This is a genomic window from Haloprofundus sp. MHR1 (genome assembly GCF_005155585.1).
GTDB classification, from domain to species: domain Archaea; phylum Halobacteriota; class Halobacteria; order Halobacteriales; family Haloferacaceae; genus Haloprofundus; species Haloprofundus halophilus.
In genome coordinates this window covers 2,389,367-2,608,404 of sequence record NZ_CP039833.1, presented here as the reverse complement: position 1 = coordinate 2,608,404, position 219,038 = coordinate 2,389,367, and the positions used below count along the sequence as shown (strand labels likewise).

Annotated in this window: 230 protein-coding genes, 4 tRNA genes, 1 other RNA gene and 2 pseudogenes (2 of these 237 running past the window's edge); 117 read left to right on the top strand and 120 right to left on the bottom strand. The window is 66.3% G+C overall.

Annotation, left to right across the window (positions count from 1 at the left end; all coding sequences use genetic code 11):
- From FCF25_RS13240 to FCF25_RS15710, 4 genes are all read left to right on the top strand, one after another.
- On the top strand, positions 1-19 hold the 3' end of the coding sequence (locus FCF25_RS13240) for a DoxX family protein (RefSeq protein ID WP_137049014.1). 404 nt of this gene lie to the left of the window's left edge; the window shows 19 of its 423 coding nt (coding positions 405-423); the start codon falls outside the window, past its left edge; it ends in the stop codon at positions 17-19.
- Positions 20-98: 79 nt separating this feature from the next.
- Entirely contained in the window at positions 99-584 is a 486-nt protein-coding gene (locus FCF25_RS13235; RefSeq protein ID WP_137049013.1) for a VOC family protein, read from the top strand.
- Complete coding sequence (locus tag FCF25_RS13230; RefSeq protein WP_137049012.1) at positions 585-1,169, top strand: flavin reductase family protein; 585 nt, start codon at positions 585-587, stop codon at positions 1,167-1,169. It abuts the gene before it with no gap.
- 300 nt (positions 1,170-1,469) lie between these two features.
- On the top strand, positions 1,470-1,610 hold the full coding sequence (locus FCF25_RS15710; protein ID WP_168191259.1) for a hypothetical protein: 141 nt from the start codon (positions 1,470-1,472) through the stop codon (positions 1,608-1,610).
- Positions 1,611-1,634: 24 nt separating this feature from the next.
- Here FCF25_RS15710 and FCF25_RS13225 read toward each other — a convergent pair whose 3' ends face one another.
- Entirely contained in the window at positions 1,635-1,847 is a 213-nt protein-coding gene (locus tag FCF25_RS13225; protein ID WP_137049011.1) for a hypothetical protein, read from the bottom strand.
- Between the two features lie 165 nt (positions 1,848-2,012).
- Between FCF25_RS13225 and FCF25_RS13220 the strand changes: the two genes are divergently transcribed.
- The 4 genes from FCF25_RS13220 to FCF25_RS13205 all read left to right on the top strand — a co-directional run bounded on the left by FCF25_RS13220 (position 2,013) and on the right by FCF25_RS13205 (position 6,566).
- A complete protein-coding gene (locus tag FCF25_RS13220; protein ID WP_137049010.1) occupies positions 2,013-2,927 on the top strand; it encodes an ABC transporter ATP-binding protein in 915 nt (304 codons plus the stop codon).
- A complete protein-coding gene (locus tag FCF25_RS13215) occupies positions 2,924-4,828 on the top strand; it encodes a PrsW family intramembrane metalloprotease (RefSeq protein ID WP_137049009.1) in 1,905 nt (634 codons plus the stop codon). The genes FCF25_RS13220 and FCF25_RS13215 overlap by 4 nt, the downstream gene beginning before the upstream one ends.
- Positions 4,821-5,870: an ABC transporter permease gene (locus FCF25_RS13210; protein ID WP_137049008.1), complete on the top strand. Its 1,050-nt coding sequence runs from the start codon at positions 4,821-4,823 to the stop codon at positions 5,868-5,870. Before FCF25_RS13215 ends, FCF25_RS13210 begins: the two co-directional genes overlap by 8 nt.
- A gap of 63 nt (positions 5,871-5,933) precedes the next feature.
- Complete coding sequence (locus FCF25_RS13205; RefSeq protein ID WP_117591420.1) at positions 5,934-6,566, top strand: SDR family oxidoreductase; 633 nt, start codon at positions 5,934-5,936, stop codon at positions 6,564-6,566.
- Between the two features lie 48 nt (positions 6,567-6,614).
- Here FCF25_RS13205 and FCF25_RS13200 read toward each other — a convergent pair whose 3' ends face one another.
- Together FCF25_RS13200 and FCF25_RS13195 are read right to left on the bottom strand one after the other, a co-directional pair.
- On the bottom strand, positions 6,615-8,021 hold the full coding sequence (locus FCF25_RS13200; RefSeq protein WP_137049007.1) for a small ribosomal subunit Rsm22 family protein: 1,407 nt from the start codon (positions 8,019-8,021) through the stop codon (positions 6,615-6,617).
- A complete protein-coding gene (locus tag FCF25_RS13195; protein ID WP_137049006.1) occupies positions 8,018-8,875 on the bottom strand; it encodes a prephenate dehydrogenase/arogenate dehydrogenase family protein in 858 nt (285 codons plus the stop codon). Before FCF25_RS13195 ends, FCF25_RS13200 begins: the two co-directional genes overlap by 4 nt.
- A gap of 106 nt (positions 8,876-8,981) precedes the next feature.
- Between FCF25_RS13195 and FCF25_RS13190 the strand changes: the two genes are divergently transcribed.
- Positions 8,982-9,200, top strand: coding sequence for a hypothetical protein (locus FCF25_RS13190; protein ID WP_137049005.1), 219 nt, complete (start codon positions 8,982-8,984; stop codon positions 9,198-9,200).
- A gap of 25 nt (positions 9,201-9,225) precedes the next feature.
- Here FCF25_RS13190 and FCF25_RS13185 read toward each other — a convergent pair whose 3' ends face one another.
- Positions 9,226-10,398 (bottom strand): MFS transporter, encoded by a 1,173-nt coding sequence (locus FCF25_RS13185; RefSeq protein ID WP_117594034.1) that lies wholly within the window; start codon positions 10,396-10,398, stop codon positions 9,226-9,228.
- Between the two features lie 103 nt (positions 10,399-10,501).
- Between FCF25_RS13185 and FCF25_RS13180 the strand changes: the two genes are divergently transcribed.
- Entirely contained in the window at positions 10,502-11,509 is a 1,008-nt protein-coding gene (locus FCF25_RS13180) for an NAD(P)-dependent oxidoreductase (RefSeq protein WP_137049004.1), read from the top strand.
- 37 nt (positions 11,510-11,546) lie between these two features.
- Positions 11,547-12,392 (top strand): SDR family oxidoreductase, encoded by an 846-nt coding sequence (locus tag FCF25_RS13175; RefSeq protein ID WP_117591429.1) that lies wholly within the window; start codon positions 11,547-11,549, stop codon positions 12,390-12,392.
- Positions 12,393-12,417: 25 nt separating this feature from the next.
- Here FCF25_RS13175 and FCF25_RS13170 read toward each other — a convergent pair whose 3' ends face one another.
- Complete coding sequence (locus tag FCF25_RS13170; protein WP_137049003.1) at positions 12,418-13,596, bottom strand: Xaa-Pro peptidase family protein; 1,179 nt, start codon at positions 13,594-13,596, stop codon at positions 12,418-12,420.
- Between the two features lie 110 nt (positions 13,597-13,706).
- On the opposite strand from FCF25_RS13170, the gene aroA reads away from it, so the two are divergent.
- Positions 13,707-15,002, top strand: coding sequence for a 3-phosphoshikimate 1-carboxyvinyltransferase (aroA, locus tag FCF25_RS13165; protein WP_137049002.1), 1,296 nt, complete (start codon positions 13,707-13,709; stop codon positions 15,000-15,002).
- 217 nt (positions 15,003-15,219) lie between these two features.
- Here the strand turns inward: aroA and FCF25_RS13160 are convergent, their stop codons facing one another.
- Positions 15,220-15,693, bottom strand: a complete 474-nt coding sequence (locus FCF25_RS13160; protein ID WP_137049001.1) for a DUF6653 family protein — start codon at positions 15,691-15,693, stop codon at positions 15,220-15,222.
- Positions 15,694-15,816: 123 nt separating this feature from the next.
- On the opposite strand from FCF25_RS13160, the gene aroC reads away from it, so the two are divergent.
- On the top strand, positions 15,817-16,974 hold the full coding sequence (aroC, locus tag FCF25_RS13155; RefSeq protein ID WP_137049000.1) for a chorismate synthase: 1,158 nt from the start codon (positions 15,817-15,819) through the stop codon (positions 16,972-16,974).
- A gap of 3 nt (positions 16,975-16,977) precedes the next feature.
- Here aroC and FCF25_RS13150 read toward each other — a convergent pair whose 3' ends face one another.
- Positions 16,978-17,814: a hypothetical protein gene (locus FCF25_RS13150; RefSeq protein WP_137048999.1), complete on the bottom strand. Its 837-nt coding sequence runs from the start codon at positions 17,812-17,814 to the stop codon at positions 16,978-16,980.
- Between the two features lie 288 nt (positions 17,815-18,102).
- Between FCF25_RS13150 and FCF25_RS13145 the strand changes: the two genes are divergently transcribed.
- The 3 genes from FCF25_RS13145 (at position 18,103) to lrpA1 (ending at position 21,524) form a co-directional block, all read left to right on the top strand.
- Positions 18,103-20,004 (top strand): 2-oxoacid:acceptor oxidoreductase subunit alpha, encoded by a 1,902-nt coding sequence (locus tag FCF25_RS13145; RefSeq protein WP_137048998.1) that lies wholly within the window; start codon positions 18,103-18,105, stop codon positions 20,002-20,004.
- 2 nt (positions 20,005-20,006) lie between these two features.
- Positions 20,007-20,945, top strand: a complete 939-nt coding sequence (locus FCF25_RS13140) for a thiamine pyrophosphate-dependent enzyme (protein ID WP_117591441.1) — start codon at positions 20,007-20,009, stop codon at positions 20,943-20,945.
- A 150-nt stretch (positions 20,946-21,095) separates the two neighbouring features.
- Entirely contained in the window at positions 21,096-21,524 is a 429-nt protein-coding gene (lrpA1, locus tag FCF25_RS13135; RefSeq protein WP_117591442.1) for an HTH-type transcriptional regulator LrpA1, read from the top strand.
- Between the two features lie 29 nt (positions 21,525-21,553).
- Here the strand turns inward: lrpA1 and FCF25_RS13130 are convergent, their stop codons facing one another.
- The gene (locus tag FCF25_RS13130; protein WP_117591444.1) at positions 21,554-21,868 is read right to left on the bottom strand and encodes a hypothetical protein; all 315 of its coding nucleotides are present in this window, start codon (positions 21,866-21,868) and stop codon (positions 21,554-21,556) included.
- A 100-nt stretch (positions 21,869-21,968) separates the two neighbouring features.
- On the opposite strand from FCF25_RS13130, the gene FCF25_RS13125 reads away from it, so the two are divergent.
- The 3 genes from FCF25_RS13125 (at position 21,969) to FCF25_RS13115 (ending at position 26,259) form a co-directional block, all read left to right on the top strand.
- Complete coding sequence (locus FCF25_RS13125; RefSeq protein ID WP_137048997.1) at positions 21,969-23,414, top strand: DNA polymerase IV; 1,446 nt, start codon at positions 21,969-21,971, stop codon at positions 23,412-23,414.
- A gap of 63 nt (positions 23,415-23,477) precedes the next feature.
- Positions 23,478-24,119: a hypothetical protein gene (locus FCF25_RS13120; protein ID WP_137048996.1), complete on the top strand. Its 642-nt coding sequence runs from the start codon at positions 23,478-23,480 to the stop codon at positions 24,117-24,119.
- A gap of 85 nt (positions 24,120-24,204) precedes the next feature.
- Complete coding sequence (locus FCF25_RS13115) at positions 24,205-26,259, top strand: helicase HerA domain-containing protein (RefSeq protein WP_137048995.1); 2,055 nt, start codon at positions 24,205-24,207, stop codon at positions 26,257-26,259.
- Between the two features lie 115 nt (positions 26,260-26,374).
- Here FCF25_RS13115 and tpiA read toward each other — a convergent pair whose 3' ends face one another.
- The gene (gene tpiA / locus FCF25_RS13110; protein WP_137048994.1) at positions 26,375-27,019 is read right to left on the bottom strand and encodes a triose-phosphate isomerase; all 645 of its coding nucleotides are present in this window, start codon (positions 27,017-27,019) and stop codon (positions 26,375-26,377) included.
- Positions 27,020-27,204: 185 nt separating this feature from the next.
- Here tpiA and FCF25_RS13105 point away from each other — a divergent pair, with 185 nt between their 5' ends.
- Positions 27,205-27,432, top strand: a complete 228-nt coding sequence (locus FCF25_RS13105; protein ID WP_117591455.1) for a hypothetical protein — start codon at positions 27,205-27,207, stop codon at positions 27,430-27,432.
- A gap of 6 nt (positions 27,433-27,438) precedes the next feature.
- Here the strand turns inward: FCF25_RS13105 and FCF25_RS13100 are convergent, their stop codons facing one another.
- From FCF25_RS13100 to hisC, 4 genes are read right to left on the bottom strand one after another with little or no spacing between them, the layout of a single operon-like run.
- Positions 27,439-27,969: a multiprotein bridging factor aMBF1 gene (locus FCF25_RS13100; protein WP_137048993.1), complete on the bottom strand. Its 531-nt coding sequence runs from the start codon at positions 27,967-27,969 to the stop codon at positions 27,439-27,441.
- Between the two features lie 57 nt (positions 27,970-28,026).
- Positions 28,027-28,641 carry a CDP-alcohol phosphatidyltransferase family protein gene (locus tag FCF25_RS13095; RefSeq protein ID WP_137048992.1) on the bottom strand — a complete coding sequence of 205 codons (615 nt, stop codon included), beginning with the start codon at positions 28,639-28,641 and terminating at the stop codon, positions 28,027-28,029.
- Positions 28,638-29,180: an adenylate kinase family protein gene (locus FCF25_RS13090; RefSeq protein WP_137048991.1), complete on the bottom strand. Its 543-nt coding sequence runs from the start codon at positions 29,178-29,180 to the stop codon at positions 28,638-28,640. The genes FCF25_RS13095 and FCF25_RS13090 overlap by 4 nt, the downstream gene beginning before the upstream one ends.
- The gene (gene hisC / locus FCF25_RS13085) at positions 29,177-30,259 is read right to left on the bottom strand and encodes a histidinol-phosphate transaminase (RefSeq protein ID WP_137048990.1); all 1,083 of its coding nucleotides are present in this window, start codon (positions 30,257-30,259) and stop codon (positions 29,177-29,179) included. The genes FCF25_RS13090 and hisC overlap by 4 nt, the downstream gene beginning before the upstream one ends.
- A 121-nt stretch (positions 30,260-30,380) precedes the next feature.
- On the opposite strand from hisC, the gene FCF25_RS15705 reads away from it, so the two are divergent.
- From FCF25_RS15705 to FCF25_RS13065, 5 genes are all read left to right on the top strand, one after another.
- Positions 30,381-30,548, top strand: a complete 168-nt coding sequence (locus tag FCF25_RS15705; protein ID WP_168191258.1) for a hypothetical protein — start codon at positions 30,381-30,383, stop codon at positions 30,546-30,548.
- Between the two features lie 51 nt (positions 30,549-30,599).
- Positions 30,600-31,712: a Xaa-Pro peptidase family protein gene (locus tag FCF25_RS13080; protein WP_137048989.1), complete on the top strand. Its 1,113-nt coding sequence runs from the start codon at positions 30,600-30,602 to the stop codon at positions 31,710-31,712.
- Between the two features lie 140 nt (positions 31,713-31,852).
- Complete coding sequence (locus FCF25_RS13075) at positions 31,853-32,587, top strand: metal-dependent hydrolase (protein WP_117591467.1); 735 nt, start codon at positions 31,853-31,855, stop codon at positions 32,585-32,587.
- Positions 32,588-32,685: 98 nt separating this feature from the next.
- Positions 32,686-33,081, top strand: coding sequence for an OsmC family protein (locus tag FCF25_RS13070; RefSeq protein WP_137048988.1), 396 nt, complete (start codon positions 32,686-32,688; stop codon positions 33,079-33,081).
- A gap of 207 nt (positions 33,082-33,288) precedes the next feature.
- A complete protein-coding gene (locus FCF25_RS13065) occupies positions 33,289-33,684 on the top strand; it encodes an OsmC family protein (protein ID WP_117591471.1) in 396 nt (131 codons plus the stop codon).
- Positions 33,685-33,734: 50 nt separating this feature from the next.
- Here FCF25_RS13065 and FCF25_RS15945 read toward each other — a convergent pair whose 3' ends face one another.
- The 3 genes from FCF25_RS15945 to FCF25_RS13055 all read right to left on the bottom strand — a co-directional run bounded on the left by FCF25_RS15945 (position 33,735) and on the right by FCF25_RS13055 (position 35,398).
- Positions 33,735-33,866, bottom strand: coding sequence for a hypothetical protein (locus FCF25_RS15945; RefSeq protein ID WP_256360025.1), 132 nt, complete (start codon positions 33,864-33,866; stop codon positions 33,735-33,737).
- Positions 33,867-33,938: 72 nt separating this feature from the next.
- Positions 33,939-34,535 (bottom strand): DJ-1/PfpI family protein, encoded by a 597-nt coding sequence (locus FCF25_RS13060; protein ID WP_117591473.1) that lies wholly within the window; start codon positions 34,533-34,535, stop codon positions 33,939-33,941.
- A 74-nt stretch (positions 34,536-34,609) separates the two neighbouring features.
- A complete protein-coding gene (locus tag FCF25_RS13055) occupies positions 34,610-35,398 on the bottom strand; it encodes an HAD-IIA family hydrolase (protein ID WP_137048987.1) in 789 nt (262 codons plus the stop codon).
- Between the two features lie 167 nt (positions 35,399-35,565).
- Between FCF25_RS13055 and FCF25_RS13050 the strand changes: the two genes are divergently transcribed.
- From FCF25_RS13050 to FCF25_RS13035, 4 genes are read left to right on the top strand one after another with little or no spacing between them, the layout of a single operon-like run.
- The gene (locus FCF25_RS13050; protein WP_117591477.1) at positions 35,566-36,345 is read left to right on the top strand and encodes a GTP cyclohydrolase III; all 780 of its coding nucleotides are present in this window, start codon (positions 35,566-35,568) and stop codon (positions 36,343-36,345) included.
- Between the two features lie 2 nt (positions 36,346-36,347).
- Positions 36,348-37,391: a zinc-binding alcohol dehydrogenase gene (locus FCF25_RS13045; RefSeq protein WP_137048986.1), complete on the top strand. Its 1,044-nt coding sequence runs from the start codon at positions 36,348-36,350 to the stop codon at positions 37,389-37,391.
- 7 nt (positions 37,392-37,398) lie between these two features.
- A complete protein-coding gene (locus FCF25_RS13040; protein WP_137048985.1) occupies positions 37,399-37,776 on the top strand; it encodes a 6-carboxytetrahydropterin synthase in 378 nt (125 codons plus the stop codon).
- Positions 37,777-38,871, top strand: a complete 1,095-nt coding sequence (locus FCF25_RS13035; RefSeq protein ID WP_137048984.1) for a glycosyltransferase family 4 protein — start codon at positions 37,777-37,779, stop codon at positions 38,869-38,871.
- 183 nt (positions 38,872-39,054) lie between these two features.
- Here FCF25_RS13035 and FCF25_RS13030 read toward each other — a convergent pair whose 3' ends face one another.
- Positions 39,055-39,264 carry a hypothetical protein gene (locus FCF25_RS13030; protein ID WP_117591485.1) on the bottom strand — a complete coding sequence of 70 codons (210 nt, stop codon included), beginning with the start codon at positions 39,262-39,264 and terminating at the stop codon, positions 39,055-39,057.
- 314 nt (positions 39,265-39,578) lie between these two features.
- Here FCF25_RS13030 and FCF25_RS13025 point away from each other — a divergent pair, with 314 nt between their 5' ends.
- Entirely contained in the window at positions 39,579-39,773 is a 195-nt protein-coding gene (locus FCF25_RS13025; protein ID WP_137048983.1) for a hypothetical protein, read from the top strand.
- Between the two features lie 105 nt (positions 39,774-39,878).
- Here FCF25_RS13025 and FCF25_RS15700 read toward each other — a convergent pair.
- A tRNA-Trp gene (locus tag FCF25_RS15700) sits at positions 39,879-40,053 on the bottom strand.
- Positions 40,054-40,098: 45 nt separating this feature from the next.
- Complete coding sequence (locus FCF25_RS13020) at positions 40,099-40,320, bottom strand: DUF5795 family protein (protein WP_117591489.1); 222 nt, start codon at positions 40,318-40,320, stop codon at positions 40,099-40,101.
- Positions 40,321-40,418: 98 nt separating this feature from the next.
- Between FCF25_RS13020 and FCF25_RS13015 the strand changes: the two genes are divergently transcribed.
- Complete coding sequence (locus FCF25_RS13015) at positions 40,419-40,943, top strand: metal-dependent hydrolase (RefSeq protein ID WP_117591491.1); 525 nt, start codon at positions 40,419-40,421, stop codon at positions 40,941-40,943.
- A gap of 36 nt (positions 40,944-40,979) precedes the next feature.
- On the opposite strand, the gene FCF25_RS13010 is transcribed toward FCF25_RS13015, so the two are convergent.
- On the bottom strand, positions 40,980-41,972 hold the full coding sequence (locus FCF25_RS13010) for a DUF5794 domain-containing protein (RefSeq protein ID WP_137048982.1): 993 nt from the start codon (positions 41,970-41,972) through the stop codon (positions 40,980-40,982).
- Between the two features lie 488 nt (positions 41,973-42,460).
- On the opposite strand from FCF25_RS13010, the gene guaB reads away from it, so the two are divergent.
- The 3 genes from guaB (at position 42,461) to FCF25_RS12990 (ending at position 45,860) form a co-directional block, all read left to right on the top strand.
- Entirely contained in the window at positions 42,461-43,954 is a 1,494-nt protein-coding gene (gene guaB, locus FCF25_RS13000) for an IMP dehydrogenase (RefSeq protein WP_137048981.1), read from the top strand.
- Positions 43,955-44,065: 111 nt separating this feature from the next.
- The gene (locus tag FCF25_RS12995; protein ID WP_137048980.1) at positions 44,066-45,139 is read left to right on the top strand and encodes a TrmB family transcriptional regulator; all 1,074 of its coding nucleotides are present in this window, start codon (positions 44,066-44,068) and stop codon (positions 45,137-45,139) included.
- A 121-nt stretch (positions 45,140-45,260) separates the two neighbouring features.
- On the top strand, positions 45,261-45,860 hold the full coding sequence (locus tag FCF25_RS12990; protein ID WP_117591501.1) for a HalX domain-containing protein: 600 nt from the start codon (positions 45,261-45,263) through the stop codon (positions 45,858-45,860).
- 38 nt (positions 45,861-45,898) lie between these two features.
- Here the strand turns inward: FCF25_RS12990 and FCF25_RS12985 are convergent, their stop codons facing one another.
- Together FCF25_RS12985 and FCF25_RS12980 are read right to left on the bottom strand one after the other, a co-directional pair.
- Positions 45,899-46,297 carry a hypothetical protein gene (locus tag FCF25_RS12985; RefSeq protein WP_117591503.1) on the bottom strand — a complete coding sequence of 133 codons (399 nt, stop codon included), beginning with the start codon at positions 46,295-46,297 and terminating at the stop codon, positions 45,899-45,901.
- Entirely contained in the window at positions 46,294-47,139 is an 846-nt protein-coding gene (locus tag FCF25_RS12980; protein ID WP_117594036.1) for a ParA family protein, read from the bottom strand. Before FCF25_RS12980 ends, FCF25_RS12985 begins: the two co-directional genes overlap by 4 nt.
- Positions 47,140-47,511: 372 nt before the next feature.
- Between FCF25_RS12980 and FCF25_RS12975 the strand changes: the two genes are divergently transcribed.
- A complete protein-coding gene (locus FCF25_RS12975) occupies positions 47,512-47,706 on the top strand; it encodes a hypothetical protein (RefSeq protein WP_137048979.1) in 195 nt (64 codons plus the stop codon).
- A gap of 194 nt (positions 47,707-47,900) precedes the next feature.
- Here FCF25_RS12975 and FCF25_RS12970 read toward each other — a convergent pair whose 3' ends face one another.
- From FCF25_RS12970 to FCF25_RS12945, 6 genes are all read right to left on the bottom strand, one after another.
- Positions 47,901-48,758 (bottom strand): MBL fold metallo-hydrolase, encoded by an 858-nt coding sequence (locus FCF25_RS12970; RefSeq protein ID WP_174786381.1) that lies wholly within the window; start codon positions 48,756-48,758, stop codon positions 47,901-47,903.
- Between the two features lie 323 nt (positions 48,759-49,081).
- Positions 49,082-49,471, bottom strand: a complete 390-nt coding sequence (locus FCF25_RS12965) for a nuclear transport factor 2 family protein (protein ID WP_137048978.1) — start codon at positions 49,469-49,471, stop codon at positions 49,082-49,084.
- Positions 49,468-50,394: a VOC family protein gene (locus FCF25_RS12960; protein ID WP_137048977.1), complete on the bottom strand. Its 927-nt coding sequence runs from the start codon at positions 50,392-50,394 to the stop codon at positions 49,468-49,470. The genes FCF25_RS12965 and FCF25_RS12960 overlap by 4 nt, the downstream gene beginning before the upstream one ends.
- A 101-nt stretch (positions 50,395-50,495) precedes the next feature.
- Positions 50,496-50,870 carry a MarR family winged helix-turn-helix transcriptional regulator gene (locus FCF25_RS12955; RefSeq protein ID WP_168191257.1) on the bottom strand — a complete coding sequence of 125 codons (375 nt, stop codon included), beginning with the start codon at positions 50,868-50,870 and terminating at the stop codon, positions 50,496-50,498.
- Positions 50,871-51,115: 245 nt separating this feature from the next.
- Complete coding sequence (locus FCF25_RS12950; RefSeq protein WP_137048975.1) at positions 51,116-52,255, bottom strand: pyridoxal phosphate-dependent aminotransferase; 1,140 nt, start codon at positions 52,253-52,255, stop codon at positions 51,116-51,118.
- Complete coding sequence (locus FCF25_RS12945; protein WP_117591513.1) at positions 52,252-52,746, bottom strand: Lrp/AsnC family transcriptional regulator; 495 nt, start codon at positions 52,744-52,746, stop codon at positions 52,252-52,254. The genes FCF25_RS12950 and FCF25_RS12945 overlap by 4 nt, the downstream gene beginning before the upstream one ends.
- A 451-nt stretch (positions 52,747-53,197) precedes the next feature.
- On the opposite strand from FCF25_RS12945, the gene FCF25_RS12940 reads away from it, so the two are divergent.
- Positions 53,198-53,701, top strand: a complete 504-nt coding sequence (locus FCF25_RS12940) for an MFS transporter (RefSeq protein WP_137048974.1) — start codon at positions 53,198-53,200, stop codon at positions 53,699-53,701.
- Positions 53,702-53,751: 50 nt separating this feature from the next.
- Here the strand turns inward: FCF25_RS12940 and FCF25_RS12935 are convergent, their stop codons facing one another.
- Entirely contained in the window at positions 53,752-53,946 is a 195-nt protein-coding gene (locus FCF25_RS12935; RefSeq protein WP_117591517.1) for a hypothetical protein, read from the bottom strand.
- 85 nt (positions 53,947-54,031) lie between these two features.
- Between FCF25_RS12935 and FCF25_RS12930 the strand changes: the two genes are divergently transcribed.
- Entirely contained in the window at positions 54,032-54,457 is a 426-nt protein-coding gene (locus FCF25_RS12930; RefSeq protein ID WP_117591519.1) for an EamA family transporter, read from the top strand.
- Between the two features lie 214 nt (positions 54,458-54,671).
- On the opposite strand, the gene FCF25_RS12925 is transcribed toward FCF25_RS12930, so the two are convergent.
- Together FCF25_RS12925 and FCF25_RS12920 are read right to left on the bottom strand one after the other, a co-directional pair.
- On the bottom strand, positions 54,672-55,103 hold the full coding sequence (locus tag FCF25_RS12925) for an RNA-binding protein (protein ID WP_117591521.1): 432 nt from the start codon (positions 55,101-55,103) through the stop codon (positions 54,672-54,674).
- A 31-nt stretch (positions 55,104-55,134) separates the two neighbouring features.
- Entirely contained in the window at positions 55,135-55,365 is a 231-nt protein-coding gene (locus FCF25_RS12920) for a DUF1918 domain-containing protein (protein WP_137048973.1), read from the bottom strand.
- A gap of 109 nt (positions 55,366-55,474) precedes the next feature.
- Here FCF25_RS12920 and FCF25_RS12915 point away from each other — a divergent pair, with 109 nt between their 5' ends.
- Entirely contained in the window at positions 55,475-55,678 is a 204-nt protein-coding gene (locus FCF25_RS12915) for a hypothetical protein (protein WP_137048972.1), read from the top strand.
- A gap of 39 nt (positions 55,679-55,717) precedes the next feature.
- Here the strand turns inward: FCF25_RS12915 and FCF25_RS15900 are convergent, their stop codons facing one another.
- Positions 55,718-56,125, bottom strand: coding sequence for a hypothetical protein (locus tag FCF25_RS15900; protein ID WP_254425862.1), 408 nt, complete (start codon positions 56,123-56,125; stop codon positions 55,718-55,720).
- A complete protein-coding gene (locus FCF25_RS12905; protein ID WP_217353071.1) occupies positions 56,122-57,627 on the bottom strand; it encodes a hypothetical protein in 1,506 nt (501 codons plus the stop codon). The genes FCF25_RS15900 and FCF25_RS12905 overlap by 4 nt, the downstream gene beginning before the upstream one ends.
- A gap of 134 nt (positions 57,628-57,761) precedes the next feature.
- Between FCF25_RS12905 and FCF25_RS12900 the strand changes: the two genes are divergently transcribed.
- From FCF25_RS12900 to FCF25_RS12880, 5 genes are all read left to right on the top strand, one after another.
- Positions 57,762-58,619 carry a heme-copper oxidase subunit III gene (locus FCF25_RS12900; RefSeq protein ID WP_117591528.1) on the top strand — a complete coding sequence of 286 codons (858 nt, stop codon included), beginning with the start codon at positions 57,762-57,764 and terminating at the stop codon, positions 58,617-58,619.
- A gap of 128 nt (positions 58,620-58,747) precedes the next feature.
- Positions 58,748-59,191, top strand: coding sequence for a DUF488 family protein (locus tag FCF25_RS12895; RefSeq protein ID WP_137048971.1), 444 nt, complete (start codon positions 58,748-58,750; stop codon positions 59,189-59,191).
- Positions 59,192-59,327: 136 nt separating this feature from the next.
- A complete protein-coding gene (locus FCF25_RS12890) occupies positions 59,328-61,781 on the top strand; it encodes a penicillin acylase family protein (RefSeq protein ID WP_137048970.1) in 2,454 nt (817 codons plus the stop codon).
- Positions 61,778-62,128, top strand: coding sequence for a hypothetical protein (locus FCF25_RS12885; protein WP_137048969.1), 351 nt, complete (start codon positions 61,778-61,780; stop codon positions 62,126-62,128). The genes FCF25_RS12890 and FCF25_RS12885 overlap by 4 nt, the downstream gene beginning before the upstream one ends.
- Positions 62,129-62,239: 111 nt before the next feature.
- Complete coding sequence (locus tag FCF25_RS12880; protein WP_168191256.1) at positions 62,240-63,061, top strand: CDP-alcohol phosphatidyltransferase family protein; 822 nt, start codon at positions 62,240-62,242, stop codon at positions 63,059-63,061.
- A 24-nt stretch (positions 63,062-63,085) separates the two neighbouring features.
- Here FCF25_RS12880 and FCF25_RS12875 read toward each other — a convergent pair whose 3' ends face one another.
- Positions 63,086-64,039: a trans-aconitate 2-methyltransferase gene (locus FCF25_RS12875; RefSeq protein ID WP_137048967.1), complete on the bottom strand. Its 954-nt coding sequence runs from the start codon at positions 64,037-64,039 to the stop codon at positions 63,086-63,088.
- 210 nt (positions 64,040-64,249) lie between these two features.
- Here FCF25_RS12875 and FCF25_RS12870 point away from each other — a divergent pair, with 210 nt between their 5' ends.
- Positions 64,250-66,535: a hypothetical protein gene (locus tag FCF25_RS12870; RefSeq protein WP_137048966.1), complete on the top strand. Its 2,286-nt coding sequence runs from the start codon at positions 64,250-64,252 to the stop codon at positions 66,533-66,535.
- A gap of 8 nt (positions 66,536-66,543) precedes the next feature.
- Here FCF25_RS12870 and FCF25_RS12865 read toward each other — a convergent pair whose 3' ends face one another.
- Positions 66,544-66,849 (bottom strand): hypothetical protein, encoded by a 306-nt coding sequence (locus FCF25_RS12865; protein ID WP_117591543.1) that lies wholly within the window; start codon positions 66,847-66,849, stop codon positions 66,544-66,546.
- Between the two features lie 237 nt (positions 66,850-67,086).
- Between FCF25_RS12865 and FCF25_RS12860 the strand changes: the two genes are divergently transcribed.
- The 4 genes from FCF25_RS12860 to FCF25_RS12845 all read left to right on the top strand — a co-directional run bounded on the left by FCF25_RS12860 (position 67,087) and on the right by FCF25_RS12845 (position 70,389).
- Positions 67,087-68,421, top strand: coding sequence for an adenylosuccinate synthase (locus tag FCF25_RS12860; protein WP_137048965.1), 1,335 nt, complete (start codon positions 67,087-67,089; stop codon positions 68,419-68,421).
- Between the two features lie 157 nt (positions 68,422-68,578).
- Complete coding sequence (locus FCF25_RS12855) at positions 68,579-69,418, top strand: phosphatase PAP2 family protein (protein WP_157972630.1); 840 nt, start codon at positions 68,579-68,581, stop codon at positions 69,416-69,418.
- Between the two features lie 84 nt (positions 69,419-69,502).
- A complete protein-coding gene (locus tag FCF25_RS12850; RefSeq protein ID WP_058581454.1) occupies positions 69,503-69,688 on the top strand; it encodes a methytransferase partner Trm112 in 186 nt (61 codons plus the stop codon).
- A gap of 104 nt (positions 69,689-69,792) precedes the next feature.
- A complete protein-coding gene (locus tag FCF25_RS12845; protein ID WP_117591547.1) occupies positions 69,793-70,389 on the top strand; it encodes a hypothetical protein in 597 nt (198 codons plus the stop codon).
- Positions 70,390-70,586: 197 nt separating this feature from the next.
- On the opposite strand, the gene FCF25_RS12840 is transcribed toward FCF25_RS12845, so the two are convergent.
- The 3 genes from FCF25_RS12840 to FCF25_RS12830 form a co-directional block, all read right to left on the bottom strand.
- Positions 70,587-71,708, bottom strand: a complete 1,122-nt coding sequence (locus tag FCF25_RS12840; protein WP_137048964.1) for a DR2241 family protein — start codon at positions 71,706-71,708, stop codon at positions 70,587-70,589.
- Positions 71,708-72,583, bottom strand: coding sequence for a CbiX/SirB N-terminal domain-containing protein (locus tag FCF25_RS12835; RefSeq protein ID WP_137048963.1), 876 nt, complete (start codon positions 72,581-72,583; stop codon positions 71,708-71,710). Before FCF25_RS12835 ends, FCF25_RS12840 begins: the two co-directional genes overlap by 1 nt.
- Before the next feature lie 186 nt (positions 72,584-72,769).
- Positions 72,770-73,012: a hypothetical protein gene (locus FCF25_RS12830; protein ID WP_137048962.1), complete on the bottom strand. Its 243-nt coding sequence runs from the start codon at positions 73,010-73,012 to the stop codon at positions 72,770-72,772.
- A gap of 137 nt (positions 73,013-73,149) precedes the next feature.
- Here FCF25_RS12830 and FCF25_RS12825 point away from each other — a divergent pair, with 137 nt between their 5' ends.
- The 4 genes from FCF25_RS12825 (at position 73,150) to FCF25_RS12810 (ending at position 76,942) form a co-directional block, all read left to right on the top strand.
- Positions 73,150-73,665: a hypothetical protein gene (locus FCF25_RS12825; protein ID WP_137048961.1), complete on the top strand. Its 516-nt coding sequence runs from the start codon at positions 73,150-73,152 to the stop codon at positions 73,663-73,665.
- A gap of 99 nt (positions 73,666-73,764) precedes the next feature.
- Entirely contained in the window at positions 73,765-74,082 is a 318-nt protein-coding gene (gvpO, locus tag FCF25_RS12820; protein ID WP_137048960.1) for a gas vesicle protein GvpO, read from the top strand.
- Between the two features lie 168 nt (positions 74,083-74,250).
- Complete coding sequence (gene cysS / locus FCF25_RS12815) at positions 74,251-75,735, top strand: cysteine--tRNA ligase (protein WP_137048959.1); 1,485 nt, start codon at positions 74,251-74,253, stop codon at positions 75,733-75,735.
- Positions 75,736-75,886: 151 nt separating this feature from the next.
- Positions 75,887-76,942 carry a S1C family serine protease gene (locus FCF25_RS12810; protein ID WP_137048958.1) on the top strand — a complete coding sequence of 352 codons (1,056 nt, stop codon included), beginning with the start codon at positions 75,887-75,889 and terminating at the stop codon, positions 76,940-76,942.
- A 206-nt stretch (positions 76,943-77,148) separates the two neighbouring features.
- Here FCF25_RS12810 and FCF25_RS12805 read toward each other — a convergent pair whose 3' ends face one another.
- The 4 genes from FCF25_RS12805 to FCF25_RS12790 all read right to left on the bottom strand — a co-directional run bounded on the left by FCF25_RS12805 (position 77,149) and on the right by FCF25_RS12790 (position 80,570).
- Positions 77,149-77,553 carry a hypothetical protein gene (locus FCF25_RS12805; protein WP_137048957.1) on the bottom strand — a complete coding sequence of 135 codons (405 nt, stop codon included), beginning with the start codon at positions 77,551-77,553 and terminating at the stop codon, positions 77,149-77,151.
- Between the two features lie 80 nt (positions 77,554-77,633).
- Complete coding sequence (locus FCF25_RS12800; RefSeq protein WP_137048956.1) at positions 77,634-78,401, bottom strand: ABC transporter permease; 768 nt, start codon at positions 78,399-78,401, stop codon at positions 77,634-77,636.
- Positions 78,398-79,408 carry an ABC transporter ATP-binding protein gene (locus tag FCF25_RS12795; RefSeq protein ID WP_137048955.1) on the bottom strand — a complete coding sequence of 337 codons (1,011 nt, stop codon included), beginning with the start codon at positions 79,406-79,408 and terminating at the stop codon, positions 78,398-78,400. The genes FCF25_RS12800 and FCF25_RS12795 overlap by 4 nt, the downstream gene beginning before the upstream one ends.
- 97 nt (positions 79,409-79,505) lie before the next feature.
- On the bottom strand, positions 79,506-80,570 hold the full coding sequence (locus tag FCF25_RS12790) for a Gfo/Idh/MocA family protein (protein ID WP_137048954.1): 1,065 nt from the start codon (positions 80,568-80,570) through the stop codon (positions 79,506-79,508).
- Positions 80,571-80,684: 114 nt separating this feature from the next.
- On the opposite strand from FCF25_RS12790, the gene FCF25_RS12785 reads away from it, so the two are divergent.
- Together FCF25_RS12785 and FCF25_RS12780 are read left to right on the top strand one after the other, a co-directional pair.
- Positions 80,685-81,674, top strand: coding sequence for an aldo/keto reductase (locus FCF25_RS12785; protein ID WP_137048953.1), 990 nt, complete (start codon positions 80,685-80,687; stop codon positions 81,672-81,674).
- A 58-nt stretch (positions 81,675-81,732) separates the two neighbouring features.
- A complete protein-coding gene (locus FCF25_RS12780) occupies positions 81,733-82,749 on the top strand; it encodes an aldo/keto reductase (protein ID WP_117591570.1) in 1,017 nt (338 codons plus the stop codon).
- A 47-nt stretch (positions 82,750-82,796) separates the two neighbouring features.
- Here FCF25_RS12780 and FCF25_RS12775 read toward each other — a convergent pair whose 3' ends face one another.
- The 3 genes from FCF25_RS12775 to FCF25_RS12765 are packed head-to-tail and all read right to left on the bottom strand — an operon-like array spanning position 82,797 to position 85,166.
- Positions 82,797-83,039 carry a SelT/SelW/SelH family protein gene (locus FCF25_RS12775; protein ID WP_137048952.1) on the bottom strand — a complete coding sequence of 81 codons (243 nt, stop codon included), beginning with the start codon at positions 83,037-83,039 and terminating at the stop codon, positions 82,797-82,799.
- A 57-nt stretch (positions 83,040-83,096) separates the two neighbouring features.
- The gene (locus FCF25_RS12770) at positions 83,097-83,753 is read right to left on the bottom strand and encodes a hypothetical protein (protein ID WP_117591575.1); all 657 of its coding nucleotides are present in this window, start codon (positions 83,751-83,753) and stop codon (positions 83,097-83,099) included.
- Between the two features lie 12 nt (positions 83,754-83,765).
- Complete coding sequence (locus FCF25_RS12765; protein WP_394338679.1) at positions 83,766-85,166, bottom strand: heme o synthase; 1,401 nt, start codon at positions 85,164-85,166, stop codon at positions 83,766-83,768.
- A 204-nt stretch (positions 85,167-85,370) separates the two neighbouring features.
- Between FCF25_RS12765 and coxB the strand changes: the two genes are divergently transcribed.
- The gene (gene coxB / locus FCF25_RS12760; protein ID WP_137048951.1) at positions 85,371-86,198 is read left to right on the top strand and encodes a cytochrome c oxidase subunit II; all 828 of its coding nucleotides are present in this window, start codon (positions 85,371-85,373) and stop codon (positions 86,196-86,198) included.
- 106 nt (positions 86,199-86,304) lie between these two features.
- Positions 86,305-86,961 (top strand): bifunctional 4-hydroxy-2-oxoglutarate aldolase/2-dehydro-3-deoxy-phosphogluconate aldolase, encoded by a 657-nt coding sequence (locus tag FCF25_RS12755; protein ID WP_137048950.1) that lies wholly within the window; start codon positions 86,305-86,307, stop codon positions 86,959-86,961.
- A gap of 22 nt (positions 86,962-86,983) precedes the next feature.
- Here the strand turns inward: FCF25_RS12755 and FCF25_RS12750 are convergent, their stop codons facing one another.
- Complete coding sequence (locus tag FCF25_RS12750; RefSeq protein ID WP_137048949.1) at positions 86,984-87,553, bottom strand: hypothetical protein; 570 nt, start codon at positions 87,551-87,553, stop codon at positions 86,984-86,986.
- 112 nt (positions 87,554-87,665) lie between these two features.
- Between FCF25_RS12750 and FCF25_RS12745 the strand changes: the two genes are divergently transcribed.
- Together FCF25_RS12745 and FCF25_RS12740 are read left to right on the top strand one after the other, a co-directional pair.
- Positions 87,666-88,013, top strand: coding sequence for a VOC family protein (locus FCF25_RS12745; RefSeq protein ID WP_137048948.1), 348 nt, complete (start codon positions 87,666-87,668; stop codon positions 88,011-88,013).
- 89 nt (positions 88,014-88,102) lie between these two features.
- Positions 88,103-88,294, top strand: coding sequence for a hypothetical protein (locus tag FCF25_RS12740; RefSeq protein ID WP_137048947.1), 192 nt, complete (start codon positions 88,103-88,105; stop codon positions 88,292-88,294).
- A 47-nt stretch (positions 88,295-88,341) separates the two neighbouring features.
- Here the strand turns inward: FCF25_RS12740 and FCF25_RS12735 are convergent, their stop codons facing one another.
- The 3 genes from FCF25_RS12735 to FCF25_RS12725 form a co-directional block, all read right to left on the bottom strand.
- Entirely contained in the window at positions 88,342-89,973 is a 1,632-nt protein-coding gene (locus tag FCF25_RS12735; protein WP_137048946.1) for a PH domain-containing protein, read from the bottom strand.
- Entirely contained in the window at positions 89,970-90,431 is a 462-nt protein-coding gene (locus tag FCF25_RS12730; protein ID WP_137048945.1) for a PH domain-containing protein, read from the bottom strand. Before FCF25_RS12730 ends, FCF25_RS12735 begins: the two co-directional genes overlap by 4 nt.
- 155 nt (positions 90,432-90,586) lie before the next feature.
- Entirely contained in the window at positions 90,587-91,372 is a 786-nt protein-coding gene (locus FCF25_RS12725; RefSeq protein WP_117591591.1) for a hypothetical protein, read from the bottom strand.
- Between the two features lie 385 nt (positions 91,373-91,757).
- On the opposite strand from FCF25_RS12725, the gene FCF25_RS12720 reads away from it, so the two are divergent.
- Positions 91,758-92,645 carry a DUF4349 domain-containing protein gene (locus FCF25_RS12720; RefSeq protein ID WP_137048944.1) on the top strand — a complete coding sequence of 296 codons (888 nt, stop codon included), beginning with the start codon at positions 91,758-91,760 and terminating at the stop codon, positions 92,643-92,645.
- 54 nt (positions 92,646-92,699) lie between these two features.
- Here the strand turns inward: FCF25_RS12720 and FCF25_RS12715 are convergent, their stop codons facing one another.
- Positions 92,700-92,936 carry a hypothetical protein gene (locus FCF25_RS12715; protein ID WP_137048943.1) on the bottom strand — a complete coding sequence of 79 codons (237 nt, stop codon included), beginning with the start codon at positions 92,934-92,936 and terminating at the stop codon, positions 92,700-92,702.
- 49 nt (positions 92,937-92,985) lie between these two features.
- Entirely contained in the window at positions 92,986-93,783 is a 798-nt protein-coding gene (locus FCF25_RS12710; RefSeq protein ID WP_137048942.1) for an inositol monophosphatase family protein, read from the bottom strand.
- Between the two features lie 241 nt (positions 93,784-94,024).
- Between FCF25_RS12710 and FCF25_RS12705 the strand changes: the two genes are divergently transcribed.
- Both FCF25_RS12705 and FCF25_RS12700 read left to right on the top strand, forming a co-directional pair.
- On the top strand, positions 94,025-96,163 hold the full coding sequence (locus FCF25_RS12705; protein WP_137048941.1) for a S9 family peptidase: 2,139 nt from the start codon (positions 94,025-94,027) through the stop codon (positions 96,161-96,163).
- 278 nt (positions 96,164-96,441) lie between these two features.
- Positions 96,442-97,758 (top strand): NADH:flavin oxidoreductase, encoded by a 1,317-nt coding sequence (locus FCF25_RS12700; protein ID WP_137048940.1) that lies wholly within the window; start codon positions 96,442-96,444, stop codon positions 97,756-97,758.
- A gap of 47 nt (positions 97,759-97,805) precedes the next feature.
- Here the strand turns inward: FCF25_RS12700 and FCF25_RS12695 are convergent, their stop codons facing one another.
- Positions 97,806-98,360 (bottom strand): DoxX family protein, encoded by a 555-nt coding sequence (locus FCF25_RS12695; RefSeq protein WP_117594045.1) that lies wholly within the window; start codon positions 98,358-98,360, stop codon positions 97,806-97,808.
- Between the two features lie 169 nt (positions 98,361-98,529).
- The gene (locus tag FCF25_RS12690) at positions 98,530-100,440 is read right to left on the bottom strand and encodes a DEAD/DEAH box helicase (protein ID WP_137048939.1); all 1,911 of its coding nucleotides are present in this window, start codon (positions 100,438-100,440) and stop codon (positions 98,530-98,532) included.
- Between the two features lie 141 nt (positions 100,441-100,581).
- On the opposite strand from FCF25_RS12690, the gene FCF25_RS12685 reads away from it, so the two are divergent.
- Together FCF25_RS12685 and FCF25_RS12680 are read left to right on the top strand one after the other, a co-directional pair.
- A complete protein-coding gene (locus tag FCF25_RS12685) occupies positions 100,582-101,214 on the top strand; it encodes a hypothetical protein (RefSeq protein ID WP_117591605.1) in 633 nt (210 codons plus the stop codon).
- Positions 101,215-101,610: 396 nt separating this feature from the next.
- Positions 101,611-101,940, top strand: coding sequence for a HalOD1 output domain-containing protein (locus tag FCF25_RS12680; RefSeq protein ID WP_168191255.1), 330 nt, complete (start codon positions 101,611-101,613; stop codon positions 101,938-101,940).
- Between the two features lie 136 nt (positions 101,941-102,076).
- Here the strand turns inward: FCF25_RS12680 and FCF25_RS12675 are convergent, their stop codons facing one another.
- Together FCF25_RS12675 and ribH are read right to left on the bottom strand one after the other, a co-directional pair.
- Complete coding sequence (locus tag FCF25_RS12675; protein ID WP_137048938.1) at positions 102,077-103,231, bottom strand: pyridoxal phosphate-dependent aminotransferase; 1,155 nt, start codon at positions 103,229-103,231, stop codon at positions 102,077-102,079.
- Entirely contained in the window at positions 103,228-103,632 is a 405-nt protein-coding gene (ribH, locus tag FCF25_RS12670; protein ID WP_117591610.1) for a 6,7-dimethyl-8-ribityllumazine synthase, read from the bottom strand. Before ribH ends, FCF25_RS12675 begins: the two co-directional genes overlap by 4 nt.
- A 248-nt stretch (positions 103,633-103,880) precedes the next feature.
- On the opposite strand from ribH, the gene FCF25_RS12665 reads away from it, so the two are divergent.
- The 17 genes from FCF25_RS12665 to FCF25_RS12585 all read left to right on the top strand — a co-directional run bounded on the left by FCF25_RS12665 (position 103,881) and on the right by FCF25_RS12585 (position 121,238).
- A complete protein-coding gene (locus FCF25_RS12665; RefSeq protein ID WP_137048937.1) occupies positions 103,881-105,719 on the top strand; it encodes a flippase activity-associated protein Agl23 in 1,839 nt (612 codons plus the stop codon).
- Positions 105,720-105,896: 177 nt separating this feature from the next.
- Positions 105,897-107,087, top strand: a complete 1,191-nt coding sequence (locus FCF25_RS12660; protein WP_137048936.1) for a 5-(carboxyamino)imidazole ribonucleotide synthase — start codon at positions 105,897-105,899, stop codon at positions 107,085-107,087.
- Positions 107,084-107,701, top strand: a complete 618-nt coding sequence (purE, locus tag FCF25_RS12655; RefSeq protein WP_117591616.1) for a 5-(carboxyamino)imidazole ribonucleotide mutase — start codon at positions 107,084-107,086, stop codon at positions 107,699-107,701. Before FCF25_RS12660 ends, purE begins: the two co-directional genes overlap by 4 nt.
- A gap of 132 nt (positions 107,702-107,833) precedes the next feature.
- On the top strand, positions 107,834-108,247 hold the full coding sequence (locus FCF25_RS12650) for an NADH-quinone oxidoreductase subunit A (protein WP_117591618.1): 414 nt from the start codon (positions 107,834-107,836) through the stop codon (positions 108,245-108,247).
- The gene (locus FCF25_RS12645; protein WP_117591620.1) at positions 108,244-108,942 is read left to right on the top strand and encodes an NADH-quinone oxidoreductase subunit B; all 699 of its coding nucleotides are present in this window, start codon (positions 108,244-108,246) and stop codon (positions 108,940-108,942) included. The genes FCF25_RS12650 and FCF25_RS12645 overlap by 4 nt, the downstream gene beginning before the upstream one ends.
- The gene (locus FCF25_RS12640) at positions 108,939-110,609 is read left to right on the top strand and encodes an NADH-quinone oxidoreductase subunit D (protein WP_137048935.1); all 1,671 of its coding nucleotides are present in this window, start codon (positions 108,939-108,941) and stop codon (positions 110,607-110,609) included. The genes FCF25_RS12645 and FCF25_RS12640 overlap by 4 nt, the downstream gene beginning before the upstream one ends.
- Positions 110,606-111,688: a complex I subunit 1 family protein gene (locus FCF25_RS12635; protein ID WP_117591624.1), complete on the top strand. Its 1,083-nt coding sequence runs from the start codon at positions 110,606-110,608 to the stop codon at positions 111,686-111,688. The genes FCF25_RS12640 and FCF25_RS12635 overlap by 4 nt, the downstream gene beginning before the upstream one ends.
- The gene (locus FCF25_RS12630; protein ID WP_058581409.1) at positions 111,685-112,146 is read left to right on the top strand and encodes an NADH-quinone oxidoreductase subunit I; all 462 of its coding nucleotides are present in this window, start codon (positions 111,685-111,687) and stop codon (positions 112,144-112,146) included. The genes FCF25_RS12635 and FCF25_RS12630 overlap by 4 nt, the downstream gene beginning before the upstream one ends.
- Before the next feature lie 79 nt (positions 112,147-112,225).
- Positions 112,226-112,486, top strand: a complete 261-nt coding sequence (locus FCF25_RS12625) for an NADH-quinone oxidoreductase subunit J (protein ID WP_058581408.1) — start codon at positions 112,226-112,228, stop codon at positions 112,484-112,486.
- Positions 112,483-112,923, top strand: coding sequence for a hypothetical protein (locus FCF25_RS12620; protein WP_174786380.1), 441 nt, complete (start codon positions 112,483-112,485; stop codon positions 112,921-112,923). Before FCF25_RS12625 ends, FCF25_RS12620 begins: the two co-directional genes overlap by 4 nt.
- Positions 112,923-113,225 carry an NADH-quinone oxidoreductase subunit NuoK gene (gene nuoK / locus FCF25_RS12615; RefSeq protein WP_117591626.1) on the top strand — a complete coding sequence of 101 codons (303 nt, stop codon included), beginning with the start codon at positions 112,923-112,925 and terminating at the stop codon, positions 113,223-113,225. Before FCF25_RS12620 ends, nuoK begins: the two co-directional genes overlap by 1 nt.
- A 2-nt stretch (positions 113,226-113,227) precedes the next feature.
- Positions 113,228-115,267 carry an NADH-quinone oxidoreductase subunit L gene (gene nuoL, locus FCF25_RS12610; RefSeq protein WP_117591628.1) on the top strand — a complete coding sequence of 680 codons (2,040 nt, stop codon included), beginning with the start codon at positions 113,228-113,230 and terminating at the stop codon, positions 115,265-115,267.
- Positions 115,264-116,799, top strand: a complete 1,536-nt coding sequence (locus FCF25_RS12605) for a NuoM family protein (protein ID WP_117591630.1) — start codon at positions 115,264-115,266, stop codon at positions 116,797-116,799. Before nuoL ends, FCF25_RS12605 begins: the two co-directional genes overlap by 4 nt.
- Positions 116,796-118,331 carry an NADH-quinone oxidoreductase subunit N gene (locus FCF25_RS12600; RefSeq protein WP_394338680.1) on the top strand — a complete coding sequence of 512 codons (1,536 nt, stop codon included), beginning with the start codon at positions 116,796-116,798 and terminating at the stop codon, positions 118,329-118,331. The genes FCF25_RS12605 and FCF25_RS12600 overlap by 4 nt, the downstream gene beginning before the upstream one ends.
- Before the next feature lie 240 nt (positions 118,332-118,571).
- Complete coding sequence (locus FCF25_RS12595) at positions 118,572-120,038, top strand: DHH family phosphoesterase (protein WP_117591632.1); 1,467 nt, start codon at positions 118,572-118,574, stop codon at positions 120,036-120,038.
- A gap of 69 nt (positions 120,039-120,107) precedes the next feature.
- Entirely contained in the window at positions 120,108-120,890 is a 783-nt protein-coding gene (locus tag FCF25_RS12590) for a CBS domain-containing protein (RefSeq protein WP_117591634.1), read from the top strand.
- A 78-nt stretch (positions 120,891-120,968) separates the two neighbouring features.
- Positions 120,969-121,238 carry a hypothetical protein gene (locus FCF25_RS12585; RefSeq protein WP_137048934.1) on the top strand — a complete coding sequence of 90 codons (270 nt, stop codon included), beginning with the start codon at positions 120,969-120,971 and terminating at the stop codon, positions 121,236-121,238.
- Between the two features lie 30 nt (positions 121,239-121,268).
- On the opposite strand, the gene FCF25_RS12580 is transcribed toward FCF25_RS12585, so the two are convergent.
- The 3 genes from FCF25_RS12580 to FCF25_RS12570 form a co-directional block, all read right to left on the bottom strand.
- Positions 121,269-121,451 carry a hypothetical protein gene (locus FCF25_RS12580; protein WP_137048933.1) on the bottom strand — a complete coding sequence of 61 codons (183 nt, stop codon included), beginning with the start codon at positions 121,449-121,451 and terminating at the stop codon, positions 121,269-121,271.
- Between the two features lie 117 nt (positions 121,452-121,568).
- A complete protein-coding gene (locus tag FCF25_RS12575) occupies positions 121,569-121,802 on the bottom strand; it encodes a hypothetical protein (protein ID WP_117591640.1) in 234 nt (77 codons plus the stop codon).
- A 27-nt stretch (positions 121,803-121,829) separates the two neighbouring features.
- On the bottom strand, positions 121,830-122,018 hold the full coding sequence (locus tag FCF25_RS12570) for a hypothetical protein (RefSeq protein ID WP_117591642.1): 189 nt from the start codon (positions 122,016-122,018) through the stop codon (positions 121,830-121,832).
- Positions 122,019-122,459: 441 nt separating this feature from the next.
- Here FCF25_RS12570 and FCF25_RS12565 point away from each other — a divergent pair, with 441 nt between their 5' ends.
- Positions 122,460-123,491 (top strand): NAD(P)-dependent alcohol dehydrogenase, encoded by a 1,032-nt coding sequence (locus FCF25_RS12565; RefSeq protein ID WP_117591644.1) that lies wholly within the window; start codon positions 122,460-122,462, stop codon positions 123,489-123,491.
- Between the two features lie 232 nt (positions 123,492-123,723).
- On the opposite strand, the pseudogene FCF25_RS16085 reads toward FCF25_RS12565, so the two are convergent.
- The 11 genes and pseudogenes from FCF25_RS16085 to FCF25_RS12515 form a co-directional block, all read right to left on the bottom strand.
- Positions 123,724-123,819, bottom strand: a pseudogene (locus FCF25_RS16085) (helix-turn-helix domain-containing protein); the annotation flags it as partial.
- A 176-nt stretch (positions 123,820-123,995) separates the two neighbouring features.
- Positions 123,996-125,321: pseudogene (locus FCF25_RS12560) on the bottom strand (bacterio-opsin activator domain-containing protein); the annotation flags it as partial.
- A 243-nt stretch (positions 125,322-125,564) separates the two neighbouring features.
- Complete coding sequence (locus FCF25_RS12555; RefSeq protein WP_137048931.1) at positions 125,565-126,989, bottom strand: S8 family serine peptidase; 1,425 nt, start codon at positions 126,987-126,989, stop codon at positions 125,565-125,567.
- A gap of 305 nt (positions 126,990-127,294) precedes the next feature.
- Positions 127,295-128,395 (bottom strand): phosphotransacetylase family protein, encoded by a 1,101-nt coding sequence (locus FCF25_RS12550; RefSeq protein WP_117591650.1) that lies wholly within the window; start codon positions 128,393-128,395, stop codon positions 127,295-127,297.
- A gap of 25 nt (positions 128,396-128,420) precedes the next feature.
- A complete protein-coding gene (locus tag FCF25_RS12545) occupies positions 128,421-130,529 on the bottom strand; it encodes an acetate--CoA ligase family protein (protein WP_137048930.1) in 2,109 nt (702 codons plus the stop codon).
- A gap of 129 nt (positions 130,530-130,658) precedes the next feature.
- Positions 130,659-131,450: an SDR family NAD(P)-dependent oxidoreductase gene (locus FCF25_RS12540; protein WP_137048929.1), complete on the bottom strand. Its 792-nt coding sequence runs from the start codon at positions 131,448-131,450 to the stop codon at positions 130,659-130,661.
- A gap of 211 nt (positions 131,451-131,661) precedes the next feature.
- On the bottom strand, positions 131,662-131,967 hold the full coding sequence (locus FCF25_RS12535) for a hypothetical protein (RefSeq protein ID WP_137048928.1): 306 nt from the start codon (positions 131,965-131,967) through the stop codon (positions 131,662-131,664).
- A 50-nt stretch (positions 131,968-132,017) separates the two neighbouring features.
- A complete protein-coding gene (locus FCF25_RS12530; RefSeq protein ID WP_117591658.1) occupies positions 132,018-133,250 on the bottom strand; it encodes a putative manganese transporter in 1,233 nt (410 codons plus the stop codon).
- 73 nt (positions 133,251-133,323) lie between these two features.
- Positions 133,324-133,818, bottom strand: coding sequence for a YbaK/EbsC family protein (locus FCF25_RS12525; RefSeq protein WP_137048927.1), 495 nt, complete (start codon positions 133,816-133,818; stop codon positions 133,324-133,326).
- Between the two features lie 140 nt (positions 133,819-133,958).
- Positions 133,959-134,159 carry a DUF1328 domain-containing protein gene (locus FCF25_RS12520; RefSeq protein WP_117591663.1) on the bottom strand — a complete coding sequence of 67 codons (201 nt, stop codon included), beginning with the start codon at positions 134,157-134,159 and terminating at the stop codon, positions 133,959-133,961.
- A gap of 302 nt (positions 134,160-134,461) precedes the next feature.
- On the bottom strand, positions 134,462-134,746 hold the full coding sequence (locus tag FCF25_RS12515) for a hypothetical protein (RefSeq protein WP_117591665.1): 285 nt from the start codon (positions 134,744-134,746) through the stop codon (positions 134,462-134,464).
- 399 nt (positions 134,747-135,145) lie between these two features.
- On the opposite strand from FCF25_RS12515, the gene FCF25_RS12510 reads away from it, so the two are divergent.
- Positions 135,146-135,853 (top strand): hypothetical protein, encoded by a 708-nt coding sequence (locus FCF25_RS12510; protein WP_137048926.1) that lies wholly within the window; start codon positions 135,146-135,148, stop codon positions 135,851-135,853.
- A gap of 136 nt (positions 135,854-135,989) precedes the next feature.
- On the opposite strand, the gene FCF25_RS12505 is transcribed toward FCF25_RS12510, so the two are convergent.
- On the bottom strand, positions 135,990-137,057 hold the full coding sequence (locus FCF25_RS12505; protein ID WP_137048925.1) for an NAD(P)/FAD-dependent oxidoreductase: 1,068 nt from the start codon (positions 137,055-137,057) through the stop codon (positions 135,990-135,992).
- A gap of 128 nt (positions 137,058-137,185) precedes the next feature.
- Between FCF25_RS12505 and FCF25_RS12500 the strand changes: the two genes are divergently transcribed.
- Together FCF25_RS12500 and FCF25_RS12495 are read left to right on the top strand one after the other, a co-directional pair.
- A complete protein-coding gene (locus FCF25_RS12500; RefSeq protein ID WP_137048924.1) occupies positions 137,186-137,470 on the top strand; it encodes a DUF357 domain-containing protein in 285 nt (94 codons plus the stop codon).
- Between the two features lie 185 nt (positions 137,471-137,655).
- Positions 137,656-137,949 (top strand): winged helix-turn-helix domain-containing protein, encoded by a 294-nt coding sequence (locus tag FCF25_RS12495; RefSeq protein ID WP_117591673.1) that lies wholly within the window; start codon positions 137,656-137,658, stop codon positions 137,947-137,949.
- Between the two features lie 21 nt (positions 137,950-137,970).
- Here the strand turns inward: FCF25_RS12495 and FCF25_RS12490 are convergent, their stop codons facing one another.
- Both FCF25_RS12490 and FCF25_RS12485 read right to left on the bottom strand, forming a co-directional pair.
- Positions 137,971-138,402 carry an adenylyltransferase/cytidyltransferase family protein gene (locus FCF25_RS12490; RefSeq protein WP_117591676.1) on the bottom strand — a complete coding sequence of 144 codons (432 nt, stop codon included), beginning with the start codon at positions 138,400-138,402 and terminating at the stop codon, positions 137,971-137,973.
- A gap of 19 nt (positions 138,403-138,421) precedes the next feature.
- Positions 138,422-138,913, bottom strand: coding sequence for a Mov34/MPN/PAD-1 family protein (locus FCF25_RS12485; RefSeq protein ID WP_137048923.1), 492 nt, complete (start codon positions 138,911-138,913; stop codon positions 138,422-138,424).
- 118 nt (positions 138,914-139,031) lie between these two features.
- Between FCF25_RS12485 and FCF25_RS12480 the strand changes: the two genes are divergently transcribed.
- Entirely contained in the window at positions 139,032-140,930 is a 1,899-nt protein-coding gene (locus FCF25_RS12480) for a DHH family phosphoesterase (RefSeq protein ID WP_137048922.1), read from the top strand.
- A gap of 8 nt (positions 140,931-140,938) precedes the next feature.
- On the opposite strand, the gene FCF25_RS12475 is transcribed toward FCF25_RS12480, so the two are convergent.
- Complete coding sequence (locus FCF25_RS12475) at positions 140,939-142,579, bottom strand: phospholipase D-like domain-containing protein (RefSeq protein WP_137048921.1); 1,641 nt, start codon at positions 142,577-142,579, stop codon at positions 140,939-140,941.
- Between the two features lie 77 nt (positions 142,580-142,656).
- Between FCF25_RS12475 and FCF25_RS12470 the strand changes: the two genes are divergently transcribed.
- Entirely contained in the window at positions 142,657-142,905 is a 249-nt protein-coding gene (locus FCF25_RS12470) for a hypothetical protein (protein ID WP_117591684.1), read from the top strand.
- 26 nt (positions 142,906-142,931) lie between these two features.
- Here the strand turns inward: FCF25_RS12470 and FCF25_RS12465 are convergent, their stop codons facing one another.
- Entirely contained in the window at positions 142,932-144,254 is a 1,323-nt protein-coding gene (locus FCF25_RS12465) for a HEAT repeat domain-containing protein (RefSeq protein WP_137048920.1), read from the bottom strand.
- Positions 144,255-144,790: 536 nt separating this feature from the next.
- Here FCF25_RS12465 and dpsA point away from each other — a divergent pair.
- Positions 144,791-145,336, top strand: a complete 546-nt coding sequence (dpsA, locus tag FCF25_RS12460; protein ID WP_117591689.1) for a DNA starvation/stationary phase protection protein DpsA — start codon at positions 144,791-144,793, stop codon at positions 145,334-145,336.
- A gap of 172 nt (positions 145,337-145,508) precedes the next feature.
- Here the strand turns inward: dpsA and FCF25_RS15695 are convergent, their stop codons facing one another.
- Together FCF25_RS15695 and FCF25_RS12455 are read right to left on the bottom strand one after the other, a co-directional pair.
- Entirely contained in the window at positions 145,509-145,670 is a 162-nt protein-coding gene (locus tag FCF25_RS15695; protein ID WP_168191254.1) for a hypothetical protein, read from the bottom strand.
- A gap of 166 nt (positions 145,671-145,836) precedes the next feature.
- The gene (locus tag FCF25_RS12455; RefSeq protein ID WP_117591691.1) at positions 145,837-146,517 is read right to left on the bottom strand and encodes a hypothetical protein; all 681 of its coding nucleotides are present in this window, start codon (positions 146,515-146,517) and stop codon (positions 145,837-145,839) included.
- Between the two features lie 98 nt (positions 146,518-146,615).
- Here FCF25_RS12455 and FCF25_RS12450 point away from each other — a divergent pair, with 98 nt between their 5' ends.
- Both FCF25_RS12450 and FCF25_RS12445 read left to right on the top strand, forming a co-directional pair.
- A complete protein-coding gene (locus tag FCF25_RS12450; protein ID WP_117591692.1) occupies positions 146,616-147,692 on the top strand; it encodes an NADH:flavin oxidoreductase/NADH oxidase in 1,077 nt (358 codons plus the stop codon).
- A gap of 74 nt (positions 147,693-147,766) precedes the next feature.
- Positions 147,767-148,540: a hypothetical protein gene (locus FCF25_RS12445; RefSeq protein ID WP_137048919.1), complete on the top strand. Its 774-nt coding sequence runs from the start codon at positions 147,767-147,769 to the stop codon at positions 148,538-148,540.
- A 306-nt stretch (positions 148,541-148,846) separates the two neighbouring features.
- Here the strand turns inward: FCF25_RS12445 and FCF25_RS12440 are convergent, their stop codons facing one another.
- Both FCF25_RS12440 and FCF25_RS12435 read right to left on the bottom strand, forming a co-directional pair.
- Positions 148,847-149,248, bottom strand: coding sequence for an OB-fold domain-containing protein (locus FCF25_RS12440; protein WP_117591696.1), 402 nt, complete (start codon positions 149,246-149,248; stop codon positions 148,847-148,849).
- Complete coding sequence (locus FCF25_RS12435) at positions 149,245-150,399, bottom strand: thiolase family protein (RefSeq protein WP_137048918.1); 1,155 nt, start codon at positions 150,397-150,399, stop codon at positions 149,245-149,247. The genes FCF25_RS12440 and FCF25_RS12435 overlap by 4 nt, the downstream gene beginning before the upstream one ends.
- 96 nt (positions 150,400-150,495) lie before the next feature.
- On the opposite strand from FCF25_RS12435, the gene FCF25_RS12430 reads away from it, so the two are divergent.
- The 3 genes from FCF25_RS12430 (at position 150,496) to FCF25_RS12420 (ending at position 151,688) form a co-directional block, all read left to right on the top strand.
- Entirely contained in the window at positions 150,496-150,909 is a 414-nt protein-coding gene (locus FCF25_RS12430) for a hypothetical protein (protein WP_137048917.1), read from the top strand.
- A gap of 82 nt (positions 150,910-150,991) precedes the next feature.
- An RNA gene (ffs, locus tag FCF25_RS12425) (signal recognition particle sRNA) lies at positions 150,992-151,305 on the top strand.
- A 113-nt stretch (positions 151,306-151,418) separates the two neighbouring features.
- The gene (locus FCF25_RS12420; protein ID WP_117591703.1) at positions 151,419-151,688 is read left to right on the top strand and encodes a hypothetical protein; all 270 of its coding nucleotides are present in this window, start codon (positions 151,419-151,421) and stop codon (positions 151,686-151,688) included.
- An 85-nt stretch (positions 151,689-151,773) separates the two neighbouring features.
- Here the strand turns inward: FCF25_RS12420 and FCF25_RS12415 are convergent, their stop codons facing one another.
- On the bottom strand, positions 151,774-152,451 hold the full coding sequence (locus FCF25_RS12415) for a protein sorting system archaetidylserine synthase (protein ID WP_137048916.1): 678 nt from the start codon (positions 152,449-152,451) through the stop codon (positions 151,774-151,776).
- Between the two features lie 151 nt (positions 152,452-152,602).
- Between FCF25_RS12415 and FCF25_RS12410 the strand changes: the two genes are divergently transcribed.
- Positions 152,603-153,058 carry a plastocyanin/azurin family copper-binding protein gene (locus FCF25_RS12410; protein WP_117591707.1) on the top strand — a complete coding sequence of 152 codons (456 nt, stop codon included), beginning with the start codon at positions 152,603-152,605 and terminating at the stop codon, positions 153,056-153,058.
- A 60-nt stretch (positions 153,059-153,118) separates the two neighbouring features.
- Here FCF25_RS12410 and FCF25_RS12405 read toward each other — a convergent pair whose 3' ends face one another.
- Genes FCF25_RS12405 through FCF25_RS12390 form a run of 4 tightly spaced genes read right to left on the bottom strand, consistent with a single transcriptional unit; the run spans position 153,119 to position 155,702 of the window.
- Positions 153,119-153,775: a 30S ribosomal protein S3ae gene (locus FCF25_RS12405; protein ID WP_117591708.1), complete on the bottom strand. Its 657-nt coding sequence runs from the start codon at positions 153,773-153,775 to the stop codon at positions 153,119-153,121.
- Positions 153,772-154,020, bottom strand: a complete 249-nt coding sequence (locus FCF25_RS12400) for a KEOPS complex subunit Pcc1 (protein ID WP_137048915.1) — start codon at positions 154,018-154,020, stop codon at positions 153,772-153,774. The genes FCF25_RS12405 and FCF25_RS12400 overlap by 4 nt, the downstream gene beginning before the upstream one ends.
- Complete coding sequence (locus tag FCF25_RS12395; RefSeq protein WP_174786379.1) at positions 154,017-155,234, bottom strand: exonuclease RecJ; 1,218 nt, start codon at positions 155,232-155,234, stop codon at positions 154,017-154,019. Before FCF25_RS12395 ends, FCF25_RS12400 begins: the two co-directional genes overlap by 4 nt.
- A 3-nt stretch (positions 155,235-155,237) precedes the next feature.
- Entirely contained in the window at positions 155,238-155,702 is a 465-nt protein-coding gene (locus FCF25_RS12390) for a 30S ribosomal protein S15 (protein WP_117591712.1), read from the bottom strand.
- 279 nt (positions 155,703-155,981) lie between these two features.
- Here FCF25_RS12390 and FCF25_RS12385 point away from each other — a divergent pair.
- A tRNA-Ala gene (locus tag FCF25_RS12385) sits at positions 155,982-156,053 on the top strand.
- A 47-nt stretch (positions 156,054-156,100) separates the two neighbouring features.
- On the opposite strand, the gene FCF25_RS12380 is transcribed toward FCF25_RS12385, so the two are convergent.
- From FCF25_RS12380 to FCF25_RS12370, 3 genes are read right to left on the bottom strand one after another with little or no spacing between them, the layout of a single operon-like run.
- Positions 156,101-157,762 carry a bacterio-opsin activator domain-containing protein gene (locus FCF25_RS12380; protein ID WP_137048914.1) on the bottom strand — a complete coding sequence of 554 codons (1,662 nt, stop codon included), beginning with the start codon at positions 157,760-157,762 and terminating at the stop codon, positions 156,101-156,103.
- Entirely contained in the window at positions 157,762-158,220 is a 459-nt protein-coding gene (locus tag FCF25_RS12375; protein WP_137048913.1) for a response regulator, read from the bottom strand. The genes FCF25_RS12380 and FCF25_RS12375 overlap by 1 nt, the downstream gene beginning before the upstream one ends.
- A complete protein-coding gene (locus FCF25_RS12370) occupies positions 158,213-161,290 on the bottom strand; it encodes a PAS domain-containing protein (RefSeq protein ID WP_137048912.1) in 3,078 nt (1,025 codons plus the stop codon). The genes FCF25_RS12375 and FCF25_RS12370 overlap by 8 nt, the downstream gene beginning before the upstream one ends.
- 1,356 nt (positions 161,291-162,646) lie before the next feature.
- Between FCF25_RS12370 and FCF25_RS12365 the strand changes: the two genes are divergently transcribed.
- A complete protein-coding gene (locus FCF25_RS12365; RefSeq protein ID WP_137048911.1) occupies positions 162,647-164,140 on the top strand; it encodes a hypothetical protein in 1,494 nt (497 codons plus the stop codon).
- Positions 164,141-164,572: 432 nt separating this feature from the next.
- Here the strand turns inward: FCF25_RS12365 and FCF25_RS12360 are convergent, their stop codons facing one another.
- From FCF25_RS12360 to FCF25_RS12315, 10 genes are all read right to left on the bottom strand, one after another.
- Positions 164,573-165,316, bottom strand: coding sequence for a hypothetical protein (locus FCF25_RS12360; protein WP_137048910.1), 744 nt, complete (start codon positions 165,314-165,316; stop codon positions 164,573-164,575).
- A gap of 46 nt (positions 165,317-165,362) precedes the next feature.
- The gene (locus tag FCF25_RS12355) at positions 165,363-165,845 is read right to left on the bottom strand and encodes a hypothetical protein (RefSeq protein WP_137048909.1); all 483 of its coding nucleotides are present in this window, start codon (positions 165,843-165,845) and stop codon (positions 165,363-165,365) included.
- A complete protein-coding gene (locus FCF25_RS12350; protein WP_137048908.1) occupies positions 165,838-166,818 on the bottom strand; it encodes a hypothetical protein in 981 nt (326 codons plus the stop codon). The genes FCF25_RS12355 and FCF25_RS12350 overlap by 8 nt, the downstream gene beginning before the upstream one ends.
- Positions 166,806-167,447 carry a hypothetical protein gene (locus FCF25_RS12345; protein ID WP_254425861.1) on the bottom strand — a complete coding sequence of 214 codons (642 nt, stop codon included), beginning with the start codon at positions 167,445-167,447 and terminating at the stop codon, positions 166,806-166,808. The genes FCF25_RS12350 and FCF25_RS12345 overlap by 13 nt, the downstream gene beginning before the upstream one ends.
- The gene (locus FCF25_RS12340; protein ID WP_137048907.1) at positions 167,444-168,061 is read right to left on the bottom strand and encodes a hypothetical protein; all 618 of its coding nucleotides are present in this window, start codon (positions 168,059-168,061) and stop codon (positions 167,444-167,446) included. Before FCF25_RS12340 ends, FCF25_RS12345 begins: the two co-directional genes overlap by 4 nt.
- Positions 168,043-170,085, bottom strand: a complete 2,043-nt coding sequence (locus FCF25_RS12335) for a type II secretion system F family protein (protein WP_137048906.1) — start codon at positions 170,083-170,085, stop codon at positions 168,043-168,045. Before FCF25_RS12335 ends, FCF25_RS12340 begins: the two co-directional genes overlap by 19 nt.
- Entirely contained in the window at positions 170,082-173,345 is a 3,264-nt protein-coding gene (locus FCF25_RS12330) for an ATPase, T2SS/T4P/T4SS family (RefSeq protein ID WP_137048905.1), read from the bottom strand. The genes FCF25_RS12335 and FCF25_RS12330 overlap by 4 nt, the downstream gene beginning before the upstream one ends.
- A gap of 265 nt (positions 173,346-173,610) precedes the next feature.
- Positions 173,611-174,429 (bottom strand): FkbM family methyltransferase, encoded by an 819-nt coding sequence (locus tag FCF25_RS12325; RefSeq protein WP_168191253.1) that lies wholly within the window; start codon positions 174,427-174,429, stop codon positions 173,611-173,613.
- Positions 174,430-174,766: 337 nt separating this feature from the next.
- Positions 174,767-174,839: transfer RNA gene (locus FCF25_RS12320), tRNA-Arg, on the bottom strand.
- A 78-nt stretch (positions 174,840-174,917) separates the two neighbouring features.
- Entirely contained in the window at positions 174,918-175,211 is a 294-nt protein-coding gene (locus FCF25_RS12315) for a twin-arginine translocase TatA/TatE family subunit (protein ID WP_137048903.1), read from the bottom strand.
- Positions 175,212-175,437: 226 nt separating this feature from the next.
- Here FCF25_RS12315 and FCF25_RS12310 point away from each other — a divergent pair, with 226 nt between their 5' ends.
- The 3 genes from FCF25_RS12310 (at position 175,438) to FCF25_RS12300 (ending at position 178,263) form a co-directional block, all read left to right on the top strand.
- The gene (locus FCF25_RS12310) at positions 175,438-175,917 is read left to right on the top strand and encodes a redoxin domain-containing protein (protein ID WP_137048902.1); all 480 of its coding nucleotides are present in this window, start codon (positions 175,438-175,440) and stop codon (positions 175,915-175,917) included.
- Between the two features lie 76 nt (positions 175,918-175,993).
- On the top strand, positions 175,994-176,821 hold the full coding sequence (locus FCF25_RS12305) for an HD domain-containing protein (RefSeq protein WP_117591741.1): 828 nt from the start codon (positions 175,994-175,996) through the stop codon (positions 176,819-176,821).
- Positions 176,822-176,970: 149 nt separating this feature from the next.
- A complete protein-coding gene (locus FCF25_RS12300; RefSeq protein WP_137049408.1) occupies positions 176,971-178,263 on the top strand; it encodes an MFS transporter in 1,293 nt (430 codons plus the stop codon).
- A 4-nt stretch (positions 178,264-178,267) separates the two neighbouring features.
- Here the strand turns inward: FCF25_RS12300 and FCF25_RS12295 are convergent, their stop codons facing one another.
- Positions 178,268-178,627 carry a twin-arginine translocase TatA/TatE family subunit gene (locus FCF25_RS12295; protein WP_137048901.1) on the bottom strand — a complete coding sequence of 120 codons (360 nt, stop codon included), beginning with the start codon at positions 178,625-178,627 and terminating at the stop codon, positions 178,268-178,270.
- 178 nt (positions 178,628-178,805) lie between these two features.
- On the opposite strand from FCF25_RS12295, the gene FCF25_RS12290 reads away from it, so the two are divergent.
- From FCF25_RS12290 to FCF25_RS12270, 6 genes are all read left to right on the top strand, one after another.
- Entirely contained in the window at positions 178,806-179,036 is a 231-nt protein-coding gene (locus tag FCF25_RS12290) for a hypothetical protein (protein WP_117591745.1), read from the top strand.
- Between the two features lie 113 nt (positions 179,037-179,149).
- Complete coding sequence (locus tag FCF25_RS12285; RefSeq protein WP_137048900.1) at positions 179,150-180,451, top strand: PQQ-binding-like beta-propeller repeat protein; 1,302 nt, start codon at positions 179,150-179,152, stop codon at positions 180,449-180,451.
- Between the two features lie 5 nt (positions 180,452-180,456).
- Entirely contained in the window at positions 180,457-180,615 is a 159-nt protein-coding gene (locus FCF25_RS15690) for a hypothetical protein (RefSeq protein WP_168191252.1), read from the top strand.
- Between the two features lie 10 nt (positions 180,616-180,625).
- Positions 180,626-181,021, top strand: a complete 396-nt coding sequence (locus FCF25_RS12280) for a methylated-DNA--[protein]-cysteine S-methyltransferase (protein WP_137048899.1) — start codon at positions 180,626-180,628, stop codon at positions 181,019-181,021.
- A gap of 84 nt (positions 181,022-181,105) precedes the next feature.
- Positions 181,106-181,399 carry a translation initiation factor eIF-1A gene (eif1A, locus tag FCF25_RS12275; RefSeq protein ID WP_137048898.1) on the top strand — a complete coding sequence of 98 codons (294 nt, stop codon included), beginning with the start codon at positions 181,106-181,108 and terminating at the stop codon, positions 181,397-181,399.
- 166 nt (positions 181,400-181,565) lie between these two features.
- A complete protein-coding gene (locus FCF25_RS12270; RefSeq protein WP_137048897.1) occupies positions 181,566-181,763 on the top strand; it encodes a hypothetical protein in 198 nt (65 codons plus the stop codon).
- Positions 181,764-181,821: 58 nt separating this feature from the next.
- Here FCF25_RS12270 and FCF25_RS12265 read toward each other — a convergent pair whose 3' ends face one another.
- The 4 genes from FCF25_RS12265 to FCF25_RS12255 form a co-directional block, all read right to left on the bottom strand.
- Positions 181,822-182,136, bottom strand: a complete 315-nt coding sequence (locus FCF25_RS12265; RefSeq protein ID WP_117591754.1) for a hypothetical protein — start codon at positions 182,134-182,136, stop codon at positions 181,822-181,824.
- 129 nt (positions 182,137-182,265) lie between these two features.
- Positions 182,266-183,501, bottom strand: coding sequence for a Tm-1-like ATP-binding domain-containing protein (locus tag FCF25_RS12260; protein WP_137048896.1), 1,236 nt, complete (start codon positions 183,499-183,501; stop codon positions 182,266-182,268).
- On the bottom strand, positions 183,498-183,641 hold the full coding sequence (locus tag FCF25_RS15685; protein WP_168191251.1) for a hypothetical protein: 144 nt from the start codon (positions 183,639-183,641) through the stop codon (positions 183,498-183,500). Before FCF25_RS15685 ends, FCF25_RS12260 begins: the two co-directional genes overlap by 4 nt.
- The gene (locus tag FCF25_RS12255; protein ID WP_117591758.1) at positions 183,638-184,477 is read right to left on the bottom strand and encodes a phosphoenolpyruvate hydrolase family protein; all 840 of its coding nucleotides are present in this window, start codon (positions 184,475-184,477) and stop codon (positions 183,638-183,640) included. The genes FCF25_RS15685 and FCF25_RS12255 overlap by 4 nt, the downstream gene beginning before the upstream one ends.
- A gap of 168 nt (positions 184,478-184,645) precedes the next feature.
- Here FCF25_RS12255 and FCF25_RS12250 point away from each other — a divergent pair, with 168 nt between their 5' ends.
- From FCF25_RS12250 to FCF25_RS12235, 4 genes are all read left to right on the top strand, one after another.
- Positions 184,646-185,659 (top strand): alcohol dehydrogenase catalytic domain-containing protein, encoded by a 1,014-nt coding sequence (locus tag FCF25_RS12250; RefSeq protein WP_137048895.1) that lies wholly within the window; start codon positions 184,646-184,648, stop codon positions 185,657-185,659.
- A gap of 163 nt (positions 185,660-185,822) precedes the next feature.
- On the top strand, positions 185,823-186,629 hold the full coding sequence (locus tag FCF25_RS12245; RefSeq protein WP_137048894.1) for a winged helix-turn-helix domain-containing protein: 807 nt from the start codon (positions 185,823-185,825) through the stop codon (positions 186,627-186,629).
- 151 nt (positions 186,630-186,780) lie between these two features.
- The gene (locus tag FCF25_RS12240; protein ID WP_117591763.1) at positions 186,781-186,954 is read left to right on the top strand and encodes a DUF1059 domain-containing protein; all 174 of its coding nucleotides are present in this window, start codon (positions 186,781-186,783) and stop codon (positions 186,952-186,954) included.
- Between the two features lie 233 nt (positions 186,955-187,187).
- Entirely contained in the window at positions 187,188-188,270 is a 1,083-nt protein-coding gene (locus FCF25_RS12235) for a ferritin-like protein (protein ID WP_137048893.1), read from the top strand.
- 18 nt (positions 188,271-188,288) lie between these two features.
- Here FCF25_RS12235 and FCF25_RS12230 read toward each other — a convergent pair whose 3' ends face one another.
- A complete protein-coding gene (locus FCF25_RS12230) occupies positions 188,289-188,951 on the bottom strand; it encodes a CDGSH iron-sulfur domain-containing protein (protein ID WP_137048892.1) in 663 nt (220 codons plus the stop codon).
- A gap of 570 nt (positions 188,952-189,521) precedes the next feature.
- Positions 189,522-190,739, bottom strand: a complete 1,218-nt coding sequence (locus tag FCF25_RS12220; RefSeq protein ID WP_168191250.1) for a hypothetical protein — start codon at positions 190,737-190,739, stop codon at positions 189,522-189,524.
- 117 nt (positions 190,740-190,856) lie between these two features.
- Between FCF25_RS12220 and FCF25_RS12215 the strand changes: the two genes are divergently transcribed.
- Together FCF25_RS12215 and FCF25_RS12210 are read left to right on the top strand one after the other, a co-directional pair.
- Positions 190,857-191,603 (top strand): TrmB family transcriptional regulator, encoded by a 747-nt coding sequence (locus tag FCF25_RS12215; protein ID WP_137048890.1) that lies wholly within the window; start codon positions 190,857-190,859, stop codon positions 191,601-191,603.
- Between the two features lie 94 nt (positions 191,604-191,697).
- The gene (locus FCF25_RS12210) at positions 191,698-192,057 is read left to right on the top strand and encodes a type II toxin-antitoxin system antitoxin SocA domain-containing protein (RefSeq protein WP_168191249.1); all 360 of its coding nucleotides are present in this window, start codon (positions 191,698-191,700) and stop codon (positions 192,055-192,057) included.
- Between the two features lie 626 nt (positions 192,058-192,683).
- Here the strand turns inward: FCF25_RS12210 and FCF25_RS12205 are convergent.
- The 6 genes from FCF25_RS12205 to FCF25_RS12180 form a co-directional block, all read right to left on the bottom strand.
- Positions 192,684-192,754: transfer RNA gene (locus tag FCF25_RS12205), tRNA-Gly, on the bottom strand.
- Positions 192,755-192,979: 225 nt separating this feature from the next.
- Positions 192,980-194,233, bottom strand: a complete 1,254-nt coding sequence (locus FCF25_RS12200) for an HTTM domain-containing protein (RefSeq protein ID WP_254425860.1) — start codon at positions 194,231-194,233, stop codon at positions 192,980-192,982.
- Between the two features lie 114 nt (positions 194,234-194,347).
- Positions 194,348-195,442 carry an NAD(P)/FAD-dependent oxidoreductase gene (locus FCF25_RS12195; protein WP_137048888.1) on the bottom strand — a complete coding sequence of 365 codons (1,095 nt, stop codon included), beginning with the start codon at positions 195,440-195,442 and terminating at the stop codon, positions 194,348-194,350.
- 221 nt (positions 195,443-195,663) lie between these two features.
- Positions 195,664-196,317 (bottom strand): class I SAM-dependent methyltransferase, encoded by a 654-nt coding sequence (locus FCF25_RS12190; RefSeq protein ID WP_137048887.1) that lies wholly within the window; start codon positions 196,315-196,317, stop codon positions 195,664-195,666.
- A 212-nt stretch (positions 196,318-196,529) separates the two neighbouring features.
- Positions 196,530-198,674, bottom strand: coding sequence for a type II secretion system F family protein (locus FCF25_RS12185; RefSeq protein WP_168191248.1), 2,145 nt, complete (start codon positions 198,672-198,674; stop codon positions 196,530-196,532).
- Positions 198,671-200,395, bottom strand: a complete 1,725-nt coding sequence (locus FCF25_RS12180) for a type II/IV secretion system ATPase subunit (RefSeq protein ID WP_137048886.1) — start codon at positions 200,393-200,395, stop codon at positions 198,671-198,673. The genes FCF25_RS12185 and FCF25_RS12180 overlap by 4 nt, the downstream gene beginning before the upstream one ends.
- Before the next feature lie 276 nt (positions 200,396-200,671).
- On the opposite strand from FCF25_RS12180, the gene FCF25_RS12175 reads away from it, so the two are divergent.
- Both FCF25_RS12175 and FCF25_RS12170 read left to right on the top strand, forming a co-directional pair.
- A complete protein-coding gene (locus FCF25_RS12175; RefSeq protein WP_117591775.1) occupies positions 200,672-201,148 on the top strand; it encodes a DUF5793 family protein in 477 nt (158 codons plus the stop codon).
- An 87-nt stretch (positions 201,149-201,235) separates the two neighbouring features.
- On the top strand, positions 201,236-201,862 hold the full coding sequence (locus tag FCF25_RS12170; RefSeq protein WP_137048885.1) for a uracil-DNA glycosylase family protein: 627 nt from the start codon (positions 201,236-201,238) through the stop codon (positions 201,860-201,862).
- 349 nt (positions 201,863-202,211) lie between these two features.
- Here FCF25_RS12170 and FCF25_RS12165 read toward each other — a convergent pair whose 3' ends face one another.
- From FCF25_RS12165 to FCF25_RS12155, 3 genes are all read right to left on the bottom strand, one after another.
- Positions 202,212-203,894 carry an acyl-CoA synthetase gene (locus tag FCF25_RS12165; RefSeq protein WP_137048884.1) on the bottom strand — a complete coding sequence of 561 codons (1,683 nt, stop codon included), beginning with the start codon at positions 203,892-203,894 and terminating at the stop codon, positions 202,212-202,214.
- A gap of 83 nt (positions 203,895-203,977) precedes the next feature.
- Positions 203,978-204,652, bottom strand: a complete 675-nt coding sequence (locus FCF25_RS12160; protein WP_117591780.1) for an MBL fold metallo-hydrolase — start codon at positions 204,650-204,652, stop codon at positions 203,978-203,980.
- A gap of 67 nt (positions 204,653-204,719) precedes the next feature.
- Complete coding sequence (locus tag FCF25_RS12155) at positions 204,720-205,790, bottom strand: DnaJ domain-containing protein (RefSeq protein ID WP_137048883.1); 1,071 nt, start codon at positions 205,788-205,790, stop codon at positions 204,720-204,722.
- Positions 205,791-205,939: 149 nt separating this feature from the next.
- Here FCF25_RS12155 and FCF25_RS12150 point away from each other — a divergent pair, with 149 nt between their 5' ends.
- A complete protein-coding gene (locus FCF25_RS12150) occupies positions 205,940-206,926 on the top strand; it encodes an MBL fold metallo-hydrolase (protein WP_117591784.1) in 987 nt (328 codons plus the stop codon).
- Between the two features lie 175 nt (positions 206,927-207,101).
- Here FCF25_RS12150 and FCF25_RS12145 read toward each other — a convergent pair whose 3' ends face one another.
- Complete coding sequence (locus tag FCF25_RS12145; RefSeq protein ID WP_117591786.1) at positions 207,102-207,572, bottom strand: hypothetical protein; 471 nt, start codon at positions 207,570-207,572, stop codon at positions 207,102-207,104.
- 131 nt (positions 207,573-207,703) lie between these two features.
- On the opposite strand from FCF25_RS12145, the gene FCF25_RS12140 reads away from it, so the two are divergent.
- Together FCF25_RS12140 and FCF25_RS12135 are read left to right on the top strand one after the other, a co-directional pair.
- Positions 207,704-208,450 carry an SDR family NAD(P)-dependent oxidoreductase gene (locus FCF25_RS12140; RefSeq protein WP_117591788.1) on the top strand — a complete coding sequence of 249 codons (747 nt, stop codon included), beginning with the start codon at positions 207,704-207,706 and terminating at the stop codon, positions 208,448-208,450.
- A 107-nt stretch (positions 208,451-208,557) separates the two neighbouring features.
- The gene (locus FCF25_RS12135) at positions 208,558-208,845 is read left to right on the top strand and encodes a DNA-directed RNA polymerase subunit L (RefSeq protein ID WP_117591790.1); all 288 of its coding nucleotides are present in this window, start codon (positions 208,558-208,560) and stop codon (positions 208,843-208,845) included.
- 42 nt (positions 208,846-208,887) lie between these two features.
- Here FCF25_RS12135 and FCF25_RS12130 read toward each other — a convergent pair whose 3' ends face one another.
- The 3 genes from FCF25_RS12130 to FCF25_RS12120 form a co-directional block, all read right to left on the bottom strand.
- Entirely contained in the window at positions 208,888-209,463 is a 576-nt protein-coding gene (locus tag FCF25_RS12130; RefSeq protein ID WP_137048882.1) for a DUF1684 domain-containing protein, read from the bottom strand.
- A 164-nt stretch (positions 209,464-209,627) separates the two neighbouring features.
- The gene (hisF, locus tag FCF25_RS12125) at positions 209,628-210,440 is read right to left on the bottom strand and encodes an imidazole glycerol phosphate synthase subunit HisF (RefSeq protein ID WP_137048881.1); all 813 of its coding nucleotides are present in this window, start codon (positions 210,438-210,440) and stop codon (positions 209,628-209,630) included.
- Between the two features lie 510 nt (positions 210,441-210,950).
- The gene (locus FCF25_RS12120) at positions 210,951-212,738 is read right to left on the bottom strand and encodes an alpha-glucosidase (RefSeq protein ID WP_137048880.1); all 1,788 of its coding nucleotides are present in this window, start codon (positions 212,736-212,738) and stop codon (positions 210,951-210,953) included.
- A gap of 64 nt (positions 212,739-212,802) precedes the next feature.
- Here FCF25_RS12120 and FCF25_RS12115 point away from each other — a divergent pair, with 64 nt between their 5' ends.
- Both FCF25_RS12115 and FCF25_RS12110 read left to right on the top strand, forming a co-directional pair.
- Positions 212,803-213,003 (top strand): hypothetical protein, encoded by a 201-nt coding sequence (locus tag FCF25_RS12115; RefSeq protein WP_137048879.1) that lies wholly within the window; start codon positions 212,803-212,805, stop codon positions 213,001-213,003.
- 219 nt (positions 213,004-213,222) lie between these two features.
- Complete coding sequence (locus FCF25_RS12110) at positions 213,223-213,876, top strand: dolichyl-phosphate hexose transferase (protein ID WP_254425911.1); 654 nt, start codon at positions 213,223-213,225, stop codon at positions 213,874-213,876.
- A 4-nt stretch (positions 213,877-213,880) separates the two neighbouring features.
- Here FCF25_RS12110 and FCF25_RS12105 read toward each other — a convergent pair whose 3' ends face one another.
- The 4 genes from FCF25_RS12105 to FCF25_RS12090 form a co-directional block, all read right to left on the bottom strand.
- A complete protein-coding gene (locus tag FCF25_RS12105) occupies positions 213,881-215,554 on the bottom strand; it encodes a GMC family oxidoreductase (RefSeq protein ID WP_137048877.1) in 1,674 nt (557 codons plus the stop codon).
- Entirely contained in the window at positions 215,551-216,084 is a 534-nt protein-coding gene (locus FCF25_RS12100; RefSeq protein WP_137048876.1) for a gluconate 2-dehydrogenase subunit 3 family protein, read from the bottom strand. Before FCF25_RS12100 ends, FCF25_RS12105 begins: the two co-directional genes overlap by 4 nt.
- Before the next feature lie 208 nt (positions 216,085-216,292).
- Positions 216,293-218,443 carry a glycosyltransferase family 39 protein gene (locus FCF25_RS12095; RefSeq protein ID WP_137048875.1) on the bottom strand — a complete coding sequence of 717 codons (2,151 nt, stop codon included), beginning with the start codon at positions 218,441-218,443 and terminating at the stop codon, positions 216,293-216,295.
- On the bottom strand, positions 218,443-219,038 hold the 3' portion of the coding sequence (locus tag FCF25_RS12090; protein WP_137048874.1) for an ABC transporter ATP-binding protein. The gene runs 559 nt beyond the window's last position; the window shows 596 of its 1,155 coding nt (coding positions 560-1,155); its start codon lies off the right edge, out of view; its stop codon occupies positions 218,443-218,445. Before FCF25_RS12090 ends, FCF25_RS12095 begins: the two co-directional genes overlap by 1 nt.

The following is a 219,038-nucleotide window of genomic DNA, read 5'->3' as shown; positions in this document are numbered from 1 at the left end:
GTGGCCGTACGCGCTCTGAACCGACGGCAAACCACCTCGAACGACCCCGAACCTCCAGTACCGTTAACCGACTTTCGGACCAACGACGGACGACACCCATGACAGACGCACCACCGACGACCGGACTGCACCACGTGACGAGCATCTGCACCGACATAGAGGAGACCAAGGCGTTCTACGAGAACGTCCTCGGTTGGCACACCGTGAAAATGACCCAGAACTACGACGACCCGGGGACGCCGCACTACTACTTCTCGTCGACGCCGGAGGGCGAGCCGGGGACGAACGTCACCTACTTCGAGTACCCCGACTCCCGCGGCGTCCCCGGCCCGGGAGCGAGCCACCACTTCGCCTTCGGCGTCGAGGACAGGGAGACCTTAGATGAGTGGCGCGAACACCTCGTCGACCACGGCGTGCGCGTCTCGAACGTCAAGAACCGGACGTACTTCGAGAGCATCTACTTCACCGACCCCGACGGCCTCGTCTTCGAACTCGCGACGATGGAACCGGGGTTCACCTACGACGAGGCGGAGCCGGGGAGCGACGAGATAGATCCGTTCGAGAAGGGCTACGGTGACGACTGAATGGAGGGCGCGCCCGACGCGTTCGGTTCCCCCTATCGGTTGCTCGCGGGGTCCGTCGTTCCGCGCCCCATCGCGTGGGTGAGCAGTCGCAGCGAGGATGGGGTTGACAACCTCGCGCCGTACAGCTTCTTCAACGTCGTCACGCCCGACCCACCGGTCGTGATGTTCTCGCCGGTCGGCGTCGGCGACGACCGAAAGGACACGACGGAGAACGTCCTCGCCACCGAGGAGTTCGTCGTCCACGTCGTCACCCGCGACCTCGCCGAGGCGATGAACGCGACGAGCGCGACGCTCGAACGCGGCGAGAGCGAGTTCGACCACGCGGGGTTAGAGAAAGTGGAAGCGACGACCGTCGACGCCGCCCGCGTCGCCGACGCGAAAGTCGCCTTCGAGTGCCGCCTCTACGACGCCCACGAGGTCGGTCGGTCGACGATGATTCTCGGCGAGGCCGTCCACGCCCACGTCGCCGACGAACTGCTCACCGACGGGAAGATGGACGTGACGAAACTCGACGCTGTGGGTCGCCTCTCGGGCAGTCAGTACGCGACGACTGACGAGCGGTTCTCGCTGGAACGACCGCCGTGAACCGCGGACGCGCCGCGTAGCGCGTCGGTCGAACGACGAGTCGCTTTCGTCCGGCGTCCGTCGTGTCGTCACCCGCGTCCCGCCCGCCTCCAGCGTCCCGCCTGCCTCCAGCGTCCCGCCTGCCTCTAGCGTCTCGCCCGCCTCCCGCGCTCGGTCGCTGGCGCGAAAGTCCCGTCGTCGACCCGCAGGAGGCGACTACCGGCGGGTCGGAGAAGAATATAAGGACGTAAGTGTGGTATTGAATGTTATTATTCCCTCCCTGAAAGCGTTAAGAAGGGTCGCTGGCTACCGTGGTCCAAGATGTCACGGAGCACCGACGCACGAGACGGAGAGAAACGAACGATGAAAGACGTGAGCCACACCGCGCCGAACGGCGTCTCCGCGGACAGCGTCTGGCGACGCGGCGGTAACCGAGACGAATCCGACCGCGACGACGAGTAGCCGCGCGAGTACGACGAACTTCTCTTACTCTCCGAAAACGACGAGATACACTGCACCAGCGACGCCGCCGGCGAGCATGGCGACGCCGAGGACGACGAACACACCGACGAGAACTGTCGTCCCGAGCAGTCCCGGTCCGAGAAACGAGAGGGTCGCCGCCGCGGCGAAGCAGACGAGCGCGACCGCTCCGGTGATGAGCAGCGTCGAGCGCGGGGTTAGGTCGTCACCGTATGCCACGTCCCCCACCACGACCTTTCGCGTAGTAAAAGGTCGCACGAGTGAACAACTCGACATATCGAGGTACAGTTACCGCCGAACGTATCTTATCTTCAACTAGTCGGGCGATAGAAGTCTCCAAAAATACTCAATAATTTTATCACGTCGTTGTTCTTCGACTCGCCCGTGATAACAGTCGAGGACCTCAGAAAGGAGTACGGCGGCTTCGTCGCCGTCGAGGGGAGTTCGTTCGAGGTCGACGAGGGGGAGATATTCGGCGTCGTCGGTCCCAACGGGGCGGGGAAGACGACGACGCTGAAGATGCTCTCGGGGCTCGTCGAACCGACGAGCGGGGCGGCGACGGTCGCCGGCTACGACGCCGCTGACCCGGCGATGCGATCGTCACTCGGCTTTCTCCCCGAGGAGTCACCGCTCTACGAGGATATGACGCCGCGGTCGTACCTCCGCTTCTTCGCGGACCTCTACAGTGTGCCCCACGAGGAGGCGGTTCGGCGGAGCGAGGAGACGCTCGACCGCCTCGAACTGGAGCACCGCGACCGCCGCCTCGGCGATATGTCGAAGGGGATGAAACGGAAGGTCGCCATCGCGCGGTCGCTCGTCAACGACCCACAGGTCCTCATCTACGACGAACCCGCCAGCGGCCTCGACCCGCTGACGACGAACTACGTGCTGGAGTTCACGAAGGAACTCGCCGCGGCGGGCAAGACGGTGCTGTTCAGCGCGCACAACCTCTACCACGTCGAGAGCGTCTGCGACCGCATCATAATCATGAATCGCGGCGAGATCGTCGCCCGCGGCACCGTCGCCGAGATTCGAGAGCGACACGGCGAAACGGCGTACCACGTGTTCACGACCGTCGCAGTCGACGGCGCGGACCGGGTCGAGGAGGCGCCCGACGGAGCGGCGCGTTATCGCCGCGTCGTCGACGATATGGTCGCCGTCGAAGCCGTCCGGAGCGAGGCCGAATCGAGGGGCGGCGAAGTGGTCGACATCCGAACCGAGGAACCGAGCCTCGAAGCCCTCTTTCTCGACATCGCCGGCGGCGGAACCGTTTCGCCGCCCGCCCGAGGTGAGTCGTGAGCGGTTCGTCGAGAACGCTCGCCGCTCGGTTCGCCGACGCACTCCGAAAGGCCGTCGCTCGACTCGCCGACTGGACCCGGAAGACGCTCCGCGTCGCCCGCTGGGAGGCCGCCAGGACGGCGGGCGTCTTCGACCGGAAGACCGCCGGTGCAGCGTTCGCCGCCGCGCTCCTCGTCGGAGCGTTCGGCGCCGCCGCGCTCTCGACGGGCGGGGCGGGCGTCGCCCTCGACGAGAACATCTACCGCGTCGGCATCGCGGCCGACAGTCCCTACTACGACGCGGTGGCGGAGAGCCCCCCGCTCGCAGCGCGTCCGCCCGACGAAGCGGCGCTGAGAGACGGTGAGATAGACGCGCTGGTCCGTGGCAACGAAGTCGAACCCGCCGACTCCGAGCGCGGCCGCGCGGCCGCCGCCGCCTATCGGTCGGCGGTACAGTCGTACAACGACCGCCGGATGCTCGCCGAGGAGAACCAGTCGGCGGCGTTCCCCGTCGTGGTCGAGATACGGTACGCCGACCGCGGGGGGGCGTCGGGCGGGTCGGCCGCGACTGACGCCGGCAGCGACACCGACTCGTCCGGTGGCGACTCGGCGGACAGCGACCAGTCGCCGAACGCCGAGAGCGGGTCGGGTGCTTCGGACGGGACGGGCGGGTCGGCCGGAGCCGACGAACCGAGCGACGGCGAGGGTGACGGAGCCCTCGCCGTCCCCGACGTCGGCGGCAGCGGTGCCCTCTTCGGCGGCCAGAGCTCCGGGTCGCCGGCTGACATCGCGCCGCCCTTTCCCTTCGGGTCGCTCGTGCTCGCGTTCGCGTTCCTCGTTCCGGTGAACTTCGTCGTCCAGTCGTACGGTAGCACGATGCTGAACGAGCGCATCAACCGCCGCGGCGAACTGCTTCTCGTCGCGCCGCTGTCGCCGACGAGCATCGTCGCCGGGAAGACGCTGCCCTACGCACTGGCGATTCTCGGCGTGACGACGCTCATCGCCGCCCTCGTCGGCGGCGGACTGCTCTCGGTCGCCGCGGTGTTTCCGCTCGCGCTCGCGTACCTGGCGGCGACGTTCGTCGGCGCGATGTTCGCGCGCTCGTTCAAGGAACTCACGTTCGTCACCGTCGCGCTGTCGGTGTTTCTGACGACGTACGCGTTCGTCCCGGCTATCTTCACCGACGTGACGCCCATCGCGCTCATCTCGCCGCTGACGCTCGTCGTCCGCGACCTGCAGGGCGCGGCGGTGTCGGCCGGCGAGTACGCCTTCGCCACCGGCTCGTTCTACTTCGGGTCGGGCGTGCTGTTCCTGCTCGGCGTCGGCGTCTACCGCGAGGAGGACCTGTTCACCCAGCGGTCGGTCCCGCTGAAGTTCCTCGACGCGCTCGACAGCCGCCTCTCGGGGAAGCGCTCCGTCGCGGTGCTGAGCGCGCTGTTCATCCCGTTCGTCTTCGTCGCCGAACTGCTCACGGTCGCGGTGCTGTTCGCGCTCCCGGTTCAGCTCTCGATGCCGCTTCTCCTGGCGTCGATCGCCGCCGTCGAGGAGTTCGCCAAGAGCGTCCACGTCTACGCCGGCTTCGAGAAGAACCGCTTCGAGCGGTCGGTGCCGACGGCGGTCGTGTTGGGTTCGCTGTCGGCCGTCGGCTTCTTCGCCGGCGAGAAAGTGACTGCCGTCGTCCAACTCGTCGGCCTGCCGGAGTTGGCGCTCGGACGGGCGGCGTTCGCCACCTCCGGTCTCCCCGGTATCGGCCCGGCGGGCGCGGTCGGCCTCCTCCTCGCACCGCTGCTCTTGCACGTCGTCACCGCGAGCCTCACGGCTATCGGCGCGAGCAGGAACCGGCTGCTCTACGTGGCGTCGCTGGTGGTCGCCGTCGCCGTTCACACTTTCTACAACCTCGCGGTGGTGGTCACCCTTGCGTGACCGACGACTCACCATCGCGCGCCGCGAGCTCTCGGTGCTGCGTTCGGAGAAGACTATCGTGCTGGCGCTCCTCATCCAGCTGTTCATCGCGGCGTTCTCGTCGTTTCTCGTCGTCGGACTCGTCTCGCTGTACGACCCCGGCAGCTCGGAGGGGTACGACGTCGACGTCGGCGTCTCGGGGGAGGCTCGCTACGAGCTCGTCTACGCGGCTCACAGCGTCTCGGGGGCGCAGCCGGTTCTCTTCGACTCGGAGACGGCCGCCCGACAGGCGTTCGACCGTCGACAGGTCGACGCGATTCTCCACACCGACCGCCGCGGCGGGCGCGTACACGTCACGGCGACGGTGCCCGACGACAACGTTCGGACGACGGTGACCGTCACGCAGGTACGCGACACGCTGCGGGAACTCGAACGCCGCGAACGGTTCGAACGCTCGGAGTCGCTGGCGAGAGCTCCGCTGGAGCTACCGGACGCGCCGGCGTCGAGCCCGTACCACGGCTTCACCTACACGGCGCTGATTCCGCTGTTGCTCTTTCTCCCCGTGTTCATCAGCGGGTCGCTCGTCGTCGACTCGGTGACCGAGGAGTTCGAGCGCGGCACGCTCGAACTGCTCCGCGTCGCCCCGCTGTCGCTTTCGGACATCGTCGACGGAAAACTGCTGGCTGCGGCGGGCCTCGCGCCCGCGCAGGCGGCGCTGTGGCTCGCGGTGCTCTCGCTCAACGGCACCGCTGTCTCCGGCGCGGGACGACTCCTCGCGCTCGTCGCCGCGCTGGCGGTGCTCGCCGCCGGTTTGGGCGTCGTCGTCTCGTTCGTCGCCGCCGAGCGCCGGACCGCCCAGCTGCTCTACTCGCTTGGTGTGCTCCTCGCGTTCGCCGGCGCGACGCTCTCGCCGCTGAGTCCCACGAACGTCGTCGCCCGCCTCGCCATCGGCAGCGCCGACGCGACGGTGACGCTCGTCGTCGCCGGCTACGTCGTCCTCGCCGTCGTCGCCTACGGCGGCGTTCGCACGGCGGTCGGTCGGTTCGACGCGACGAGCGTCTGACCGGCCGTCACGACTCGCACCGGCGGGACTGATTTTTTGCAACTTCGGCTCGTCTACTCGACCATGCGAATACTCATCGCCGGCTCCCACGGCGGCGTCGGAACGCGCGTCACCGACCTCCTGAGCGACAGCGACCACGAGGTCAGAGCGATGGTCAGAGACGAAGCGCAGGTCCCCGAGATGGAGTCGTACGGCGTCGAGACGGTCGTCGCCGACCTCACGAGCGACGACGACGTCGAGCGTGCGGTCCGCGGATGCGACGCGGTACTGTTCGCCGCCGGCTCCGGCGGCGAGGACGTCGAGGGCGTCGACCGAGACGGGGCGATTCGGACGATAGACGCCGCCGAGGCGTTCGGCGCGTCGCGCTACGTCATGCTCAGTTCGATGGGCGCGGACGACCCCGAGTCGGGGCCGGAGGAGCTGCGCGACTACCTGGAGGCGAAGGCCGCAGCCGACCGCTACCTCCGCGAGAGCGAACTCGACTACACCGTCGTCCGACCGGGGGCGCTGACGAACGAAGACGGGACGGGCAGAATCGTCGCTGACGAGCGACTCGACGGGCCGGGCGAAATCACGAGAGACGACGTCGCCGGGACGCTCGCCGCGGCGTTCGAAGTCGAGAACACCGTCGGCAAGACGTTCGAGATTCTCGCCGGCGACGACCCCATCGAGAGGGCGCTGGAGAGCTTGGACTGAGCGGAGTGGCGCGGCGGGCGGTCGGCGTCGCTGCGCGTCCGTTCGCGCTCAGGGGGCGACGATTTCGACGACCGTCTCCGCGTCGACGACGAGGTTGTACGCCGCCTCGTCGTCGTTCCACAGACAGAGCACGTTCTCGAACCCGAGCACCGCGCCGTATGCTGCTTCCGCGAGCTCGCGGTTCAGCGCCGACTCCCGCGTGAGCACGGCGTAGTGGTCGACCGACTGGCTGCCGTCGCCGATTTTGAACACCGGGTTCCGGCCGTCGTCGTCGGCGAGGTCGTGACTGAGTTTCACCGCCAGGAGGTCGATGCGGTCGGTGACGTGGGCTTCCATCTCGGCCATCCGCGCGTGTCGGCTCCGGTCGGCGCGCAGGTCGACGCGTCGTTTTCCGTCTCTTCGGAGGATGCTGTAGGAGAACTGCACCGAGGTCTTGGTGAACGTGCCGTCGCTCGCGCCGCCCTCGTCGAGGCGGCGCTGGAACGCCGGCGGCTCCACGTCGTCGCGCACGTCGAACGACCAGCCGCGGTCCGAGGGCGTCATCCCCGGCCACAGGCGGAGTTCGGGCGAGTACACCGTCGCGCCCGCCTCCGATTCGACTTCGCGTTCGACCTCCCGAAGTCCGATGCTCGTGTTTCTGTCCGCTGGTGCGAGCGCGACGACGGAGCCGTCGTCGGCCAGCGCGCCGAGGTAGCGACGGACGACGGAGACCGGGTCGTCGACCTCGCTGAGCACGTTTCCGAACAGTACGAGGTCCGCGTCGCCGAGCGCGTCGAGGTCGAACGCCTCGGCCGTCTCGCGGTGAACCGTCGTCCGAAAGTTCTCGTTCGTCTCGTCGAGCAACCGTTCGAGCACGTCGGCGGCGGGGCTCGGTTCGACCGCGTGGTAGTCGACTAGGCAGTCGTCGGGCAGGTAGTCGTGCAGGCCGAGCGCCGGACCGCCGACGCCCGCGCCCACGTCGACGACGCGGAGCGTTCTCGGGAGCAGGCCGTTCTCGGCGAGGTCGTTCAGCACGTAGCCCACCTCGGCGTAGTAGTCCGCGAGGTGGTAGACGGCGTAGCCGAGCGCGGCCGTCTCGTCGTACTCCACGTCGTTCTGGTAGTAGTAGTCCTCCTTCAGCCGACGGACGGCCTCGCGGAGTTCGTCGCCCGACTCCCCCGTGTGCCAGTTCGCGCCGTAGCGCCCGACGAGCAGGTCTTCGACCGCGAACGAGTAGGCCTCGGGGAGTGTCGTCGGCCGCCAGTCGCGGACCGGAACCGGCGCGTCGTCGACGGGGACGAACGTGCCGTCCGCCTGTTCGACCAACCCGAGGTCGAACGCCTCCTCGCGCAGGGTCTGCTTGACGACCGCCGGGTGCGGGTAGCCTTCGACGTACTCGGCTATCTCCTCGGGGTCGATGGGGCGGACGTTGCGGAGGTACTTCGCGTTCGAGACGACGGCCTCGCGGTCGGTCATCGGTTCTCACCTCCGTCGTCGTCGGCGCTGTCGTCGTCGTCGGCGCTGTCGTCGCCGTCGCCGTTGTCGTCGCCGTCGGCGCTGTCGTCGCCGGCGTTGCGCCCGAGTTCTTCGGGGTCCGCGGTCTCGTGGCGCCCCGCCTCCCGGTACAGTTTCTCGAACGCCTCGCCCTCGGCGTCGGCGATTCGGGCCGCCGCCTCGGCGACGCCCGTCGCGCCGTCGAACGTCTCCTGAATCTCCGCGTACACGCGCGGGGTGCCGCCGGTGACGGTGTCGACGACGTCGTCCAGCGCGGCCGAAACCGGGGTGGCGAACTCCTCGCGGACATCCTCGGCGGCGAGCGCGTAGGCGAGCACCGCGGCGTGTGCGCCCGACTGCACCGTCTTCATCGCGCCGTCGTGCTCGCCGGCGGTCGTCTCGAAGACGTCGTTGCCGGCGGCGGCGAACGCCTCGTCGACGGCGTCGAGCGTCGGCCCGCCCTCGTCGACGACGGCGGCGACGTTGCCCGGCGCGTTCTCGGGGGCGAACAGCGGGTGGTAGCTCGCGCGTTCGCAGTCGGCGGCGTGTTCGCGCAGCGCCGACAGCGGCCCGGCCATCACCCCGGTCACGTCGAAGACGGCCCCGTCGGCGTTCGGCGCGTGCGCGGCGATGGCCGACTCGACCGCGGAGATGGGGACGGCGAGACAGACGGCGTCGAAGCGTTCGTCGGTGTCCGTCGAGACGGCGCGGGCGTCGTGGGCCGCGGCCGCCGCTTCGGCGGCCTCGGAGTCGGTGTCGGCGAACGCCACCTCCGCCGAGAGCGTGTCGGCGACCCAGCGACCCATCGCGCCCGCACCGACGATGAGCAGTTTCATTGCGCGTTCGTTGCCAACGCCGTCGCAAAAGGCGTTCGATGCCGCCTATCCGCAATCACGTGTCAGAACCACAATCGTTAATGAGTCCGTGACTGACTACCACGGTATGAGAGACACGAGAGCCGAGGACGCCAAGAGACGTAAACTCGGCGCAGCCGTGTTTGCCCTGTTGGCGGTCGTCGCAGCCGTTACTCCGTTTCTCGCAGGTGCGCACGCTATCTGGATAGCTGTTGGCGTCGGAACCGGCGTCGTCCTGCTCGTCGTCTCGCTCACCATCGCGACGGATTCTGACCTGAACGGGCCGCCGCCGCAGCGAATCGGCTGACCGCTCTTTTTCGTCTCTCCTGCCCTCACAACCCCAACTTCAATACGCGATTCACCGCGAGCACCGAGAAGCCGACGCCCATCACGCCGACGAGCAGGCCGACGGCGACGGCCCACCCCGCCGCGTCCGAGAGCGCGCCGACGACGAAACTGCCGGTCGCTCCCAGGAGCATGTACGCCGTCCGGACGAGGCCGAACCCCGCGCCGCGCTCCTCCGCCGAGAGTTTGTCGATGAAGCGCGACTGGATGGGCGCGCCCCAACTCATCGCCACGCCGACCATGCACGCGCCGACGACGAAGACGGGGAGCGTCGACCCCTCGATGAGCGTGGCGTAGCCGACGACGCCGAGACCCATCGACAGCGAGGCGGCGGCGTCGCGGTCGAACCGGTCCGACAAGTAGCCCATGACGGGTTGGGTCGCGCCGTGGACGACGAAGTACAGCGAGAACAGCGCGCTCGCCGTCGCCACCGAGAGGTCGTGGTATGCGACGAGAAACGTCGGCAGGAAGGACGCCGTCGCCTGCCAGGTGAACGCGCCGGCGACGGCCAGAATCGTAGTATAGACGATTTCGGGGCGCGAGAGCAGCTCGAACAGCGACGCGAACGCGAACCGTTCGCGCATCGGCTGGTCGGGTCGCTCCGGCGTCGTGGGTTCGATACGCCGCTGGAACAGGAGGAACACCGGAACCGCGGCGATAGCGCCGAGCAGCATCGAGGCGCGCCAGTCGTAGCGGGCGGCGACGACGGCGGCGACGACGGGCACGGAGAGCCCCGCGAGCGGCCCGCCTGCGACGTGGACGCCGATAGCGCGACCGATGTTCGAGAACTGCTTGGAGATGAACGTCGTGGCGACGGTGTAGTGCAGTCCCGCGCCCGCGCCGAGCGCGAGGGTGAACAGCGCGAACGTCGGAAACGACGGCGAGACGGCCAGGAGGAGGCTACCGACCGCGGTGAGGCCGACGGCGGCGAGGATGACGCGACGCTCGCCGAACCTGTCGCCGAGGACGCCGCTGGGAAACTGCATCGTCGCGTAGGCGGCCCACATCCCCGCGAGGGCGAGACCGACTGCGCCGTTCGACACCTCGAACTGGGCTGTGATGTCGGGGACGACCGGACTGATGGCGAGGCGCGCGACCATCGTCGCGAAGAACGCGAGCGTACAGAGGACGAGCACCGTGTTCCGGTAGCGCCAGTTCACGCCGGAACTTGTCGACACCGGAGCAAGTGGGTTCGGATACCGGCAGCGGGCGGAAGCCTGTTGCCTGAGAAACACTTTTGCCCGTGCGTTCGGCTTCCATCCTATGCGCGTATTCGTAGCCGGAGCGACGGGGGTGTTGGGCCGCCGACTCGTCTCGCAGTTCGCCGACCGCGGACACGAGGTGGTCGGCCTGACGCGCGACGCCGAAGGCGACGACCTCGTCGCCGACCGCGGCGGCGAACCGTATCGGGGTGACCTCTTCGACGCGGACTCGCTGGCGCTGGCCGCCGAAGGTGCCGACGTCGTCGTCCACGCCGCGACGTCGATTCCGACCGATCCGCTGGCGGCCGAGAACGAGTGGGAGCGAAACGACCGCGTCCGGAGGGAGGGAGCTCGCGCGCTCACGACCGCCGCCGCGTCCGTCGGCGCGACGCAGTATCTCCAACAGAGCGTCGTCTGGGTGGCCGCGAACTCTCGGGGCGACTTCTTCGACGAGTCGTCGCCGCCGCAGCCGACGCGCCTCACGCAGTCGGCCGTCGACGCCGAGCAGATCGCGATGGCCGCGAGCGAGACGGCGCCGTTCTCGGCGTCGATACTGCGGTGTGGCGTCTTCTACGCGCCGGACGCCGTCCACACCCGGCAGTACGCCGAACGGCTGCTGCGGCGGCGACTACCCGCCATCAGTCGGGGACCGCTCGGCCGCGACGAGGTCGTCATCGCGCCGCTTCACGCCGACGACGCCGCGAGCGCGTTCGTCGCCGCCGCCGAGTCGGAGGCGACCGGACGGTGGCACGTCGTCGACGACGAACCGGTGTCGACTCGGGAGTTCCTCGAGACGTTCGCGGCGCTGTTGGACGCGCCGAGACCGATTCCGCTCCCCGCGTGGGTCGTCCGGATGACCGTCGGCTCGGCGGCCGTCTCGCAGTTCACCACGTCGATGCCGACGACGAACGACCGCTTCCGCGAGTCGACGGGGTGGGACCCGACGTATCCGACGTACCGCGAGGGACTCCGACAGGTCGTCGACCGCTGGCAGGGCGACGGGACGCTCGACGCGCTCCGGGCGGGGTCCGTCGACGGTTCGACGAACGGCGTGCTGGAGCGACGCTGACACGAACAGTGAAGGTGCGACCGCGTGAACGTGGCCCATGACCGACAAACCGCTCGACGGACGCGTCGCCTTCATCACCGGAACCAGTCGCGGCATCGGGAAAGCGCTCGCGCTCGCCTTCGCCGACGCCGGGGCCGCCGTCGTCTCGACGGGCAAGACGATGGACGAACACGAGCGACTGCCGGGAACCGTCACGCAGACCACCGAGGAGATACGCGAGCGCGGCGGCGACTCCATCGCGCTGCAACTCGACGTCCGAGACGAGTCGAACGTCGAATCGGCCATAGAGGAGACCGTCGACGAGTTCGGCGGCATCGACCTCGTCGTCAACAACGCGGGCGCGATTCAGTTCGGCGGCGTCGACGACATCCCCGCCAAGCGCTTCGACCTCCTGATGGACGTCAACGCCCGCGGGGCGTACGTGACGACGCGCGCGGCGCTGCCGTACCTCCGCGAGAGCGACCACGCCCACGTCGTGATGAACTCGCCGCCGACGACGATGGAACCCGCGCCCGGCAAAGCGGCCTACGCGCTCTCGAAGTACGGAATGACGTTTCTCGCGCGGTCGCTCGCCGACGAACTGCGGAGCGACGAGGTCGCCGTCAACAGCGTCTGGCCCGTCTCCGCCATCGAGACGGAGGCGACGCGCCACTTCGAACTCGGCCGACCCGAGGACTGGCGCAAGCCGCAGGTCGTCGTCGACGCGATGCTCGAATTGGTGACGCGCGACCCGACCGAGTGTACGGGCAACGAGTTCTACGACGAGGAACTGCTCCGCGAGGCCGGCGTTTCGGAGTTCGCGCGGTACGCCGTCGTCGATGGGGCCGACCCCGGCCCGACGTCGGCGCAGCTGTTCGATTCGAGATACGGGCAGAGCGAGTAACTACCGCGATTTGCCGGCAACGGTCTCAGTCGACGACGAGTTCGACGGGGTAGTCGGTGAAGTTCTCGTAGCCGTCCTCGGTGACGACGGCGATGTCCTCGATGCGGACGCCGCCGACCGCCGGGTCGTAGAGGCCGGGTTCGATTGTGACGACGTGGCCGGGTTTCAGTTCCTCGCCGTCGCTGCTGAGGCGGGGGCCCTCGTGGACGTCGAGGCCGACGCCGTGGCCGGTGCTGTGGATGAAGCCCGTCTCGGTCGTCGGGTCGCTTCGGAATGTCGCGTGGTCCGCGTTTTCGTAGACGTCGCAGACGGCGTCGTGGACGTCTTTACCGGTCGCACCGGGTTCGAGGGCGTCGAACGCTGCGTCCTTGGCGTCGGCGGTTAGCTCGAACCACTCGCGAATCTCCGCCGAGGGTTCGCCCTTCACGAACGTCCGCGTCATGTCGGCGTGATATTTGGTCGATTTGCTCCGCGGGAAGATGTCGATGATGATGGACTCGTTCGCCAGGAGCGGGCCGCTGCCGCGGTCGTGGGGGTCGGCGGCGTGCTCGCCGCAGGCGACGATGGTCTCGTCGAGCGCGCAGCCCTCGCGGAGGAGCGTGATCTCTATCTCCTGCTGCACGCGCTCGCTCGTCAGCGGGTCGCCCTCGTAGACGAGCGTGCCGTCGGCGGCGACGTCGGCGGCGCGGATGAGGTCCTCGGCGGCTCTCATCGCCGCTTCGTTGGCCTTCTGGGCGGCGCGGACGTTGTCGACTTCCTCCGCGGTCTTCACCGCGCGGATGTCGCCGAGCACGTCGCGCTCTTCGACGGTCACGTCGCCGCCCTGCTCGCGGAGGCCGTCGGCGGTGCCGAGCGGGAAGCGCTCGGGCGCGAGCACCGACTCGACGCCCGCGTCGTCGAGAAACGCCGCGATGGTCCGGGCGCGGCCCTCTTTCGGTCCGTACTCGGCGACGCGTCGTCGGAAGTCGTACTCGGCGAGGCGGGAGACGGCGTCGGCGCGGCTCTCCTTCTTCGCGCGGCCGTACTCCAGGCCACTGACGAGCAGGCGCGTCTCGTCGCCGGTGAACACGGTCACGAACGGGTCGGGGGCGTCGAATCCCGAGAGATACAGCTGGTTGGAGTCACCGCTGTCGGCGTCGAGAAGATAGCCGTCGAAACCCTCGGAATCGAGGTGTGCTGCGAGCGAGGAGAGGTTTGGTTCCATATCTCCGAGGGGACGCCGCGACGGTAAAGTGGTTGGCTTCCCGGAAGAGAGTCGGAACGGAATGTCACCGCGTCCGGTACCCTGATACCGGCCCGCACAGAGTGGCGAGTATGGACGCGGAACTCTCTCAATCTCGGGTGCGCGGCACGGCCCGCGCGCCGCCTTCGAAGAGCTACACTCACCGGGCGATTCTCGCCGCCGGCTACAGCGACGGCGCGACCGTCTACGACCCGCTTGTCAGCGCCGACACGAAGGCGACGATGCGCGCCGTCGAGGCGTTCGGCGGCGACGTGACCCGCGAAGGTGATACGCTCGACATCGACGGCTTCGGCGGCCGTTCCGGCGTTCCGGACGACGTCATCGACTGTGCGAACAGCGGAACGACGATGCGTCTCGTCACCGCGTGCGCGGCGCTCGCCGACGGAATCACCGTACTGACGGGCGACGACTCGCTCCGTTCGCGCCCGCAGGGCCCGCTGCTCGACGCGATTTCGGAGCTCGGCGGCCGCGCCGAGAGCACCCGCGGGAACGGGCAAGCGCCGCTCGTGCTGAAGGGGCCCGTCTCGGGCGGACGAGTGGCGATTCCGGGCGACGTGTCATCGCAGTACATCTCGGCGCTTCTGATGGCCGGGGCGGTGACCGAGGAGGGGATCGACGTCGACCTCGAAACGCAACTGAAATCCGCGCCGTACGTCGATATCACGCTCGAAGTCCTGCGGGATTTCGGCATCAGCGCGGAGGCGACCGAGCGCGGGTTCTCGGTCGCGGGCGGGCAGTCGTACGAACCGACCGACGGCGAGTACCACGTCCCCGGCGACTTCTCGTCGATCTCCTACCTGCTCGCCGCGGGGGCCGTCGCCGCCGACGAAGACCACGAACTCGTCGTCGAGGGCGCATACCCGAGCGCGCAGGGCGACGCTGCCATCGTCGACGTGCTCGAACGGATGGGCGCGGCTATCGAGTGGGACCGCGAGAGCGGCCGTATCACGGTCAGAAAGTCCGAACTCTCGGGCGTCACCGTCGACGTCGGCGACACGCCCGATTTGCTCCCGACCATCGCGACGCTCGGCGCCATCGCCGACGGCGAGACGCGCATCGAGAACTGCGAGCACGTCCGCTACAAGGAGACGGACCGCGTGAGCGCGATGGCCGACGAACTGACCGAGATGGGCGCTCTCGTCGAGGAAGAACGGGACGTGCTGACGGTGAAGGGCGACGTAACCTCGCTGTCGGGCACAACGGTCGACGGCTACCACGACCACCGCATCGTGATGGCGCTCTCGGTGGCCGGACTCGTCGCCGACGGGACGACTCGCGTCCGAGGTGCCGAGCACGTCGACGTCTCCTTCCCGAACTTCTTCGACGTGTTCACCGAGTTGGGCGCGGACGTTCGGCTGCGGGAGTAACGCGACGCGGTGGGGGCGAGTCGGTCGCGTAATCGAGTTGGCTAACAGACGGCGCGTCGAATGTGGCGACTGACGCGAACCGGGACGCCGTACACCCGCCTCGGCCGGTTCGCGGCGGTTCGTCAAATCACGGGGGGTCTGGCCCCGCTTTCGTACAAAAAGATTCGGCCGAGAACGGTGTTGTCACGCGGGCGTGGAAGGGCCACAGACAGCCGAGTTACCGCTCTCCGACGCCCGTCCGCCGCCGAATCGCTTCGACCCACCACGTCTTGAAGACGAGAATCCCGGCGGTGCCGACGACGGTGCCGACGGGCTTTCGCCGAATCGCCGAGACGAGCGCCACGGTTCCAGAGACCGCGTTCACTACGTTGAGCACGTTCGGATAGCCGAAATCCATCGTACCCTTTCCTTCGCTCAGCCACGCTTCTTCGGCGAGGACGACTTCGCTGAACCAGTTGTCAGTGCGCTTCGGTTCGCCGAACAGCACCGGGTTGACGACGGTGAACGCGACGACCGCGGCGAGCAGCCGCCACTTTCGGCGGTAGATGGCGTACATCAACACGGGCGTGATGACGAAGCGCGTCCCCGCGCTCCACGGATTCGAGTGTCTGCGCCAGAACCAGTTTTCGAGTCGCGCACGCAGCGAGCGCTGGTCGACGTTCGACGAGTCGACCGAGGCGGGGTCGGTCATGCGGGAACGTACGTGGCCCGCCGAGATGAGGGTTCGCCCCGCACTGGGCGAAGTTCCGCCTCCCGCCGCCACGATTGCGCCTTTCTACAAACACTAAATGGCCGCGACACCGACCCCCCGGTAATGAACGGCAACGGCTTCGGACGACTGTTCCAGTTTTCGACGTACGGCGAGAGCCACGGCGACGCGATGGGCGTCGTCGTCAGCGGCTGTCCCGCGGGCGTCGAACTCGACGAGGAGGAGATTCAGCGCGAACTCGACCGGCGCAAACCCGGCCAGTCGATGATAACGACGAGTCGGGGCGAACCCGACGAGGTGTCCATCCACAGCGGTCTGCAAGACGGCTACACGACGGGCACGCCCATCGGCATGACCATCGAGAACAAGGACGCGCGCTCGGGGAAGTACGAACCGTTCGTCACCGCGCCGCGACCGTCGCACGGCGACTTCACGTACTCCGCCAAGTTCGGCACGCGCAACTGGGGCGGCGGCGGGCGCTCCTCGGCGCGCGAGACGGTGAACTGGGTCGCCGCGGGCGCGGTCGCCCGGCAGGTGTTAGAGCAGTCGGAGTACGACGTCCAGATCAAGGCGCACGTCAACAAGATCGGCGACGTCGAGGCTCCGGAAGTCACGTTCGAGGAGATGCTCGAACACACCGAGGAGAACGACGTTCGGTGTGCGCATCCCGAGACTGCCGAGAAGATGCGCGAACTCACCGACGAGTACCAGAAGACGGGCGACTCCATCGGCGGGAGCATCTACTTCGAGGCGCGCGGTGTTCCGCGAGGATTGGGCGCGCCGCGCTTCGAGTCGTTCCCCTCCCGCCTCGGCCGAGCGATGTTCTCGATTCCGGCGACGACGAGCGTCGAGTACGGTCTCGGCAAGGAGGCCAGCGAGTGGACAGGCCACGACCGAAACGAGGACTGGGAGTTTGGAGAGGAGGGGGACCCGGTCCCCGTCGGCAACAAACACGGCGGGCTTCAGGGTGGCATCACGACGGGCCAACCCATCTACGGCGAGGCGACGTGGCACGCGCCGACGTCGATTCCGAAAGAGCAGACGACCGTCGACTGGGAGACCGGCGAGGAGAAGCAGGTGCAGGTCGTCGGCCGCCACGACCCCGTGTTGCCGCCGCGCGCGGTGCCCGTCGTGGAGGCGATGCTCTGGGTGACGGTGCTCGACTTCATGCTGTTGGCAGGGCGCATCAACCCCGACCGGTTGGACGGACGGGTCGGCGAGTACGACACCGACTACCACCCGAGCAGTCCGGAGAACGAATAAACATCACTCACTCTCTCTGATTTGCTCTAATACGTTGTATGAGAAGTCACAGCTATCTATAAGTGTGATTTCTATCATCTGGCGCAAATATCCGTTCAATATGTCTTCAGAACATTCCTCAGGTACTATCTGCTCAAATAACTGTGGTTGGACATCATTGATGTTGTCTTCAAGAAACTCCCAGTTTTGTAGAACGAGCTTCATTACCTCCGATAATGATTGACCGTCTTCAATCTCAAACGGTGCCTCGGGGAGGTTGGATACAGACTCCTTCTCGGACGGAGTCATATTCTGGAACATCTCGTTAAGTACATCATCCGTGAGTGATCTTTTTGGGAGTTCCTTTTCAGTAATTCCAGAAGCTTCTGCATATTTTTGGAATTTTTCTTCACTCAGTTCACCTATGTCACTTCTCTCTACGCTATCTTGCACTAATTGCATGAATCCGGATATCCCCTCTGTGTTGATAGTACGTGATAAAGTTGTGATACGAATACACATTTTCGCAACAGATTTCAACACATCTTCAGCGTCATCGTTAACGGCTTTTGGAGCAGTGCTTGCGTGTGTAAATAGGCGCTCAGAAAGAGTATTGAGAGATTTTTCTAGTGAATTATGATCTAATGATTGATATTGTGTCTGCCTAATACCCTCCACAGTCGCTCTAGATATCAAGTCCTGAGCTTCGGTATACCATTCACTTACTTCCTGTTTATCTGCCTGGTTAGTTTCCCTCCTACTCTTGTACTCATATATAAGAATAGCAGACACAAGGCCCGCGAACAATCCACCGATACCTGGCAAAATTGATGTCGTGTGACTCAGTATCCAATCAATCATTTGTTGCCTCCAAAATCTATCCGTGTAAAAGTCTTTCTTTTTTTAGATACTTTTGTATTCTCTGTTTACGCTGATTATCAATGCTGCAATCAAAGAAGCGTCTATAGGGTTGACTCTAAACGTAAATGAAGAACTCGGTTCGTAGTTGTAAACGACCGTAAATTCCGGCAACCGACGGGCGATTCTGCAATTCTTCATAATCATTCTATGACAACCTATAGCAAAGACTTTACTTCGACGCTGGCTACAATCGCACACTGGCGGCCCGACACGGGCCAGGACTCAAATATGACTAACGACGAACTTATCTGGCGAATCGCAGGGGGGTCCGGGGACGGGATCGCCTCGACGAGCCAGAACTTCGCAAAGGCCCTGATGCGCTCGGGCCTCAACGTTTTCACGCATCGACACTACCCGTCGCGGATTCGCGGCGGTCACACGTACACCGAGATTCGGGCCTCCGCCGACCCCGTCAAGTCCCGCGGGGACGGCTACAACTTCCTGCTGGCGCTGGGCGACTCGTTCGCCCGGAACCCCCAGCAGAACGCCTACTACGGCAACGAGGAGATCAAACCGCTCTCGGAGAACCTGGACGAACTCCACGAGGGCGGCGTCATCATCTACGACTCCGGCCTGCTCGACGCGTCGGAGATAGAGGACTTCGACGAGCGCGTCGAGGAGAACAACTGGCACGTCTACGACCTCGACCTGCGCACGATGGCCCGCGAACACGGCCGCGAGGTCATGCGCAACACCGCCGGCGTCGGCGCGACCTGCGCGCTCGCGGACATCGACCTCGAGTGGATCGAGGAGCTGATGACCGACGCGATGCCGGAGAAGATTCTCGAGCCGAACCTCGAAATCCTTCACGAGGCGTACGACATGGTCGAAGAGGAGTACGATGTCGACGCCCACGACGTGAAGATTCCCGAGGGCGAGCACGACGAGGAGCAGGTGCTCATGTCCGGGTCGGACGCCATCGCCTACGGCGCCATCGACGAGGGCTGCCGCTTCATCGCGGGCTACCCGATGACGCCGTGGACCGAGGTGTTCACCATCATGACGCAGAACCTGCCCGAACTCGGCGGCATCTCCGAGCAGGTCGAAGACGAGATCGCGGCGGCGGCGCTCGCGCTCGGCGCGAGCCACGCGGGCGTGAAAGCCATGTCCGGCTCCTCGGGCGGCGGCTTCGCGCTGATGTCCGAACCGCTCGGCCTCGCGGAGATGACCGAGACGCCCGTCGTCCTCGTCGAGGCGATGCGCGCCGGTCCGTCGACCGGGATGCCGACGAAACCCGAGCAGGGCGACCTCGAACACGTCCTGTACACCTCGCAGGGCGACTCGCACCGCATCGTGTTCGCGCCCGGCACGGTCACCGAGGCGTACACGCAGACGCGGAAAGCGTTCAAAATCGCCTACGAGTACCAGATTCCGAGCATCGTGCTCTACGACCAGAAGCTCGGCGGCGAACTCGTGAACGTCCCGGCGAGCCACTTCGACGAGGACCCGAACCCGTCGCTCGGGTCGACGCTCACCGAGGAGGAGATCGCCGACGCGCCGCACGACGAGTCCGGCAAGTTCTCGCGGTTCCGCTACGACACGCCCGAGGACAACGGCGTCGCGCCGCGGTCGATCCCCGGCCAGAAGGGCGGTCGCTTCCTCGCCACCGGTAACGAACACATGCCGGAGGGCCACATCAGCGAGTCGCCCGAGAACCGCGTGTTCCAGATGGACAAACGGATGCGCAAACTCGAAGCCATCCGCGAGGAACTCGACGGCGACGGCGTCAACAACACGCTCCACGGCGAGGAAGACGCGCAGTACGGCTTCCTCACCTTCGGGAGCTCCCAGGGCACCGTCGAAGAGGCGGTCGACCGCCTCAACGACGCGGGCCACTCGGTGAAGTCGCTCGGCGTCAGCGAGATGGCGCCGTATCCGGTCGAGCAGGTGAAGGAGTTCATCGAGAGCGTCGACGAGGTGCTCGTCGTCGAGATGAACGCCTCCGCGCAGTTCCGCGGACTGACCCAGAAGGAAATCGGACAGTACGGCGAGAAGCTCTCGAGCCTCCTGAAGTACAACGGAAACCCCTTCGAGCCCGAAGACATCGTCGAGGGCTTCGAGGTGAACATCGTCGAGAACGACGACCATCCCCACACGCGAACGAAGTTCGTACCAGCAGCGGGTGACTAATCATGAGTGCATTCAGCGCAATCGGAGAAGGCAAAGAAATCGACCGCAACGACTACACGCCCGGCCTCGAACCGCAGGCCACGTGGTGTCCCGGCTGTGGTGACTTCGGCGTCCTGAAGGCGCTGAAGGGCGCGGCCGCGGAACTCGGCAAGTCGCCCGACGAGATGCTGCTCGTCACGGGTATCGGCTGCTCGGGGAAGCTCAACAGCTACTTCGAGAGCTACGGCTTCCACACCATCCACGGCCGCTCGCTGCCGATCGCTCGCGCGGCGAAACTCGCCAACCCCGGCGTCGAAGTCGTCGCCGCCGGCGGCGACGGTGACGGCTACGGGATCGGCGGCAACCACTTCATGCACAGCGCGCGCGAGAACCACGACATGACGTACATCGTGTTCAACAACGAGATCTTCGGCCTCACGAAGGGCCAGACCTCGCCGACGAGCCCGATGGGCCACAAGTCGAAGACGCAGCCGCACGGCAGCGCCAAGCAGCCGCTCCGGCCGCTGTCGCTGTCGCTGACCTCCGGCGCGTCGTACATCGCGCGCACCGCCGCGGTCAATCCGAATCAGGCGAAGGACATCATCGTCGAGGCGATGGAGCACGACGGCTTCTCGCACGTCGACTTCCTCACCCAGTGTCCGACGTGGAACAAGGACGCCCGGCAGTACGTCCCGTACATCGACGTCCAGGACTCCGAGGACTACGACTTCGACAACACCGACCGCCGCGAGGCGGCGGAGATGATGCACGAGACCGAGGACGCCCTCCACGAGGGGAAAGTCCTCACGGGCCGCTACTACGTCGACAGCGACCGCCCGTCCTACCAGGAGGAGAAACAGCGCATCGGCGAGATGCCCGAGGAACCGCTGGCCGAGCGGTACTTCGACGACAGCTACGAGTGGGAGCGCTCGTACGACCAGTTCCTCGACAAGCACAAGTAACCGCGAGTACCGCGGCGTCGTCGCGTGACTCGCCGTCTTTTCTTTCGACCGCGTCCCGAGAGCGAGCGGTCTCTCGGTCGGGATTTCACATCCCGAAGAACTGATTTCGCGTTCGCAACATATTTTTGCCGTGAACCGAAATAAACGCACATGGGAGCCACATCCACGGAGGACCGCATCCTCGCCGTCTTGGAGCAGGATGCGCAAGCCTCCTACGCCGACATCGCGGAACGAGCGGGGGTGTCGAAACCGACCGTCCGGAAGTACATCCGGAAACTGGAGGACAGCGGGGTCATCGTCGGGTACTCCGCCGACGTCGACCCGAAGAAACTCTCCGGACAGTCGATCGCACTGGTCGGCGTCGACGTAGAGAGCGAACGCTACGTCGAAGCGACGCGCGCGATGAAAGACCTCGACGCGGTGGAGGCGCTGTACACCTCGTCGGGCGACCACATGCTGATGGCCGAGGTGCGCGCGAAAGACGGCGACTCGCTCGGCGACGTGATCAGCGACCACATTCTGAGCATCGACGGCGTCACCGCCGCTCACCCTTCGTTCCTCCAAGAGCGTCTGAAGTGACCGACTGACGAATCGAGCCCCGCGAGCGTTCAGTAGCGACGGCCGAGCCCCGCGAGTACGGCGACGCCCGCCGACCCGACGAGGACCGTCACGGCGTAGCCAACCCACAGCGGCGTATTCAGCCCGCTCGTCAGTTCGAGAACGCCGTACACCACCGTCACGACGCCGACGAAAAACGAGAACCCACCGGCGAGATACGAGGCCCGCTCGCCGTCGGCCGTCCGCCGCGACCGAGCGTCTCGGAAGTGCTCGTCGCCGTCGGCGAAGACGATGTGGTAGCCCACTCCGACGACGAACCCGCCCGCGACGAGCAGGGTCACTCCCGTCACCCAGTCACCGACCATGGCCCTCACTGGTTCCCACACTGATATGAACGTTCGGACCCGAACCAGTTTCGCTCCGGTTGGGAAACACTAAGAACGCCCCGAGGTCAACTCCGAGACGATGAGCGGCGAGACGCTTCCCGGCGCGAGAGGAGACGCCGAGGAGCGCATCGTGTTCCACGTCGACATGGACTGCTTCTACGCGTCCTGTGAACGGCTCAAAGAGCCCGAACTCGACGGAGAGCCCGTCGTCGTCGGGATGGGATACGAACCCGGCGAGGGCCACGGCGCCGTCGCCACCGCGAGCTACGAGGCACGCGCCCACGGCGTCGACAGCGCCCAACCCATCACGCAGGCGCTCGACGCGCTCCCCCGCGCCGCCGACGCCGAGTTGGACGACGATGGTAACCCCGCGGACCCCGATGTACCGGCGGTCGGCTACTATCGCCCCGTCGACATGGAGTACTACAAGGAGGTGAGCGCGCAGGTCAAAGAGATTCTCCACGACTGCGCCGACGTGGTTCGGGAGGTGAGCATCGACGAGGCGTACCTCGACGTGACCGAACGGACCGCCTGGCAGACCGTTGGTGACGGAGATGACGAGAGCGCTCGAACCCTCGCGGAGGGGTACGCTCGCCACGTCAAGCAGCGAATCGACCGCGAAGTCGGCGTCACCGCCAGCGTCGGCGTCGGCCCGAACATGAGCGTCGCCAAGGTCGCCAGCGACTACGACAAGCCGAACGGCCTCGTCGTCGTCCGCCCCGGGGAGGTCCGGTCGTTTCTCGACCCGCTGGACATCGAGGAAGTCCACGGCGTCGGTCCCGTCACCGCGCGCGAACTCCGCGAGATGGATATCGACACCGCCGGCGACCTCGCAGCGGCGGACCCGCACCGCCTGGGGGAGACGTTCGGCGAGCGGGGTCGCGAACTCCACCGCCGCGCCCGCGGCGACGACGACAGGGCGGTGACGCCGACGGGGCTCCCGAAGAGCCTCTCGCGGGAGTCGGCGTTCACGAGACCCACCTCCGAGAGCGAGGCGATGCGCGAGAAAGTGCGCGCGCTCGCGGCGGACGTCGCCGAGCGCGCGCAGAGTCGCGGGGCGCTCTACCGCACCATCGGCATCAAAGTCGTCCAACCGCCGTTCGAGGTGAACACCCGCGCGAAGTCGCTTCCCGGACCGGTCGACGACCCCGGGCTCGTCGAGTCGGTCGCGCTGGAGCTGTTGACGGAGTTCGACGGGAGCCGGGTCAGAAAACTGGGCGTCCGCGTCTCCAACCTCGACTTCGCCGAGGGCGACCAGGCCAGCCTCGACGGGTGGGAGAACGCGACCGGCGAAGCCGTCGAAGAGACCGAAACGTCGCCGTCCCGGTCGAACGACCCCGCGACGAGCACCGCGAGCGACGGTTCCGAGACGAACGACTCTGATACGAACGACGGCCGGACGAAGCGGACCCTGGGCGACTGGGCGGCCGACCACGCCGACTCGAAACGGCGGAGAGACGCCGACTCCGGCGAGAGATCGACCGAATCGACGGACGGTCAGGCCTCCCTGACCGAGTTCGAGTGACCGAACAGCCATCCGAATGACAGTATCCGACACTCTTATTTGCGAACGTTTCGGAATCGAATCATGAAGCGACGGGGGATCCTCGGTCTAGTCGCGGGAACCACCGTCGGGTGGACAGCGGCGTCGTTCGTGTTTCTGAGCAGCGGCGACGACGCGGACGGTGCGAACGGTACGAATGGGGCGAACGGCACGAACGGGGCGAACGATACCGACGCCCCCGTCGACGAGAGAAGCGGGGAGACGCCCGCGGCGTCGTCCTCGCAGACCGAGAGAGCCGGACAGTCGTCCGGTGAGTCGGTCGACGACGGAGAGACTGAAACGGAGGCGGACAGCGCCGACGACGAACCGACGACGACAACCGCGACGACGACAGAGGAACCCGCAACGTCCCAGCCGACGTCGGAACCGGAGAACCTCCGCGAGAAGATAGACGTACACACGACCTCGACGGGCGTCGGCGACGAGCCCGGCGAGGAGGTGTCCATCAACTACGTCATCAGAAACGACCACGAGTTCGCCGTCGACATCGCGTTCGAGGCGACGCTTCGCCTCGCCAACGGAGCGACGCAGCGAACGGAGCGCACCGCCCGAATCGACGGCGGGTCGCTCACGAGCGGCGAGTTCGTCTTCGACGACCACGAGCGGCGCGCGACCGGGTGGGGGTTCTCGTTGCAGACGGTCGAACGGGCGTCGACGCAGCCCTGAAACGGGATACGGTCGCCGCGTCCGAGAGGGGGTACGACAGCAGGAACTATAGGGTCCGCCTCTGAGGTAGCCACCAACGACCAACATGACGGACGTAGAAACCATCACCGTCGCGGACGTGAGCGACGGACCGGGCGGGACCGACGACGCCGAACCGGGAACGACCGTCCGCCTTCCAGCGGTCGAGATTCTCACCGGACGCGGCTTCATCACCGGCAAGTCGGGGTCCGGGAAGTCGAACACCGCGAGCGTCGTCATCGAGAAACTGCTCGACTCGCAGTTCCCCGTCCTCATCGTCGACACCGACGGCGAGTACTACGGGCTGAAGGAGGAGTACGAGATTCTCCACGCCGGCGCCGACGAGGAGTGCGACATCGTCGTCAGCCCCGAGCACGCCGAGAAGATAGCGACGCTCGCGCTCGAACAGAACGTCCCCATCATCCTCGACGTGTCGGGCTACCTCGACGAGAACGACGCCGAGGAGATGCTGTTGCAGACGGCGCGACAGCTGTTCGCCAAGGAGAAGAAACTGAAGAAGCCCTTCCTGATGCTCGTCGAGGAGTGCCACGAGTACATCCCGGAGAAGGGCGGGATGGGCGAAGCGGGGAAGATGCTCATCAAGATCGGCAAGCGCGGGCGGAAACACGGGTTAGGAATCGTCGGCATCAGCCAGCGCCCCGCCGACGTGAAGAAGGACTACATCACCCAGTGCGACTGGCTGGTGTGGCATCGTCTCACGTGGGGTAACGACACGAAAGTCGTCGGTCGCATTCTCGGCAAGGAGTACGCCGACGCCATCGAGAGCATGAACGACGGCGAGGCGTTCATGATGACCGACTGGAGCGAGACGCTCCGCCGGGTCCAGTTCCGCCGCAAGCAGACGTTCGACGCGGGGGCGACGCCCGGCCTCGACGACTTCGAACGCCCGGAGCTCAAATCCGTCAGCGGCGACCTCGTCTCGGAACTGCGCGACATCTCCGACGAGGAGGCCCAGAAAGAGAGCACCATCGCCGACCTCAGACAGGAGCTAGAGAAGAAGGACGCCGAGATTCGGCGGCTCAAGCAGGAACTGGAGGAGGCGCAGGACCTGAGTCGGATGGCCGACCAGTTCGCGCAGGCGCTGCTCCAGAAAGCAGAAGCGCCGTACCGCGGCGGCGACGGTCGGAACTTCGCTCGGCCCGAGCACGCGCAAGCGGCGCTCGGCGAGTACGAATCCGACGAGACGCCGGCGATGGTCGGTCCGGTCGACTCCGGGGCCGCGACGCAGAACGGTCAGCGGGACGCGACGGCGGCGGAAACGTCCGCAACGAACGAGACGAAAGCGAGTGTCGCAGAAGCGACCGAGGGAGACGGAGCCGACGGTCGACCCGACGAACCCGCGTCGGAGGCATCGACGGCACCGGCTCCAAGCGAAGACGCGACCCGAGACGGTGACGGCAGGCCGTCCGGCGGCTCTCGGCGCGCCATCGTCGACGAACTCCGGGAGGTCGTCGAATCGCTCGACGACGTGACCCGCGAGATGCTCGCGTACTACAGGGCGAAGGACCTGAGCACGCCCGTCGACGCCCACGTCGGCGCAGGCCACTCCGGCGACCAGCAGCTCGCCTACGGCCGGAACCGAGCGCTCCGAAAGGCGGGGTTCATCGAGCACGTCGGCCGCGGTCGGTACCGGTACACGCTCCCCGAACTCGTCCGCGACGAGTACGCCGACAGACTCGCCGAGGGCGAGTTCGCGGCGACCGTCGCTGCCGTCGAATCGTCGTTCTCGGACCTCTCGGTCGGTCGAGTCGGCGGGGACGGCAACGCCGACGGACCCCTCGAATCGGCTTCGGACCCTGCGACGACGACAACCGAGAACGCGACCGACGAAGCGGACACCCGGCGAGACGACGAACCGTCGGAGTCGGCGGAGCCGGCGGAGTCAGCGGAGTCGACTGCCTCGACGGCCAACGGAACGACGCCGGGAGTCGTCGGACACGAACTCGAGAACGCTGAAATCGTCGAGAACTATGCGGAGTCCGAAGAGTCCGAGGCGGTACAGGACGGGGTCTCAGACGACGAAGCCGAAGCGTCCGACGGCGTCGAAACGGCGGCCGAGGGGGAGACGACGCCGTCCGACGACGCCGAGATAATCGAGTGACCGTCGTCGGGTGGCTGGCCCGTTTCCGACCGGTGACCGATTCGCTCTCGACTCTCCGCCGGTCCGACCGCCGATAACCGGACGTTGTCGGGCGGCGGTCCCGTCTAGGCGGCCCTTACAGTTCCGAGACGAGGTCTTCGAGCGCCGCCCGTGGGTCCTCGGCCTTGGCGACGCCGCTGGCGAGGAGGATACCCTCCGCACCCAACTCTGCGGCGGCGGTCACGTCGTCGCCCGTCGAGACGCCCGCGCCGCAGAACAGGTCGACGCCGTCGTCGACGGCGTTCACCGCGTCGACGGCGTCGCGGACGATGTCGGGGTCGGCGCTGCTGACCGAGACGTCGCCGCCGATGAGCTCCGGCGGTTCGACGGCGACGGCGTCCGGGCCGAGCGCCGCGACGGCACCGGACTGTTCGGGGTTGTTCGCGCAGACGATAGTGTCGAGGCTCGTGCGCTCGGCGGCCTGCATCGACGCGTCGATGTCGGCGAGTTTGAGGCGGTTCTCCGAGTGGTTGAGGAGCGTGCCCGTCGCGCCGGCCTCGGCGACGGCCTCCGCGAGCGTACTGCCGGTGTGGCTGCCGTACTCGACGGGGCTGACGTGCTGGGCCCACGTCTCCACGTCGGTCTCGGCGACGCGCGAGAGGTGCGCCGCCTGCGGCGCGACGGCGATGCGGACGCCGGAGTCGTCGGCGACGTCGCGGGCGGCCGACGCTACTTCGACTGGGTCGCACGGATACGCCTTCAGGTTCACCAGGATGAACATACCGATAAGAGGCGTCGGGGGCGGCAAATAGGTTCGTCTTCCCGAAACCGAGCGAACGCCGGCTTCGGTGCTGCGTCGGGGGACGGTTCGAGCTACCGGTGGCGGTATCCACGACTTACAGCGAGTAGGCGAGCTATAGCTATATTCGCCCCCGTCCTACGTGAGAGTATGTCGGGAGGAAGACGATGAGCACGGGGAGTTCGCCGCAGGTCGAAGAGGTACTGGAGGCGCTGGAGACGCTCGGGCCCGTCGTACGGAGAGTCGCGTTCTGGACGGCGGTGGTGATACCGGTGGTTCTCATCGGACTCGTCGTCACGAAACCCGGACTCCAAGGAGAGCGGGGAACCTGGTTTCTCGCCTTACTGCTGTTGAACCTGGTAGCGCTCGTCGTCGGCCACCGCCACAACCGGTAACTCGACTCAGTCTTTCCGTTTGACGACGTCACCGAGCGTCGTCGTCGTCGACCCGCCGCCGGACCAGTCCGCGTCGTCGGTGTTCCCGCCCTCGGTGAGCGAGATGTCGAGTTTGCGCTCCAGCTTGTTCCGCACGGCGTCGCTGGGGAGGATGTCGCCGCGTTCGAGTTTGCGGATGAGACTCGCCTTCTCGTTGAGTCGCTTGGCGAGGTCCTCCTGGCTGAGACCCTCGGCCTCGCGGGCCTCCCGGATTCGGTCGTCGTAGTCGCCGGCGATCTCGTCCATATCGTCGAACATGTCGCGCCGGCGACGGCGAGACCCCCCGGACGACGAGGACGAGGACGAGGAGGAACTGGACGAAGCGTCCGATTTCCCGCTCGACGAGGTGGAGTACTTCGTCGAGGCGGAACTGGTGGATTCAGTGCGGACCTCGGTCCCGAACCCTTTGCAGTTCTCACAGAGTTCGAGTTCGGCACCTTCGACTTTCGTGGTTGTGAGCGATGCCTGCTCGGCACCACACATCTCGCACTGTGGCATACGCCCCGTAGACGACGACGTGGTATAAAATACACGACGGCGGTGTCGACGCCCGGCTCAGTTCAGGTCCGACCACGCGCCCCAGAAGCGCTGGAGCGCGGTGAAGTGACCGACGACGGCGAACAGCACGAGCAGCAACCCGACCAGCGAGAGACCGGCGACGAGCGGTCCGGGGACGACCGCGGCGACGACGCCGACGACGCCGACGAGCGCGAGTCGGTCCGCGCGACCCAGCAGGCCGCCGTACTGGCGACCGAGGCCGACCGCCTGAATCTGCGTCCCGAGGTAGGAAGTCATCAACACGCCCGTCACGGCCGCGAGACCGAGGCCGTAGCGACCGATTCCGGCCGCCAGACCGACCAACACGGCGATGTCGGCGTATCGGTCGAGAACGTGGTCCAGGAGGTCGCCGCCCGAGGAGGCGACGCCCTGTTCGCGGGCGAGCGCGCCGTCCAGCAGGTCGAGCCAGCCGTTGACGAAGACGAAGAACGCACCCAGAACGTACCAGACGGTCGCGTCCGGCGACGCGACCCAGAACGCCCCGCCGGCGGCGACGGCGAAGCCGAAGGCGATGACGCTCACGCCGTCCGGTGTCAGTCCCAACTTGTTCGCGCCCGTCACGAGCGGGTCGAGCAGCCGGTCGGCGACGGGGCGCAGTTGGTCGAGCGTCATAGATACTCCAGGTAGTCGACCGTGCCGGCCGACGGCTCGCGGTCGCCGGCGACGACGGCGCGAATCGCCTCGGCGACGGCCGCCGGCGACCGGTCTGTCGTCTCGATTTCGTACACGGAGTCGACGCCGTTCTCTTCGACCGCTTCGGCGAGAATCACGTCGAGCGCTTCGCTCTCTCGGTTCTCCGCGGCTTTCGCCTCGTTTTCGCCACGGTCGAGGAGGCGAGATTCGAGCACGTCCGGCCGACAGCGGAGGACGACGACGCGGTCTGCGGGCAGGAGGTGCGCGAGGTGGGACTCGACGACAGTCACGTCGCCGCCGTCGTCGTCAAAGTCGCCCGCTTCGCCGTACTCCTCGTCGACCCACGTCGCCACCTTCTGGACGTCGACGACGAGCGAGTCGCGCTCCTCGTCGCGTTCGGTCCAGAACTCCCGGTCGCGCACCTCGTCGTTGAGGTGGGCGACGGCGAACTCGTCTTCGAGCAGCGCCGTGGCGCTCGTCTTCCCGGTGCCGGGCGTGCCGGTGACGGCGACTCTCATGCTTTGGCCTCGGTCAGAACGCGGTTGAGCGTCTCCACCGCGCGTTTCGTCTGCTCCTCGGTACCGCAGGAGATGCGGATGCAGGCGGGGAGTCCGAAACTCGAACAGTCGCGGACGATGACGCCCTCTCGCTGGCAGGCGTCTGCGACGGCGGTTCCGTCACCGACCTCGGCGAGCACGAAGTTGCCCGCGCTCTCCCACGTCGGCGCGTCGAGGTTCTCGTACAGGTATTCGCGCGCCCAGCGTGCGCTCTCGACGCTCTTCTCGACGTGGTCGCCGTCGTCGAGCGCGGCGAGCGCCGCGCGGCAGGCGAGTTCGTTCGCCGCGAACGGCGTGTTGACTCGGGCGTAGGCGTCGCCCCACGTCTCGGGCACGACGGCGTAGCCGATACGGAGGCCGGCGAGACCGTACGCTTTCGAGAACGTGCGGAGGACGGCGAGATTGTCGTGGTCGCCGAGCAAGCCGACCGCGCTTGGCTGGTCGGCGTACTCGCCGTAGGCTTCGTCGACGACGACGAGCGTGTGGTCGTCGACGGCCGCGAGAAGCGAAACGAGTTCCTCGCGGGGGAACTCCGACCCGGTCGGGTTGTGCGGCGAGGTGAGGTAGACGACGCGCTCGCCGTCGTACGCGTCGAGGACGTTCTCGGCGGTCTGCGCGAAGTCGTCGCCCTTCGAGAGACCGTAGGTGGACGAACCCCCGTGGACGTACCGCGCGCTCATCGAGTAGTAGGCGAAGCCGGGTTCGGGGACGAGAATCCCGTCGCCCGGGTCGAGCATCGCGCGGTGGAGGTAGTCGATGGCGCCGTCGGCGCCGGGGCTGACCCACACCTGTTCGGCGGCCACGTCCCACTTCGACGCCAGTTTCTCCGTGAGGTCGGCGTGGGAGGCGGTCGGGTAGACGTCGAGGTCCGGCGCGGCCGCTTCGACGGCGTCGACCGCGTCGGGACTCGGCCCGTGGGGGTTCTCGTTCGACGAGAGTTTCACGAGGTCGTCGGGGTCGAGACCGAGTTCGCGGGCGACCTCCTCGATTCCCCGGCCGGGGACGTACGGTGAGTTCGCGGAGAGGTCCCGTGGTTCCATGTTCGGTACGTGTTTGTGGCGGGTCTTAAGGGTGCTTACACCGGACGAGAGGCGGGGACGACGACGGGAGTCCGCCGGCCTACAGACGGGGCCGTCGGTCGGGACGAGACCTCGAAAGTTTATGACCGAGAAGGGGACCACCCGCTTCCGTGAACTGACTTACGCCGCGACGGGGTCGAGGCGGGTGTACGGTGCGCCCCTCACGGAGAGGATGCAACTCCGCAAGGGCGGCGACGAGGAGTACGTCGACGGTGCCGTCGTCGTCGAGGTGACCGACGAGAATCCGTAGTCGGTCACCGAAAGCCATACACTTAGTAAGCGTCGTGCGTCTCGCTCACCAATGACAGATAGATACGCCGACCGGCGGTCGGCGCTGTTCGAGGAACTCCCCGAGTCGGTCGAGACGGTGTACGTCGCCCCCAGCGAGACGCTTCGCTATCTCTCGGGGCTGTCGATGCACCAGAGCGAGCGACCGACGCTGCTCGTGCTCTCGCGGGAGGCGGGACCGGCGGCCGTCCTCCCGGAACTGGAGACCGACCGCGCCGCCGACGTACTCGGCGACGACGTGCCGTTCTACACGTACGGCGACGCGACGGACCCGACGCAGGCGGCGAGCGAGGCGTTCGACCGGCTCGCCGCCGACAGGGCGTTGTCGGGCGAAGCCGCCGTCGAGTTTCGGTCGACCCGGGTGCTGGAGTACACCCTCCTCACCGACTACCACGACCCCAAGTCGATACGCGACCTCGAACCCGCCGCGGCGGCGCTCCGGGCCAGAAAGGACGAGTCCGAACGCGACTCGATGCGGAAGGCGGCGCGCATCAGCGACCGAGTGCTGCAGGAGACGTTCGAGGACATCGAAGTCGGCACGACCGAACGCGACGTGGAGCGAGCCATCGAAAAGCGTGTCATCGACAGCGACGCCGACGGCTACGCGGGCGGCATCGTCACCGCCGGCGAACGTACCGCCTTCCCGCACGCGAACACCGGCGACACGGAAATCGAGGAGGGCGACCTCGTGATGATCGACTTCTACATCCGCGTCGACGGCTACTTCTCGGACATCACCCGCACCGTCGCCGTCGGCGACCCCGGCGAGGAGTGCCGCGACATCTACGAGGTCGTCCGCGAGGCGGCTCGCGCCGGGCGCGAGGCCGTCGCCGAGGGCGTCGAGTATCAGGAACTCGACCGCGCCGCACGGCAGGTCGTCGACGACGCCGGCTACGGCGACTACTTCCCCCACCGACTCGGCCACGGCCTCGGGTTGGAGGGTCACGAGCCGCCGTACCTGGTCGAAGGTAACGACGCGACGCTCACCGTCGGCAACGCGTTCACCGTCGAGCCGGGCGTCTACGTCGACGGCGTCGGCGGCGTCAGAATCGAAGACGACGTGTTGTTGACCGAAGACGGAGCGGAAGTGCTGACCGAGACGCCGCGAGACCTGCGAGTTCTGTAGCGCCCGGCGGAGCGAGTCTGCGACTCGTCGGCCGGAGCGTCGGACCGCGGCGCCGGCGTTCCTTTTTCATCGTTTTGTCGCCAGCGAGTCCGACCGCCGGACGTATTTTTATGCGTAACTGCTCCGTAGAACGGCACGCTATGGAACTCACCTGGCACGGACATTCGACGTGGTACGTCACCGTCGGCGACACCGACCTGCTCATCGACCCGTTCTTCGACAACCCGAAGACGTCGCTCGACCCGTCGGACGTCGACGACCCCGACTACGTGCTCCTCACTCACGGCCACGCCGACCACATCGGCCACGCCGGCGAGTTCTCCGACGCGACGCTCGTCGCGGTGCCGGAGCTCGTCTCCTACGCGAAAGAGGAGATGGGCTTCGAGGACGCCGTCGGCGGCATGGGGATGAACATCGGCGGCACCGTCGAGTGCGGCGACGCCTACGTGACGATGCACCGCGCCGACCACACCAACGGCGTCAACACCGGCTACGAGTATGACGTCGGGATGCCGGGCGGGTTCGTCATCTCCGACACCAAGCCGACGCAGGTGTCCGACGACGAGTCGACCACCTTCTACCACGCGGGCGACACCGGCCTGATGACCGAGATGCGCGAGGTCATCGGCCCGTACCTCGAACCCGACGCCGCGGCGCTGCCTATCGGCGACCACTTCACGATGGGTCCGTGGCAGGCCGCCATCGCCGCCGACTGGCTCGACGTCGACTATGCGTACCCGATGCACTACGACACGTTCCCGCCCATCGAACAGGACACCGACGACTTCCGGCGCGAAGTGGAGGCGACGGGGTCCGACGCCGAAGTCGTCGTCCCCGAAGCCGACGAGTCGTTCACCCTCGAAGAGGGGTACTGAACCGCCGGGAAGGTCGGCGTTCGCGACTGTCCGGATTTCGCGTCTTTCACCCCGCTAAAACGACCATTTTTGTGAACGGCAGTGGTTGAGAGAGATGCATGGCGAAAGAGGTACACACCGTTTCCGAGGAAGGGTACAGCGCGACCAGTCAGATACGGGAGTTCGAGGTGGATATCGACTCGAACGGCGAGGACGCCCCCGACACGCTCGAGAGCCTGCTCGCGGCGTACGCGTCCTGCTTCGTCCCGGCGCTCCGCGTCGGCGGGCGCCAGCGGGGCGTCGACGACCTCGGGCGCATCGAGATCGACGTGACTGGGGAGTTGAACGACGACGACAAACTCGAGTCGGTCGCCTTCGACGTCCGCGTCGAACCGGCGCTCGAAGACGACCAGGGCGATGAGATCCTCGAGCGCGCCTTCGAGCTCTGTAAGGTCCACGACGCGCTCAAGGAGAGCCTCCACGCGGAGACGACCATCGAGGGCGGGTCGGACTAACGCGCGACGGCCGGGTCCGGGTCGTCGCGTCGTCACGTCGCCCCCGCCCGGTACCGGTCCGACCGGTGCCGGTCCGCCGGCGATATTTCCCGGCGAGAACCGCCGAACCGTTAGCGAGAACGAGCGAGTATTTTCCGGCGGAGCGGGGTATCAGTTGGTCGCCGATGAAGCAATCTTTAGGACGTTCCAGTTCCACGTTCGGTACGTATGACGGACATCCAGACGACGACAGTCAGCGAAGAGGGCTACGCGAGCACCAGCGAAGTCGGTGACTTCGAACTCTCCATCGACGCCACCAACGAGCAGGGACCGGACCCGAACTCGGTTCTCGTCGCGGACTACGCGTCGTGTTTCCTCCCCGCGTTCCGCGTCGGCGGCTCCCAGCGCGGCTTCGACGACCTCGGCAAACTCCAGATCGACGCCGAGGCCGACCTCGACGGCGACGACGACCTCACGGCGATTCGCTTCGACATCTACGTCGAGGCCGACCTCGGCGACGAGGTCGACGAAGTCGTCTCGCGCGCAGAGGACATCTGCCACGTCCACGCGGCGCTCCGCGAGGAACTTCACGCCGACGTCGCGGTCAACGACGGCGCGTTCTGAGCGCGCGCTCGTAAACGCCGATTTTTCCGGAACTGGAGGGCGGAGAGTCGCTACTGTCGACGGTAGCTTCGATAGCTCATCGCCTGTCCGTCGACGATGACCGTCTCGCGCTCTTCGGGGTCGTACACGGGGCTCTGAGTCCGCTCGTCGCGGAAGCGGTAGGGACTGTCGTCGCCTTCCATACCCCCCGTTCGTCGTTCCCGTACAAAATTGCGAGGGGTGTTCTCACGGACCACGAATGTTCGGCGGTCGACTCAGTCGTCGGCCGCGACGGACGCGGACTCGTGGTCGACTGTCGTCCCGAGCACGTCGAGGAACTGCGAGAGCCACTCGGGGTGGTCCGACCAGTCGTGTCCGGTGACGAGGTTGCCGTCGGTGGTCACCTCGTCGACCCACGCGCACCCGGCGGCCTCGCACTCGGCGCGAACGGCGGGGTAGGAGGTCATCTCGTAGCCGTCGAGGACGCCCGCCGCGGCCAAGATTTGGGGGCCGTGACAGAGCGACGCGACGGGCTTTCCCTCCTCGAAGAAGTGGCGGACGTAGTCGAGGACCGCGTCGTACGTTCGGAGGTACTCGGGCGCGCGCCCGCCGGGGACGACGAGGCCGTCGTACTCCGCGGGGTCGACGTCGTCGAACGTCGCGTTGAGCGTGAAGTCGTGGCCGCGCTCCTCCAGATACGTCTGGTCGCCGCGGAAGTCGTGGACGGCGGTCTTGATCCGGTCGCCGGCCTCCTTCTCGGGGCAGACGGCGTCGACTTCGTGACCGATCATCTGCAGGGCCTGGAACGGCACCATTATCTCGAGGTCCTCGCCGAAGTCGCCGACTATCATGAGCAGTTTCTTGCCTGACATGGCGTGTGAGAGTGATTCACGCAGGGAGATAACGTTTCGTCGGGGCGAACCGGTCGCGGTTCCGATAAGTCCGGCTACCGGTCGCCGACGACCCGCTCGATGTCGGCGAAGGAGTCGAGGACGTAGTCGGGTTCGACCGCCGACTCGGCCAGCGCGCGGTCGTCGGCGATTCCGGTCTTCACGAGCACCGTCGTCATCCCCGCCGACGCGCCCAGTGCGATGTCGGTGTCGAGTCTGTCGCCGACGACGAGACACCGCTCGGCGTCGTGACCGAGGCGTTCGAGGGCCAACCGGCGGGCGTGCGCGGAGGGTTTACCGAGCGTCGCGTCGGGCGAGCGACCGGCGACGCCCGCGACGGCGTGGGTCATCGCGCCCGACCCCGGCAGGTCGCGGTCGACCGCCGGGATGGTCATGTCGGGGTCGGTGCTCAGGAACGGAACCGACTCGTCTTCGAGCGCGACCATCGCCGCCACGAGGTCGTCGTAGTGGAACCCGCGGTCGATAGAGACGACGACGGCGTCGGCGGCCGTCGGGTCGGCCGTGACGGTCAACCCCGCGCCCTCGAACTGCGCCGTGAGACCGGTCTCGCCCACGACGAACAGCGAGTCGTTCGCGTGCTCGGCTTCGAGGTACGCCGTCGTCGCCGTCCCCGAGGTGAGCACCTCGTCGGGGCCGACGTCGACGCCGGCGCCCGCGAAGCGCTCGGCGTACGCCGAGGGCGCTTTCGTCGGGTTGTTCGAGAAGAAGACGCGGTCGACGCCCGCCCGACGCAGGGCGTCGAGTCCGCTCGTCGCTCCCGGTATCCGCTCGTTACCCCTGAGAACCGTCCCGTCGACGTCGAGTACTGCCCCGCGAAACTCCATCGTCCCTCGTACGCCGTCCGCGATGTTGAACCCGGCGGTGGCCGAACGGTCGCACCGCCGCCGACGAACGGCGTTCGGTCGCATCCGTCCCCGTGCGGGGCGTTTTCACGGCGAGAGTCGGAGCCGAACCAAAGAACAATGTACTCCCAACCCCTCTATCGGACACCGTGACGAACACGCAGTTGACGCTCATCCAGATAGACAACTACGGACCCTGGACGGTCACCCCCGAACCGAGACGGGAGATGGACCTCCAGACGCTGCAGTCTCGCCTCTTTGCGGACCTCGCGCAGTTCGTCGGCAGCCGCGACGGCTACGCCTTCTTCACGCGCTTCGACAACATGGTCGCGGTGACCAACGGCCTCGACCGCGCCGACCACGAGCTCATGCAGGAGTCGATTCGGAACCGCTATCCAGTCACCTTGAGCCTCGGCGTCGGCGTCGACGAGGTGCCCGTCGAGGCCCTCGAACGGGCGACCGAGGAGATTCAGCTCGCCGGCAGCGCCCAGGACGGCGACCGCCGCGAGGTGCTCGGCGGCGAGTTCCGCGCCTCCTCGGGCACTGACGACCTCAACATCGCCCACTTCGACGTCAACGACGCTACCGGCAAGTACACCGACCGCCTCAACGAGTTCGACTCGTTCATCCACATCGAGCAGGGCTACGCCAGCCTGATGCGCCACATGCGCGAGGCGCACGGCGCGCTTTCCTTCTTCGTCGGCGGCGACAACATCATCTCCGTCTGCCCCTCGCTGTCGGAGAGCGAGTACCGAAGCGCCATCGAACACGTCGAGTCGGAGGTCGGCGTCGAACTGAAGGTCGGCGTCGGCGCGGGCGAGAGCGCCCACGTCGCCGGCTTCGCGGCCAAGCACGCGCTCGAAGACTGTCGGCACCGCGGCACCGACGTCGAGTTCGCGGCCGCACCGGCGCACGTCGGCGACGACTGACCATGCCCGCACGCTCCGTGACGTTCGCCGCACCGCGCGAAGTCCGCGTCGCGGAGTCCGAGATTCCGACGCCCGACTCCGACGAGGTGCTCGTCGAGACGACGTACTCGGCTGTCAGCCCGGGGACGGAACTGCTCATCTACCGCGGAGACGCCCCCAGAGAGCTGAAAGCCGACGAGACCATCAGCGCGCTCGACGGCTCGCTCGACTACCCGCTCCGGTACGGTTACGCGGCCGTCGGTACCGTCGCCGCCGTCGGCGCCGACGTCGACGAGGCGTGGACGGGCCGGCGCGTGTTCGCGTTTCGTCCCCACGAGAGCCACTTCTGCGCCTCGCCGAGCGAACTCCACGCGGTGCCCGACGACTGCTCGATGGCGACGGCGGCGCTGCTGCCGAACGTCGAGAGCGCGGTCAACTTCGCGATGGACGGCCGACCGATGGTCGGCGAGCGAGTCGCTGTCTTCGGACAGGGACTGGTCGGTCTGTTGACGACGGCCGTGCTCTCGTCGTTTCCGCTCGGCGAACTCGTCACCGTCGACGAGATCGGCGAACGACGGCAGCTATCCAGAGAGTTCGGCGCCGACGAGAGCATCGCCCCCGAGGAGGTCGGCGAGCGATTCGACCCGTCGGGGCCACCGGACGGCGGTGCGCGCGGACGCGCCGGCGACGGCGCGGACCTGACGTTCGAGCTGTCGGGAAACCCCGCCGCGCTCGACGCCGCCGTCGGCGCGACGGGGTACGACGGCCGCGTCGTCGTCGGGTCGTGGTACGGGACGAAACCGGCGACGCTCGACCTGGGCGGGCGGTTTCACCGCAGTCGAATCCGACTCGAAAACAGCCAGGTGAGCACGCTCGACCCGTCGCTTCGCGGCCGATGGGACAGCGACCGACGCCTCGACGTCGCGTGGGACTACCTCGCGGAACTCGACGTCGAGCGCCTGCTCACGCACCGCGTTCCCGTCGACGACGCCGAACGCGCATACGAGTTGCTCGACTCGAACGCCGAAGCCGCCGTGGGTATCCTCTTTACGTACCGCGACCCGTAACGAGAGTATGTACTCGGTAACCGTCCGCCGGTCGTTCATCGCCCAGCACTTCCTGACGGTCCCCGACCCCGGCCCGGAGGGCGAGTTGCACTCGCACCGCTTCGACGTCGAACTCCGGTTCGAGGGCCCGACGCTGAGCGAGTACGGCTACCTCGTCGACATCGACGACGTGAAGGCGGCGCTGTCGCCGGTCGTCGAGCGGTACCGCGACGCGACGCTGAACGATCTCCCGGAGTTCGAGGAGGAGAATCCGAGCGTCGAGCGACTCGCGCGGGTTCTCTGCGAGGCGGTCGTCGACGAGGCGACGCTCGACGGCCCCGAACGGGTCCGCGTGACGGCGTGGGAGGACGAGGAGGCAGCGGCGGCGTACGAGACGGCGCTCTGAATGCGCGTCGGCCTCCTCGTCTACGGCGACCTCGACGAACGCTCCGGGGGCTTTCTCTACGACCGCCGGCTCGTCGACCACCTGCGCGAACGCGGCGACGACGTCGTCGTGTTCTCGCTACCAGAGCGCGGATATCTCCCCTCTCTGGCGGACAACGTCGACACCTCGCTGTCGCGCCGAATCCGCGCTGCCGACCTCGACGTCCTGCTACAGGACGAGCTCTGCCACCCGTCGCTGGCGTGGTTCAACCGTCGACTCGGCGTCGACGTACCGGTCGTCGCCGTCGTCCACCACCTCCGCGTCGACGAGACGCGCCCGACGTGGCGAAACGCGCTCGTTCGGCGTCTCGAACGGGCGTATCTCCGGTCGGTCGACGCGTTCGTCTGCAACAGCGAGACGACGCGCCGGGCCGTCTCGACGCTCGTCGGCGACGGCTCGGCCGGGACTACCGAACCGTCGGTCGTCGCCTACCCGGCGGGCGACCGCTTCGGGACGACGGTCACCGCCGCTCGCGTCCGAGAGCGCGCACGCGACGGCCCGCTTCGCGTCGTCTGCGTCGGCAACGTCACGAGACGCAAGAACGTGGAGACGCTCCTGGCGGGGTTGGCGCGAGTCCGCCAACGCTGGGAACTCGTCGTCGCCGGGAGTCTCACCGGAGACCCCGAGTACGTCGAAGAACTCCGCGCCGCCGTCGACCGGGCGGGGCTGGCCGACCGCGTCCGTTTCACCGGCCGACTCGCGGACGCGGAACTGGCGGCGCTGTACGAGCGAAGCCACCTGTTCGCGATGCCCTCGACGTACGAGGGGTTCGGCATCGCCTACGTCGAAGCGATGGGGTTCGGACTCCCGGTCGTCGCGTCCGCCTCCGGCGGCGCGAGCGAACTCGTCGCCGACAGAACGAACGGCTATCTGGTCGACCCCACCGACCCGACGGAGGTGACGGACGCCGTCGCCCCGCTGTGTCGGAACCGCGAACGCCTCGCGCGGATGGGGTTGGCGGCGTTGGCGACGTACGGAGCGCACCCGACGTGGGCAGAGACGGGCGCGCGCGTCGCGGCGTTTCTCGACTCGCTCGTCGGTTCGGATTCGGTCTGAGTGGCCGGTTCGACTCGGCGCCGGCCGGGTCGTGCCGAACGGCTGCGTCGGTGAGACGACGGTAGGACGGTCGTCGGGAGACCGCGGTCGATGTCGAAGAGCGAAGGACGAGCGGCGGCGGAGAACGGCGGCGGAGAGCAGTAGTCCGCGAGCGGTGGCGGCGGAGAGCGGCGGTCGGGCGTGCTACTTCCGCTCGCGGTGGCGGCGTTGCGCGTCGGTGCCCGAGACGAGTTCGAGTTCCGGGACCTGCTCGTGGACGGCGAGCGGACCGTGTACCTCGCGGACGTGCTGTCGGAGGTTCGGGACGCCCACGGCGACGAACTGTTCGTCACAGCCGTCGACCGGGCACGGTCCGGTGTACCTGTACGGTTCGCCTCTGGGTCGGTCGCTCATCGCCGCTCTCTCCCGTCCATGGGGACGCCTACGTGTCTCCGTATGTAAACCTTCTTTTTTGTGATTGCGGATTCAGTGGTAGGAGGGGCTCGGACTCGGCTCCGCGTTCTCCCCGTCGAACGGACGACTGTCGACTGCGGCGGTACGTCGGTACGCCTCCCGAAGAGGCGAACTTCGATGCGCTCTCGGGGGTCACAGTTTCGGCGTCGACGCCGGGCGCTGGACGCCGGCCGAGAGCCGATAATCTGCTGTTCGGCAGTTTTTGGTAGTAACTTGGAGAAAGCTTATTATTAGAGAGTTCACCGAGTATCTTGATGTCCACGACCGGTCCGTTCCGAAAGTCGACTCGTCAGAGCGAGGGTTCGCAGCACTTGAGCCGGGAACTGAAACTGGGGAGTCCGCCGACCACCGCCGTCGAAGACGGAATCAGCGACGAACAGATCGCGTGGCTTCAGCGGTTGGTCGACGCTCGGAGGAGCGACAGAGAGCCGAAGTCGCACGACGAGTAGCGGCCGGCCGCAGTCGAGAAGCGCCGGTCGGAGCGGATGGTTACCGGAAACCGCCTTCGGGGAGTGCGCACGCACTGCTCGACGGTGGGTGTCGCGAGGAGTTAGTGGGGTCGGAGGGATTTGAACCCCCGATCGACTGATATCTCCGGTCCGCCTCGGAACTCCAGAGGGTCGTCGTCGCGAACCGATGATCAGTCGGTCGCTCGGTATATCAGTCTGGAGTTTCGTCCCGGGCGTCGCCTCTGGAGTCAGTCGCCATGCCGGGCTTGGCCACGACCCCTCGTCTTCTCATTGTCGCAAAACCACTAAAGGGGTTTCGATTCGGTTACCGGTCGTCGTCGGCCCACTCGCAGTCCTGACATTTGTAGCCGGTGACGAACTCGGTGACGCTCGGCATGTACCCGACGCTGAGGACGTTGCCGCCGCACTCCGGGCAGTCGAAGTCGGCGTCGTCGATGCTGTCGGCTTCCATCGGGCGTTCGCCCTCGACCAGTTCGGCGAGTCGTTCGGCCGTCACCATCCGGCCTTCAACGACGCGATTGCTCATACGTCTCCCAGACGACGAACCCACCTAAGTTCTCTGTCTTCGTCGACACACCGCCATCGGCCCCGAGATTTACCAATCTACGAAGCGAACTGTACGCTATGGTTGACGTCAGCGGACACATCGGAATCGCACTGTTGGCACTCTCACCGGCGTGGTTTCTCGTCGACCGCGAGTCGGCGGTGGCGTTCATCGCCCTCGGAACGCCGTTCGGAATGCTACCTGATATCGACCTGTACCTGAGCAAGGCGGTCGCGACGGTCCAGCACCACGGGGTCACCCACACGCTTCTGTTCGTGGGTATCGTAAGTGCCGTGCTCGGTCCGCTTCTGGGTCGAACGCTCGTCCCGTGGTTGGCCGACCGAGGGTCGCTGTCGCGGGCGGCGGACGCACTCGACCGACCGTCGACGTTCGCCGGATTGGCGGTGTTCGTCGGCGGGGCCGCTCACGTGTTCGGGGACATCCTCTCGGCACCTGACATCTCACAGCCGATAGAACCGCTGTGGCCGCTCGTTCCGGGGAGCGTCGGCATCGACGTCGTCTACTACAACTCGAACCCGGTGAACTTCGGACTGCTCGCCGCGGGCGTGTTGGTCAACGTCGGGTTCTGGTGGTGGCGGAAGTAGCGTCGGAGCCGAAACGGGGCGGCGAATCGTCGGCGTTCAGAGCCACGGCGCGCGCGATTCGTCCTCGCCGGGGTAGCCGTACGCGGGACCGGACTCTTCTTCGGGGTCGTCGTCCCCGTGGACCGCCGACCGCGGGGCGTCGCCGCCGTCGGCGACCGGGTTGTCGGCGACTCGGCCGTCCGAACGCCGGTCGTCGGACACCCGGCCGGTGGGCGGCTGGTCGTCGTAGTCGCTCGGCTCGCCCGTCTTCGCGGCGTCGGAATCGGCGGACGCCCCGGGGTCGTAGGAGAACACCGCCGTCACGCAGAGCACGCCGAGCGCGACTGGGTAGTGGGTGTTCATGATGCCGAGCACCGACAGCGCCAGCATCGCCAGCGCCACCGAACTCCCGAAGCGGAACAGGTCGATGTCGACCTTCCCGCGCAGGTGGTCGCCGAAGACGGCGACGCCGAGCGCGAAACCGACGCCGACGCCTGCGGCGGCCGCGCCCGCGAGCACGGTCACGGGGTCGAGGTCGACGACCAACTGCGCGCCGGCGGGGTCGAAACTCGCCACGAGACCGAGGCCGATGATGACCGCCGGCCCCGGCAGATACTTGCCGACCTCGGCGCTCGCCGTCTTCGCCGCGATAGCGATGATGACGACGCCGGCGAAGCGCTCGAAGATGGCGATGTTCAGCAGACTCTCGATGGTTCCCGCGAGGGCGGCCTCCACGGCCGCCAGCGGAATCAACACGGCGCCCAAGAGCAGCACCGACTGTATCTGTTCGCGCCGCGTCCCGTCCATCTCCGCGAGGATGACCGCCATCGTCGCGGAGCCGCCGAAGATGAGAAGCCCCGTCTCGACGATTCCCACCGGTGAGAACATCGTCGCGCCGCTGGCGGTCGTCGTCGTCAGCGCCCCCGCTAACACGAGCGCGGGGAAGATACCGTCGACGAGCGGCAGCGCCATCACGGTCGCCAGGAGACGCGTCGCGCCGCCGACCTGCTGCTCTAAGCGCAGCGCAATCGGGTGCTGTGAGACACTCATCTGAGACTAACGGCCGTCACCTTCGGCCAGACGGTGATACGAGCGCAAGCCCGAGGACGCGGACCACCACGGTCGTCCTCCGCCTACAAACCCCGATTTAATTGTGAGCCACATCGCTGTAAAGAGGGTGCCGGAGTTGCAGTCTGGTCGACCGGCAGTGCGCAGTGCGGCTGAACTCTCGGAGTTCATGGCTGAACTAATTCGGACAGAACTATTAAGTGTTGTGTGGGAAGCGAGTGCATACGGCAGCGTACTCGCACTCTAATTTATAAGTCGAACCTACGATTTGACGAATAGTTACTCGTTTTGCTGTAGTATCCACGACGGACCGCTTCGTATCGGGCGAATATTGCACCGAACGGCGAACCGTCCGCCGTGACGCCCAAATATATACACATGGATGTATAGTACTCGCGATTACAGTGAGAAACATCCGCAAGTGGATGCTATCTCGCAACGTTTTTGTCCGGACGGCCGGGACCCCTTACATGGCGAACGACGTTCCCGACGACACGTTCTCGGAGAAACTACGAGTACCGGAAGCGCTGACGTTCGACGACGTCCTCCTGCGACCGATGGAGAGCCGCGTCGAACCCGACGACGCAGACGTGGGGACGCGAGTCTCGAAAAACGTCGAACTCAACATCCCCGTTCTCTCGGCGGCGATGGACACCGTCACCGAGAGCGGCATGGCCATCGGGATGGCCCGCGAGGGCGGTCTCGGTGTACTGCACCGGAACATGCCCGTCGAGGCGATGGTCGCCGAGATCGAACGCATCAAGCGCGCGGACGAGCTCGTCATCCGCCGCGAGAACGTCGTCACGGCGCACCCGAGTCAGACCGTCCGCGAGGTCGACGCGATGATGGAGTCCGAGGGCGTCAGCGGCGCGCCCGTCGTCGACGACGACGACATCGTTCTCGGCATCATCTCCGGCACCGACATCCGTCCGTACCTCGAAGTCGGCGAGAGCGACGAGGTCCGCGAGGCGATGACCGACGAGGTCATCACCGCCGGCGAGGACGTGACCGCCCGCGACGCGCTCGAACTGATGTACGACTACAAGATCGAGCGCGTCCCCATCGTCGACGAGAACGACCGCCTCGTGGGACTGGTGACGATGCAGGGCATCCTCCAGCGCCGCGAGCACGAGCACGCCGCCCGCGACGACGAGGGGCGACTCGTCTGCGGCGTCGCCGTCGGCCCGTTCGAGACCGAGCGCGCCGTCGCCGCCGACGGGGCGGGCGCGGACGTGCTGTTCATCGACTGCGCGCACGCGCACAACCTCAACGTCATCGACAGCGCCCGTAGCATCAAATCCGAGGTCGACGCCGACGTGGTCGTCGGCAACATCGGCACCCGAGAAGCCGCCGAGGCCGTCGTCGACTTCGCCGACGGCGTGAAGGTCGGCATCGGGCCGGGTTCCATCTGTACGACCCGGGTCGTCACCGGGTCGGGGATGCCCCAGATAACGGCCGTCGCCGAAGTCGCCGACGTCGCGAGCAGGGAGAACGTCCCGGTCATCGCAGACGGCGGGATTCGCTACTCCGGCGACGCCATCAAGGCCATCGCCGCCGGTGCGGACGCGGTGATGCTCGGTTCCTACTTCGCGGGGACCCAGGAGGCGCCCGGCCGCGTCATCACGATGAACGGCAAGAAGTACAAGCAGTACCGCGGCATGGGCAGCGTCGGCGCGATGCGCTCGGGCGGCGGCGACCGCTATCTCAAAGACGCCGACGAGGACGAGGAGTTCGTCCCCGAGGGCGTCGAGGCCGCCACCCCGTACAAGGGGACGCTCGCCTCCGAGCTCCACCAGCTCGTCGGCGGCATGAAGTCCGGGATGGGCTACGTCGGCGCGGAGACGCTCCCCGGGTTCAAAGAGCGCGCCCGGTTCGTCCGCGTCTCCTCGGCGGGCCAGACCGAGGGCCACCCCCACGACGTGATGATCACCGACGAAGCGCCGAACTACAGTCCGCAGGAGTAAACGGCCGGACGCCGGCGCTTCGTTCGACGCCGGACGGCGAAGTCGATTTTACGACGGGTCGGTCGGAACGAAGGAACAGTTATTAATCGTTATGTTGTCGATTCGACTCTGATGGACACCGCGGAGTTACGTCGAGCGCTCGAAGACGCCGAGCTATCGCAGTATCAGGCCGACGCGTACACGGCGCTGCTCCGACTGGGTTCGGCCAGCGCTACCGAACTCGCCGACGCCTGTTCGGTTCCGACCGCCCGAATCTACGACGTTCTCCGCGACCTGGAGGCGAAGGGGTACATCGAGACGTACGAGCAGGATAGTCTCCACGCCCGCGCGAACGAACCGCAGGCCGTGCTCACCTCGCTTCGGGGCAAAGCCGAGCGGTTCACCGCCGCCGCCGCCGAAATCGAGGAGCGGTGGGAGCAACCCGCCGTCGACGACCACATGGTGAGCATCGTCAAGCGTTTCGAGACGGTGTTCGACCGCGCCCGCGACATCGTCCGCGAGGCGGAGACGGAGGTGCAGGTGTCGGCGACCGCCGAGCAGTTCAGGCGGCTTCGGCCCGCGCTCTCGGCGGCGTACGACAACGGGGCGGTCGTCAGCGTCTCGCTTCACACCGATTCGGAGACGACCCCCGACGCCCTGCCCGAGGCGAGGGCGTACGAGGGAGTCGCCACGGAGGTCCGCCACCGGCGGCTGCCGGCGCCGTTCATCGTCCTCGTCGACCGGAGCCAGACCTGTTTCACGCCGCACGCGCGCTCGGTCAACCGATACGGCGTGCTCGTCGACGACTACACGCTCACGTACGTCTTCCACTGGTACTTCCAGACGTGTCTCTGGGAGGTGTGGGAGACGGTGTTCGACGCGCGCCCGACCGAACCGCCGCTCGTCTACGCCGACATCCGACGGTTCGTTCGCGAGATGGAGCCGTTGCTCGACGACGGGGCGACGATTCAGGTCCGAGTCGAGGGGTTCGACACACAGAACGGGGAGGCGACCTCGTTCACGGGGACGCTCGTCGACGTCTCGTACGCCGGAACGTCGACGAACGGCGAGCCGCCGCTGTCGCAGCTGGCGGGCGAAACCGCACTCACGGTGGACGTCGACGGCGAGACCAGAACCGTCGGTGGCTGGGGAGCGGTCGTCGAGGATATCGAGGCCAACAGGCTGACCGTCGAATCGGTTCCGTAGCCGAAGAGGACAGATTTCTTACAACAGCGCAGCTGCTATTTCACTCACAAGAGGTATCTTGATATAGCGTCGTCCGCCATGGAGGTGATATGGGCGTTTGCCGGGCAACGAGGGGAGGCCGATGACCGACGAACCGCCGCTGGTGCTCGTCGTCGAAGACGAAGCCGACCTCGCCGACCTCTACGTGGCGTGGTTGGACGACGAGTACCGAGTCCGTACCGCGTACGGCGGTCACGAGGCGCTCTCGGAGTTGGACGACGACGTCGACGTCGTGCTTCTCGACAGACGGATGCCGGGTCTCTCGGGCGACGAGGTTCTCGACGCCGTCAGGGACCGGGGTATCGACTGTCGCGTCGCGATGGTAACCGCCGTCGAACCCGACTTCGACATCGTCGAGATGGGGTTCGACGACTACCTCGTCAAACCGGTCACCCGCGAGTCGCTTCTGGGGACCGTCTCGGACCTCCTCCTTCGGAGCGAGTACGACGACGGCGTCCGCGAACTGTTCGCGCTCGCCTCGAAGAAGGCCGTACTGGAGGCCGAAAAAGACGAGTCGACGCTCGCCGAGACCCCCGAGTACCGGCAACTCGACGCGCGACTCAGCGAGGTGCGGTCGAATCTCGACGAACGGTTACAGGGCGTCGACCACGACAGTTTCGTCGGGATGTACCGAGATATCGACCGCGAGGACTCGTTCGGGTTCGACGAGTTCGACGAGTAATCGACCCTCTCTGGTCAGTTCTTCCGCCTCGGTGCCGGTTATCGCCGTCCGTAGCCCCACTCTTCCATCACGTCGACGACGTCGCCGACGTTCCTGAGCCCGGCCGTGACGACCGCTTCGCGCACGTCCAGCGACATCACGTCGTCGCCGTCGAATCGGTCGGCGAGTTCGCGTTCGAGCGCGTCGAGCCGTTCGGCGGTCGTCGGTCGGACGTAGACGGGGAGCGCATCGCGGTCGGCTTTCACCGTTCGACGGGCGAAGATGAACGGCAGTTCGACGGCGTCCGAACCGGCCGACGCGTCGGCTCGGTCGGCAGCGGACTCGGCTTCGGCGTCCGGCTCTCCGTCGGGCGTCGACGTTTCGGCACCGTTCTCGACGTTCGCCGGGACGTCGCCGTAGGTGTCGCCCGCGGCGCCGTACCGGTCGTCTTTGGTCATTGCGCCACCTCCACGTCGAGCGCCGCCTCGACGCTCCCGCGTTCGACGATGCGGGCGACGGTGTCGAACTGGTCGAGCAGGTCCTCCTCGTACGGACGGAGGTCTCTGGTCTCGGCGCTGTCGGCGAACTCGAAGACGCTCATGTGGTTGCGCCACGCCTCCTTCAGCACGTCGCGCTTGCGGACGCCGAACGGCGTCACCGGCTTGCCGTCGGTCTCCAGTTCCTCGCGGACCTCCCGGTAGATGTTGGAGTCGCCGACCTCGTTGGGGACGACCGCGAGGATACCGAGCGCGAACGCGTCGTCGAACGTCCGGAACCCGCGTTCCATGCTGTCGAGCGTATCCTCCAGACCGTCGATGGAGACGCTTCCCTTCCGCGTGAGCTCGATGGGGATGACCACGTCTCGCGCGGCGACGAGCGCGTTGTCGACGAGGACGTTCAGCGTCGCCGGCGGGTCGACGAGGAAGTAGTCGTACTCGCCCGCCAGCGGCGACAGCGACGAGCGCAACTGGAACTCGCGCAGCGAGGTGTTGCGCGCGGCCATCTCGCTCTCGATGTTCGCCAACCCCTCGTGAGACGGAATCAGGTCGAAGTCACCCGCGTCGACGACGAGCTCGGACGCGTCGCGTTCCTGGTCGAGGAGAACGTCGCCGAGGTGGTCGTCGTCGGTCGTCTTCAGATCACCGAAGCCGACGTGATCTGTCAAACTACCGAGCTGGGGGTCCAAATCGACGACGAGGACGTCCGCATCCCGCCGCCCGAGCGCGGCCGCCGTGTTCGTCGCCATCGTCGTCTTCCCGACGCCGCCGGATTCGCTCCACATCGTCACTGCCCGTTTCATGGCCTGCGCTTTCGCAGAGCCGTACATAAATCTCCGTCAGACAATCGCGCCGTCGAAACCCGCTGGATAGCTCCGCTCATACCTTTTTAGACATATATCTGGAAATATGTCTGGAAATCAATCCGGGTAGATTTCTAGATATCTGTGTGGAGATTCGATAGACGGCGTCCCGCCTCGGGTGACCCTTCCTCTCGGAGGCCGGACACTGTTTCTGCTCGGAAGGTGATTCGTCCTCGTGCCGACTGTCGTCGATTTGCTTTCACGGCGTTCGGCCGTCTGTGTAGCCGGTGAGCGTTTCCTCGTACGCCCGCTCCGCCGTCGTTCTACCGGCGCTTCGAAAACAGTTATTCTGGCGGCGTCTCGATTCGCCCCATGCAGAACTCTGCACGCGTACAGAAAGCGATCCGCGAGTACAAACTTCGGAGACTCATCTCGCTCGGATTCTTCGTCGCGTTTCTCGTTGCCGTGGGGACGCTCCAGTTCGGCGGCGATAGTACTCTCGCCGTCGTGTTTTCTCTCGCGGCGCTTGTGCTCACCGTCGTGATCGGTATGCGACTCTGGCAGTGACCTCGAATTCGGGAAGTCGACACCGATGCAGATGCGGGCTACCTCGACGGTCTCGTCACCTCCACAGTTTCGTCGAACTTCAACGACCCGACGCCCGTGTGAACTGAAACCCGGTCCGATCCCAGAGCCGGCAACGCCGAGCGGGACCGGGACCTGGCTACTGCACCGCTCTGGACTGTCGCTGGGTCGGCAGCCTACGGTGCGAGCGTGAGGCCGTCTTCGGCAACGACTACGTCGCCGTCGAAAACCGACTCGGCATCGCGTTGCATTGCGTCGAGGTCGCGGTACGGCATGATGTGCGTGAGAACGAGCGTCTGCACGCCGGCGTCCTGCGCGATCTCACCGGCGTCTGTCGCATCACAGTGATTGGCGGTCAACGTAGACCTGTCGAGTCCTTCTTCTCCTGCTGCATGCTGTGGCCACACGAACTGCTCGTCCGCGTTCGGGACGCGGTCTTCATCGACTGGGGCGGTGTTGCAGTCCTGAACGAGGATGTCCGCGCCATCGGCGAACTCGGCGAGCGACGGGATTTTCCGTGTGTCACCGGAGAAGACGATCGACGACCCCGTTTCGTGCTCCTCGAACCGGTAGGCGTACGTCTCGACCGAGTGCTCGACTGGCACTGCGTCTATCTTCCAGCCGTCCATCTGGCGACTGAACCCGTCCGTCACGAGTTCGGTTTCGATACCGGAGATGCCGTCCGTCGGGTAGATATCCTTGCGGTACTCGATGTCTTCCGCGTAAACGTCGTACAGCGCGTCGACGAGCCGGTCGGTGCCGTCCGGGCCGTACACCGTGAGCGATCCACGACCGGCCTCGGTCCAGCTCGTGAAGGCGAAGTGGAAGAACGACGCGTTGTGATCCATGTGATGGTGAGTGAAAAACAGCGTCTCGATCTCTCCCATATCGACGTCGGCGTCCATCAGGCCGTAGACCGTCTTGGGCCCGCAGTCGACCATCACCGTGTCGCCTGCGACGTCGATCACGAGGCTCGTGCCGCCACGTTCCGGAATCGGAACAGGACTTCCAGTCCCGACGAGGGTGATCTCCATGGAAGAGCGTACCACAGCTTCGCCTTTGTATGTTCGTGCCTCTACCCGACGTGCGGTCCCGTACGCGCTCTAGGCCGAGTCTCCCGACGGAACGTGGCAAGAACGCACTTGTCACTAGCCTCCCGAAGAATGAGTAGATGGCTTCGGAGTGAGACGAGGCACAGGAACTGCAGTCGCGCTCGGAGCCGGAGTAGCAACTGGCCCTGCAACAGATCAACTACCGATGGAGAGATTTCCCTCGAACTACGCTTCGCCGTCACGGTCGACGATGGACGGTCCAAATAATGAGTCGACTCTGTTCTCCCGCTCGAGGCTCTCGGGCGTTACGAACCGTCGACCTCAACCACGTAGGACGTCATCGTCTGGATCTTCGCATCCTTCGCGTGGCTACTGAACTCGTAAACGTCGCAGAAGGCGTACACCGTGCCGTCGGCGAGGTTCACCGTCCCGTCTACCGACGCGGTCGCTCCGTGCGTGATGACGTGGTCGATGGTCAGCGCCGTCGTGTCGACGTCGACCATCTCCTCGACGGCGTCGGCGAAGTCGTCTCGTCCGCTGATCTCTCGGTCGCTGACGATGGTCCATTCGACGTCGTCGGTGACTGTATCGAGGAGACACTCGACATCGTTTTCGGCGAACGCGACGTTGAACTCCTTGAGGAGCGCCTTCTTTGGGGCGTTTCCGCAGTCCTCCCCGACGGTGACCGTCGTCATATTCGGACGTCCTCGTCGGCCGTGCCGGCGTACGCTTCCTCCAGCGTCTCGATGTCGAGTTTCTGCATCCCGAGCATCGCCTCAGTGACCCGCCCCGCCCTCTCAGCATCCTCGTCTCTCTGGAGTTCGGTAAGGACCGACGGGACGACCTGCCACGAGACGCCGTACCTGTCTTTCAACCAGCCACACCGGCCCTCTTCCCCGCCGTTCGCGGCGAGTTCGTCCCAGTAGTAATCGACTTCGTCCTGATCGGAACAGTCGACGAGGAACGAGATCGCCTCGGTGAAGCCGAAGTCGTGGTCCTGAGCGCTGTCCATCGCTGCGAAATGCTGGTCGCAGAGCGTGAAGTCGGCGAACATCACCGTTCCCTCCTCGTCCGGCGGCTGGTCGGGGCCGTAGCGAGCCACGTCGTTGACCCCGGCGTCGTCGAACACCGACGCGTAGAACGCCATCGCGTCCTCCGCCTGGCCGCACCGTTCGCCGACGAACATCAGGGACGGAACGATCGTTCGGTCCGGAACGTCGTCGGCGTAGATCACCTGCCACGAGACGCCGTAGGCGTCCTCGGTCCAGCCGTACCGGTCGCTGAACGGGTACGAATCGAGGGGCATCAACGGTTCGCCACCCCCCGACAGCTCTGCCCAGAGCTCGTCGACTTCCTCCCTCGTCGGGCAGTTGACGACGAACGAGATCGCCGGGGTAAACTCGAATCGAGGGCTACCGTTGAGCGCGAGGAACGACTGTCCCTCGAGCTCGAACTCGATGGTCAGGATACTGCCTTCCGGTCGGCCCGAAGCCTCCGCTGACATCTCGTCGTACCGACTGATGGCGCCGACTGACGAGTCGTCGAAGATATTCGTATACCGGTTCACCGCCTCCTCCGCGTCGCCGCCGAACCAGAGGTTCGGAGTGATCTTCTGCACGGTCACGCCTCCCGGTATCTCGACGATACGGGGTCGGTCGTTCGCGTTTTCTGCTCGGCTTGACGGTCTATTGGTGGCATCGTTGGTCTCCGTTCGTGGTCTCACTCCGTCTCCAGTTGCTCCTCGACTTCGTCTTGGGCCTCCTCCCAGGCAGGGTAGGCGCGCTCGATCTTCTCGCGGCCGCTCGGGGTCAGCTTCAGTTTGCGCATCCGGTCGTCGTCTGACTCTGCCTCGTCGATCCAGCCTTCGTCTTCGAGTCGGTTCGCACTCCGGGTGAGCGACGTCCGGTCGAGTCCGAGGAGGTCGGCGAGTTCCCCCAACGGAGTCGGTCCTGTCTGTGCCAACGCAGCGAGGATGGAGAACTGCGTCGCCCGTAGGCCGTGGGGACGAAGCTTCTCCTCGTAGAGCCGCGTGATTTCACGCGCTCGTTTCCGTGCGGCGAGACAGTGGCAGTTCTTGGTGGCGGAGAGGTCCACGCGAGTGGTACGCGGCACGTGCATATACACGTATCTGTCCTGTCGGTTTGGCTCGTGCCGAAACGAGACGAGTTGAAGAGTGTGCGCTCAGGATTCGTATCTACGGACCGGTGTCTCGCTCAGAGAGTGCTGAAACCGTTCGCGGTCGAACACACCTCCCGCGTATCCTGCGTCGGCCTTCCGAAAATGTACGGCCTATCCCGGTTGGGCAGAATCGGTATCGCAAAGTGTAGTTTATGGGTCGTTCATCGAGCGTCGACGAACCGCTCGATGCGGTCCATCGCCGTCCGCAATTCGTCGAGACCGGTCGCGTAGGAGACGCGGAGGTGGCCCTCACCGCCGGTGCCGAAGACGCTACCGGGGACGACGGCCACGTCCTCCTGGCGAAGTAGTTCCTCCGCGAAGCGCTCGTCGTCGCCGCCGCAGCGCGGGAACGCGTAGAACGCGCCGCGGGCCTCGAAGCAGTCCAGCCCCATCTCGTCGAACCGCGAGAGGACGAACCGCCGGCGGCGGTCGTACTGGTCGCGCATCTCGACTACCTCTTGGTCGCACGACCTGAGCGCTTCCAGTGCGGCGTACTGCGCCGTCGTCGGCGCGGAGAGCATCGAGTACTGGTGGATGCGGTTCATCGCTCGAATCGCCTCCGGCGGTCCCATCGCGTAACCGAGCCGCAGTCCCGTCATCGCGTAGGCTTTCGAGAAACCGTTGAACACTACGGTTCGCTCGCGCATCCCGGGGAGCGTCGCGATGGAGGCGTGCTCGCCCTCGTACGTGAGCGCGGCGTAGATCTCGTCCGAGAGTACCATCAGGTCGTGGTCGACGGCGAACTCCGCCACTTCGGCGAGTTCGGAGCGACTCATCGTCGCCCCGGTCGGATTGTTCGGATAGCAGAGTATCAACAGCTCGGCGTCCTCCGCCCCCGCGTTCGTCAGGTCCTCGTAGGTGAGCGCGAAGTCGTTCTCGACCCGCGTCGGCACGGCCAGCGGCTCACCGCCGGCGAAGACGACGCCCGGAACGTACGAGATGTACGACGGTTGAGGGACGGCCACGCGGTCGCCGGGGTCGACGAACGCCCGCATCGCCACGTCGAGCGCCTCGCTCGCGCCGGTCGTCACGAGAATCTCCTCGTCGGGGTCGTAGTCGAGGTCGTACCGCCGAACGTGGTCGGCTATCTCCGTCCGCAGTTCTCGCATGCCGCGGTTCGCCGTGTACGAGGTTCGCCCGCGTTCGAGCGAGTCGATGGCGGCCGTTCTGGCGGCCCACGGCGCGCTGAAGTCCGGTTCGCCGACGCCCAGCGAGATGACCTCCTCCTTCTCCTCGGCGAGTTCGAAGAAGCGCCGAATCCCCGACGGCGGGACGCGTTCGACGCGGTCGGCGATTCTCATGGCGAGATCGAGAGGCGGTCGTCGTCGTCTCGGTCGCCGAAGACGATGCCGCGGTCCTTGTACGTCTCCATCACGAAGTGCGTCACCGTCTGCGTCACCTCGGGGATGGGCGCGATCTGCTCGGAGATGAACTGCGAGACGTCGTGCATCGACTCGCCCTCCACGAGGATTGCGAAGTCGTAGTCGCCCGAGAACAGCCGCAACGACGACACCTGCGGGAACTTCACGATACGGCGAGCGATGTCCTCGTAGCCCGTCTCACGGTCGAGTTCGACGTTGAGTTCGACCTCCGCCTGAACGTGTTCGTCGTCGTCGGCCAACTGTTGCCAATCGACCACCGCCTGATACCCCCGAACGACGCCATCGTCTTCGAGTTCGGTGATCGTTTCCTCGACTGTCGCCTCGTCGAGACCGGTCTGTCGCGCAATGTCGGTCGTGCTCTCCCGAGCGTTCGACAGCAGAAGGTCGAGAATCTTCCGTCGCTGGTCCATACGGCCTCGTTATCGCCATCGATGTAAGGGTTTACGCCCGACGCAATAAACCGAATAGCGCGATACAAACTTTGGGTGCTCTCTCGTAACGGCTGGTGAGACAGCAACGAAAGTCGGTCGGGTACAGTGTCTAAGCCGAATCGCGCGCATGGTTCTAAGACGAACGTTTCCGCGAGAGTTCGCACGCGACCGTTACCGTTAAGGCCGAAATCCTGCGGCCGCGTCGGTTGGGGGTCGCCATCACCCGAGAAGTTCACTTTCGACGGCGATTCGAGTCGGCCCGCCTATCACGCCGGAGGACGCCCGTCGCTCGCGCCGCCGGTCTTGTGAAGTCTCGACCGAGCGGTGAGGCCGCGAAACCGCAGTATTGAGGTGGTGTTGGCGGCCGGACTGCACCACCGCGCTGAGGCTATCCGTCCGTGCGACCTACTGACTCGACAGGTGGTACACGATGGCACAAGCATACCCCTCTCGGATGCCGACCGAGACAGGCTCTCGGGTCTGGACCGCGTCGGCGCTGGCGGGACTCGTCGCCGGAATTGCGATGGGTCTCGTCATGCAGTTCGTCATGAACGCGATGCCTCTCATCGGGGCGCTCGTCGGGCAACCGACCGTCGTCGGCGGGTGGGTTCTCCACCTCGTCATCAGCGTCGTCTTCGCGCTCACGTTCGCGGCGATAATCACGCGCACGTCGCTGTCACGCTACGGTCGAACGACGCTCGGCACGGTCGGCCTCGGACTCGCCTACGGTGCGGTCCTCACCGTCGTCGCCGGCTGGTTCGCGCTGCCCATCTGGGCGAACGCGGTCGGCGCGGGACCGCTCCCCGTCCCGCTGGTGGTTCCGATGGGCGTGGTCACGCACCTGCTGTACGGTCTCGTCCTCGGCGGCGTCTACGCGTACGCCCGCGGGACGACCGAGTCGGAACCGGCCGAGGAGACGAACGCTCCCGCCTGAGCGTCGGACCCTGAACGTCGGACTCTCTTTTTCGGACGCGATCGAACCGCTCAGGCGACCCACCCGTCGCCGACGAGTTCGCCGACCAGTTCCTCCCAGTCGTCGAACTCGACCGAACAGTGCGGGCTCTGCGAGAGATGTGCCGGGAAGGCGTCGACGCCGTCGTCGAGCGTCGACAGACAGAACGGACAGCGAGACGGGTCCGCCCACGCGCGCGTCAGATACGAGATGTGCGGAGTGTACACGGTAGCGACACGACAGCCCCGGGGTAGTTATACTCCGACGGTTCGCATCGAAACGTTATACCGCCCCTAGCGACCCTTCTACAGCATGAACTATCTCCCGTGGGCGCTTCTGGCGCTGGTGACGTACACGCTCGTCGCACCGCTGATGAACTTCGCGACGACCGGGGATTCCGCGGTCCCGAGCAACGTCGCGACGCTGATGTCGAACACGATTCTCGTTCTCGTCACGCTCGGTCTCGTCGCGTTCACGAACGAGAACGCGGTCAACTACATCACCCATCCGAAGTCGCCGTACATCTACGCCGCCGGTCTCTGTCTCTCCATCGGCATCCTCTCGTACTACCGGGCGCTCTCCCTGGGACAGGTGAGCGTCGTCACCCCCGTCTTCGGCATGTTCCTCGTGACGAGTTCGATACTCGGAATCGTCTTCCTCAACGAGTCGTTCACCGCCCGGAAGGCCGCCGGTATCGCTCTCGCGGTCGTCGCCGTCTACCTCGTCACCGTCGAGTGAGTCGGCCCCTCGCTCTCCGGACGCGACAGAACCGGTACGGTGGGCGCTCTCTTCGGTGACTCAGCGTAGCTATCGGTATAGATATCCGGACAGATACCCAGATAGCTATTCGAATTGCCGTCGGGGAACGCGGACCGATGAGGTCCCGGCGGAGTCGACCAACGCCGTCGAAAAGTGCCGTGTGGACGAGGGGTGAGCGTCGCGCTCGTCTCGGCTACGCCCTCGCGGTTTCGAGTGCGTTCCGCGCGTTCTCGATGGCCGCGTCGCGTTTTGCGGGATACGCTTCGACTTTCGCCCGGAGCGTGATTCCCTCGCCGAGGCGGACTTCACCTCTGAACGCCGCCTGTTTGTCGAGTCGGACGAAAAACGAGCAGTTGTCGTCGACCCTGTCGTCCAACTCCGCCAGGAGGCGGTCGAGTTCGTCCAGTTCGCTCAGCTGTGAGAGGACGTGCCTGAGGTCGTCGGCGTTCTCGACGCGCGCCGAGAGAACGACGATACGGTCGCCGTGATACCCTTTGTTCTCGACGCGCTCGACCTCGAACTCTTCGGGGAGGAACGTCCGGAGCGCCTCCTCGACTCGCTTTTCGTCCTCGGTCGCGTAGCAGAAGCTCCGAACGTCGATGTAGTGAAACGGAACGCTGGCCATGGACGGGGTACTCGGGGAACCGAAAAAAGCCCTACTCCTCGTCGGCGTCGGTGTCGGTGTCGGCGTCGGTGTCGGCGTCGCTCTCCTCGGTCGCCTCCAACGAGTCGGCGGAAACGCCCGTCTCCTGGCCGTCCTCGAAGCTCACCGTGTACGTCGCCTCGCCGAACATCGTCTCCATCACCTGCGTGACGGTACCGACGTCGCCGTCGAACTCGCTGTGTTTGTCGTGGAACACCACGCGGTCGTCTTTTTCGAAGCTCATACCCTCCGTTCCCGTCGATGGCGTAAAAGGACGATGGTTCGACGCCCGTCGGTCGAGCGCCGCCGCGCGGACCGGCAGGCGTTTCACCGGCTGCGACCCCTCCGAAGACGTGTCTCTCGTCAGCGTCAGTTGCCCCGCCTGCGGCGCGTCGGTGTACGTCTCGCTTCCCGCCGGTCGTCGGTTCGTGACGGCCGAACCCGGCGAGGGGGTCGGAGACGGCGAAGAACGTACGGACCTGGAGACGACGACGGCGACGTGTTCGGCGTGCGACGCCTCGTTTCCGGTGATACACGGCGGCTCGGGTGAGCGGTAGCGGACGAGTCGCCGGCGGACCCGTCCTCGTATTCGAAACTCAGGTGACGACCGCGTAGACGAACAGGAACCCGAAGTAGAGGACGACCAGTGCGCCGAGCGAGATGAGGCGGAATCGCTTGAGGTCGGCTTCCTCGGCGGCGTAGGCGTCCCGGTACGCTTCGACTTCGGCCGCGGAGAGCGCGTCGGCGTGGTTCAGTCCGCGGTGGAGCGCGAGATGCCGCTCCTCGACGAACGGGTCGCCGCAGTGGCGACAGCGGAAAGCGGCTTCGCCGTCGTCGACGCGCCGTCGGCCCGCTGCGTGGGGGACGTCGCTACTACTCGACGGCTCGGTGTTCGGCGCGCCGCTGTCGTCGCGGTTTTCGGGGTCTTCGCGGTTTTCGGGGTCTTCGCAGTCGTCGCGGTCTTCGGTTCGGTCGGGTCGCGGCGTCGAGTTCGAGTCGGTCATATGTAGGGTGGCGTCGCGGGTGGTTCGCTCACGATCCAGAGGCTGACTATCGTGTACAGCACCATCACGACGGTGACGCCGTACTGGCTGTGGATGGCCTGCAGACGGTCGGGAAACAGTTCGTACGCCACCGCGTGGGCGACCCAGACGGCGACGAGGTGGCCCAAGAGGACGAAGAACAGTTCGAGGCCGCCGAACCACGACGGCAGCGACGCCAGCGTGAGCGGGTTCTGCGGCGGCGCGAGCGTCGAGAGCGTCGCCAGGTCGACGAGCGTCGAACCGCCGACGTCGAGGAGCGTGGGCGACAGCGACAGCATCACGCCGAGGTTGTGCGCGAGGTGGTAGCCCGCCGCGATGGCGAGCAGCGACGGCGCGAACCGCTCGGCGAGGAACTCGGTGCTGTGGTACGTCTCGGCGTAACGGCGGGCGAGTCGCGCCGACCACCAGTACACCCGGAGGAAGAGCAGAAACCCGAGCAGGTAGACGAGCAGGTAGCCGAGAAGCGGCGGCGTCCCGAGGCCGACGAGTTCGATGACGAACCACGCCCAGAGGTTCGTCCCGACGAAGCCGTCGTAGGTGGTGACGTAGACGACGGCGACGACGAACGCCACCTGGTCGCGGCCGACGACCAGCCCCGCCTCCGAGAGGCCCGCCCCCGGCAGGCGGAATCGAACGCCGTCGTCGGTGCGGTCGAGCGGCGCGGCGCGGCCGTAGAACTCGAACGCCCGCGAGATGGGGTCGACCGTCCCGAACCATCGGTCGGGACCGAAGACGACGCTGCCGAGCACCGAGACGCCGGCGTAGGCAACGATGACCGCCGCGAGCGCCCGCGGTTCGTCGCCGATGGGCGCGACGACCTCGACGAAGATGAGCGCCAACAGCCCGGCGACGGCGGGCCACGCGCCGTAGCGCTCGGGGTACTCGCGGTTCAGCGACGGGAGGAGTTCGGCGAGCGCGCGGAACGGGTTCAGCGTCGGCCACGTGTTGCCGACGAGGTAGACGGAGGCGACGTAGCCGCCCCACCAGCCGACCCAGACGACGAGAATCGCGAGGTTTCTGAGCTGCGTATCCGGGCCGACGAAGCCGACGTACACCGTGAGGGCGAGGACGCCCACGCCGACGAGTCTCCCCGCCGCGCGGAGGAGTCGACCGGGCGACGAGAACGTCCCGCCCCAGTCGTGAATCGAACGGATGAAGCGGCGGTCGGTGACGAAACTGGCGAGGAGAAACGACGCGCCGACGGCCCCGCCGCCGGTGAGCAGGAAGAGCCACGTCGGAATCTCGAGCGTCCCCGGGGCGGCGCTGCGGACCGCCCCGGCGTGAGCGGCGGCGACGCCGACGAACGCCGAGAGCGCGAACGCGGCGGCGACGAGAGCGGCAGCGAGCGAACCGACGAGTCGAGACGCCGACCGTCGGTTGCGGTCGGTCGTCCCGGCGTCGCCGTCGCAGGGGGCGGAGTCGTCGCGACTTCGACGGCCGGCCGAGCGGGGGCGTGGAGCCATCGCCGAGAGTAGGGCGAGTCGCCACGAGTAAGTTGCGACTTCGCGCCACCCGTCGACGGTCGAACCAACTGCAGGCGATTACTCCGCGCCGCAAGTAGGGAGGTTTTTTAGTGGACCGACGGCAACTCACGGGCATGAGTACGCAAGAATCACACGAGGACCACGGGCACCACCTCCCGGCCGTCGAGGACTGGCCGCGAGGGTTCGGCGAGGCGTCGTGGTGGCCGTTCGTCACCGCCGTCGGCGGCGCGGGGCTGTACGTCGGCGCGGCGCTGTACATCATCGCGGCGGGCAACCCCGACCTGCTGCCGGCCATCGCCGGACCAGCCGTCTTCGTCGGCAGCGTCGGCCTGTTCCTCGTCGGCATCTACGGCTGGGTGTACCACGCCTTCGTGAGCCACTTCTGGTCGCGCGACACGCACGCGAACGGGTCGATGGCGCTCAAGTGGGGGATGGTCGCGTTCCTCGGCTCCGAGCTCGCGACGTTCGGCGCGGTGTTCACGTACTACTTCTTCATCCGCGCGGGGACGTGGCCGCCGCAGGAGCTACCGCACCTGCTCGGTTCGCTCGTGCTGGCGAACACGGCGCTGCTCATCGCGTCGAGTTTCACGCTCCACTGGGCGCACGTCGCCATCCGCCGCGAGAACCGCCGCCAGTTCATTCTCGGTCTGGTCGTGACGCTCGTGCTCGGTGTCGTCTTCATCGCCGGACAGGTGCTCGAGTACTACGAGTTCATCGTCAACGAGGGCTTCACGCTCACCAGCGGCATCTTCGCCAGCGCGTTCTTCGGACTCACCGGCCTCCACGGCCTGCACGTGAGCCTCGGCGCGGTGCTCCTCGGCATTGTCCTCGTCCGCGCACTCGCCGGACAGTACTCCGCGGACCGCCACGTCTCGGTCAGCACCGCCTCGATGTACTGGCACTTCGTCGACATCGTCTGGATCTTCCTCGTCGTCGTGCTGTACGCCGGCGCCGTCGTCGGCGGCGCGTAACGCCGGACGAACGCACGACACACGTTTTTCGCATCCCATCTTCGAGCGCCGGCCGCGGGCGCGACGCGAGCCGTCCGGCGCGCGCCGTTCGCCGAAACAGTTCTCACGGACGAGCGAGGAGGTGACCTATGAGCAGCGAGGAGACGGGAGAGCTGTACGACACGTACGTCGCCGCGCTCCAGCACGGATTGGTCGAACTCCCCGAGGGCGTGCGTCTGCTGGGCGTCGTCCGCCGGCCGACGCGGTGGTTCCACGCCGCCGTCGACGAGAACCGCCCGTCGCTCGCGCCGCCGGAGACGCTCTTAGACGAGTTCTCGCGGGAGCGCGACGACCTGAAGATGGCCGGTCTCTGCGACGAGGGCGCGCACAACGCCGCGTGGGAGAACATCGGGTTCGGGGAGCGCTATCGGGAGTATCTCGACGCCGACGAGCCGCGGGCGGCGCTGGAGTCGCTCGCGGCCGAACTCCGCGCGGGCGACGACGCGGCGCTCGTCTGCTACGAGAACACCGAGAAGAAGCGGTGTCATCGGACGATTCTTCGGGACGTGCTCGCCGACCGCCTCCGACAGTAGTTCCGGGCGGAACGACTAGCTTCGGTCAGAGCAGATAGTTCCGGACAGTGTTACTAGCTCCGACCAGAGCGGCAGTGCGACGCGCCGTTCTCATCACCCGCGTAACACTTATTCGGCAACAGTACACGCGTTCACTATGCATTCGAATCCGCGGCGAGTCGCGCTCAGCGTCGTCCTCGCCGGGGCGCTCGTCGCCTCGGCGGTGCTGGGTGGGACGTACCTCTCGCTTTCGGCTCCGTTCTCCGGGAGCGTCTACGAGGGCGTCGACGGCGGCGTCGGCGACGGCGAGCGCGTCGAGAACCCCTACGGCGAGGCGACGGTGACGTACGACGAGTACGGCGTCCCCCACGTCGACGCCGAGAACGAGGAGGCGCTGTACTTCGCGGTCGGCTACGTGCAGGCGAGAGACCGCCTCTTCGCGATGGACCTCCAGCGACGCCTCATCTCGGGCGAACTGTCGTCGGCCGTCGGCGAGGCGGCCGTCGAATCCGACGAGTTCCACCGCTCGATGGACTTCGAGGCGGCGGCGGAGGCGTCCTGGGAGTCGGTGCGGGACACCGAGGCCGGCCCCGGCGTCGAAGCGTTCTCGGCGGGCGTCAACCACTACGCAGAGACGCAACCGCTGCCGCCGGAGTTCGGGATGCTCGGCTACGAACCCGACGAGTGGACGCCCGTGGACACGCTGCTCGTCGGCAAGCAGATCTCGTGGACGCTCTCGGGCAACTTCGCCGACATGCGCCGCGAGACGGTTCGCTCGCGCCTCGGCGCGGACGCGGCGGCCGAGCTGTATCCCGACGCGCTCGACCACGAGACGCCGAACGTCCGCGGCGAGTCGGACGCGGTACCGTACGCGCCCGACGGGAACGTCTCCGAATCGTTCGGCGGTGACGAGTCGGCGGGTGTCGCCGGAACCGAGACACCGGCATCGCAGTCCGCCGACGTCGCCGGACTCTACGACTGGGTGCGGGCGTACGAGTCGGAACCTGGCGTCGGCTCGAACAACTGGGTCGTCTCGGGGAACCTCACCGAGTCGGGGTCGCCACTTTTGGCGAACGACCCGCACCTGCAACTGACGGTGCCGGCGCTGTGGTACGAGATGCGCCTCACGACCGACGAGATGGACGTCCGCGGCGTCACCTTTCCCGGAATCCCGTTCGTCGTCATCGGCCAGACGGAGGACGTGGCCTGGGGGTTGACGAACGTCGGCGGCGACTTCACCGACCAGTACACCTACGAGACCCGCGACGGCGAGTACCTGTACGACGGCGAGTACCGACCGTTCGAGACGACGACCGAGACCATCGAAGTCGCCGACGGCGAGGACCGCACGGTTACGGTGCGAAAGAGCGTCCACGGGCCGGTCGTCGAACGCGAGGGCGTCGAGGTGGGCGTCGCCTGGCCCGGCTTCTCGGCGACCAACGAGAGTCTGGGCGTCTACCGGTTGAACCACGCGTCCGAGATGAGCGACGTGGAGGAGGCGCTCGAAATCTGGGACGCGCCGGCGCAGAACGTCGTCGCCGTCGACCGCGCCGGCGAGACGCTGTACTACCCCGCCGGAAAGTACCCGATTCGCCGCACCGACGGCGACGTCGTCCGCGGGGACCGAATCTTCAACGGCTCCGCGGGCGAGGGCGAGTGGCGGGGTTACGAACCGTACGGCACGTCGTCGTGGTCCGGCTTCGCCCCGTTCGACGCCATCCCGCACCTCGACAACCCCGACTACGTCGCCACGGCGAACCAGCGCGTCGTCGACGACCCGCCGTTCTACGTCGGGACGAGCATGACGTTCGCCGACCCGTATCGCGGGCAGCGAATCTACGAACTGCTCGACGAGCGCGCGAACGCGGGGACGCCGATGACGCCGGAGGACATGAAGCAGATTCAACGCGACGCGGAGAGCGAACGCGCGGCCGCGTTCACCGAGTACGCCCTGTCGTCGACGAACGCCTCGGTCGGTCTCTCGTCGGCCGCACGCGAGGACGCCCGAACGCTCCGCGGGTGGAACGGGTCGATGCGCGCCGACTCGGAGGCGGCGCTGATTTACGCTGTGTGGATGCAGGAGTTCACGAACGCGACGTTCGCCGACGAGTTCGGCGCGCAGGGCCTCGACGAGGGGTACTACCCGCGCGACTACGTTCTGCAGGGGTTCGCCGAGGACAGCGACTGGTACGACGACAATCGAACGAGAGCGGTCGAGACGCGCGCGGAGATCGCCGCCATCGCGATGAACCGGACCGCCGAGCGAATCGGCGAAAGGGGCTACGAGACGTACGGCGACTACAACCGACTCGACCTGAACCACCCGTTCGGGCAGGCGTTCCTCGACTACCCCGAGCGAGCGATGGACGGGTCGCCGGACACGGTGTTCAACTTCCGAACCGAGAGGCAGGTCGGGAGCAGTCTGCGGATGGTCGTCAGTTTCGAGAACGAGTCATCGGCGAGCATCCCCGGCGGTAACTCCGGTAACCCGTGGTCGCCGCAGTACGACGACCAACTTGATATGTGGGCCGACGGTGAGTACAAACCGATGACGCTCGACTCGCCCGGGGGCGACCCCGACCTCGTGTTCGTCGCGGAGGGTTCGTCGTGAGCACCGGTACGCGCGCCGACTCGGCGCTTGCGCCGATACGCACCGGTCGGTACGCAGAACTCGCGTTGATTCTCGCCACCGCCGTCGGCGTCGCGGCGACGACGGTTCACTGGACGGGCCTCGTCGTCGGCGGCGTGCTCGTCGGCCTCGTCGCCACCTCGCTCTCGCGCGCCGTCGTCAACGGTCTCACGTTCGGCCTGGTCGTCCTGTTCGCCTTCGCCGCGTGGTTGCTGTACGAAGGCGCGCTCTCGACGGCGCTCCAGACCGGTCAGATCGGCGTGCTGACCGTCGTAGCGGCGTTCGCACTGCCGCTCGCGGCGGCCGTCGCGGTTCGGGCGCTCGTCTGAACACGACGCCCTCGCTTCGACCGGACGACCGCGCGGCATAGAAGATAACGGCGCGGCATAGATGACGACCGCGCGGCATAGAACTATATTTCGAGCACCGCATATGTGCATGTGTCCGGGAGCAATCGCGTCCGCCGCGAGAGCGCGCTCGCCAGTCTCCGCCGCCGTCTCGGCGGATTCGCGAGCGTCGCCGCGCTGGCGACGCTGTTCGTCGCCAGCGCGCTCTCTACGACTCGCGCCGCGACGACCGCGACGGTCGGAACCTGGTTCCTCGTCGCCGCCGCGGTTCTCGCAGTCGAACTCTGGTGGGCGCTTCGACAGCTCGACCGGAACCGTCGGGCGGGTGAGACGCTGTTCGCTCGTCTCGGAGCCGGCAACCTCGTCACGCTCGGTCGGGGCGTGCTCTTGGCGTGGGTCGCCGCGTTCGTCGTCGTCGACTGGGCCGAAACCGCCGCGTTGCTGTGGATACCCGCCGCACTCTACGGAACCGCCGCCGCGCTCGACCTGCTGGACGGGACGCTCGCGCGACGAAACGACCGCGTCACCGGCTTCGGCACCGCGTTGGACCTGGAATACGACGCCCTCGGCGTGCTCGTCGCCTGCTCGGTCGGTGTGGTCGCCGGGCTGCTGCCCGTCTGGTATCTCTCGGTCGGCTTCGCACGCTACGCGTTCGGCCTCGCACGCGACCTGCGCCGTCGCCGCGGGGCACCCGTCTACGACCTGCCGCCGCGCGTCGGTCGCCGCCTGCTCGCGGGGCTCCAGATGGCGTTTCTCGCCGTGGCGTTGTCGCCGGTGCCCGACCAGCGCGCGAGAGCCGTCGGTGCGGTGGCGTTCGGCGGCGCGCTGCTGCTCGGGTTCGCCCGCGACTGGCTCTACGTCTCCGGACGCGTCGGCGACGGCGCGACCAAACCGACCGAACACGTCGTCGACTGAGCGGTCCGGCGACGACGGCCTCCCTCAGCATCGACCGTACACGTCGAGGTGATGCGCGACAAGCGAGAGTTCGCCGCGTTCGACGGCCGCGTGGCGCTCGTCGACCCACGCGTCGAAGCCGTCGATTTCGCCGCTCTCTCCCACGGAGTCCTCGAAAAACGAGAGCAGGTGGTGCAGAAAGTACGCCTCGTCGCCCGCGTACGGCGGCGTTACAACCCAGTCGGAGCCGCCCGCGGCGAGCAGTTCGCCGCCGGCCTCGGGGGCGGCCGCGAGCAGTTCCCGGCCCGTTCGGCTTCCGCCGGGACGGTTCGGGGCGTCCATACTCGCGTGGTAGGCGTCGACGATTCGGGCCTCCAGTTCGGGCTCCGGCGTCGGCGCGAACCCCGTCTCGCCGTCGAAGGTGACCGGGAAGTACCAGCGGCCGTCGGCGGCGAGCGCCGAGAAGATGGCCGGGAGCGCCGAGTCGAGGTCGACGACGTCCAGAAACGCGGCGGCGACGACGAGGTCCCACCGCCTTTCGGTGGCTTCGAGGAAGTCGAAGGCGTCGGCGGCGACGAACGAGACGCCGATCTCCTCGGACGCGGTCGAGAGCACGAGGTCGTGTCCCGCGTCGTTCTCGCTTTCGTCGCTCTCGTCGCTCTCGCCGCTCTCGTCGCTCTCGTCGCCGCCGTCGACGGCGTACCCCGCCTCCGACGCCCACTCGACGCACCGCTGGCGGCCGCGTTCGAGGCTCGCCCCGTCTCTGTCGACGAGCGTGTACGAGACTCGGTCGGGAAGGCGGTTCCAGTCGAGCAGCCGGCGAAGCATCGAGCCGAGACCGCCGCCGAGGTCGAGAACGCGGACCTCGTCGCGGGCGTCGGCGACGGCCGCGAGGTCCGCGGCCACCGCGTCGAGCGTCGGGCGGTGAAGCGCCCGGTCGTCGACGCGCTCTTTCGCCGCGAGATAGCGCTGAAACGAGTACGACTGGGGACGTGACACGGCCGTACGTCGGTCGCGGGAATCAAAGAGCTACTGACGAGGGCGAGAGAGCGGCGGTCGTAGCCGGAGGGAAAATCGGCAGCGGTCACCCGAAAAGCCGCCCCAAAGGAGGCGGCGGTCGGCCGATGGCTGACAGCCGTCAGACGGCTGACTGACACGTACTTGCGCGTCCGGAAAGTATTTGCTTCGGGTGTGGTGAAGTAGCATCAAATGGACAGCGACGTAATCGAGACAGTCACCGGGTGGGAGGAGCGACCGTTCGACGGCGGGTACGCCGGTCTCTCCGACCTCGCGGCCGCGGGGTTCACCGGGGCCGTCAGCGCCGACATGGCGTGGGCGTTCTTCGTCAACGGCCGCGTCGTCGGCGTCTTCGGGGGTACCATCGAGTCCTTCGAGAGCGCCGAGGGAACCGCCTACACCGCACCGGACCCCTCGCTACCGCTGCTCTTTACGATGCGAGAGCAGGGCGGCGAGACGCGGGCGAGCTACTACACGAACGAGACGTCGATCTCGGAGGCCGACGCCACGCTGAAGTCGGGGAAGTTCACGGGCTACATCGAACTCTCCGAGAACGTGCTCTCGGGCGACTACTACGTCGTCTACCACGGCGGCAAGTCGATGAGCGCGGCGTTCGTCGGCAACAACCGGACGCTCCTGACGGGGGAGGAGGCGTTCGAACGCGCCGACGACGAGGTGGGCATCTTCGAGGTGAAAACCGCCGACGTCGACGTCGTCGAGATTCCGGAGCCCGAGCCGGAACCGGAGCCAGCGCCCGAGGAGTCCGCCGCGGAGGACGACCAGGGAGACGTGACGTTCGGCGCGGTCGGAAGCGCCGAGTCCGAGGCGGCGACCGACGAGCCGGCGAACGCGACGGACGGGACGGCGAACGCGACCGACGCCGGAGCCGAAGAGGACTCGACCGCGGACCGAGCGGCGGTCGATTCGGAGTCGGATGACCGGCTCTCTGGACCCATCGCCGAGACGGAAGAGGTCGCCACCGAGATCGAGACGCCGACGGACCCGACGCCGGCCGAAGCCGAGGCCGCCGCGCACGCAGCCAGCGAGCAGGTGAGCGACGAACCGGCGAGCGACGAACCGGCGAGCGGCGACGCCGGAGGCGCCTCTACGGGGACTCCCGAAGTCGACAGGGGCGAGAACGACGACGCCGACGGCGACGACAGCGACCACCAGCGGACCGATACGACCGCCCAGACGCACCCCGAGCCGCGCGAGCCTTCGGGTGACTCCGCGGCCGTGTCCGCGGGTGAGGGCGCCAACGCGGCCGACGGTGCCGTGGACCCCGACGTGTTCTCCGAGGAGGCCGAGTGGCGGAACGCGAAGTCGATACCGGCGCTGGACCCCGAACAGACCGAGGTGAACGAGTACGCGGACGACGACGGACGGCGGCGGCGGAGGCGTCGTCGACAGGCCGCGCAGACCGACCGCACCCCCGACGAGGACGCCGCCGCGCGGCGCTCGAAGGGCGGTCAGCCCCGGCAGGCGGCCGCGCAGAAGCAGCAACCGACCGCCGCGAGCGCCGAACTCGAACAGCGCCTCGAACGCGCCGTTGCGGCGAAGGAGACCGCCGAGACCGAGCGCCAACAGGCGCTGGAGCGGCTCTCGACAGTCGAGGCCGAACGCGACGAGCAGCGCGAGCGCGCCGACCGCCTCGCGGAGTCGGTCGAGCGGTTGGAGAAGACGGTCGAGTCGCTCGAAGCGAAACTCGAAGCCGCCCAAGCCGGGAGCGACGACGGGTCCGCGCCCGAGCGGACGATGGGCCGCAAAGAGGCGCTCGACGGGACGAACCTGTTCGTCCGCTACGGAACCAAGAGCGGCGGGACGCTGGAGAAAGCCCACGCGGGCGAGGTCGACCGCCCCGAGGTCATCGAAAATCTTCGGCTCGAGCACCACACGCGCTTCGAGACCGAGGGGCTCCACGTCGAAGGGGAGTCCTACGAGGAGTTTCTCGAAGGCACCGTCGAGCACGGTTTCGTGAAGTGGGTCGTCGACGACCTGCTGTACGAGATCCGCGACACTGGCAACGTCGCCGCGATGCAGGAACTGTTCGACGCGATTCCGAAGATAGACCGGGCCGAGCTCGGCGGCGATGTCTCGGTGCAGTTCACCGAGAACGGCGAGGAACACCGCGAACAGCGGACGTTCGACGTGGTGCTGCGCGACCGGATGGGCAACCCGCTTCTGGTCGCCGACGTCAACGACTCGCGGGCGGCGGCGTCGGAGGCGATGATGTCCTCGCTCGTCCAGAACGCCGGACAGGTCGCCGAGACGAGCGACTCGCTGGGCGCGTCGTTCCTCGTGACGACGAGTTACTTCGAGCCGGAAGCGTTAGAGACGGCCGCCGACGCGACGGGCGGTGGACTGCTCAGTCGCGGCAAGCGAAAGAGTCTGGTCCGACTCACCAGAAAGCGGGGATTCCACCTCTGTCTCGTCGAGACCCGTAACGGCGACTTCCATCTGAACGTTCCGGAGCTCTGAGAGAACAGCTACCCTTCGACTTCGACCGCGTCTTCGATTTTCATCGTGTCGAGCTTGTCGACGATCTCGTCGAGTTTGCCGTCGAGTTCGTCGACGAACTCGGCCGTTCGCTCGGTCGTGATCGCACCTTGGCTCGACGGCTCGATGAGGTTCTCCTCCTCGAGGACGCGCAGCGAGTAGCGGACCTTGTGGTGGGGGTAGCCGGTCTCGTTCGACATCTTCACGATACCGATGGGTTCGTTCTCGATGACCATCTTCAGGACTTGGAGGTGTCGTTCGAGCATGTCCACCTCTTTTTCGAGTCTGTCTATCATGCCATTTGTTAACTTGTCTTCGCTCCCTTTAAAAGTTGCTGTCCGGTCCGGCGAGAACGGTAGGGATTGTCATTGTACAACACGTCTATTGTTAACCGTTTGGATTCACCACGAGGCGGAGGGAGATACACGTTCGTGTTCAACTCTCCTGAGGTCGGCGGTCGCCTGTGCGCACCCGTGTTCATTTTTCGACGACGGACCGTAACCGGTTTAGCGAGTGCCGCAGAATCGGCGACTATGACTGTCACAATCGTCGGCTCGCAGTTGGGCGACGAAGGCAAGGGCGCGCTCGTCGACCTCTGGGGCGGCGACGCCGACGTGGTCGTCCGCTATCAGGGCGGCGACAACGCCGGACACACCGTCGTCGAAGACGGGACCGAGTACAAGCTCTCGTTGGTTCCCAGCGGTGCCGTGCGCGACAAGATCGGCGTTCTCGGGAACGGCTGCGTCGTCAACCCCGAGACGCTGTTCGAGGAGATGGACGCGCTGCGCGAGCGGGGCCTCGACCCCGACGTCCGCGTCGCCAAGCGAGCGCACGTCATCCTCCCGTACCACCGCCGACTCGACGGCATCGAGGAGGAGGCGAAGGCCGACTCGGGCGTGAAGGTCGGCACCACCGGCCGCGGCATCGGCCCGACGTACGAGGACAAGGCGGGCCGCCGCGGTATCCGCGTCGGCGACCTGCTCGACCCCGAGATTCTGCGCGACAGACTGGAGTACGTCGTCCCGCAGAAGCGCGCCATCGTCGAGGACGTCTACGGACTCGAAGCCGGCGACGAACTCGACGTCGACGCGCTCCACGAGCGGTGCACCGAGTACGGCCGCCGACTCGCCGAGGAGGGGATGCTCGTCGACTGCGGCGACTTCCTCTACCGCCGCCGCGACGAGGGCGACAACGTGATGTTCGAGGGCGCGCAGGGCACGCTCATCGACATCGACCACGGCAACTACCCGTACGTCACCTCCTCGAACCCGACGGCCGGCGGCGCGGCCGTCGGTTCGGGCGTCGGGCCGACCGTCGTCGGCCGCGGCGAAGTCGTCGGCATCGTCAAAGCGTACCTCTCGCGCGTCGGCGAGGGGCCGCTGCCGACGGAGCTCGACGGCGACGAGCGCGAGGAGGAACTCGCCGACTTCATCCGCGAGAAGGGCGGCGAGTTCGGCACCGTCACCGGTCGTCCGCGTCGTATCGGCTGGCTCGACGTGCCGATGCTCCGCCACGCCTCGCGCACGAGCGGTTTCACCGGTATCGCCGTCAACCACGTCGACGTGCTCGCCGGCCTGGACGAACTGAAGGTCGGCCACGCCTACGAACTCGACGGCGAGGAGATTCGCACGATTCCCTCGACGACCGACGAGTGGGCGCGCTGTGACCCCGTGCTCAAGGAGTTCGAGCCGTGGCCGGAGGTCGACTGGAGCGACGTCGCCGAAGCGGGGTACGAGGCCATCCCCGAGGCCGCCTGCGACTACCTCGACTACCTGAGCGAGCAGGTCGACGCGCCCGTCTACGCCGTCGGCGTCGGTCCGGACCGCGAGCAGTCGGTCGAACTGGCGAACCCGTTCGAGTCACAGTAGACGGTCGAGAACGACGAACCGCCGTCGCCGGCGTGTTCTCCGTAGAACCGCACGACGGCTCTCCGAACCGACACGCTCTTACTCCTCCCCGGAGTCCGGCCGCTATGTTCGTCTCATCGACGGCGAGCGGCGGGTCGGCGTCGCTCGGGGAGGTACGGTGAACGCGTTTCGCCTCGTCGACCTCTCGGAGACGGTTCGGGAGGCGATTCCCCCGGAACTGGTCGACTGGTTCGTCCCGCTGACGGAACTCGGCGGCGTCGCCTTCTCGGTCGGGTTCCTCTGTCTGCTGTACTGGCTCACCGACCGCGAGCGAGCGGCGACGCTGACGGCGCTCGTTCTCGGCGGGGCGGCGCTAGTCGTCGGACTGAAGGGCGCGTTCGCGCTCCCGCGGCCGCCGGTGGAGACGGCGCTGGTCGTCGAAACGGGCTACGGGTTCCCGAGCGGGCACGCCGTCATCGCAACGGTGCTGTACGGCGGTCTCGCGGCGCTCGTCGACGCCGGTCGTCGCGCGGTTCGCTACGCGGCCGCCGCCGCGCTCGTCCTCGTCGTCTCGCTGTCGCGGGTCGTCATCGGCGTCCACTACGTCGGCGACGTGCTCGCGGGCGTGGCGTTGGCGGCGGCGTTTCTGTGGATCGCACTCCGAATCACCCGGAGAGAACCCTCGCGGGCGTTCGTCCTCGCGGCCGGTCTCGGCGCGGTCGGTTACGCGCTCGCCGGGCCGACAGTCAACGCCGTGACTGTCTTCGGCGCGGCGGTCGGCGGCGCGCTGGCGTGGTACGCGCTCGAACCGACCGCGCGCCCGGCCTCTCGACTAGAAGGGGCGACGCTCGCGCTCGTCGGCCTTCCCGCGGTCGTCGGCATCCGCGTCGCCACCGAGGCGGTCGGGACGCTCTTTCCGGCGGTGTTCGCACTCAGCGTGCTGCTGGTCGGGTTCGTCGTCGCGTTTCCGGTGGTCGTCACGGAGCTCGGCGGGAAGACGGGCGTCGCGTCCCGTTGAGCGCGCTACCCTCCGCGAGACCGTCGTTCAGAAACGTCGGGTAACCCGCACGCTTTTTATCCGACGCATCCCACCGTTCGGACGATGAAGGAATCCCTCATGGACATTCTCTGCGACCCGCTCGACAAGAGCGACCTCGAACTGGAAGTCGACGAGCGAGACGACGACGAGATACTCGAAGGCCGACTCATCGGGACGGAGACGGGCGAGGTGTACCCCATCGAGGACGGCATCCCGAACCTGCTGCCGCCGGATATGCGCGACGACTGAGCGACTCGCGACGGGAGTTTCCGCGGCACTCGTCCGAAGAACCCGCCCGATACGTCGCTGTAACGCCCTGTATCTTTTTGCCGTCGCGTACTAAGTGAGGAGACATGTCACAGACGCTCCCCGTCGAAGTGAACGGTGAGCGACTCCACGCCGTGGACGCGCCCAGCGAGTTCACGACGGCAGGGTCGTTCGTCGTCGACCTCGTCAACCGCGGCGAGGCGGTCCACGTCCACCTGCGCCTCGGCGAGGCGCTGTCTCGGGTCGCCCGACTCGACGGCGGCAACCACTACGTCGAACGCGGGACGAACCTCCCGATTCACATCGCCGTCGACGAGTCGCTCGACCGAAGCGTGACCGACACCGTCGAAATATCGGCGGGTTACGGTGCGGAGAAGACGACGGTCAGCGTGACGGTCGAACCGCCCGAGGACGACCCCGGCGTCGACGTCGACGAACGCCTCAGTCGCCCGCCGACCGCGGAACAGACGTCGAAATCGGGAACGACGACAGGTGCGGGAACGCTCGACGACGTCCGTGACAGCGTCGGCGACGTGGGCGTCCTCCCGCTCGTCGGCGTCGGCGTCGTCGCGCTGACCGTCGCGCTCGGCGTCGGGTTGGTGCTCAACAGCCCGGTGGTCTTCGTCGCCGTCGGCGTCGTCCTCGGCGTCGCACTCAGTTTCGCCGCGAGCGAACTCCGCTGAACGCTTCACTCGTCGGTCGGCGTCCCCGATAGATCGCACAGCCACCTTTTCTTCGGTCGCTCCGCTCCCTCGAAAAGCTGGACCAAAAACCGCCGAGCGCTTCACTCGTCGGTCGGCGTCCCCGACAAATCACACAGCCACCTTTTCTTCGGTCGCTCCGCTCCCTCGAAAAGCTGGACCAAAAACCGCCGAACGCTTCACTCGTCGGTCGGCGTCCCCGACAAGTTTCCCTCGTCGTCGAAACGCTTCGCCCGCAGGAACCGCGCTCGGTAGCGATTCGCGCCCTCGTACACGTCGGCCTCCCGAATCTCGTCGGTTCGGCCGTCGGCGACGGCGTCGATTATCTCCTCGACCTGTTCTTTCTCGCTCGGCGTGAGCTCGAACTCGTAGGTCCGCGACTCCTCGCGCTCGAGCGTCGTCCACTTGCGGGCGGCGGCGACGACGAGCGAGCAGGGTTCTCTGCACGGGAAGACGCCGTCGCCCCGGTCGGCGTCGAGTTCGGTCTCCTCGTCGGCGTCCCACATCCGGCGCTTGAGGCACTGCGAGTCGACGCAACAGGACTCCGCAATCCACTCGACGGCCTCCTCGTCGAGTTCGTCGACGACGTCGTAGATACCCGTCTGGCGCTCGGCCGTCTCGTTCCAGTGGCTCACGTCGAGACGACCCTCCCGTTCCCGGTACCAGTTCGGAACGGTCGCGGGGTAGACGACGTCGACCGCCTCGACGAGCGCCCGACCGTCGAGGTCCGCGAACGCCCACCCGTCGCGGAGCGTCGGCGCGGTCTTCAGCGGTCGGTACCGTCCCCTCTCGTCGTACGTGGCGATGCCGCGGGCCTCCAGGGGGTCGGTGTACACATCCAGCGACGAGAGGTCGGCCTCGGCGTCGGCGACGTGACGGAGGTGGTAGCGGCGTTCGCCGTGGTCGGCGACGGTCGCGGTGACGCAGAGTTGTCCCCACTCGCGGCTGACGCCGTCGGCGAGCGCCTCGTACCGCTCCGGAACGCCGTGGTCGTCGGCGCGCTCGGCCCATCGGAGGAACGCGCGGCGCGCGCTGGCGCCGTCGCGTCGGCCGGAATCGGCCTCACCCGTCTCCCGGTCGCCGAGACCGACCTCGCGCGTCCAGTAGAACCAGTTCGAGACGAACCACGGGTTCGACTCGGCCACCTCGCGGAACTCGGCCTCGGAGAGGCCGGTGCGCTCGGTGTGCGGGGTCCGGAACCCGTAGCCGTCGTCCCGGCGGTTCGCGTTCAGCCCGTCGAACTCGACGCCTCCGTCGGCCGCTACGGCTTCGACGAGCGCGTCGAGTTGTCCGGCGCGCATCAGTCACCCGCCGCGGGCGACCCCCGCGTTCGCTCCCGGACGGTTTCGACGGCGTCACCGACGTCCGCGCCCGCCTCCGCGGCGCGTTCGAGCACCACGTCGGCCATGAGCGACTCGGTACCGACCGCCCCGGCGTACCAGATGCGGTGGCCGTCGACCTCGGCGGGCACGTCGTATCCCGTCCGGTAATCGTCGGTGAGTCCCATATCCTCGGGGATGTCCTCCTGTGTGTGGAAGCCGTCGGCGATGAACAGCGGGACCACCACCACGTCGTCGCTCTCGAAGTACTCCGTCACGTCGTCGACCTCGGGCTCTTCGTCCATGTACAGCGCCTGCACCTCGTCGAAGCGGTCCATCTCGCGGATGCGCTCGGCGTGGTACTCGATTGCCTTCGCGCTGTTCTCGTTGCGCTCGGTGCCGTGGCCGACGACGGCGAGGCCGAATCCCGCTCCCACTTCGGGGTCGTCCGTCACCGACTCGGCGCGGCGGACGAGCACGTCGGTCATCGACTCGTGAGTGCCGACGGGACCGCAGTAGTGAACGCGCTGGTTCGTGTCTGCGGCGGTGAGCGTCGCGTGACTGGCGCTCAGGCCGTCGGAGTCCCACTCCGAGACGTCCCAGCCGTCGAGGCGAAGCTCGCGGGGGATGACCTGCTCGGTGAAGTAGCCCTCGCTGATGAACATCGGGACGACGAACACCTCGTCGGACTCCACGGTCCTGAGGACCTCTCTGAGCGACGGTTCTTCCTTCCAGAAACCGGTCTTCACCTCGTCGAACGCGCCGACGTCGCGGATGGTGTCCGCGTGGTCGTAGGTCGGGGCGCTCGAATCCGGATTCAGGTGAGACCCGTGGGCCACGATGACCAGCGCTTGCATGTCCGACGCTGAGGGCGCGACGCTCTTAGGGACTTCGGGTCCGGCAGTCCGACCCGGTTCGTTGCGCGCGGTTCTCGTGCGGTTCTGCGGCGGTCGGGCGGGGAGGCGTCAGCGGGAAGTCAGTTCGCGTGTGGGTCGAGTGCTGTTCGAGTGCGGTTCGCGTGCGGTTCGTCGACCGTTGACGGTTCAGGCCTCGATGCAGACGCCGGTTCGCGGGATGCAGACGTGGCTGCGGCGACCCAGCGAGCGGCGCGCGGCGAGCACGGCGACCGTCACCAGCGTCGCCGCGCCGACGCCCGCTAACACGAGGAGGGTCGCCGTCGGGTAGGAGGCGACGACCATCGCGGCGAACGCGACGAGGAGGAAGACGAACGTCTGCACCACCGATTCGACCGTCGTCGGGAGCGGCTCCGGGTGTGTTCTCATCACAGATAGAGAGTGGACCGCCGAGGCAATAAGGGTAATCTGAATGATATTTCTGTACGCGATGTTACTGAAATTCGCTTCAGTCGACAGCGCGGTAGGGACCCTCCAGGTTTTTTGTGCGCTCCCCGTGACCCGCGGCCATGTCACTGGCCGCAGACGCCCGCGAGGCCGCCCGCGAGCGACCGTTCCTCCTGACGGCGCTCCGGGCGGGCGTGGTCAACTACGCCGCCGCCGCGTCGCATCTCGACGTCGACGGCGAGACGGACGCTATCGCCACCGCGCTCCGTCGGTACGCCGAGGAGTTGCCGCCGCTGGAAACCGAACCACGGGACGCTCGCGTGACGATGAAGAGCGGAGTCGGCGTTGTCGACTCGGCGGATGCGGAGTCGGCGAACGGAGACGCGTTGCTGACGCTCGGCGGACGAGCGGTCGTCGCCGGCGACGGGTCGCAGACGGCCATCTTGGCCACCGGCGAAGTGGGTGCCGACGCGCTGACGACGGTGCTCGGACGGTTACAGGCCGCCGAGATTCCGGTCGACGCGGCGGCGACGGCGGGTGGTTCGTTGCTCGTCGTCGTGGAGCGTCGCGACGGCGTGAACGCGCTCCAGGTCGTCGAGGCGGCACTGGAGGCGGTTTCGGTCGCGAACACTCGGTAGACGACGGTCCGCGTCGCTCCGGAGACGTGTCGGAACCGGTAAACGACACAACAGTTATCGAAACAGAGTCTGACTCTCCCCGGGGGCGCGGATGGGAACATGAGCACAACAAGCGAAGATACCGGCAGCACGGCAGAACAGCGGGGACAGTACGACCTCGACGGTATCCGGCAGCGCGCAGCCAGCCGCACGGAAGCGCTCACCGAGCGTCCGCTCGACAGCGTTCACGCGGTCGAGTACGACGACGAGGCGGAGCGGTGGCACACGCTCGTCGACGTGGTAGAGCGACGGTCGGTGCCGGATACGCAAGATATCTTGGGCGTGTACAGAATCGAGTTCGACGGCCAGGGGAACGCGGTGGCGTTCGAGCGACTGCAGCGGTACCGCCGCGGGGACCGGATTTCGTTCGCTCACTGAGCCGCGTTTCGCTGGGCGCGCACCGTCGCTCCGCACGACTGCGTCCGAGACATCGCCGAGAGAAACCGCGAGCGAACGACTCGGCGAAGGGGCCGAACGACACGCACCGCCGTCACCCTCTCGCACAGTTCTGAAAGGTCTAAATCCCGTCCCGGACAATCCCCGCCAATGACGCTGTCCGTGACCAACACCCTGACGGGCGAACGCGAAGAGTTCGAGCCGGGCGACCCCGACGACGTTTTGCTGTACGTCTGCGGGCTGACGGTCTCGGACGACGCCCACCTCGGCCACGCCCGGGTGTGGACCCATTCGGACGTGATGCACCGCTGGCTGGCCCACGAGGGCTACGGCGTCCGCCACGTCGAGAACTTCACCGACGTGAACGAGAAGATCGCCGCCCGCGCGGGCGAGGAGGGCCTCGGCGACACGGAGCACGAGGTCGCCGAGCACTTCATGGCCTCGGTCATCGAGGACATGCGCGGACTCAACCTCCTGCGCGCGGAGGTCTACCCCCGAGTATCGGAGCACGTCCCCGAGATAATCGACCTCATCGAGACGCTCGTCGAGAAGGGCTACGCCTACGAGTCCAATGGTTCGGTGTACTTCGACGTGACCGAGTTCCCCGACTACGGGAAACTCTCGAACCAGAGCGTCGAGGAGATGGAAGCACAGGGCGAAGCCGACGAGCGCAGCGATAAACGCCACCCCGCCGACTTCGCGCTCTGGAAAGCCGACGGCGTCGGCGACGCCGCCATCGCCGAACACCGGAAGGACGACCGCCCCCTCGACGACTCGACCGACCGCGGCGAGACGTGGGAGTCGCCGTGGGGCGAGGGGCGTCCGGGCTGGCACATCGAGTGCTCGGCGATGTCGATGACGCACCTCGGCGAGACGCTCGACATCCACGTCGGCGGCCACGACCTCGTGTTCCCGCACCACGAGAACGAAATCGCTCAGAGCGAGGCAGCGACGGGGAGAAAGTTCGCCCGGTACTGGCTCCACACCGGCTTGCTGGAGACCAAGGGCGAGAAGATGAGTTCGAGCCTCGGCAACTTTTTCACCGTCTCGGGCGCGCTCGACGAGTTCGGTGTCGACATCGTCCGGACGTTCTACCTCTCGACGGGCTACGGCTCGAAACAGACGTTCAGCGAGGAGGCGATGGCCGAAGCCCGAGAGCGCTGGGAGCGGCTGGAGCGCGCCTACGAGACGGCCACCGACCGCCTCGACTCGACCAGTGCGCGGACGAAAGTCGAGGACGACGAACTGCGAGCGACGGTCGACGAGGCGCGCGAGGAGTTCACGCGAGCGATGAACGACGACTTCAACGTCCGCGAGGCGATGGCCGCGCTCCTGGAGCTCGCCGCGGGCGTCAACCGCCACGTCGAGCGTCACGACGAGTACGACTACCGGGGACTGCGAGAGGCCGTCGAGACGTTCGAGGAACTCGGCGGCGGCGTGTTCGGCCTCACCTTCGGCGGCGAGACGGACGGCGACGTGAGCCTCGCAGACGACCTCGTCGAACTCGTCCTGGAGGTCCGCGAGTCCGAGCGCGAGGCGGGCAACTACGGACGCGCCGATGACCTCCGGGACCGATTGGAGGCCATCGGCGTCGAAGTGCAAGACAGCGACGACGGGCCGACGTTCCGGTACTGAGCGACCAAATTTCGATTCGCCGTGTCGCTTCACGCGAACCGACAGCCTCTTCTCCGTTGCGGCATGACAACATCCGACATTCTCATATCTACTGGGACGCCTAACCTCCGGTAAGCGCGGGCGTCGCCGGTCGGCGTCGGCGCACCACCCCATGAAGTCAGACATCGACTACGAACGGTTGTACGAGGAGGTCATCCCCTCCGTCGTCTCCATCTACGCCGCCGAGCGCGGTCCGATGGGCGGCGCTGGGTCCGGCTTCGTCTACGACCGGAACCACGTCGTGACGAACGAACACGTCGTCCGCGGCGGCGACGGGGTCGAACTCCGGTTCAGCGACGGCCAGTGGCGCGAGGGCGAGGTCGTCGGCGTCGACGCCTACACCGACCTCGCCGTCGTCCGCGTCGAGCGCTTGCCCGAGACGGCCGTACCGCTCCCCGTCGCCACCGAGAACCCGAGACCCGGTCGCCCCGTCGCGGCGCTCGGCAACCCGATGGGGCTCGACGGCTCCATCAGCGTCGGCATCGTCTCCGGGTCGAACCGCTCGATGCCGACCTCCGGCGGCTTCGCCATTCCGGACGTGGTCCAGACCGACGCGCCCATCAACCCCGGCAACAGCGGCGGGCCGCTCGTGGCGCTGAACGGCCGCGGCGAGTCGGACGGCGGAGGCGAGAACGGCGATTCGACGACGTTCTCCTACGAAGTCGTCGGCGTCAACCGCGCCAAACAGGGCGACAACATCGGCTTCGCCGTCTCGCCGGCCATCGTCTCGCAGGTCGTTCCGGGGCTCGTCGAGGACGGCTCGTACCGCCACTCCTACCTCCGGACGCGGACGCTCGACGTGACCCCCACCGTCGCGCGGGCGAACCGCCTCGACGAGCCTCGGGGAGTGCTCGTCGTCGACGTGGCCGCCGGACCGACCGGCGGCGACGCGCTCCGCGGGTCGCGCTACTCGCGGACCGTCCGCGGGCGGGAAGTGCCGGTCGGCGGCGACGTCATCGTCGGCATCAACGGCCGCGCGGTCAACTCCCACGAGCAGTTGATGCACTACCTCATCACGGAGACGCGCCCGGGCGAACCGGTCGAGATCGACGTGCTGCGCGACGGCGAGGCGAAGACGCTACGCGTGGTTCTCGGCGAGCGCCCGACGCCAGACGGGAGACGCCCGCGGCGGCGCGACGGACGCGGCGAGCGCATCCCCATCGACTGAGCCGAGAGCCGAGAGAGCGCCGAATCACTCGAAACTGCTACAGTTTCGCGGCCGAAATTCGGGCGCCATGGGCCACTGCCCCCACTGTGAGACGGAACTGCGAGAACTCGTCGAGAGCGACACCGACCTCCGATTCAGCGATGGAACGGTCTGGGAGTGTTCGTCTTGCGGCGCGATTCTCGGCGTGAGCCGAGTCGGAGTGTAACTCACCAGCTAGCGACTTCCCCGACGAACGTTACGAAGCCGCCGAGAAGTCCCGCCATCTGAACCCAGTTTCCGACAGAACCACTCCAGTTCGGCGACAGACCGAGATACGCTACGACAGGAACGAGACCGGCTATCGCACCGATAGGGTAGAGCAGCCGCCACTTCAACGCCGAGGGGAGGAACTCGCGGCGAAGTACCACGGCGGCGACGAGTCCGGCTACAATAGCCGGTGGGAAGAGCAGTAGTAGTTGTAGTCCCATCCCGTCTCCGTGCCTCGGTTCGGGTGTGAGCGGATACACGCTGAGCGCCGCGAAGAGCGAGTACCCGAGAAGCACGGTAGCGACAGTGAAAGCCACCTTGGAGGCCCAATGGACGTTTCCGAATCGAAGAAACGAACCGTTCATGAGTTTGGACTCTTGGAGCTGAACAAATACGTTCCGACCGTACGCTCAATGCGAGACGAGCGGAGAGAACGCTGTTTCCACTAATCCGTCCGCGGGATGGCGTACGCCCCGGCGGCGAAGAAGACGACGGCGAGCGCGGCGAGCACGGCGAGGTTGACGACGACGGAGTCACCTAATCCGGCACTCTCGTACGTCAGCGCCCGGACGCCGCGCGAGAAGTACGTCAGCGGCGAGAGGTTCACTATCGGCCCGAACCACTCCGGCAGCAACTCCGGCGTGACGAACGTCTCCGAGAGGAACAAAAGCGGCAGTGCGATGGTGTTGCTCGCGGCGATGACGCCGTCCTGGGAGTCGGCGACGCTGCCGAGTATCGTCCCGAGGCCGCAGAACACGACGACGCCGAGGACGACGAACGGAACCAGGAGTAGCAGGCCGGGAGTGAGCGGAATCTCCGCGCCGGTCACGACGACCATCAGCGCGAGGATGAGCAGCGCCGCGAGGCCGATGATGACGACGTTGACGAGCGTCTGCGCGAGCAACCACTCGGTGCGCGACAGCGGCGTCGTCGCCAGTTTCTCGAAGCGGCTCCCCTCGCGGTGACGGGCGATTTCGCTGCCGACGCGCGACAGCGGCGTGAACAGCACGACGGTCGCCAGATAGCCCGGCACGTAGTACGTCTGCGGTTCGGCGAACAGGCCCCCGCCGGTCGGCTGGGTCTGCACCAGCGCGCCGAAGATGAGCACGAGGATGACCGGGAAGAAGAACGTGAAGAACACCGCCGTCCGCCGGCGGAGGAAAGAGTTCCACGCCGCGTCGAACTCCGCGCGGACCCGCCCGGTCGCCGTCATCGCTCACCCCCCGAGCCGGCGGGAGCGCCGGCGTCGACGGTCTGAGTTTCTTCCGCGCCGCCGGCGTCGGCGGTACGTCCCGCGGCGGTCGGTCGGTCGAACGCGGCGAACTCGTCGCCGGTGAGGCGCAGGTAGACGTCTTCGAGGCTCGGTTGCTTCCACGTCAGCGCGTCGTAGCGGACGCCGGCGGAGTCGAGCGCGTCGACGGCCGGGCCGATGCGTTCGGGTTCGACGTCCCGGAAGACGAGCTCCTCGCCGTCGACGGCGAGATCGAACGCCGGGTTCGCCTTCGAGAGCGCCTCGGCCGCGGCGGACGGCGACGTTTCGGGACGGACGACGAGTCGGCTCTCGCCGCCGTACTCGGCGACCAGCGAGTCGGGCGTCCCGACGGCGACGAGTTTCCCGTCGGCGAGGAGGCCGACGCGGTCCGAGAGCCGTTCGACCTCGGCCATCGAGTGACTCGTCAGGAAGACGGTCGTCCCGCCCGCCGCGAGCCCCTCCAGGAGCGCCCAGAGCGACCGGCGACCCGCGGGGTCGATGCCGGTCGTCGGTTCGTCCAGGAAGAGCAGGTCGGGGTCGTTGACGAGCGAGATGCCGACGCAGGCGCGGCGCTGCTGTCCGCCCGAGAGGTTCTCGTACCACGTGTCGGCGGCGTCGGTCAGGCCGACGTCGGCCAACACGGCGTCGGGGTCCCGCGAGTCGTCGTACAGGCCGGCGTAGTAGGCGACGAGTTCGCGGGCGGTGAGTCGCGCCGGCGGCGAGAACGACTGCGGAAGCAGGCTCACGCGTTGCTCGTCGGCGTCCTCGGGGTCGCCGTCGAAGACGCGAACCGTCCCGTCTGCGCGGGTCGTTCCGGTGAGCGCGCGGACGAGCGTCGTCTTCCCGGCACCGTTCGGGCCGATGAGGCCGAACACCTCCCCGGCGCCGACCGACAGCGAGACGCCGTCGAGCGCGACGGTGTCACCGTACCGTTTCCGTACGTCGTCGGCGACCAGTACCTCGTCCATGGTCGGACTCGGAGCGTTCCGGCCGTAAGGATTCGGATTCCGCTTCGTCACGCGACGCGGCGCTGGCGGCCCGTCGGACACGGCCCGGCGCGTCCGCTCAGTCGTCGTCTCCGGGGTCGACGGCCCCCGTCGCCTCGGTCGTAGCGGCGAGAGATGCGGCCTCGTCCTCGTCGAACGCGTCGATACCGACGGTTCGTTCGGTCTCGGCTGCTTCGTACGCCGCCTCCGTGAGCGCCGTCACGCGGACGGCGTCGCTCGCCGGGATGGCGAGTTCGGCGTCGCCGCGGACGGCGTCGACGAAGTTCTCCAGTTTCGCCTCGGTCAGTTCCTCGAACTGGGGTTCGTGGGCGTCCTCGACGTCGACCTCGCCGCCGGATTCGACGGTCAGCGTGTCGTCGGCGAGGCTGATTCGGCCCTCGGTCCCCCAGAAGTGCAGGCCCTCGCCGGGAGCGGGCGTGCTCCGGCCGGCCCCCGAAACGCCGACGCTCGCGGTCACTCGGTCGCCGTCGCGGTCGAGCGTCACCGCCAGCGCGCTGTTCACGTCGACGTCGTGACCGCGGTCGTCGACCGCGGCGGCGACGGAGACGGGGTCGGTTCGCGTCGTCCACAGCAGCGCGTCGAGCAGGTGCGACCCGGAGTCGTACAGCTGCCCGCCGCCCGACAGCGCGGGGTTGCCGCGCCACTGCTCCTCGGCGAACGATATCCACACCTGTTCGAGGAAGCAGGCGGCCATGTGGAGGTCGCCGATTGCGCCCTCGTCGACGAGGCGACGAATCTTCTGGAAGCGCCAGTCGACGTGTCGCTGGTAGCCGACCGCGAGGACGAGGCCGGCCTCGTCGGCTCGCTTCTGGAGGTCGCGGGCGTGGTCGAGGTCGGTCACCATCGGCTTCTCCAGGTGGACGTGGACGCCTCGGTCGAGACAGGCGCGAGCCTGCTCGTAGTGCAGCGTGTGGGGGGTGACGATACAGGCGGCGTCGGCGTCCTCGGCGTCGAGCAGCTCCTCGTACGACTCGTACGTCGGGACGTCGTGCTCCTCGGCGAACGCCTCGCGGGCGTCCGGGGAGACGTCCGCCCCGGCGACGAGGTCGACCCCGTCGAGGGCGGCGAGCGTTCGGAGTTCGAGGCGGCCGAGGTCACCGAGGCCGATTCCTACGACGTTCACGGCCGGTGGAGCGTGGGAGCGAGTATCAATCCGTCGGAGTCGGCGCGACTGAGCGAGTCGCTCGGGGGTTTCCGGTACTCACAGCCTTTTGACCGACGGGTCCGAGCGGTCGGTATGGAGTACCGACAACTCGGAGCGACGGGAACGCGCGTCTCGTCCATCTGTTACGGCACGTGGCGATTCGGCATGAAGAGCAACGGCGAGTACGAAACCGACCGCGGGGAGGCCCACGAACTACTCGACGCCTACGAGGCCGGTGGCGGGAATTTCATCGACACCGCGAACGTCTACGGCGACCCCAACGGGACGAGCGAAGACTGGATCGGCGACTGGTTGGCCGAGCGCGACCGTGAAGAGTTCGTGCTCGCCTCGAAAGTGTACTTCCCGTTCGACGAGGACAACCCGAACGGGCGAGGCCTGTCGCGGACGCACATCAGAAATCAAATCGAGGGCACCCTCGACCGGCTCGGCACCGACTATCTGGACCTCTACTACATCCACCGCTGGGACGAGAACACGCCTATCGAGGAGACGATGCGGACGCTCACCGGATTGGTCGAAGAGGGCAAGGTGAACTACCTCGGGGCGTCGACGATGGCGGCCTGGCAGTTGACGAAGGCGCTGTGGAAATCCGACGTCAACGACTACGCGCGCTTCGACGTGACGCAACCGATGTTCCACGCGGCGCAGACCGAGGTCGACGACTACCTCGACGTCTGCGCGGACCAGGACGTCGCGGTCTGTCCGTACTCGCCGCTGGCCGGGGGATTCCTCACCGGCAAGTACGAGCGCGACGACGACGGCAACGCCGTCGGCCCCGACGGGTCGCGCGCGAACCTCGTCGACTACTTCCAGGACGCCTACGTCTCCGAGCACGGCTGGGAGGTGCTCGACGCGATTCGAGAGGTGGCCGACGAAGTCGACGCGACGCCCGCGCAGGTCGCGCTCCGCTGGCTCGTCGACCAGCGCGAGTTCGCCTGCATCCCCATCGTCGGCGCGCGCACCGTCGACCAGATGGAGGAGAACCTCGGCGCGGTGGACGTGAGCCTCTCCGACGACCAGTACGACCGCATCGCCGACGCGCGCACCGGCGACTCGGAGTAGTCTCCGAACCCGTTACCGCCGACTCTACACTTTTCGTTTTCGCCTCCGAAGGCTCCGTATGGAGTACCGACAGCTCGGAGCGACGGGGACGCGCGTCTCCGCGCTCTGTTACGGCACGTGGCGATTCGGACGCAAGACCGACGGAACGAACGAGACCGAGCGCAGCGAGGCGCACGACCTGCTCGACGCGTTTGCGGAGCGCGGCGGGAACTTCATCGACACCGCGAACGTCTACGGCGACCCCAACGGGACGAGCGAGGAGTGGATCGGCGACTGGCTGGCCGAGCGCGACCGCGAGGACTACGTTCTCACCTCGAAGGTGTACTTTCCCTTCGACGAGGACAACCCGAACGGGCGGGGCCTGTCGCGCACCCACATCCGAAACCAGATAGAGGGGACGCTCGACAGGTTGGGCACCGATTATCTGGACCTCTACTACATCCACCGCTGGGACGAGGACACTCCCGTCGAGGAGACGCTCCAGACCTTGAACGGCTTGGTCGAGGACGGCCGCGTCAACTATCTCGGCGCGTCGACGATGGCGGCGTGGCAGTTGACGAAGGCGCTGTGGAAGTCCGACGTCAACGACTACGCGCGCTTCGACGTGACGCAACCGCTGTTTCACGCGGGCTACTACGAGGACGTGAAGGAGTATCTCGACGTCTGCGCCGACCAGGACCTCGCGGTCTGTCCGTACTCGCCGCTGGCTGGGGGATTCCTCACCGGGAAGTACGAACGCGCCGACGAGGACGACCCGCAGGCCGTCAGGGGACCGGACGGCTCTCGGGCGAACATCGACGAGCGCTTCGGTGACTACTACGTCTCCGAACGCGGCTGGAAGGTGCTCGACGCGATTCGGGAGGTCGCCGACGAAGTCGACGCCTCGCCCGCGCAGGTCGCGCTGCGGTGGCTGATGCAGATAGAGCAGTTCACCTGTATCCCCATCGTCGGCGCGCGCACCGAGGAGCAGTTAGAAGAGAACCTCGGCGCGGTCGACGTGAGTCTCACCCGGGAGCAACACGACCGGATACGAGACGCCCGATACGACGAGAGCGGGAACCTCTGGGGCCACTGAGTCGGGCGCTCGCCCGACGGAGTCCCCGTACGACCGCACCGGCCGCCTCAGGCCTCGCCGAGGCGGTTCCGGACGCCCTCGGCGATGGCGTCGACGTCGTACTCGTCGCCCTCGTCCTTGTCGAACACGACCTCGTCGTCGGCGGTGACGCGGAGGACGCCGTGGTCGCCGGTGACGAGCGCCACCGAGTCGAGTTCCCGTCCGAACTCCTCCAGCAACTGGTGTTGAATCTGTTCGGCCCGGTCGAGGTAGCCGCACGGGACGCAGTACTCGATTTCGACGGCTGTCATGTGTACACGTTCGCCAGCTATCGTGTTAAATCTCCGGCGGGCGGGAGCCGTCTCCGGCTATCGGCCGAACGGTCGCCAGTACAGCAGCGCGACGGTGACGACGAACACGACCGTCGAGAGGTCGTACGACAGCGCCGTCGTCGACGCGGCCAGCGCCGACCCGCTCCCCAACACGGCCGTCGCCAGCGAGGCGAGAATCGGCCACGAACAGGAGACGCAGGAGAGGAGACCCAAGATGCCCGAGACGGCCGCGCCCGCGGCGTCGATAACCGTCGCGTAGACGAGGTACGTCAGCGCGACGTAGCCGACGACGCGCCCGGGCATCAGAATCACGTTGAGCGTCTCGCCGCCGTAGATGAGCGCCGGTCCCCATCCCGGCGGGAGCCAGCCGATGCGGAGGCCCGCGCCGCCGTGGGGTGCGGCGAGCGTCACGAGTCCGCCGGCGACGGCCAGCGCCGCGAAGTAGGCGGCGGCGACGACGGCCGCGCGGCGCTTCGTCCGGGTCGACGCGGGCGCGACGGACGTCTTCGCCACCGCGAGGACACCCACGTTTAGCCAGAGCAACCCGTACACCGTGTACCGAGCGGGAATCAGCGTTCCGGGCGTCAACAGCCCGTACGCGAGGAGCGCGGCGAGTTCGACGTTGAACAGGACGCCGGCGTAGAGGAGCGTGTCGTGCGAGGGTCGGGGAAGTGAGCGGGCGAGAGTACTCATGGGTCAGTCGGGTTAGACCGCCAGCGCGTCGACGACGACCGCCAAGAGCAGCGCGCCGAGGTAGGCGTTCGAGGCGTGGAACGCCCGGAACGCCGCCGACTCCGACTGCTCGTAGTGGAGGCGGACGACCATCCAGAGGAACACGCCGCCGAAGACGACGCCGGTGAGGACGTAGAGCCACCCGAGCGTCTCGGCCGCCGCGAGCGCCGCCGCGGCGACGAGCGTCGCGCCGAGGTACCAGAGGATGTGTTTTCGGGTGACCGTCTCGCCGCGGACGACGGGCATCATCGGGAAGCCGCCGCGCTCGTAGTCGTCCTTGTACGCCAGCGCGAGGTTGTAGAAGTGCGCGGGCGTCCACAGGAAGATGACGCCGGCGAGGACGAGGCCGCCGAGGCCGACCTCGCCGGTGGCGGCGACCCACCCGATGAGCGCGGGGAGCGCGCCGGCCGCGCCGCCGATGACGGTGTTCTGCACCGTGTTCGGTTTGAGTACGAGCGTGTAGACGACGCTGTAGAAGAGGATGGCCGCGAGGCCGAGCGCCGCCGCCAGCAGGTTCACCGACGCGAACAGCGCCAGCGAGACGAGCGAGAGGAGAACGCCCCACGCGACGGCGTTGCGGACGGGGACGAGGTCGGTCACGAGCGGTCGGTCGCTGGTGCGGTTCATCCGGCGGTCGATGTCGCGTTCGAGCACGTGGTTGAACGTGCCCGACGCGCCGATAGAGAGGGCGCCGCCGCCGAGCGTCGCGGCGACGGTCGTCGGATTGAGTCCGGGGCCGCCGGCGAGCGCCATCGCGGCGCCGGCGACCAGACAGAGGAGCCACATCAGCCGCGGCTTCATCAGCCGGAAGTAGGCGTTCGCCGTCGCCTTCGCCCGGGCGAGCGTCGACGACGGAATCTCGGGATGTCGCTCCTCGGCGGGCGGGAGGTCCCGCTCGGGCATCCGGTCGGGTCGGTCGTCGGGGTCGCCGGTCTCGGTTTCGAGCGCCCACGCGAGCGCGGCGACCAGTCCGCCGAAGATGGTCATACCGACGACGAGGTGGACGGCCGACAGCGTGGCCGTCGTCCCGTTCGTCGCGACGAACGCGCCGATAACCGCTTGGGCGGGGTACAGGAGCAGCGAGAGTCCGAGCGCCGCTTTGATGCGGGTCGACTCGCCGCGTCGCCACGCGAGGACGCCGGTGGCGGCGACGAGGACGCCGACGACGAGCGCCACGGCCCGGTGGCCGAGCGCGACGTAGCCCATCGCCGACGACGGCAGCGAGAGGCCGTCGCCGCAGGCTGGCCACGCCGCACACGCCGTCGCCGCGTCGGTGAGCGTCGTCGTCGCGCCGACGGCGAGGAGGAGATAGACGCCCATCGCGGTGGCGGCGAGGAGTGCCGGAAACCGGTCGGGAGTGTCTGTCGATTCCACTAGTAGGTCACTGACGGAAGTTAGGAAGCCCGGTACTTAGTCACCGCGCTTTGCGGGGCCTCGACGGCGGGTCAGCGGCGTGCAACCCCCCGAGGTTCGTGGTTCGAACGTCGAACCCGGAAATCTGTCCTTCGAGGGACGTCCCGTCGGGCGAACGGGGAGTCAGCAGGTATTTACGTCGGCTTTCCCAACTCCGCAGTAGCAATGAAGCGTACGCGCATCGCACTCGTCTCGCTGTTCTCCGCAGTGGCGCTGGCGCTCGTCGCCGTCCCGGCGGCGGCTCAGCCGTCGGCGACTGCGGAGCTCATCAACGAGCTCAACGGGAAACTGCTGTATCTGGGGATTCCGATCACGCTTCTGGTCGAAGTCATCCTCATCTACACAGTCATCAAGTTCCGCAACAACGACGACCCGCAACCGACCAAAGAGAACCGGCGGCTCGAGATCACGTGGACCGTCGCGACGGCCATCATCCTGCTGTTCGTCGGCGTCGCCTCCTACGGCGTGCTCGCGAACCCCAACGTCACGTACGCCGAAGAGCCCGGCGCACAGGCGCCCGGCGAGGGCGACAGCGTCCTCGTCCACGCCGAGGCGTACCAGTGGGGCTGGGAGTTCACCTACCCCGAAGAGAACGTCACCGTAGACGGAAGCGAGGCCAGCCCCGTCGTCATCCCGGCCGAGCAAGACATCTACTTCGAGGTCACTTCGCGCGACGTGATACACGCGTTCCACGTCCCGGAGATGGGACTGAAGATAGACGCGTTCCCCGGGCAGAACCAGACCATCAAGACGGTGGCCCACTACCAGGAGAACGAGAATAACGTCTACCAGGGCTACTGCGCCGAGTTCTGCGGCGTCGCCCACTCACAGATGTACTTCCAGGTGAAAGTCGTCCCGCAGGACGAATACGAGCAGTGGCTGCAGGAGCAGTCCTCCGGTAGCGACTCGGGTGGCTCCGGCAACGACTCCGGCAACGCCTCGAACGCCTCCGCAGTCGGCGCCCAAGCGGAACTGACCGCCGCCGAGCACTGAACACGAACGACCCCCGTTCTCTATCTTTCCGCCGCCGAGCGTCGGCGCCCGCAAACCGCGACGCAGTGCCGGCCTTTATTACTCGCGTCGGCGCAGTAGCGCACGAATGAGTTCCAGCGACCGACACCGAAATCTCGAACGCATCGTCGACAGCGGCGTCGTCGCGGTCATGCGCGGCGCGGACGCCGACTCGCTCATCCAGACGGCCGAAGCGCTCGAACGCGGCGGCGTCTCGGCCATCGAAATCACCGCCGACAACCCCGGCGCGATGGAGATGATCCGAGACGTCTCGGGCGCGTTCGGCGACGAGGTCATCGTGGGCGCGGGCACCGTTCTCGACGCCGAGACGGCGCGAAGCACCCTGCTCGCGGGCGCGGAGTTCGTCGTCGGCCCGAACTTCGAACCGGACGTCGTCGAGACGTGCAACCGCTACAACGCCGTCGTCGCGCCGGGCGTCATGACGCCCACCGAGGCGGTTCGGGCGATGGAGGCCGGCTCCGACTTCGTGAAGGTGTTCCCGGCGTCGACGCTCGGCCCCGGCCACCTCAAGAGCATGAAGGGGCCGCTCGGTCAGATTCCGATGATGCCGACCGGCGGCGTCGACGTCGACAACGCCGCCGACTTCGTCGACGCGGGCGCGATGGTCGTCGGCGCGGGGTCGGCGCTCGTCGACGGCGACGCCGTCGCCGAGGGCGATTTCGAGGCCATCACCGAGCAGGCGCGCCGCTTCAGCGACGTCGTCGACGAGGCGCGCGACTCGTAATCGACGCGAGAGAGGAGAACGATCAGCCGAGCGCCCACTCGACGCGGGTCGTCCGCTCGCCGTACACCTCGTCGCGCTCGGTGACGACGACGACGGCGGGCAGTTCGTCTTCGAAGTCGAACACCGCGTCGTAGCCGTCGACGGTCAGGCGTTCGGGGACCGACTGCGGGTTCGAGTCGTTCGCCGACCAGTTCGCCGAGAACGAGCCGTTTTCTTCGTCCGTGTCGCCGGTGACGACGGTGTCGTCCGACGCCGTCGCGGTGCCGGCACAGCCGTCGATGCTGTCGTCGCGTTCGGCGGCGACGACCATCTCGAACGTCCCTCCCTCGGCGTCGTACGTCGCCGACGCCAGCGCGGCGCGAAGACAGGCGCCCGAGCCGACGACGAGCGCGCCGGTCACGCGGATTCGGCTCCGCTGTGGCTCGAACGTCACCGACGGTCGTTCCGCGGCGTGTTCGTCGTCGTCGGGTGAGCGACGCTCGAACTCGCGGGTCTCGACCGGACCGCCAGTCGACCGGAGGCCGAGCGCGCCGACGCCGAACAGCGCTGCCGTTCCCGCTGCCGCACCGGCGAGGAGCCCGCGACGGTTCATATCCCCAGTCCCCGGGCTGCACACAAGTACTTTCCGCCAGAGAGGAGTGTTTGTTTCTCCGACTTCTTCGGGGAGACGGCACGATTATCTCCTCGGACCGAGAGCGTGGAGTATGTCCGGAATCGTCTTCTTCCGCACCGAGCGACACGACAGCGTCGTCGAGTTCTACACCGAGACGGTCGGCGCGGAGGTGTGGCTCGAACAACCGGACTGCACGGTGTTGAAGCACGGCAACATGCTGTTCGGCTTCTGCGACCGCGACGCGACCGACGACTGCGGCATCCTCACGTTCGTTTACGACTCGCGCGCAGAGGTCGACGAGATGCACGCTACCGTCGGCGACGCCGCCCGCGAGGAACCACACGAGAACGAGAGATACGACATCTACCAGTTTTTCGCCGACGACCCCGACGGGCGGACCGTCGAGTTCCAGGCGTTTCTGCACCCCGTCGACCTGTGAGTCGACGAGTTCCGACGCGAACGGTCGTGCGAGGGGAGAGCGAAGACGAACCGGCAGAACAAACGTCGCGCGGGTTTCGTTCCCCCCACATGGACGACAGTTCGGTTCGCCGTGGACTCGTCGGCAGCGTAGGTGGCGGAGTCGACGGCGAGGGTGGCGGAGTCGGCGGCGGTCTGGTGATGTACGTCGTCGGAGCGGGAGCCGGGTTGCGCAGCGCCGCGCTGTACGCCGTCGTGTTCGCGGTCACCTTCGCGTCACTCGAACTCGTCCTCGGCGACTGAGTCCGTCTCGACCCGCTGCGACGACGAGTCCGCAGTTCGTCTTCGCGTCAAGTCGTACTGGGGGTGTCGTCGTTCGGCGACTCGCTTTCGTCAGCGTCCGTCGAGTCGTCAGAGTACGCCGAATCGTCGGATACCGCCTCGCTGTTCTCGCGGTTCTCGCTGGTCCCGGCCGTCTCGCTCTCGCTCCCGTCGTCGTCGCTCTGGTCTTCGGCTGCCTCGCGTCGTCGCGCCGCGAGCGCCGCCTGCAACCGCGTTTCCAGCGCCGAGCGGAGCCGCTTCGCCTCCGCTCTGTCGATGTCGACGGCGGCAGCGTCGCGGGCCGAGAGCGAGCGCGACCCCGCAGTGTCGGCAGTGATTGTGGCGACCCGCCAGCGGCGCTGGAAGACGGTCCGCGTGTCGATGACGGTCTGTACGCGGTGGTAGGGGACGATCCGCGTCTGGCGGTTCCAGAAGCCGTTCCGCGTCACGACGTGGCGTTCGTCCAGCCAGTAGCCGCGGTGTTTCCACTTGTAGTGCGCGGCGACCGGAATCAGGGGGAGAACGACGGCGGGGACGAACCACGGGTAGTCGCCGCCGAGCGCGTAGTTCACGCCGTACAGCGCCGCGAGAAGGACGCCGAGTGCGATGAGATACCGGCCGACGTAGCGCCGGCGGATGCGTTTCGGGGGTCGTCGAAAGTCGAACTCGCCGAACTCGTCGATGTCCCGAGCCAGTGCGAGAACTCGGTCCACGCGCGCCAGCGGCACCGCGGCCTCCGACCCGTAGCTGCCGCCCTGTCCCGGCGCGTAGCCGGCCGTCTCGATGGCGAGGGTGGCGTAGCCGAACCGTCGCTTCAGGGGGTTGTCCTCGACGGTGAGCGTCTGCACCTTGTCGAACGGAATCGACCCGTCGTAGCGCTGGACGAGGCCGCGTTCGTACCGGAGTTCGTCGCTCGTCCGCGAGAGCCGAAACCCGTAGTAGTTCAGAACCGCGACGACGACGCCGACGAGCCACGAGAACAGCAGGATACCGACGGCCAGAAGGACGCCGCCGACGGCGAGCACGGTCAGCTCCGAGAGCGACGGGACCAGCGAGGAGAGAATCGGGACCGAACTGGAGGCGAGGAAGGCGACGACACCGGGTACCCGGAGGTCGAACGAGAGCAGGCCGACGAGCGCCAGTTCGCGGTCCGAGAGCGCGAACAGGAGGTCGGTCTCGTCGGTCGCCGACCCGTCGGCGTCCTCGGCCTCGCCTCGCTTTCGGCGGCCGATATCCCGCTGGAGGCGCTTCGCCTCCGCGAAACTGACGTACCGTATCGCCGCCTCCGTCTCGCTGCCGCCCGCGGTCTCGAAGTCGACGGCCGCGATGTCGAGAAACCGCTGGAAGACGTTCCGGCGGATGTCGACGTTCTGAATCCGGGCGAGCGGAATCTCGCGGGTCCGGCGGGAGAACACCCCCGACCGGATGTCGAACGTGTCGGCGGTGAGGTCGTACTCGTAGCGTCGGTAGTACGCCACCTCGTACCCGACGAGCGCGAAGCCGAGGGCCAAGAGCAGGCCGAGCGCGACGAGGAGGCCGCCCGCGCCGAACGCCTCCAGCAGCCCCGTCGCCCCCGTGAACAGGAGGATGAGAAGCGAGAACAGGAGACTCCCCGCCTTCTGGGCGACGCGGTACGGTATCGACAGCGGCGAGAGCTTCATACCGCGTCGTCACCCTCGGCGCGGATGGCCAGTCGCTTGATACGCTCTTGGAGGTCGTCCGAGCCAGACGCCGAGAGACCGGGGATGGTGACGTCCGCGCCGCGCGACCCGGCGGTGTAGACGACCGTCGTCGCCAGTCCGGCGAGGCGTTCGACGGGCGACCGCGAGGAGTCGACGTGCTGGATGCGGACGAACGGGACGACCGTTCGGACGCGAGTGAACACGCCGCGCTCCAGATACAGCGAGTCGTCGCGGACCTCGTAGCGCCAGTAGCGGTACCGGAGGAGGGCGACGGTGACTCCGAAGAACAGCACGGCGAGAAAGACGGCGACCGGAAGCCAGAGCCCCTGCTCGAGGACGAATCGGTCAAGCACGGCGGCGAGCGCGCCGACGACGGTGGCGGCGACGACCGCCCGCAGCGACCACAGCAGTCGCACGCGGGGGTGGAGTCGCATCATCGACGACGCACCCCGTCCCCTCGGAGGTGCGGTTCGCTCTTCGCTCGCTCGACCTCGTCGTCCCGTCGTCGTCTCGCCGACGCTGCCGTCGGCCGGAAGCCGCTCATCGCCGGTCGTTTCGAGGGAGCGAGTATAAATCCCGGTACCCGTCGGGGTCAGGCCGTCGCGGCCAGCCGTCGCTCGACGCGGCGGCGGGCGCGTCGAACCGCGTCGACGAGCGTCGTCACCGCCGACAACGCCGGGTACGTGTACGGCCGGTCGTGATAGAGAAACGTGGGGAGGTCGACGTCGGTGACGCCGAGTCGCTGGCGATGGCTCCGGATCTTCGACTGGCGCTCGGCGTGGAGCGACCCCGCCCGTCGTTCGAGCGCCGAAACGCGTTCTCTGAGGTCGTGGAGGTCGTCGAACGACCGCTCGGGGAGCGGGCGGTCGTCGAGCGAGCGGAGTCGTTCGACGACGGCGTCGATACCGTCGAGTACCGTCCCCAGCGACTCGGCCTCCTCGTCGAGCAAGGCGACGAACGACTCGCGGTCGGCCGCCGCCTCCTTCGCCGCCTCCGCGACGACGCGCTGCAGTTCCGGCGTCAGTCCGTCCGTCGAGACGAGCGCGCCGCCGACGCCGGTGCCGAACTCCTCGACGATGCTTCGTCCCACGGTGTCGCCGTACTCGCTCTCGTAGTGCGGCACGGCCATCACCGTCCGTTGATAGGCGTTCAGGACGCGCCGCGTCGCGTTCGGTCCGCCCTCGCCGACGCCGCTACCTCTGACGGTCGCCGGAACCGTGCGGCCGGCGCTCGCCGGCTGTATCTGCGCCAGTCGGTCGCCGAACGCGCGAAACGCCTCGCGCTCGTCGACGGTCCGACGACGCTCTTTGCGAACGATCTGGCGGGCGTCTCGAACCGTGTGCCCGACGGCGTCGAGCGTCGGGGCCCGCTCGGTCATCGCCCGACGTCCTCTGTGTGGGTGCCGAACGCCATCCGCCGGTCGGGCCGCGACCGCCCGGTCCGCGCCGACAGTTCGATACGCACGCCCCCGTCAGAAGAAGGATATTCGCCGCTCACGCGCTCTCGTCTCATCGCCCTCACGGACGCCTGCCACCGAGATAAAAATATCGGCCACCGGTCGAATTGAAATAATTACCGCTCTATAGACCTATACATCCTTCTGTGCTAACATGTAACGGTGTTTCGAGGGGGTCGCAGTCCACCGCCCGAAACGTCTGCTACGGCCCGCCGCCTCCGCGTCCGACCGCGAGAGGAGGGCGGTAGGTCAAACACCTGTTTGTCCCTTGGGAAGTTTCTTTAAATGCTGCCCGTATCTGTTCGCCATGCGTATCAGTTCCCGAACGATTGCGACGCTGGCGGTCGCACTCCTGTTGGTGACGGCGGGGTGTTCGGCCAGCAGCGGCGGTGACGCCGGCGGCCAGAGCACCGACCTCGTCACGTCGGCCGGCGGCGGCGACGGCGGGTCGGCGAACGACGCGGCCGCCGAAGGCGAGACGGCGAACGCCGACAGCGACGCCCAGTTCGCCCAGCGGCGCGAGCTAATCCGCACCGGCGAACTCCGGATGGAGGTCGACGAGTTCGAGACGGCCCGCGACAACCTCACCGCGGCCGTCGAAGCCCGCGGCGGGTACGTCAGCGACACGAGCGTCTCGAACCGCGGCGAGGGTAACGAGACGTGGTCCGAGGGCCGTATCGTCCTCCGCGTCCCGCAGGAGAACTACTCCTCGATGGTCGACGCCGCCAGAACCGAGGGGACCGTCGAGTTCGAGGAGACGACGACCGAGGACGTGACCGACCAGGTCGTCGACCTCGAAGCGCGGTTGGAGAACCTCCGGGCCGAGCGCGACCGCCTCCGCGAACTCTACCAGCAGGCCAACGAGACCCAGGACGTGCTGGCCGTCCAGCGCGAACTCTCGGACGTCCAGACGGAGATAGAGCGCCTCGAAGGGAGACTCCAGTCGCTCGAACAGCGGGTCGCGTACTCCACGCTCACGGTCTACCTCGAAGAGCCGCGGCCCGAGGGCCTCTACGACCGCGCCGCGTGGTACGACACCGGCGTACTGGCGGCGTTTCTCGAATCCGTCAGCGGCGTCGGCGTCACGCTCCGCGCACTCGTGGTCGGCATCGCCTACGCCACCCCGTATCTACTCGTGTTCGGCTTGCCGCTCGTCGGCGCAGCAGTGCTCCTGTACCGACGCGTCCGCGGCTGAGCAGCCGTCGACCGGTTCCCGTCCCCTCCGTTTTCGCCTTCTCGGTTCGCGTCGCTACTCGAGTTCCGTGCCGTCCCGCGGACAGTACTCGTAGGCCTCGTCGTCCGTTCGAAAACCGCAGGTCTGACACCGCCGGGTCGCTCCCGCGGCCGTCGCGCCGCGGAACAGAAACGGGACGAACGGCAGAAACAGGAAGAAGACGAGACTGTCGAAGTACCACCACAGCAGTGCGCTGACGAGGAGGCTGCCGGCGAGTCCGAGAAGCGCCGTCAGCGTCCGTGACCGAACCATGCGCCGACGATACGCGCTCGGCGGACAAAAGGCGGACGACCCAGCCCCGTCACTCCAGTTTCGGTCGTACCGCCGGCGGGAGCGCCCCGACGAGCGCTTCGAGCGTCTCCTGGTCGCCCGCCGCGACGTACGTGCGCTCGGATTCGACCGACTCGACGCCCGCCTCGGCCGCCAGCAGCGAGCCCGCGTACTGTTCGTACACGTCCGGGTGGAACGAGACGAGCCCCTCGATTCGGCCCGTCGCCAACAGGCCCCAGTCGACGCAGGGCGACCACGTCTCCAGCACCCGCTTGCAGACACCGTCAAGCGCGTCGATTATCTCCTCGCCCCGTTCACGTAACGCAGCGTCCCGAACTGCCGGGAGGCCGAGGACGAACGAGACGGTGCCGTGTTCGAGCGGCAGGTCGCTCCCGCCGCCGAGTCGAATCGGTTCGCCGTTCACCGTCGCGCCGCGGCCCCGGCGGGCGAGATACAGCGACTCGGGGAGCGGTTCGTAGATGGCCGAGACGACGGGTTCTCCGTCGTCGACGACGGCGACGGCGGAGGCGAACATCGGCAGTCCGGCGGCGAAGTTGTTCGTCCCGTCCAACGGGTCGACGACCCACTCGTAGCGGCCCGACCCGGAGCGTCCGGCCTCCTCGGTGTGGAGGGCGTGGTCGGGGAACGATTCGCGAATCACGGAGACGACCCGCGCTTCGGCGGCGCGGTCGGCGGCCGCCTTCACGTCGTCGGTGCCGAACTCGCCGTCGACGGTGCCGTTTCGGAACTCGTCGCGGAGAAACTCCCCGCCGGCGCGCACCGCCTGCTCGGCCACCGCGGCCAGGTCGTCGGCGTCGACTGCTTCCATGGTCGCCGATGCGGGGCGAACGGTATGAGCGGTTCGGAGTGATTCGGCCGTCGAACCGGCCGGCGGGACGGACGGGTGGCCCGCCGGACGCACGTACAAGTAGATTGAGGCATAGATAGATATCCAGATAGCTATCTGGATATCTATCCAGAAATCTATATCGAAACTCACCCGAGACACCCGTCGCACGCGACGTGCCGATTGGCCAACGTATTTCGGGGACCCCGGAGAGATACGACCGATGAGCGAGCCCATCCCACTCGAATCCTTCTACGACTTCACTCAGATTTCGACGGCGTTCGACGTCTCGCCGGACGGCGAGCGACTCGCCTTCGTCACCGCCGAGTCCGACCAAGCGGAGGAGAAACGACTCACCTCGCTTTTCGTCGTCCCGACCGACGGGAGCCGAGCGCCGCACCGACTGACCCGCGTCCCCGGCGGCAGTCAGCCGAAGTGGGGTCCCGACGGCCGGCGACTCGCCTTCGTCGCCGCGCGCGAGGAAGACACCGAGCGACGCGTCGGCTGGCAGGAACGCGACGAGGACGAGGAAGACGGGGAGACGGAGAGCGACGCCGACGACAACGGCAGCAACGGTAACAACGGCGACAACGGTGACGAACCCAAATCCCAAGTGTGGCTGTTCGACCTCTCGCTCGGCGGCGACGCCCGACAGGTGACCGAGTTCGACGAGGGCGTCCGCGAGTTCGACTGGTCGCCCGACGGCGACCGCCTCGTCGTCTCCGCGCGCGACCCCACCGAGGAGGAACGGGAGTACCTCGAACGCCGCCGCGACGGCGGCCCGGTCGAGACCGAGCGCCTCCAGCACAAAGCCGACGGCGTCGGGTATCTGGACTCGGTGACGACGTACCTGTTCGTCGTCGACGCGGAGTCCGGCGACAGCGAGCGACTCGACGACGCCTACGGCGGCGGCGCGTTCGAGCCCCTGACGGGGATGAACCCCGCGTGGGGGCCGAGCGGCCGAATCGCGTTCACCTCCTGCCGCCTCGACAACCCCGACGACACGATGGTTCGGGACGTGTACGCCGTCGACCCCGACGGCGGGAATCTCGAACGGTGGACCGACTCGGATCTCGCTGTCAACTCGCCGACATGGTCGCCCGACGGCGACTCGCTCGCCTTCGTCGGCAGCGACCCCAAGAACTGGTACGTTCCCACGCAGCTGTTCGTCCACGACGGCGACGAGTACGAGTCGCTCACCACCGAGCTCGACCGGACGTTGGCCCGCGGTGCGAGTCCGCAGTGGGCCGGCGACGAGACGCTGTACGTCCTCGTCGGCGACGAGGGCAAGACGCGACCGGTTCGCGTCGGCACCGACGGAACCGTCGAGCGCGTCTTCGAGACGCAGGGAGACGACCGCGCGGTGAAAGGATTCGACGTCGGCGGCGACGCCGCGGGGTTCCTGCTCTCGCACCCGAGTGATGGACAGGACCTGTTCGCGCTCGACGTGGCCGACCTCGGCGCGGAGTACGAGACCGAACCGGCGTCGTTCACCCGCCTCTCGCGGGTCAACGGCGCGTTCACCGAGGAGTACGAGATGCCGCAGGTTCGGCGGGTGACGTACGACTCGGATGTGTCCGAGCGACGCTCGGACGCTCGGGAGACGGAGTCTCCCGGTGGGTGGGAGATAGAGGGAATCGTCTACGCGCCACCCGAGTTCGACTTCGAGAATCCCGAGGAACACCCCTTAGTCGTCGCCATCCACGGCGGCCCCATCTCCTACGACGAACCCGAGTTCCGCTTCACACACGCGGCGTTCACCTCCCGCGGGTACGTCGTGTTCCGGCCCAACTACCGCGGCGGCTCCTCCTACGGCCGGCAGTTCGCCGAGACGCTCCGCGGGCGTTGGGGCACCGTCGAGGTAGAGGACATCGCCGCCGGCATCGAGGAGATGGTCGACCGCGGCTACGCCGACCCCGAGCGCGTCTTCGGCCACGGCTTCTCCTACGGCGGCATCGCGCAGGGCTTCCTCGTCACGCAGACCGATCTGCTCACGGCCGCCGCACCCGAGCACGGCCTCTACGACCTCCGCTCGGCCTACGGCACCGACGACAGCCACATCTGGACCGAGACGGAGTACGGCGTCCCGTGGGAGGCCGGCGAGTCGCTCGACGCCTCCTCCAGCATCCTCGACGTCGGCGAGCTCTCGACCCCGCTTCTCGTGATGGCGGGCGAGGAGGACTGGCGCTGTCCGCCGTCGCAGTCCGAGCAGTTGTACGTCAGCGCGAAGAAGCAGGGCGTCGACGCGAAGTTCGTCCTCTACCCGGGCGAGCACCACAACGTCGGCGACCCCGACCGCGCGATTCACCGGATTTCGGAGATTCTCGACTGGTACGAGCGGCACGACCCGGCGTCGGAGTGACTCGGCGAGTGACTCACTGACGGCTACGCTCGGGGTACCGCTTCCCGGCGTTCTTTCTCGCCGCCGGTCTCCTCGTCTATCGGGCGTGGGGGTAGTCGACCACTGACGACAGTTCTGCGACAGAAACCAAAGACCGCGATACGAAATCCCGAGTCGCCCGAGGCGACGGAGCAGTGTCGCCTCGGACGAGCGACCGACGGTCTGAAGCATCGCCGAGCAGGCGGACGGCGCTCACCGTCGACCACAGCGTTTTGCCGCCTCCCGAGGAACGGTGAGTCATGCCGCGGCTGGAAGACCCGCTCGACATCGGCGGCCTCACCCTCCCCAACCGCCTCTATCGAGCGCCGCTCCTGGAGTGCGCCGGCAACGAGGACGACGCCGTCGAGACACTCGTTTCTGACCTCGAACCCGCCGCCGCGTCGGGGGCGGGGCTGGTGTGTCAGGGCGCGACCATCGTCCGCGGCGAGGGCGGCTGCGCCGCCCCGGGGATGACGCGCGTCCACGACCCCGATTTCGTGGCCGAACTCTCGGAACTCACCGACGCCGTTCACGCCCACGGGAGTACCATCGCCATCCAACTGGAACACGGCGGCCTGCGGAGCATGGAGACGTGGCACGCGGGCTACCGCGCCGCCAACCCCGGACTGCAACAACTGGCCGTCTCGCGGCCGCCGTGGCCGCTTCGGTTGCTCGACGCACTCGGCTTTCTCAGCTACGATGCGCGCGTGCTCTCGACCGACGACGTGTACGAGTTGGCGGCTGACTTCGGCCGGTCGGCGGCGTACGCCGTCGACGCCGGCTACGATGCCATCCACCTCGCCGGGGCGAACATGGGCATCGTCCAGCAGTTCCTCTCGCCGTTCTACAACCGCCGGAGCGACGAGTTCGAGGACGGCGTGCGCTTTCTCGAACTCGTTCACGACGAGATCCGCGAGAGGGCGGGCGACGTGCCCCTCATGACGAAAGTACCCGCGGAGACGGAAGCGCCGCCGTTCGTCCGTAATCGGCTCTCCGCGGTCGACGCCGTCCGAATCTGCGAGCGACTGGACGAGATGGGCTACGACGCGCTCGTTCCGGTGAACGCCTCGGTGTTCTGGGATATGAGTATCGTCCGCGGCGAGTTTCCGACGCGAGCGTGGCGCGACGAAAGATACCGAGAGGGATACGCCGAGGCGTTCGGCGGTCGGACGCGAGCGGCGCTCGTCGAACTCGGCAACTGGGTGGAGTCGCTCGCGTACGACTTCGAACCGGCGTGGAACGCCGAACTCTGTCGCGCGGTACGAGAGCGAGTGGACGTGCCGGTACTCGCCGAGGGCGGGATTCGAGAGCGGGGACAGATGGACCGACTGCTGGGCCGCGACTGCGACGCGGTGGGGATGGCGCGGCCGTTCTACGCCGAACCCGAGTTACCCGCGCGGTTGCTCGACGGCGCGACGAGAGAGACTCGCGTCGTCTGCGAGAGCTGCAACAACTGCGCGGTGCCGCAAGCGACCGGCGAACCGGGGATCTGTCGAACGCCGCCGGTTCTCCGGCGAGTAGGCGGGTTACGGAAATCGGGCGCGTACGAGCGAAACGACCCGTCGCGGCCGGAGTAACGAGAGGAGAGCGGGAACGTCGGCGCTGGGTTCGTCCAGCGGTCCGCTCAGCCGAGGACGTAGTCGAGCTTCGGGTACTTCTCGATGAGCGGTTGCCCGTCGACCTCGTACTGCTCGATGTAGGCGTCGAGGCCGAGGATGCGGCCAGCGCCGAACGCTGCGACGGCGAGGAACACGAGCGCGTAGGCGAAATCGCCGTTGATGACGCCGTGTTCGATGCTCCAGTTCCCGAAGTAGAACATGAGCATCATGAGCGCGCCGAAGAACGCCGCGAGGCGGGTCATCACCCCGAAGATGAGTCCGAGGCCGATGAGGAGTTCGCCCCACGGGACGGCGACGTTGACGAAGTCGACGAACCACGGCGTGCTGCCCATCCACGCGAACAGCCCCGCCAGCGGGTTGCCGTTCGTCGCGGCCACGTTCGTCAGGTAGCCGCCCGCGTCGAAGGGGACGACGAGTTTCTCGACGCCCGCCCACGCGAACGCGACACCCATCATGAGGCGGAGCGCGAGGACGAACCAGGCGCTGAGGCTGTGGGCTTCACCGGTCACGGTGTAGCCGCCGATACTGCTCTGGAACGTGTTTTGGGTCGTTTGGGTCATCGTCTTCACCTTACAGTTGTACCAACAACCGGAGTTTGCATATAACCGGCATCTCGTTCCCACCACCTGGGAATCGTGCAGGATGGTGGCTCGAAGCAGTCGGGCCGAACACCGACCTCGACGACGGCGAAACGAGTTCCGAATCTCCGGGAGCGTGAACTCACCCGCCCTACAGACGCGCCCGCACCGACGAGAGTTCGGGCATCGAGACGCCGACGACGTTCGAGAGCGCGTCCGCGCCGCCCAGCAACCACTCGGCGCGTTCGATTCGCGATTCGAGGTCGCCGGGACCGATCCGGTAGGCGTCGACGATGTCGCGGGCGGGCACGTCCTCGGCCCAGTCGTGGAGGATGCGCGCCGTCTTCACCGCCTCCAGCCACCGCTCGAAGTTCTCGGTCTCGCCCATCTTCGTCGTGAACTCGGCGGCGTGTTTCGTCGCGTACTGGTACATCGCCGCCCGCTCGCGGTTGCCGAGGTACGTCCCGTGCATGTCGGGCGTGTCGCAGACGATTTCCAACGCCGTCAGCTCCGTCGTCGTCTCCATCCCGGCGGCGGTGCGAAGCCCCGAGACGATTCGCGCGCCGGTCTCCGGCGAGAGGTACTGCCGCGACACCTGTGCGCCGAGCTCCGTCGCTGCGAGCGTCTCTTCGTCCGCGATCATCTCCATCGCCACGAGATCCGAGATGACCGCGTCGACGACGCCCGAGAGGTCCATGTCGGGCGTCTGGTGCGCGTAAAACGTCGCGCCGAGGAGGTCGAGGATGCTCTCGCGCGAGTCGGCGAACTCGCTTGCGACGACCGACAGCACGTGCGTCCGCAGCGCCTCGCGGTCGGCGAGCTTCGACTCCACCGCTTCGGGCTCCGCCTCCACGTACCGCGTCCGCAACTCGTCGCGGGTGTTCTCGTCGCCGACGAGGACGGCCTCGCCGTAGGGGTCGAGATGCGGGCGGCCCGCCCGCCCGCACATCTGGTGAACTTCGAGCACCGGTAGCCACGCCATCTCCGAACCCGTGTACCGCTTCTGGTCGCGGATGACCACGCGCCGCGCGGGGACGTTCACCCCGGCGGCGAGCGTCGGCGTCGCGCAGATGACCGATATCTCGCGGCTCCGAAAGCCGTTCTCGACGGCGACGCGGTGGTCGCTCCGCAGGCCCGCGTGGTGGAACGCGACCCCCGAGTCGAGCGCGTCGGCGAGCCGCTCGCCCGTCTCCGTCGCGCCCGCGTCGAGCACGGCGTCGGCGACGCCGGAGGCCGACCCCAATCCGTCCTGCGCGAGTCGCCGCGCGAGCGACTCGGCTTCGCGGCGCGACCGGACGAACGCGAGCGCCTGCCCGCCGTCGTCGACGGCGCCGGCGACCAAGGCCGCGGTCGCTTCGGTGTCGGCGTCGGCGCTCGGCGGCAGTTCCCCCGCGTCGCAGTCGACGGTGAGGTTCGTTCCGTCGTCGAATCTCGCCTCCTCCTCGCAGTAGACGCCGGTTCTGAGGTCGATGGGCCGCCACCGGTTCCGGACGAGTTCGGCGTCCAGCCAGTCGGCGATGTCCTCGGGGTTGTCGACGGTGGCCGACAGCGCGACGATCTGCAGGCCCGGAGCGCGGCGCTGGAGCGTCGCCAGCGTCACTTCCAGCGTCGGGCCCCGGCCCTCCGCGCCCAACAGATGGACCTCGTCGACGACGACGCAGGCGAGTCGTTCGACCCACGACGCGCCGTTTCGAATCGCCGAATCGACTTTCTCGCTCGTGGCGACGACGACGTCGTAGTCGGCGAGCTCCTCGCCGGGCGAGTCGAAGTCGCCGGTGGAGATGCCCGCCTCGACTCCCGGAAGTTCGGCGAACGCCTCGTACTTCTCGCGGGCCAGCGCCCGCAGCGGGACGACGTAGAGGCCGGGACCGTCGGCGGTGAGCATCGCCAGTTCGGCGATGAACGTCTTTCCTGACGCAGTCGGAATCGCGGCGACGACGCCGCCGCCGTCGCAGACGCCCGCCTCCACCGCGGCCGCCTGCGGCGGGTAGAGTTCGTCGATACCCTGCGCTTCGTAGTGGGCGACCAACTCGTCGGATAGCGGCAGGTCCCGGACTCGCATTGTCACTCTCTGTCTCCGGCTTCGGGTAAAAAGGTACGCCGCGGAGCGAGAGTGTGGTGACTTGGAACGTCGCATCGGTCGACGGCCGTTCGTGTCAACTCGGGGGAAACATCTATGTTCGCCGGGTTTGTCGTCGAAGCAATGCCCGTCACACACCTCCCGCTGCGCCGCTCCGCCTCGGTCGGTGCAGTCGTGTACGCGGTCGGTTACGCGGTGGCGCTCGTTGCGACCGCCGGATACGCTGGTGCGGTCGCCGCCGTCGAAGTCGCTGGTGAGACGACGGACGCCGCCCCGCTCGGCGAGATTTTGGGTGTCGACCCCGCGTCGTGGATCACCTCCGGTTGGCTGTTCTACAACGCCCATCTCGTCCCGACGAGCGTCCCCATCGCCGACGCCGTCAACGGACTCGGCGGGTTGACGAACCGTTCGCTTCTGGCGACGCTCGGCGGACCGCTGTACGCGCTGTATCTGCTGCCACCGCTGTTGCTCCTCGCGGCGGGCTACGTCGTCGTTCGGACGAGCGAAACGCCCGGCGAGAACGGCGCGCGAAACGCCGGGGCGAGCGTCGTCGCCGGCTACTTCCCGCTGTTTCTTCTCGGGGCGTTCGTCTTCACCGTCGGCGCGGCGGACGCGCGGACCGTCGCGTCACCCGCCGGGCTTCCGTCCGTGTTCCTCGGTCTGGTGTATCCGCTGGTGTTCGGGAGCATAGGCGGGTTGGTGGCGGGCAGACGTGCCACGGCGTCGACGCCGACCGGAGAAGTCGCTGACGCGTAGCGAGACGGGTGGTGGCTTCTCGAAAGAGAACTCTACTGGGGCAGGAGCCCTCAGAGCGTAACAGAACTGTCGTGCGGAATCGAGAGGACTCCTCTCTCGCGGGCCCGCTTTTTCGCATCCCGGACGTTGGACTCGCGTCGAACGGGCACGTTTGAGTTCCAGACTCGTTGCGAAATCGACATCTGGAAGTGAACGGAAGCTGTTGTTTTTGTGTGTGATTAACTGGGTCAAAACCTCCCTTTTCCCTATCGAGCATCTACCGAACGAGTGAGAAAGTACGCACTGTACGTCCATTGTCTCGATCGACCACGAGTAGGACAGTGACCTCACCGTTTGCGTCGTTAGTTACACCCATATGGAGCGTATCACGCAGTCCAGACTCGCGCCGCTTTGCCTATGACCAATCAGCATACGCCGAACGGCGACGACCAGCAATGTGCATCGACAACCGCCTACCGACACACGTTCGACTGGCAGACAGACTCAGTAAGTGGAGAGCTCGTCAAGGCAGTAGCCGCGTTGACGAACTCGGAACCGACCGAACTGCCGGTTCTCGCGGACTCCGTCGACCCCGACGCCCTCGACAACCTCTTTCGAAATCGCGCCGATGGTCGCCCCCGCGACACCGACGGTCGCCTCGTCTTCGACTACGACGGTCACCGAGTCCGGATTACGACCGACGGCACGATTGCCGTCGACGCGGCCGAATCTCCGAGTGGCGACTGACCCCGATTCGTCCGTGCTGTCGTTCTACGAGTCGTCGAAATCGAGAACCGCCACTGCTCGTTCGCGCTCTGCACCGGACAAGTCGAGTCGATCGTTCGAGTGTCGCAACGACGGAGAGTCGCCGTCGAGCGCGCTTCTACAGTATCCCGCCGTCGTCCAACCGCTCGACGGCTTCCTGTAGTCGCTCCTTGCTCGCCGCGTAGGAGATGCGAGCGTAACCGGGTGCGCCGAAGGCGCTGCCGGGAACGGTGGCGACGTGCGCCTCCTGAATCGCGTCCTCGCACCACTGCTGGTCGTCGTCAGCGACGGGAATCATCATGTAGAACGCGCCGTCGGGGACGGAAACGTCGACGCCGCGTTCGTCGAACATCTCGACGAGCATGTCGCGGCGCTCCTCGAACGCCTGCACCATCTGGTCGACCGCCGTCTCGGTGTTCGTGATGGCTTCGACGCCCGCGTGCTGGACGAAGTTCACCGCACACGAGACCGAGTGGCTGTGTAGCTTTCCTGCCTCGGAGACGAGTTCTTCGGGCGCGTGGAGGTAGCCGAGACGCCACCCGGTCATCGAGTACGCCTTCGAGAAGCCGTTGATGGTGATGGTCCGGTCTTCCATCCCCTCCAAGGTGGCGAGACTCGTGTGTTCGACGCCGTACGTGATTTGCTCGTATATCTCGTCGGAGATGACCGCGAAGTCGTGGTCGACCGCGAGGTCGCGGACGCCTTCGAGCGCCGCGTCGGAGTAGACGGCCCCCGTGGGGTTGCTCGGGGAGTTGACGACCAAGAGCTCAGTATCGTCGGAGACAGCGTCCGCAAGTTCGTCGAGCGCCGGTTCGAGTTGGAACTCGTGCGGCGAAAGGTCGACGCGTGAGAGGTCGCCGCCGGCCAACTTGACCATCGCCTCGTAGGAGACCCACGCCGGGTCGAGGAGGACGACCTCGTCGCCGTCGTCGACGACGGTCTGTATCGTCTCGTACAGCGCCTGCTTGCCGCCGGGCGTGACGATTATCTCCCCGGCTTCGGCGTCGATGCCGTCGCCGCGGAGTTTCTCGGCGATAGCCTCGCGGAGTTCGGTGATGCCGTTCGAGGAGGTGTAGCCGGTGTGTCCGGCGGCCATCGCGTCCTGTCCCGCCTGAACGACGTTCTCGGGCGTCGGGAAGTCGGGTTCGCCGACCGAGAGGTCGACGACGTCGACGCCGTCGGCTTCGAGTTTGCCCGCGAGGTTGCTGATGGCGAGCGTCGCGCTCGGTTCGACACGGCCGACACGGTCAGAGAAATCGAATTCGTAGCTCATGGAAGTTCCTCCAGTAGGTCGAGTGCGGCGTCGACGGCGTCGGCTCCCTTGCCGACGCGTTCGCGCGCTTCGGCGCCGCTCATACCCGGACCGCTGACGCCGAAGGTGACGGGTACGTCGCGGTCGAGGCTCACCTGCGTGAGCCCCTGCGCCGTCGCGTCGGCGATGACCCGGTCGTGGTCGGTGTCGCCGGTGACGATCGCGCCGACGACGGCGACGGCGTCGACGTCGTCGCGGCGAGCGAGTCGGTCCGCCGCCAGCGGGGCGTCGTACGCGCCCGGCACGTGGACCGTCTCGGCGACCGTCGCGCCGCGCGCTTCGGCCGCGTCGCGGGCGGTCGCCTCCATCTCCTCGGTGACCGACGAGTTGAACCTCGCCGCCACCAGTCCGAGTGTGACCATACGAGTGAGGTGGAGAGGCCGGCCCAAAGACCTACCGTTAGCCGCCGCGATTGCGGCGGTCGACACGGTTCGTCGACTCGGTTTATCGGCTCGGTTTATCGACCCGATTCGTCGACTCGGTTTATCGGCCCGATTCGTCGACTCGGTTCGTCGACTCGATTCGTCGGACCGGTCGGTGGCCGCTCGGGGGCCGGTCGGTCTGGCGACGAACACAAGAGTTGTTATGCCCCGTGTGCGAGAGGCGAGGTATGACTAGCGACGACGGGGTCGGTGCGTCGGCACCGACGAACGCCGTCAGCCGTTCGGAATCGGAGACGGCGACGCCGGAGCCGCTACTGGCCGGCGCTCGGACGCTCTACGCGGTCCTCTCCGTCACCGCCCTCGCCCTCCTCGCACGCGTCGTCGGCCTCGGCGCGCGAATCATGCACTGGGACGAAGGCAGAGTCGGCTACTGGGCGCTGCGCTACCACGAGAACGGCGAGTTCTTCTACCGCCCCATCATCCACGGCCCGTTCATCCCCGTCGTCAACGACTGGGTGTTCACGCTCGTCGGCGTCTCGGACTTCTCCGCCCGCCTCGTCGTCGCCGTCGTCGGCGGCCTCTTCCCGCTGGCGGCGTGGCTGTTCCGCGAGCACCTCGACGACACCGAGGTCGTCGGCCTCGCGCTCGTCCTCGCGGCCAACCCCCTCCTCGTCTACTACTCGCGGTTCATGCGAAACGACGTGCTCGTCGCCGTGTTCTCCGTGTTCGCGCTCGGCTTCGTCGTCCGCGCCGTCGACACCGGCAGACTCCGCTATCTGTACTTCGCGGCTGTGTCGATGGGACTCGCGTTCACGACGAAAGGAAACGCGATTCTCTACATCGCGTGCTACCTCGGGGCGGCGGTGCTGGTGTTCGACCACCGGCTCGTCGAACTCGCCGCTCGTGGCGACTCCGTCGGGAGCTACCTCCGTTCGCGACCGGCGTGGGCCAAGCGAAGGCTGACGAGCCGGTGGAACACGTTCGAGTACGGCGCGGGCGTCCTCGCCGTAAACGTCGTCGGCGCGCTCCTCGTGTTCCTCGCCATCGTGGCGTTCTTCTACGCGCCGCGCCCGGAGCTCGGGCAGGCGCTCGGCAATCCGGCGGCGCTGCCCGGCGTGCTCGACGAGGCGACGGTCGGCGCGGCCGAGTCGTTCTACGACAGTTGGGGATCGGGCGACCACCAGGACCACCCGTACCTACCGTTCTTCTACGGTCTCTCGGAGACGCTCGTCTACGGCGCGGGGCTCACGCTCGTCTTCGCCGTCGTCGGCCTCGCCGTCGACGGGTACGGCAGTCGTAGCGCACAGGTCGACGGCGGGGGCGACGGCGGAGGGCGCGGCCGCCGCGGCCGCCGGTGGCTCGTCGCGTTCGGCCTCTACTGGGGCGTCGCCAGCCTCGTCGGCTACCCCATCGCCACCGACATCGAGGCCCCGTGGGCCGCCGTCCACGTCGTCGTCCCGCTGGCGTTCCCCGCGAGCGTCGGCATCGCCTACCTCTATCGGGAGACGCGCGCCTCCGTCGTCGCCCGCGACACCGTCAGCGTCGGACTCGCCGCCATCGTCGTCGTCGCGGCGCTGTCGGGCGTCGTCGGGGCGAACGCCGCCTACATCGACAGCACCAGTCAGGAGGACAAGGAGGTGCTCCAGTGGGCGCAACCCGACAACGATCTGAAGGCGACGATGCAGACGGTCGGACGAATCGCCGAGACGAACGAAGGCGTCGACGTGCTGTTCTACGGCAGCTACCACCCGACGACCGACGAGACGCTGCTGTACGTCGAGAACGAGGAGAGTCTCGAACGGATGCCGCCCGGCGGCCCGGCGTGGCACAGCCGCCTGCCGCTGCCGTGGTATCTCGAACGCGTCGACGCGAACGTGACGAGCACCGAGCCCAGCGAGAACGGAACGGAGCTACAGAACCCGCCGCCCGTCGTCGTCGCCTACGAGTGGGAGGCCGACAACCTCCGCGAGCAGTTGCCGGGGTACACCGAACACAGACATCTGTTCCGCCTCTGGAGCGACGAAGTCGTCGTCTTCGTCGACGAGTCGGCGATACCCGAGGAGTGACGCGTCCGCCGCGAGCGTGGACGACCGCTGCCTCACCGCCCATCGTTGCTACACCCATCGCCCCGCCGCGCACCGTTACCACACGCGTTCGTGTGCCGCGTATCGGTGCACACGTTCGTGTCTATTTCGACAGACAGTGAGCAACGTTTATGCAGTAACATCCACAACCGAGCGACCGTGACTCTCACGCTTCCCGGTCCGACGATAGGCGTCGTCGGCGGCGGGCAACTCGGCCGGATGCTGGCGGAGGCGGCCGCTCCCCTCGGCGTCGACGTCGTCGTCCTCGACCCGACGCCGGACTGCCCCGCGTCGGTCGTCGCCGAACAGGTCGACGGCTCGTTCGACGACCCCGAGGGCGTCCGCGAACTCGCCGAGCGCGCCGACGTGCTGACGTTCGAGATTGAACTGGCCGACCCAGACGTTCTGGAGTCCGTGCGAGACGAGTACGGCGTCGCCGTCCACCCCTCGCCGGAGACGCTGCGGACGATTCAGGACAAACTCGTCCAGAAGCGGACGCTCGAAGACGCCGGCGTTCCGGTCCCGCCGTTCCGCCGCGTCGACGACGTCTCCGACCTGGAGGCCGCCGTCGAGGCGTTCGGCGCGGTGATGCTGAAGGCGCGCACCGGCGGCTACGACGGACGGGGGAACGTCCCCGTCCACTCCGTCGACGAGGCCGAAGACGCGCTGGCGGAACTCGGCGGCGCGCCCGCGATGGCCGAGTCGTTCGTCGAGTTCGAGCGGGAACTGTCGGTCATCGCCGTCCGCGGCGACCGGGAGTTGAAAACGTTCCCCGCCGGCGAGAACGTCCACGAGGACGAGATTCTGCGCGAGACGGTCGTTCCCGCGCGGACCACGGACGACGTTCGAGCGCGCGCCGAGGAAGTCGCTCACGACGTGCTGTCGCTGCTCGACGGCCGCGGCGTCTTCGGCATCGAACTGTTCGAGTCCGACGGCGAGATATCGGTGAACGAGATCGCCCCGCGACCGCACAACTCCGGCCACTGGACCATCGAGGGAGCGCTGACCTCGCAGTTCGAGCAGCACGCTCGGTCGGTGCTCGGGTGGCCGCTGGGTGCGACGAACCGACGGGGTGTCGCCGTCAGCGCGAACCTCCTGGGCGACGTGGACGAATCCCAACCGGCCGAGCTTCGCGGCGTCGAGACGGCGCTGTCGACGCCGGGTGCGAGCCTCCATTGGTACGGTAAGCACGAGGTCCGCCCGCTACGGAAGATGGGCCACGTGACGCTCGTCGACGACGAGAGTGGAGACGCGACGACCGACGACCTGCTGGAGACCGCACGCGGCCTCGCGGACGAGCTAACGTTCGGCGACGGCGGATTCGGAGACACCACGGAGACGCGAGAATGACCGACGAGATACGGGACCTCATCGACCAGTTGGAAGCGGAGGCCGAAGAGAACAAACCGGCCGCGGAGACGCCCGACGTCGGTATCATCATGGGTTCGGACTCGGACCTCGACGTGATGGCCGGCGCGTACGAAGCGCTCGAAACGCTGGGATTCGAAGAGCAGACCGAGTACGACGACGCCCCCGATTCGCGTTTCTCGTTCGAGAGCTACGTCGTCTCGGCACATCGGACGCCGAAGTTGATGTACGCCTACGGCGAGACGGCCGCCGCGCGCGGCGTCGAAGTCATCATCGCCGGCGCGGGCGGGAAGTCCGCGGACCTGCCCAACATGACCGCGTCCATCGCCTATCCCCTCCCCGTAATCGGCGTCCCGGTCCAAGAGAAGTCCGTGGACTCGGTCATCGGCATGCCCACAGGCGCGCCGATAGTCGCCGTCGACGCCGGAAAGTCGTTCAACGCGGGACTGTCGGCGGGCCAGATTCTCTCTCGCGCGCACGAAGAACTTGTAGACCGACTCGTCGAGTACCACGACGGTCTCCAGAGCGACGTCGCCGAGGCCTCCCGCGACCTCCACCGACTCGGCCTCGACGGCTACAGGGGCCGAAAGGGCTAATACCGACGCGTCGGCGGCCACTCCTCGCCGAATCGCGGCCTCGGGACTCGACGGCCTCGTTTTCGCCCGAGAAAGCAACAATCAACGCTTATAGGGTAGCACACCCAACCGCCGGACGTTGGAAACTCCGGTATGAATCCATGGATAGCCATTGGCGCACTGGCGGTCGTCGGCATCGGCATCCCGATTGGGATGATGGCGGTGTCGGCGCTCCTACGCCCGAGTGTGCCGGAACAAGGAAAGAGCGCCACCTACGAGAGCGGTGAGATCCCGACGGGGAGCGCGCGCATCCAGTTTAACATCCAGTACTACATGGTTGCGCTGCTGTTCGTCGTCTTCGACATCGAAACCGTCCTCATCTTCCCGTGGACCGTCATCTATCGCTCCGCGCTGGAGCAGGGTGTCAGTCTCGGAGCGGTGTTGACGCCGATGCTCGTCTTCGTCGGCATCCTCGTCGTCGGTCTCCTCTGGGCGTGGCGCAACGGCGCGGTCGAGTGGGTTAAGAGCCCGCGCGCGACCCGTCGGAAGACTGAGAGGCAATCATGAGTAGCGACCAGCCATTCGTCACAGACGATTCACAAGTACTGACCGATACCCGCGACGCCCGCTTAGCGGGCGCAGACGACCGGTTCAACTCCAAACTTCGGGAGGCGTTCGGGTCTTCGCCGTTCATCCTCACGAAGTTCGACAAGTTCATGAACTGGGTCCGCGGCTCCTCGATGTTCATGCTGCAGTTCGGTATCGCCTGCTGCAGCATCGAGATGATGCACACGTACGCGGTGAAGCACGACCTCGACCGCTTCGGGTCGGGCGTGCCGCGAGCGTCGCCGCGACAGGCCGACGTCATCATCGTGCCGGGCACCATCGTCTCGAAGTTCGCGCCGCGGATGAAGCGCGTGTACGACCAGATGCCCGAGCCGAAGTTCGTCGTCGGCATGGGCTCCTGTACGATCTCGGGCGGCCCGTTCCAAGAGGGGTACAACGTCGTCAAGGGCGCCGAGGAGGTCATTCCGGTCGACATCCACATCCCCGGCTGCCCGCCGCGCCCCGAGGCGCTCATCTACGGCGTCGTCAAACTCCAGGAGCGCATCGCTAACGGCGAGAGCTCGCCGGTCGTCGTCAAACCGTACGAACTCGAACAGTTCGGCGACCTCGAACGCGACGAAGTCGTCGACAAACTCGCCGAGGAGATCGACACCGACGACCTCGTCATGCGCTACAACTGGGCTGATTCGCCATGAGCCTGGAACGTCCCGAGGCGTCCGAGGGCGCGAGCGTCGAGCGGCACAGCGCCGACGAACTCGCCGACCTGCTCGGTGACCTCGTCATCGGACGCGAGGAGCACATCAACGCGCCGGGATACGTCATCCGGCCGGACTCGGTCCAGGAGACGCTCTCGCTTCTGAAGAACGAAGCGGGGTTCGACCACCTCTCCTGCGTCACCGCCGAGGAGCGCGCCGACCGCTACGAGTCCATCTACCACCTCAAGAAGTTCGACGACCCGACCCAGGAGGTCAGCGTCGTCGTCCCCACGGCGAAGGACGAACCGGTCAGCCAGACGGCCGAACCCGTCTTCCGGACGGCGGACTGGCACGAGCGCGAGGCGTACGACCTCGTCGGAATCGAGTACGAAGGCCACCCCGACATGCGGCGCATCCTGCTGCCTGAGACGTGGCAGGGACACCCGCTGGCGAAGGATTACGACCAGGAACGCCCGCAGGTCGTCCCCCTCCGCGAGCACGCGAACCCGCTCCAGGAGGACCACAAGGACGACCAGGACTCGGAGACGATGTACCTCAACATCGGGCCGCACCACCCGGCGACCCACGGGGTGCTCCACCTGAAGGCGACGCTCGACGGCGAGCAGGTCGCCGACGTCGACCCCGACATCGGCTATCTGCACCGCTGCGAGGAGCAGATGTGCCAGCAGGGTACGTACCGGTACCAGATCATGCCGTACCCGGACCGCTGGGACTACATCTCGGCGGGGCTACTCAACGAGTGGGCGTACGCGCGCGCGGCCGAGGACCTCGCGGACATCGAGGTACCCGAGTACGCGCAGGTCATCCGGACGATGGGCGCGGAACTCTGCCGCATCGCCGCGCACATGCTGGCGGTCGGCACGTTCGCGCTCGACGTTTACGGCGACTTCACGGCCATCTTCATGTACGCCATCCGCGAGCGGGAGAAGGCCCAGAACATCCTCGAGGACCTCACCGGTCAGCGGCTGATGTTCAACTACTTCCGGCTCGGCGGCGTCGTCTGGGACCTCCCCGAGCCCCGAGAGGAGTTCTTCGACAACACGCGCGACTTCCTCGAGGAGCTGCCGGCGGCGCTCGAGGAGTTCCACGACCTCATCTCCGGCAACGAGATTCTGCAGTCGCGCACCATCGGCACCGGCGTCCTGCCGCCGGAAGTCGCGAAGAACTACGGCGCGACGGGACCGGTGCTCCGCGGCTCCGGCGTCGACTACGACCTCCGCCGCGACGACCCCTACGGCTACTACGAGAACCTCGACTGGGACGTCGTCGTCGAGGACGGCTGCGACAACTACTCGCGGCTGCTCGTGCGCATGCTGGAGGTCGAGGAGTCGGCGAAGATCATCGAACAGTGTATCGACATCCTCGAGGACTGGCCCGAGGACGAGCGGAACATCCAGGCGAACGTGCCGCGGACGCTCCGCCCCGACGACGACACCGAGATCTACCGCGCCGTCGAAGGCGCGAAGGGCGAACTCGGCATCTACATCCGCGCCGACGGAACCGAGAAACCCGGGCGCTTCAAGATTCGAAGCCCGTGTTTCTCGAACCTCCAGACGCTGCCGGAGATGTCGAACGGCGAGTACGTCCCGGACATGATCGCGTCGCTGGGCAGCCTCGACATCGTACTCGGTGAGGTCGACCGATGACGCCGCTGCAGCAAGGACCGGTACTGCTCCCCGAGCGCATCGCGGACCTGCTCGGTCTCGGCGACGGCCTGCTCGGACAGGTCGTCGGCGGACTCGTCGCCGCGTTCCTCATCGCAAACATCATGCTGGCGATGACCGCCGTCGCCGGTCCGTGGGCCAAACGGAAGATCACGGCGGCGTTCACCGACCGCATCGCGGTCAACCGCATCGGGCCGTTCGGCCTGTTCATCATCATCGCCGACGCGGTGCGTCTGCTCTCGAAGGAGCTCATCGTTCCCGAGGGCGTCGACCGCCCGGCGTGGGACCTCGCGCCCATCATCCTGCCGGCGTCGGCGCTGCTGGGCTTCGCGGTCATCCCGATGGGCAGCGGCATCCAACTGGCCGACCCCGAGACGGGGCTGGTGTTCGCGTTCGCCGTCGCCTCCATCGCGTCGCTGTCGCTCGTGATGGGCGGCTACGCGTCGAACAACAAGTACTCGCTCATGGGTGGTCTGCGCGCCGTCGCACAGAACATCGCGTACGAGATTCCGCTCATCGTCACGGCGGCGTCGGTGGTCATCTTCACCGGCACGCTCCAGATGAGCGAGATCGTCGCTGTCCAGCGCGAGCCGCTCGTCGCTCTCGGCGGCGGCCTGACGATTCCGCAGTGGTTCGCGTTCGTCAACCCGTTCGCGTTCGTGCTGTTCCTCGTCGCCAACATGGCCGAGATCGGTCGCAACCCGTTCGACATTCCGGAAGCGCCGACCGAGATCGTCGCCGGCTACCAGACCGAGTACTCCAGCGTCTACTTCGTGCTGTTCTACCTCGGGGAGTTCCTGCACATCTTCCTGGGCGGCGCGCTCATCGCGACGCTGTTCCTCGGCGGCCCGGCCGCGCCCATCGCGGCGCTCAACGTGATTCCGGGCTTCGTCTGGTTCCTCATCAAGATCTGGGCGGTGTTCCTGTTCACGCAGTGGGCGCGCTCGGCGATTCCGCGCGTCCGCATCGACCAACTGCTCGACATCGGTTGGAAGGGGATGCTCGTGCTCTCCTTCGCTAACCTGGTTCTCACGGCCATCATCGTGGGAGTGATAGCATGATCGGAATCCTGAAATCGATGGCAACGACGATGAAACACGCCCTCGACGGCCAGACGTTCACCGTCGAGTACCCGGACGTCGCCCCCGAGGTGAGTCCGCGGTTCCGCGGCGTGCACAAGTTCAGCCAGGAGCGCTGCATCTGGTGTCGCCAGTGCGAAAACGTCTGTCCGAACGACACGATTCAGATCGTGCAGGACGACAAGCGCAACGGCGAGCAGTACAACCTCCACATCGGTCAGTGCATCTACTGCCGACTCTGCGAGGAGGTCTGCCCCGTCGACGCCATCCTGCTGACGCAGAACTTCGAGTTCACGGCGGACACGAAAAACGAGTTCGTCTACAACAAGGAACAGCTCAAGAACGTCCCCTGGTACAAAGGAATCGACCCCCTCAACTCGCGCAACCCCGACCGGGACGCGTGGGTCGGCGAGGGAGACGGCGAGGTCGACTACCAGTAATCGAGAGCGACGCGCCCGAAGTCGGGTGCGTCGTACGTTCTCGAAACCTTCAAACGGATACCTCAAGGAGACACACACAATGGTTTATGAAACCCTGGCGTTCGCGCTGTTCGCCCTCGTCACCGTGGGCTGCAGCCTGGGCGTCGTCCTCGTGCGGGACATCTGGCACTCCGCACTCCTGCTCGGGGGCGCGCTCTTGAGCGTCGCGGTGCACTACGTGATGCTGCAAGCGGAGTTCCTTGCAGCGATGCAGATTCTCGTCTACGTGGGCGGGGTCCTCATCCTCATCACGTTCGCCGTGATGCTCACGCGGACCGACCCGGAGGTGAGTAGCACATGACGACCAAACCGCAGTTGAACGACGATTCGAACTTCCTCCCGGGGCTCGCGGCTCTGGGACTGTTCGTCGTGATGGCTGTCGTATTCCTGCAGGCGGAGTTCGGTGAACCGCAGGGGTTCCCGGCCGACGTCAGCATCGTCGCCAGTATCGGCTACGCGATGTTCGACATCTCGGCGGACCAACTGCAGCAACAGATCGTGAGCGCCGAGGGCTTCCTCGCGGCGTTTCTCATCATGGCCATCGCGCTCGACGTCGCCATCGACGCCGCCGTCTACCTCGCAAAGCGCGAGGAGGCCGGCGAAGTCGTGACCGCGCTCGTCGACGACGTTCGCAGCGACGACCCGACCAGCGGCGGGGAACCGACCGACGGACGCGGGCCCGCCGCGCGAGCGGACGGTGGCGTCGCGGACGACACGACGACAGGAGGCGATCACTGATGGTGCCCCCGCAGTACTACCTGCTCCTCGCGGGCGCCGTCTTCTGTATCGGCCTGTTCGGCATCCTCACGCGTCGGAACGCGCTGTTGTTCCTGATGTCGGTCGAGTTGATGCTGAACGCGGCGAACATCAACCTCGTCGCCTTCTCGGTGTACTGGGGCAACGTAACGGGCCAGACGCTGAGCCTGTTCACGATGGCGCTGGCGGCCGCGGAGGTCGCCATCGGTATCGGCATCATCCTCACGCTCTACCGCAACTTCGGTGACGTGGACGTGACTGACGCAGCGTCGATGAGGTGGTAACTATGGTAGGTGCATTCGACTTCGTTCCGGCGATCGTTCTCCTGCCGTTCTTCTCGTTCCTGATAGCGCTCTTCGCGGGCAAGTACATGCCCAAAGGCGGGGCGCTCGCGGGCATCACGGCCACCGCGGGGTCGCTGTTGCTCTCGATATGGACGGTTCTAACGGTAGCGGGCGGCGCAACGCTTCGACAGACACTGTACACGTGGGCGGGCGCAGAGGAGCTCCCGTACGAACTGACGTTCGGGCTACTCATCGACCCGCTGTCGTCGATGATGCTGCTCATCGTCACGCTCGTCGCGTTCCTCGTCCACGTGTTCTCGCTCGGCTACATGAACGACGAGGGCGAGACCGGCCTGCCGCGGTACTACGCCGGTCTCGGCCTGTTCACGGCGTCGATGCTCGGCTTCGTCGTCGCGGACAACCTGCTGATGGCGTTCATGTTCTTCGAGCTGGTCGGGCTCTGCTCGTACCTGCTCATCGGCTTCTGGTTCCGCGAGGAAGCGCCGCCGAGCGCGGCGAAGAAGGCGTTCCTCGTCACGCGCTTCGGTGACTACTTCTTCCTCATCGGCGTCGTCGCCGTCTTCGCCACGTTCGGCACGGCGGCGTTCGCCGGCGAGGGAAGCTTCCCGGCGCTCGCGGAAGCCGCGCTCGCGGGCGAGGGCGCGGGCGACGTGAACACGCTGTTCGGTCTCGACCCGCAGGCGTGGTTCACCGTCGTCGGCCTGCTCGTCCTCGGCGGCGTCGTGGGCAAGTCCGCGCAGTTCCCGCTGCACACGTGGCTGCCCGACGCCATGGAGGGCCCGACCCCCGTGTCGGCGCTCATCCACGCGGCGACGATGGTCGCCGCCGGCGTCTACCTCGTCGCGCGGATGTACGGCTTCTACGCACTCACCCCGACGACGCTCGCCATCATCGCGTTCATCGGCGGCTTCACCGCCCTGTTCGCGGCGACGATGGGGCTCGTCAAGCGCGAAATCAAACAGGTGCTCGCGTACTCGACCATCTCCCAGTACGGCTACATGATGCTCGCGCTGGGTTCGGGCGGCTACATCGCCGCGACCTTCCACCTGATGACGCACGCGTTCTTCAAGGCGCTGCTGTTCCTGGGTGCGGGGTCGGTCATCATCGCGATGCACCACAACGAGAACATGTGGGACATGGGCGGCCTCAAAGAGCGCATGCCCACGACGTACTACACGTTCCTCGCGGGTTCGCTCGCGCTCGCTGGCATCTTCCCGTTCTCGGGCTTCTGGTCGAAAGACGAGGTGCTCTACGAGGCGCTCGCCCACGGCCTCGGCGGCAGTCCGCTGCTGTTGGCCGCGTGGGCGATGGGCCTCCTCGCCGTCTTCTTCACCGGGTTCTACACCTTCCGGATGGTCTTTTTGACCTTCCACGGTGAGCCCCGGACGGACACGGCGCGCAACCCCCACGGCGTCCGCTGGAACGTCAAAGGACCGCTCGTGGTCCTCGGCGTGCTCGCCGTCGTCGCCGGCTTCATCAACATGGTTCCGGTGGCGAAACTGACGGGACTGCACATCGAGTTCCTGCACGACTGGCTCGCGCACGGCCCCTCGGGGCTGACGAGCGAGCACTACGGCGAACTCACGAGCCAGTACGCGGGCTACTCGACGGGCGCCATCGGCAGCGAACTGACGACGGTGCTGCTGTCGGGCGGCCTCTCGCTGGGCCTCGCGCTCGCGGGGTCGGCGCTCGCCTACTCGCTGTACAACGTTCCCTCGCCGGTCGAGCACACCGACCGCCTCGGGGGCGCCAAGGACGTACTGTTCAACAACTACTACCAGGACGAGTACCAGGTGTGGCTGGCCAACGACGTCGCCCGCGGCATCTCCCGCGGTGCTGACAAGTTCGACCAGGGCGTCGTCGACGGCGTCGTCAACGGCATCTCCAGCGTCAGCCTGCTGTCGGGTAGTCGCGTCCGCCGCGTCCAGACGGGCGTGGTCAGCAACTACGCGGCGCTGTTGACGCTCGGACTCGTCGCACTGCTGGTCATCCTCGGTCTCGAAGGAGGTTGGTTCGTATGATAATCGAAGCGCTCATCGCATTCACGTTCGTCGCCGCACTGGTCGCGTTCGTCCTTCCGGACCGACTCGCCGGTCGCGGCGCGTTCGTTCTCAGTCTGGTTCCCGTCGTCGGGAGCCTCTACATGTGGTCGCAGTTCGACGCGTCCGGCAACGCCCTCCTGCAGGGCGGTCAGACCGCGTTCGAGACAGTCGTCCCGTGGCTCCAGGTCGCGGGCTACGAGATCTCGTGGTACGTCGGCGTCGACGGCATCAGTCTGCCGCTGGTCGTGCTGACGACGGTGCTCACCTCGCTCGCGATCGTGAGCGCGTGGACGCCCATCCAGCACCGCCAGTCGCAGTTCTTCGGCCTCATGCTGTTCATGGAGGCGAACCTGCTCGGCGTGTTCACGGCGCTGGACTTCTTCCTCTGGTTCATCTTCTGGGAGGCCGTCCTCGTGCCGATGTACTTCCTCATCGGCGTCTGGGGCGGTCCACGCCGGAAGTACGCCGCCATCAAGTTCTTCGTCTACACGAACGCGGCGTCGCTCATCATGTTCATCGGCTTCATGGCGCTCGTGTTGGGCCTCGGCGACTCCACGTCGTCGTTCGCGCTGCCCGACGTCGCACAGGCGCTGCGCGCCGGCGAACTCGGGTCGTTCTACGGCCTCGACGCGAGCACGCTCCGAGTCGTCGCCTTCGCGGCGATGTTCTTCGGCTTCGCCGTGAAGGTGCCCGTCGTGCCGGTCCACACCTGGCTACCGGACGCTCACGTCGAAGCGCCGACGCCGGTGTCGGTGATGCTGGCGGGCGTCCTCCTGAAGATGGGGACGTACGCCCTGCTGCGGTTCAACTTCACGATGCTGCCGGAGGTCGCCGTCGAGTACGCGCCGTTCATCGCGGCCATCGCGGTGCTGAGCGTCATCTACGGCGCGATGCTCGCGCTCGCACAGCAGGACCTCAAGCGCATCGTCGCGTACTCCTCCGTCTCGTCGATGGGGTACGTCATCCTCGGTCTCGTCGCCTACACCGCCTACGGCGTCGGCGGCGCGACGTTCCAGATGGTCGCCCACGGCCTCATCTCGGGGCTGATGTTCATGGCGGTCGGCGTCATCTACAACACGACCCACACGCGGATGGTCGGCGACATGTCCGGCATGGCCGACCGGATGCCCGTCACGACTGGCATCCTCATCGCCGGCGCGTTCGGCTACATGGGCCTGCCGCTGATGGCCGGCTTCGCCGCCGAATTCTTCATCTTCACCGGCGCGTTCCAGTCGACGGTCATCGCGGGTAACGGCCTCGCGATCTTCACGGCGGCGGCGATGTTCGGCATCGTCATCGTCGCGGGCTACCTGCTGTTCGCCATGCAGCGGACGCTGTTCGGACCGTTCCGTCTCGAAACCGACTACGAGGTCGGTCCGGCGCCGCTGCACGACACGCTGCCGCTGGCGGTGCTGCTCGTCTGCATCATCGCTCTCGGCGTCGCTCCGGAGATATTCTTCAGCATGATCACCGACGCAGTCGACCCGGTCATCGGAGGTGTGCTGCAATGACGGCACCCGCCGCACTCACCGCGCTCGCGTCGCCGCTCCAGATGGGCCAACTGCCCGAGTGGGCGGCGCTCGCGCCGGTGCTCATCCTCGCGGTGACGGGGCTCGTACTCCTGCTCATCGACAGTATCGACGCGGACACGACCAACAGCGCGCTACTGGCGGGCGTCTCGACGCTCGGTGCCGCCGCCGCGCTGGCGGCCACCGCGTGGTCGCTCGCCACCGGCGTCGGTCAGGACAACGGCGCGATCTCGCTGTTCGCCGACGCGCTCGTTGTCGACGGCATGAGCCTGTTCTTCACGGCCATCTTCACGAGCGTCGTCGTGATGGTCACTATCGCCAGCTACGACTACCTGCGCGACCACAAGCACCAGGGAGAGTTCTACTCGCTCGTGCTGTTCGCCGCCAGCGGGATGGCGCTGATGGCGTCGGCGAACTCGCTGGCAACAGTGCTCGTCAGCCTCGAACTCGCTTCGCTCCCGTCGTACGTCCTTGTGGCGTACCTCAAGGACAACCGCGGCAGTGTCGAAGCGGGACTGAAGTACTTCCTCATCGGCGCACTCTCGGCGGCGGTGTTCACCTTCGGCGTCAGCCTCGTGTACGCCGCCACCGGATCGCTCATCTTCGCGGACGTCGCGGAGGCGCTTAGCGGCGGAGAGTTCGTCGGCCTCGCCGGTCTCGGCATGCTGATGGTTCTCGGCGGCTTCGCGTTCAAGACCGCCTCCGTCCCGTTCCACTTCTGGGCGCCGGAGGCGTACGAGGGCGCGCCCGCGCCCGTGTCGGCGTTCCTCTCGTCGGCCTCGAAGGCCGCCGGGTTCGCCGTCGCCTTCCGCGTGTTCGTCGAGGCGTTCCCGCTGGCGACGGTTCCGGAGGGCATCAACTGGGTGCTCGCGTTCCAGATTCTCGCCGTCGCCACGATGACGCTCGGCAACTTCGCCGCGGCGACACAGGAGAACGTCAAGCGGATGCTCGCGTACTCCAGCATCGGTCACGCCGGCTACGCGCTCATCGGCCTCGCGGCGCTCTCGGCGGGCGGTAGCGCCAACGGCAACGTGCTCGGCGCGAGCATGGCGCACCTGTTCGTCTACGGCTTCATGAACACCGGCGCGTTCCTCTTCATCGCGATGGTGGAGCGCTGGGGCATCGGCCGGACGTTCGAGGACTACAACGGTCTGGCGACGCAGGCACCGGTCGCCTGCGTCGCGATGTCGGTCTTCATGTTCAGCCTCGCCGGCCTCCCGCCGTTCGGCGGCTTCTTCTCGAAGTACTTCCTGTTCTTCGAGGCCATCGAGAACGGCTTCTGGTGGCTCGCCGCCGTCGGCGCGCTCAACAGCGTGCTGTCGTTGTTCTACTACAGCCGCGTCGTGCGGGCGATGTGGTTCGAGGACCCGAGCGGGTCGCTCGACCTCGGCAGCCAGCCCGTCGGGCTGTACGCCGCCGTCATGATCGCCGCCGTCGGGACGCTGCTGCTCCTGCCCGGCTTCGCGCCGGTCATCGAGACGGCACAGACCGTCGCCGGAACGCTGTTCGCCTGAGCTCGCCTCGACCGCCGAGTTTTCGTTTTCTCCGTTTCGCACTGTGGTTCCGCCTCCGGGAGTGACGACGCTCGAAGCGCGAGGCGCGACCCGACGCCGGCGTCCGACCCGACGCCCGACTCGACGCACCCGTATCGCCGACGTCCGACGCGCCGACGTCCGACTCGACGACACCCGTATCGCCGCCCCGTCCGCCGCGAGGACGGTAGGGTTTTCCCCCGAGGCGACCGAGAGTCGGGTATGGTGAGGTGGCTGCTGCTCGGCTGCGGCCCAGTCGGTCACGCGATGCTCGAGATGCTCGCCGAGCGCTCCGGCCGCGTTCAAGTGATCACCGACGACCCCGAGCGCGTGACGTCGTTGCGCGAGGAGGGCGTCAGGGCGATACACGCCGACCCGACCAACCCCGAGAGCTATCCGACGACGGCCGAACTCATCCTCGTCGTCGGTGAAGACGCCGGTCGAAATCTCGCCGCCGTCGAGAGCGCGCGTCGCCGGTATCCGGACGCGCAGGTGACGACGTACGCGGGCGTCGACGCCGACCCGGAGTTCGTCGAGCGACTCCACGCGAGCGCCGACCGCGTCGTCGACGCGACGTCGGTGCTGACAGACCACGTCGTCGGGATGGTCGACCACGAACCCGCCCGCCGTCTCCGCAGACTGCTCACGGTGCTGCGCGAACTGGACGGTCCGCTCGCCGTCGTCACCCACGACAACCCCGACCCCGACGCCATCGCCAGCGCCGTCGCGCTCTGTCGGATCGCCGAGACGGTCGGCGTCGAGGCCGACGCGTGCTACTTCGGCGAGATATCGCACCAGGAGAACCGCGCGCTCGTCAACCTGCTGGACCTCCAGCTCCGGAATCTGGAGTCGAACGACGACCTGGAACCGTACGCCGGTATCGCGCTCGTCGACCACTCGCGCCCCGGCGTCAACGACGGCCTCGACCCCGAGACGCTGGTCGACATCGTCATCGACCACCACCCGCCGCGGGCTCCCGTCGAAGCGCGGTTCGTCGACCTCAGAAGCGAGGTGGGCGCGACGAGCACGCTGTTGGCCGACTACCTCGAACGACTCGGCCGCGACCTCGACCGGACGGTCGCGACGGCGCTGCTGTACGGTATCCGCGTCGACACGAAGGACTTCACCCGAGAGGTGTCGAAGATGGACTTCGAGGCGACGGCGTACCTGCTCGAGCGCGTCGACGCTTCGGTTCTCGAGCGCGTCGAGACGCCGAGCATGAGCGCCGACGTGTTCGAGACCATCGCCCGCGCCATCCGCAACCGCGAGGTTCGCGGCACGGCGCTCGCCTCCTGCGTCGGCAAGATAACCGACCGCGACGCGCTCGCGCAGGCCGCCGAGCGACTGCTCGACATGGAGGGGGTAGAGGTTTCTCTCGTCTACGGCTTCGAGGGCGGAACAGTCTACGTCTCCGGGCGCGCTCGCGGCACGGACATCGACCTCGGCGAGACGCTCAGAGACGCCCTCGGACAGATCGGCAGCGCCGGCGGTCACGCCGACATGGCGGGCGCGCAGCTCCCGCTCGGCATCCTCGAGAACGTCGAAGACGACGCCAAGGAGCCGCTGACCGAAGTGGTCCGCGGTATCGTCAGCGGTCGGTTCTTCGAGACGCTCGACACCGCGCCCTCCCTCGGCGTCGGCGATACCGAAGAGCTGACGCTGGAGTTTCCCATCGACGAGCGGAACTGAGCTGAGCGTCGGTACGGCTCGACAAGGGCGACACCACGCTTTTTGCCGCCCGCTCGCGTACCCTCCAGCATGTCCGGGAACGCCACGGTGAAGGAGTACATGACCCGAGAGGTGTCGACGGTCTCGCCGGACGACACCGTCGCCGACGTCGCCCGCCGAATCGTCGAGAGCGACGGCCACAACGGCTTTCCCGTCTGCAACGGCCGGAAGGTCGAGGGGTTCGTCAACGCCCGCGATATCCTGATGGCCGACGGCGACGCGCCCATCTTCACCGTGATGACCGACGACATCATCGTCGCGCACCCGGAGATGAAACTCACCGACGCCGCCCGCGTCATCCTCCGGTCCGGCATCCAGAAACTGCCCGTCGTCGACGACGCGGGCAACCTCGTCGGCATCATCTCGAACACCGACGTCATCAGGAGCCAAATCGAGCGCGCGACGCCCGAGAAGGTGGGGAAACTGATGCGGACGCTCGAACAGATTCACGACGTGCCGGTCCACGAGGAGCGCCGACTGATCTCCATCTCGTCGCTCATCCCCACGCAGGGGCGCGTCTACGCCGACGAACTCGAAGGCCGCCGGTACGAACTCGAACGTGGCCTCGCCGAACCCCTCGTCGTCATCGACAACGACGGGACGCTGCTTCTGGCCGACGGCCACCACCGCGTGCTCGCCGCCGCCCGCTCGGAGATGGACGAGATGGACGCCTACGTCATCGTCGTCGACGACGTGGTGGAACTCGGGATGCAGCGCACCGCCGAGAAAGAGGGGCTCTCCTCCATCGACGACATCGACATCGTCGACTACGCCCGCCACCCGCTCATCGAGACGACGAAGCGGTTGCAGTAGCCGAGCGACGGCGAACTCCTCGCGCGTTCGTACCCGGTCCACCGAAGCTGTTATTTTCGCCCGATAAAATCGAGTTTTATGGTCCTCGGAGCCCTCGACCCGCTGGGAATCTTCGTCGGTCTCTACGCCGTCGCCGTCGGTGTACTCGGCGTCGCCCGACCGCAGACGATGTTCAAGATGCGTCACTGGCTGTCGGTGACGAGCGACTCGGAGTTGAGCGAACTGGGCGTCCTCTGGTACCGGGTCAGCGGCGCGCTCGCCACCGTCTTGGGCCTCTGGCTGCTGTACGACTGGGGCAACGTCGGACTGGTCGTCGCACACTGGCTGGGGTCGTCCGCCGTACCGTAGCCGACTGCGGCGTCCGGTGCGGACGACGCCTCATCGACTCTTTCGCCGGTTCCGCCGCTCGAAGCCGAGAATGAGCAGGCCGATGACCGCCCACGCGAGGATGGGAATCGGCCGCGATAGCGGCCACCACGAGGCGACCGGGAGCGCCGCGAGAACGACCGACACCAGCGCCACGACGAGGAAGAACAGTCCGACCGTCTCGTTCGGTCTCATCGTCTCACCGTCGGCCGCCGCGAGTAAACCGTCTTCGACACGCGACGGCGGCGACACCGAGCGCGACGACTCGGCGTGCTCGGACGGTGACGGTACCGACAGTCGGCGGAGGGTCGTTCACCGCTCCGGCGCGTCGAACGTCTCTCGCCACTCCTCGACGAGTTCGAGCGCCGCGTCGCGCGTCTCGACGGACTCGCGGCGGTACGTCCGCCCCTCCGGGGCCTGTTCGAGTCGGTCGAGGCGAACGACCCACCGGCCCGCGCCCGTCTCCCGCAGGCGAATCGTCGCCCATCCGTCGGCACGTTTCCACTCGGTGAGTCGCTCGGTCGTCTCGGCTCTGGTCCAGCCCATACCCCCCGTTGGACGCCCGCGACTAAACTACGACGCCGTCCGACTGTCGCCGTCGGCGCTCGCGTTCGAGTTGACGTTCGCGCTCGCGAGCGGACCCGTCTCGTGACCGCACGCCGGACATACCGCGTATCCGAAGCAGTCGTATTCGATGACGTCCGCTCGTTCGGCCGTTCCGCACGCGCTGCACTCGAAGTACGCCACCCATTCGAATCCCATGTACGGTCAGTAGACACGAGTGTCCTTAGTTAATGAGCGCCTGTTCTCGGGTGCGCGAGCCTCTACGCCCTCCAGAAACGGAAGACTGAGCGCCTATCGACTCGGTTCGATGTCGTCGTCGGGCGAACGACGTGGGAGAGGTCGTTTAGCCGCGCGTCAGAGTCGAGACAGTCGAGAGCGCGCGGGCGACGACGCCGACCGCGTACGGCGCGTAAAGCGGTGTAAAATCGACTGCCGGCAGTCGACTCCGTCGACGTTCAAACGGTGATTTACATCGGAGTCGGGCCGGCGACGGCCGTCTCTCGGCCGTAGCGTTTCCGCAAGTCGTCGGTTTCGATGGCGAGGGAGGGCATCGTCTCGACGTCTCGTCGACGCTCCAAAGAGCTACCGCCATCACCAGTACCTCGCGGGGTTTATCCACTCGCCGGCAGTATGTCAGTTATGCGCACGGCTGTACTCTCCGAGGACCTCCAGTTACAGATAGCGGAGCGTGACCGCCCCGAACCCGAGGACGACGAGGTGTTGGTCAGGATGCGGTCGGTCGGCATCTGCGGGTCGGACGTTCACTACTACGAACACGGACGCATCGGCGACTACGTCGTCGACTCGCCGCTGGTGCTCGGTCACGAGAGCGCCGGCGAGGTGGTCGAGGTCGGGTCGGCGGTCGACGACCTCGGCGTCGGCGACCGGGTGACGCTCGAACCGGGCGTCCCCTGCGGGCGCGACGATTGCGAGTTCTGTCGCGCGAACGAGTACAACCTCTGTCCGAACGTCCAGTTCATGGCGACGCCGCCGGACGACGGCGCGTTCGCCGAGTACGTCGCCTGGCCCGCCGACTACGCGTACCGACTCCCCGAGTCGGTGTCGCTGCGGGCGGGCGCGCTCATCGAACCGCTGTCGGTCGGCATCCACGTCTGTCGCCGCGCGGGCATCGGACTCGGCGACGCCGTCTACATCTCCGGTTGCGGTCCCATCGGGCTGTTGGCGATGGAGGTCGCCCGCGTCGCGGGCGCAGAGCCGATTGTCGTCGCCGACGTCCTGCCCTCGAAGCTCGAACGGGCGCGCGAACGCGGCGCGACGGTCGTGAACGTCGCCGAAGAGAACCCCGTCGACGCCGTCGAGGAGGCGACCGGCGGGCGCTTCGCCGACGTGGTCGTCGAGGCGTCGGGTGCGGAGCAGGCCATCGGGGGCACGCTCGACGTGGTTCGTCGCGGCGGCACCGTCGTCCTCGTCGGTCTCGCCGCCGACGGCGTCGTCCCCTTCGACACCAACGACATCATCGACAACGAACTCGACCTGCTGGGGTCGTTCCGTTACCGCCACACCTACCCGACGGCCATCGAGCTGCTGGCGAGCGAGCAGGTCGACGTAGAGGGGATAATCGACTTCGAGATGGCTCTCGACGACGTCGACGAGGCGTTCCGGCGCGTCCAGGCCGGCGAAACGGTAAAAGGGATGATTTCGCTCGGCTGAGGGGGGGATGGGGGGTTGCCGAGCGAAGGGAAGTCAGAACGCGAGCGCGAAAGCGGAAGCGGCGGCACTCGACCGTGCGGGTCAGACACGGTCCGTGCCGACTTCGAGACGACGGGTGTCTCCGACGAATCGAAACGCTCGCGGGTGTCTCACCTTTGCCGGGTCTGTGGGGAACCCAGGCAGTTCGACGAAACCGTCGAACGATAAAAAGTGAGCCGCCTAACCGGTTAGGTCAGTCGACGTTCTGCGAGATGCCGTCGAAGTAGGCGGTGAGCAGTTTCCCTTGGCTGCGGCGGAGATGCTCGTGGAACGTCGGCGGCGACACGCCGAGCGCCTCGGCGACTTCCTCCGCCGTGCTCCCGCGGGGCCACTCGAAGAACCGGCGAGAAACGCCGTCTCCAGCACCTCCTTCTGCCGTTCGGTCAGCGCTTCGTCGAGCGCGTCGCGGAACTCGACGCCGCGGCCGTTCGTGCGCTCGCGTTCGCGCTGGGCGCGGAGCGAGACGTTGGGGTACCGGTCTCGAAGCGCCGTGACGACGGAGCGAACGTCGGCGACCGCCGGGAGTTCGACGGTCATAGAGCCGTCCTCGCCGTCGGCGTGCGCCTCCCTCAGGACGCCGCCGAGGTCGGCGACGACGGACGCGACCGTGGCGTCCGGCGGCGTCAGCCGGAGGACCGCCTCGTCGTCGTACTCGGCGACGACGACGGCGTCGCCGTCGGCCTCGCGGGCGGCCTCGACGACGGTCGCCGAGGCCGCTCCCTCGACGGCGACGAACTCCGAGAGCGAGCCGTCGTCGGCCGTGACGACGCCCTCGATGGAGACCGAGGCGTCAGCGTCGGCGGCGACGGTGAGAAAGAACGGTCCGGGGACGGTCACGTCGAACTTGAGTTCGACGACCGAGTCGCTGACGAGCGCGTTCCGCTTCTCGGCGGCGTTTATCGCGTAGCCGATGGTCTCGCCGAGTTCTCGCAGCACCGCGATTTCGTCCTCCTCGAACGCCGCCGAGCGAGTCGCGTACAGGCAGAGCACCCCGTAACTCGCGTCCCGGTAGACGAGCGGAACCGCCGCGGCCGAGTCGAGTCCGCGTTCGGCGGCCGTCGACTCCGGGTCGAACGCGTCGTCGTCGACGGCGTCGGCGACGCAGACCTCACCGGTCTCGACCGCTGCCAGCGCCATCTTGCCCTCGGCGTCGACCTCCTCGGGCGTCGCGTCGTCGAAGCCGCGGCCGCTGGCCCACGTTCGGGCGAGGACCGACTCGCCGTCGTAGCCGCGCTCGCCGATCCACGCGAAGCGGTACGGTCGCTCCCCGGCGAGGTGAGTACAGACCTCTCGCTCTATCTCCTCGCGGGTCGACGTCCGGACGAGCGCCTCGTTGACTTCTCGGATGACGGCGTTGATCCGGTTCAGCGTCTCGACGCGACTGGTCTGTCGCTGGAGCGCCTCGATGCGGCGCTTCCGCTCGGTGATGTCGCGGCCGATACCCGAGACGCCGACGGGGTCGCCGTCCTCGTCGTGGAGCAACGCGCCCGTGAACTCGTAGGGGATGCGCTCGTCGTCGGAGGTGAGAAGCGACGCCTCCTCCTGGGCCTTGCCCGTCTCGACGACGCGAACGATCGCCTCCGTGATAGCCGAGCGGTCCTCAGGTGCGATGAAGTCCAACGGTATCATCTGTTCTATCTCGTCGTCGCTGTATCCGGTCACCTCCCGCAGCCGACTGTTCCACTGCAGGAACCGACCGTCGAGATCGAACAGAAAAAATACGTCGGTGAGCGTGTCGATGGCGCTGTCGAGCAGCGCCGACGCATCCTCGTCGACACCTTGTCGCTGCATTGGTCTCCGTTCTGTCGCCGAGACAATAAGCGGCCCGTTCAATCACTGAGCCGATATCGTCCGCCGGTCGTCGCGGGCGACGACGGCGAGGGGGGCGCCGTCGACCGTCGCCGACCGTCGCCGAACGTCGGGGTCGGCGGAACCTGGCCTGAGTCGCCCCCGAGAGACCGTCCGCGGTCGACGGCCGGCGCCACAGCGTTCGAGGCGACCCGCGGGGTTCGGTCCCTTCGGTCGGCGTGGCGGTCAGACGAGCGTCGTTTCGTCGAGGGTGGCGAGGTCGCCGCCCTCCGCTCGCTCGACGGCGTCGTAGGCGTCGACGAATCCGGCGCCGGCACTGGCCGGTTCGTAGCTCGATAGCGCGTCCTCGGCTTCGGCTTCGACCGTCGCCAACAGTTCGCGGGCCGTCGGGCGACTCCCCTGCGCGGCGACGTGGGCGTCGACGACCAAGGCGGCGATACCCGAGACGTGCGGACAGGCCATGCTCGTCCCGCTGATGCTCGCGTAGTACAGTTCGCCGTCGCCGACCGTCGTCGCCCCCAGCGGGTCGTCCGGCGACATCGTGCTCACGATCTCGTTTCCGGGCGCGGCGACGCCGGTGCGGTAGATACCGAGCGGTCCCGACGCTTCGCCGGACTCGTAGTACGTCGCCAGGTTCGACAGCGCCGTCTCGCGGTCGTAGTTGCTGCCGTCGTCGCGGCCGCGCGAGGAGAAGTCGGTGACTCCTTTCTGGTCGTCCGTCGCGGCGACGCCGAGGACGTGCGGCGCCTTCGCGTAGTCGTTCAGCGTGTCGTACCCCGGTCCGGAGTTGCCTGCGGCGAACACCGGGAGGATGTCCGCTTGGTAGGCGTACCACGAGGCGACGTTGAGCGTCGCGTTCGGGTCGAAGTCGTCGGTACTCGACGCGCCGTAGGAGTTCGAGACGACCTGGTACGTCGAGCCGTCGCCGTTTTCGAGCATGTGGTCGAACGCCGCCGCCGCCTTGAGAATCGAGAGGCCCGCGCTCGTCGAGTAGGAGGTGAGCGTCGCCGCCGGTGCCATCCCCTTGTACTGGCCGTCGCTCGCGCTGCCGTCGCCGGCGACGGTGCCCGAACAGTGGGTGCCGTGGCCGATCTCGTCGGTGTCCAACGCGCCCGCGTCGAGCCACAGCGTCTCGGTGTCGGTGAGTCCCAGGGGGTCGCCGACCCACTGGTAGTTCGCGTCGAGGTTCGCCGCCAGGTCGGGATGGTCGCCGTCGATGCCGCTGTCGATGACGACGACGTGGGCGTTCTCGCCGGCGTAGCCGAGGTCGCTCTGGACCTCGGCCGCCCGAGTCACCTCGCGGCCGTCGTCGTTGAAGTATTCGAGGTCGCGGTTCGCCTCGACGTAGCGAACTTCGTCCCAGTCGGCGACGGTCGCTATCTGCGCCCCCGTCAGTCGGCTAAAGCCCACCGGGAGCACCGAGAACTCGTGGTAGCCGTCGACGAGCTCCAGCGAGTCGAGCAGACCCACGTCGTCGTTCGACTCGAAGACGACGAGTACCTCCTGTAGCGCGTCGCTCGCCGTATCCAAGGTGTCGTCGACGAGCGATGCGAGCGTCCCCGCCCGCGCCCGACCCGCGAAGGGAAGCAGCGATGCCGCGCCGGTCAGTTTCAGTACGGTCCGTCTTTCGAGCGTCGGTGTTTCGTCCATCGTTGGTGTCGATAACGTCGGCCGAGACGCGCCGCCTCCCGACGGCGAACGTCCCTTCGTGCCGAACGGACACACTTTCGATTGAGCTGACTAAATACATTAACCTAATTAGATTAGGCTAGTTGTAATAAGTGTGCGAAATCAGCGTACGGTTCGCACAAATCGGTGAGTGAGGGAATATCGACGCGAACACGACAGGGCGACACCCGCCGTCGCACCGGAGTCGGCAGACGAGGCGACACGCCGGGCGTCGTAACGGTGGAAAAAGGTGTCGTACCGACCGAATCCGGAGGGGTCGGCGACGACTACTCGGCGTCGGTCTCGTCGTCGGCCGCCGCCGGGACGAGCGCGTCGACGTCGGCGTGCTCGAACAACAGTTCGCGCATCAGTTCGACGGTCCGCTCGTCGCGCGTGCGACCGCCGCGGATTATCTCCTCGGTGCGGTCGATGGCCGACAGCGTGTCCGCGTTGAGCACGAGCACCGGGACGCCCTCGGACTCGGCGCGGCCGACGACCGCTCCCGAGGGTCGGTGGCCGCCGGTGAGGACGAGACACTTCACGCCGGGTGCCTGGAGCGCGGCGGTCTGGACGTCCGCGCGGTCGCCGCCGGTGATGACGGCGGCGTCCTTCGTCCGGCGGAAGTAACGGAGCGCCTCGTCTGCGCCCATCGCGCCGACGAGGAAGCGTTCGACGTAGGCGTCGGTCGGCGCGTCGGTGACGAGTTCCGCGCCGAGTTCGTCGGCGAGGTCGGCGACGGAGATACCGGCGAGTTCGCGCTCGCGCGGGACGACGCCCAGGACGGGCACGTCGCGGCTTTCGAGGAAGGAGACGACTTCCGTCTCCAGTTCGTCGTAGGCGGCGTCGCCGACGCGGTTGAACAGCACGCCGGCGAGTCGGTCGTCGCCTTCGTCGCGCACGTCGTCGACGGCGGCGAGCACGTCGTCGAGGTCCGCGGGCGTCGCGTAGTCGGCGACGAGAAGCACCTTCGCGTCGAGCAGGTCGGCGATTTCGGGGTCGGTGAGGTCGACGATGCCGCCGGTGGTGTGTTTGCCGCCGCCTTCGACGAGCATCAGATCGGTGTCTGCCGAGAGCACGTCGTAGTACTCGCGGACGATCTCGGCGAGGTCCTCGCCGCTCTCCCGGCCGCGAACCGCGCCCTGGATGAACGTCGGCGAGTAGACGATGGGTTCCATCTCGTGCATCTCGGCGTCGGTGCCGAGCAGTTCCCGCGCGAGCATCGGGTCCTCGTCGAGCGTCTTGCCGACGTTGCTCTGCAGTCGCGTCCCCTTCGGCTTCATGTAGCCGACAGAGAGGCCGCGGTCCTGCGCGAGCAAGCCGAGCGCGAGCGTCACCGCCGTCTTTCCGGTACTGTCCTGCGTCGAGGTCACCAGTAGGGTTTCGGTCATGAGTGTGTGAGGGTTTCGTGGTCGCTTATAGTTGGTCCGGGTCGATGGTCAGTCGCACGTCGACCGCCTGTACGCCCGTCTCGTCGCCCTCTTCGGGCAGTGCGACGAGCGGGTTGATGTCGAGTTCGAGGATGGCCGGGAAGTCCGAGACGAGCTGCGAGAGCCGCTGGATGGTCTCGACGATGGCGTCGCGGTCCACGGGGTCGCGGCCGCGCGCGCCGCGCAGCAGCGGCGCGGTCTGAATCTCGTCGGTCATCTCGCGGGCTTCGCTCTCGGAGACGGGCGCGACGCGGAACGTCGTGTCCTCCAGAATCTCGACGAAGATGCCGCCGAGACCGAACATCAACAGCGGACCGAACTGCGGGTCGCGGTTCATGCCGACGATGGTCTCGACGCCGTCGTCGAGGTTCACCATCTCCTGGACCTGGACGCCGAGAATCGTCGCGTCCGGCTGATAGTTCCGCGCCCGCGTGACGAGGTCCTCGTAGGCGTCGAACACCTCTCCGTCTTCGACGCCCACCTTGACACCCCCGATGTCGGACTTGTGGAGGATATCCGGGCTGACGATCTTCATCACGACGTCGCCGTCGATCTCCTGAGCGGCCGTGACGGCGTCCTCGGGGCTGTCGACGATGTCGCCCGCCGGAATCGGGATGCCGTAGGCGTCCAAGAGATCCATCGCTTCGACGCCGATGCGGGTGTCGCCGCGGTCGGCCGCCGCTTCGAGTATCGACCGGACGTGCTCGCGGTCGACGTCGAACTCGACGGGGTCGTCGTACTCGCGCTTGCGGATGTCGCTGTACTCGCCGAGGGCGTCGAGGCTCTCGACGGCGCGGGCGGGGTCGAAGTAGTTCGGGATGCCCGCTTCCCGCAGGACGCTCTCGGCGGCGTCGACGCGCTCGCCGCCCATGAAGCAGGCGGCGACCGGTTTGCCGTGTTTCTCGCGGAGTTCGACCGTCGCTTCGGCGAGTTCGCCGTAGTCGAGCACCGCGGTGGGTGCCGAGAGCACGAGCGCGCAACCGACGTTCTCGTCGGCGAGCGCGACGTCGAGGGCGTCGCGGAAGCGGTCGATGTCGGCGTCGCCGACCACGTCGACCGGGTTGTAGATGTTCCCCTCCTCGGGCAACTTCTCGCCGAAGGCGTCGAGCGTCTCGTCGGAGAACGTCGCCATCTTCAGCCCCGACTCGCCGACGGCGTCGGTCGCCATCACGCCGGGGCCGCCGGCGTTCGTGATGACGGCGATGTTCTTCGACTCCGGCAGCGGCTGGTTGGCGAGCATCTGCGCCGCGTCGAACAGCTCCTGCGGCGACGACGCGCGCAGCACGCCCGCCTGCTCCAGTCCGGCTTCGTAGGCGCGGTCGGAGCCGGCGATGGTCCCGGTGTGCGACGACGCGGCTTGCGCGCCGGCGTCGGTCTTCCCCGATTTGACGAGCAGAATCGGCGTACTCTGCGTCACCTCGCGGGCGGTGTCGATGAACTCTCGGCCCTCCTCGATGCCTTCGAGGTAGCCGATGACGACGTCGGTGTCGGGGTCGTCGCCCCACTCGGCGACGAAGTCGGTCTCGTCCAACACGGCTTTGTTGCCGAGCGAGACGACGTCTTTGAAGCCGACGCCCTCGTCGTTGGCCCAGTCCAAAACGGCAGTGATGAACGCGCCCGACTGGCTCATGAAGGAGAGGTTGCCTTCGAGAGCGTTGTCGGGGCCGAACGTGGCGTTCATCCCGTTCGGTGTGCTCATGATTCCGAGGCTGTTCGGTCCGACGAGGTTGATGTCGTACTGCTCGGCCGCCTCGCGAAGTTCGCGTTCGCGGGCTGCGCCCTCACTACCGGTTTCGCCGAATCCGGCGGTGATGACGACGACGTTGTTCACGCCGCTCTTTCCGGCGTCTCGGACGGCGTCGACGGCGATCTGCGGCGGCACGACGACCACCGCGAGGTCGGCGTCGCTCTCGCCGACGGAGTCGACGCACGGGAGTCCGAGCACCTCGTCGTAGTTCGGGTTCACCGGCACGACCTCGCCGTCGTAGTCGTCGACGAGGTTCTGCGTGATGGCGCGGCCGATGGACCCCTCACGCGCAGTCGCGCCGACGACGGCGATGCGTCCCGGCGCGAACAGTTCAGATAGCGCTCCCATCACATCCTACTACCCGGCCTCGGCGCATAAGTTCGGGTGTGTGTTCGCTCACGTGGTTCGACGTGTCACTCACAGACGACGGTGAAGATTCGACGAGCGAGACGAGCGCTCGGTCGACCGTGCGTTCACTCAGCAGACGTGGTCGCCGCCGTCGACCCACACCGTCTCACCGGTGACGAACGAAGCGTCGTCGCTGGCCAAGAACAGGTACGCGCCGGGGAGCTCGTCGGGCGTCGCCGCGCGGAGGGGGAGCGTCGGCTGGTCGGTCGCGTCGCTCTCCGGCCCGACCTCGCGGGCGCGCTCGGACCACCCCTCGGTGATCTCGGTGGCGACGGGACCGGGCGCGACGGCGTTGACGCGCACGTCGTGCCGGGCGAGTTCGAGCGCCGCGCTCCGGGTGAGCATCCGAATCGCGCCTTTCGTCGTCGCGTAGTGGGAGTGTTCCCACTCGGCGACGCCCATCGTCGTCGAGGCGGTGTTGACGACGACGCCGCCCTCGCCGCGCGAGATCATCTCCTCGGCGGCGAGCTGCGTGCCGAAAAACGCCCCGTAGGTGTTCACCTCGTGGACGCGCCGTAGCTCCTCGGGTCGGACGTCGCGGAACCGCTTGCTGACGTGGATTCCCGCGTTGTTGACCATCACGTCGACACCACCGTACTCGCGGGCGCGCTCGACGACGGCCTCTAGTTCGGCGGGGTCGCTCACGTCGCATTCGAGGAACTCGGCGGTAACGCCGCGTTCTCGGGCGAGTTCGTGCGTCGGCACGTCCGCGTCGACGTCTTTCGGTTCCTCGCGCACGTCGGCGTTCAGCACGGTGGCCCCGGCGTCGGCGAACGCGAGCGCGACGGCTCGACCGATTCCGGAACTTGCACCGGTGACGACGACGGTGTCTCCTTCGAAGGTCGGCGACAGATGTCCCATGGAGTCGCATACGGGTGGGAAACACCTCAACGCTCGGTCAGAGGCGAATCTGTGGCGAACAGGCGGCCGCGTCGAGTCGTGGTGCCCGCGAGCGGGCGGCCGCGCTCCCGCCTCGTCCGACTCGCGGCGACGGTCACGTCACGGTACGGGATGGTTCCGTCTTCGTATTTGAACGTCGGGGAGTGACACCGGCGAGCGGCGGAGAACAGAATCAGATGAGGTCGTCCGGGTCGTGTTTCTCGCGCATCCGCGTCGCTTCGGCCGCGTACGCCTCCCGGGTGTCGGCGTCGTCGACGCGGCCAACACTCCCGGGTCTCGCGTCGACGGCGGCGGTGGTGTCGCGCACGTCGCCGAAACTCGTGAGCGCGCGCTCCTTACGGAGATACCGCGACCCGTCGGGGGTCGCGTAGACGAGGATGACGATGTTCTGTTCGTCGTCGGAGTACGTTCGTTCGACGAGCCACACGCGCACGGTGTCCTCGGAGTCGTCGGAACTGTCGACGTCGGGGGCGCTCATCGACCCGTGTTACGCCTCCCGGACGGAAGTGGGTTTCTCGGACGCCGCACTCACAGCACCCCGAATCCGAACTGCGGTCCGAACGCGACGTGGAGCGCAATACCGACGACGAGCGCCGGAACCGTCGTGTAGATGCTGGCGACGACGGCGGCTTTCTTGTCGATGGCGAGGAGCGGGAACAGCGCGTCGCCGTCCTGACTGATGGCGTTGGCCGTCAGCGCCGAGAACGGAATCGCGCCCTCGGCGTACGCCGTCGCGAGCAGAATCTGCGGTCCACAGCCGGGAATCAGGCCGACGAGCGCCGCGCCGATGGGTGCGAGAACGCCCGCCGCGGCGGCGAACAGCTGCAAGTCGACACCAGTCACGAGGATACCGTACTCGTACAGCAGGTAGGCCGCGAGAACCCAGACGGTGACGAACGACGTCTCCATGGCCGCGTGCGTCAGCGTCTCGTAGACGTTGCCGAACGTGTCGCGGGCCCGGCCGACGTGACCGTGTCCGATGTACCGACGGCCGACGAAGTACAGGTAAAAGGAGAGCGTCGTCCCCACAAGTCCGAAGACGGTGAACGCGCCCGCGAAGGTGGCGCCGGCGACCATCGGTACGTCCGGCGCACCGCGGAAGAGGTAAACTACGCCGGCGACGAGTCCGCCTATCGCTGCGACCCACCAGACCGCGAGTGCGGCTTGGCTCAGACGGCGGAGAAACGGCGCGTCGCTGACGGTGTCGTCGACCTCGCAGCCCTGCGCGTCCTCGTAGTGGTGCACCTGGCTGCCGACTGCGGGGGAGGCGACACCGCCGTCGGTCACCGTGCGACCGACGCGGGCCACCGCTCGGTCGATGCGGTCGACGCCCATCCCGAAGCGGTCGATGCCGTAGCCGAAGGCGACCGCCGAGACGAAGGCGAGTCCGTAGGCGTACAGCGCCGCTTCGGGCGCGAGCACGAGGATGATGAACGCGGAGTCCCCGGCCGTCGCGATGAGCGTCGCAACGACGGTACCGAAGGAGACGCTTCCGCGGACGTACAGCGGCATCATCACGATAGCGCCGCCACAGCCCGGAGTCAACCCCATCATCGCGCCGACGAGCGGTTGGTACTTCTCCTCCGATTCGAGTCGCGCTATCAACCGTCCGTTCGTGCGGTACTGGATGTAGCTGAACGCTAGAACGGTTATGGCGACGAACGCGCTGACTTGAACGAAACCGTCGCGGACCGACGCGAGGAAGATATCGAACAGTTCCGTCGAGAGTCCGGCCTGGCCGAGCACGGCGGGATTACCCATCGCTCGACCACCCTGAATTAGACATATCTAATTCTCTATTTTGCCTACTACAATATATAACTTCGTGTTAGCTCTAACCGCGGGTGATGTCGACGACGGTGGCGTTCGCGTGCTCGCGGAGCGACTCCGGCGTGAGCGCGAAGACGGCACTGGGCGTACCGGCGGCCGCCCAGACGGTCTCGTACTCCAGAAGCGAGGGGTCGATGAACGTTCGGACGTCGGAGTCGTGACAGAACGGCGGCACGCCGCCGATAGCCCAGCCGACTCGCTCCCGAATCAGTTCCGGGTCGGCCATCGAGATGGCGTCTGGTGCGACGCCCAGCTCTGCGGCGAGCGCGTCCTCGCTGACTCGGTTCGCGCCGCTGGTAATCGCGACGACGAGCGACACGGCTCCGTCGTCGCCTTCGACGGCGAACACGAGGCTGCTGGCGATCTGACCGACCTCGCAGCCGACGGCGTCGGCGGCGTCGGCGGCGGTTTTCGTCCCTTCGGGGAACTCGCGGACGGTCACGTCGAGGCCGTGTGACTCGGCGGCGCGTTCGGCGAACGCCTGTGCGCGGGGGTGCATGACACCCGATAACACGCCGGCGACAAAACAGCTACGTAGACGGCAAGCGACTACCGATGCTACGCGTTCGCGGACGAGGGAACCGGCTCGGGCAGTGCTGTCGCTCCGAGGACGGCGACGTAAAAAATGGGTACGAGTCGCTACAGTAAGAACGACAGGATCGCCAGGACGATGAACACGAGGATCAGGATGCGGGCGATCTCCATCGTGACGCCCGCGATGCCCCGCGCACCGACCACGTAGGCGACGATGGCGAGAATGATGAACAGCACCGCGAGTTCCAAGAACCCGCCGGACTGCAAGGGAACTGCCGCCGTCGCGTTTGCGAGTTCGGCTAGCATCCTCGCCACCCCGCGTACCGTCCGCCGCTCGTCGTTGTATAGCTCATCGCACCCAAAGATGCGACTGCGATAGGATTAGTTATAGTTCGTACTTCCGCGAACATTTCGGTCACAAGACACTTCGCCGAGCGCGAACGGTGAGAGACGGTGAACGTCGACTCAGTCGGCCGGTTTTCCGGGTTAAGTCGAGTCGAAAACTGGTATTACCGCGCCTACTCGCCCGAAACGACGGTCGGTTGCGACCGTTCGAGACGGCCGCTCGCGTTCCGCCGGCGTCGGTCCGTCGACGACGCGGGAGTCGCTCAGTGCGAGTGGCCCGTCGCCTCGGCGAGCGTCATGCCGAAGCGTTCCTCGAACAGTTCTTCGCCTTTCTCGTTTATCTCCACGAGGTCCTGCGGCGTCTCGCCCTCCGAGTGGTGGACGATGGCGTGCGCGCGCTGGACGAACGACAGAAGCAGGATGTCGCCGACGACCTCGGTCGGTTGCTCGCCCTGTTCGGAGAGTACGTCGACGAGACCGGCGGGCAGTTCGACGGCGTCTGTGTCGCCGTCGGGTCCTTCGATGGTGTACGTCTCGGTTTCGACCATAGGGGGAGTGGGCGATACGTACTAAAGGGTCTGTGGGTATCGATGCGGGTGACGCCGGTCGGAGACGGGTTCCCGCCGTTTCTCCAAGAGACTCTAGACCGTCGTGTGAACCGCTCCTGGTTGGACGGACCGTTCCTGTATTCGTGACATTCGCGCATGAATAGTGTGAACAAATCTCTATATCGACGTACAACGTACACGATTGTTGGTGAAGAAATGTCGTCCGACAGATCGACCGAGAGAGGGATAGCTACGTTACCAGTGTTCGGCGAACGATTACCGGGACGGGAGTACGGATGGCCGCGTCGGGCGGTCCTCAAGGCGATAGGTACCGGGGCCCTCGCGACGATGGCCAGCGGTACCGCCGCGGCTACCGGAGCAAACGGAAACGGGCGGTCTATGGGAAGGTTCGGCCTCGGCGAGATGGGGACACTCGGCGGCGGCCGCGTTGCGACGTTCGCACTTCCTGACCGGCATGGGCGGACGGGTGCGCTCGGGGTGTTTATCACCGCTGACACGCTCGAAACGCTCCCCGAGGAACCGCAGATGCTCCACCTGCACTTCCCGCGGACTCCCGGGACGAACTTCACGTACTTGGGTCTCGACTGGACGCCGATGGGCCACCAGCCCGTGGAGATTTACGGTCTCCCCCACTTCGACATCCACTTCTATCTCATGGAGGAGGACGACGTCGAAGCCATCGGACCCGGTGTCGCGGAGTACACGATTCCGGACGCTCAGATGCCGCCGGGCTACGTAACCGCCGACGCACTCGGCGCACCGCGCGAGATCGTCCCCGGTATGGGCGAACACCTCGTCAGCCCGATGGCGCGAGAGTTCCAGGGAGAGCGGTTCACTCACACACTTGTCTGGGGCGCGTACAACCCCGACGGCGGCGACGAAGGTGAACTCACGTTCGTCGAGCCGATGGTCACGACCGAGTATCTGGAGGGTAAACCCAGAGATGTCCGCGCGCCCATCAGCACCCCCGAGGAGTTCGCCGCGTCGGGGTACTATCCAACCGAGTACGCGATTCGCTACCTCGACACCGTCGACGCGTATCTCGTCACCCTCGAATCGTTCGAGTGGTTCCCCGGTGTCGAGTGAGAGAACAGACCGAAGGGTCGAACGACGGGCGACGGTGAATCGCCGTCTGCTCGTCGTCGGCGACCGCTCGTCTCGCCTTACCGTGTCTCGACAGTATCGAGCGAGAGCTGTCCGTCCGAACGACCTCGAACGCGACTCAGTCGTCGGACTCTGCGGCCGCCGCCTCGGTCGTCTCGGCCCCGCCGCGTTCGAGGCCTTCGAGGTAGTCGTCGGCGTCGATGGCGGCCTTACAGCCCATCCCGCCGGCGGTGATGGCCTGCTGGTAGTGGAAGTCGACGACGTCGCCCGCGCCGAAGATGCCGGGGACGTCCGTCTCGGTCTGACCGCCCTCGAAGCCGCCTTTCGTCTTGAGGTAGCCCTCGGGGTCCATCTGCACGCCCGTGTTTTCGAGGTACTCGGTGTTCGGCGTGTGACCGATGGCGTAGAACACCGCGCCCGCCTCGAACTCGAACTCGTCGGTTTCGGGGTCGTCGAGGCGGTCGGTCGGGTGGCCCTCGGGGTGTCGAACCATCGTCACGGTGTCGACGCCCGCCTCGGGCGACCCGTGCAGTTCCGTCACCTCGGTGTTGAGCACGAGTTCGATGTCGCCGTCTTCGACCTGCTCCATCACGCGGTCGATCCAGTAGTCCTCCGCGCGGAACTCCTCGCGGCGGTGGACGAGGTACACCGTCGACGCGAACTTCGTGAGAAAGGACGCCTCCTCCATCGCGGCGTCGCCGCCGCCGACGACGACGATCTTCTCGTCGCGGAAGAACGCGCCGTCGCAGGTCGCGCAGGTCGAGAGCCCGTAGCCCATCAGTTCGTCCTCGCCCGGGATGCCGAGCGTCCGGGCGCTCGCACCGGAGGCGGCGATGAGCGCGTCGGTCGTGTACACGTCGCCGTTGGTGAGTTCGACGCGGAACGGCCGCTGGGAGTCGTCGACGTCGGCGACGACGCCGTTCTTGATTTCGCTGCCGAAGCGCTTCGCCTGCGACTTCATGTTGTTGACGAGCTCGGGGCCGCTGATACCCTCGGGGAAGCCCGGGAAGTTGTCGACTTCCGTCGTGAGCGTCAGTTGGCCGCCGGGTTCGGACCCCTCCAACACCAGCGGGTCGTTGTTCGACCGGGCCGCGTAGATGGCAGCCGTGAGGCCGGCGATACCCGTCCCGGCGACGATGAGCCGCCGGTGTTCGACGAATCCGTCTTCTTCGGAGATGTCTGTCATTGGGGTGTCTTGGCCGCGGGTTTGTATTTAATTTGTGCTGTTCGACGCGGGCGGCGCAAGTCGGTCCGGAGACGAGCCGGTCGATGCGACAGGGGAACGCTTAGGCGACGACGCGCGCATCCATCGGTATGGCTGCGGACCTCGAAGAGAAGACGACGCGCTACGAGCGGATGCTGGCCGACGCCCTCGACGAGGCCGAGGCGCTCCCGCCCGAGGGAACGCCGCTGTCGGCGATGGCCGACGACTGCCGGGAGATGGCCGAGTCGTACCTCGACGACGGCCGCCACTTCCGCGAGGCCGACGACTGGGTGAACGCGCTCGCCTCGTTCTCGTACGGATACGGCTGGCTCGACGCCGGCGTCCGGATGGGGCTGTTCTCGATACCCGACGAGACCGAACTGTTCACCACGTGAGTTGGCGCGTCACCGCGTCGACGACGTGAGTCGGTGCGTCACCACGTCGACGACGGGGGTCGGTGCGTCACCGCGTCGACGACGGGAATCGACGGCGGAGACGCTCGCGGGAGAGTGCGAGCAACTCGCACAGCCTGTATGTTCCGGCGATGTGTTTAGGTCGGTCGGCGAACTCTCATTCGGTGATGGAGTCCGTCCTCTGGTACGTGCTGACGAGCACGCGCGGCGGCGACAACCGACTTCGGCTCCTCGTCGCTGCCGACGACGAACCCCGCAACGCCAACCAGTTCGCCGCCGACCTCCACCTCGACTACAAGACCGTGCGCCACCACCTCGACGTGCTCGTCGAAAACGATATCCTCGAACCGGTCAGCGAAGGGTACGGGGCGCGGTACCGACCGACCGACAAGGTCCGTCACCACTGGGAGACCGTCGAAAAGATACTCGAAGAGGCCGACGGCGACCGGTACCCCGTCTGAGCGAGTCGAGAGAACCCGGTGTCAGCAACCGCGCCGTGCGAGGATTCGTTCGATGATGTCGCCCGTCGAGAGCAGTTCGTCGGGATACTTCGGCTCTCTCGCGGACGCGCGTTCGACGGCGCAGTCGATACCGCGGGCGGTCAGCGCCGACTCGATGGCCGCCTCGTCGTGGTGTTGGTCGTAGCCGAGGACGATGAGGTCCGGTTGAATCTCCTCGATGGGGACGAAGATGTCCTCGCGGTGGCCGAGATGCGCCTCGTCGACGACGCCGAGCGCGGCGACCAAGTCGCGGCGCTGACGGTCCGAGAGAACCGGTTTCTCCTTGTGGGTGACGTTGTCACCTCGGGCGACGATGACGTGGAGTTCGTCGCCCATCGAGGCGGCCTCGGTGAGATAGTGAACGTGCCCCGGGTGGAGCAAGTCGAACGTGCCCTGTGCGATTACCGTCGTCATGCGTCGAAAGCCTCGTCTATCATGAGTCCTCGGAGAGTTCCCGGTCGATGTCTTCCTGTGTGAAGTCGAAAAACGCCTCGTCGTCCGGCAGCTCGACGTTGAGCACGTCGAGTTTCCGACGCTTGCCCTCCCGGTCGAACGCGCGCCAGTCGTTCCGCCCGTACGGTGCGCCGATGATGATGTGAGCGTCGCCGCTGCCGAACGTCGCGAGGTCGGCGTCGCTCGGGCGGAGCACGCCGTTGGGGTGTGAGTGAACCGACCCGACGGCGTGTCTGTCGTTGGGGACCATGCTCGTCTTGACCGTCGCGCTCACCGGGTTCGACTCCGTCCCCGGAATCACCAGCACGTCGGTGATGACGGTGCCGTCGCGGTCCAACCCGAGGTCGCGGGCGTCCTCGCCCCGAAGGAACCCCATGTACTCGTTCGGGTGTGTCTCTTCGGAGGCTTCGAGGGCGAATTCGAGCGTCTCGGCGGCGATCCCGAGAATCTCGCTCGACCGGAAGAGCCGCATAGCAGACAGTGCTACCCGTCGCCTTCTAAGGGTTCCGGAAGGGTCGCCGTTCGGGTCGAGAGCGGTCCCGTCGGGACAGGATGTAAAGCTTAAGGCGGGACCCCCACGTAGCACGCCCATGACCGATGACACCGCCGGAGATTCCGGCGCAGGGTCCGATTCGAGACCCGTCGTCTACGATCTCGCTCCCGATTGCACCGTCGCGGACGTGGAAGCGGGCGCACGCTACCACGCCGTCGTCAACGGCGTCGTCGACTACGGCGTCTTCGTCGACATCTCCGACAGCGTCTCCGGACTCGTCCACGAGTCGAACCTCGACGCCGAGTACGACGTCGGCGACAGCCTCGTCGTCGAACTCGTCGAGATAAAGGAGAACGGCGACATCGCCTTCGAGGAGGCCGACGTCGACGACTACCGAACGGAGACCGTCGACCACGAGCCCGACATCACGTCCATCGCCTCGCTCTCGACGGGTACCGACGCGACCATCGAAGGCCGAATCGCGCAGATAAAACAGACCGGCGGCCCGACCATCTTCCACGTCACCGACGACACGGGAATCGTCTCCTGCGCCGCCTTCGACGAGGCCGGCGTCCGCGCGTACCCCGACGTCGAACTCGACGACCTCGTGCGCATCGACGGCCGCGTCGAGACCCACGACGGGACGATGCAGGTCGAGGTCTCTTCGCTCGCCGCGCTCGACGGCGAACGCGCCGAGACCGTCGGCGACCGCCTCGACGACGCGATGGCCGAGCGAGCGGAACCGCACACCGTCGAGCCGCTCGTCGAGTGGCCCGCGTTCGAGAAGCTCCGCGACGACCTCCGCGACGTGGCCCGCCTGCTGCGCCGGACCGTGCTGGAGGGCCGCCCGATTCGCGTCCGCCACCACGCCGACGGCGACGGCATGTGCGCGTCGATTCCGGTGCAGTTCGCGCTGGAGAACTTCATCGCCGAGGTTCACGAGAACCCCGACGCTCCCCTCCACCTGTTCAAACGCCTGCCGAGCAAAGCGCCGTTCTACGAGATGGAGGACGTGACGCGCGACCTCAACTTCGCGCTCGAAGGCCAGGCCCGCCACGGCCAGAAGCTCCCTCTCCTGTTGATGCTCGACAACGGCAGCACCGAGGAGGACGTTCCCGCCTACCAGAACCTCGCGCACTACGACATGCCCATCGCCGTCGTCGACCACCACCACCCCGACCCGGAGGCGGTCGAACCGCTGCTCGACGCCCACGTCAACCCCTACCTGTACGACGAGGACTACCGCATCACCACCGGGATGATGTGCGTCGAACTCGCGCGGATGATCGACCCAGACATCACCGATGAACTCCGCCACGTCCCCGCCGTCGCCGGACTGGCGGACCGCTCGAAGGCCGAGGTGATGGACGAGTTCGTCGAACTCGCCGAAGAGCAGGGCTACGACCGCGAGGACCTCGGTGACATCGGCGAGGCGCTCGACTACGCGGCCCACTGGCTGCGCTACAGCGAGGGCAAAGCGCTTGTCAACGACGTGCTCAACGTCGGCTGCGACGACGACGAACGCCACCGCGAACTCGTCGAGTTCCTCTCGGCACGCGCCGAGCGCGACGTCGACGTCCAACTCGACGCCGTCGAGGACCACGTCGAACACGAGCGCCTGAAGAGCGACGTCCACCTCTACACGGTCGACCTCGACAACTTCGCGCACCGCTTCACCTACCCCGCGCCCGGTAAGACGACGGGTGAACTCCACGACCGCAAGGTTCGAGAGACAGGCGAGCCCGTCATCACCATCGGCTACGGCCCCGACTTCGCCGTGCTCCGTTCCGACGGCGTCCGCCTCGACATCCCGCAGATGGTCGCCGAGCTCAACGACGAGGTGAAAGGCGGCGGCGTCTCCGGCGGCGGCCACCTCGTCGTCGGCTCCATCAAGTTCGTCAAGGGCATGCGCGAGGAGGTCATCGACAGCCTCGTCGAGAAGATGGCCGAAGCCGACATCGACGACGAGCTGTCGAGCACCGCCGCGCTGGACTGAGGAGACCGCTACTCGAACTCGATTTCTCTCGCTCCCACGACCGCGGCCAGCGCCGCCGCGGTGACGACTGCGACGCCGACGCCGACGGGGAACGGTCGGCTCTCGTCGTCGCCGCTGGCCCGCCAGTCCGCCGCGAACACCTCCGCGTAGTACCCCGCCGCTTCCTCGCCGTCGAGGGCGACGACGACCTCTCGGTTCTCCCGCGCGGAGTGGTTGTTCCAGTTGAGACTTCCGACGAGCGCCGTCTCGCCGTCGACGACGACGCCTTTCGCGTGCACCTTCCCGTACCGTCCCCGCGGGTCGGCGAGACGAACCGAGAGCGGCGCGTCGCTGCTGTCGGCCCACTCGTTCAGTCGGTCGGCGACAACGCGGTTCTCCTCCTCGACGTACCACGCGCCGGAGAGGAGGAGACGGACTCTGACGCCGCGCTCGGCGGCCTGCGTCGTCGCCCGGACGAACGGCTGACGAGGACCGCCGACCGACGGTTGGAGCACGTCGATGGACTCCTCGGCCTCGGCGAGTTCGGCGACGACGGCATCTTCGGCGTTCCCGGGGGCCGTGAGCAGTCGCACGCGCTCGACCTCGACGCGGTTCGGGTCGAACTCGCCCGCGTACGAGTCGCTCGCGGGCTCGGGGGCGACGAACGTCGCGCTACGGCGGTACTCGGACCACCGTTTCGCGTCGCGCCAGCCGGCGTCCGTCTCGAACACCGCTGCGAGTTCGTCGGCCGTCTCGGCGTCGTCGACGCGGACGCCCCACCCGCGGCTGTCGTGGCCGCCTGTGCCGCCGGGTTTCCAGTTTTCGGTGAGCACGAGCGCCGAGTCGTCGACGACGGCGTACTTGGCGTGGTGGTAGCTGTAGCGGGCGCGTTCGCCGTCGACGACGCGCACGTCGATACCTTCGGCCGCGAGGCCGTCGAGCAGGCGGGCCTGGCGCTTCGAGACGCCGCCGACCGGCCCGCCCTCTACGAGGACGCGAACGTCGACGCCGCGGTCGTTCGCCCGGCGAAGCGCCGCCGCTGCGCGTTCGGAGGTGAACGTGTAGCCCGCGAGCAGGAGCCTGTTGTCGGCGTCGCGCAGCGTTTCGAGGGGCACCCGCGGAGCGTCGGGGAGGACGAACGTCGTCGCGTCGGCCGCCCCAGTCTCGACGACGGGCCGAGGCTCGAAGCCGCGCGGTCGCCAGTGGGGGTCCGCGTCGCGAAGCCACCGCTCGCCGCTCGGCGCGCTGTCGTAGCCGACCACGTCGACGACGCGGCCGTCGCGGCTGAGGACGAGACGCTCGCCTCCGTTCGACAGTAAGAGCGCACTTTCGACGACCGGCGCGTCGGTCAGGTTCCGCGCGGCTTCCGGGTCGGACGCGAGCGCGACGCGGCCCGACGAAGGAACCGCGACGGTCGACTCCCCGTCGGAGAGCGTCCAGTTCTCTCCGCCCGCGGTTTCGACGACGACGAACTCGCCGACGTCGCCGTCGTGGACGGGGTTCGGGTAGAGTTCGACGATGCGGCCGGAGGGGTCGCCCGACGCCGCGGAGCCGTTCGTCGCCGTAGAACCGTTCGTCGGAGCGTCGGGCGTCGACGCGGCGAGTGCTGGCGACGCCACTCCCGCACAGACGGCGAGCAGACAGCAGACGGCCGCGAGGCGACGGGACACGACACGGGGTGGTCCCGTCCCCGGGGATAAACGTTCGCTTCGGTGTTTTTTTGACTTCGACAGACGGTGAGACTGTCATGGTCACGGTGAATCTCGTAACCGGTCTCGAACTGGCAGGCTACGCCCTCGGTGCGCTCGGCGGCGCGCTCGTCTTCATGGAGTTCTTCCAGGAACCGACGTACGTCGAGTACGACCCCGATTTCAACGGCTACACCGTCGACATCTCGCCGCAGGAGGTCCGCGAACACACGTGGCTCGGCCGAGTCGGCGGCTTCTCTATCGCACTCGGCTTCGCGCTGCTGTTCCTCTCGACGTTCCTCGCGTAAAAACTGAGATTAGAGATCAGGTCTCCTTACGCCGTCGGTGCCGTCGTGTCGAGCGACTGCTTCGCTTGGTCGACTTCGTGTTGGACGATGAACGAGTCGTCGTCGGTGTGCTTGGCGACGGCTTTCAGCGCCTTCTCGGTGCCGATTTGGCGGAGCGCCCACGCCGCGCTCGCGCGGACGTTCGGACTCGCGTCGTCTTCGAGCGTGTCAGTCAGCGGGTCGACGGCGCGGGTGTCGCCGATGAGGCCGAGCGCGCGCGCGGCGTGCGGCCGGACGTGGTCGTTGTCCATGACGAGTTTGTCGGCCAGCGGTTGCGTCGCCTCCTCGCTGCCGATCTCGCCGAGCGCTTTGAACGTCACCTTCTGCAGTGCGGGGTCCTTGTCGGTGTCGACGTAGTCGACGAGCGTCTCGACGGCGTCGAGCGCGCCCGACCCCATCTTGCCGAGCGCCCTGATGCTCGGCTTGTCGCGCTTCTGTGCGCGCTGGTGCATCGCGTCGAACGCGCGGGCGTCGTTCATCCGCGTGATGGCTTCGAGACAGTGTTCCTCCATGAAGTCCGACTGGAGACTGTCGAGCGCGAGCAGCACCATCTCGACGTTACCGCGCTTCTCGTGCTCCTTCAGTGCGCTCCACTCCGGCGGGTAGTCCTTGTAGTGGCCGAGTACGTCGTAGAACCCCTCGGCTTCGAGCTGTTCGCGCGTCTCCAGGTCGTCCCACTCCTGGGCGTCTTCGAGGTCCGACTGGAGCGTCTCGGTGGCTTCGAGAAGCGACGCGATGGTCTCTTCGTCCTCGTCGGGGTCGAGCGACGCCGACTCGACCGTCTTCGCGACGGCGTCGAGCGCCGAGACGAGGTCGCTCTCGTCGCCGGTGGAGACGGCCGCGTCGACGACGGCGTCGCTCTCGTCGTCCTCCTCGAAGATCTCGGCGACCGTGTCGAGGAACGACTCGACGGCGTCGGCGACTTCGCCCTCACCGCGGTCGGTCCACCGCGTATCCTCGGTTTTCGTCTTCGACTCTTCGACGTTCTCGACGACCTCCTCGGCGTACGGTCCGCGCTGGGATTCGAGGTCGTCTCGCAGGTCCGAGAGCCGCGACTCGAGCTCCTCTCGCGGGCTCTCCTCGTCCTCGTCGTCCGGCTCGGGCAGCTCGGCTGCTTCGAGGTCGGCGGCGATGATGTCGAGCGTCTCTTCGGCCTCGTCGAGGTCAGCCTCCGTCTCCGCCGCGTCGAGTTTCTCCTCGGCGGTGTCGAGGCGCTCGTCGAGGCTCTCGGGCGTAATCTCGGAGGATGCGTCGGTGGCCGACTCCTCGTCGGGCGCCTCGGTGGGCGTCTCGTCGTCCCCGTCAGTCATATGCTGAGTCTCCGCACGTGCGTCAAAAGAGCGTTTCCCTTTGGACCCCCGCGACGGAGAGGAAACTGCGGCCACGACCCTACCCGCGCGAGACCATGACGAACCCGCGCCGTTCGTGGCCGCCGTGTGCCGGCCTGCCGTACTGTGTTAACGACCAGCATGTTACTAGTACACACCCAACTATATGCATCTATCGCGGCGTATCAACGCGACTGACCCACCGTTTCTTCTGACTGAGTTGAGGTACCGGGCCGAATCGCTGCGTCGAGGCGAACGGGCGTTAGTCGACGAACTCGGCCCGAGGACACCGACCGAGCAGTGGATACTCGTCGGTGCTTCCGACGGATGATTTGACCACGAACACGAGCCGCGACCCGACGTTCCCCTCACCGGTTACGAGTACTGTCTACCCGGGCGAAGCTTCCGCACAACACGAACGGACTAACGACACATAGGGAAAGTATTTTTTGGAAAACCAAAAAATGATTTTTGTAGACTCAACTTTTAAGTGGGTGGCGTCCGTACGAAGGAGTGCTATGAGTACCCAGAAAACCGTCCGTCAGCCCGCCGACGAGGTCGAGGAGACGGCGCTCCGCATCGAGAAGGACAAAGCCGAGCAGATAATCGACGCGCTGAACACCGACCTCGCCAACGCGTACGTTCTCTACCACCAACTGAAGAAGCACCACTGGAACGTCGAGGGCGCGGAGTTCCTCGAACTCCACCGCTTCCTCGAGGAGGCGTACGAACACGTCGAAGAAGGTGCGGACCTCATCGCCGAACGCGCGCAGGCGCTCGGGGGCGTCCCCGTCGCCGGTCCGTCGAACCAGGAGGAACGCGCCACCGTCGAGTTCGAGGGCGAGGACGTGTACGACGTCCGTACCTCGCTGGAAAACGACCTCGAGATGTACGGCGACATCATCGAGGACATGCGCGAGCACATCCAGCTCGCCGGCAACCTCGGCGACCCGGCGACCGAGGAGATACTCCGGACCATTCTGGTCGAAGTCGAAGAGGACGCCCACCACATCGAGCACTACCTCGAAGACGACACGCTCGTGCTCGAAGAAGCGACGCACTGAGACGAGGGCTCGTCGGCCGACCGGACGATTCTTTTCTTTTTCGACTCCACAGCGACCGCTATCTCGCTCGCACGAGCGGCGGAAACGCGAATCTAACGGATCCGCGCGGTGTTCGAGGCGTAGCGAATAGAGACGAAGCGCGGCGTGACTTCGCCGGGAGGGTTCGAAGAAACTACCGTTCGAGAGCGACCGTGAAGTCGGTCGCTATCCAGCCGTCGTTGTTTCCGTCTTCGGTGAATACGGTTCGGTTCTGTGAGGTTTGACACGCCGAAACGGAGAACTCGGGTTCCGCTGGGCGGGCGGAGTCGTCGTCGCGGGCGTCGGAGACTGCCATGGTCGTGTTAGGTGAGCCTAAAGCAAAGTATGTTTTGGTTGCCCTAAACTGCGTCAACTCGTGAACGTGACCGAACGGGCGGCGTCGTTCGGCGTCGTTCGGCGTCGTTCGGCGTCGTTCGGCGTCGTTCGGCGTCGTTCGGCAGTCGACCGCGACGCGAGCGGGCTCAGATAGCCAGCCACTCGGTCGAGAGCGCTCGGTCGGGGAAGCGCCACCGGTGTTCCGGCGTCTCGTCGCAGAGCCGAAGCTCGATGACGGCGTCGAACGAGTCCGCGAGTTCGTCGACGAGCGGGTCGTCGCAGGGAACCGAGAGGTGGTAGTGCGCCATCCCGGCGACGGAACCGACTCGACCTCCGACGACGCTGACGAAGCGGCGCACCGACTGGACGCCGCAGTCGTCGACGAGCGGCGACAGCGAGTCGAAACAGAGGCGGAGTTCGCCGGCGTCGAGTCCGTCCGACGCCTCGAACGCCGCGATGGCGTCGCCGATAGCCCACGACAGCGACCCGAGGTCGTCGGCTTCGACGTACTCTCTGGACACCGGGCCACCGAGATTCGACCCGGAGAGTCCCTCGGAGGCGGCCGCACCGCGGACCACCGCAGACTGCGAGACGACGCGGAGCGAGTCGGGGTCCCGAGACCCGTTTCCGAGCCGTTCGTGGGTGTAGACGCCGTCGGTGAAGACGAACAGTCGTTTGCGCGACTCGGTTACCGCGTCGCCGAGAAGTCGGCGGGTGAGAGCCTGCCGAGCGTCGAGTGCTGCGGACCCGACTACGAGGATGTTACACCCCCGGCGCTTCAACTCCGAGAGCGTCTGAGTGACGGATTTTTGCCCGGGGGCGTTCATTATTCGAAAAGAGACGACCGTGTGTACAATAAATATTGTGGGTGCCGACCGAGCGGCGAGTCGGTACTCGTTTTGTCGATGCCGCCGTAGCATCGTCGATGACGGATTCACTGTTCAGTTCCCTGACCCTCCGCGGGACGGAGATTCCGAACCGCGTGATGGTTTCGCCGATGTGTCAGTACTCCTCGCCCGACGGCGTCGCCACCGACTGGCATCGAGTCCACCTCGGGAGTCGAGCGGTCGGCGGGGCCGGTATCGTGATGACCGAAGCGACGGCCGTCTCGCCCGAGGGCCGCATCTCGCCGGACGACCTCGGTATCTGGACGCAGGAACAGGCGGACGCGCTCGCGCCCATCGCGTCGTTCATTCGCTCGCAGGGGAGTCACCCCGCGATTCAGTTAGCCCACGCCGGGCGGAAGGCGAGCACCCATCGTCCGTGGGACGGCGGCGGTCCCGTCTCGCCCGACGAGCGCGGCTGGGAAGTGTACGGGCCGACCGACGAACCCTGGCCGCGCGAGGAGTCGTATCCGAAGACGCACGCGCTTGACGCCGACGACATCGAGGTCGTCGTCGACCGATTCGCCGAAGCCGCCAAGCGCGCGCACCTCGCCGGCTTCGAGATAGCCGAGGTCCACGCCGCCCACGGCTACCTCCTCCACGAGTTCCTCTCGCCGGTCACCAACACGCGCGAGGACGACTACGGGGGCAGTTTCGAGAACCGCACGCGGCTCGTCCGCGAGGTCACCTCGGCGGTCCGGACCGTCTGGCCCGACGACAAACCGGTGTTCGTTCGAATCTCGGCGACCGACTGGTTGCCGGACCGCGAGTCGTGGGACCTCGAACAGTCGGTTCGCCTCGCGCCGCTGCTCCGGGAGGCGGGTGCGGACCTCGTCGACGTGAGTTCAGGCGGTATCCACCCCGACCAGCAGATCACGAACACGGGCGCGGGCTATCAGGTCCGGTTCGCCGAGTCCATCCGCGAGGAGACCGAGATGCCCGTCGGCGCGGTGGGGAAGATAACCGAGGCCGAGCAGGCCGACCAACTGATTCGAAACGAGCGCGCCGACCTCGCTATCGTCGGTCGAGAGCACCTCCGCGACCCGTACTTCACGCTGCACGCCGCCGAGAAACTCGGCGTCGACGTCGACTGGCCCGTGCAGTACCGGCGCGCCTAGTCGCGGAACGGAGCGGACACCTGCCGAACGGACGGGACAAAGCCTTATTCCCTTCAGGCGACCAACACGGAACCATGAGCCGCCGCGACGACGACCTCGAAGAGCTTCTCGGGGAGTTAGAGGAGACGCTGTCGGAACTCCGCTCCGAACTCCGCGAGGGGCGGGCCCCCCGCCGCCGACCCTTCGAACCGCCGACGCCGAGAGACATCCTCCGGTTCACCGAGGAGTACACCATCCCGACGGTCATCTCGACGCTGGAGGCGACGATTCAGGCGCTCGAACTGTTCCGGAGACTGCTTCGGCTCGCCGACCCCGAGCGCGCGATACGCGAGGAGAGCAGAAGCGCCCGCGAGACGACCCGTCGTCACGCCGACGACGTGGGCCGCGTCGCCGTCGATGGACTGGAGCGCGCGCTCTCGGAGCTTCAGCGGGCGCTCTCGGAGGCTGATCTCCCCGAGAACGGCGAGTCCCGCGACATCGTCGAAGAGGCGCGACAGCTCTCCAGAGATATCGAAGAGCGTCTCGCCGACAGTCGACGGCGCAACCGCGACTCCGAACGGCGCGACCGCTCGACGGACGGTCGGCCACGAGCGACCCGGGAGCGAGGCGGTCCGATGCGACGAGACGGACGCGACGACGCGTTCGACGACGGTGCGGTCAGAATCTCCGTCAGCGACGAGGAGGGCGACGAAACAGACGGAGACGATTCCGACGACGCTGAACGGACCGGAGACGACTCAGACGAGCCACCGACGGTCGACATCGAGTCGGAGTTGGATTCGATTCGCGACGAGGTTGAGCGAGCGGAGCGCGGCGAGGAGCCCAGACCCGAGGACGACGAGGAGTAACGACTCGGAACGGGGTAGCGAACAGACGGCGAATCGGAGCGCACGACGGGTCACCGTACTCCCGCCTCGGCCGTCGTGCGCGACTGGTCAGGTCACGCGGGAGGCTGGTCGCGTCTTCGTTCAAAAACGTTCGCCGTCCGTAACGGAACGGCAAGGGAAACAGCACGCCGAAACGGCGTATCGTCGTCCGTACTTCGAGACGTGGAATCGCTGGCTTCGGTCGTCGGCTGCGGGTGCGTTCAGGAGTGCGGAGCGTCCACCGTCGACGCAGACGCGACGGCGACGGTCTGTACCGGGGGTACCGAGTTAGCGAACCGGTCGGAACCGGTAGCCGTCCCACTCTTGGCTCTCCTTCTCGCGGATGCCGGCGTCGGGATCGCGGAGCTCCTCGGCGTAGACGGGTTCGACCTCGTCGCCGATTTCGACTCCGTGGCTCTCGCCGTCGACGTCGAGTTGACCGATGGCGCGCACCGGTTCGCCGTCGACGTCGAACTCGACGATGGCCAGCGAGTTCGGCGCGCGGACGCCCGGCGGCGTCGCCGTGCTCGTCGTCCACGTGACGACGGTGGCGCTGTACTCGCTCAGGTCGACGGTGTCGACCGGTTCCTTTCCGTCGGGGCCGAGCGGGTGCGGCGGGTAGGTGATGCTGCCGTCGGCGTAGCGCGCTGCTTCCATGGGTGGGTTCTCCGTCTCGCGAGTCTCTGTCATCGTTCCGCCTCCAGAATCGTCGTGGTGACGCAGTTGCCGAACCCGCCGACGTTGCACGCCAGGCCGGTGTCGGCGTCGACCTGTCGGTCGCCCGCGTCGCGGGTGAGCTGTCTGTAAATCTCGTACACCTGCGCGACGCCCGACGCGCCGAGGGGGTGTCCCTTCGACTTCAGCCCGCCGGAGGTGTTGATGGGGAGCTCGCCGTCGCGGTCGGTGACCCCTTCCTCGACGGCTTTCCAACCCTCGCCCTTCTCGAAGAAGCCGAGGTCCTCCGACTGCAGGAACTCGAGGATAGTGAACATATCGTGGAGTTCCGCCACATCGATATCGTCGGGACCGAGGTCGGCCATCTCGTAGGCGATCTCGCTGGAGTTGACGACGCCGCCCATCGTCGTCGGGTCGGCGCGCTCGTGGACGACGTGGGTGTCGGTCGCGCCGCCGATGCCCGAGACGACGGCGTACTCGTCGGTGTACTCGCGGGCGACCGACTCGGGGCAGAACAGCAGCGCCGCGCTCCCGTCGGTGATGGGACAGAAGTCGTAGAGGCGAAGCGGGTCGGCGACGACCGGCGACTCCAACACGGTGTCGAGGTCGACCTCCTTTCTGAACTGCGCGTGAGGGTTGTCGACGCCGTTCTTGTGGTTCTTCACCGCGACCTTGCCGAGGCTCTCGCGGGGGGCGTCGTACTCGTGGAGGTAGAGTCGAGCGGTCAGCCCTGCGAAACTCGGGAGCGTGACGCCGTGTTTGTACTCGACGGGATGAGTGAGCGAGGCGATGACGTCGGTGGATTCGGCCGTCGTTCGGTGGGTCATCTTCTCGCCGCCGACGAGCAGCGTCATCTCGCTCGCGCCGGAGGCGACCGACTGCCAGGCGGCGTAGGTGCCCGCGCCGCCCGACGACGAGGTCTGGTCGATGCGCGCGGTGTAGGCGGGCATCGCCGCGAGATCGTGCGCGAGGGCGTTCGGGACGCCCGTCTGGCCTTCGAACTCGCCGCTCGCCATGTTCGAGACGTAGAGGTGGTCTATCGCGTCCGGTGCGACGCCCGCGTCGTCGAGACAGGCCCGCCCGGCCTCCGCGAGCAACTCGCGAATCCAGGCGTCGCGCTGCCCGAATCGGGTCATCGACGCACCGATGATCGCTACGCGTTCCATACCGGACGCGTGCGTGCCACCCGCTTACCGGTTTCCCTTCTGGAACGTCGAACGCGTCTCAAACGGTTTAACCTCCCCGCGAACCGAACGGTCGGTATGCGCACAGCAGACGCCGTCGCCACCGCCGGCACCGTCGCCAGTCTCGTGCTTCTCGTCGCCGTCGCGGTCCCGTACCTCGTCGTCACTAACCCGGAGGCGCCGCTGTCGGCGTACTACGCCGCCGGTTCCGTCGGCGCGAACAGCGTCGGCTTCCTCGCGGCCATCGCCGCCGTCGTCTTCCTCTCGGGGCCGCGCGGCAACGCCGAACCGGACCTCGTCGCGGGCGTCGCCGTCGTTCTCGGACTCGCGATGCTGGTGTTGTCGCTTCTGTGGGCGACAGCTATCGACCAGACGCTGCTGTTCAGTTTCCCGCCGGAGGCCGCGTGGATACAGAACCACCGCTGGGTCGTCGTCGCGCTCTCGGCCGTCGTCGCCGTCGTCGCCGGTGCGTACGCCCGCGAAGTAGTCTGAATCCGACCGTCGAACCGCGCGCCGTCTTCGTATTCTGTGCGACGAGAGTCGAAAGGCCCTTAAGTCGGACCGGAGTAGTTCAGAGTGGACTAGGTCGGGCAGTTAGGCCCTGCTCGTCAACCCGCCATAGAGTCTTTAGCGGGGACCGAACGTCGGGCGCGTCCGGTCAGACCGGTACGGGCCCCGAAAGCCAACGTAGAAACCTCGTCCTGCGGGGACAGCGGCTTCGCGTCGCTCGTCCGCAGGGGCGAACCGTCACGATTCATCGGCGGTACTGGGTCAGGCGCGGAAGCGAGCAGCCCACCGTCGGACGTGTGTCGCTCGTAGGATCGCGGGGTGGAGGAGGCAACCGGGATTCCCCGTACCGGAACGCCGGGCAACCCCGACCGTCCGCATTCATACTTCGTTCTCGACGTTCCCCGAGCGACGCGTCTCGCGGCCGCCGGCGACGACGGCCGCGCGCCGGACGCTCCGGAACCCATAGGTTCGACTGTTCCTAACGACGCGCCATGAGCGAAGCCAGCGCCGGCGACGTGGAGGCGCGCTACTACGAGACCGAGGGCGAGCGCATCGTACAGTTCGCGCGCGATGGACGGACCGCCGCCATCGCCCAGAACGTCGACGGCTACGCGATGCTGAAAGTTCGGCCGACCGCCGACGGCGACGAACTGGAGCGCTACTACGGCTTCGACATGGCGCTTGACCACGCCGCCGAACTGCTCGGCGTCTCGCCGCACGACCTCCCGGTGCCCGACGACGCCGGCGACATGGGGATGTAGCGGACGACGATTTTCGGCTCGGACGACGGTCAGCTCGGACGACGGTCAGCTCGGACGACGACGGTCAGCTCGGACGACGTTCGGCTCACCGACCCCAGTAGAAACGCGGCGCGAGGAACAGGTACGCCAGCGCCAAAAAGAGGAGTCCGAAGGCGAATCCACCGCCGACCCGGTGGGGGAACAGAATCGCCAGCGCCTGCACGACGCCCATCACGAGCGCGTCCTGGGTGTGCAAGTCGGGGTACGGAACCGTCGTCACCATCAACACGGCGAGCAGCGCGGTCAGTCCGACGAGCGGGAACGGGTCGGTGAAACCGACGAGGACGCCCGCGGCGAGAATCGTCGCCGCGAGCGTCGTCGGGACGCCGCGGGTCTGGTCGGAGTCGGCATCGTAGGCGGTGTACATCCCGAGGCGCGTGACCGCCAGCACGACGAACAGCGCCGCGACGGCGAGGGAGACGGCGACGCGAAGCGAGTCGAACCCCCAGGCGGCGCGGACCGCGGCCACGACGACCATCGCCGGAGCGACGCCGAACGACGCCACGTCCGCCAACGAGTCGAGGTACGGCCCGGCGTCGGTGCCGCCGTAGCGCCGGGCGAGGACGCCGTCGAGTCCGTCGGCGATGGCGGCTAAGAGGATGAGTCTCGCCGCGAGACCCGGGTAGACGTTGGCGGCGGCGACGGCGAGAAACCCCAGTCCGGCGTTGCCGACGGTGACAACGTCGGCGATGCCCAACCGACCGACGACGAACCGGGAGTGCATATTTTCGGGGTTGCAGAGGTGCGGTATACGTCTTTACATCCGGAGTCGGTCGGCGTGCCGTCCGAAGTCGTCGACGTTCCGTCCGAAGTCGACCGCCGATTTCGACGCGCAGACCACGCCGCCTTTATCCGGCCGGTACCGAGGGCAACGTATGAATCGACGCGCGTTTCTCGCCGCGGCTGGGGCGACCGGACTCACGGCGCTCGCGGGCTGTAACGGCGTGAGCGGACAGGGGGACGACTACGACGTCGGGATGACGGCGACGGCGTTCGACCCGCCGGAAGTCACTATCTCCGTCGGTGAGGAGGTCGTCTGGCAGAACACGAGCACCCGGGACCACACGGTCACCGCCTACGAGAACTCCATCCCCGAGGAGGCCGAATACTTCGCCACCGGCGGCTTCGAGAACGAACAGGCCGCCCGCGACGGCTGGCGCGACCTCGAAGGCGCGCTCAACAACGGCGACACGTTCGCGCACACCTTCGAGGTGCCCGGCCGGTACGAGTACGTCTGCATCCCCCACGAGACCGGCGGGATGGTCGGCACGGTCGTCGTCGAGGAGGGCTCGGAGTCGGGCAACGAGTCGCAGTCGGGCGACGGCTCGTAGTCGAGCGACGGCTCCGCGACTCGGTTCGGAAAAATTCGTGTCCGCGGCGGCGAAGCCGACTTACTCGGCTTCTTCGGCGACTTCTTCGGCCACGTCGGACTCGTCGACGTCGACGGCGGCCTCCTCTTCGGCTTCGACCTCCTCGGGACGCGCCTCCAGCGAGAGCTTCTGGACCTCGACCCGGCGGAGCGGGTAGATGGTCTTCGCCTCGCCGTAGATGGCCGAGGAGAGTCGCCCCTCGACGACGCTGTCGATGAGCTGTTCGAAGCTTCGGTCCTCGGCGGCCTCGCGGACGAGGTCGATCATGACCCGGCGAATCGCCTGCTCCTGGCTGCGGTCGGCCTTCTTCGTCGTGAACGCCACGGGCTGGACCTGGACGCGGTAGTCGTCGGTCGTCAGCACCGTGATGTTGACCTCGACTTTCGAGGCGCCGCGGCGAACCAGACTGCGCAGGTAGTCGCGCGTCAGTTCGTGCTGGATGAACTCGGTGTACGCCGAGTCCGAACCCACGTCGTTGATCTTGAACGTGAGTTTCGTGTTGTTCGCGCCGGCGTCGTCGGTGAGTTCGCCGAGCGTGGTCTCGATGGTGCGTCCGTACACCATCTCCGGTTCCTCAGCGACGGTCTTGCCGAGTTCGGCCCGGTCGAACTGCTCGGGCGCGAGCACGGAGTACCATCGCTTGCCTCGTTTCTGCTTGGATACTGAACGTTCGCTCATGTTGTGTCTCTAACTGCGTCGATGACGGTCTCTGCGACCGTCAGGTTCACCACGTAGTCGTCGACCGTGGCCTGCAGGCCGCCGGTCGTCTCCCGCTCGATGACGGTGACGATGCGATCGTCACTCACCGTCGTCGTCATCTCGTCGGTGTCGTCGGGGGCGAGCGCGGCGGCGACGAGCGCCGCCTCCTCGTGCGTCGTCTCGACGCGGGCGGTCCGCGCGGCCGAACTCGTGTTCGGACTCACGCGCGAAGCGCCTCCCGGAACGCCGCGGTGAACGGGTGTTGGTCTGTCGTCGATGCGTCCGATGTGGTGGTCGCGTCCGTGTCGTCCGTCTCCTCGGTGTCGAAGCGCGCTTCGCCCTCGTCTCCTCGTCCGTAGCCTGCGCCGCCGAGTTCGGCGGCCGCGGTCGCCATCGTCTCTCCCAACCGTCGGGAGTCGACGCTCGCGGCGGCGGCGGCGCCGTCGCCGACGGCGAGCACGACCGGTTCCGGCGACCGGAAGTCGCGGGCCAACCGTGCGACCGTCGCCAGCACGCCGAGCGAGTCCGACCCGAGGTCGGTCCGCACGACGAAACAGTCGGCGAACCGGGCGGTGTCGGCCTCGCGCAGGACGGTGTGAGCTTCGAGCGCGTGGGTGCGCCACGCGTCGAGCGCGGCCTGTCGCGTCGCGTCGGTGGCGTGACCGAGTGCGAGTGCGACGCCGGTTCCGGGGCGCTCCCGGGCGACGGCGCAGAGCACGTCGGCGTAGCCCTCGACCGTCGCGAACGGACCGTCCGGCGTCTCGTACGGTCGCAGAACGCGGTCGAGCGACTCGACCGCGCGCGGCGTCGCGTCGGCCGCCCCCGTCGCGTCGAGCGCGGCGAGGGAGGCGACGCGGCGGTGCGCGTCCGCGTCGAGATCGGCCGGCAGACTCGCTTCGGCCAGCAGCGCCCGCGCCGACTCCACGTCGCCGGAGTACGGCGCGTAGAGCAGCGTCGAGTGGGCGAGGCCGTCCGCGAGGTCACCGACCGGAACGCCGACGCCGGGACGGTGCGTCGCCCCGGCGGCTTCGGCGGCCGAGCGGAGCGCGTCGTAGTCGTCGGCTTCGAGCGAGTCGCCGAACGCGGCGATACCCGCGAGTGCGAGCGTCGCGTTCGACGTGTCGCCGAGTTCGCTCGCAGCGTGGTACGCGGCGAGCGTCGCCGGTGCGTCGTCGCCGGGGACGGCGAGCGGTGCCGACGTCGCGCCGACGGAGACGACGACGTCGTCAGTGTCGGCGGCGACGGCGGTTGCCGGATTCGGGCGGAGTTGGACGTGGAACGGGATATCGGCGCTGCGCAGCGCACGCGCGAGGATGCCACTCGCGGCCAGCGAGTCGCCGTCGGCGCGCGCGACGACCCGGACGAAGGGGGCGTCGGCGAGCGCCGCGGCGACAGCGGCGGGGGCAGTCTCGGCGTCGGCGGAGCGCGCGGTCGACATCGCTTATTCGAGGAGTTCGACGGCGACGTCGTAGCTGTAGCGGAACGACGGGTCGAGCGCGTCGCCTCGGTAGTAGTTGACGAGGCGGCGAATCTTCGACTCGGTGTTCTGCAGGGCGCGACGGTTCTGGTGGTCCTGCTGGTTCTCCTGGACGTGCTCGCGGAGTCGAATCGCGCGCTGCATCAGGTTCTTGAGGTCCTCGGGGAGTTCGTCTTTCGCGTCGTTCTCCTCGAGAATCTCGGTGAGCTTCTTGCCGGTCGCGAGCTTGACGTTCGGGACCGGGGTGCCTTTGACGCCTTCGTCGCGCAGTTTCAGGCCGATGACGCTGGGGTCGTGGCCCTGCTCTGCGAGTTCGACGACGCGCTGTTCGACGTCGTCTGCGTCGACGTCACTCCACTCGGGGGATTCGTCTGTCACCGGGCGGTCCGAACCGGACGAGCCGCGGCGACGGGTGTGCATTCGTGCCATAGTTCGAAATTGGAACGGCACTGACCGCAGAAAGCGTGACCGACGGCTGTCGGTGCACTTCCGCAATCCCAAGCCCGGAGAGAGAACCCGGGCGAGTCAGAGTTGCGGCCGTGCTGTTCCCACAGGCTCTTTCTCCGTCCGACGTTAAACCGTTTCGACTCGTCGCTCGCGTCGTCTCGAAGTCGGGGCGTTCGCCCGACGGCGTGCGGACGTGACCCAAGCGCTTCAACGAGTCGAAGCCCTTATTAGTCGGTCAGGGATACGTGAGAGTGCAGACGAGGGCTCGTAGATCAGTGGTAGATCGTTCCCTTGGCAGGGGAAAGGCCGCGGGTTCAAATCCCGCCGAGTCCATCAGTTTTCAGACGGACGTTCGAAACCGGTAGCGCCCGGTCCTGCGGTCACCGATCCCGCTCGTCTTCCGGGGCGTCGGAGAACAGCGCGCCCAGCAGTTTGGAGAGACCGATTCGGACGTGCTGGTGGAACGTCGGCGCCGAGACGCCGAGCGATTCGGCGACCTCCTCCCCGGAGCTGTCTCGCGGCCAGTTGAAGAACCCGGCGAGGTACGCCGTCTCGAGCACCGCGCGCTGGCGTTCCGTCAGATCCTCCGACACCGCCGTCTGAACCTGCTGTGCGGACCGGTCGCGCCGGGTCGTCTGCCGTTGGGCGACCACCTCCGCGTCGGGGTACGCCTCCCGTACCGCCTCGCTCACCCGCCGTACCTCCGCGCTCGGCGGAAGGTGGACCACGAGGTTGAGGTCGCCGCTCTCGATGGTCGCCTCCTTGACGTAGCTGCCCTGTGCGGCCAGCGTCGAGATGATCGGCGGCCTCTCGAGGTTGAGTTCGAACTGTACGGAGCCGATACCCTCGTTGATTATCTTGAGGCTCTCGAAGTGGGAGATCTGCTCGACGAGGTTCCGGAAGGAGTCGACCACCGCTTCATCGACCACCCCGTACGCGAGGTACGAGTCGCCGCCGATGGGTATCACGCGGTCGATGGTGATTGACCCGTCCGGAATCTCGGAGACGCCCTGCTGCTGGAGCATCTTCTCGACCTGGAACCGGACCTCGGTGACGTCGTCGCTCATCAGAGCCACCTTCCGGTCGAGCGCGGCGGTAGCGTGGCCCACGATTTCGCCGAGCTGACGGATGACTTCGTACTCCTGCCCCTCGAAGGCGTGCGGTCGCTCGGCGTACACGTTCAACACGCCGTACATGAGTCCGTCGTGGGCGATCGGAATCGCCGCCGACGACTCGAAGCCGTACTCGAGGGCGCGCTCGCGCCAGTGCTCGTAGTCGGGGTTCGTTTTGATGTCCTGGGCGACCTGCATCTCTTGCGTCCGAATCGCTCTCCCGGTCGGCCCGGTGGCCGTCTCGCTGTCGTCGGCGGTGATGGTGACGTCGTCGAGGTAGCTCCCGACGCCGGCTTTGGCTCGGACAGTGATCTCCTTGCTGTTGTGGTCGAGCGCGCCGACCCAGGCGAACAGGTACGAGTCGGAGGCGACGAGTCGGTCGCAGACCAACTGCTCGATGTCGTCGTGTCTCGACTCCCGGACCAGCGCCTCGTTGATGTCGCGGACGACGGCGTTGAGGTTGTTGAGCGCCGCGAGCTGTTCGTGCTGGTGGGCCAGCCGTCGCTCGCGGTTCTGTCGCTCTATCGCGTACCGGATCGACCGCTGCAGGAGTACGCTCGTGAGTTCGTCCTTGACGAGATACTCCTGTGCGCCCTGTTCGACCGCCTGCAGGCCGACCGACTCGTCCTTCAGTCCCGTCAGAACGACGATGGGCGTGTGCGCCGCGCGTTCGAGCACCGTTTCGAGCGTCTCGAGCCCTTGGCTCTCCGGCAGACCGAGATCCAACAACACGACGTCGACGTCGCGGTCGTCCAGGAGTTCGAGTCCCGCCGTGAGGGAGTCCGCGTGTCGAAGCGACGGCGCGCTACGCGCCCCGTTCGAGCCCTCCTGCGCCGTGGCTCCGACCGGCTCTCGGAGGAACTCCTCGATGAGTCTCACGTCGCCGGGGTTGTCTTCGATCAGGAGAACTTCGAGTTCGTCTCCGGACATTAGCGTTCGTCGCACGACGGAAGCCGGACGATCGAGAGCCAAAACGAGTTGAACGACTGTATCGTCTCGACGAACTCGGCCGGGTCGACCGGTTTCGTCAGGTACGCGTTCGCGTGCAGTTCGTACGATTTCACGACGTCGGACTCCGCGTCCGAACTCGTCAGTACTATGACTGGAATTTTCGCGAGGTCGTCGTCGCTTCGGATCTCTTCGAGCACCTCGTCGCCGTCCTTCCGCGGGAGGTTGAGGTCGAGGAGGACGATGTCCGGACACGGTGCGTCGGCGTGCTCGCCGCGTTTGAAGAGGAAGTCCAGCGCCTCGACTCCGTCGGTGACGACGTGGAGGGTGTTCTCTATCTGCCCCTGCTTGAACGCCTCCTCGGTGAGACGGACGTCGCCCGGGTTGTCCTCGACGAGCAGAATCTCCGCCGGTCGTCCGGTGCCGATACGGTCACTCACCGCGACCACCCGCCGCCGGCAGGGTGAACGAAAACGTCGCCCCCTCGCCGGGTTCCGACTCGACCCAGATGTCGCCGTCGTGGCGCTCGATTATCCGTTCACAGAGCGCGAGGCCGATACCCGTCCCGTCTCGTTCGCTCTGCCCGTGGAGACGCTGGAACACGCCGAAGATGCGGTCGGCGTCGTCGGGGTCGATGCCGATACCCTCGTCGCTCACCGATATCGTCCACTTCGTGCCGTTCCGTTCGGCAGCGACGTTCACTCGCGGCGGTTTGTCCCCGCTGTATTTAATCGTGTTGTCCAGCAGATTCTGGAACACCTGACGCAACTGCCCCTCGTCGCCGTAGACGTGCGGGAGCGTCTCCGCCTCTATTTCGGCGTCGCTATCCTCGATTTTGATCGCGAGGTCGTCGCGGACGTCCGCGAGGACGTCGTCGAGATCGACCGTCTCGAAGGGGTTCTGCCGGGAGTTTATCCGCGAGTACTTCAGCAGACCGTCGAGCATCTCGCGCATCCGGTCGGCGCCGTCGACGGCGAACTCGAGGAACTCCCGGCCGTCCTCGTCGAGTTCGTCCCCGTAGCGTCGCTCGACGAGTTGGAGGTAGCTGGAGACCATCCGCAGCGGTTCCTGGAGGTCGTGGGAGGCGACGTAGGCGAACTGCTCCAGTCGCTCGTTGGAGGTTTCGAGCATCCGCTCGTACTCCCGCCGTTCGGTCACGTCCTGGACGACGAGCATACCCGCGAAGACCGCTTCGTCGGCGTCTCTCACCGGGAGCGTGTGGGCCAGCAGGTGGCGGTCGTGGAACTCGACCTCGAAGGAGTTCGCCTCGCCGTCGAGCGCCGCGTGAAAGTACGGTTCGACCTGCTCGACCAGCTCGTCGGGGTATATCTCGGAGACCCTGTTGCCGACCCGGTCCTCCGCGCTGATGCCGATCTCGTCCATGAGCTGTCCGCCCGCGGCCGTGTACTTCAGGTCGTCGTCGAACAGACCCACCGCTCCGTCGGGGAAGTGTTCGACGAGCGTCCGGTACCGGCGTTCGCTCTCTTCGACCCGTCGCTGATTCTCCCGACGCTCGGTGATGTCGGTCACCGTGACGACGCCGCGAGTCACCTCGCCGTCGGCGCCCCGAACCGGCATCCCCTGCGCGCTGACGATGCGACGCTCGCCGTCGGCGGCCTCGATCTCGTAGACGTCCGGGTCGGTCACCTCCTCGCCGTCGAGCACCCGCGACATCGTCCACTCGCCGGGGTCGACCGCCTCGCCCGACTCCGCCCACACCGCCGGAAACCGCGCGTACTCCGCGATGGATTCGGCGTCGAACACGTCGCCGCCCCCGATCTCCTTCGCCGTGTCGTTAGCTTCGACCAGTCGGCCGTCGGCCTCCGCGACGACGACGCCGATGGGGAGCACCTCGAACAGCGACTCCAGTTGGTTCTTGTTCCGCTGTAGCTCCAGTTCGGCGCGTTTTCGCTCCGTGATGTCGGTGAGCGCGCCGGGGAACGTGACGGGGGTGCCGTCGTCGCACTCGACGTGTCCTCGCGCGACCACCCACCGGAACTCGCCGTCGACGTTCCGGACGCGGTACTCGGACTCGTACTCCCCGCACGACTCGACTGCCTCCTCGATCTCGGCGGTGACCCGGTCGCGGTCGTCCTCGTGGATGGCGGAGACGTACCGGTCGAGCGGTACGCCCTCGCGGGCCGCTTCAGGGTCGATCCCGAACGTCTTGGCGAACGACCGGCCGACGACCATCTCGTCCCGTCGGATGTCCCACTCCCACGTGCCGACCGCGCCCGCGTCGGTCGCCGCCTCCAGTTGGGTTTTCGCCTCGCGCAACTCCCGCTCCTGCGCCTTCTGCTCGGTGATGTCCTGCGCCATCGTCATCCCGGCGAATATCTCGCCCTCCTCGTCGGCTATCGGCACCACGTGGATGCTCCACTCGCGGCCGACGTACGAGACCTCGACCGACGCCTCCCCTCCGTCGAGGGCCTCCCGCATCGCCGGTTCGAGCGCGTCGCCCACGTCGTCGCCCCACGTTTCGCTCGGCGTTTGGTGTTCGACGTCGCTCGGAGAGACCGGGAGGTAGTCGAAGGCTCGCCCCACCGCGAGGGTGTAGCGGAGGTCGTCGTCGAACAGGGTGACGATGCCGTTCGGGAACGACTCCGCGAGCGTGCGGTAGCGTTGCTCGCTCTGTTCGAGGGCGCGCTCGCGCTCCTTTCGGTCGGTGACGTCGCGGAAGTAGACGGAGAGCCCCGTCTCCGAGGGGTACGCCCGTACCTCGAACCACGTGTCGAGCGGGTCGGGGTAGTACTCCTCGAAGGAGACCGTCTCCTGTTCGTACATCGCCCGCTCGTACTTCGATTTGAACGCCCTGCTCTCCGCTTCGGGAAACGCCGTCCAGATGCGTTCTCCGACCAGCGTCCGTCCCTCGGGGTTGACCAACTCGTGGGCGCGCTCGTTGAGATAGGTGAACCGCCACTCCTCGTCGAGTGCGAAGAAGGCGTCGGAGATGCGACCGTAGATCTCGTCGAGCTCGTGCTGCGTTCGCTCGTTCTCGATGGCCGACGCGAGGATGTTCGCGACGCTCTGGACGAAGCTGGCGTCGTGTTCGGTGAGTTCCAGGCGCTGGGTCGCGTGCACGCCCAGTATCCCCCACGGTCGTTCGACCGACCCGACGACGACGCTGATGCCGCTGACGATGTCGTGGTCGGTGAGCAAGCCGGGACCGGAGAACCGCTCTTCGCTCCGTAAGTCGTCGACGACGACGGGGCCCTCCGTGGCGAGGGTGTACCCCGCCTGCGAGGCGCGGTCGGCCGGTATCGTCGCCGCTCCGACGAGGTCGCCCCGCCAGCCGACGCCCTGTCGGAGAAAGAGCGTCTCTCCGTCCGGCAGCAACTCGAGAACCTTGCAGTACTCGCAGTCCAGCGTCTCGGCGACGGCGGCCGTCGCGTCGCGCATCAGCGCGTCGAGGTCGTCCGCTTCGAGGGCCTGTTGGCCGAGTTCGGCGACGACCTCCTGCTGTCGGACCCGACTGCGGAGTTCCCCGTCGGCCGATGAGGAGGTATCCATTCTAAGAGGGTAACCGAGCGGAACGCGGTAAAGCTTCTCGGTACGTGTTGTATCGTTTAGTGTTAGTGTGCGCCGTTTCGATACTTTCGTCCGTTCCGAGGGGGGAACGACCCGACGCGGGGCGCGGATTCTCGGGGTGACCGCCGGCGTCCCCGGTCGGGTTTCGGGGAGGACGGCGGTGCGTTCGCCGCTCGGTTCCCAGAAGACGTTCGGCGTCACTGGATGCGTTCGCGCACCCACCGCCTCGCTTTTCACCCTCGCTCTCCTCTCTTTCCCCGTGCGACGAACGACGAAACAACTGCTCGCCGCCGCCGGAGGGGTGCTCACCCCGATTTCTGACTCAAAAGAGCACACTCCCACAGGGGCGCGTACGCTGCTGTCGTAGATTGAGCGTGAACATCATCGTCGTGTCGGTCTCCTTCGAGAACACCTCAATTGATGCATGACCACCACAAATTAATACTATCGTCAGTTGAAAATTTCTGGACATTCACTCCGTTCTGAAGGAAGAGGTTTCAGCCTTGTGATTTCATAATCAAGAATACGTCGACTCCAACGCTAAGAGAGTCGCTAGGAGACTACACAGGGTCCATTGTCTGTTCATAATTGGGTTGTCTCCCCGCAAGAACGGTTGGAAATACGATTGAGGGAGAGATTATGACTACAGATTTGACCTTGAGAGGTCACAGATTCCGTTTGATTGGGCGAAACAGACTATAGCCGCTGCAGGCTTGCGAATGGTTTGGTGTTATGGTGAGTCGATTTGGAACCACGGAGCCCAATAATCGCCAGTCTGACGCGAAGGAAACCGATAGACAGCAACCGATTATGAATCTCTGTATGCGCGATTTCGCCGGAGTCCGCTAGACGTTTCCAGACGCAAAAACACGCGTTGTGGGCCTTGACACTTCTATTTTGGAAGCCTCATCGGAAATGGCAAGTGGCGATTACGCACCCTCAAAATCGGCATTTAGACTCGCATCCAGCGTCTCTTGCGGGAGAATCAATCGATTATGAATGCTATATCAGTCCTGTCTGGGGCTTAGAGTGCCTCTGCAAGTTTTATAGCGTCTTTTCCGGCTATGACTCCTAATTCTCGTCGATGATAGTCTCTCACGCTGAAGTCGTGGACGTCCCCATCCTACAACAGGATATTTACCGAAGACATAGTGGGCCCAATCTCCAAGGGCCTTAGGTCTGATCTACCTAACCCTACTATACCGTCCATCAGCGTCAATGAAGCGAGACCGTGTGTTTGAACCCATAATCGGTGAACACCACACTAGCGTCGCCGTTGAAAATCGATACTCTGTGAACATCCATGAATTTTTATAGGTTGGGGACAATTAGACTTCAATGCAGGAATCCGGGCCCGCGCGAGGAGGGCGCTTCGCGCGTGAAACAACAGGGATGGAACGTGGCCAGTCAGAACTTATCGGGTTCGTCCTCTTATTCGGGTTAGTCATCGCCGGAACAGCAGCCGTCGTTGCTCTTGGTGGTGCCGCTATCGAAGACACGCAGGGCCAGTCGGAGTTCAACCGAGCCGAACAGGTGATGACGCTTTTCGACTCCAGAGTCGCGACGGTCGCACTTGGCGATTCCGACGTCAAGACTGTCTCGTTAGGCCGCTCCAAGGGACGGTACACCGTCGATGAATCGAGTGGTTATCTCCGTATCGTCCACGAGAACCACACCGGCCCCGAAACCTCGGAAGATCAGGAGCTGTACAATGAGTCGCTAGGCGCGGTCGTTTACCACACAGACGGCGGTACTGTCGCCTATCAGGGCGGCGGAGTTTGGTCGAAACACAGCAACGGCGAGGCGACGATGGTGTCGCCGCCGGAGTTTCACTATCGCGACGGCACGCTGACATTACCTGTTATTCGGACGACCGGTTCGTCCGCATCGGCCGGGTCGTCAAGAATGCGTGTTAGCGCTAAATCCCGCGGTATACCGGTATACCCCAACCCATCGACGGAGTACGACGAGGGCGAAACGCAGTACTTGAACCCGGTTGAGAACGGTCGTGTCGTCGTTGAGGTCAAAAGTGACTATTACCGCGCCTGGGCAGCGTTCTTCAGAAGCCGAACCGAGGGCACCGTTACGGAAGACCACGAGAGAGAGGTGGCGACAGTCACACTAGTCACACTCGGGACAAACGGTAACTTCCGGATGCCCGCCGAGCGTGGGTCGATAAACATCCGTGGAATGGCCGAACACGAGCTGGATGACTTCAGTATCAGACTTCGTCCGGACGACAGCGACAGCGCGAACTTCAATAACCTGCAGTGGTCGATCGCTGTCGAGGAGAGACGTCAGCAGTTCGAGGTTCACCTCAGAAAGGGAGACGGAAATAAGTGCGAAACTGACGTCTCTGTGAGCGTCTACTACTCCGACGACGGTGGTAACACATATCACGGCTGGTATGACGAGGACGCGTTCACCACCCACTGCAAAGACCTTGACGGCGACGACGAAAACGAGGTGCTGCTGGACGCGGACTTCCTCGCCAGTGATTCGAGTTTGGAGTACGGAAAGCTCGAGAAGAGCCAAGTGATGCACTTTGATCCGGGAACGCTTCAGGAGTCTGTGACGTTCGACGAGCACGACGAGGATTCTGGAAAGACGTACTCAGATAACGACGATGATGTCGACACACTCCCGCTCTCAACGCTCATCACCCACTACTTCTCGCTGCTTTCGCCGTCGTTCGAGCTGACCGTCTACGACAAGAACTCAAACACCATCAGCGAAAGCGCCTCCAATGGCCGAATCGTCTATGAAGGTGACGAGAACTACGTCACCTATCTGCAGGTCAGCGAGAGTAAAATCACAGTCGAACTCGACTGAGGTGACGACGTGACGGCAGTTCGATTGACGTGGCCAGACTCGCGTAGCGTCATTCTGCTGGGGGATCACCACATGAGTTGGACTACCGCCAATTTCGGCCGGTAGCGGTGATGTCTGCGGCCGCTTCGTCGGCGAGAAAAGATAAGAACGGTCATCGCACACCACGCAACCGTCTATTCGCCGTACGAGCGCTCGACAACCGCTCGTGAATGTCTCAGGCGTGGACGTGTTGGACGTGGTTTCCCACTCCCGTCGACTTCGTTCCACGTGACGATTTCGTCGCCACATTTGAAATTCGGTATCGAGACGATCAGGCGTTCGCTGTTGGACCGCTCGCTGTCTTCGTCTGGCTCAGTTATCGTCGTCGAAAACGGTGGACCTATTCGAAGATCAGCGACAGACCCGAGTCAGTCAAACTACACGATGAGGAAGTCAGTCGAACTCGACGCTAAGGTACGTTGCGGTAACCTGTATCCGGTCGGCGGGGATGTCCGAACACGTGACCGTCGACGCCGCCGCGCCGGTCAACTCGCACTCACGACCCAATTCGTCTTCGAGGTATCGTTCCCACGCAGGCGCTCGCTCCGGCGTCGTGTCGAGGCTGAGCGTCGCCGTCGTGTCTGTCGCTTCGAGGAATCGTTCGGTTGAGGCGTGTTCGACACGAACCAGCACCGTCCTCGATCCGCCGACGTTCGTCCGATCGCCCCCGGGATTTGTGAGAATCATCGGTACCAAAAGTACCCGCTCGTCACCGACCACCCGGTAGACGAGGTCCGGCTCTCGGAGCATCACCGCTCCCCCGCCAGGGTCTGTACGGATGACTGCGCCGTTCTCATAGACAAGCTCGGACCCAGATCCTGTCCGGAAGACGATTGGCTGGTGGGATTTTTCCGGGTCGTCGGTCGCATCCCGGCCGGCGATGTCGACGCCGACGGAGTGCGATTGCCCCAGAAGCAGTTGCGCCTCGGCGAGTTTGAGTTCGGTCGCCCGACTCGGCGCGTCCTCGTGGTGGATGTCTGCGAGGTTGTCGGCCATCACATCGAAGGCGCGCTCGGCGTTCGTGAAGCGCTCGGCGTCACGAGCGTCCTGTAATCCAGAGAAGCCGGAGACGTAGACGACACCGACCATCCCGGTGATAAGTGCAAAGACGAGGATGAAGCTCACCGTCTCGCTCACTGCTCGCGAGTGGCGACTCGGATCAGATTCTGTTAGTTGAGATCGATTACGCATTTTCGATCACCAGTTTGGTTCCCGTATAACGGATGTTCACGTTACCGCCGCTAAACGAGGCGTCGGCGATTGTCGTGTGTGTCGTGAAGGAGACGGTGACCATCAAATCTGGGTTAGACGTCGACAGTTGAATCGAGTTGGCACTGCCGTCATCATCAGTGTCGACCATGTCGATGGCGTAATTCGTGCCGACGACACGCGGGGGGAGCTGTCGGTCGAGTCGTACCGTCCCTGACGGCGCAGATTGCACTAACGCGTCCGCCATCTCGAGGTCCGCAGCCAGTTGCTGGCCGATGACACGGAGTTCGTTTTCAACTGTCCGGTCACGTTGGTCTTCAACTACTCCTCCGCCGGCGACAAGTAAACCTGTGATGAGTATTGCCGTGATACCGAGCGCGAGGACGTACGATAGCGTCGTCGACGCGGCGCGGTCAGTCTGCGTCGGCGATGACCGCGACGAGTGACGACTATACATTGGGTTCACCCGGTGCGACCCGAATTGTCGTTTCGTAGTCGAGCTCCGACGATGAGTAAGCGAAGTCGACTGTTACAGCATAGATTACTTCTTTGGATTCTGGAACTTCGCTGACGTCGGCGGACCCATCAACAACCAACCGGTAGGTCCCGCTCACCTGGTCGCCGTTCACGTACGCCACATCGTAGGCCACCGAATCCTCAAAAAATTCCAACGCTGGACAGGGTTCGCCGCCCACGGTGGCTGATGTGAGGTCGACGGTGACATACTCGTCGGCGGACGCGTCGTCGTACAGCGCACAGTGGTTGGATTCTTCAATCTCACCCTCGCTTGTCAGTCTAACGACTTTGACACGCAGGTCGTCGTCGTTGACTCGCAGGAGACGAACCTGATAGGTTTCGCCATCGTCTGCGGTGAACTCGGTGGCGAACGCATCGTCTTCAGACAAGGCAAGCGACCCAATTTTGACCCGCTGTTCGAACGCACGGAAGCTTTCGTGACCTGAGGCAACAGTCCAGTCGGTCGTCGAATCTTCCGCGGAGACGAACTGCTCGACCTCCGACTGCTCGTTCGCTGACTGTTCGGCGGCCGTACCGGAGTTGAGCGACACGTACGAGACCTGCACTACGCGACCGTTGCGGACGCTGAAGTCCCCAATTTGGCTGTTGAGTTCATCAACACCACCTTCTACTGCTGTTTCCACTTCCGCCTCAACGAATGACTCACGGTTTCGGTTCTCATAGGCGATGAGTCCGGCGACGCCCGTTTCCACGTCGGCGCGAGTGTCTAGCGCTGCCGACGCGTCTGCGGCGTCGGTGCTCCGCGACGCAAGGTTCTCAGTGTAGATCGCTGAGTTGAGGATAAGCGAGAGCGCGACGAAGACGACCGCCAGCGAGAGCGCCCCGACCAGGAACAACTGTGCTCGTGAAACATCGTTCCACGGGCCATCTCGGAGGCGACTCACATCCGCCACACGACCACCTCCACCCGCAGGACCGTGTAGACGCCACTGTCAGTCCCGTCGATGTCCTCAGCGTAGAAGTTATTTTCGTTTATCTGCGTCTCGGAATCTGTCGGTTCGGCAACTTCGTCGCCGTCGGCGTCGTCGTACAGCACTGCGTCGTCGTACAGCGTCACGAGTTGCGTCGCCGTCGCCGCGTTGTCGCTCGGCTCGCCCTGGTAGAAGAGGCGCTGGCGACGTTCGCCGCCCCCGTCGGTGTGGTAGCGGACGTAGACGTTCGCGGCGACGCTTTGGTCGCCGAACGTCGTCTCCAGCATCCGCCCGAATTCGGTCGGCGGATAGCCGGCGGTGTAGTACTCCTCGTTGGTCGCCCCGCGGAACTCATCGTCACCGTCGTCGTCGCTGTCACCCCAAAACAGCAGCGTCCGTTCGAGCGCACCCGAGTCGGCGGCGGCGGTGAGGAGGCCTTCGGCGGTCGCCTGCTGTTGGTTTTCGATGTGCTGGCTGGAGGTACTCGCAGATAGCGGCGTTACCGCGGTTACTTGGAGGGCGAAGATGACGCTCGTAATGAGAATCAATGCCGACATCACCGCTTCGAGCGTGTGCGCTTGACCACGGTCAGATTTGCGTCTGCGGGTCACCAAACACGCACCTCCAGTTGTCCGGTCTCGCCGGCGAGCGAGACGGTTCGCCACGCGACGACGACCGAGCCAGTATCGGTTGGCGGTGGCTGTCCGGCTTCGAACCGAACATCGCAGCCACTAGCATCGGCTTCGACGACGCGGCGTTCGGTGTTGTCCCAGCAGAGGCGTTCAATGCCGTCGCCATTTCGGTCGCCGTTGAGAGCGATGTGAAGATTGACGTGACTCGAAATCCCCACACGTTCGTTCACAGTCGCCGCGTCAGGGTCGAACCCGCAGTCGAAGTCGCTCATCACCGAGGCACCGAAAAATACCGCCGCGCACTCGCCGTCGACACGGTATGGAGTCTCAGAGGTGCTCAGCAACCCACTGGCGAGGTTCGAGGCGACTCGGTCGGCGACGACGGTGTTCTCTGGCCCGCCGCTGGCAAATGGTGAGAGCATCGATGGGATGAACGCGACCACAAAGGCAACGGTGAGGAGGAAGACACCTGCACCAATCGCGAAGTCGATGGTAGTTTGCGCCCGGGCGTTGCGTTGGGTCGTTGGACCGCTGTCGTCCTGACGTTCCGCGCGACGAGTACCGCGCCAAAACCTCATCCCACCACCATCCATACTGCCAGGGCGATGGTCTGCAGCACGACAACGAACTTGACACCGGAGACAATATCGGCATCGCGGATGTAGCCGCTAATGAACGCCGAGAGCACGGCTTGTAGCGTAACCGCGTGGAAGAACAGCACTGAGAGCACGTTCGTGTCAACGCCCCCGCCGAAGCTCATCCCACCGGCACTCTGTCCGCCGCCGCCACCGGAGCTCTCAGTCAACCCAGACATCACGTCGAGGAACTGCGTTTTAAGGATGGCCATCACCGCCAACAGCGTGAGGTACGTCATGATGATAATGACCACCTGCATCCGCGCGCGTGACTTGCGCTCACGGTCGATGTCGTCTTGATTCTCGGAGGCTTGCGCCGCCGTCGTGAGAACTTCGGTAATCTGACTAGACGCCTCCTGCGCTTTCGTGATGAGCTTGACCGTCCGCGCAAGCCGTGGAATATGGTACTTATTGTTGAACTCGACGAGTGCCTCCTTGAGACTCATTCCGTAATTAACTTTCGCGTACATTACATCGAACTCGTCTGCAAGTTTCCCCGATGAGGTGTCGGAAACCGTCTTGACGGATTCGAGCAGTGTTTGACCGGTATCGTTCGCGCTCGACAGCTTTCGGAGGTTATCGGAGAGTTTGCCGATAACCGCGTTGCGCGAGTAGACGTTCCACGTGTGAAACACCGCCAGCGGAATGGCGATGAGGTACGAGGGAATGTACCACCAGACAAACGTCCCCCAGACGGGTTGGGCGACCATCCCGTCCCAAGACAGCGGCGCGACGTCGTTGGCCACCAAAAGCCCGATAACGACGGCGGCAACTGGGACGGTGAACACCAGCGTGAAAAGCGGGTTCTCGCGGAAGAGGATGTGCGGTTGCTTCAGCAATTCCTTAGTCTTGTACGTTCCTTCGCGATTTTTCACGCGGTCGAAGAGGCTAAATTCGCCGACGAAGCTCTCGATGAGACCAAGATGGATGAGGCCCTCTTTCTTCGACTCAGTGAGTCGTTCGCTGCTGTCGGCCGGATCGAGGTAACCGTCGCCGATTTCGTCCTGTTTCACCGTCGAAACGAGAACGAGGAAGCCCACGCCGGTAATCGGAATTAATCCATATACCGTCCCATAGAGCAACATCTCGTCAGCGTTGCCGAGCATGCTCATGATGACGAGGATGATGATGAGCAAGAGTGGAAACAGCGAGAGTGTCATGTACATCTCGCCGAACAGTTCGAGCGTTTCGAGCGTCAGCTCCTGCTGCTGTTTGGCGGTGCGCATGTGCTTGTCCTTCTTGTCGTCGAGGAACTGCTCCATGTTGCCGCCGGAGTTGACGATAGAGAGCATATCGGTGAGAAACTGTGAGAGTTCTTTGCTCGGGGTTTCCATCGCCTGTTTATGGATGGCGGTGCGGTAGTCGGTGCCGAAGTACTCCGTCTCCTGGACGATGGCTCGGAACTCCAAGGAGACTTCGCCGTAGGTGTCTTCAGCCTTAGCCATGGCTTCCAGAATTTCGAGTTGGTTCAGCCCTCCGACAGAGAGCGCGTACATGAACGAGATGGAGTCCGAGAGCAACATGTCTATCTCGCGCTTGCGAGCGGAGGCGGTGGAGTACGGAATCGTCAGCAGCGTGCCGAAACCGAGACCGAAGCCGAGCGAACCGAACACGAGTCCGGTGATACCGACGGCGGCGGGCATCTTCATCGCCTCCAGGAGGTCAACGACTGCCGGGTTCGGGATACGCGCACCGAGCGACAGCATCTCCGTGTCGACGACGCCGAACTGGAACAGCGCGTAGCCGAGAAGCGTCCCAATGAGCCATAGTACGAGCCCGATGAGCACACCGACGGCCAGTGCTTGCGATATATACAGTTCGACCGTCGTCGTCACGCGAGCCTGTGTGAGTTTCTCCTCTACGTCGCCGACGAAGTCGCCGTCGGGGTCGAACAGCCACGTGAAAAGTGGATAGAACGCGTCGCCGAGCATCTCGCCCGCGTTGGCACTTCCTGCGCCACTCGATCCAGTGTCGAGGCTCATTCGTCACCCTCATCAACCGCATCGTCGTCACTCGTTGTCTGTCCAAAGTACCAGTCGTCGTCAAGTTCTGACTCAGCTTTAGCGTCGGTCGATGTGTCTGACTCGTCGCTGCCGTCTCTATCGTCGGTACTGTCTGGACCCTCGCCGCGTACAGACTCCTCACTCGTTCGATCAAAGGAGTCGCCAGAGAGTGAGTCAGGAGATGGCATTCTTTCTGAAGGGTCAGAGCCGATAAACATCGGGTCGTCGCCGAACGCCATGGGGTCGGCTTCGTCGTCAGCGACGCTCGGACTGTTGTCCGAGAAATCCGTACCTCGGGCGAAACTGGTCTCGTCAACGACTGAATCTCCACCATACCTGTCGGTGAGGTTGTCGGATTCGACGGTGTCGGAGTCTGGAGTGACCTCAGAGGCGGTGTCGGTTTGTTGCCCGGCAGCGCTGTCAGCGTCGCTGCGGTCTCTCATTGCGTCGCCCTCGCCCCCGTCCTCTTCTTCGTCGGCAGCCGCTTCGCTTGCGTCGCGGGAGTTGTTCGATTCACCCGCTTCGTCCGCTTCGCCCTCTGTGAGCGCGGGCATGTCGCTTTCATCCGTTTCGGCTCTCTCGTTGAGTGCTGGATCGTCGCTCGAGTTATCCAACGCCGGATTATCGCTTGTTGGTGTCGACGACGTCGCCTCCACGTCCGCCGCGGGTTGGACGTCCGAGAGCGCATCGGCGACGCTGCCGACAGGTTCGCCGCGGTACTGGTCGAACAGCTCCTCCTCGGCGCGGTCGAGAATCTCACGGGCCTCCGCCAGCGTCTCGGCGTCCGGGTCCGGTCGGGGCACCATCTCCTCCTTCTCGGGATCGATGTCGATGAGCACCGACTCCATCTCGCGGAGGTCTTCGAGGCTCCGCTCCAGTCGGTCGGTGGCCATCAGCGTCAGGATGGTCTCCGGGTCGTTGATGAACGCCTGGAACGTCGCCGCGACCTGGGTGTAGGTGTTCAACCCCCGGTCGATGAGGTACGCGAGGACGACCTGCCGCTGGAACATCTCGGTCTGCAACGTCTCCTCGGACCACCCGCGGTCGAACTTGATCTCGTCGAGGGTGTTCGAGTCGCCCATCAGGAGGAACTCGTCGTCCTCGGCCTGCCACTGGTAGACGTCCTGAACGTTTATCTCGTCGTTCTCCGCGTCGTAGTGGTTGATCTCGGTGAGCGACTTGTTCCGGCGGACCTTGTTCCCCTGTACCCGGGTGGAGGTCTGGATAGAGACGAGGTCCAACGCCGAGAACATCGTCTTCGAGACGTTGATGGGTTCGGTCGTGAAGCGCTTGAGCACCTCGCCGACGGAGTCGGCGTGGAACGTCGTGTACGTCGTGTGTCCCGTCGACATGACCTGAAACAGCGTCCGTCCCTCTTCGCCGCGAATCTCGCCCATCACGATGTAGTCGGGTCGCTGTCGGAGCGCGGCCTCCAGCAGGTCGAACTCGTCAACGTCGCCCCCGTCGTCGTCGGAGAAGGAGGGTCGGGTGACCGACGCGATCCAGTTGCGCTGCGGGAGTTCGACCTCGCGGGTGTCCTCGATGGAGACGATCTTCGTGTTCGAGGGGATGAAAAGCGAGACGGCGTTGAGGCTCGTCGTCTTCCCGGACGCCGTGCCGCCGGCGAAGATGAGCGACTTGTGGTTCTCGATGCAGAGCCACAGGAAGGCCATCTCGTCGAGCGAGAACGTGTGCCAGCAGATGAGGTCGATGGGCGTGAACGGGACGTCCTTGAACTGGCGGATGGTGTAGTTCGTCCCGTGGTCCGACACCTCTCGACCGAGCGTCAACTGCGCACGCGAGCCGTCCGGGAGGGTGGCGTCGACCTGCGGTCGTCGCTTCGAGATACCTTTGCCGGAGCGCTGCGCGAGTTTGACGACGAAGTCGTCCAGTTCAGTCTCGTCGTGGTAGACGTTCGTGATTATCTGCTCGTAGTCGCCGTGGTAGACGAACACCGGCGAGTTGTAGCCGTCGCAGGAGATGTCCTCGACGTTGATGTCGTGTTTGATACCGTCGATGCGCTCGTAGCCGATGAAGTCCCGCGTGAGGAGGTAGAGCAGTTTCTCGACCTGGTACTCGGTGAGGTCGGCGTCGTCGTCGGCCAGCACCGCGGGTTCGGGGCGGGCGGCGATGCCGTCGAGCTCGGCCGTTTCGCGCGTCACGGGGCGGTAGCCGAGCAGGCGGACGAGTTTGCCCGCGACGCCCTCGTCGTCGCCCGAGACGCCGAGGCGGTCGGCGAGCGCGTTCGCGAACGGCTCCGTCCGTTCGCGGCTGTAGAGGTCGTAACGCTCCAGCAACTCGTACGTCTGCTCTTCGATGACTCGACGGCGGTGGCCGTCGCCGCCGACCACGTCGTCGTCGGCGTACTTGATGGCCGTCCGGAGCTTCCCCGTGAGGTACTCCGACAGCTCCGTCTCCAGCCGGTTCATGTACGGCTGGACGAGATAGTACTTGTCCTCGTTCTCCTTCGTCGAGTGGAAGATGACGACGAACGAGTACGGTTTGTTCACCCAGTAGCGTTCGACCTCCTCGAAGTGCGTCTTCTTCGCCATCGGCACCGCCTTCTCGAGGTCGTAGCGGTTGGCGACCGTCGTCGTACCCGCGTCCGTCGAGAAGAACGCGTCCTCGTCGAAGTCCTGCCTCGTGTCGACCGTGCGCTCCTCGACGAGTTCCTCCAGTTCCTCGGCGCGGTCGCTCAAATGCGAGATGGTGTTCTCGATAGCGTCGGGGTCGTGTCCCAGCGCGTCGACGGGGTCGAAGCGTTCTATCTCGCCGTCGGCGTCGCGCGGGCGACTGCCGTCGTCCTCGTAGTAGTACTCGCGCTTGTAGTGCTCCCAGATGTACTCGTCTTTGACGACCGGCGTCGTCTCGGGGTCGCAGAACGCCTCGAACAGCTCGTGGAGCGTCTCGGCGTTGCCGCCGGCGAGTCCCACCCGCGAGTCGATGTCGTCGGGGTGAAAGCCCAGAAACGACACCGGGTCGAGCGGGATGCGGTCCCAGTCTGCGCCGACGGGTTTCGTCTGTCTGTCCTCGTCGTCCTCCCAGCGGTCGGTGCCCGGCGCGGGTCGAAGCCCGCGGTAGAGGTCGTCGGCCGCTCCCGGCGGCCCGTACTCCTCCAGGTAGTCGTCCCACGTGTACTCCCCCACGGCGGCCGGGCGACGCGCCTCGGTGTCCGACGTGCCCTCGCCGGCGTCGTCGAACTGCCCGGAGTCCGAGTCGGCCGCGTCGTCGATAGCCATTGGGAGTGAGTTGTGTTCATTATTGAAAAGTCCTTCCACCAATTAACTCTCAATTACTTTGGACTAATTGAGGGTGCAGATGGGCTACCGGTAGTCGGAGAACCGAGATGCCGCCGCGTTTTCGGCCTCGTCGAAAGCGTCGGTTCCGCCGGGAACGCCGTGGAGAGGGCTCGATGCAGGGTGGTTGCGTCTCGCGGAGGCCGCGTCTCGCTGATGTCGCTCTCGTGGATGTCGCGTCCCGCGGAGTGGTCGTACCCTACGGCGGCTACTCGAAGAAGTCGACGACGTCGTCGTCGTATCCGACGATGGCGGGTTGTCCCTGCTCTCTGGAGAGCCTGAACGAGTGCGTAGAGAACCCCAGTCGCTGCAGCAGGTCGGTTATCTGTTCGTAGTTGTTGTGCGTCTCGACGTAGACGAGACGACACCGGTCGGCCGTCAGCGACTTCCTGAGACCGGTCAGGACGTCGACGCCGGCCCCCTGAACGTCGACTTTCGCCACGGTCGGCGGGGGCGCGAGTCCGTTTTCGACGAGTGTGTCGCCGGACGTCGTCTCCGTCGGGATGCGTTTGAGCGGCGTCCCCCTCGGATAGATCGTGTCGAGCGACCCGTGTTGTGCGCCCGAGTCCGCGGTGTCGTACACGTTGAACTCGGCCGCTCGTCGACAGTCCGACAGGGGAGAGCGAATCACCTCGGCCTCGATGCCGTTCGCTTCGAGATTCGCCTCCAAGCGGTCGGCGTTCGGCGGGTACGGTTCGAACGGAACGACGGTACCATCGGTGAGTCGACTGCCGACGAGGCAGCTATAGATGCCGATGTTCGCGCCGATATCGAAGAACACGTCGTCGGGACGAACCTGCGAGAGGAGGTGTCTGAGAAGGCAGTCCTCCTCCCAGATACGGTAGTTGAGATTTCCCCACTCGACGACGTTCGTCGGGGTAAACACCGCCCTCGCCCCGCCGGATTCGACGAAGCACCGCGGATTCGACCGTAGGTACGCTCGAACCGCCGAGTCGTGAACGAGCGTCGCGTACTTGTGTGCCCGCGTCCCGCGGAGGAGACCTCCAATAGCGCCGACAAATGTCATACAGATTAAGCTCATCTGTCGCATATTTATGTTTATTTAAGGACATTTGGAAGCTACCGTCAGCGTGAGAATTGATGCGAACTGCTAGAGTCCGGACCGTGTGACACACTAGCAATGGAGAGTGGCGGGAGGAGTAGAGAGTTAGCCGAGAGGGTAGTTCGCGGGTGCGGACGTTCGATGCGTCGGATAGTGCGGCGTCGAGTGAGTCGAATCGGGAACACGCGATTCGACCCACCCGGAGAACCCGTTCGCTCCGCTCGGCACGGGGAACGAGCGTGGCGGGAGTGAGCAAACGCGGAGCGTTTGCGAACTACATCGCGCGAGCGAACGAAGTGAACGAGCGTGATGGGATTCGAACCCACGATCTAGAGGTTAGGAACCTCTCGCCCTATCCGCTAGGCCACACGCCCCGACGCAGGTTCGGTGTCGTCGCTAAAAAGCGTACGCTTCGGCGGTGAAAATGATGCCCGACGAGGCGGGCAGAACGGTCAGTTGCTGCTCTGCTCGGTCGCTTCGTTGTTCGTCTGCGTCGACGTGGTCGACGTAGACGGCGAGGTGGTCGTCGTGTCCTCGGTCGAGTCGTCGGAGGAGCCCTCCATCTGCTGGAGTTCCTCTTCGATCTCTTCGCGTCCTTTCTTGAACTCGCCCATCGCCTGACCGGTCGAGCGCGCGAGCTTCGGCAGCTTGTTCGCGCCGAACAGCAGGACGATGATGAGGAGGATGATGAGCATTTCGGGCCCCCCCGGAAGCGCCCCGAACAGTGGTATTGCGGTGTCGAACATCTCTACTCCTGCTTAGCTCTGTGGCAGTTATAGGCTTTTTGCTCAGGAAATTCAGCCCGTTCGGTGACAGGAACCGTCCACAGAGTACCGTCAGGGACCCGAACGGCGTCGATTGCGATACCGACGACGCGGCGCGACGTGACCCCGGACGGTGTCGGAGCCTTCGGTAGCCCCGGCGTGGTGCCGCAAGCGCAAGCGTCATCCGCGTCAGTTGCTTTCGGCGAGTATGGTCGACGTAGGAGACGACGCCCCCGACTTCACCGTACCGCTGGCCGACGGCGACGTGGGTTCGTTCACGCTGTCGGAGCGACTCGACGAGACGCCGCTGGTGCTGGCGTTCTTCCCGGCGGCGTTCACGGGGACGTGTACGAGCGAGATGAACACGTTCAGCGACCGCATCGAAACCTTCGATTCCGCGGACGCGAACGTCTACGGCGTCAGCGTCGACACGCCCTTCGCGCTCAACGAGTTCCGCCGGCAGAACGACCTGAGATTCCCGCTTTTGAGCGATACGAACCGCACGCTCGTAGAGCGCTACGGCGTCTCGATGGACTTCGCCTCCCTCGGCGTGGAAAACGTCGCCAAGCGCGCCGTGTTCGTCGTCGACGAGAGCGGGGCGGTGACGTACAAGTGGGTCAGCGACGACCCGGGCGTCGAGCCGAACTACGAGGAGATTCAGACCGCCGCGGTCGACGCCGCAAACTGAGCGGTGACTCTCTGCTGTGCGACGGGTCGGCACACCGAAAGTAAGTTCTTTTCGGCTCCCGAGCGTTGGGTCGGACATGAGTAGTGACGCGAGCGTCGACCCGACGGACGCGACCGACGGTGGGCGAGAGTACAACCCGGAAGCCGACCACGCCTACCCCGACGAGAAGCTGAACGAGGTTCTGCCCGAACTGCTCGACGACCCCGAGGTGACGACGTATCTGGAGGCGCAGAACGTCAACGCCGTCACGCGGAAGGGGTACAACGACCACGGGACGAAACACATCGAGATCGTCCGCAACCGCGCGTTGCGTCTGTACGACCTGCTCAAGCGCGGCGGCGTCGAGTTCAACGGCGCGCGCCAGCAGGGCCTCGACGAGGCCGACGAGCCCGTCATCGTCGCGCTCGCGGCGACGCTGCACGACATCGGCCACGTCGTCCACCGCGACGAGCACGCCTACTACTCGATTCCGCTCGCGGCGGACCTCCTGGACCGTTTTCTCCCGCAGTTCTACGAGACGCCGAGCGTCGTCCGGGTGAAAGCCGAGGTGCTGCACGCCATCCTCTGTCACCACACCGAGGAGGACCCGCTGACCCACGAGGCGGGCGTCATCCGCATCGCCGACGCCCTCGACATGGAACGCGGTCGGTCGCGCATCCCCTACGAGAAAGGCGGCCGCGGCATCAACACCCTCTCCAGCCAGGCCATCAACAGCGTCTCGCTCAAGGAGGGCGACGACGTGCCAGTCCTCGTCGAGATCGAGATGATAAACGCGGCGGGCGTCTACCAGGTCGACAACCTCCTGAAGGCGAAGATGCAGAACTCCCGACTGGAGGAGGACATCCGCATCGTCGCGGTCAACACCAAAGCCGACGACCAACTCGTCGAACGCATCGAACTGTAGCGTCTCGAATCCCAAACGCTCGGGAAACCGCCCGCACTGCGTCCGCGACGAGAGCCCGTTTTCCGGTCGTTTCCCGTGCGAACTAGCCGCTAACGCGTCCGGTATGCGGTCATTTATAACTCTCCTCACCATTTCGAATCGCAACTGTGGTGTCGCTTCCGGGCCGGTCGCTGGCACTGCTCAAAAACCGGGAGTTCGCCGCTCTCGCGGGGACGGCGTTCGCCCGTAGTCAGGCGTACTCGACGGTCATCATCGCGCTGGCGCTGTACGCCGAGCTGTACGACACGACGGGCGTCGTCGAGGGGCTGTTCGGGACGGCGTTCGCGTTCGTGCAGCTCCTCATCGTCCTCCCGTTGGGTCGGAAGATAGACACCGGGAACGCGAAACACTACCTGCTCGCCGGGTTAGCGCTGAACGTCGTCGTCTTCGGGGCGTTCGTGTTCGTCGACAGCGCCGTTCACGTCATTTTAGTTCGGATGCTCCAGGGGATCGGTGCGAGTCTCCTCTGGATCACCGGGTCGACGGTCGTCGGCGAGATAAGCCCCGACGACGAGAGCGGTCGGTGGCTGGGGTCGTACAACCAGGTCGCGGCGCTCTCCAGTCTCCTCGGTGACGTCGTCGGCGGGTATCTCCTCTACGCGCACGGCTTCACTCTCACGTATCTCGCGCTGAGCGCGGTGACAATCGGCGCGTTCGTCCTCGTGTTCTTCAACCTCCGGTCGAACCCCGGCGGCCGGAAAGACCCCGAGGACGCGACGAGCATCGAGACGTTCGGCGCGCTGTTGGACCGGCCGCTGGTCCGAGCGCTCGTGTTCTTCCGTCTCTCGTTCAGCGTCGGAAAGATGGCGGTCATCATCTTTCTACCCATCTTCGCAATCCGCGAGTTCGGTATCTCGGAGTTCGCGGTCGGGTGGATTCTCGCCGGCGGCAAGCTCACCAAGTCGCTGTCGCAGGGGTACGTCGGCGACCTGACCGACCGCATCGGCCACAAACCGTACTTCGTCGCGACGGGAGCGCTGGTCTACGGCGTCGGGACGGCGTTCATCCCCTTCGCGCTCGTCGCCGAGGGGACGCTCGACCCGGTACGCATCGAGACCTTCGAGGGGACGCTGACGCTCGGCGGCGCGTTCTTCTCGCTGTTCGCCGCCTACGCGATGCTGGGCGTCGCCGACAGCCTCCGCCTCCCGGCGAGCATGGCGCTGTTCGTCGAAGAGGGAGAGCGGTTCGACTCCGTCGCCAGCAGCATGTCGCTTCGCTCCATCTCGTGGAAGATCGGACAGGTGGCCGGCCCGCTGATGGTGGGGTTCGTCAAAGACTTCGTCTCTACTACCGCGGCGTTCCTGTTCGCCGCGGCCTTCATCGTCTTCGCGACCGGTGTGTTCGTCTTCACCTACCGCCGGATGAAGCCGACTGAGACCGCGGCGGCGGTACCCGGCGACTGACGCGTCAGTTCGCCGAGCGCGATTCGCTTTCGGTATCGTCGCTCACGGCGTCGGTTCCGGTATCGTCGCTCACGGCGTCGCTTTCGGTATCGTCGCTCACGGCGTCGCTTTCGGTATCGTCACCCACGGTCGCCGAGGAGGGAGCACCCGGTCGGTCCGATGCGGTCGACGACGGCGACGGCGTCGACGACCGGCGAAGTTCCTGCTCGGTCTCTTCGCGCCCGCGCTGGAACTCGCCCATCGCTTGACCGGTCGAGCGCGCGAGTTCCGGGAGTTTGTTCGCGCCGAACAGCAGGACGACGATGAGGAGGATGATGAGCATCTCGGGACCGCCCGGCAATCCGCCAAAGAGTATAAACCCCATTTCGATGAATAGAGACGCCGTGCACCGATATAAACTCGCTGTGCGGTCGCCCGAACCGATCGGCGGAACGCCGCGATAGTACTTGAACGGCTTGTCAGTACAGCCAGTCTCCCTTCCGGGAAGGACTGTGAGATACGGACGGTACAGCAGTCGCTGTACTGGTGGAATATCGTAATCGATGGAGAAAGTAAATCGACAGAGCGCACCTACCGAACCGGACGACGACTACACGCTGACGGAGCACTGCGCCGACTGCGGACGAGAGACGGAACAGAAAGTCGAAGTGAGTATCGTCTCGACGAGCGACGAACAGCAGACGAACCCCGAGAATCGGAAGTTCGCACGCGTCCCGTGCCGGACCGCGACGTGTCTCAGTTGCGGCACCGTCACGGAACGACTCCGACGCTGACCGTCCGTCTCCGCTCCGAGCGCAGTTCCGCTCCGCGGAATTTCTGTACCTTCGTACACTCCGGTCCGGCGTAAAAAACAGTTACACTTTGTGACGAACTATCTCGTCGTATCGTGTCGAACCCAGACCTATCCCGCCGACGGTTTCTCGCCGCCAGCGGTGCAGTCGGTGTCGGTGGTCCGGCCGCCCTCTCTCGGTTCCCGGGAGTCGCTGCCCGCGAAAGCGCCCGCTCGCAGGGCGACGGCGAGTTCACACAGCAGGCGGGGGCACAGCCGCAACCCGGCGCGTGGCCGATGTTTCAGAGCGACGCCGCGAACTCCGGCTACCAGATAGACGGCATCGGACCGTCGGAAGGAGTGACCGTCCGCTGGCGGTTCACGCCCGGGTCGAGACAGATTCTCGGCCGGGACGTCAGCGGGATTCTGTCGAGTCCGGCCGTCGTCGGCGGCACCGTCTACATCGGTGCCAACGACGGTCGACTGTACGCCAAAGACGCCGAGACCGGCGACCAGCGCTGGCAGTTCGAGTCCGGGGAGGTGCTCGCGCGAAGCCCCGCCGTCGTCGACGGCACCGTCTACGCGGGGGCGTCGACGGGGAAACAGCCGATATACGCGATAAACGCCGAGAACGGAAGCGAGCGGTGGTCGTTCGAGACGATAGACGCCCTCGGACGGGCGACGAAGGGTCGCTCGCCGAGCAGTCCGACCGTCGTCGACGGCACCGTCTACGTCGGCAGCGCCGAGACGTCCATCGTCGACCCGCGGGGAGCGGTGTACGCGCTCGACGCCGAGACCGGCAACGCGCAGTGGACCGCCCGAGTCGACGGATACGTCGACGGAACGCCCGCCGTCGACGAGACGTCCGTCTACGTCGGCGGGTCGACGGGGGGAGTGTACGCGTTCGACGCCGACACCGGCGAACTTCGGTGGCAGTTCGACACCGAAGACGTCGTTCGGAGCAGTCCGAGCGTCGTCGACGGCACCGTTTACGTCGGCAGCGACGACACCAACGTTTACGCCATCGACGCCGAGACCGGCGACCAGCGCTGGCAGCACGTCACGAAAAGAGGCATACAGAGTAGTCCGAGCGTCGCCGACGGCGTCGTCTACGTCGGCAGCGACGACGGCGGCCTGTACGCGCTCGACGTGATGACCGGTCGGCGGCGCTGGCGCTATCCGACCGGCGGATTCGTCAGGAGCAGCCCGACTATCGCCGGCGACACGGTTTACGTGGGCAGTTCGAGTTCGAGCGTCCACGCCGTCGACGCCGACAGCGGCGAAAGACGCTGGCGCTTCGAGACGGACGGCAACGTGCTCAGTAGCCCCGCCGCCGTCGACGGAAGTCTGTACGTGGCGGCGCTGGGCGGGTCGGTGTACGCGCTCTCGGGAACGTCTCCCTCGTCGTCCGTGTCGTGACCGGTGTGAAGAGCGACGCCGAGGCGGGCCGCATCGGTACCGGAGTGAGGTGTATCTGCACCGGAATGGGCCGCATCTGCACCGAGACGGGCCGCATCTACACTGGAATGGGCCGCATCTGCACCGGTGCGGGGTGTATCTATTTTGCCTGCGCGCTCGACTGACTCGGTACCGATGGACGTAGAACTGTTCGGAACGACTGTCGCGCTGGACGAGGCGGTCGTTTCGGTTTTACCGGACGAACTCCGTCGACAGATCGCCGCCTACGAGTCCGGCGAGCGTCGGACGTTCGACCTCGAACTGCAGCAACCCGCCGGCTTCACCGGCGCGGTGATGGAAGCGATGGCCGAGATACCGTACGGAGAGACGCGTACGTACGGCCAACTGGCGGCGAAGCTCGACACCGCGGCCGTCGCCGTCGGTGGAGCGTGCGGGCGGAACCCACTTCCCATCGTCGTGCCGTGTCACCGCGTCGTCGGCGCGGACTCGCTCGGCGGCTACTCCGCCGGTGGCGAGCAGGGGCTCCGACTGAAACACCGTCTCCTCGACCACGAGCGCGCAAACGAGTGAACCGGTCGCCGCTCGGGGACGATGACGGCGCTCGACACCGCGACGCTAGCTAGCTATTAGCACGTGCGGCGACTACGCTCGACTATGAGCGAAGAGCGCTCCCGGCGGCGGAACCTCCGGATGCCCGCGAACGGCGAGCAGTTCGCACTCGTGACGGACATGCAGGGGTACGGCCGCGTCCGACTCCGCTGCAACGACGGCAAAGAACGGATGGGACGCATCCCGGGTCGGATGCGTAAGCGAATCTGGATTCGAGAGGGCGACATCGTCCTCGTCGAACCGTGGGACTGGCAGGACGAGAAAGCCGACATCGTGTGGCGATACGACCAGCAGGACGCCGAGCAGTTGCGCGAGGAAGGCCACATCAACGTCGGGTGAAGCCAGCGGTCGGCGGCGGTGCGCTCCGCCGCTCGGCTCGCTACACCGGGCCAGCCTCGGCGTCCGGATGCCGGTAGATACAAGCACCAGCTACCCCGGAGACGACAACGATTGTCAGCGTGCGACGGTTCGAGAGTTTACCGAGGACGACCGGAACAAACGCGTCGTGACTGCAGAAGGAACCGAGGTCGGAACGATACGCGAGGTGGACGGCGACCGCGCGACGGTCGACCGCGACGACGACGCCAGTCTCACGGACAAGGTAAAGAGCTTCCTCGGGTGGGACGGCGACTCCGACGAACTGCGCACCGAACACATCGACTCCTACGACGAAGGGCGCGTCCGACTGCGAAACTCGCCGTAAGCGGGAATCGGTGCGCCGTCTCGGGGTCGAGCCGTCGACTCGACTGTTTTTCGCTCGGTCAGTCGTCTTCCGACGCTTCGGGTAGCTCCGGGTTGCCGAGCGGAGCGTCGGTGCTCGGGAGGTCGAGCGAGACGTCGCGGACGCCGATGGTGTCGAGAATCCGGCGAAGCGTCTGCCCGCGGTCCGTGCCCCGGGGCGCGTCGATGCAGGAGAGGTGGACGAACGCGCCGTAGATGTCGCCGCCGAGTTCGTGCGACACCGAGAAGAACCGCTGCTGCATGGTGAAGTCGCCGAGCCGGAGCTCGACGACGGGGTCCTCCTCGACGAGGTCGCCGCCGCAGATGTCGCACGTGGGCTGACCGTTGTTGTTCATAGGGCGAGAGAGGTATGCGGCGCAGCGACGAGAAAGTACGGAACAGTCTACACGACCGAGTATGTGGGCGACGGACGCGTCGGCGCACTCCGGACCGGGCGCCGGGGGTCGACTCACTGTCGCAGCGAGTCACCCGCTGTCCGACGTCGCGTCCGCGGACGCGTCGCTCAGGAACTCGTCCATCTTCCGTGCGAGCGCCAGCGCGAACTCGTCGTCGTTGACGGCGGCGTCCATCTCGACGAGTTCGACACCGGGGTCGAGGTGCTCGCGGACGGCGTCGAACAGCGCCTCGTCGGCCTCGGGGTCGAAAAACGGCTCGCCCTCCACGTCGAGCATCGAGACGCCGTCGAGTGGCAGATACACCGCGACGGCTCCCGACGCGTCGTTCACCTTGCCCGCGAGAATCTCGCCGAGTTCGGCGGTCTCGTCGGGCGTCGTCCGCATCAGCGTCACCTGCGGATTGTGCCGATAGAACGTCCGGTCCTCGAATCGCTCCGGGACCGAGTCGGGCGGTCCGAAGTTCACCATGTCGAGCGCCCCGACCGAGACGACGTGCGGGATTCCCATCTCGCCGGGCGCGTCGAGTCGGTCCGGGCCGGCGCTGAGCACGCCGCCGACGAGTTCGTCGGCCCACTCGGTCGTCGTCACGTCGAGTACACCGTCGACGACGCCCTCTCGAACGAGACTCTCCATCGCCCGCCCGCCCGAACCGGTCGCGTGAAAGACGATGGTCTCGTAGCCGCGCTCTTCGAGGTACTCGCGGGCGGTCTGGACACAGGGCGTCGTGACGCCGAACATGGTGAGAGCGACGGTGGGTTTCTCCTCGACCTCGACGTCGGCCTCCCCGGCGACCATCCCGACCATCGCCAGCGCCGCGTTCGCGATGATGCGCCGAGAGAGCTGATTCAGGCCCTCGATGTCGGCGACCGAGTACGTCATCGCGATGTCCTTGAAGCCGACGTACGGTTCGACGTCGCCGGAGGCCATCGTCGACACCATCAGTTTCGGAACACCGACCGGGAGCGCCCGCATCGCCGTCGTCGCGACGGAGGTGTTACCCGACCCGCCGAGTCCGAGGATACCCTCCAACGTTCCCTCGTCGTGGAGTCGCTCGGCGATAGCGGCGGCCCCGCGTCCCATCACGTCCATCGCCTCGCCGCGGTCGCCGCCCTCCCGGAGCGATTGGAGGCTCGTCCCGCCGGCCTCGGCGACGGTTTCGGCGTCCGTGTCCGGCGTGAACTCCGGGTCGTCCATCACGCCCACGTCGACGACGTGAACGTTCACGCCCTGCGCCTCGATCACGTCGCGGGCGAACGCGATCTCCTCGCCCTTCGTGTCGAGCGTCCCGACGATGACGACGCTCACAGCGGCTCACCTCCTTCCACGTCTCCGGCTTCGCCCGGTTCTTCCGCGCCGTCGGGCGCGTTCGGTAACTTCGGGACGCCTCGGTCGAACGACGGACTCTCGATGTCCTCCGGCGAGACGGAGGTGCGGTCGGCGCTCATAGCTCGATGTCCTTGAACTCGCGGGCCTGACTCTCGATGGCCTCCTCGGTCGGGAGGCGCTCGATGCTGGACGCGCCGAAGAAGCCGACGACGCCCTCGGTGTTGTCGAGGACGTGTCTCGCGTCGTCGGGCCACGCGATGGGGCCGCCGTGGCAGATGACCATCACGTCGTCGTCGACGTCCGTTGCGGCGTCGTGAATCTCCTGCACGCGCTCGGCGGCAGTGTCGAGGTCGAGCGACGTTTCGGCCCCGATGTCGCCGCTGGTCGTCAGTCCCATGTGCGCGACGACGACGTCGGCACCGGCCTCGGCCATCTCGCGCGCCTGGTCGGTGTTGAACACGTACGGACAGGTGAGCATCTCCTGCTTACTGGCCTCGCGAATCATCTCCACTTCCTCGTCGTAGCCCATCCCGGTCTCCTCCAAGTTCTGCCGGAACTGGCTGTCCTCGTCGATGAGTCCGACGGTGGGGAAGTTCTGTACCCCGGAGAACCCGCGGCGCTTCAGGTCGGCGACGAACACGTCCATCTGCCGGAACGGGTCCGTCCCGTTCACGCCGGCGAGCACCGGCGTCTCCTCGACGACCGGGAGCACCTCGTGGCCCATCTCGACGACGATTTCGTTGGCGTCGCCGTAGGGCAACAGCCCCGCTAACGACCCGCGGCCGCCCATCCGGTAGCGACCGGAGTTGTAGATGATGAGCAGGTCGATGCCGCCGCGTTCGGCGAATTTCGCCGAGATACCCGTCCCGGCACCCGCGCCGATTATCGCCTTCCCTTCGTCGACCGTCGCGCGAAGTTCGTCGAGCGCTTCGTCGCGCGTGAATCGGTTTGACATACCACGATACTGTATCACGAGACCGGGTAAGTAATGATGGGGAGGAGACAGCAGCGGCGGACTAGTTCGAGATACTCATGCCGGGCACCGGCCATTACGTTCGCGCCGGGCACCTGCCATCACGTTCGCGCGGTACGTCTATGCACCCAGCGGACGAACGACCAGCCGATGCGTACCGCAGCATTCACCGAACTCGTCGGTCCCGACGGCGTCGACATCGTCGACGAACCGACGCCGGAAGCAGGCGTGGGAGAGGCCGTCGTCGACGTCGAAGCCTGTGCCGTCAACCGCCACGACCTCTGGATTCTCGAAGGCGACTCCGCGATGGTCGACACCGGCGACCTGCCGTTCGTCAGCGGCCTCGACGTCGCCGGCGTCGTCGCGTCCGTCGGCGACGACGTGACCGCTGTCTCGCCGGGCGACCGCGTCGTGCTGTGTCCGAACGAGACCTGTGGAGTCTGCCGTTTCTGCCGGGAAGGTCCGGAGAACCTCTGCGAGAACTTCTCGCTGTACCACGGCGGCCTCGCCGAATCCGCGCTCGTGACCGCGGACCGCCTCGTCGCGCTCCCCGACGCCGTCGATACCACGACCGCGGCGGCGCTGCCGACCGCCTACATGACCGCCTTACACATGCTCCGGCGCGCCGAGGTCGGGCCCGGTGACCTGGTGTTCATCCCGGGTGCGACCGGCGGCGTCGGCGTCGCGAGCGTGCAGTTAGCGGACGTTCTGGGTGCGCGAACGGTCGGTACCTCCTCGTCGTCGGCGAAGCTCGACCAGGTGTCGACGCTGGGCCTCGACCACGCCGTCGAAGGGGCCGACGTCGAGGAGATTCGAGCGGCAGTGCGCGAGATAGGGGCGCCGGACGCGGTGCTCAACCACCTCGGCGGCCCGTACACCGAACTCGGACTGGACCTCCTCCGTCGCGGTGGCCGGATGGTCGTCTGCGGTCGGACCGCGGGCGGTCGCTCCGAGATCGACGTACCCGACCTGTTTCTCGGACACAAACGCCTCGTCGGCAGCACGATGGGGACGCAACCGGACCTCGAACGGCTGGTCGAACTCGTCGCCGACGGGGCGCTCTCGCCGGAGATACACGGAACCTTCCCGCTCGAAGAGACGGGCGCGGCCTTCGAGGCGATGGCCGAACGCGACCACGTGGGGAAAATCGTCGTGACGCCGTAGACCGACCCGAGGGCGAAACCCGACCGCGAAGCCGACTACGGTGACGGCGGTTGCGGCAACGGTGACTGCAGCGGCGGTGGTTGCGGTGACGGTGACTGCAGCGACAGCGCGTCTGTCGTCTCGGGGACGAACAGCTATAGTAGCCGTCGCGTGTACTATATCCATGGCACACACTGACACACACGGTGCGCTCGACGACATCAGCTACCTCGCGCGCTCACACCACCGCGTACCTCTCCTGGTGGCGCTCGCGACTCGGCCGAGGAGCGGGGCCGAACTCCGGGACCTGGCGAACGTCTCCTCCTCGACCGTCCGACGGACGCTCCGCGAGTTCGAGACGCGACGCTGGGTGCGTAAAGACGGGTTTCGGTACGAGGCGACGGAACTCGGGGCGTTCGTCGCGTCCTCGGTCGAGGCACTCGTCGGACAGGTCGAGACGGAGCGGAAGCTCCGCGACGTCTGGCACTGGCTCCCGGGCGAGGAGAGCGGCTTCGGCGTCGACACCTGCGTCGGGGCCGTCGTCACCGTCGCCGAGTCGGACGACCCGTACCGACCGGTGAACCGGTTCGCCTCGCTGCTCCGGGAGACCGACCAGTTCCGGTTCGTCGGCGTCGGTATCGCCCTGCTCGAACCCTGCAGAGACGAGTTCCGCAGGCGGGTCCTCGACGGCATGCGCGCGGAGATAATCGATCCGCCGAGCGTCGCCGAGCACATCCTCGAAACGTATCCGGACCACTGCTCGAAACCGCTCGAAAGCGACAACTTCAGCGTGCGGATACACGACGACCCCCCGCCGTACGGCGTCTGTCTCTTCGACCGTCGGGTGGGCGTCTGCGGGTACGACCACGACAGCGGAACGGTCAGAGTGTTGATCGACTCCGTGGCCCCCGAAGCGCGCGAGTGGGCCGAAATCCTGTACGAGTCGTACTACCGCGAGAGTCGACCGCTCCGCCGCGAGACGATTCTCTAATGAGTCGGCGGCGCACCGCCGTCTCCCCGAGCGTCGTCGTCAGGTGACCGCCGAGCAGTCGCCGCGCGACGGTCACTCGTCGCCCGACCGGCGGCCGATAGCTACCTCTCTTCACCGGTCGTGTACTCCTCCGGCGAACGGAGACACAGCCATGAAAGACGCACACAAACTCGACTGCGAGTCGGCCGCCGCGGACTGCCGGTTCATCGTCCAATCGGAAGACGAATCGGAGGCGATAGAGCTCGCGAGGCGACACATGCAGGACGTCCACGGCAAAGAGTACAGCGACGACGAACTCCGGACGGAGCATCTGCAGGTCGTTTGAGCGTTCGTCGAGGTGCCGAGCGCTCGAGCGGCGGTTTTTCCGGTGAGAGGTGGGTTCCCGACGCGTTCCACGTCCGTCGGCGGCTCTCTCGCCTCGAACCCGGCGAGATGTGCACGTCGGAGCGGGTGTGAAGAACGTCGCAGCCTCCGTCTGAGTGCCGACGTTTCGAACTGCGGGGGAGAGTGCCGACTACCCGTGTTACTTATTCGCGTGGGGGTCGGACTGTATAGAGTATGTCAATTGACACTCTCGAATCGCTCCACGAGCACCTGCAGTGGGCGATTCAGGTCGAACTCTCGACCATTCCAGCGTACCTCTACGCGATGTACTCCGTCGACGACGACACCTCCGTACCGTACCGGCTCATCCGGAGCGTAGTCGTCGAAGAGATGCTCCACACAGCCCTCGTAGCGAACGTACTCACCGCTGCCGGCGGCGAGCCGCGGTTCTACGACGAGAGCGTCGTCCCGTCGTATCCGATGGCGCTGCCTCACCATCGGCCCGAAATCGTCCTCGGGCTGGAACGAGCATCCCCGGAACTGATCGACCGCGTGTTCGTGACGATCGAACGGCCCAGAGAGGTCGGCGGGTTACCGGAGGACGACGACTACGAGACTATCGAACAGTTCTACATGGCCGTCGAGGAAGCCATCGAGCGCCTCGACACCGAAGAGGGACTGTTCGAGGTGGACCGGACCGACCGCCAGATGGCGGAGTCGGGCTACTACGCCCCGGTGGAGTACGATTTCGAAGAGAGCGGAGGCCTCGACGCCGTCGTCGACCGGGAGACGGCCACCAGCGCCGTCGAGACCATCGTCCACCAGGGAGAGGGGTACCGAGACGCCGAGTACGCCGACCCCGACCACCACGAGCAGACGCACTACTACAAGTTCAAACAGATTGCCGACGGAACCCATCCGCTCGGTGAGACGCGCGCCGTGCCGACTAACCCTCGGGCCGCCGAGTACCCGGAGCATCTCCGCCCGGCCGCGGACCTGTTCAACGCCTGCTACTCCTATCTCTACGTGCTGATGGACGGGCTGTACTCCCCCGTCGACTCGGAGACGAAAGACGACCTCGTCCTCGAACTCTACGGCGTGATGATGGCGGCGATGCGGCCGTTGGCTCGGTGGCTGACCAGACAACCCCTCGCCGACGGCGCGGACGAACACGCCGCGCCGACCTTCGAGTTCTATCGCTTCGACGGCGACCCGGTGGAGGAGTTGCACCGACTCGCTGACGCGGTAACAGAGCGAAATCCGGAACTCGCCCACGTCCACGGCGCGCTGGTGCAGCTTCGGGGCGTCGGTCGGTGAGCGAACGCTCGAACTCCGTCACTCCCCCTCGGTCGAGAAACCGATTCGGCCGTGAGTACCGTCGCAGAAGGGTTTGTCTTCCGAGTGCCCACACCGGCAGAGCCAGACGTCCGTGCCGCGGAAGACCGACCCGTCGTCCTCCCCGCTCATCTCGAACGGGCCGCTGACGTGGAGCGGACCGTCCGGCGTCGGCACGACCGAGAGTCTACCCCCGCCCCCCGTCGCCCCTGTCTCCGCGGAGTTGTCTTCGACAGTTCCCGGGGCCTCGAACTCGATTTCGAGGTGGGAGTTGTCGCAGAGCGGCTTGTTGTCCGAGGCCCCGCATCGACACAGCGCGATTCGGGTGTCTGCGAGCAGTTGCTCGTCGTCCGGCGTCTCGATGACGCTGTCACCGCGGACGTAGTGCGGCCCGTCCGAGATGACGGTAACGGTGTTCTCGTCGGGGACGGCTTCCTCGGGGCCGTCGTCGGCTCGTTCGTAGTGGAGCGCGCCGGTGGGACAGCGCTCGATGACCTCGGCGATATCGTCGGCATCCGCGTTGTGCGGGTTTACCCACGGCCGCTGGTCCGTGTCGAACACGTCCGGGAGGCCGCGGACGCACTCCCTCGCGTGGATGCACCGCCGCACGTCGTAGCTGACCTCGATTCCCTCGCCGGTGTACCTGTGTATCTCTTCGTCCATCGCTTGCCCCAGTACGGTCCGGAGATGCGTTAACATTCCTCAGTCCGGCGGCGGAGGGACGGGCCGTCGCGAACGCTCGCTCGTCGCTACGCTCTCCGTTCGTGGTGTTCGGGAAAATGCGCCGGCCGGGACCGAGCAAACCGAAGGTTTGCGAGGGTCGGGCGGCGCGCGACCGAAGGGAGTGCGCCGGCCGGGAGTTCACCGAGTGAAGCGAGGTGAACGACGACGAGACTGCGTCTCGTCGGGATTTGAACCGAGCCGAGACGTTCCTGCTCGCTCCGCTGCGCGGGCTGCGACTCGTCGGGTTCAGAATCCGGCGAGGCGATTTTCGCCTCACTCCGTTCGGCAGAAAATGCGCCGGCCGGGATTTGAACCCGGGCCATGAGCTTGGAAGGCTACATCTCGAAATCTGGCGATTTCGAGGGGCCACTAGTACACCAGGTGCCCTCGGATGCCTGTTATCCAAGTTGAATGGATGCGACGGCATAAAACCCCAGACGATGAGCTTCTGGCTCACAGAGGGAGATGAGACTCCTGTGACTACTCTAAATAAAAAGTTGAATGCTGTTTTTACGCCGTCCAGTCGAGTTCGTCGGCCAGCATCTGCAGGATGCGCCGACGAGTAGTGGGGGCCATCGACTTCTTCTGGATGCGGAAGGTCGCCTTCTCGCTGTTGAGACCGATAGTGAGGCTCATGGTGTCCTCATAGTCGGAATCCATCGCGTCGAGAATCTCCCCAATCGCGATTTCTTCGTCTTCCTCGCCGTACTCACCGATTTCAATCGGGTAGACGAGGCCCCACTCACCGTCTTCTTTGCCGATGATTACCTGGAAGTTCGAGCGCGAATAGTCACGGTCTCCTTCGACGTCCGCGTGCGCCGGATCAGCTTCGACGTTCCCGCTCTGGTCCCGCGTGAATCGGACTTTCGCCGCGTCGCCGATGAACTCGTTGAGCGTCGTGACGAGCGCGAGGTGGTCCTTGGTCCGACGGATGTCGGCACCGCGGATTTCGACTCGTCGAACCGTATCCGAGCCGCTGAATTCGCTCAGGAATCGTTGGACGAGTCCCTTGTTCTTTTGCTGACTACTGTCTCCTGCAGTCTCGATGAGTCCTGTCCGAAGGTCGATTCGCAGAACTGCACGATAGACGGTCCGGATCTTCTCGTAGTCACCCGTGGTGACGTCGAAGTCACTCTTCGTCTTGCCCGTCTTCCAGTACTCGGCGTAGATGTGGTTCTCGTCCTCGAACTCGATGAGACGCGGTCGGAACGTATCGTCGAGGTCTCCGATAAGAGGCGCCGGAATGTCCTCAACGGCTTGTACGTACGCGTCGTCGAGATCGTCGTCTGCTTCACAGAAGTTGATGAACTCGTCTTTCGAGAGTTCGTCGGACTCGGCCATGTCTCCGAGCAGGCCGCCGAGTTCCTGTGCGAGGTAGACCCGCGAGGTGTGGTCGGTGTACTGGAAGTACGAATCGTAGTAGTAGATCTCTCGAAGGCTCAGATTGTCGCGGACGACGTGGAAGCCTTGGCCGGCGTTCTCGATATTGTCGACCTTGTTAGCCCACTCCTCGAGTACGCGTGTTTTCGCACCTTTGCGGATGTCCGAACGGAGCTGGTTGTTATTCGGGTGGCTCCTGAGGACATTCAGAATTTCGTCACGAGATGCGTTCTCGTCGACGTCGGTGTCGGTATTCTGGAGTCCCCGACGGATGTCGCGCGTGGGAAGCGCGTTGATGAGTCGTTCGTCGTTCGGTTCGTCTTCGTCGTCGTGGTGTGCCATGCTCATGGCAGATTGACATTCAGGGAGAAGTGACATGAAGGCGCGTATAAACACCAAAAATGGAGTTGCTATGGATACTGTGAATAAGGTTATAGTAAACAACCACAAAAGTGGTTGTATAGAATGAGTGGGGATGCGCAGTCGCTGGAGAAGGTTGACGAGACACTCCAGGATATCATGGGGTGGGGCCAATACAAAGCGGAAGCCTATCGGGTGCTAGTTGCGGAAGGTCCGCTTGAAGCCCGAGAAATCGTGGTACGGACGGATATACCACAGGGGAGAATATACGACGTCTTAGATAGTCTCGAACGAGAAGACGGCGTAATAGAAAGACGAGAGAGAAATCCTGCACGGTACCGAGCTCAAAATCCGGGTAGAATTATTACTGAAAAGCAAGATAAATTCGAGGAGGCGAAAGAGACTCTTGTTACTGCCCACGAGCTTAATGAATCAGAGTCTACCTCTTCTACGAACTCTGCTTGGATATTAGGAGGTCAGGCAGGAACGGTGCGAAAAACACGAGAATTGATGGACACAGCTGAAAGCAGCATTAAAGGGGTTGAGCGCGACCCACGGTGGTATCGAACAGAGGACATGCGTACTTTGCGCCGCCTCTCTGACGAGGGCGTCAATGTCCAATTGATGATTTGGAATCCACGCCAGGAGCAGATTGAACAATTCGAAGACGAAGGAGTGTCTGTTCACCCACACACAGGGGCGAACAAGTCGTTCTATGTGATTGATGAGGAATACGTAGTAATGAAATCAGGACAAAATGAGACGGGAATCGTCTTCCAGGATAAATCTATGGCAAGTATTTTTATCAGGGAGTTTGACCATCTCTATGACGAAGCAATAGAAGAGTCATAAAATGCACAGGAAAATGCTCCCAGTCGCACTAATGTATGCTTGCGATCAGGAGCCAATCGAAGGTCGAACGCGCCTTCAAAAGATGGTTTTCCTAATGCAGAAACATTTCGAGAGTGTAGATAAGGAAGTTCTCTCGTCAGATGATTATGAATTCATTGCGTATGATTACGGTCCTTTCTCTAAGGAATTATATGAGGATCTAGACTCCCTCTCAGATCAAAATCAGATAGAAGATTCACAAGAGGAGCTCTCTGAGGACAAAGTGAAGTACATCTATTCGATTCAAAGACGTGGGGAAGACCTCTTTGAGACTCAACTGAATCAAGAAGAGGTACAAAAGACCCTTAGAGTTGCAGAAGAAATTAAAGAAGAGTACAACGATATGCTGCTTTCACAATTGATTGAAGAAGTCTATGCTCGATATCCAAATTATGCTAAAAACAGTATCTATTGAATCTAGCGAATAGATTCTCTCAATTGCGGTTACAGGAGAGAGTCATTTTACATCAACGACGCAGCAGTTACAGCCACATCACATCAGCCAAACAGCCATGCTGCGTTGAGCTTTAACCTCGATTTCATATCAATTACACCATCAAGTGACGAGCATACTGTATGTTTAGAGAGTTTGTAGAGGGCACAGGAGGAGAGGAGTGTGGCTCTTCCATATACTTCCCCACTAATTGATGTGAATATCTAAATTCTGTAAACACCCCATCGCAGTATGGCAGTTTTCCCGAGAAAACAGATATAAATCCCATATGAAGAGCGGTACCGCTGATGTAAACACTTCCTGTGGAAGAATACACATCTACAGCAGGAAATCTCACGAACAAAAACAACCCTACGAGAGGTCTCAGTCACGTTTTCCTCTCCCTCCCGTGAATACCTTTACGCAGTCCAGAGAAGTGCAACAGTGACTCCTCACCTCTTATACCTACTTGATAAGTTGTGATGTCCGTATTTTGTGCACCGCACAGACATCCGAAAATCGGTGTGCGCAATGGGTACGCCATGCGCCGGCCGGGACCGAGCAAACCGAAGGTTTGCGAGGGTCGGGCGGCGCGCGACCGAAGGGAGTGCGCCGGCCGGGATTTGAACCCGGGCCATGAGCTTGGAAGGCTCAGGTCCTACCACTAGACCACCGGCGCGCAGTTACCCAGTTCTATACGAGAGAATAAGGGTGTTACTCTTCGCGTTCGTCGGCCGACACGGACCGACGCGGCACCCGCCGATTCGCTCACGCACCGGTCGAACAGTTGTACGTTAGCAGTTCGTGCCGTTCGGTCGGCTCCGGACCGTCGAACCGCGTCGGCTGACTGACGTACGAGAGCGAGACCGTCGCCAACTCGTCGTCGTGTGCTCGGTTCCAGCGACTACAGAGATACTCCGCGAACTCGCGCTGCAAGCGGTCGTCGTCCGCGTAACGCAGGTCGCCCATGTACTTGCGCCAGCGGGAACTCGGGTACATCTCCATCGTGTCGGGTCGGTCTTCGACCGGTGGCGACAGGTAGTACGCGTCGACGCGCTCGCCGGACTGGAGTTCGCCGGGGGCGACGTACCACCAGTCGGCCGTCGGCGGGTGCGGCGCGGCCGCACCAGCGTCGGATAGTAGCCAATCGCGACCCGGCTGTCTGCTCGGACGCGGACCCGGAGTCAGGGCGAAGTCGAGCGAGTCTCGGGGCGAGGCCGAGCCGTCCCGCGGCGCGTTCGACCGAACCGGAGAATCGGTCGACCGACCAGTCCCACACCGACGGGGGGAGGAACACGAGAAGCGCCGTTACCGAGACGAGCGGGAACAGGCCGATGCGCATCGTGAGCAGCATCCCGACGTGCATCCCGGCGAACGCCAGAACGAGTAGCGTTCGGAGGCGGCCGGTGAGAACAAGCAGCAGCGGCGACGCGACGACTAACCCCAGCCAGAGGAGGTCGAACGCGTGGAGCAGCGCCGGGAACTGCGCCAGCGTGTCGCCGAGCAGAATCGTGAACTGCTGGAGGCTCAGCACGTAGCGGACCGCTTCGCCGTCGAGCCAGAGGTCGCCTCTGAGTTTGAACACCGCGTTGACCGCGTAGACGAGCACGACCTGAACCAACAGCGCGGCGGAGGCGAGAGTCGCCGCTCGCTCCCTCGGCGTTTCGACCCGTCGAAGCGCGTCGACGGACCACCGCTCGCCGAGCGGGAGGAACAGCCCCCAGAACAGGAGACGACGGAGCACGGAGTCGCCGCCGTTGAGCACGCCCGGGTTGCGCGCGTGCAGCGAGACGAGGAGGAGAAACGAGAGTAGCAGCGCTGTTCGCGTGTGGTAGCCGAGAAGCAGCGCCAACCCGCAGAGGCCGGCGAACAGAAACAACAGCGCCTGAACCCACAGGGAGCCCGAGAGCGTGTGAACCGAGAGCTGTGAGAGTGTCGGGTACAGGTCGTACAACAGCGCTCGCGGGAGTACGCCGGCGTCGGTGTAGAACGCCTCTAGATACCGTGCGCGGAGGGCGAGGTCGGCGACTAGCAACAGACCGAGCGAGATGCGAAAGGCGGCCAGCGCTCGCGTGTCGATGCCGAAACGCGCCGTGAGCGCCGCCGCGAGGCGAGCGCGGACGCTCGCCGCGGGAGGAGGGCTTCTCGAATCGCTCATCAGCACGGAGCTACGACGGGTCGGGGTATTCAATCATTCCCATCGGGACTCCGACCGAAACGAACCCGAACGGACGGCGGACCGCCGCACCGTCGGTGCTGTCGAACCGAGGCGTCAGTCGTCGTCCGCGGGCGGCGCACCGGCTTCCCCGAAGGCGCGGGCGGCCTCGCGGACGCGAGCGCCGATTCCCGGCGTCTCCTCGCGTTCGACGGGGCCGTTTTCGCGGATCTCTTCGAGGCTCCGCGGGAACTCCCGCAGGTCGTAGTGGATGCCGATGCCGGCTTTCGCGCCCTGCCCCATCGCGACCGGGACCTGGTTGTGGCCGGGGACGATGTCGCCGACGGCGACGACCCCTTCGACGCTCGTTCGCCCGTGGTCGTCGACGGCGACGGTGCCGTCGTCGTTGAGGTCGCAGCCGAGCTGTTCGGCGAGGTCGGTGTTGTAGTTCGAGCCGTACATCGGGAACCCGCCCCGATACTCGCGGAACTCGCCGTCGTCGAACTCGAACCCATCCAGCCAGCCGTCGTCGCGCTTTCGCATCCCCGTAATCTCCGCCTCGACGACGTCGACGGGGTGCGCGCGGAGCTGCTCGTCGGTCTCGTCGCTCCACTCGGGGTCGTCGCCGCGAAGCAGCAGGTCGACCTCGTCGGTGAAGTTGAGCATGATCATCGCGACGTGGGCGGCGCTCTCGCCGTTGCCCATCACGTACACCGGCCGGTCGACGAACATGTACGCGTCGCAGTGCAGACAGTAGTGTAGCCCCTTCCCCGTCCGCGGCAGCGGCGGGTCCGGTCGCTCGTCCGAGAAGCCGGTCGCGATGACGACGCGCCGTGCGAGGAACTCGCCGTCGTTGCCGACGAGGTGGAACCGACCGTCGTCGGTCCGTTCGGCCTCGGTTATCAGGTCGCGGTGAAACGTCGCGCCGTACTCTTCGACCTGTTCGCGGGCCGTCTGCAGAAACTCGTTGCCCGAGACGTCCTCGGTGACGCCGATGACGTTGTGCGTGTCGAGCATCATCGCGGCGCGGCCGCCGCCCCGGTCGACGACCGCGGTGTCGTGGCCGAGCCGCGTCGTGTACAGTGCCGTCGAGAGTCCGGCGGGGCCGCCGCCGACGACGACCACGTCGTACGATTCCGTCGTACCGCTCGACGCGTCTCGCGCGTCGGCGTCGGACTCGGCCGGGTCGCCAGCCGCTGAGGTCTCACTCATTAGCCTCCTTTTAGAACGGTTCCCGTTTAATAACTTAGCTCGCGTGCGACCCGTGCGCCCGCCCGCGAAACCGTGACACGGACCTCCGGTGTCGGGTCACAAACCCCCAGTGTCGGGTCACAAACCCCCAGTGTCGGGTCACGAACCGTCGGTGTCGAGCTACAGACCCCCGGTGTCGAGTCACGAACTCCGCTGTCGCGTCGGCGGCGACGAGTTCTCGCTCACTCCACGACGGCGTAGCAGTTGCCGCTGGAGACGAACACGTCGACGGGCGCGAGCCCGCTCGAATCGAGGTCGTCTCGGAACTCGTCGGGGTCGTAGATGTGGTAGAAGCGGGGAACGCGCTCGCCGCCCGGGAGCGTCCAGTCCACGGTCGTATCGAATCCCTGGCTCTCCTCGAACTTGCCGTGTTCGGTGCTCCAGACGCTGACGAGCGCCCGGCCGCCGGGGCGGAGTACCCGCGCGAGTTCGTCGAGACTGTCGACTCTCGCCTCCCGCGTCGTGAGGTGGTGCAGCGTCGCCACGTACACCGCGAGGTCGAACGTTTCCGCGCGAAACGGCAACCGCGCGGCGTCGCCGTGGACGAGCGAGACATCGAAACCGCGTTCGGTCGCGCGTTTTCGGGCCTCGCGGAGGAGCTCGCGGCTCACGTCGAGGCCGACGACGCAAGCGGCGTGTTCCGACAGCAACTCGCAGTGACGGCCGTTCGCGCAGCCGAGGTCGAGCGCTCGCGTCGCCTGCTCGTCAGCCGTCGACTCGGCGACGAACGACTCCACTTCGGGCCACGGGTACTCGCGGGTCGCCGCGAAGTGCTCGGCGATGGCGTCGTACGTCGCTCGCGGGTCGTCGGTCGTAGGCGACGGGTCGCCGTCCATGGTGGTCCGTTCGTCGGCGAGGATAAACCAGCTACGACCCGCATCGGTTCAACCCACAGAGCTACGACCCGCATCGGTTCAACCCACAGGGCTTCGACCCGCATCGGTTCAACCCACAGGACTTCGACCCGCATCGGTTCAACCCACAGGGCTTCGGCTTGCGTTGCGCCGACCCGCGCAAATCGTCGTCGCGTGCGGCCGGCGCTCGGCGCTCACAGCGCGACGAACGCGAGCGAGGTCAGCGCGAGCAGGGCGGCGACGTGTTTGATGCCGTCCGCGGGCGTTCCTTCGCCGAGTTGCCCCGCGACGACGCCGGAGCACACCGCGTGGACGACGCACATGTGGTACAGCGTGAGCGTGTACAGTTCGACGGCGACGTCCGAGAAGCCGACGAGTCCCGCCGTCGTCCCGGAGGCGGTACCCGCGTCCGGGGCGGCCGCCTGCGCCTCCTGAACCGCCGGGACGAACGCGAGCGTCAGCGCGGCGACGATGGCGAGGAAGACGAAAAACGAGATGTAGATGACCAGCTGGTAGGTGAGCATCTCCTGGCGGCGCTCCTCGCGCAGGCGCTGGGTCGCCTCGGCCTCGTCGGCGGCGATGCGAAGCACCGGTCCCAGGTCGCCGCTGGCGCGAGTGGCGTTGGCGACGAGCGCCGTCGCCCGCGTCACCATCCCTGAGTCGACGCGGCGGTCGAACCGCGCCAGCGCCGTCTCCAGGTCCGCGCCCCACTCGATGTCGCGCCAGAGCCGCCGTACCTCGGGCGTGAGCGCTCCCAGGTCGCTCTCGGCGACGCGCTCGAAGCTCTCGACGACGGTCAGTCCCGCCTCGTTGACGCTCGCCAGCCGGTCGAGGAAGTCCGGCACCGCCGCCTCGTAGGCGCGGATGCGGCGCTTCCGGAGCTGGTGGACGAGCGCGACGCTGCCGAAGGCGAGCACCGCCGCCTCGACGAGCGGCCCGTCGAGCGCCGTCACCGCGGCGACGAACTCGTCCGGTACCGCCGAGAAGTCGACGCGGACGGCGAACCACAGGAGTGCGAGCGGAGCGCCGAACAGCAGCGCTCGAACCGGCCGGTCGAGGAGCGCTCCGTACGGGTCCGAGAGCGTCGACCGAATCGGCCGGAGACGGTCGAACAGTCGGAGCCGTTCTCGGTCGGCCCGCCACCGGTCGGCCGCCCCGTCTCCCGCTCCGGGCTCGGCGGCGTCGGCCGTCGCCGTCCCGCCGTCGGTCACGGCGCTGGTGTCGGCTACGGCGTCGGTGTCGGCCGTGACATCGGTGTCGGGTACGGTACCGCCGGCGGTGCCCTCGTCGCCGGGGTCGAGGCGGTTCGACGGCGGTCGGTACGACTGGGTGAGACTGTCGACGTAGACGACGTACCCCGCCGTCGCCAGCGGGATACCGAGGTAGACGATGAACCGCAGAATCGGGAGCGTGTCGCTCAGCACGAGGCCGATGACGACGAGGATAGTGACGAGCAGCAGCGGTCCGACGACCAGAACCGAGACGTACGCCTCCGCGAACGTCGCCAGCAGTTCGAGATACCGGAGTTGTTGGGACTCGGCTTTCGACTCGTAGCGTTCGTACTGGTCGCGGAGGAAGCCCGAGAGGTTTCGACCGCTCCCGAGAACGCTCGCGAGGTTCTCGCTGAACTCGGCGAGGTCCTCGCTGGGCGTCCGGCGGGCGGTCCGCGACAGCGCCGTCAGCACGTCGATGCCGAACGTCTCCATCTCGCGGACGGCGACGCCGATCTCGGTCGCCGCCTCGCCGTAGACGTCGTCGTTGTCGGCGAGCGTCGACAGCACCGTCGGAAACGACGTGCCGCTTCTCGACAGCGCGTACGTGAACGCGACGGTTCGAGGGAGCGACGCGTCGATGCTGTTCGAGCGAGTGCGCGCCGTCGCGTCGTGGAGATACCAGCGGAGCCAGTACGAACCGGCGCCGAGAGACGCCGCGAACACCCCGCCGAGTCCCAGAAGCAGCGAAAACCGAGCCGGGTGTCGAATCGACCCGGCGTCGTCGACGAGTGCGGTTCCGGCGAGGGTTCCCGCCGCTTCGAGCGAAGAGACCGAAACGAGGCCGACGGCGACGCCCAGACACGCGCCGACCAGCGCGAGCGCGGCCGAGAACAACAGCGTCCGCGCGGCGTGGGTGTAGTGCGTCTCGGCGACGTGGGCGGCCCGGAGGCGGTCGACCTGCCGGGCTTTCCGGGGGCCGTCGCCGTCGACGAACTCGCCGAACAGGAGCGTCGACGCCCGGGTGAGAACGCGGTTCGTCGGCGGGTGCACGAGCGAGAGACAGAGCGGTACGCAGAGCAGCGCCGAGAGCGCGACCGCGGCCGCGACTCCCGTAGCGAGAATCACCGTCTCGCCCCGTCGGTCGCCGGGTCGACGTGCGCGCCCGCGTCGGTGTCGACGGGGTCGTCTCCATCGGCGTCGACGCGCTCGTCCCCGGCGGCGGCGACCCGCGCCATCGCGGCCTCGGCGTCGGCGTAGTACTGGTCGACGAACGCGGTGAAGCGGCGGAAATCCGAGATACCCTGCTCGCAGAGCGCGTCGAGGAACCGCTTTCGTCGGTCGAGTTCGCGTAGCAGCGTCGAGCGACTCCACCCGCGCTCGTCCTGAATCTCGCCGAGCAGGTCGCTGTCGTGGCGAGCGAACTCGTCGCGGCCGGCGTCCCACGAGAACGAGGCGGAGTAGTCGAGTTCGCCCGTCCGCTGGTCGATGCCGCCGAGTTCGCCGACCACCTTCGTGCGGCGGACGCGTTCGCCGTCGAAGCGGGCGAGCGTCTGTATCGAGAGGATGTCGAGCGACTGCACCATCGCCCGCGGCACGTTGATCGGTTCGTTCTCCAGTCTGTTGATGACCGTCTCGATGCTGTCCGCGTGCATCGTCGAGAACGTCGTGTGGCCGGTGTTCATCGCCTGAAACAGCGTGACGGCCTCTTCCCCTCTGACCTCGCCGACGAGGATGTACTCGGGGCGGTGTCTGAGCGCCGAGCGCAGCAGGTCGTACATGTCGACGTCCGCGCCCTCGTGGCGGCGTTCGCGCGTGATAGCCGACAGCCAGTTGTCGTGGTGTAGCGCGAGTTCGCGGGTGTCCTCGATGGAGAGCACCTTCGCCCGCGGCGGGATGAACATCGAGACGGCGTTCATCGAAGTGGTCTTTCCGGACGCCGTGCCGCCGGCGAACACCAGCGACTTGTTGTGCTCGATGCAGAGCCACAGGTACGCCATCTGCTCGACGCTGAAGGTGCCGAAGTCGACGAGGTCCACGGGGGTGAACGGCTCCTCGGCGTACTGACGGATGGTGAACGCCGACCCGCGCGGGGTCACCTCCTCGCCGAGGGCGAGTTCCGCGCGCGAGCCGTCGGGCAGCGTCGTCTCGACGATGGGGTCGCCGACGGAGATGTGCCGCCCCGACTGCTGGGCGAGGCGGACCACGAAGTTGTCGAGTTCGTCGCGGTCGAACCGGATGTTGGTCGCGATGTCGGCGTAGTCGTCGTGGTAGGCGAACAGCGGAACGCCGTAGCCGTCGCAGGAGACGTCCTCGATGCGCGAGTCGGCCAACAGCGGGTCGATGCGGCCGAAGCCGCGGAAGTTGCGGTGAAGGTAGTACAGCAGCGTGTGAAAGCTCTCCGCGTCCGGCGAGACGCCGTACGATTCGAGCAGTTCGCGGAGCGCGTCGGCCAGCGGGTCGTCTTCGAGCGCCGCGTTCGCGCTCTCGGCGGCGCTCGCCGCGTCGTCGCCGAACAGCAGCGGTTCCCGAACGTCCGTCGACACCCGGCCGAGCAGCCGTCGTTCGAAGGCGTCGAGGTCCGGTTCGACCGTGTGGTAGCGGTGGGCGTTCTCGTCGGCCTCGTACGTGACGACGACGTAGGCGTACGGCGCGTTCACCCAGTAGCGGTCGACCTCCTCGTGTCCGCTCGGCGGGTCGAACGTCGCGAGCGGTCCGTCGGTCTGCGGGCGGAGCGGGCGGACCGACACGTCGACGCCGCGCAACAGTTCGAGCGTTCGTTCCGCGCGCCGGCGAAGGACGTCGAACCGCGTCGGCGGGTCGTCGGGAGTTATCGAATCGTCTGACATTCTGTTCTTCCGAAGTTCAGCGACCATTCCGGCGCAGGGGTCTTAAAACCGAGCGTCCAGCGTGAGCGGCGCGAGCGGGTGACCGAGCGCGATGTCGCGTGCAGTCGGACGAGCGGGCACGTCGACAACGACGGAACCGTTCGTGGTCGTCATATCGACGACGGAGACAGTCGCGTCGGGGAACCACATTCGGCGTCGGTGACGCGTCGAAACGGGTCGGTACCCAGACGACGGCGTTACGTTCATACCGCCTCGAACCGAACTTCCTGCTATCGAATGAGGCGGGATTACTTCGAACTGGCAGTCGAACACATCGACTGGGTCGAGACCGGCGACGCGCCCGAGAAGCCGACGGTCGAAATCGACTTCTACGGGCCCGCGGAACTCCTTCAGCGGCGGCTCTCGGACGTCGACGGGGAGCTGCTCGAGGCGAAGCAGACCGACGTCGCGTTTCGGCTCCAGGAATCGCTCGACGAGAACCCGGAGGCGCCGGGCGTCGTCAGCGTCACGAACCGCATCACCGGCGACTTCGTCCTCGAACTGAACGAGGACGCCGACGACGTGTTGAAGTTCATCCGCGCCGCGCGCGAGTACGGCAAGGCCTCCGGCGACGACGACGGTCGGTACCGGGTCGAACTCTCCATCGAGGGAGAACCGCTCGTCGCCTACGAGAAGACGACGTTTCTGGTCTACAACGCCGACGGCGACCTGATGCGACGGCGGAGTCTCATCCCCTCCGGCGTCGAACTCTGAGTACCGGTCGGCCGGAGTCGCTCTCCGCCGCTCGAAACGTCGCCCGAATCACGCCGCTTATAACGCTCAGCCGCCGTATTCGCCCCCGTGAAGAACGTCACCGACCGCACGAGCAACCCGTTCGGCATGCGGCCGTCCTGCGCCGAGTTCGTCCCCGGCTACGGCGACGCCAACGCGCACTTCCACGTCGTCGGCGACCACCCCGGCGTCCACGGCGGCGCCGACGCCGGCGTCCCCTTTACGAACGAGGCGGGTCTGAAACTCCAGGAGACGCTCGTCGACGCGGGGTTACTCCGCAGCGCGGGCGACGAACCGGACGTCGACCGGACGTTTCTCTCGTACCTCCACATGTGCGTCGCGGAGACGACGCCGACGCAAGCGGAGTACGACGACATGGAACGCTTCTTCGACGCCGAACTCCGCGCCATCGCCGCGCACGTCATCGTGCCCGTGGGCGCGCGGGCGACGAAGCACGTCCTCGAGACGTACACCGCTCAGGCGTGGAAAACCGAAATCGACATGGAGAAGCTCCACGCGACGGAGATGCGCGGCAGCGGCTGGCTCGTCGTCCCGGTCAAAGACCCCGCGGAGTGGGAAGACGACGACGCCGACCGCCTCGTCGAAGCGCTGTTGACGCTCCAGTCGACGGACTACCGCCGCGAGACGGACCTCGGTCGATTCCTCCCCGGCGGCGAGTCGTACCTCGTTCGCTGAGTCCGATTCGAAAAATAATTATAATTACCGGTGCTTCGAGACGACTGTCCAGCGATGCGGACGCGTTTTTACGTTGTTGGCGTATCCAACAGCTTCTCGCCCACTTTCTGTTCGATTTGCCACCATCATCGAGTGTTCAGGCCGATATTGGACTGAACCGAGGATTTTTATTAGAATATATCAAATCGGTAGTTGGCGCGCGTGGATGCCCATGCCGCCGCTTGCGACTGCGGACTGGTGCTCACCGCAGTGGCTTGGTCAGAGACGGTCCGCAGCGCGGACCGTCTCCTACTCTTCCGAGCGACGTCACCTCGGCCGCGACGACGCCGTCGAAACGTAACTGGTCGAGCTACGCCGTCGGGTCGTCGGTCCGGTCGCGCAGTTCGGTCCGCCGAATCTTGCCCGTCACCGTCTTCGGCAGGTCGTCGACGAACTCGACCTCTCTCGGGTACTCGTGCGCGGAGAGTTCGTTTCGGACGTGCTGTTTGACGTCTTCGGCGAGGTCGTCCGACGGCGTCTCACCCTCGGCGAGGACGACGTACGCCTTCACGATGTTGCCGCGCTCGGGGTCGGGTTTCGGGACGACGGCCGCCTCCGCGACGGCCGGGTGTTCGCCGAGCGACGACTCTACCTCGAACGGACCGATGCGGTAGCCCGACGAGAGGATGACGTCGTCGGCGCGGCCCTCGAACCAGAAGTAGCCGTCCTCGTCCTTCTGGGCGAGGTCGCCCGAGAGATACCAGTCGCCGACGAAGCAGTCGGCGGTCTGTTCGGGTTTGTCCCAGTACTCGGCGAAGAAGCAGGGGAACTCGCCGCGGTGGGCGATCTCGCCCGTCTCGCCCGGCCCCAGGGGTTCGCCCGTCTCGGGGTCGACGATGTCGGAGGTCACGCCGGGCAGCGGTTTGCCCATGCTCCCCGGTCGGAGCTCCATCGTCGGGTAGTTGTTGACGACCATGTTCCCCGTCTCGGTCTGTCCGTAGGTGTCGTACACCGTTACGCCGAGGCACTCTTCGGCCCAGTCGATGACGCCCGCGCTCAGCGGCTCGCCGATGCTCAACGCGTGTCTGAGGTCGAGGTCGACGCCCGCGAGCACCTCTTCGTTCGCCCGCAACATCCGGTAGGCGGTGGGGACGCTGAAGAGGACGGAGACGGGGTACTCGTCGAGCAGGTCGGCCCACGTTTCGGGGTCGAACTCGCCCTCGTACGTGAACAGCGTCGTCCCCCAGAACCACGCGCCGAGCGTGTTGATGGGACCGGTGAGCCAGCCCAAATCGGCCGTGCTCCAGTAGAGGTCGTCCGGTTGGAGGTCGACGGCGAAGCGCTGAGTCGCCGCGACGCCCGCGACCCACCGGTGTTTGTGGAGGACGCCCTTCGCCAGTCCGGTCGTCCCGCTCGTGTAGTAGAGCAGCGCGTCGTCCTCGCCGCCCGTCTCGGCCGCCTCGTACTCGTCGCTCGCCTCCGACAGCGCCCGGTCGAAGTCCACGTCGTCGTGGCGTTCGTCGCCCCGTCGCCGCTCGCCGCGGTCGCCGTCGGCTCCGAAGACGACGACCGTCTCGACCGAGGGCGCGTCGTCGAGCGCCCGCTCCACCGTCTCCTCGTTCTCGGCAGTCGTGACGACGAGTTTCGCGTCGCAGTCGTCGAGGCGGTAGGCGATGCCGTCGGGGCCGAACCGCTCGTTGACGCTTCCCCACACCGCACCCCGCTTCAGTGCCCCGACGAGCGCGACGTAGTGTTCGGGCACCCGCGGCATATACGAGAACACCCGGTCGCCGCGCTCGACGCCGAGCGATTCGAGCGCGTTGGCGAAGCGGTTCGACTGCTCCTTCAGTTCGGCGAAGGTGAGCGTCTCGCTGGATCGGTCGGTGCCGACGTAGCGGAGCGCGACGTTCTCGCCGTCGGCGGCGTGGCGGTCACACACTTCGTGTGCGATGTTCAGGCGCTCGGGCGCGTCCCAGTCGGCCTCGCCGTAGATGTCGTCCCACGCGAACGAGTCGTACGCCTCCTCGTACGATTCGAGGTTGTGCTGTGTCATCAACGAACGTGATGGTAACCGACGAAATAACGGTACGGACAGGTCGTTCAGATGGAATTATCAATATGGACGCACGCGGGCGCTCAGAGCGAGTCGGCGTACTCGCGGAACCGCCGGCCGCCGTCGGAGCGGACGGGCGCGCCGTGACCCGTCCCGACGACGTCGACGTCGTCGAGGTGCTCGGCCAACTGGCGGACGCTCTCGTCGTTGCGGTCGGCGTCGTAGGCGAGCGCCGACGGGAGGCGCGCGAACCGACCGCCGTCGCCGCGGACGAGGTCGCCGACGAGCGCCAGTCCGTACTCGCGGTGGACGAAGGAGGTGTGCCCCGGCGTGTGCCCGGGCGTCCGGTAGGCGACGAACGGACCGACCGCGTCGCCGTCGACGACGCGTTCGACCGAGAGGTCGGGCGCGTCGAGAAACGCGCCGAGCGCTCGCTGAAGAGCCCCCTTCCGGTTGCCGAGCGGCGGTTTCGCCTCGCCGAGCAGAAAGCTCGCGTCGGGTTCGCTGGCGTAAACGGGCGCGTCGAGACCCATCTCCGCCAGTTCGGCGAGCGCGCCGACGTGGTCGAAGTCGTAGTGAGTGAGGAGAACGCGTTCGAGTTCGGACAGCGAGTATCCGGCGCGTTCGACGTACTCGCGGAGGCGTGCGGCGTCCATCGGCGTCCCGGCGTCGACGAGCGTCAGTCCCTCGGCGTCGACGAGATACGCGTTGACGCCGCGGAGCGGTACCCGCCACGTCGTGTCGGAAGGCGGACTCATACGGGCGAGTACGAGCGCCGGAAGGAAAAATCAGGGGAGTCGAACTGTTCGCCGCCGGAGGCGGCGTTCACCGCGTCGCCCACAGATACCTGCCCACGTCGCCGAGGAACCACGTCGCCGAGAGGACGGGCACGACGACGGCCAGCAGTAAGACGAGCGCGACCATCGGTGCGAGCGCGGCGCTCAGGCCGAGCGCGACCGTCGGCGCGAGCGCGCCGACGGCGTACAGCCACGTCGTCCCCGACCCGAACCGGCGGACGGTGACGACGAGCGAGAGCGGGAGTGCGACCGCACCGACGGGAAACAGGAGCGCCTCGGGCGTCGCCGTCGGCGTCTGCGTCGCTTCGAGGACGAACGGGAGGAGGCCGTCGAGACCGTACGACCCGCGCAGCGTCGCCACCGACGGTGCGCTCGCGAGCTCGGACGCGAACGCGTCGAGCGCGGGGAGTTGGGCGAAGAGGTACTGCGCGACGCCGGCGACGTACAGTATCGTCGCACCGAAGACGGCCGTCCAGTGGTGCAGGAGAGTGCGACGGCGCGACGACCGAACCTGGTTCTGCCGGCGCTGCTGACGACGGCGTGCGCGGCGTGCCTCCCGCGTTTTCGCGCGGGCATCGGCCGCGTCGGGGTCGTGGCCGCCGACGCTTCCGCCGGCGGTTCGACCGCTCGACCGGCGGTTCGACCGACCGCGGGAGGTCCCCGTCGAACTCGTCGACGAAGCCGTACCGGACGCCGAAGCCGAGCGAGCGGTCGACGAGCGGGACGCGGAGGTGGTCGACGCGGAACTGCTCGACTTCGACGTACCGGCGCGACTCGAACGCGACGACGCGCCGGACGAACCGCTCGAACTCGGGGAACTCGACGAGTCCTCGTCGTCGCCCCAGCGCGACGCGGAGGGGTAGCCTTTCATCCGCTTTTTGACGTACGTTCTGTGGCCCAGTCGCTCGTAGTCGGCGCGCTCGGACTCGTCGGAGAGGACGTCGTACGCCCGGCGAATCGTCTGAAACTGCGCGGTCGCGCGGTCGTCGTCGTTCACGTCGGGGTGGTACTCGCGCGCCTTCGCCCGGTAGGCGGCTTTCAGTTCCGCCTGTGTCGCGTCGTCGGAGACGCCGAGGAGGTCGTAGAAGTTTTCGGGCATGCCCTGTTGCGGAAGCGCTACGCAAGCCCCCGGTTTGAATGTACCGGAGCGTGACTTTCAAGAAAAGCCGAAAACGGTAGAACGCGAGGATTGAATCCGTCGTGATCGAAAGTGGGAAACCTCATACGGGTTCGCCGAGTGGGTCGACCGTGAAGCGAATCCAACTGGGGAACACCGTCTTCGAGGGGAAAAACGACGTCTACCTCCTCGACGGGGAGACGACGACCCTCGTCGACACGGGCGTCGCGACGACGGACGTCCGCGAGCAACTCGAAGCCGAACTGGCGGCGTTCGGCGTTAGCTTCGCCGACGTCGACGAGATTCTCCTCACCCACTGGCACTACGACCACGCCGGCCTCGCCGGCGAGATACAGGCCGAGAGCGACGCCGTCGTCCGCGTCCACGAAGCCGACGCGCCGCTGGTCGCCGGCGACGAGAGCGCGCTCTCGGCCGAGAACGAGACGACGCGCCGGAAACTCCGCGAGTGGGGCCTGCCGGACGACCGCCGCGAGGAACTGCTCGACTTTCTCTCCGAGCACGAGAGCCTCGCGGGTCGCCCCGCCGAGGTGACGCCGTTCGAGGACGGCGACACGTTCGCCATCGACGGCCGCGAGTACGAGGCGGTCCACCTCCCCGGCCACTCGGCCGGCCTCTCCGCGTTCGCCTTCGAGGGCGAATCGGGCGAGGAGGCGTTCGTCGGCGACGCGATTCTCCCGAAGTACACCCCGAACGTCGGCGGCGCGGACGTGCGCCTCGACGCGCCGCTGGAACTGTACGTCGACAGCCTCGTCCGCTTCATCGACCGCGACTTCGACCGCGCGTGGCCGGGTCACCGCGACGTCATCGACGACCCCGCTGCGCGCGCGGCGACCATCCTCGACCACCACCGCGAACGGACCGAGAACGTCGTCGGCGTGCTGCGCGAGCGCGGCCCGAGCGACCCGTGGACGGTGAGTGCGGAGCTGTTCGGCGAGTTGAAGAACATCCACGTGCTCCACGGTCCCGGCGAAGCGTACGCCCACCTCGCGCACCTCGAAGAACGCGGCGTCGCCGAACGCGACGGCAACGAGTACGAACTCGTCGACGACGACCCGGATATCGAAGACCTGTTCCCGACAGTCGACGCACGGTCGTAGCGTCAGTCGGCGAGTTCTGTAGCCGGTCGTTCTCTCGTGGTGTTGCATCGCTGACAGCGGTACGCGTCGGCGTACTCGCTGTGCTCGTCGGGGCCGCTTTTCGCGGCACTTCGACCGGACTCGGTAACTCGGTCACTTGAAACTGGTCACACCGCCGCCGGAGACGGCAGGTGTGTCAGACCCCGTCGTCACCGCGATAGCCGCGGTAGAACGCGGAGAGCGCCCGACCGAGCGCCCACGTCACCGCAGCCGCGACGACGGTCCCGAGTCCGAAGAGGACGGTGTGGTCGCGGGATACCGCCCACACGAAACCCGACGCGAGAAACTCCACCGTGACCACGACCGCCGCGAAGACGGCGACAGAGAGCGTCACGTGGCGCACCAGATTCGGGAGGCGACCGCTCCGGCTGAGTGCCGCGAACCCGTCAAGTCTGACGGCGGCGACTTCGGTTACTACCACGTACGAGAGAGCGACGGCGGCGACCGACGCGACGACTTCCCACTCGCCGGAGAGCGAGCCAACGGCGAGCGACGCGAGAATCTCGGCGGCACGAACCGTGACGAGATAGGTGGGGAGTCCGAACAAGCCGAGCGATCCGATGCGGACCGCGCCGGCGACGAGTCGGCCGTGGGTGGAGGGCGTCATACCGCTCGGTGGGTTGCCATCTGTCAAAAAGCTGTGTTCGACGGAGTGACCGCGCAATCGGACACCGAATCCATCGAGAACGTGTTATCGACCGACATGGTGACTTTGTGTTTGCGGAGTGTCGACACCGTATGGGTGAACTCGACGGTACGTCCGCGCTCGTCACCGGCGCATCGAAAGGTATCGGACGCGGCATCGCAGAAGGCTTTGCGAGCGAGGGGGCCGCAGTCGCGATAAACTACCACTCCGACGAGGAGGCCGCCCGAGAGGTGCGAGAGGCCATCGAGAGCGACGGCGGTACCGCCGTCGTGGAACAGGCCGACGTGAGCGACGAGGACGACGCCCGGGAGCTCGTCGCGGCGGTCGAAGAGCGGTTCGGCGGCGTCGACGTGCTCGTGAACAACGCGGGCGTCCTCGAACCGTCGCCGCTCGACGAGATGGACGTCGAGACGTGGGACCGGACCATCTCGGTCGACCTCCGGGGGACGTTTCTCGTCACGCGCTTCGCCATCGAGGGGATGCTCGACCGAGGCGACGGCCGGGTCGTCAACGTCGCCTCTCAGTTGGGTATCAAAGGAGCCGAAGAGCTGACCCACTACTCGGCCGCGAAAGGCGGCGTCATCGCCTTCACGCGCGCGCTCGCTCGGGAGGTGGCTCCCGACGTGCGGGTCAACGCCATCGCGCCGGGCCCCATCGAAACCGACCTCCTCGACGACACCACCGAGGAGTGGCGCGAGAACAAGAAAGCGGAGGTGCCGCTCGGCCGCATCGGCGACGTGGACGACGTGGTCCCGACGGCGATACTGCTCGCCGGCGACGGCGGCGACTACTACACGGGCCAGACACTCAGTCCCGACGGCGGCGACGCGATGCACTGACTCGCGGTCGGCCGCTCCGAACCGTGGTTCGGGGCCGCGGACGTCTGCGCCGCCGCCGTCGTCGCAAAGACGAAACACTAAACCGGCCCGGAAGGGAACGCAGGAGCATGGAACTGCGGGTCATCGACAAGACCGACGAGGAACTCCGCATCGAGGTCGCCGGGGAAGACCACACGTTCATGAACGTGCTCAAGGGCGCGCTCCTGGAGACGGAGAGCGTCGTCGCCGCGACGTACGACATGAACCCCGAACAGTCCGGCGGGCAGACCGACCCGGTGCTGACCGTCAAGACCGACGGCACCGACCCGCTCGACGCGCTGGGCGACGCCGCCGGACGGGTCCAGACGCAGATGGGTAGCCTCCGCGACGCCTACGAGTCGGCCGCCGGCGCGTAAACTCGCCGCTCCGTCCGCTTTCTCTCTCCCGCTGTCCGCCGCTCACTCAGCGGTGGCGTCGTAGCCTTCGCTCGACTCGTACGTCTTCTCGCCCGCCTCGATAGCGACGGCGAGCCAGTTTTCGACCGGCACCATCGGACACTCGTAGCGCGCGGAGTACGCGCAGAAGGGGTTGTACGCGAGGTTGAAGTCGACGACCCACCGGCCGTCGTCGGCGCGGTCGTCCTCGGGGTGTAAGTCGAGATACCGCCCCGCCCCGTACGTCTCCTCGCCGCTGGTCTCGTCGCGGAAGGGCATCCAGAGTCCCGGGTCGTCGGCATCTCGGCGGTACGCCTGCAGCGTCTGCCGTTCGCCGCCGACGTCGAACCGGAACTCGCCCCAACGGAGATACTCCCGCTCACCCTCGGTCGTCGTCGCGACGACCACCTGCTCTTTCTCGTCGTGTTCGTGCAGGTCGAGTTCGAAGCGGTAGTCGTCGTCGGGCGGGTAGTACCGCAACCCCTCGAAGTCGTGGCGTTCGGCGTCGGGAATCGGCGACTGCGGGTTGTCGCTGAAGTAGCTGTCTTTGTTTCGGCGGTGCTGTTCGAGAGTCTCCTTCCAGTCGGTCGGCGCGCTCATACTCCGTGTACGTAGGCCAGATAAATCAGCGTTCGTCGGACGTGCCGACGGCGCGCATTGGGGCGAAACGACCGAACGAGAGATGACCGGACGGGAGACGACCGGACGGGAGACGACCGGACGAGAGGTGACCGAACGAGAGACGACCGGACGGACGGCGGCGGTTACAGTCGAACCGGCACGTCGCGTTCGTCCAAGTACTCCTTGACGTCCCGAATCGAGTACTCGCCGAAGTGGAAGATGGAGGCGGCGAGGCCGGCGTCCGCGCCAGCCTCGGTGAACACCTCGTACATATCTTCGGGACCGCCACAGCCGGAGGAGGCGATGACGGGCGTCGAGACGGCGTCGCAGACGCCTTTCGTCAGGGGGATGTCGTAGCCGTCTTTCGTCCCGTCGGCGTCGATGGAGTTGACGAACAGCTCTCCCGCGCCGCGGGATTCGGCCTCTTCGGCCCACGAGACGACGTCGGTTCCGGTCCCCTCGCGGCCGCCTTTGACGGTGCACTCGAACCAGCAGGACTCGCCGTCGACCTGCGCGTAGTACTCCCCCTCCTCGTCGTAGCGACGGCGGGCGTCGACGCTGATGACTATGCACTGACTGCCGAACGCCGCCGCGCCCTCGGTGATGAGTTCGGGACGCTCCAGTGCGGCGGTGTTGATAGAGACTTTGTCGGCCCCGGCGCGGAGCGTCTCCTTGATGTCCTCGCGGGTTCGGATGCCGCCGCCGACGGTCAGCGGGATGAACACCTCGTCGGCGACGCGCGAGACGGTGTCGAGCATCGTCTCGCGGCCGTCGGCGGAGGCGGTGATGTCGAGGAACACGAACTCGTCGGCGCCCGCCTCGTTGTACCGTTTCGCCATCTCGACCGGGTCGCCGGTGTACTCGAGGTCCTCGAAGTTGACGCCGGTGTAGACGGCCGGATTCCCGTCGTCGTCCAGGTCCACGTCGATACAGGGGATGATGCGCTTCGTCAGCATTCGTTGTCGGAGAATTCGCGGGTGGCGGGTTTCACGGTTTCGACTCCGTCAGTCCCCTCGGCGGACGTTCGGGTCACGCGCGTCGGTATCGGCGGCGGCACAGTCACTTGAGACTGGCACAGCCTGTGAGTGCAGGAGGAGTACCGTCGCGGCGACAGCGCCGGCTAACCGTCTGATTTCGGGAGAAAGGTAGAGAGATGCTGACACACCAGTTTGCTCACCACCTTCATGGCGGTCGGGCCGCGAGGGCTCCGACGGGTAGTCCGTACGGCCTCCGACCGGTAGTAGCCGTCGCCAACATAGATAGGCTAACCGCACGAACGGAGTCGATTCCGACGACTGTCGAAGTTTTTTCCGCCGGCAGTCCACCTCACAACAGCCGCGAGAGTCGTTCGTTCGCGGCGCAGACGTGGACGTGGGTCGCGGACAGAGCCGTCAGAAGGGACACCCATAGCAGATTGGGTCGGACGAGACGGGCGAGCGAGCCGCCGCGTCGGATCGTACGACGCGTCAACCGAGACGGTAGACGCGACTCTCCCACGGGCGGAGAGCGAGCGCGTCGACGTCGTGTTCGACCGGGGGACCGTCGGCCGCGTCGTAGTTACCGAGCAGCAGTTCGGCGGTCGTGTCGTCGACCGACTCCCGAACCGACGCCGGCAGTTCGAACGCCGTCTTCCGATCCGCGAAGTTGTGCACGACGAGCGCCGTCTCGTCGCCGAGCGTTCGAGTGTACGCCCACAGGCGGTCGTGGTCGGGGTAGTACAGGTCGTACTCGCCGTAGACGAGCACGTCGTTCTCCTTTCGCACGTCGATGAGTCGCCGGTAGTAGTGCCAGACCGACGCCGGGTCGTCGCGGGCGGCCTCGACGTTTATCTCTTGGTAGTTCGGATTGACGTTTATCCACGGTTCGCCGTCGGTGAAGCCGGCGTTCTCGTCGTCGGACCACTGGACGGGCGTGCGGGCGTTGTCCCGGCTGTTCTCGCGCAGGCCACCCTTTATCTCCTCGAAGGAACTCACCTCGCCGGAGTCGAGCGCGTCGCGGACGGGGTTTATCGTCTCCACGTCGCGGAACTCCGACAGCGACTCGAACGGGTAGTTCGTCATACCGATTTCGGCTCCTTGGAAGACGTAGGGCGTGCCGCGGAGCGTGAAGAGGAGCGTCGCGAGCAGTTTCGCCGACTCGGCGCGGTACTCGCCGTCGTCGCCGAAGCGCGAGACGAGGCGCGGCTGGTCGTGGTTGCTCAGGTAGAGGCTGTTCCAGCCGTCGGGAAAGAGGCCGTTCTGCCAGCGGCTGAAGACGCGTTTCAGCTCCCCGAGCTCGTAGCCGTGGTAGTCCCAGATGTTCTCGCCCTGGTCGAGCAGCACGTGGTCGAAGTGAAACAGCGTGCTGAGGCCGTCGCCGTCGTCGCCGACGTACCGGAGCGCCTCCTCCATCGACATCTCCTGGCCGATCATCTCGCCGACGGTGAACACGTCGCGGTCGGCGAGCACTCTGTCGCCCATCTCGCCGATGTAGTCGTGGACTTTCGGGCCGTCGATGGTAGCGTCGAAGTCGTCGTACACGTGCGGCGGGTCGTGCTGGGTGACGCTGTCGGGTTTCGAGACGAGGTTGATGACGTCCATCCGGAAGCCGTCGATGCCCTTCTCCAGCCACCACTCCATCATCTCGAACACCTCGTCGCGCACCTCGGGGTTCTCCCAGTTGAGGTCGGGCTGCTTTCGGTCGAACAGGTGCATGTACCACTCCTCGCTCCGCTCGTCGTAGGCCCACGCGGGACCGCCGAAGAACGACCCCCACTCGTTCGGCGGAGCCTCGTGTTCCGGCCCCTCGTGACCGGTGAAACCGTCGACGTCGGTGCGACCGTGCCGCCAGATGTAGTAGTCGCGGTACTCGCTGTCGGGGTCGCGCGACTTCGTGAACCACGCGTGCTCGTCGGAGGTGTGGTTGACGACGAGGTCCATGATGAGCCGGATGTCGCGGTCGTGGAGCCCTTCGAGCAGCCGCTCCCAGTCGCCCATCGTCCCGAACTCGTCCATGATGGAGCGGTAGTCGGCGATGTCGTAGCCGTTGTCCGCGTTCGGCGACTCGTACACCGGATTGAGCCAGACGATGTCGATGCCGAGGTCGTCGAGGTAGTCGAGTTTCTCGATGATGCCGGGGATGTCGCCGACGCCGTCGCCGTCACTGTCGTTGAAGCTCCGCGGGTAAATCTGGTAGACGACCGACTCTTTCCACCACGCCCGGTCGACGTGCGCGGGGTCGGCGTCCTCGCTCGTCGCGTCCTGTGTCTCCTTCACGACTCTACTCACGGGTGGAGCCCATTTAGTTGTGTTTTAGTAGGCAGGTGCAGAACCCTCGGACATGGCTGACCAGAGCAAACCGAGCGAGCGCCGCGACGTCGACGAAGGGGACGAACCACACCAGGAGGCCGAGGACACCACGGCGGGCGAGCGAACGACCGCCCCGCAGAGCGCCTACACCACGAGTCAGGTCGGGACCGGCTTCGTCGTCCTTCTCGTCGGCCTCCTCGTCGTCTTCGGCGTCCCGTTGCTTCTGGGCTGAGCGGGGAGGACGGGAGAGGCGAAGCCGCGCCGCCGCTGTTTTTGGTAAACCTAAAAACCCGGGCGTCCGTCCGAAGAGACGATGAGCGATACGACCGCGCAGGCGGACGAGAGCGCCGACGCCGAGCCGGAGACCGAACTCGACGAACTCGACCGGGCCGAGCAGAGTAGCAGCGCAGACCGACGCGAACGCTACACGTTCGACGACGTGAGCGTCGTGATGGGGACGTACAACGAGGAGGCGGCCATCGAGTCGGTGCTCGCCGACATCGACGAGGTGACCGACGGCCGCGCCGAGGTCGTCTGCGTCGACGGGTCGTCGGACCGCACGCCCGAGATAGCCCGCGAACACGGGGCGCGGGTCATCCGCCAGCGACCGCAGGGGTACGGCGTCGCCGTCGAGGCGGCGCTGGCGGCGGCCTCGCGGCCGGTCGTCGTCACGACCGACTGCGACGGCACCTACCCGATGGAACAGCTCCCCCAGTTCCTCGACGCCATCAACGACGGCTACGACGTGGTGAGCGGCGACCGGCTCTACCACGGCGCGGAGGCGATGCCCGCCTTCAACCGCTTCGGCAACGCCGCGTTCGCGCTGCTGGCGAGCGCGCTGATGGGAGAGCGCGTCCACGACACGACGACCGGGATGCGCGCGTACCGCCGGGAGGTCGTCGACGATATCGAGTGGACCGAGAACACGGGGCTCTCCGCGGAGCTTCTCATCCGACCGCTGCTGCGCGGCTACGCCGTGAAGGAACTGCCGATCGAGTACGACGAGCGACTCGGCGAGACGAAACTCGACCCGCTCGGCGGCGGGGCGGCCATCGCGAACTCCATCGTGCGCGTCTGCCTCGAAGAGCATCGGCGGCGTCGGTAGGCGCTCAGAGCCGAGAGTCGAGGTCGTCGGCGACGCGCAGCGCGAGCGCGGCGATGGTGAGCGTCGGGTTCATCGCGCCGCTCGTGACGAACGCACCGGAGGAGGGAATCCACAGGTTCGAGAGGTCGTGGGTCCGGAGCCGGGGGTCGACGACGCTCGTCTCGGGGTCGGTCCCCATCCGCGTCGTCCCCATGTGGTGGTACGCCGGGCCGGTGTTGTCCGGGCCGACCGTCCACTCGATGTCGACGCCCAGCGACTCCAGAATCGTCCGCTGGATCTCGTTGGCGCGGGCGAGCGTCCGCCGGGTCCGGTCGTCGATACGCCAGTGAACCGCCGGGACGGGGTTACCGTAGTCGTCGGTCGTCCCGGGGTCCAGCGCGATACGATTCTCCGCGCGCGGCAGTTGCCCGACGAGCGCGCCCATCGCGACGTGGTTGCCGTAGCCCTCGCGGAGCTGCGACAGCAGTTCGTCGCCCCACGTCTCGGCCGACAGCGCCATCTCGACCGGCGACGGCCCGGCGTAGTTGAGAAACTCCAGCTTTATCGGCCCGAGGTCGTCATCGCTCGCCGGAATCGACGACTCGGTCCCCTCCGCGCTCGCGCCCGGCTCGTCGTAGAACTGGTGGCTCTCGGTCGTGATGAAGCCGACGTGGTTCTGTCGCGTCCGCTCGTCGAGCGTGCCGCCCATCCCCGCGAACAGGTGTTCCATGAAGTAGCGGCCGACGAGTCCCGAGGAGTTCGCGAGGCCGTCGGGGTACCGCTCCGACTCGGAGAGGAGGAGCAGGCGCGGGTTCTCGACGCCGCCGCAGGCCAGCACGAACGCCCGCGCCTCCTGTCTGTGCTCCTCGCCGTCGGGCGTCGCGTAGACGGCCGCCTCGACGCGCTCGCCCGCGGCGTCGTGTTCGAGTCGCTGGACCGGAACCCGGTCGAGAACGCGCGCGCCGGCCGCCTCGGCCTTCTCGACGTGGCTCTCGGCCGTGTACTTCGCACCGGAGGGACAGACCGGTTTGCACGTGCCGAACCCGACGCAGGCCGAGCGGTCGTCGTACGGTTCGGAGTTGCGCGCGTTCGGCACCGAGTGGGTCGTCACGCCGAGGCGTTCGCAGGCTTCGGCGAACAACGAGTCGCTGTAGGAGGGCTCGAAGGCGGGGAGCGGGTGCGGTTCGTCGCGCGGCGGCGCGAACGGGTTGTCCGACGCGCCCGCGACGCCGAGCGCCGACTCGGCCTCGGCGTAGTAGGGTTTCAGGTCGTCGTAGTCGATGGGCCAGTCGTCGGCGACATCGTCGCGGCTCCGCCGTCGGAAATCCGACTCGTGGAGGCGCATCACCATCCCCTGCCAGTGGAGCGTCGACCCGCCGACGCCCTTCGCGCGGGCGACGTTCAGCGGGTAGAACAGTTCGCCGGGCGTCGTGAACGCGTCTCTCGGGCCGCCCATCTCCCACACCTCCCTACCGCCGTGAGCCGGGCGAATCGACCGCTCCATCCGTTCGAGACGGTCGGCCGGGTCGAACCGCGGTCCGGCTTCGAGCACGACCACGTCGTGGCCGCGGTCGGCGAGTCGGTGGGCGACGAGTCCTCCTGCGGGTCCCGCACCGACGACGCAGACGTCGACCCGGTCGCTCGGCGTCCGGTCGGGTTCCGGGCTCTCCCGCTCGTCGCCGTCGTCGCTCGCGCTCACCGCTTCGGCCCCCGCCGATAGCTCTCGGTTCCGCCCGCGTACCCTTGCGGGTTCTCGATACCCACCAGTTCGCCGCCCGCGGGCGACGTGTAGAGCGCGAACTGCAGTTCGTCGACGACGTAGTAGCGCACGCGCTCGGCGACGCTCCCCTCGGGGTCGGGGTCGGCCGTCTCCGCGCCCATCTGGCGGAGCAGTTCGTCGCGCTCCTCGCGCGACAGCTCGGAAACCGGCGCGTCGAACCAGTCGACGGCGTACGTTTCGACGAGCGCCGCCGTCTCGACGACCCCGCGCTCGTACTCGGGTCGGTCCGACGCGCGGCCGACGACGTACGTCTCGACGAACTCGTCGACGCCGTCGACCGCCGAGGGGTAGACCGCCGCCGCGAGGGCGGTGAGCGTCTCGCCGGTCGGGACGTCCGGCGTCTCCCCTCCGTCGTCGCCGAGGCGGTCCCACGCGAGCGCACTCGCACCGCCGACGGCGACCCCACCGCCCGCGAGCGCCGCCAGCGCGTCCCGTCTCGTCAGCTCCATCGGCCTCGATTTAGGTAGACCTAAACAAAGGAGTTGTGTTTTCGACGGCGACGGGGGTTGAACCGGAGGAGCCACGGAGAGATATCTACATATCTATCCGGAAAGATATCTGTATAGCCAACTCTGGAATCTCGGGGAGAACGGGCCGCAGACGGCTGCGTTCCGACTCGGCCCCGTTCCGACTCGGCCCCGTTCCGACTCGGCCGCGCTATCCCGACGCCGTCGCGTTCGTCGCCACGGAGACGCCGTCGAGGTAGTCCCCGTCGGGGCCGACCCACGTCCCCTCGCGGCCGCACTCGGTCCGGAGGCGACAGACTCGCGTCTCCGGCGGCCACAGCGCACGGACCTCGTTACCGTCCCGGTCGACCGTGAGCTCCTGTCGGTACGTCACCGACTCGCCCGCGGTGCCCGCGAACCTGACGACGAGGTCCAGTTCGCTCGCGCCCGACGGGAGCGGTACCGATGGCCTGTCGGCGTCGCCGCCCGTCCGGTCGAGGTTCGCCACCCGCACGCCGTCGGGCGTTACCGTCCACTCGACGTCGACGGCGTCGCCCTCGGCGAACCCCTCGACAGAGTAGCGGGCGTACCCTCGCTCGGTCTCGACGCGGACGCTGACGCGCGTCGCTCCGCTCGGAACGCCGACGGTGGTCTCCCCGTCGACGCGCTCGCCGCGCAGCAGTTCGAGTTGTTGCAGTTCGGAGTCGACCGGTTCGACCGCACCGGTCCACGTCCCGCGGTAGGTGAAGCGGTAGAGCGTCCGGTTCTCGACGGCCGCGAGCGTCTGGAAATCCCTGTCGGGGCCGTCGTCGAGCGCGTACACCACGTCGCCGTCGAAGCCGGGGTCGTTGCGCAGATACTGGAACGGGTGGTTCTGCCAGTCTCCGTATGGACTGGGAACGAACACGAGCGCGCGGTCGAACTCGGCGCGCTCGAACGGTTCGTACGTCGTCTCGAAGTTGTCGGTCCGGAGGCGGTTCTCCTCGTAGGGGTCGGCGACGACCGACGCCTCCGCGGCGGCGACGACGGGCGCGGAGACGAGGAGCAGGCAGGCGAGCGCGACGCGAGCGGTCCGCCGATTTCGGCGTTTCTCGACCGCGTCGACCGCCGCGTCGGCGACGGCGACGACGCCCGCGGCGGCGAAGACGCCGAACGGGACGAGGAGGTCGAAGTGGTAGTACGGGCCGAGCAGGTCGACGAGTCCGTTCGCCAGCCCGTTGTGGGTGCCCCAGAAGTAGAGGTTGCCGACGACGACGGAGACGGCGACGCCGAGCAACAGCGCTCTGACTCCGTGGACCGACAGCGCCGTCGATTTCGGCGCGACCGGAGCGCCCGCGCGCCGCCAGCGCAGGGCGGCGACGCCGACGCCGACGGCCGCGAGGAGTGCCCCCGCGCTCCCGACGGCGACCCAGTCGGTGAACAGCATCGAGAGCGCCTCGACGGCGACGGCGACCGCCAGTTCCGGGGTGTAATCGACGACGTAGCCGAGAATCTCGCGCTCGCCGAAGCCGAGGCCGTCGCGGGGGGCGAACGCCTCGTAGGGGAACAACAGCGGGTCGCCCGTCACGGCGGCGTTGTAGCCGAGCGTCAGCGCGACGAACGCGAGACCCGGAACCGAGACGGCGGCCGTCCGGACGAGCGTCTCGCGGAGGCGGTCGGTGCCGAGAGCGCGAGAGAGGACGGCCAGCGAGTGGACGATGAACGGGGCGGCGAACAGCACCGCCGTGAACTGCCGGGCGAAGAAGGCCGCGCCGACGGCGACGCCCGAAACGAGCGCCCAGCGGCGACTCCCGGTTCTCGACGCCCGGACGTAGGCGACGGCGAAACAGAGGTTCAGCAGCGTCGTCGGCGCGTAGGCGAGATACACCGAGGAGGTGAACAGAAACAGCGGCGACGCGAGGACGAACGCCCCGGCGAGCAGTCCGACCCGCTCGTCGAAGGCCATCCGGCCGAGAACGGCGACGAGCGCGACGATTCCCGCGGCGACGACGACGAGCGCGACGACGTATCCGCCGGTGAGTGCACGAGAAAGGGCGAAGATGGCGGGCACCGCTGGCGAGTACTTGCCGTACATCCGCAGGGTCTCGCCGCCGTCGTCGACGACGAAGAACCACGGTCTGACGACCTCCGCGAGCGCACCCGGACGGAGGAACAGCCGGCCCTCCAGCAGCATCGCCGCCTGCGTCAGGTAGACCGCCTCGTCGTCGTTGACCGAGTGGTACGCGAACAGGTCGGTGGCGAGCCACCCGACGACGGCGGCCGCGAGAAGCGAAAGCGCGAGCGTTCCGAGCGCGAAACCGCGACGCCGGAGAACGGACTCGTCGGACTCGGACGTCGAGAAGCGCCGACCCACCCACGACATCAGCGGTCGACGACGGTCTCGGCTCCCTCGGGGAACCACGAGAGGTCGTGCGCCGCCGCCAGCGAGAGCGCGACGCGCTCGCCCCGGTCGAGGTGGACGTCGTGGTTGTGCATGCAGCTAACCGCCTCGCCGGAGTCGAGTTCGATCTCGTACAGCGCCGTCGGCCCGAGGTAGCGTCGGGACGAGACGACGCCGTCGCCGTCGGGGTCGGGCGTCGCTTCGAGGTCGTCCGGGCGGACCAAGAGCTCTATCGCGGAGCCCTCGTACTCCGGCGCGAGGCCGTGGATGCGCTCGCGCGGGATGTCGCCGACGGCGGTGGAGACGGCGTCGCGTCCGACGGTGCCGCCGAGGAAGCTCGCGTGGCCGAGGAACCCGGCGACGAACCGCGACTCGGGGTGCTGGAACACGCGCTCGGGGCGACCGATCTGCTCGATTCGGCCGGCGTTGACGACGGCGACGCGGTCCGACATCGACATCGCCTCCTCCTGGTCGTGGGTGACCGAGACGGCGGTGACGCCGGCCGCTTTGAGGATGCGTCGCACCTCCTCGCGCATCCGGACCCGGAGGTCGACGTCGAGGTTCGAGAACGGTTCGT

What these genes read in the sequence shown, in the direction of transcription:
- FCF25_RS12980 (WP_117594036.1), bottom strand. Translation starts at nt 47,139, where the DNA reads ATGAAACGGGCAGTGACGATGTGGAGCGAATCCGGCGGCGTCGGGAAG.
- FCF25_RS12210 (WP_168191249.1), top strand. Translation starts at nt 191,698, where the DNA reads ATGCAGAAACATTTCGAGAGTGTAGATAAGGAAGTTCTCTCGTCAGAT.
- FCF25_RS12640 (WP_137048935.1), top strand. Translation starts at nt 108,939, where the DNA reads ATGAGCCTGGAACGTCCCGAGGCGTCCGAGGGCGCGAGCGTCGAGCGG.
- FCF25_RS13065 (WP_117591471.1), top strand. Translation starts at nt 33,289, where the DNA reads ATGACGGACATCCAGACGACGACAGTCAGCGAAGAGGGCTACGCGAGC.
- FCF25_RS13070 (WP_137048988.1), top strand. Translation starts at nt 32,686, where the DNA reads ATGGCGAAAGAGGTACACACCGTTTCCGAGGAAGGGTACAGCGCGACC.
- FCF25_RS12565 (WP_117591644.1), top strand. Translation starts at nt 122,460, where the DNA reads ATGCGCACGGCTGTACTCTCCGAGGACCTCCAGTTACAGATAGCGGAG.
- FCF25_RS13120 (WP_137048996.1), top strand. Translation starts at nt 23,478, where the DNA reads ATGAAGCGACGGGGGATCCTCGGTCTAGTCGCGGGAACCACCGTCGGG.
- FCF25_RS12805 (WP_137048957.1), bottom strand. Translation starts at nt 77,553, where the DNA reads ATGAACGGTTCGTTTCTTCGATTCGGAAACGTCCATTGGGCCTCCAAG.
- FCF25_RS12535 (WP_137048928.1), bottom strand. Translation starts at nt 131,967, where the DNA reads ATGAGCGCCCCCGACGTCGACAGTTCCGACGACTCCGAGGACACCGTG.
- FCF25_RS13010 (WP_137048982.1), bottom strand. Translation starts at nt 41,972, where the DNA reads ATGAGTGTCTCACAGCACCCGATTGCGCTGCGCTTAGAGCAGCAGGTC.
- FCF25_RS12290 (WP_117591745.1), top strand. Translation starts at nt 178,806, where the DNA reads ATGGAGAAAGTAAATCGACAGAGCGCACCTACCGAACCGGACGACGAC.
- FCF25_RS12390 (WP_117591712.1), bottom strand. Translation starts at nt 155,702, where the DNA reads ATGGCACGAATGCACACCCGTCGCCGCGGCTCGTCCGGTTCGGACCGC.
- FCF25_RS12920 (WP_137048973.1), bottom strand. Translation starts at nt 55,365, where the DNA reads ATGAGCTTCGAAAAAGACGACCGCGTGGTGTTCCACGACAAACACAGC.
- FCF25_RS12690 (WP_137048939.1), bottom strand. Translation starts at nt 100,440, where the DNA reads ATGCGAGTCCGGGACCTGCCGCTATCCGACGAGTTGGTCGCCCACTAC.
- FCF25_RS12775 (WP_137048952.1), bottom strand. Translation starts at nt 83,039, where the DNA reads ATGACAGCCGTCGAAATCGAGTACTGCGTCCCGTGCGGCTACCTCGAC.
- FCF25_RS12930 (WP_117591519.1), top strand. Translation starts at nt 54,032, where the DNA reads ATGAACTATCTCCCGTGGGCGCTTCTGGCGCTGGTGACGTACACGCTC.
- FCF25_RS13150 (WP_137048999.1), bottom strand. Translation starts at nt 17,814, where the DNA reads ATGATTGATTGGATACTGAGTCACACGACATCAATTTTGCCAGGTATC.
- FCF25_RS12740 (WP_137048947.1), top strand. Translation starts at nt 88,103, where the DNA reads ATGGACGACAGTTCGGTTCGCCGTGGACTCGTCGGCAGCGTAGGTGGC.
- FCF25_RS12220 (WP_168191250.1), bottom strand. Translation starts at nt 190,739, where the DNA reads ATGAGCATGGCACACCACGACGACGAAGACGAACCGAACGACGAACGA.
- FCF25_RS12240 (WP_117591763.1), top strand. Translation starts at nt 186,781, where the DNA reads ATGAAAGACGCACACAAACTCGACTGCGAGTCGGCCGCCGCGGACTGC.
- FCF25_RS12890 (WP_137048970.1), top strand. Translation starts at nt 59,328, where the DNA reads ATGCATTCGAATCCGCGGCGAGTCGCGCTCAGCGTCGTCCTCGCCGGG.
- FCF25_RS12530 (WP_117591658.1), bottom strand. Translation starts at nt 133,250, where the DNA reads ATGGGTAATCCCGCCGTGCTCGGCCAGGCCGGACTCTCGACGGAACTG.
- FCF25_RS12435 (WP_137048918.1), bottom strand. Translation starts at nt 150,399, where the DNA reads ATGGAACGCGTAGCGATCATCGGTGCGTCGATGACCCGATTCGGGCAG.
- FCF25_RS13025 (WP_137048983.1), top strand. Translation starts at nt 39,579, where the DNA reads ATGTCCACGACCGGTCCGTTCCGAAAGTCGACTCGTCAGAGCGAGGGT.
- eif1A (WP_137048898.1), top strand. Translation starts at nt 181,106, where the DNA reads ATGAGCGAAGAGCGCTCCCGGCGGCGGAACCTCCGGATGCCCGCGAAC.
- FCF25_RS13230 (WP_137049012.1), top strand. Translation starts at nt 585, where the DNA reads ATGGAGGGCGCGCCCGACGCGTTCGGTTCCCCCTATCGGTTGCTCGCG.
- FCF25_RS12715 (WP_137048943.1), bottom strand. Translation starts at nt 92,936, where the DNA reads ATGGTTCGGTCACGGACGCTGACGGCGCTTCTCGGACTCGCCGGCAGC.
- FCF25_RS12840 (WP_137048964.1), bottom strand. Translation starts at nt 71,708, where the DNA reads ATGCGCGCCGGACAACTCGACGCGCTCGTCGAAGCCGTAGCGGCCGAC.
- FCF25_RS12155 (WP_137048883.1), bottom strand. Translation starts at nt 205,790, where the DNA reads ATGCCCGAAAACTTCTACGACCTCCTCGGCGTCTCCGACGACGCGACA.
- FCF25_RS12520 (WP_117591663.1), bottom strand. Translation starts at nt 134,159, where the DNA reads ATGCTAGCCGAACTCGCAAACGCGACGGCGGCAGTTCCCTTGCAGTCC.
- hisC (WP_137048990.1), bottom strand. Translation starts at nt 30,259, where the DNA reads ATGGAACCACGGGACCTCTCCGCGAACTCACCGTACGTCCCCGGCCGG.
- FCF25_RS12710 (WP_137048942.1), bottom strand. Translation starts at nt 93,783, where the DNA reads ATGGAAGCAGTCGACGCCGACGACCTGGCCGCGGTGGCCGAGCAGGCG.
- lrpA1 (WP_117591442.1), top strand. Translation starts at nt 21,096, where the DNA reads ATGGGAGCCACATCCACGGAGGACCGCATCCTCGCCGTCTTGGAGCAG.
- FCF25_RS12860 (WP_137048965.1), top strand. Translation starts at nt 67,087, where the DNA reads ATGACTGTCACAATCGTCGGCTCGCAGTTGGGCGACGAAGGCAAGGGC.
- FCF25_RS12335 (WP_137048906.1), bottom strand. Translation starts at nt 170,085, where the DNA reads ATGAGCCTCGACACTGGATCGAGTGGCGCAGGAAGTGCCAACGCGGGC.
- FCF25_RS12510 (WP_137048926.1), top strand. Translation starts at nt 135,146, where the DNA reads ATGGGAAGGTTCGGCCTCGGCGAGATGGGGACACTCGGCGGCGGCCGC.
- aroC (WP_137049000.1), top strand. Translation starts at nt 15,817, where the DNA reads ATGAACGGCAACGGCTTCGGACGACTGTTCCAGTTTTCGACGTACGGC.
- FCF25_RS12115 (WP_137048879.1), top strand. Translation starts at nt 212,803, where the DNA reads ATGGCTGACCAGAGCAAACCGAGCGAGCGCCGCGACGTCGACGAAGGG.
- FCF25_RS12685 (WP_117591605.1), top strand. Translation starts at nt 100,582, where the DNA reads ATGCCCGTCACACACCTCCCGCTGCGCCGCTCCGCCTCGGTCGGTGCA.
- FCF25_RS12140 (WP_117591788.1), top strand. Translation starts at nt 207,704, where the DNA reads ATGGGTGAACTCGACGGTACGTCCGCGCTCGTCACCGGCGCATCGAAA.
- FCF25_RS12965 (WP_137048978.1), bottom strand. Translation starts at nt 49,471, where the DNA reads ATGACGACGGTCACCGTCGGGGAGGACTGCGGAAACGCCCCAAAGAAG.
- FCF25_RS13170 (WP_137049003.1), bottom strand. Translation starts at nt 13,596, where the DNA reads ATGGAACCAAACCTCTCCTCGCTCGCAGCACACCTCGATTCCGAGGGT.
- nuoL (WP_117591628.1), top strand. Translation starts at nt 113,228, where the DNA reads ATGGTAGGTGCATTCGACTTCGTTCCGGCGATCGTTCTCCTGCCGTTC.
- FCF25_RS12780 (WP_117591570.1), top strand. Translation starts at nt 81,733, where the DNA reads ATGGAGTACCGACAGCTCGGAGCGACGGGGACGCGCGTCTCCGCGCTC.
- aroA (WP_137049002.1), top strand. Translation starts at nt 13,707, where the DNA reads ATGGACGCGGAACTCTCTCAATCTCGGGTGCGCGGCACGGCCCGCGCG.
- FCF25_RS12580 (WP_137048933.1), bottom strand. Translation starts at nt 121,451, where the DNA reads ATGAGACCGAACGAGACGGTCGGACTGTTCTTCCTCGTCGTGGCGCTG.
- FCF25_RS12500 (WP_137048924.1), top strand. Translation starts at nt 137,186, where the DNA reads ATGGCTGCGGACCTCGAAGAGAAGACGACGCGCTACGAGCGGATGCTG.
- FCF25_RS12595 (WP_117591632.1), top strand. Translation starts at nt 118,572, where the DNA reads ATGGTGAGGTGGCTGCTGCTCGGCTGCGGCCCAGTCGGTCACGCGATG.
- FCF25_RS12810 (WP_137048958.1), top strand. Translation starts at nt 75,887, where the DNA reads ATGAAGTCAGACATCGACTACGAACGGTTGTACGAGGAGGTCATCCCC.
- FCF25_RS12255 (WP_117591758.1), bottom strand. Translation starts at nt 184,477, where the DNA reads ATGTCAAACCGATTCACGCGCGACGAAGCGCTCGACGAACTTCGCGCG.
- FCF25_RS13190 (WP_137049005.1), top strand. Translation starts at nt 8,982, where the DNA reads ATGAGAGACACGAGAGCCGAGGACGCCAAGAGACGTAAACTCGGCGCA.
- FCF25_RS12555 (WP_137048931.1), bottom strand. Translation starts at nt 126,989, where the DNA reads ATGGACGAAACACCGACGCTCGAAAGACGGACCGTACTGAAACTGACC.
- FCF25_RS12165 (WP_137048884.1), bottom strand. Translation starts at nt 203,894, where the DNA reads ATGACACAGCACAACCTCGAATCGTACGAGGAGGCGTACGACTCGTTC.
- FCF25_RS12505 (WP_137048925.1), bottom strand. Translation starts at nt 137,057, where the DNA reads ATGACAGACATCTCCGAAGAAGACGGATTCGTCGAACACCGGCGGCTC.
- FCF25_RS12485 (WP_137048923.1), bottom strand. Translation starts at nt 138,913, where the DNA reads ATGCGGCTCTTCCGGTCGAGCGAGATTCTCGGGATCGCCGCCGAGACG.
- FCF25_RS12950 (WP_137048975.1), bottom strand. Translation starts at nt 52,255, where the DNA reads ATGAGAATCGCCGACCGCGTCGAACGCGTCCCGCCGTCGGGGATTCGG.
- FCF25_RS12835 (WP_137048963.1), bottom strand. Translation starts at nt 72,583, where the DNA reads ATGCAAGCGCTGGTCATCGTGGCCCACGGGTCTCACCTGAATCCGGAT.
- FCF25_RS12940 (WP_137048974.1), top strand. Translation starts at nt 53,198, where the DNA reads ATGGCACAAGCATACCCCTCTCGGATGCCGACCGAGACAGGCTCTCGG.
- FCF25_RS12870 (WP_137048966.1), top strand. Translation starts at nt 64,250, where the DNA reads ATGGACAGCGACGTAATCGAGACAGTCACCGGGTGGGAGGAGCGACCG.
- FCF25_RS12480 (WP_137048922.1), top strand. Translation starts at nt 139,032, where the DNA reads ATGACCGATGACACCGCCGGAGATTCCGGCGCAGGGTCCGATTCGAGA.
- FCF25_RS12445 (WP_137048919.1), top strand. Translation starts at nt 147,767, where the DNA reads ATGAGCCGCCGCGACGACGACCTCGAAGAGCTTCTCGGGGAGTTAGAG.
- FCF25_RS12230 (WP_137048892.1), bottom strand. Translation starts at nt 188,951, where the DNA reads ATGGACGAAGAGATACACAGGTACACCGGCGAGGGAATCGAGGTCAGC.
- FCF25_RS12825 (WP_137048961.1), top strand. Translation starts at nt 73,150, where the DNA reads ATGTCACTGGCCGCAGACGCCCGCGAGGCCGCCCGCGAGCGACCGTTC.
- FCF25_RS12620 (WP_174786380.1), top strand. Translation starts at nt 112,483, where the DNA reads ATGACGACCAAACCGCAGTTGAACGACGATTCGAACTTCCTCCCGGGG.
- FCF25_RS12420 (WP_117591703.1), top strand. Translation starts at nt 151,419, where the DNA reads ATGAGCGAAGCCAGCGCCGGCGACGTGGAGGCGCGCTACTACGAGACC.
- FCF25_RS12095 (WP_137048875.1), bottom strand. Translation starts at nt 218,443, where the DNA reads ATGTCGTGGGTGGGTCGGCGCTTCTCGACGTCCGAGTCCGACGAGTCC.
- FCF25_RS12630 (WP_058581409.1), top strand. Translation starts at nt 111,685, where the DNA reads ATGATCGGAATCCTGAAATCGATGGCAACGACGATGAAACACGCCCTC.
- FCF25_RS12975 (WP_137048979.1), top strand. Translation starts at nt 47,512, where the DNA reads ATGCAGAACTCTGCACGCGTACAGAAAGCGATCCGCGAGTACAAACTT.
- FCF25_RS12455 (WP_117591691.1), bottom strand. Translation starts at nt 146,517, where the DNA reads ATGAACGCCCCCGGGCAAAAATCCGTCACTCAGACGCTCTCGGAGTTG.
- FCF25_RS12865 (WP_117591543.1), bottom strand. Translation starts at nt 66,849, where the DNA reads ATGATAGACAGACTCGAAAAAGAGGTGGACATGCTCGAACGACACCTC.
- FCF25_RS12945 (WP_117591513.1), bottom strand. Translation starts at nt 52,746, where the DNA reads ATGGACCAGCGACGGAAGATTCTCGACCTTCTGCTGTCGAACGCTCGG.
- FCF25_RS12750 (WP_137048949.1), bottom strand. Translation starts at nt 87,553, where the DNA reads ATGAACCGTCGCGGGCTCCTCGCCGGTGCGGCAGCGGGAACGGCAGCG.
- FCF25_RS12905 (WP_217353071.1), bottom strand. Translation starts at nt 57,627, where the DNA reads ATGGCTCCACGCCCCCGCTCGGCCGGCCGTCGAAGTCGCGACGACTCC.
- FCF25_RS15945 (WP_256360025.1), bottom strand. Translation starts at nt 33,866, where the DNA reads ATGGAAGGCGACGACAGTCCCTACCGCTTCCGCGACGAGCGGACTCAG.
- FCF25_RS13125 (WP_137048997.1), top strand. Translation starts at nt 21,969, where the DNA reads ATGAGCGGCGAGACGCTTCCCGGCGCGAGAGGAGACGCCGAGGAGCGC.
- FCF25_RS12650 (WP_117591618.1), top strand. Translation starts at nt 107,834, where the DNA reads ATGAATCCATGGATAGCCATTGGCGCACTGGCGGTCGTCGGCATCGGC.
- FCF25_RS12490 (WP_117591676.1), bottom strand. Translation starts at nt 138,402, where the DNA reads ATGACGACGGTAATCGCACAGGGCACGTTCGACTTGCTCCACCCGGGG.
- FCF25_RS12575 (WP_117591640.1), bottom strand. Translation starts at nt 121,802, where the DNA reads ATGGGCTGGACCAGAGCCGAGACGACCGAGCGACTCACCGAGTGGAAA.
- FCF25_RS12725 (WP_117591591.1), bottom strand. Translation starts at nt 91,372, where the DNA reads ATGACCGAGCGGGCCCCGACGCTCGACGCCGTCGGGCACACGGTTCGA.
- FCF25_RS12605 (WP_117591630.1), top strand. Translation starts at nt 115,264, where the DNA reads ATGATAATCGAAGCGCTCATCGCATTCACGTTCGTCGCCGCACTGGTC.
- FCF25_RS13040 (WP_137048985.1), top strand. Translation starts at nt 37,399, where the DNA reads ATGTACTCGGTAACCGTCCGCCGGTCGTTCATCGCCCAGCACTTCCTG.
- FCF25_RS12795 (WP_137048955.1), bottom strand. Translation starts at nt 79,408, where the DNA reads ATGGACGAGGTACTGGTCGCCGACGACGTACGGAAACGGTACGGTGAC.
- purE (WP_117591616.1), top strand. Translation starts at nt 107,084, where the DNA reads ATGACCGACGAGATACGGGACCTCATCGACCAGTTGGAAGCGGAGGCC.
- FCF25_RS12340 (WP_137048907.1), bottom strand. Translation starts at nt 168,061, where the DNA reads ATGGATGGTGGTGGGATGAGGTTTTGGCGCGGTACTCGTCGCGCGGAA.
- FCF25_RS12110 (WP_254425911.1), top strand. Translation starts at nt 213,223, where the DNA reads ATGGGGACGTACAACGAGGAGGCGGCCATCGAGTCGGTGCTCGCCGAC.
- FCF25_RS15900 (WP_254425862.1), bottom strand. Translation starts at nt 56,125, where the DNA reads ATGACCGACTCGAACTCGACGCCGCGACCCGACCGAACCGAAGACCGC.
- FCF25_RS13140 (WP_117591441.1), top strand. Translation starts at nt 20,007, where the DNA reads ATGAGTGCATTCAGCGCAATCGGAGAAGGCAAAGAAATCGACCGCAAC.
- FCF25_RS12525 (WP_137048927.1), bottom strand. Translation starts at nt 133,818, where the DNA reads ATGCACCCCCGCGCACAGGCGTTCGCCGAACGCGCCGCCGAGTCACAC.
- FCF25_RS12355 (WP_137048909.1), bottom strand. Translation starts at nt 165,845, where the DNA reads ATGTATAGTCGTCACTCGTCGCGGTCATCGCCGACGCAGACTGACCGC.
- FCF25_RS12695 (WP_117594045.1), bottom strand. Translation starts at nt 98,360, where the DNA reads ATGACCCAAACGACCCAAAACACGTTCCAGAGCAGTATCGGCGGCTAC.
- tpiA (WP_137048994.1), bottom strand. Translation starts at nt 27,019, where the DNA reads ATGTTCATCCTGGTGAACCTGAAGGCGTATCCGTGCGACCCAGTCGAA.
- FCF25_RS13060 (WP_117591473.1), bottom strand. Translation starts at nt 34,535, where the DNA reads ATGTCAGGCAAGAAACTGCTCATGATAGTCGGCGACTTCGGCGAGGAC.
- FCF25_RS12970 (WP_174786381.1), bottom strand. Translation starts at nt 48,758, where the DNA reads ATGGAGATCACCCTCGTCGGGACTGGAAGTCCTGTTCCGATTCCGGAA.
- FCF25_RS12415 (WP_137048916.1), bottom strand. Translation starts at nt 152,451, where the DNA reads ATGCACTCCCGGTTCGTCGTCGGTCGGTTGGGCATCGCCGACGTTGTC.
- FCF25_RS12330 (WP_137048905.1), bottom strand. Translation starts at nt 173,345, where the DNA reads ATGGCTATCGACGACGCGGCCGACTCGGACTCCGGGCAGTTCGACGAC.
- FCF25_RS13035 (WP_137048984.1), top strand. Translation starts at nt 37,777, where the DNA reads ATGCGCGTCGGCCTCCTCGTCTACGGCGACCTCGACGAACGCTCCGGG.
- FCF25_RS12305 (WP_117591741.1), top strand. Translation starts at nt 175,994, where the DNA reads ATGAGTAGTGACGCGAGCGTCGACCCGACGGACGCGACCGACGGTGGG.
- FCF25_RS12215 (WP_137048890.1), top strand. Translation starts at nt 190,857, where the DNA reads ATGAGTGGGGATGCGCAGTCGCTGGAGAAGGTTGACGAGACACTCCAG.
- FCF25_RS12590 (WP_117591634.1), top strand. Translation starts at nt 120,108, where the DNA reads ATGTCCGGGAACGCCACGGTGAAGGAGTACATGACCCGAGAGGTGTCG.
- FCF25_RS13080 (WP_137048989.1), top strand. Translation starts at nt 30,600, where the DNA reads ATGACAGATAGATACGCCGACCGGCGGTCGGCGCTGTTCGAGGAACTC.
- cysS (WP_137048959.1), top strand. Translation starts at nt 74,251, where the DNA reads ATGACGCTGTCCGTGACCAACACCCTGACGGGCGAACGCGAAGAGTTC.
- FCF25_RS12280 (WP_137048899.1), top strand. Translation starts at nt 180,626, where the DNA reads ATGGACGTAGAACTGTTCGGAACGACTGTCGCGCTGGACGAGGCGGTC.
- FCF25_RS13095 (WP_137048992.1), bottom strand. Translation starts at nt 28,641, where the DNA reads ATGACGCTCGACCAACTGCGCCCCGTCGCCGACCGGCTGCTCGACCCG.
- FCF25_RS12700 (WP_137048940.1), top strand. Translation starts at nt 96,442, where the DNA reads ATGCCGCGGCTGGAAGACCCGCTCGACATCGGCGGCCTCACCCTCCCC.
- FCF25_RS12440 (WP_117591696.1), bottom strand. Translation starts at nt 149,248, where the DNA reads ATGACAGAGACTCGCGAGACGGAGAACCCACCCATGGAAGCAGCGCGC.
- FCF25_RS12635 (WP_117591624.1), top strand. Translation starts at nt 110,606, where the DNA reads ATGACGCCGCTGCAGCAAGGACCGGTACTGCTCCCCGAGCGCATCGCG.
- FCF25_RS12130 (WP_137048882.1), bottom strand. Translation starts at nt 209,463, where the DNA reads ATGAGCGCGCCGACCGACTGGAAGGAGACTCTCGAACAGCACCGCCGA.
- FCF25_RS15710 (WP_168191259.1), top strand. Translation starts at nt 1,470, where the DNA reads ATGTCACGGAGCACCGACGCACGAGACGGAGAGAAACGAACGATGAAA.
- FCF25_RS13175 (WP_117591429.1), top strand. Translation starts at nt 11,547, where the DNA reads ATGACCGACAAACCGCTCGACGGACGCGTCGCCTTCATCACCGGAACC.
- FCF25_RS12470 (WP_117591684.1), top strand. Translation starts at nt 142,657, where the DNA reads ATGGTCACGGTGAATCTCGTAACCGGTCTCGAACTGGCAGGCTACGCC.
- FCF25_RS12405 (WP_117591708.1), bottom strand. Translation starts at nt 153,775, where the DNA reads ATGAGCGAACGTTCAGTATCCAAGCAGAAACGAGGCAAGCGATGGTAC.
- FCF25_RS12730 (WP_137048945.1), bottom strand. Translation starts at nt 90,431, where the DNA reads ATGATGCGACTCCACCCCCGCGTGCGACTGCTGTGGTCGCTGCGGGCG.
- FCF25_RS12175 (WP_117591775.1), top strand. Translation starts at nt 200,672, where the DNA reads ATGAGGCGGGATTACTTCGAACTGGCAGTCGAACACATCGACTGGGTC.
- FCF25_RS12430 (WP_137048917.1), top strand. Translation starts at nt 150,496, where the DNA reads ATGCGCACAGCAGACGCCGTCGCCACCGCCGGCACCGTCGCCAGTCTC.
- FCF25_RS12370 (WP_137048912.1), bottom strand. Translation starts at nt 161,290, where the DNA reads ATGGATACCTCCTCATCGGCCGACGGGGAACTCCGCAGTCGGGTCCGA.
- FCF25_RS12675 (WP_137048938.1), bottom strand. Translation starts at nt 103,231, where the DNA reads ATGAGCTACGAATTCGATTTCTCTGACCGTGTCGGCCGTGTCGAACCG.
- FCF25_RS12160 (WP_117591780.1), bottom strand. Translation starts at nt 204,652, where the DNA reads ATGAGTCCGCCTTCCGACACGACGTGGCGGGTACCGCTCCGCGGCGTC.
- FCF25_RS12310 (WP_137048902.1), top strand. Translation starts at nt 175,438, where the DNA reads ATGGTCGACGTAGGAGACGACGCCCCCGACTTCACCGTACCGCTGGCC.
- FCF25_RS13145 (WP_137048998.1), top strand. Translation starts at nt 18,103, where the DNA reads ATGACTAACGACGAACTTATCTGGCGAATCGCAGGGGGGTCCGGGGAC.
- ribH (WP_117591610.1), bottom strand. Translation starts at nt 103,632, where the DNA reads ATGGTCACACTCGGACTGGTGGCGGCGAGGTTCAACTCGTCGGTCACC.
- FCF25_RS12735 (WP_137048946.1), bottom strand. Translation starts at nt 89,973, where the DNA reads ATGAAGCTCTCGCCGCTGTCGATACCGTACCGCGTCGCCCAGAAGGCG.
- FCF25_RS12990 (WP_117591501.1), top strand. Translation starts at nt 45,261, where the DNA reads ATGACCGACGAACCGCCGCTGGTGCTCGTCGTCGAAGACGAAGCCGAC.
- FCF25_RS13045 (WP_137048986.1), top strand. Translation starts at nt 36,348, where the DNA reads ATGCCCGCACGCTCCGTGACGTTCGCCGCACCGCGCGAAGTCCGCGTC.
- FCF25_RS12800 (WP_137048956.1), bottom strand. Translation starts at nt 78,401, where the DNA reads ATGACGGCGACCGGGCGGGTCCGCGCGGAGTTCGACGCGGCGTGGAAC.
- FCF25_RS13205 (WP_117591420.1), top strand. Translation starts at nt 5,934, where the DNA reads ATGCGAATACTCATCGCCGGCTCCCACGGCGGCGTCGGAACGCGCGTC.
- FCF25_RS12745 (WP_137048948.1), top strand. Translation starts at nt 87,666, where the DNA reads ATGTCCGGAATCGTCTTCTTCCGCACCGAGCGACACGACAGCGTCGTC.
- FCF25_RS12450 (WP_117591692.1), top strand. Translation starts at nt 146,616, where the DNA reads ATGACGGATTCACTGTTCAGTTCCCTGACCCTCCGCGGGACGGAGATT.
- FCF25_RS13055 (WP_137048987.1), bottom strand. Translation starts at nt 35,398, where the DNA reads ATGGAGTTTCGCGGGGCAGTACTCGACGTCGACGGGACGGTTCTCAGG.
- FCF25_RS12465 (WP_137048920.1), bottom strand. Translation starts at nt 144,254, where the DNA reads ATGACTGACGGGGACGACGAGACGCCCACCGAGGCGCCCGACGAGGAG.
- FCF25_RS13015 (WP_117591491.1), top strand. Translation starts at nt 40,419, where the DNA reads ATGGTTGACGTCAGCGGACACATCGGAATCGCACTGTTGGCACTCTCA.
- FCF25_RS12770 (WP_117591575.1), bottom strand. Translation starts at nt 83,753, where the DNA reads ATGAGTACTCTCGCCCGCTCACTTCCCCGACCCTCGCACGACACGCTC.
- FCF25_RS15685 (WP_168191251.1), bottom strand. Translation starts at nt 183,641, where the DNA reads ATGAGCGCCGACCGCACCTCCGTCTCGCCGGAGGACATCGAGAGTCCG.
- FCF25_RS13160 (WP_137049001.1), bottom strand. Translation starts at nt 15,693, where the DNA reads ATGACCGACCCCGCCTCGGTCGACTCGTCGAACGTCGACCAGCGCTCG.
- FCF25_RS15695 (WP_168191254.1), bottom strand. Translation starts at nt 145,670, where the DNA reads ATGGCAGTCTCCGACGCCCGCGACGACGACTCCGCCCGCCCAGCGGAA.
- coxB (WP_137048951.1), top strand. Translation starts at nt 85,371, where the DNA reads ATGAAGCGTACGCGCATCGCACTCGTCTCGCTGTTCTCCGCAGTGGCG.
- hisF (WP_137048881.1), bottom strand. Translation starts at nt 210,440, where the DNA reads ATGCTGACGAAGCGCATCATCCCCTGTATCGACGTGGACCTGGACGAC.
- FCF25_RS12925 (WP_117591521.1), bottom strand. Translation starts at nt 55,103, where the DNA reads ATGGCCAGCGTTCCGTTTCACTACATCGACGTTCGGAGCTTCTGCTAC.
- FCF25_RS12705 (WP_137048941.1), top strand. Translation starts at nt 94,025, where the DNA reads ATGAGCGAGCCCATCCCACTCGAATCCTTCTACGACTTCACTCAGATT.
- FCF25_RS13130 (WP_117591444.1), bottom strand. Translation starts at nt 21,868, where the DNA reads ATGGTCGGTGACTGGGTGACGGGAGTGACCCTGCTCGTCGCGGGCGGG.
- FCF25_RS12250 (WP_137048895.1), top strand. Translation starts at nt 184,646, where the DNA reads ATGCGTACCGCAGCATTCACCGAACTCGTCGGTCCCGACGGCGTCGAC.
- FCF25_RS12295 (WP_137048901.1), bottom strand. Translation starts at nt 178,627, where the DNA reads ATGGGGTTTATACTCTTTGGCGGATTGCCGGGCGGTCCCGAGATGCTC.
- gvpO (WP_137048960.1), top strand. Translation starts at nt 73,765, where the DNA reads ATGAGCACAACAAGCGAAGATACCGGCAGCACGGCAGAACAGCGGGGA.
- guaB (WP_137048981.1), top strand. Translation starts at nt 42,461, where the DNA reads ATGGCGAACGACGTTCCCGACGACACGTTCTCGGAGAAACTACGAGTA.
- FCF25_RS12995 (WP_137048980.1), top strand. Translation starts at nt 44,066, where the DNA reads ATGGACACCGCGGAGTTACGTCGAGCGCTCGAAGACGCCGAGCTATCG.
- FCF25_RS12985 (WP_117591503.1), bottom strand. Translation starts at nt 46,297, where the DNA reads ATGACCAAAGACGACCGGTACGGCGCCGCGGGCGACACCTACGGCGAC.
- FCF25_RS13235 (WP_137049013.1), top strand. Translation starts at nt 99, where the DNA reads ATGACAGACGCACCACCGACGACCGGACTGCACCACGTGACGAGCATC.
- FCF25_RS12315 (WP_137048903.1), bottom strand. Translation starts at nt 175,211, where the DNA reads ATGTTCGACACCGCAATACCACTGTTCGGGGCGCTTCCGGGGGGGCCC.
- FCF25_RS12665 (WP_137048937.1), top strand. Translation starts at nt 103,881, where the DNA reads ATGACTAGCGACGACGGGGTCGGTGCGTCGGCACCGACGAACGCCGTC.
- FCF25_RS12515 (WP_117591665.1), bottom strand. Translation starts at nt 134,746, where the DNA reads ATGGTCGAAACCGAGACGTACACCATCGAAGGACCCGACGGCGACACA.
- FCF25_RS12625 (WP_058581408.1), top strand. Translation starts at nt 112,226, where the DNA reads ATGGTTTATGAAACCCTGGCGTTCGCGCTGTTCGCCCTCGTCACCGTG.
- FCF25_RS12135 (WP_117591790.1), top strand. Translation starts at nt 208,558, where the DNA reads ATGGAACTGCGGGTCATCGACAAGACCGACGAGGAACTCCGCATCGAG.
- FCF25_RS12265 (WP_117591754.1), bottom strand. Translation starts at nt 182,136, where the DNA reads ATGAACAACAACGGTCAGCCCACGTGCGACATCTGCGGCGGCGACCTC.
- dpsA (WP_117591689.1), top strand. Translation starts at nt 144,791, where the DNA reads ATGAGTACCCAGAAAACCGTCCGTCAGCCCGCCGACGAGGTCGAGGAG.
- FCF25_RS12410 (WP_117591707.1), top strand. Translation starts at nt 152,603, where the DNA reads ATGAATCGACGCGCGTTTCTCGCCGCGGCTGGGGCGACCGGACTCACG.
- FCF25_RS12645 (WP_117591620.1), top strand. Translation starts at nt 108,244, where the DNA reads ATGAGTAGCGACCAGCCATTCGTCACAGACGATTCACAAGTACTGACC.
- FCF25_RS12195 (WP_137048888.1), bottom strand. Translation starts at nt 195,442, where the DNA reads ATGAGTGAGACCTCAGCGGCTGGCGACCCGGCCGAGTCCGACGCCGAC.
- FCF25_RS12755 (WP_137048950.1), top strand. Translation starts at nt 86,305, where the DNA reads ATGAGTTCCAGCGACCGACACCGAAATCTCGAACGCATCGTCGACAGC.
- FCF25_RS13115 (WP_137048995.1), top strand. Translation starts at nt 24,205, where the DNA reads ATGACGGACGTAGAAACCATCACCGTCGCGGACGTGAGCGACGGACCG.
- FCF25_RS13075 (WP_117591467.1), top strand. Translation starts at nt 31,853, where the DNA reads ATGGAACTCACCTGGCACGGACATTCGACGTGGTACGTCACCGTCGGC.
- FCF25_RS12200 (WP_254425860.1), bottom strand. Translation starts at nt 194,233, where the DNA reads ATGAGCGATTCGAGAAGCCCTCCTCCCGCGGCGAGCGTCCGCGCTCGC.
- FCF25_RS13195 (WP_137049006.1), bottom strand. Translation starts at nt 8,875, where the DNA reads ATGAAACTGCTCATCGTCGGTGCGGGCGCGATGGGTCGCTGGGTCGCC.
- FCF25_RS12720 (WP_137048944.1), top strand. Translation starts at nt 91,758, where the DNA reads ATGCGTATCAGTTCCCGAACGATTGCGACGCTGGCGGTCGCACTCCTG.
- FCF25_RS12845 (WP_117591547.1), top strand. Translation starts at nt 69,793, where the DNA reads ATGTCACAGACGCTCCCCGTCGAAGTGAACGGTGAGCGACTCCACGCC.
- FCF25_RS12100 (WP_137048876.1), bottom strand. Translation starts at nt 216,084, where the DNA reads ATGGAGCTGACGAGACGGGACGCGCTGGCGGCGCTCGCGGGCGGTGGG.
- FCF25_RS12380 (WP_137048914.1), bottom strand. Translation starts at nt 157,762, where the DNA reads ATGTCCGGAGACGAACTCGAAGTTCTCCTGATCGAAGACAACCCCGGC.
- FCF25_RS12180 (WP_137048886.1), bottom strand. Translation starts at nt 200,395, where the DNA reads ATGTCAGACGATTCGATAACTCCCGACGACCCGCCGACGCGGTTCGAC.
- FCF25_RS13020 (WP_117591489.1), bottom strand. Translation starts at nt 40,320, where the DNA reads ATGAGCAATCGCGTCGTTGAAGGCCGGATGGTGACGGCCGAACGACTC.
- FCF25_RS12585 (WP_137048934.1), top strand. Translation starts at nt 120,969, where the DNA reads ATGGTCCTCGGAGCCCTCGACCCGCTGGGAATCTTCGTCGGTCTCTAC.
- FCF25_RS15705 (WP_168191258.1), top strand. Translation starts at nt 30,381, where the DNA reads ATGACCGAGAAGGGGACCACCCGCTTCCGTGAACTGACTTACGCCGCG.
- FCF25_RS12570 (WP_117591642.1), bottom strand. Translation starts at nt 122,018, where the DNA reads ATGGGATTCGAATGGGTGGCGTACTTCGAGTGCAGCGCGTGCGGAACG.
- FCF25_RS12545 (WP_137048930.1), bottom strand. Translation starts at nt 130,529, where the DNA reads ATGGGAGCGCTATCTGAACTGTTCGCGCCGGGACGCATCGCCGTCGTC.
- FCF25_RS12495 (WP_117591673.1), top strand. Translation starts at nt 137,656, where the DNA reads ATGGAGTCCGTCCTCTGGTACGTGCTGACGAGCACGCGCGGCGGCGAC.
- FCF25_RS12895 (WP_137048971.1), top strand. Translation starts at nt 58,748, where the DNA reads ATGAGCAGCGAGGAGACGGGAGAGCTGTACGACACGTACGTCGCCGCG.
- FCF25_RS12365 (WP_137048911.1), top strand. Translation starts at nt 162,647, where the DNA reads ATGCAGGAATCCGGGCCCGCGCGAGGAGGGCGCTTCGCGCGTGAAACA.
- FCF25_RS12850 (WP_058581454.1), top strand. Translation starts at nt 69,503, where the DNA reads ATGAAGGAATCCCTCATGGACATTCTCTGCGACCCGCTCGACAAGAGC.
- FCF25_RS12325 (WP_168191253.1), bottom strand. Translation starts at nt 174,429, where the DNA reads ATGACATTTGTCGGCGCTATTGGAGGTCTCCTCCGCGGGACGCGGGCA.
- FCF25_RS13100 (WP_137048993.1), bottom strand. Translation starts at nt 27,969, where the DNA reads ATGCCACAGTGCGAGATGTGTGGTGCCGAGCAGGCATCGCTCACAACC.
- FCF25_RS12235 (WP_137048893.1), top strand. Translation starts at nt 187,188, where the DNA reads ATGTCAATTGACACTCTCGAATCGCTCCACGAGCACCTGCAGTGGGCG.
- FCF25_RS13180 (WP_137049004.1), top strand. Translation starts at nt 10,502, where the DNA reads ATGCGCGTATTCGTAGCCGGAGCGACGGGGGTGTTGGGCCGCCGACTC.
- nuoK (WP_117591626.1), top strand. Translation starts at nt 112,923, where the DNA reads ATGGTGCCCCCGCAGTACTACCTGCTCCTCGCGGGCGCCGTCTTCTGT.
- FCF25_RS13030 (WP_117591485.1), bottom strand. Translation starts at nt 39,264, where the DNA reads ATGAGCGACCGACCCAGAGGCGAACCGTACAGGTACACCGGACCGTGC.
- FCF25_RS12190 (WP_137048887.1), bottom strand. Translation starts at nt 196,317, where the DNA reads ATGGACGGCGACCCGTCGCCTACGACCGACGACCCGCGAGCGACGTAC.
- FCF25_RS12550 (WP_117591650.1), bottom strand. Translation starts at nt 128,395, where the DNA reads ATGACCGAAACCCTACTGGTGACCTCGACGCAGGACAGTACCGGAAAG.
- FCF25_RS13090 (WP_137048991.1), bottom strand. Translation starts at nt 29,180, where the DNA reads ATGAGAGTCGCCGTCACCGGCACGCCCGGCACCGGGAAGACGAGCGCC.
- FCF25_RS12900 (WP_117591528.1), top strand. Translation starts at nt 57,762, where the DNA reads ATGAGTACGCAAGAATCACACGAGGACCACGGGCACCACCTCCCGGCC.
- FCF25_RS13200 (WP_137049007.1), bottom strand. Translation starts at nt 8,021, where the DNA reads ATGACCGACCGCGAGGCCGTCGTCTCGAACGCGAAGTACCTCCGCAAC.
- FCF25_RS12245 (WP_137048894.1), top strand. Translation starts at nt 185,823, where the DNA reads ATGGCACACACTGACACACACGGTGCGCTCGACGACATCAGCTACCTC.
- FCF25_RS13105 (WP_117591455.1), top strand. Translation starts at nt 27,205, where the DNA reads ATGAGCACGGGGAGTTCGCCGCAGGTCGAAGAGGTACTGGAGGCGCTG.
- FCF25_RS12680 (WP_168191255.1), top strand. Translation starts at nt 101,611, where the DNA reads ATGACCAATCAGCATACGCCGAACGGCGACGACCAGCAATGTGCATCG.
- FCF25_RS12145 (WP_117591786.1), bottom strand. Translation starts at nt 207,572, where the DNA reads ATGACGCCCTCCACCCACGGCCGACTCGTCGCCGGCGCGGTCCGCATC.
- FCF25_RS12600 (WP_394338680.1), top strand. Translation starts at nt 116,796, where the DNA reads ATGACGGCACCCGCCGCACTCACCGCGCTCGCGTCGCCGCTCCAGATG.
- FCF25_RS12395 (WP_174786379.1), bottom strand. Translation starts at nt 155,234, where the DNA reads ATGTCGACCGCGCGCTCCGCCGACGCCGAGACTGCCCCCGCCGCTGTC.
- FCF25_RS12785 (WP_137048953.1), top strand. Translation starts at nt 80,685, where the DNA reads ATGGAGTACCGACAACTCGGAGCGACGGGAACGCGCGTCTCGTCCATC.
- FCF25_RS12540 (WP_137048929.1), bottom strand. Translation starts at nt 131,450, where the DNA reads ATGGGACATCTGTCGCCGACCTTCGAAGGAGACACCGTCGTCGTCACC.